207 protein-coding genes and 1 riboswitch (1 of these 208 only partly in view) are annotated in these 225,750 nt (G+C 63.9%); of the genes, 77 read left to right on the forward strand and 130 right to left on the reverse strand.

Features of this window, described 5'->3' with window-relative positions; all coding sequences use genetic code 11:
• Window positions 1–331 (reverse strand): malectin domain-containing carbohydrate-binding protein (locus EAH73_RS17440; RefSeq protein WP_205013020.1); only part of this gene is annotated, 331 nt, incomplete at its 3' end.
• 2,578 nt (window positions 332–2,909) lie between these two features.
• Between EAH73_RS17440 and EAH73_RS17445 the strand changes: the two genes are divergently transcribed.
• The 7 genes from EAH73_RS17445 to EAH73_RS17475 all read left to right on the forward strand — a co-directional run bounded on the left by EAH73_RS17445 (window position 2,910) and on the right by EAH73_RS17475 (window position 11,292).
• On the forward strand, window positions 2,910–3,584 hold the full coding sequence (locus EAH73_RS17445) for an exopolysaccharide biosynthesis polyprenyl glycosylphosphotransferase (RefSeq protein WP_170214094.1): 675 nt from the start codon (window positions 2,910–2,912) through the stop codon (window positions 3,582–3,584).
• 842 nt (window positions 3,585–4,426) lie between these two features.
• Window positions 4,427–5,590 (forward strand): glycosyltransferase, encoded by a 1,164-nt coding sequence (locus EAH73_RS17450; RefSeq protein WP_140468721.1) that lies wholly within the window; start codon window positions 4,427–4,429, stop codon window positions 5,588–5,590.
• Between the two features lie 27 nt (window positions 5,591–5,617).
• Window positions 5,618–6,106: a VanZ family protein gene (locus tag EAH73_RS17455; RefSeq protein ID WP_140468722.1), complete on the forward strand. Its 489-nt coding sequence runs from the start codon at window positions 5,618–5,620 to the stop codon at window positions 6,104–6,106.
• 30 nt (window positions 6,107–6,136) lie between these two features.
• The gene (locus tag EAH73_RS17460; protein ID WP_140468723.1) at window positions 6,137–6,688 is read left to right on the forward strand and encodes a WcaF family extracellular polysaccharide biosynthesis acetyltransferase; all 552 of its coding nucleotides are present in this window, start codon (window positions 6,137–6,139) and stop codon (window positions 6,686–6,688) included.
• Between the two features lie 39 nt (window positions 6,689–6,727).
• Window positions 6,728–7,975, forward strand: a complete 1,248-nt coding sequence (locus EAH73_RS17465; RefSeq protein ID WP_240047315.1) for a WcaI family glycosyltransferase — start codon at window positions 6,728–6,730, stop codon at window positions 7,973–7,975.
• 148 nt (window positions 7,976–8,123) lie between these two features.
• A complete protein-coding gene (locus EAH73_RS17470) occupies window positions 8,124–10,673 on the forward strand; it encodes a DUF5686 and carboxypeptidase-like regulatory domain-containing protein (RefSeq protein WP_161599590.1) in 2,550 nt (849 codons plus the stop codon).
• Between the two features lie 10 nt (window positions 10,674–10,683).
• A complete protein-coding gene (locus tag EAH73_RS17475) occupies window positions 10,684–11,292 on the forward strand; it encodes a thiamine phosphate synthase (protein WP_161599591.1) in 609 nt (202 codons plus the stop codon).
• On the opposite strand, the gene moeB is transcribed toward EAH73_RS17475, so the two are convergent.
• From moeB to EAH73_RS17530, 11 genes are all read right to left on the reverse strand, one after another.
• Entirely contained in the window at window positions 11,278–12,381 is a 1,104-nt protein-coding gene (moeB, locus tag EAH73_RS17480) for a molybdopterin-synthase adenylyltransferase MoeB (protein WP_140468726.1), read from the reverse strand. The genes EAH73_RS17475 and moeB overlap by 15 nt on opposite strands.
• Window positions 12,378–13,499, reverse strand: coding sequence for a 2-iminoacetate synthase ThiH (gene thiH / locus EAH73_RS17485; protein WP_140468727.1), 1,122 nt, complete (start codon window positions 13,497–13,499; stop codon window positions 12,378–12,380). Before thiH ends, moeB begins: the two co-directional genes overlap by 4 nt.
• Before the next feature lie 11 nt (window positions 13,500–13,510).
• Complete coding sequence (locus EAH73_RS17490) at window positions 13,511–14,284, reverse strand: thiazole synthase (protein WP_140468728.1); 774 nt, start codon at window positions 14,282–14,284, stop codon at window positions 13,511–13,513.
• On the reverse strand, window positions 14,281–14,928 hold the full coding sequence (locus EAH73_RS17495) for a thiamine phosphate synthase (RefSeq protein ID WP_317129395.1): 648 nt from the start codon (window positions 14,926–14,928) through the stop codon (window positions 14,281–14,283). Before EAH73_RS17495 ends, EAH73_RS17490 begins: the two co-directional genes overlap by 4 nt.
• Window positions 14,918–15,664, reverse strand: coding sequence for a hydroxymethylpyrimidine/phosphomethylpyrimidine kinase (locus tag EAH73_RS17500; protein WP_140468730.1), 747 nt, complete (start codon window positions 15,662–15,664; stop codon window positions 14,918–14,920). The genes EAH73_RS17495 and EAH73_RS17500 overlap by 11 nt, the downstream gene beginning before the upstream one ends.
• A gap of 91 nt (window positions 15,665–15,755) precedes the next feature.
• Window positions 15,756–17,633 (reverse strand): phosphomethylpyrimidine synthase ThiC, encoded by a 1,878-nt coding sequence (gene thiC / locus EAH73_RS17505; protein ID WP_140468731.1) that lies wholly within the window; start codon window positions 17,631–17,633, stop codon window positions 15,756–15,758.
• A gap of 28 nt (window positions 17,634–17,661) precedes the next feature.
• On the reverse strand, window positions 17,662–17,865 hold the full coding sequence (thiS, locus tag EAH73_RS17510; protein WP_140468732.1) for a sulfur carrier protein ThiS: 204 nt from the start codon (window positions 17,863–17,865) through the stop codon (window positions 17,662–17,664).
• Window positions 17,866–17,945: 80 nt separating this feature from the next.
• Window positions 17,946–18,042: riboswitch (TPP riboswitch) on the reverse strand.
• Between the two features lie 134 nt (window positions 18,043–18,176).
• Entirely contained in the window at window positions 18,177–19,205 is a 1,029-nt protein-coding gene (locus EAH73_RS17515; protein WP_140468733.1) for an acetamidase/formamidase family protein, read from the reverse strand.
• Between the two features lie 64 nt (window positions 19,206–19,269).
• The gene (locus EAH73_RS17520; protein ID WP_161599592.1) at window positions 19,270–22,464 is read right to left on the reverse strand and encodes a T9SS type A sorting domain-containing protein; all 3,195 of its coding nucleotides are present in this window, start codon (window positions 22,462–22,464) and stop codon (window positions 19,270–19,272) included.
• A gap of 984 nt (window positions 22,465–23,448) precedes the next feature.
• A complete protein-coding gene (locus EAH73_RS17525) occupies window positions 23,449–24,189 on the reverse strand; it encodes an outer membrane beta-barrel protein (protein ID WP_140468735.1) in 741 nt (246 codons plus the stop codon).
• Between the two features lie 253 nt (window positions 24,190–24,442).
• Window positions 24,443–25,186 carry a tetratricopeptide repeat protein gene (locus tag EAH73_RS17530; RefSeq protein ID WP_140468736.1) on the reverse strand — a complete coding sequence of 248 codons (744 nt, stop codon included), beginning with the start codon at window positions 25,184–25,186 and terminating at the stop codon, window positions 24,443–24,445.
• 139 nt (window positions 25,187–25,325) lie between these two features.
• Between EAH73_RS17530 and EAH73_RS17535 the strand changes: the two genes are divergently transcribed.
• Window positions 25,326–26,210: an alpha/beta hydrolase gene (locus tag EAH73_RS17535; protein WP_140468737.1), complete on the forward strand. Its 885-nt coding sequence runs from the start codon at window positions 25,326–25,328 to the stop codon at window positions 26,208–26,210.
• A gap of 82 nt (window positions 26,211–26,292) precedes the next feature.
• Here EAH73_RS17535 and EAH73_RS23170 read toward each other — a convergent pair whose 3' ends face one another.
• The 7 genes from EAH73_RS23170 to EAH73_RS17570 all read right to left on the reverse strand — a co-directional run bounded on the left by EAH73_RS23170 (window position 26,293) and on the right by EAH73_RS17570 (window position 32,305).
• The gene (locus tag EAH73_RS23170; RefSeq protein WP_140468738.1) at window positions 26,293–26,433 is read right to left on the reverse strand and encodes a rhodanese-like domain-containing protein; all 141 of its coding nucleotides are present in this window, start codon (window positions 26,431–26,433) and stop codon (window positions 26,293–26,295) included.
• Window positions 26,434–26,709 (reverse strand): rhodanese-like domain-containing protein, encoded by a 276-nt coding sequence (locus tag EAH73_RS17545; RefSeq protein ID WP_140468739.1) that lies wholly within the window; start codon window positions 26,707–26,709, stop codon window positions 26,434–26,436.
• Window positions 26,710–26,900: 191 nt separating this feature from the next.
• Entirely contained in the window at window positions 26,901–27,122 is a 222-nt protein-coding gene (locus EAH73_RS17550) for a DUF4926 domain-containing protein (RefSeq protein ID WP_140468740.1), read from the reverse strand.
• Window positions 27,122–27,457 carry a DUF6883 domain-containing protein gene (locus tag EAH73_RS17555; RefSeq protein WP_140468741.1) on the reverse strand — a complete coding sequence of 112 codons (336 nt, stop codon included), beginning with the start codon at window positions 27,455–27,457 and terminating at the stop codon, window positions 27,122–27,124. Before EAH73_RS17555 ends, EAH73_RS17550 begins: the two co-directional genes overlap by 1 nt.
• A 156-nt stretch (window positions 27,458–27,613) precedes the next feature.
• Window positions 27,614–28,327, reverse strand: a complete 714-nt coding sequence (locus EAH73_RS17560; RefSeq protein WP_140468742.1) for an RloB family protein — start codon at window positions 28,325–28,327, stop codon at window positions 27,614–27,616.
• 18 nt (window positions 28,328–28,345) lie between these two features.
• Complete coding sequence (locus EAH73_RS17565; RefSeq protein ID WP_140468743.1) at window positions 28,346–29,734, reverse strand: AAA family ATPase; 1,389 nt, start codon at window positions 29,732–29,734, stop codon at window positions 28,346–28,348.
• Between the two features lie 189 nt (window positions 29,735–29,923).
• Complete coding sequence (locus EAH73_RS17570; protein ID WP_140468744.1) at window positions 29,924–32,305, reverse strand: ribonucleoside-diphosphate reductase subunit alpha; 2,382 nt, start codon at window positions 32,303–32,305, stop codon at window positions 29,924–29,926.
• Between the two features lie 567 nt (window positions 32,306–32,872).
• Between EAH73_RS17570 and EAH73_RS17575 the strand changes: the two genes are divergently transcribed.
• Entirely contained in the window at window positions 32,873–33,343 is a 471-nt protein-coding gene (locus tag EAH73_RS17575; protein WP_140468745.1) for a DUF1348 family protein, read from the forward strand.
• A 317-nt stretch (window positions 33,344–33,660) separates the two neighbouring features.
• On the opposite strand, the gene EAH73_RS17580 is transcribed toward EAH73_RS17575, so the two are convergent.
• Both EAH73_RS17580 and EAH73_RS17585 read right to left on the reverse strand, forming a co-directional pair.
• Entirely contained in the window at window positions 33,661–34,581 is a 921-nt protein-coding gene (locus EAH73_RS17580; RefSeq protein ID WP_240047316.1) for a DUF6624 domain-containing protein, read from the reverse strand.
• 142 nt (window positions 34,582–34,723) lie between these two features.
• Window positions 34,724–35,683: a ribonucleoside-diphosphate reductase small subunit gene (locus tag EAH73_RS17585; protein ID WP_140468746.1), complete on the reverse strand. Its 960-nt coding sequence runs from the start codon at window positions 35,681–35,683 to the stop codon at window positions 34,724–34,726.
• Between the two features lie 530 nt (window positions 35,684–36,213).
• Here EAH73_RS17585 and rplU point away from each other — a divergent pair.
• Complete coding sequence (gene rplU / locus EAH73_RS17590) at window positions 36,214–36,519, forward strand: 50S ribosomal protein L21 (protein WP_068238359.1); 306 nt, start codon at window positions 36,214–36,216, stop codon at window positions 36,517–36,519.
• A 109-nt stretch (window positions 36,520–36,628) separates the two neighbouring features.
• Complete coding sequence (gene rpmA / locus EAH73_RS17595) at window positions 36,629–36,904, forward strand: 50S ribosomal protein L27 (RefSeq protein WP_140468747.1); 276 nt, start codon at window positions 36,629–36,631, stop codon at window positions 36,902–36,904.
• 106 nt (window positions 36,905–37,010) lie between these two features.
• Here the strand turns inward: rpmA and EAH73_RS17600 are convergent, their stop codons facing one another.
• The 4 genes from EAH73_RS17600 to hemW form a co-directional block, all read right to left on the reverse strand.
• Window positions 37,011–37,655, reverse strand: coding sequence for a hypothetical protein (locus EAH73_RS17600; RefSeq protein ID WP_140468748.1), 645 nt, complete (start codon window positions 37,653–37,655; stop codon window positions 37,011–37,013).
• Window positions 37,656–37,714: 59 nt separating this feature from the next.
• Window positions 37,715–38,338 (reverse strand): alpha/beta fold hydrolase, encoded by a 624-nt coding sequence (locus tag EAH73_RS17605; protein WP_140468749.1) that lies wholly within the window; start codon window positions 38,336–38,338, stop codon window positions 37,715–37,717.
• A gap of 41 nt (window positions 38,339–38,379) precedes the next feature.
• A complete protein-coding gene (locus EAH73_RS17610) occupies window positions 38,380–38,793 on the reverse strand; it encodes a hypothetical protein (RefSeq protein ID WP_068238350.1) in 414 nt (137 codons plus the stop codon).
• Window positions 38,794–38,963: 170 nt separating this feature from the next.
• The gene (gene hemW / locus EAH73_RS17615) at window positions 38,964–40,100 is read right to left on the reverse strand and encodes a radical SAM family heme chaperone HemW (RefSeq protein ID WP_140468750.1); all 1,137 of its coding nucleotides are present in this window, start codon (window positions 40,098–40,100) and stop codon (window positions 38,964–38,966) included.
• Window positions 40,101–40,174: 74 nt separating this feature from the next.
• Between hemW and EAH73_RS17620 the strand changes: the two genes are divergently transcribed.
• Together EAH73_RS17620 and EAH73_RS17625 are read left to right on the forward strand one after the other, a co-directional pair.
• Window positions 40,175–42,055 carry an outer membrane protein assembly factor gene (locus EAH73_RS17620; protein WP_140468751.1) on the forward strand — a complete coding sequence of 627 codons (1,881 nt, stop codon included), beginning with the start codon at window positions 40,175–40,177 and terminating at the stop codon, window positions 42,053–42,055.
• A 185-nt stretch (window positions 42,056–42,240) separates the two neighbouring features.
• A complete protein-coding gene (locus EAH73_RS17625; protein ID WP_140468752.1) occupies window positions 42,241–42,627 on the forward strand; it encodes an Hsp20/alpha crystallin family protein in 387 nt (128 codons plus the stop codon).
• 210 nt (window positions 42,628–42,837) lie between these two features.
• On the opposite strand, the gene EAH73_RS17630 is transcribed toward EAH73_RS17625, so the two are convergent.
• The 3 genes from EAH73_RS17630 to EAH73_RS17640 form a co-directional block, all read right to left on the reverse strand.
• Window positions 42,838–43,359: a hypothetical protein gene (locus EAH73_RS17630; RefSeq protein WP_140468753.1), complete on the reverse strand. Its 522-nt coding sequence runs from the start codon at window positions 43,357–43,359 to the stop codon at window positions 42,838–42,840.
• Between the two features lie 86 nt (window positions 43,360–43,445).
• The gene (locus EAH73_RS17635) at window positions 43,446–43,766 is read right to left on the reverse strand and encodes a hypothetical protein (RefSeq protein ID WP_140468754.1); all 321 of its coding nucleotides are present in this window, start codon (window positions 43,764–43,766) and stop codon (window positions 43,446–43,448) included.
• Window positions 43,767–43,798: 32 nt separating this feature from the next.
• Complete coding sequence (locus EAH73_RS17640; RefSeq protein ID WP_240047317.1) at window positions 43,799–44,068, reverse strand: VF530 family DNA-binding protein; 270 nt, start codon at window positions 44,066–44,068, stop codon at window positions 43,799–43,801.
• 95 nt (window positions 44,069–44,163) lie between these two features.
• Here EAH73_RS17640 and EAH73_RS17645 point away from each other — a divergent pair, with 95 nt between their 5' ends.
• Entirely contained in the window at window positions 44,164–45,021 is an 858-nt protein-coding gene (locus EAH73_RS17645) for a glycoside hydrolase family 25 protein (RefSeq protein WP_140468755.1), read from the forward strand.
• Window positions 45,022–45,124: 103 nt separating this feature from the next.
• On the opposite strand, the gene EAH73_RS17650 is transcribed toward EAH73_RS17645, so the two are convergent.
• Entirely contained in the window at window positions 45,125–45,337 is a 213-nt protein-coding gene (locus EAH73_RS17650; protein ID WP_140468756.1) for a hypothetical protein, read from the reverse strand.
• Between the two features lie 75 nt (window positions 45,338–45,412).
• Between EAH73_RS17650 and EAH73_RS17655 the strand changes: the two genes are divergently transcribed.
• A complete protein-coding gene (locus tag EAH73_RS17655; protein WP_240047318.1) occupies window positions 45,413–45,847 on the forward strand; it encodes a septal ring lytic transglycosylase RlpA family protein in 435 nt (144 codons plus the stop codon).
• 14 nt (window positions 45,848–45,861) lie between these two features.
• A complete protein-coding gene (locus tag EAH73_RS17660; protein ID WP_140468757.1) occupies window positions 45,862–46,065 on the forward strand; it encodes a hypothetical protein in 204 nt (67 codons plus the stop codon).
• Window positions 46,066–46,147: 82 nt separating this feature from the next.
• On the opposite strand, the gene EAH73_RS17665 is transcribed toward EAH73_RS17660, so the two are convergent.
• Entirely contained in the window at window positions 46,148–46,654 is a 507-nt protein-coding gene (locus EAH73_RS17665) for a DUF6799 domain-containing protein (RefSeq protein ID WP_140468758.1), read from the reverse strand.
• Between the two features lie 218 nt (window positions 46,655–46,872).
• Between EAH73_RS17665 and EAH73_RS17670 the strand changes: the two genes are divergently transcribed.
• The 3 genes from EAH73_RS17670 to EAH73_RS17680 all read left to right on the forward strand — a co-directional run bounded on the left by EAH73_RS17670 (window position 46,873) and on the right by EAH73_RS17680 (window position 48,605).
• Entirely contained in the window at window positions 46,873–47,211 is a 339-nt protein-coding gene (locus EAH73_RS17670; protein WP_140468759.1) for a DUF3140 domain-containing protein, read from the forward strand.
• 95 nt (window positions 47,212–47,306) lie between these two features.
• Window positions 47,307–48,245, forward strand: a complete 939-nt coding sequence (locus EAH73_RS17675) for a DnaJ C-terminal domain-containing protein (protein WP_140468760.1) — start codon at window positions 47,307–47,309, stop codon at window positions 48,243–48,245.
• A 39-nt stretch (window positions 48,246–48,284) separates the two neighbouring features.
• Window positions 48,285–48,605, forward strand: a complete 321-nt coding sequence (locus tag EAH73_RS17680; RefSeq protein ID WP_140468761.1) for a hypothetical protein — start codon at window positions 48,285–48,287, stop codon at window positions 48,603–48,605.
• A gap of 129 nt (window positions 48,606–48,734) precedes the next feature.
• Here EAH73_RS17680 and EAH73_RS17685 read toward each other — a convergent pair whose 3' ends face one another.
• From EAH73_RS17685 to EAH73_RS17705, 5 genes are all read right to left on the reverse strand, one after another.
• Window positions 48,735–49,475: a ZIP family metal transporter gene (locus EAH73_RS17685; protein WP_140468762.1), complete on the reverse strand. Its 741-nt coding sequence runs from the start codon at window positions 49,473–49,475 to the stop codon at window positions 48,735–48,737.
• A 112-nt stretch (window positions 49,476–49,587) separates the two neighbouring features.
• A complete protein-coding gene (locus EAH73_RS17690) occupies window positions 49,588–49,947 on the reverse strand; it encodes a hypothetical protein (RefSeq protein WP_140468763.1) in 360 nt (119 codons plus the stop codon).
• A gap of 103 nt (window positions 49,948–50,050) precedes the next feature.
• On the reverse strand, window positions 50,051–50,650 hold the full coding sequence (locus EAH73_RS17695) for a hypothetical protein (RefSeq protein ID WP_140468764.1): 600 nt from the start codon (window positions 50,648–50,650) through the stop codon (window positions 50,051–50,053).
• Between the two features lie 99 nt (window positions 50,651–50,749).
• Window positions 50,750–51,613 (reverse strand): carboxylating nicotinate-nucleotide diphosphorylase, encoded by an 864-nt coding sequence (nadC, locus tag EAH73_RS17700; RefSeq protein ID WP_140468765.1) that lies wholly within the window; start codon window positions 51,611–51,613, stop codon window positions 50,750–50,752.
• Window positions 51,614–51,724: 111 nt separating this feature from the next.
• A complete protein-coding gene (locus tag EAH73_RS17705; protein ID WP_161599593.1) occupies window positions 51,725–52,123 on the reverse strand; it encodes a DUF4783 domain-containing protein in 399 nt (132 codons plus the stop codon).
• Window positions 52,124–52,321: 198 nt separating this feature from the next.
• Here EAH73_RS17705 and gpmI point away from each other — a divergent pair, with 198 nt between their 5' ends.
• The 3 genes from gpmI (at window position 52,322) to EAH73_RS17720 (ending at window position 55,120) form a co-directional block, all read left to right on the forward strand.
• Window positions 52,322–53,866, forward strand: coding sequence for a 2,3-bisphosphoglycerate-independent phosphoglycerate mutase (gene gpmI / locus EAH73_RS17710; RefSeq protein WP_140468767.1), 1,545 nt, complete (start codon window positions 52,322–52,324; stop codon window positions 53,864–53,866).
• Window positions 53,859–54,440, forward strand: a complete 582-nt coding sequence (locus EAH73_RS17715) for a hypothetical protein (RefSeq protein WP_140468768.1) — start codon at window positions 53,859–53,861, stop codon at window positions 54,438–54,440. The genes gpmI and EAH73_RS17715 overlap by 8 nt, the downstream gene beginning before the upstream one ends.
• Window positions 54,441–54,607: 167 nt before the next feature.
• Window positions 54,608–55,120, forward strand: a complete 513-nt coding sequence (locus tag EAH73_RS17720) for a hypothetical protein (protein ID WP_140468769.1) — start codon at window positions 54,608–54,610, stop codon at window positions 55,118–55,120.
• Between the two features lie 352 nt (window positions 55,121–55,472).
• On the opposite strand, the gene EAH73_RS17725 is transcribed toward EAH73_RS17720, so the two are convergent.
• The gene (locus tag EAH73_RS17725) at window positions 55,473–57,047 is read right to left on the reverse strand and encodes a hypothetical protein (protein ID WP_140468770.1); all 1,575 of its coding nucleotides are present in this window, start codon (window positions 57,045–57,047) and stop codon (window positions 55,473–55,475) included.
• A 174-nt stretch (window positions 57,048–57,221) separates the two neighbouring features.
• Complete coding sequence (prfA, locus tag EAH73_RS17730) at window positions 57,222–58,292, reverse strand: peptide chain release factor 1 (protein ID WP_140468771.1); 1,071 nt, start codon at window positions 58,290–58,292, stop codon at window positions 57,222–57,224.
• Between the two features lie 195 nt (window positions 58,293–58,487).
• On the opposite strand from prfA, the gene thrA reads away from it, so the two are divergent.
• The 3 genes from thrA (at window position 58,488) to thrC (ending at window position 63,391) form a co-directional block, all read left to right on the forward strand.
• Window positions 58,488–60,929, forward strand: a complete 2,442-nt coding sequence (gene thrA / locus EAH73_RS17735) for a bifunctional aspartate kinase/homoserine dehydrogenase I (protein WP_140468772.1) — start codon at window positions 58,488–58,490, stop codon at window positions 60,927–60,929.
• Window positions 60,930–61,025: 96 nt separating this feature from the next.
• Window positions 61,026–61,961 (forward strand): homoserine kinase, encoded by a 936-nt coding sequence (locus tag EAH73_RS17740; protein ID WP_140468773.1) that lies wholly within the window; start codon window positions 61,026–61,028, stop codon window positions 61,959–61,961.
• A gap of 131 nt (window positions 61,962–62,092) precedes the next feature.
• Complete coding sequence (thrC, locus tag EAH73_RS17745; protein ID WP_140468774.1) at window positions 62,093–63,391, forward strand: threonine synthase; 1,299 nt, start codon at window positions 62,093–62,095, stop codon at window positions 63,389–63,391.
• A gap of 63 nt (window positions 63,392–63,454) precedes the next feature.
• Here thrC and EAH73_RS17750 read toward each other — a convergent pair whose 3' ends face one another.
• Together EAH73_RS17750 and prmC are read right to left on the reverse strand one after the other, a co-directional pair.
• The gene (locus EAH73_RS17750) at window positions 63,455–63,748 is read right to left on the reverse strand and encodes a putative quinol monooxygenase (RefSeq protein ID WP_140468775.1); all 294 of its coding nucleotides are present in this window, start codon (window positions 63,746–63,748) and stop codon (window positions 63,455–63,457) included.
• 117 nt (window positions 63,749–63,865) lie between these two features.
• Window positions 63,866–64,717 carry a peptide chain release factor N(5)-glutamine methyltransferase gene (prmC, locus tag EAH73_RS17755; protein ID WP_140468776.1) on the reverse strand — a complete coding sequence of 284 codons (852 nt, stop codon included), beginning with the start codon at window positions 64,715–64,717 and terminating at the stop codon, window positions 63,866–63,868.
• Window positions 64,718–64,972: 255 nt separating this feature from the next.
• Between prmC and EAH73_RS17760 the strand changes: the two genes are divergently transcribed.
• From EAH73_RS17760 to EAH73_RS17780, 5 genes are all read left to right on the forward strand, one after another.
• A complete protein-coding gene (locus tag EAH73_RS17760) occupies window positions 64,973–65,863 on the forward strand; it encodes an AraC family transcriptional regulator (protein ID WP_140468777.1) in 891 nt (296 codons plus the stop codon).
• Between the two features lie 84 nt (window positions 65,864–65,947).
• Window positions 65,948–66,685, forward strand: a complete 738-nt coding sequence (locus EAH73_RS17765; RefSeq protein ID WP_140468778.1) for an SDR family oxidoreductase — start codon at window positions 65,948–65,950, stop codon at window positions 66,683–66,685.
• 207 nt (window positions 66,686–66,892) lie between these two features.
• Complete coding sequence (gene ribD / locus EAH73_RS17770; protein WP_140468779.1) at window positions 66,893–67,948, forward strand: bifunctional diaminohydroxyphosphoribosylaminopyrimidine deaminase/5-amino-6-(5-phosphoribosylamino)uracil reductase RibD; 1,056 nt, start codon at window positions 66,893–66,895, stop codon at window positions 67,946–67,948.
• Between the two features lie 103 nt (window positions 67,949–68,051).
• Window positions 68,052–68,531, forward strand: a complete 480-nt coding sequence (locus EAH73_RS17775) for a GAF domain-containing protein (RefSeq protein WP_140468780.1) — start codon at window positions 68,052–68,054, stop codon at window positions 68,529–68,531.
• Between the two features lie 130 nt (window positions 68,532–68,661).
• Window positions 68,662–69,168 (forward strand): fasciclin domain-containing protein, encoded by a 507-nt coding sequence (locus EAH73_RS17780; RefSeq protein ID WP_140468781.1) that lies wholly within the window; start codon window positions 68,662–68,664, stop codon window positions 69,166–69,168.
• A 118-nt stretch (window positions 69,169–69,286) separates the two neighbouring features.
• Here EAH73_RS17780 and EAH73_RS17785 read toward each other — a convergent pair whose 3' ends face one another.
• Both EAH73_RS17785 and EAH73_RS17790 read right to left on the reverse strand, forming a co-directional pair.
• Entirely contained in the window at window positions 69,287–70,468 is a 1,182-nt protein-coding gene (locus tag EAH73_RS17785; protein ID WP_140468782.1) for a S1C family serine protease, read from the reverse strand.
• A 109-nt stretch (window positions 70,469–70,577) separates the two neighbouring features.
• Window positions 70,578–71,159, reverse strand: a complete 582-nt coding sequence (locus tag EAH73_RS17790) for an RNA polymerase sigma factor (RefSeq protein ID WP_240047319.1) — start codon at window positions 71,157–71,159, stop codon at window positions 70,578–70,580.
• A 179-nt stretch (window positions 71,160–71,338) separates the two neighbouring features.
• Here EAH73_RS17790 and EAH73_RS17795 point away from each other — a divergent pair, with 179 nt between their 5' ends.
• Window positions 71,339–71,599, forward strand: coding sequence for a hypothetical protein (locus EAH73_RS17795; protein ID WP_140468784.1), 261 nt, complete (start codon window positions 71,339–71,341; stop codon window positions 71,597–71,599).
• 100 nt (window positions 71,600–71,699) lie between these two features.
• On the opposite strand, the gene EAH73_RS17800 is transcribed toward EAH73_RS17795, so the two are convergent.
• Window positions 71,700–72,758, reverse strand: a complete 1,059-nt coding sequence (locus tag EAH73_RS17800; protein WP_140468785.1) for a 5-methylcytosine restriction system specificity protein McrC — start codon at window positions 72,756–72,758, stop codon at window positions 71,700–71,702.
• Window positions 72,759–73,421: 663 nt separating this feature from the next.
• Here EAH73_RS17800 and EAH73_RS17805 point away from each other — a divergent pair.
• Window positions 73,422–73,991: a lipocalin family protein gene (locus EAH73_RS17805; RefSeq protein WP_140468786.1), complete on the forward strand. Its 570-nt coding sequence runs from the start codon at window positions 73,422–73,424 to the stop codon at window positions 73,989–73,991.
• A 124-nt stretch (window positions 73,992–74,115) separates the two neighbouring features.
• Here the strand turns inward: EAH73_RS17805 and EAH73_RS17810 are convergent, their stop codons facing one another.
• Window positions 74,116–75,426, reverse strand: a complete 1,311-nt coding sequence (locus EAH73_RS17810) for an McrB family protein (RefSeq protein WP_140468787.1) — start codon at window positions 75,424–75,426, stop codon at window positions 74,116–74,118.
• An 81-nt stretch (window positions 75,427–75,507) separates the two neighbouring features.
• Entirely contained in the window at window positions 75,508–76,380 is an 873-nt protein-coding gene (locus tag EAH73_RS17815) for a hypothetical protein (protein WP_240047320.1), read from the reverse strand.
• A gap of 225 nt (window positions 76,381–76,605) precedes the next feature.
• Here EAH73_RS17815 and EAH73_RS17820 point away from each other — a divergent pair, with 225 nt between their 5' ends.
• A complete protein-coding gene (locus tag EAH73_RS17820; RefSeq protein ID WP_140468788.1) occupies window positions 76,606–77,583 on the forward strand; it encodes an isopenicillin N synthase family dioxygenase in 978 nt (325 codons plus the stop codon).
• Between the two features lie 122 nt (window positions 77,584–77,705).
• A complete protein-coding gene (gene chrA, locus EAH73_RS17825) occupies window positions 77,706–78,998 on the forward strand; it encodes a chromate efflux transporter (RefSeq protein WP_410503787.1) in 1,293 nt (430 codons plus the stop codon).
• A 65-nt stretch (window positions 78,999–79,063) separates the two neighbouring features.
• Here the strand turns inward: chrA and EAH73_RS17830 are convergent, their stop codons facing one another.
• Complete coding sequence (locus EAH73_RS17830) at window positions 79,064–80,041, reverse strand: hypothetical protein (protein ID WP_140468789.1); 978 nt, start codon at window positions 80,039–80,041, stop codon at window positions 79,064–79,066.
• A 60-nt stretch (window positions 80,042–80,101) separates the two neighbouring features.
• A complete protein-coding gene (locus tag EAH73_RS17835) occupies window positions 80,102–81,487 on the reverse strand; it encodes a 1-acyl-sn-glycerol-3-phosphate acyltransferase (RefSeq protein ID WP_140468790.1) in 1,386 nt (461 codons plus the stop codon).
• 229 nt (window positions 81,488–81,716) lie between these two features.
• Here EAH73_RS17835 and EAH73_RS17840 point away from each other — a divergent pair, with 229 nt between their 5' ends.
• A complete protein-coding gene (locus tag EAH73_RS17840; RefSeq protein ID WP_140468791.1) occupies window positions 81,717–82,238 on the forward strand; it encodes a hypothetical protein in 522 nt (173 codons plus the stop codon).
• 12 nt (window positions 82,239–82,250) lie between these two features.
• Here the strand turns inward: EAH73_RS17840 and EAH73_RS17845 are convergent, their stop codons facing one another.
• The 3 genes from EAH73_RS17845 to EAH73_RS17855 all read right to left on the reverse strand — a co-directional run bounded on the left by EAH73_RS17845 (window position 82,251) and on the right by EAH73_RS17855 (window position 85,786).
• On the reverse strand, window positions 82,251–82,913 hold the full coding sequence (locus tag EAH73_RS17845) for an SOS response-associated peptidase (RefSeq protein ID WP_140468792.1): 663 nt from the start codon (window positions 82,911–82,913) through the stop codon (window positions 82,251–82,253).
• A gap of 199 nt (window positions 82,914–83,112) precedes the next feature.
• Complete coding sequence (gene glgP / locus EAH73_RS17850) at window positions 83,113–84,762, reverse strand: alpha-glucan family phosphorylase (RefSeq protein ID WP_140468793.1); 1,650 nt, start codon at window positions 84,760–84,762, stop codon at window positions 83,113–83,115.
• 181 nt (window positions 84,763–84,943) lie between these two features.
• Window positions 84,944–85,786: a septal ring lytic transglycosylase RlpA family protein gene (locus EAH73_RS17855; RefSeq protein WP_161599594.1), complete on the reverse strand. Its 843-nt coding sequence runs from the start codon at window positions 85,784–85,786 to the stop codon at window positions 84,944–84,946.
• Between the two features lie 441 nt (window positions 85,787–86,227).
• On the opposite strand from EAH73_RS17855, the gene EAH73_RS17860 reads away from it, so the two are divergent.
• The 3 genes from EAH73_RS17860 to EAH73_RS17870 all read left to right on the forward strand — a co-directional run bounded on the left by EAH73_RS17860 (window position 86,228) and on the right by EAH73_RS17870 (window position 89,530).
• Window positions 86,228–87,142, forward strand: coding sequence for a DUF72 domain-containing protein (locus EAH73_RS17860; protein ID WP_140468795.1), 915 nt, complete (start codon window positions 86,228–86,230; stop codon window positions 87,140–87,142).
• Window positions 87,143–87,258: 116 nt separating this feature from the next.
• A complete protein-coding gene (locus tag EAH73_RS17865; protein WP_140468796.1) occupies window positions 87,259–88,629 on the forward strand; it encodes a hypothetical protein in 1,371 nt (456 codons plus the stop codon).
• Between the two features lie 199 nt (window positions 88,630–88,828).
• Window positions 88,829–89,530, forward strand: coding sequence for a hypothetical protein (locus EAH73_RS17870; RefSeq protein WP_140468797.1), 702 nt, complete (start codon window positions 88,829–88,831; stop codon window positions 89,528–89,530).
• Between the two features lie 72 nt (window positions 89,531–89,602).
• On the opposite strand, the gene EAH73_RS17875 is transcribed toward EAH73_RS17870, so the two are convergent.
• The 3 genes from EAH73_RS17875 to EAH73_RS17885 all read right to left on the reverse strand — a co-directional run bounded on the left by EAH73_RS17875 (window position 89,603) and on the right by EAH73_RS17885 (window position 92,291).
• On the reverse strand, window positions 89,603–90,736 hold the full coding sequence (locus EAH73_RS17875; protein ID WP_140468798.1) for an acyltransferase family protein: 1,134 nt from the start codon (window positions 90,734–90,736) through the stop codon (window positions 89,603–89,605).
• Between the two features lie 78 nt (window positions 90,737–90,814).
• A complete protein-coding gene (locus EAH73_RS17880) occupies window positions 90,815–91,414 on the reverse strand; it encodes an arylesterase (protein ID WP_140468799.1) in 600 nt (199 codons plus the stop codon).
• 208 nt (window positions 91,415–91,622) lie between these two features.
• Window positions 91,623–92,291: a carotenoid biosynthesis protein gene (locus EAH73_RS17885; protein WP_140468800.1), complete on the reverse strand. Its 669-nt coding sequence runs from the start codon at window positions 92,289–92,291 to the stop codon at window positions 91,623–91,625.
• A gap of 98 nt (window positions 92,292–92,389) precedes the next feature.
• On the opposite strand from EAH73_RS17885, the gene lptB reads away from it, so the two are divergent.
• The 3 genes from lptB to EAH73_RS17900 all read left to right on the forward strand — a co-directional run bounded on the left by lptB (window position 92,390) and on the right by EAH73_RS17900 (window position 95,316).
• The gene (gene lptB / locus EAH73_RS17890; protein ID WP_140468801.1) at window positions 92,390–93,121 is read left to right on the forward strand and encodes an LPS export ABC transporter ATP-binding protein; all 732 of its coding nucleotides are present in this window, start codon (window positions 92,390–92,392) and stop codon (window positions 93,119–93,121) included.
• Window positions 93,122–93,374: 253 nt separating this feature from the next.
• Window positions 93,375–94,925, forward strand: coding sequence for a GH3 auxin-responsive promoter family protein (locus EAH73_RS17895; protein ID WP_240047321.1), 1,551 nt, complete (start codon window positions 93,375–93,377; stop codon window positions 94,923–94,925).
• A gap of 169 nt (window positions 94,926–95,094) precedes the next feature.
• The gene (locus EAH73_RS17900) at window positions 95,095–95,316 is read left to right on the forward strand and encodes a hypothetical protein (protein WP_140468802.1); all 222 of its coding nucleotides are present in this window, start codon (window positions 95,095–95,097) and stop codon (window positions 95,314–95,316) included.
• 25 nt (window positions 95,317–95,341) lie between these two features.
• Here the strand turns inward: EAH73_RS17900 and EAH73_RS17905 are convergent, their stop codons facing one another.
• Window positions 95,342–96,124 carry a TIGR00266 family protein gene (locus EAH73_RS17905; protein ID WP_140468803.1) on the reverse strand — a complete coding sequence of 261 codons (783 nt, stop codon included), beginning with the start codon at window positions 96,122–96,124 and terminating at the stop codon, window positions 95,342–95,344.
• 159 nt (window positions 96,125–96,283) lie between these two features.
• Between EAH73_RS17905 and EAH73_RS17910 the strand changes: the two genes are divergently transcribed.
• On the forward strand, window positions 96,284–96,790 hold the full coding sequence (locus EAH73_RS17910; RefSeq protein WP_140468804.1) for a toxin-antitoxin system YwqK family antitoxin: 507 nt from the start codon (window positions 96,284–96,286) through the stop codon (window positions 96,788–96,790).
• 196 nt (window positions 96,791–96,986) lie between these two features.
• On the opposite strand, the gene EAH73_RS17915 is transcribed toward EAH73_RS17910, so the two are convergent.
• The 6 genes from EAH73_RS17915 to EAH73_RS17940 all read right to left on the reverse strand — a co-directional run bounded on the left by EAH73_RS17915 (window position 96,987) and on the right by EAH73_RS17940 (window position 103,077).
• A complete protein-coding gene (locus tag EAH73_RS17915; RefSeq protein WP_140468805.1) occupies window positions 96,987–97,340 on the reverse strand; it encodes a hypothetical protein in 354 nt (117 codons plus the stop codon).
• Window positions 97,341–97,499: 159 nt separating this feature from the next.
• Window positions 97,500–99,053 carry a glutamate--tRNA ligase gene (gene gltX / locus EAH73_RS17920; RefSeq protein WP_140468806.1) on the reverse strand — a complete coding sequence of 518 codons (1,554 nt, stop codon included), beginning with the start codon at window positions 99,051–99,053 and terminating at the stop codon, window positions 97,500–97,502.
• A gap of 173 nt (window positions 99,054–99,226) precedes the next feature.
• Complete coding sequence (locus EAH73_RS17925) at window positions 99,227–99,418, reverse strand: hypothetical protein (RefSeq protein ID WP_140468807.1); 192 nt, start codon at window positions 99,416–99,418, stop codon at window positions 99,227–99,229.
• 178 nt (window positions 99,419–99,596) lie between these two features.
• Entirely contained in the window at window positions 99,597–99,980 is a 384-nt protein-coding gene (locus tag EAH73_RS17930; RefSeq protein ID WP_140468808.1) for a RidA family protein, read from the reverse strand.
• Window positions 99,981–100,073: 93 nt separating this feature from the next.
• On the reverse strand, window positions 100,074–101,912 hold the full coding sequence (gene glmS, locus EAH73_RS17935; protein WP_140468809.1) for a glutamine--fructose-6-phosphate transaminase (isomerizing): 1,839 nt from the start codon (window positions 101,910–101,912) through the stop codon (window positions 100,074–100,076).
• 352 nt (window positions 101,913–102,264) lie between these two features.
• Window positions 102,265–103,077: a glycogen/starch synthase gene (locus EAH73_RS17940; RefSeq protein ID WP_140468810.1), complete on the reverse strand. Its 813-nt coding sequence runs from the start codon at window positions 103,075–103,077 to the stop codon at window positions 102,265–102,267.
• A 117-nt stretch (window positions 103,078–103,194) separates the two neighbouring features.
• On the opposite strand from EAH73_RS17940, the gene panC reads away from it, so the two are divergent.
• The 5 genes from panC (at window position 103,195) to EAH73_RS17965 (ending at window position 107,966) form a co-directional block, all read left to right on the forward strand.
• Window positions 103,195–104,046, forward strand: a complete 852-nt coding sequence (gene panC / locus EAH73_RS17945) for a pantoate--beta-alanine ligase (RefSeq protein WP_140468811.1) — start codon at window positions 103,195–103,197, stop codon at window positions 104,044–104,046.
• Between the two features lie 88 nt (window positions 104,047–104,134).
• On the forward strand, window positions 104,135–104,482 hold the full coding sequence (panD, locus tag EAH73_RS17950) for an aspartate 1-decarboxylase (RefSeq protein WP_070741936.1): 348 nt from the start codon (window positions 104,135–104,137) through the stop codon (window positions 104,480–104,482).
• A 104-nt stretch (window positions 104,483–104,586) separates the two neighbouring features.
• A complete protein-coding gene (locus tag EAH73_RS17955) occupies window positions 104,587–105,612 on the forward strand; it encodes a lysylphosphatidylglycerol synthase transmembrane domain-containing protein (protein WP_161599595.1) in 1,026 nt (341 codons plus the stop codon).
• A 255-nt stretch (window positions 105,613–105,867) separates the two neighbouring features.
• Window positions 105,868–106,611, forward strand: coding sequence for a TIGR00730 family Rossman fold protein (locus tag EAH73_RS17960; RefSeq protein ID WP_240047334.1), 744 nt, complete (start codon window positions 105,868–105,870; stop codon window positions 106,609–106,611).
• A gap of 140 nt (window positions 106,612–106,751) precedes the next feature.
• Window positions 106,752–107,966 (forward strand): lycopene cyclase family protein, encoded by a 1,215-nt coding sequence (locus EAH73_RS17965; protein ID WP_140468814.1) that lies wholly within the window; start codon window positions 106,752–106,754, stop codon window positions 107,964–107,966.
• Between the two features lie 124 nt (window positions 107,967–108,090).
• Here EAH73_RS17965 and EAH73_RS17970 read toward each other — a convergent pair whose 3' ends face one another.
• Window positions 108,091–108,312 (reverse strand): DUF2795 domain-containing protein, encoded by a 222-nt coding sequence (locus EAH73_RS17970; RefSeq protein ID WP_068238128.1) that lies wholly within the window; start codon window positions 108,310–108,312, stop codon window positions 108,091–108,093.
• 98 nt (window positions 108,313–108,410) lie between these two features.
• Entirely contained in the window at window positions 108,411–109,727 is a 1,317-nt protein-coding gene (locus EAH73_RS17975) for a DUF349 domain-containing protein (protein ID WP_140468815.1), read from the reverse strand.
• Window positions 109,728–109,928: 201 nt separating this feature from the next.
• Here EAH73_RS17975 and ettA point away from each other — a divergent pair, with 201 nt between their 5' ends.
• Window positions 109,929–111,593: an energy-dependent translational throttle protein EttA gene (ettA, locus tag EAH73_RS17980; protein WP_140468816.1), complete on the forward strand. Its 1,665-nt coding sequence runs from the start codon at window positions 109,929–109,931 to the stop codon at window positions 111,591–111,593.
• A 53-nt stretch (window positions 111,594–111,646) separates the two neighbouring features.
• On the opposite strand, the gene EAH73_RS17985 is transcribed toward ettA, so the two are convergent.
• The 8 genes from EAH73_RS17985 to EAH73_RS18020 form a co-directional block, all read right to left on the reverse strand.
• A complete protein-coding gene (locus tag EAH73_RS17985; protein WP_140468817.1) occupies window positions 111,647–112,150 on the reverse strand; it encodes a DUF421 domain-containing protein in 504 nt (167 codons plus the stop codon).
• A 17-nt stretch (window positions 112,151–112,167) separates the two neighbouring features.
• Window positions 112,168–112,695, reverse strand: coding sequence for an inorganic diphosphatase (locus EAH73_RS17990; RefSeq protein ID WP_140468818.1), 528 nt, complete (start codon window positions 112,693–112,695; stop codon window positions 112,168–112,170).
• 100 nt (window positions 112,696–112,795) lie between these two features.
• Window positions 112,796–113,770 carry a GDSL-type esterase/lipase family protein gene (locus tag EAH73_RS17995; RefSeq protein ID WP_140468819.1) on the reverse strand — a complete coding sequence of 325 codons (975 nt, stop codon included), beginning with the start codon at window positions 113,768–113,770 and terminating at the stop codon, window positions 112,796–112,798.
• A gap of 136 nt (window positions 113,771–113,906) precedes the next feature.
• Window positions 113,907–114,530, reverse strand: a complete 624-nt coding sequence (locus EAH73_RS18000; protein WP_140468820.1) for a LuxR C-terminal-related transcriptional regulator — start codon at window positions 114,528–114,530, stop codon at window positions 113,907–113,909.
• Between the two features lie 155 nt (window positions 114,531–114,685).
• Entirely contained in the window at window positions 114,686–114,979 is a 294-nt protein-coding gene (locus EAH73_RS18005) for a hypothetical protein (protein WP_140468821.1), read from the reverse strand.
• Between the two features lie 105 nt (window positions 114,980–115,084).
• Window positions 115,085–115,753 (reverse strand): zinc metallopeptidase, encoded by a 669-nt coding sequence (locus tag EAH73_RS18010; RefSeq protein ID WP_193560211.1) that lies wholly within the window; start codon window positions 115,751–115,753, stop codon window positions 115,085–115,087.
• 81 nt (window positions 115,754–115,834) lie between these two features.
• The gene (rfaE2, locus tag EAH73_RS18015; RefSeq protein WP_170214095.1) at window positions 115,835–116,314 is read right to left on the reverse strand and encodes a D-glycero-beta-D-manno-heptose 1-phosphate adenylyltransferase; all 480 of its coding nucleotides are present in this window, start codon (window positions 116,312–116,314) and stop codon (window positions 115,835–115,837) included.
• 74 nt (window positions 116,315–116,388) lie between these two features.
• Window positions 116,389–117,648, reverse strand: a complete 1,260-nt coding sequence (locus EAH73_RS18020) for an ABC transporter permease (protein WP_140468823.1) — start codon at window positions 117,646–117,648, stop codon at window positions 116,389–116,391.
• A gap of 198 nt (window positions 117,649–117,846) precedes the next feature.
• Between EAH73_RS18020 and queA the strand changes: the two genes are divergently transcribed.
• From queA to EAH73_RS18045, 5 genes are all read left to right on the forward strand, one after another.
• Window positions 117,847–118,896, forward strand: a complete 1,050-nt coding sequence (gene queA / locus EAH73_RS18025) for a tRNA preQ1(34) S-adenosylmethionine ribosyltransferase-isomerase QueA (protein ID WP_140468824.1) — start codon at window positions 117,847–117,849, stop codon at window positions 118,894–118,896.
• A 161-nt stretch (window positions 118,897–119,057) separates the two neighbouring features.
• The gene (locus EAH73_RS18030; protein WP_140468825.1) at window positions 119,058–119,765 is read left to right on the forward strand and encodes a 2-C-methyl-D-erythritol 4-phosphate cytidylyltransferase; all 708 of its coding nucleotides are present in this window, start codon (window positions 119,058–119,060) and stop codon (window positions 119,763–119,765) included.
• Between the two features lie 88 nt (window positions 119,766–119,853).
• Window positions 119,854–120,654 carry an enoyl-CoA hydratase-related protein gene (locus EAH73_RS18035; protein WP_140468826.1) on the forward strand — a complete coding sequence of 267 codons (801 nt, stop codon included), beginning with the start codon at window positions 119,854–119,856 and terminating at the stop codon, window positions 120,652–120,654.
• A gap of 150 nt (window positions 120,655–120,804) precedes the next feature.
• Window positions 120,805–121,425, forward strand: coding sequence for a DUF4142 domain-containing protein (locus EAH73_RS18040; protein WP_140468827.1), 621 nt, complete (start codon window positions 120,805–120,807; stop codon window positions 121,423–121,425).
• Window positions 121,426–121,534: 109 nt separating this feature from the next.
• A complete protein-coding gene (locus EAH73_RS18045; RefSeq protein ID WP_140468828.1) occupies window positions 121,535–122,233 on the forward strand; it encodes a TMEM175 family protein in 699 nt (232 codons plus the stop codon).
• Here EAH73_RS18045 and EAH73_RS18050 read toward each other — a convergent pair.
• The 6 genes from EAH73_RS18050 to uvrA all read right to left on the reverse strand — a co-directional run bounded on the left by EAH73_RS18050 (window position 122,230) and on the right by uvrA (window position 129,495).
• Window positions 122,230–122,505: a YidH family protein gene (locus tag EAH73_RS18050; RefSeq protein WP_140468829.1), complete on the reverse strand. Its 276-nt coding sequence runs from the start codon at window positions 122,503–122,505 to the stop codon at window positions 122,230–122,232. The genes EAH73_RS18045 and EAH73_RS18050 overlap by 4 nt on opposite strands.
• Window positions 122,506–122,565: 60 nt before the next feature.
• A complete protein-coding gene (locus EAH73_RS18055) occupies window positions 122,566–124,038 on the reverse strand; it encodes a hypothetical protein (RefSeq protein ID WP_140468830.1) in 1,473 nt (490 codons plus the stop codon).
• Between the two features lie 21 nt (window positions 124,039–124,059).
• Window positions 124,060–124,995, reverse strand: a complete 936-nt coding sequence (locus tag EAH73_RS18060; protein ID WP_140468831.1) for a hypothetical protein — start codon at window positions 124,993–124,995, stop codon at window positions 124,060–124,062.
• The gene (locus EAH73_RS18065; RefSeq protein ID WP_140468832.1) at window positions 124,992–125,696 is read right to left on the reverse strand and encodes a hypothetical protein; all 705 of its coding nucleotides are present in this window, start codon (window positions 125,694–125,696) and stop codon (window positions 124,992–124,994) included. Before EAH73_RS18065 ends, EAH73_RS18060 begins: the two co-directional genes overlap by 4 nt.
• A gap of 1 nt (window position 125,697) precedes the next feature.
• Entirely contained in the window at window positions 125,698–126,219 is a 522-nt protein-coding gene (locus EAH73_RS18070; RefSeq protein WP_240047322.1) for an RNA polymerase sigma factor, read from the reverse strand.
• Window positions 126,220–126,411: 192 nt separating this feature from the next.
• Complete coding sequence (gene uvrA / locus EAH73_RS18075; protein ID WP_240047323.1) at window positions 126,412–129,495, reverse strand: excinuclease ABC subunit UvrA; 3,084 nt, start codon at window positions 129,493–129,495, stop codon at window positions 126,412–126,414.
• Between the two features lie 215 nt (window positions 129,496–129,710).
• Between uvrA and EAH73_RS18080 the strand changes: the two genes are divergently transcribed.
• The 4 genes from EAH73_RS18080 to EAH73_RS18090 all read left to right on the forward strand — a co-directional run bounded on the left by EAH73_RS18080 (window position 129,711) and on the right by EAH73_RS18090 (window position 132,410).
• A complete protein-coding gene (locus tag EAH73_RS18080) occupies window positions 129,711–130,094 on the forward strand; it encodes a hypothetical protein (RefSeq protein ID WP_140468834.1) in 384 nt (127 codons plus the stop codon).
• A 221-nt stretch (window positions 130,095–130,315) separates the two neighbouring features.
• Entirely contained in the window at window positions 130,316–131,194 is an 879-nt protein-coding gene (locus tag EAH73_RS23175) for a hypothetical protein (protein ID WP_161599596.1), read from the forward strand.
• A gap of 103 nt (window positions 131,195–131,297) precedes the next feature.
• Window positions 131,298–131,837 carry a hypothetical protein gene (locus EAH73_RS23430; RefSeq protein ID WP_193560212.1) on the forward strand — a complete coding sequence of 180 codons (540 nt, stop codon included), beginning with the start codon at window positions 131,298–131,300 and terminating at the stop codon, window positions 131,835–131,837.
• A 45-nt stretch (window positions 131,838–131,882) separates the two neighbouring features.
• Complete coding sequence (locus EAH73_RS18090) at window positions 131,883–132,410, forward strand: hypothetical protein (RefSeq protein WP_140468835.1); 528 nt, start codon at window positions 131,883–131,885, stop codon at window positions 132,408–132,410.
• Window positions 132,411–132,488: 78 nt separating this feature from the next.
• Here the strand turns inward: EAH73_RS18090 and EAH73_RS18095 are convergent, their stop codons facing one another.
• Window positions 132,489–134,114, reverse strand: a complete 1,626-nt coding sequence (locus EAH73_RS18095) for an FAD-dependent oxidoreductase (protein ID WP_161599597.1) — start codon at window positions 134,112–134,114, stop codon at window positions 132,489–132,491.
• 176 nt (window positions 134,115–134,290) lie between these two features.
• Window positions 134,291–135,685: an asparagine--tRNA ligase gene (gene asnS / locus EAH73_RS18100; protein WP_140468837.1), complete on the reverse strand. Its 1,395-nt coding sequence runs from the start codon at window positions 135,683–135,685 to the stop codon at window positions 134,291–134,293.
• 119 nt (window positions 135,686–135,804) lie between these two features.
• Here asnS and rpoN point away from each other — a divergent pair, with 119 nt between their 5' ends.
• The 4 genes from rpoN (at window position 135,805) to EAH73_RS18120 (ending at window position 141,500) form a co-directional block, all read left to right on the forward strand.
• Window positions 135,805–137,391 (forward strand): RNA polymerase factor sigma-54, encoded by a 1,587-nt coding sequence (gene rpoN, locus EAH73_RS18105; RefSeq protein WP_140468838.1) that lies wholly within the window; start codon window positions 135,805–135,807, stop codon window positions 137,389–137,391.
• Between the two features lie 69 nt (window positions 137,392–137,460).
• Entirely contained in the window at window positions 137,461–140,244 is a 2,784-nt protein-coding gene (locus EAH73_RS18110) for an ATP-binding protein (RefSeq protein WP_140468839.1), read from the forward strand.
• 26 nt (window positions 140,245–140,270) lie between these two features.
• Entirely contained in the window at window positions 140,271–140,624 is a 354-nt protein-coding gene (locus tag EAH73_RS18115) for a DoxX family membrane protein (RefSeq protein WP_140468840.1), read from the forward strand.
• Window positions 140,625–141,056: 432 nt separating this feature from the next.
• Window positions 141,057–141,500 carry a BLUF domain-containing protein gene (locus EAH73_RS18120; protein WP_140468841.1) on the forward strand — a complete coding sequence of 148 codons (444 nt, stop codon included), beginning with the start codon at window positions 141,057–141,059 and terminating at the stop codon, window positions 141,498–141,500.
• A gap of 13 nt (window positions 141,501–141,513) precedes the next feature.
• On the opposite strand, the gene recJ is transcribed toward EAH73_RS18120, so the two are convergent.
• The 13 genes from recJ to pdhA all read right to left on the reverse strand — a co-directional run bounded on the left by recJ (window position 141,514) and on the right by pdhA (window position 156,509).
• Window positions 141,514–143,253, reverse strand: coding sequence for a single-stranded-DNA-specific exonuclease RecJ (recJ, locus tag EAH73_RS18125; RefSeq protein ID WP_140468842.1), 1,740 nt, complete (start codon window positions 143,251–143,253; stop codon window positions 141,514–141,516).
• A gap of 283 nt (window positions 143,254–143,536) precedes the next feature.
• On the reverse strand, window positions 143,537–145,363 hold the full coding sequence (locus EAH73_RS18130; RefSeq protein ID WP_140468843.1) for a tetratricopeptide repeat protein: 1,827 nt from the start codon (window positions 145,361–145,363) through the stop codon (window positions 143,537–143,539).
• A gap of 54 nt (window positions 145,364–145,417) precedes the next feature.
• Window positions 145,418–145,702: a hypothetical protein gene (locus tag EAH73_RS18135; RefSeq protein WP_140468844.1), complete on the reverse strand. Its 285-nt coding sequence runs from the start codon at window positions 145,700–145,702 to the stop codon at window positions 145,418–145,420.
• A 117-nt stretch (window positions 145,703–145,819) separates the two neighbouring features.
• Complete coding sequence (locus tag EAH73_RS18140; protein ID WP_140468845.1) at window positions 145,820–147,934, reverse strand: peptidylprolyl isomerase; 2,115 nt, start codon at window positions 147,932–147,934, stop codon at window positions 145,820–145,822.
• 87 nt (window positions 147,935–148,021) lie between these two features.
• Entirely contained in the window at window positions 148,022–148,315 is a 294-nt protein-coding gene (locus EAH73_RS18145; RefSeq protein ID WP_140468846.1) for a hypothetical protein, read from the reverse strand.
• 15 nt (window positions 148,316–148,330) lie between these two features.
• Window positions 148,331–148,957 carry an LPS export ABC transporter periplasmic protein LptC gene (gene lptC, locus EAH73_RS18150; RefSeq protein WP_240047324.1) on the reverse strand — a complete coding sequence of 209 codons (627 nt, stop codon included), beginning with the start codon at window positions 148,955–148,957 and terminating at the stop codon, window positions 148,331–148,333.
• Window positions 148,930–150,255, reverse strand: a complete 1,326-nt coding sequence (locus EAH73_RS18155) for an outer membrane protein transport protein (protein WP_140468847.1) — start codon at window positions 150,253–150,255, stop codon at window positions 148,930–148,932. The genes lptC and EAH73_RS18155 overlap by 28 nt, the downstream gene beginning before the upstream one ends.
• Window positions 150,242–150,982, reverse strand: coding sequence for a type III pantothenate kinase (locus tag EAH73_RS18160; RefSeq protein ID WP_140468848.1), 741 nt, complete (start codon window positions 150,980–150,982; stop codon window positions 150,242–150,244). The genes EAH73_RS18155 and EAH73_RS18160 overlap by 14 nt, the downstream gene beginning before the upstream one ends.
• 80 nt (window positions 150,983–151,062) lie before the next feature.
• Window positions 151,063–153,147 carry a pseudouridine synthase gene (locus EAH73_RS23510; protein WP_205013021.1) on the reverse strand — a complete coding sequence of 695 codons (2,085 nt, stop codon included), beginning with the start codon at window positions 153,145–153,147 and terminating at the stop codon, window positions 151,063–151,065.
• Between the two features lie 181 nt (window positions 153,148–153,328).
• Window positions 153,329–153,712, reverse strand: coding sequence for a TraR/DksA family transcriptional regulator (locus EAH73_RS18170; protein ID WP_140468849.1), 384 nt, complete (start codon window positions 153,710–153,712; stop codon window positions 153,329–153,331).
• 179 nt (window positions 153,713–153,891) lie between these two features.
• On the reverse strand, window positions 153,892–154,368 hold the full coding sequence (ribH, locus tag EAH73_RS18175; protein ID WP_140468850.1) for a 6,7-dimethyl-8-ribityllumazine synthase: 477 nt from the start codon (window positions 154,366–154,368) through the stop codon (window positions 153,892–153,894).
• A gap of 148 nt (window positions 154,369–154,516) precedes the next feature.
• On the reverse strand, window positions 154,517–155,284 hold the full coding sequence (locus tag EAH73_RS18180; protein ID WP_240047325.1) for a tetratricopeptide repeat protein: 768 nt from the start codon (window positions 155,282–155,284) through the stop codon (window positions 154,517–154,519).
• Between the two features lie 58 nt (window positions 155,285–155,342).
• On the reverse strand, window positions 155,343–156,509 hold the full coding sequence (gene pdhA / locus EAH73_RS18185; RefSeq protein ID WP_140468851.1) for a pyruvate dehydrogenase (acetyl-transferring) E1 component subunit alpha: 1,167 nt from the start codon (window positions 156,507–156,509) through the stop codon (window positions 155,343–155,345).
• Window positions 156,510–156,577: 68 nt separating this feature from the next.
• On the opposite strand from pdhA, the gene recF reads away from it, so the two are divergent.
• Entirely contained in the window at window positions 156,578–157,711 is a 1,134-nt protein-coding gene (gene recF / locus EAH73_RS18190; protein ID WP_140468852.1) for a DNA replication/repair protein RecF, read from the forward strand.
• 116 nt (window positions 157,712–157,827) lie between these two features.
• Window positions 157,828–158,145: a DUF721 domain-containing protein gene (locus tag EAH73_RS18195; RefSeq protein WP_140468853.1), complete on the forward strand. Its 318-nt coding sequence runs from the start codon at window positions 157,828–157,830 to the stop codon at window positions 158,143–158,145.
• A 61-nt stretch (window positions 158,146–158,206) separates the two neighbouring features.
• On the opposite strand, the gene EAH73_RS18200 is transcribed toward EAH73_RS18195, so the two are convergent.
• Together EAH73_RS18200 and EAH73_RS18205 are read right to left on the reverse strand one after the other, a co-directional pair.
• Window positions 158,207–158,593: a helix-turn-helix domain-containing protein gene (locus tag EAH73_RS18200; RefSeq protein WP_140468854.1), complete on the reverse strand. Its 387-nt coding sequence runs from the start codon at window positions 158,591–158,593 to the stop codon at window positions 158,207–158,209.
• 188 nt (window positions 158,594–158,781) lie between these two features.
• Complete coding sequence (locus EAH73_RS18205; RefSeq protein WP_140468855.1) at window positions 158,782–159,660, reverse strand: glycerophosphodiester phosphodiesterase family protein; 879 nt, start codon at window positions 159,658–159,660, stop codon at window positions 158,782–158,784.
• Window positions 159,661–159,808: 148 nt separating this feature from the next.
• Between EAH73_RS18205 and EAH73_RS18210 the strand changes: the two genes are divergently transcribed.
• Window positions 159,809–160,429, forward strand: a complete 621-nt coding sequence (locus EAH73_RS18210) for a hypothetical protein (RefSeq protein WP_140468856.1) — start codon at window positions 159,809–159,811, stop codon at window positions 160,427–160,429.
• Between the two features lie 83 nt (window positions 160,430–160,512).
• On the opposite strand, the gene EAH73_RS18215 is transcribed toward EAH73_RS18210, so the two are convergent.
• The 9 genes from EAH73_RS18215 to EAH73_RS18255 all read right to left on the reverse strand — a co-directional run bounded on the left by EAH73_RS18215 (window position 160,513) and on the right by EAH73_RS18255 (window position 175,705).
• A complete protein-coding gene (locus tag EAH73_RS18215) occupies window positions 160,513–160,788 on the reverse strand; it encodes a PLD nuclease N-terminal domain-containing protein (protein WP_140468857.1) in 276 nt (91 codons plus the stop codon).
• Window positions 160,789–160,884: 96 nt separating this feature from the next.
• The gene (locus EAH73_RS18220; protein WP_240047326.1) at window positions 160,885–161,532 is read right to left on the reverse strand and encodes a rhomboid family intramembrane serine protease; all 648 of its coding nucleotides are present in this window, start codon (window positions 161,530–161,532) and stop codon (window positions 160,885–160,887) included.
• A gap of 6 nt (window positions 161,533–161,538) precedes the next feature.
• Window positions 161,539–162,501: a polyprenyl synthetase family protein gene (locus EAH73_RS18225; RefSeq protein ID WP_140468858.1), complete on the reverse strand. Its 963-nt coding sequence runs from the start codon at window positions 162,499–162,501 to the stop codon at window positions 161,539–161,541.
• 121 nt (window positions 162,502–162,622) lie between these two features.
• A complete protein-coding gene (rnr, locus tag EAH73_RS18230; protein ID WP_140468859.1) occupies window positions 162,623–165,103 on the reverse strand; it encodes a ribonuclease R in 2,481 nt (826 codons plus the stop codon).
• A 204-nt stretch (window positions 165,104–165,307) separates the two neighbouring features.
• Entirely contained in the window at window positions 165,308–167,230 is a 1,923-nt protein-coding gene (locus EAH73_RS18235) for an ABC transporter ATP-binding protein (RefSeq protein ID WP_140468860.1), read from the reverse strand.
• A gap of 86 nt (window positions 167,231–167,316) precedes the next feature.
• The gene (locus EAH73_RS18240; protein WP_140468861.1) at window positions 167,317–167,973 is read right to left on the reverse strand and encodes a lipoprotein signal peptidase; all 657 of its coding nucleotides are present in this window, start codon (window positions 167,971–167,973) and stop codon (window positions 167,317–167,319) included.
• Window positions 167,974–168,140: 167 nt separating this feature from the next.
• Entirely contained in the window at window positions 168,141–171,509 is a 3,369-nt protein-coding gene (gene ileS, locus EAH73_RS18245; RefSeq protein ID WP_140468862.1) for an isoleucine--tRNA ligase, read from the reverse strand.
• A 193-nt stretch (window positions 171,510–171,702) separates the two neighbouring features.
• Window positions 171,703–174,141 carry an efflux RND transporter permease subunit gene (locus tag EAH73_RS18250; protein ID WP_140468863.1) on the reverse strand — a complete coding sequence of 813 codons (2,439 nt, stop codon included), beginning with the start codon at window positions 174,139–174,141 and terminating at the stop codon, window positions 171,703–171,705.
• 52 nt (window positions 174,142–174,193) lie between these two features.
• A complete protein-coding gene (locus EAH73_RS18255; RefSeq protein ID WP_140468864.1) occupies window positions 174,194–175,705 on the reverse strand; it encodes a glycine--tRNA ligase in 1,512 nt (503 codons plus the stop codon).
• Between the two features lie 244 nt (window positions 175,706–175,949).
• On the opposite strand from EAH73_RS18255, the gene EAH73_RS18260 reads away from it, so the two are divergent.
• From EAH73_RS18260 to EAH73_RS18280, 5 genes are all read left to right on the forward strand, one after another.
• Window positions 175,950–176,567, forward strand: coding sequence for a porin family protein (locus EAH73_RS18260; RefSeq protein ID WP_140468865.1), 618 nt, complete (start codon window positions 175,950–175,952; stop codon window positions 176,565–176,567).
• 45 nt (window positions 176,568–176,612) lie between these two features.
• Window positions 176,613–177,233 (forward strand): porin family protein, encoded by a 621-nt coding sequence (locus EAH73_RS18265; protein WP_161599598.1) that lies wholly within the window; start codon window positions 176,613–176,615, stop codon window positions 177,231–177,233.
• 287 nt (window positions 177,234–177,520) lie between these two features.
• Complete coding sequence (locus EAH73_RS18270; RefSeq protein ID WP_140468867.1) at window positions 177,521–179,926, forward strand: TonB-dependent receptor domain-containing protein; 2,406 nt, start codon at window positions 177,521–177,523, stop codon at window positions 179,924–179,926.
• Between the two features lie 5 nt (window positions 179,927–179,931).
• Entirely contained in the window at window positions 179,932–180,930 is a 999-nt protein-coding gene (locus EAH73_RS18275; RefSeq protein ID WP_161599599.1) for a DUF4249 family protein, read from the forward strand.
• 209 nt (window positions 180,931–181,139) lie between these two features.
• Window positions 181,140–182,543, forward strand: coding sequence for an inorganic phosphate transporter (locus tag EAH73_RS18280; protein ID WP_140468869.1), 1,404 nt, complete (start codon window positions 181,140–181,142; stop codon window positions 182,541–182,543).
• A gap of 104 nt (window positions 182,544–182,647) precedes the next feature.
• On the opposite strand, the gene EAH73_RS18285 is transcribed toward EAH73_RS18280, so the two are convergent.
• The 14 genes from EAH73_RS18285 to EAH73_RS18350 form a co-directional block, all read right to left on the reverse strand.
• Window positions 182,648–183,049 carry a hypothetical protein gene (locus tag EAH73_RS18285; protein WP_140468870.1) on the reverse strand — a complete coding sequence of 134 codons (402 nt, stop codon included), beginning with the start codon at window positions 183,047–183,049 and terminating at the stop codon, window positions 182,648–182,650.
• Window positions 183,050–183,289: 240 nt separating this feature from the next.
• The gene (locus EAH73_RS18290; protein ID WP_140468871.1) at window positions 183,290–183,775 is read right to left on the reverse strand and encodes a hypothetical protein; all 486 of its coding nucleotides are present in this window, start codon (window positions 183,773–183,775) and stop codon (window positions 183,290–183,292) included.
• Between the two features lie 73 nt (window positions 183,776–183,848).
• On the reverse strand, window positions 183,849–184,343 hold the full coding sequence (locus tag EAH73_RS18295; RefSeq protein WP_140468872.1) for a DUF4385 domain-containing protein: 495 nt from the start codon (window positions 184,341–184,343) through the stop codon (window positions 183,849–183,851).
• Between the two features lie 762 nt (window positions 184,344–185,105).
• Complete coding sequence (locus EAH73_RS18300; protein WP_140468873.1) at window positions 185,106–186,746, reverse strand: Ig-like domain-containing protein; 1,641 nt, start codon at window positions 186,744–186,746, stop codon at window positions 185,106–185,108.
• A gap of 50 nt (window positions 186,747–186,796) precedes the next feature.
• Window positions 186,797–187,690 (reverse strand): methyltransferase domain-containing protein, encoded by an 894-nt coding sequence (locus EAH73_RS18305; protein WP_140468874.1) that lies wholly within the window; start codon window positions 187,688–187,690, stop codon window positions 186,797–186,799.
• Between the two features lie 169 nt (window positions 187,691–187,859).
• Window positions 187,860–189,728, reverse strand: coding sequence for a tRNA uridine-5-carboxymethylaminomethyl(34) synthesis enzyme MnmG (gene mnmG / locus EAH73_RS18310; protein ID WP_140468875.1), 1,869 nt, complete (start codon window positions 189,726–189,728; stop codon window positions 187,860–187,862).
• Between the two features lie 104 nt (window positions 189,729–189,832).
• Window positions 189,833–190,291, reverse strand: a complete 459-nt coding sequence (locus tag EAH73_RS18315; protein WP_140468876.1) for a GNAT family N-acetyltransferase — start codon at window positions 190,289–190,291, stop codon at window positions 189,833–189,835.
• A 65-nt stretch (window positions 190,292–190,356) separates the two neighbouring features.
• On the reverse strand, window positions 190,357–191,067 hold the full coding sequence (locus EAH73_RS18320) for a GNAT family N-acetyltransferase (protein WP_140468877.1): 711 nt from the start codon (window positions 191,065–191,067) through the stop codon (window positions 190,357–190,359).
• Window positions 191,068–191,095: 28 nt separating this feature from the next.
• A complete protein-coding gene (ybeY, locus tag EAH73_RS18325; protein WP_240047328.1) occupies window positions 191,096–191,593 on the reverse strand; it encodes an rRNA maturation RNase YbeY in 498 nt (165 codons plus the stop codon).
• The gene (locus tag EAH73_RS18330; RefSeq protein ID WP_140468878.1) at window positions 191,590–192,030 is read right to left on the reverse strand and encodes an ATP-binding protein; all 441 of its coding nucleotides are present in this window, start codon (window positions 192,028–192,030) and stop codon (window positions 191,590–191,592) included. Before EAH73_RS18330 ends, ybeY begins: the two co-directional genes overlap by 4 nt.
• A gap of 96 nt (window positions 192,031–192,126) precedes the next feature.
• Window positions 192,127–195,633 (reverse strand): DUF4175 family protein, encoded by a 3,507-nt coding sequence (locus EAH73_RS18335; protein ID WP_140468879.1) that lies wholly within the window; start codon window positions 195,631–195,633, stop codon window positions 192,127–192,129.
• Window positions 195,634–195,704: 71 nt separating this feature from the next.
• The gene (locus tag EAH73_RS18340) at window positions 195,705–196,472 is read right to left on the reverse strand and encodes an exodeoxyribonuclease III (RefSeq protein WP_140468880.1); all 768 of its coding nucleotides are present in this window, start codon (window positions 196,470–196,472) and stop codon (window positions 195,705–195,707) included.
• Window positions 196,473–196,612: 140 nt separating this feature from the next.
• Entirely contained in the window at window positions 196,613–196,987 is a 375-nt protein-coding gene (locus EAH73_RS18345; protein ID WP_140468881.1) for a hypothetical protein, read from the reverse strand.
• Window positions 196,984–197,382, reverse strand: a complete 399-nt coding sequence (locus EAH73_RS18350) for a carboxymuconolactone decarboxylase family protein (protein ID WP_140468882.1) — start codon at window positions 197,380–197,382, stop codon at window positions 196,984–196,986. The genes EAH73_RS18345 and EAH73_RS18350 overlap by 4 nt, the downstream gene beginning before the upstream one ends.
• Before the next feature lie 166 nt (window positions 197,383–197,548).
• Here EAH73_RS18350 and EAH73_RS18355 point away from each other — a divergent pair, with 166 nt between their 5' ends.
• Window positions 197,549–198,241: a ComF family protein gene (locus EAH73_RS18355; RefSeq protein WP_140468883.1), complete on the forward strand. Its 693-nt coding sequence runs from the start codon at window positions 197,549–197,551 to the stop codon at window positions 198,239–198,241.
• A 75-nt stretch (window positions 198,242–198,316) separates the two neighbouring features.
• Here the strand turns inward: EAH73_RS18355 and EAH73_RS18360 are convergent, their stop codons facing one another.
• Together EAH73_RS18360 and EAH73_RS18365 are read right to left on the reverse strand one after the other, a co-directional pair.
• Window positions 198,317–199,570 (reverse strand): SUMF1/EgtB/PvdO family nonheme iron enzyme, encoded by a 1,254-nt coding sequence (locus EAH73_RS18360; RefSeq protein ID WP_140468884.1) that lies wholly within the window; start codon window positions 199,568–199,570, stop codon window positions 198,317–198,319.
• Between the two features lie 81 nt (window positions 199,571–199,651).
• Window positions 199,652–200,710 (reverse strand): PorP/SprF family type IX secretion system membrane protein, encoded by a 1,059-nt coding sequence (locus tag EAH73_RS18365; protein WP_140468885.1) that lies wholly within the window; start codon window positions 200,708–200,710, stop codon window positions 199,652–199,654.
• Window positions 200,711–200,872: 162 nt separating this feature from the next.
• Between EAH73_RS18365 and EAH73_RS18370 the strand changes: the two genes are divergently transcribed.
• Window positions 200,873–203,896 carry an AsmA-like C-terminal region-containing protein gene (locus tag EAH73_RS18370; RefSeq protein ID WP_140468886.1) on the forward strand — a complete coding sequence of 1,008 codons (3,024 nt, stop codon included), beginning with the start codon at window positions 200,873–200,875 and terminating at the stop codon, window positions 203,894–203,896.
• 113 nt (window positions 203,897–204,009) lie between these two features.
• Window positions 204,010–204,858 carry a DUF4382 domain-containing protein gene (locus EAH73_RS18375; RefSeq protein ID WP_140468887.1) on the forward strand — a complete coding sequence of 283 codons (849 nt, stop codon included), beginning with the start codon at window positions 204,010–204,012 and terminating at the stop codon, window positions 204,856–204,858.
• 85 nt (window positions 204,859–204,943) lie between these two features.
• Here EAH73_RS18375 and EAH73_RS18380 read toward each other — a convergent pair whose 3' ends face one another.
• From EAH73_RS18380 to fumC, 13 genes are all read right to left on the reverse strand, one after another.
• Window positions 204,944–205,546, reverse strand: a complete 603-nt coding sequence (locus EAH73_RS18380; RefSeq protein WP_140468888.1) for a thioredoxin family protein — start codon at window positions 205,544–205,546, stop codon at window positions 204,944–204,946.
• A 75-nt stretch (window positions 205,547–205,621) separates the two neighbouring features.
• Complete coding sequence (locus tag EAH73_RS18385) at window positions 205,622–207,034, reverse strand: efflux transporter outer membrane subunit (RefSeq protein ID WP_240047329.1); 1,413 nt, start codon at window positions 207,032–207,034, stop codon at window positions 205,622–205,624.
• 238 nt (window positions 207,035–207,272) lie between these two features.
• Window positions 207,273–210,437, reverse strand: a complete 3,165-nt coding sequence (locus tag EAH73_RS18390; RefSeq protein ID WP_140468890.1) for an efflux RND transporter permease subunit — start codon at window positions 210,435–210,437, stop codon at window positions 207,273–207,275.
• A 111-nt stretch (window positions 210,438–210,548) separates the two neighbouring features.
• Complete coding sequence (locus EAH73_RS18395) at window positions 210,549–211,721, reverse strand: efflux RND transporter periplasmic adaptor subunit (RefSeq protein WP_140468891.1); 1,173 nt, start codon at window positions 211,719–211,721, stop codon at window positions 210,549–210,551.
• A gap of 39 nt (window positions 211,722–211,760) precedes the next feature.
• Window positions 211,761–212,024, reverse strand: a complete 264-nt coding sequence (locus EAH73_RS18400) for a hypothetical protein (RefSeq protein ID WP_140468892.1) — start codon at window positions 212,022–212,024, stop codon at window positions 211,761–211,763.
• Window positions 212,025–212,264: 240 nt separating this feature from the next.
• A complete protein-coding gene (locus tag EAH73_RS18405; RefSeq protein WP_140468893.1) occupies window positions 212,265–213,641 on the reverse strand; it encodes a sensor histidine kinase in 1,377 nt (458 codons plus the stop codon).
• A gap of 162 nt (window positions 213,642–213,803) precedes the next feature.
• The gene (locus EAH73_RS18410) at window positions 213,804–214,481 is read right to left on the reverse strand and encodes a response regulator transcription factor (protein ID WP_140468894.1); all 678 of its coding nucleotides are present in this window, start codon (window positions 214,479–214,481) and stop codon (window positions 213,804–213,806) included.
• A gap of 186 nt (window positions 214,482–214,667) precedes the next feature.
• Window positions 214,668–215,159 (reverse strand): DinB family protein, encoded by a 492-nt coding sequence (locus EAH73_RS18415; protein WP_140468895.1) that lies wholly within the window; start codon window positions 215,157–215,159, stop codon window positions 214,668–214,670.
• Between the two features lie 139 nt (window positions 215,160–215,298).
• Complete coding sequence (locus EAH73_RS18420) at window positions 215,299–215,763, reverse strand: DUF6970 domain-containing protein (RefSeq protein ID WP_140468896.1); 465 nt, start codon at window positions 215,761–215,763, stop codon at window positions 215,299–215,301.
• A gap of 120 nt (window positions 215,764–215,883) precedes the next feature.
• Window positions 215,884–216,282 carry a diacylglycerol kinase family protein gene (locus EAH73_RS18425; RefSeq protein ID WP_140468897.1) on the reverse strand — a complete coding sequence of 133 codons (399 nt, stop codon included), beginning with the start codon at window positions 216,280–216,282 and terminating at the stop codon, window positions 215,884–215,886.
• Window positions 216,275–216,862: a GNAT family N-acetyltransferase gene (locus EAH73_RS18430; protein WP_140468898.1), complete on the reverse strand. Its 588-nt coding sequence runs from the start codon at window positions 216,860–216,862 to the stop codon at window positions 216,275–216,277. The genes EAH73_RS18425 and EAH73_RS18430 overlap by 8 nt, the downstream gene beginning before the upstream one ends.
• 43 nt (window positions 216,863–216,905) lie before the next feature.
• Entirely contained in the window at window positions 216,906–217,520 is a 615-nt protein-coding gene (locus tag EAH73_RS18435; protein ID WP_140468899.1) for a hypothetical protein, read from the reverse strand.
• A gap of 110 nt (window positions 217,521–217,630) precedes the next feature.
• A complete protein-coding gene (gene fumC, locus EAH73_RS18440) occupies window positions 217,631–219,037 on the reverse strand; it encodes a class II fumarate hydratase (protein WP_140468900.1) in 1,407 nt (468 codons plus the stop codon).
• Between the two features lie 143 nt (window positions 219,038–219,180).
• Between fumC and EAH73_RS23180 the strand changes: the two genes are divergently transcribed.
• The 5 genes from EAH73_RS23180 to EAH73_RS18460 all read left to right on the forward strand — a co-directional run.
• On the forward strand, window positions 219,181–219,357 hold the full coding sequence (locus EAH73_RS23180; RefSeq protein ID WP_161599600.1) for a hypothetical protein: 177 nt from the start codon (window positions 219,181–219,183) through the stop codon (window positions 219,355–219,357).
• 327 nt (window positions 219,358–219,684) lie between these two features.
• Window positions 219,685–221,961, forward strand: a complete 2,277-nt coding sequence (locus EAH73_RS18445) for a M28 family metallopeptidase (RefSeq protein WP_140468901.1) — start codon at window positions 219,685–219,687, stop codon at window positions 221,959–221,961.
• A 70-nt stretch (window positions 221,962–222,031) separates the two neighbouring features.
• A complete protein-coding gene (locus tag EAH73_RS18450; RefSeq protein ID WP_240047330.1) occupies window positions 222,032–223,243 on the forward strand; it encodes a dipeptidase in 1,212 nt (403 codons plus the stop codon).
• 113 nt (window positions 223,244–223,356) lie between these two features.
• Window positions 223,357–225,528 carry a S9 family peptidase gene (locus EAH73_RS18455; RefSeq protein ID WP_140468903.1) on the forward strand — a complete coding sequence of 724 codons (2,172 nt, stop codon included), beginning with the start codon at window positions 223,357–223,359 and terminating at the stop codon, window positions 225,526–225,528.
• Window positions 225,529–225,584: 56 nt separating this feature from the next.
• Window positions 225,585–225,750 carry the 5' portion of a proline iminopeptidase-family hydrolase gene (locus EAH73_RS18460; protein WP_140468904.1) on the forward strand. Its footprint extends 911 nt past the window's final position, so only the first 166 of its 1,077 coding nucleotides appear in the window; it begins with the start codon at window positions 225,585–225,587; its stop codon lies beyond the right edge, outside the window.

The following is a 225,750-nucleotide window of genomic DNA, read 5'->3' on the forward strand; positions in this document are numbered from 1 at the left end:
TCACAATGTCGTAGCGCGTGAGCACCTTCGCCCCCTCGGCCGCCACGTCGAACACGCGCTGCCCCGCCGCCGTCCAGTACGTCTCGGCGAAGTGCAGCACCACCGTGTACTTGCCGTTGCTCACGGGCAGGGCGTAGCCGAACGAGCCGCCCGCCCGCTCGCTCTGGTACATCGCCCCGTTCGCCGTGCCCGCGATGGTCGCGTTGCCCGCGTTGGGCGTGCCCCCGCTGTAGTACGCGTCGGCCGCAAACGCCCCGATGCCGTTCGTCACCTGAGGGCCCCCGGCGTTGATGCGGTATACCGGCGTACCCTGAGCAAACAAATTATTCATTGAAGCAATCCAGAGAAGAAGACCCATAAATAGTCCCTTCCGAAGCCCCCCATTAGTACAGTAAAACTTGTGTTCCATAGCGTTTGCTTTCACTTTCTTCGTGCGTTGTGTATTTATCCTTCAAAAAATTGGTTATCCCTTGTGCATAGCACAAAATAGGACGGCTGTCCCCCTTAATAGATTCGCCAAAAACTGCAATAGCGCATAATGAGAAAATTTGTATTGCAATGCTCACATACTTAATGCGAATACATCTTATCCCGGGTCTTATCAAAAAACCCAATCAGCCAATTAGCCGCTACTGAACCAGGGGCCATATACCCAGTCAAATAACTAATTTACAATTAGTTATACTCTCTTAAACTACTGCAATAATTGCTATACCTAAAAATTACTCTGTGGTTAGTTTATTATTAATTAAAAATGATTTTTAAGCACACACGGGATTAAACCAATAATCAACTTTGGTACTGTCCTGCTTAGCAACCCGCTTCAATAGCTTTTTATAACCATTTCGCTTAAAACCGTCGTACCTCTAAAATCCAGAAAATTGATCACCCGCTCGCCAACTCAGTGACTAAGAGGTTCAAAAGCCAAGATTTCATAGGACGAATATAAGGTTCTGCATATTCTCAAACAATTTTTTATAGGAAAAAGCATACTTACGGGTTGATAATCTTGGGATCTTTAAAAATCCATCCGTGTCCTCCCTCCCGTTTACCCGACCACTGATCTTCTCTTGAAACATCAACCCATTCCTAGGGAGAAAAACAGGCAGTAGCCATAGGCTACACTTGGGGCCCCCAGATCTAAAAAAAACTATATCTGAGGGCTTTTAGCCTGAGCTCATCGCACGTGCATTAATACAGCAATCAAGGCAGCCTCAGGATGCACTGCGTAATGGCGTTGAGTAATTTCTACCGTTTTAATAGGCAACTAATAAATGCCTATTATTTTACACAATATTCAGTTTATCAATTGGTTATAGAATAATAGTTCTGTTCGATTCACAGCAAGCTATCCTACCCCGAACTGAGTGGAACAAAGGCGCTATTGCCAGCAGGCGAGCACTGCTCAGCAAGCTCACGAGCCAATAATTATGTCTTGAACCATGGGTAAGCTGCGCAATAAGCCAAATAAATAACACTGGATTATAGCCTGTTATAATGTGCGTTTGGAACGCTCAACTCAGCCACTGGTATATAGTGTGGCGAGCATGGCAATCCGGAGCATGGCGCCATACGCATCACACACCCGAATAGGCACCGCATGACCTGCGGGAGCACGCTCCGAAACTGTGCGTGCGCTACCGTTCATTCCCCCACTTCTTGCAGAGTACCGGCCGATGTCAGGGGCAGAAGCTCCGCAGTTGGCAACCCCGTTGTATATGGCTACAGCTTAGCAATGGCCAGCGCGCTGATACCGCTGGCAGCAACGAGCAGGCCTGCACACTCCTCCGCAAGTTGCGCCCGGTAGAGTTGCATTGGGTCGGTAGTACCACCAAGCCTTGGTTTTGGAATTGCCCTAATATGGAAAGGATGGGTTTTACAAATTTTCCAGGCACCACGAGATAGTATTATCTTGTTGAAAAACAATGATATACTATAAAACTCATCTCGTATTTCTTGGCAGAACCTATTGGCACAATGCCACGCACATAGGATCCAAGGCGTGAAGCAATCAGCCCAAGCAGGGGTTTTAAGATTAAAAGGCATTCCTGCTAGTTATTTTCTTGCCCCATAATCATGCCCTTGTACGCTGCTGGCTCCCCCTGTTGCCAGCAGCGTAATCGCCTAACAATAATCTTACCGCGGCGGATAATAGTTTAATAAAACCAAGATTAATTCATAATAATTAGTAGAGCGGCGGTGACCAGCGGAAATCACAATTGTGCCTGACCCTTGCTAAAATACCGCAAAAAATCGTTTTAGTTCTGTATAAGCACTGTATTCTGATGTAGCATTTTATCAAGTAAAAGTTAAATATTTTGATTCTTAAAATCTCGGATTTGGACAACATGAAGCGGAATATGGCAGTCCGTTACGCAAAGGTTTAGAGTGACTAAAAAACAACGCCAACGATTGACGCAATCGTTATGCATAAATAGGCGACCAACAATGAGGCATGCACATACTTCTGTTTTACAGCATTTTACGTTTTTAAATGACAAAAAAATATTATTTGCTCGTGTTTGACTGTGCAATTGCTTCGTCCCCAAATCATTCGTGACGGCCCACCGAAATCCTATTCTGGGTATGGGAATTCCAATATTGATTTTAGCAACAAACTGGGATAATGCATTATTTACTTGACATCAGACAATCAGACACTATATTTGCTATGGTCGCAGGAAACAAAGATTTGCTTCGATCCAAGTACCCAGTTGCACTAATCGCAGTTGTGAAAACCGAAGAGATTACGTGAAAAAGCATCGAGCTTATCCCGGTTCTGTATTGCAGGAAATCAACAAAATATAATCGCCAACACCCCCGCCATCTATTTGAGTAACTACTTCCCAGCAACGAATTATAGAAAACTGAGCTGGAAACCATAAATCTTACACAAATTAATTACCGTCATGGAGTACAATTTCCCTTTAACCGCAGATAGCTACGTTTCCAACGAGCCTAATATGCAGGGCAGCTTTTCTAGCCGAACGAATTCATTCTCAGCTAAAAGAGCCTTTGATATCGTATTCGCCCTGCTGGTGGTAGTATTGCTATTTAGCTGGTTGATTCCGCTGGTTGCTCTGGTCATCCGGTTAGAATCAAAAGGACCAGTATTCTTCAAACAACTGCGTACTGGCAAGGACAACAAGCCGTTCTATTGCTTCAAGTTCAGAAGCATGCACGTGAATGCCGAGGCCAACCACCTGCAAGCCAGCAGAGGGGACGCCCGTATTACCCGCGTGGGTGCCATCATTCGTAAGACGAACATCGATGAGCTGCCGCAGTTTCTGAACGTCCTGCGGGGCGAAATGTCGATTGTGGGGCCCCGGCCGCACATGCTTAAGCACACGGAGGAATACTCGCAAGTGGTGAACGACTTCATGCAACGCCACACCGTTACGCCCGGCATCACGGGCTTGGCTCAAGTGCGTGGTTTCCGCGGCGAAACGAAAGAGGTAATTGCAATGGCTAAGCGCGTAAAAGTTGACATCTGGTACATCAAAAACTGGTCGCTTTTACTTGATGTTAAAATTGTCATAATGACTGTTTTACAGGCTGTTAAAGGGCATGATAACGCCTTTTAATCTTGCTCACTATTGTATTTATAATTAATAATTAATTAAGAGAATACGCTACGCCAACGACAGCTAATAAAAGCGTATTAAAATCCGGTATAAAAGGTCTTCATCAGAACAGATTGGCACTCCGTTTAGCGTTCGCGCGGTAACTGGGTGCTAATCTCTTTTATAGCCGTTCAGCAATTAGCGGCCTAATGCTTCAGGTTTGGCTTGGAGGCCCCGGTTGCTGCTGATTATGCTGGGTACACCCAGCGTCTATTGCGCACGCGTGGGGAATGCATTGCCGAAAGCTGCCGGATTAAGCGCCGCGGGCTTCCGTGGGTTTGGGCACTCTGGTAACTACTGCTCACGGTAAACCTTTCAGCAACGGCCCCAACTGCTGAGCGCGTACCCCAAACTTGGAACGATGGGCGGCGCGGGCCGCTGGCGCACTCCTTGCACGGCTATCGCACGTGGAGAACAAGGAACAAGGCCCTAGGCTGCTCGCAGGCATAGCCCTTGCGCATTAGGGGCCCCAGCCAAAAGCACTGGCGCTACAGCAACCTTATTTCCATGAATACCGGGCCCATCGGGTGGCCACGTGGCTGGAGCAGCCCGGCTCCGCGCTCACCTATTGGCTAGGGCTGCGCGGCACTGATTAACTAATGTTCTGGGCTGTACCTGTTGGCCCTCGGGAATGCGCTAAATCGTTAATTACGTCTTTCGAGCAGCCATAAATAAGCTCCTATAACTTACGCTCAGCACCGAGTGGTGGGCGGCCGCGCGGGGTCACTCTAATTAATTATTATAGGCACTGGGGATGATAGTCCCGTAATTTGGACTGGAAATAGACTAATTTTTACCAACGCATGATTATTTTACATATTACTGCCGACATGGACCCGCGGGCGGGCGGGGTGTGCCAGGCAGTACGCACCATGATTGCGGGCCTCAGTACGCGTGGTGTGCACAGCGAAGTAGCGAGCCTCGATGACCCCGCGGCTGCTTACGTGGCCGAAGCTCCGTTTCCGCTGCATGCACTGGGGCCGGGCAAGGGGCCCTGGGCTTACAGCGCCCGCTTCGGCCCTTGGCTAGACGCTAATCTGGACAGGTTTGATGCCGTGATCGTGCACGGCTTGTGGCTGTACGCCAGCTACGCGGCCCGCAAGGCCTGGCAGCGCAGAGGCCCCGGGGGCCCTCTTTTGTTTGTGATGCCCCACGGCATGCTCGACCCCTATTTCCAACGGGCCCCGGGGCGGCGGCTCAAGGCCGTGCGCAACTGGCTGTACTGGAAACTGGTGGAGGGCGCCGTAGTCAACGAGGCCACGGGGGTGCTTTTCACATGCGAAGAGGAGCGCCGGTTGGCCCGCGAGCCGTTCCGCCCTTACCGGCCCAAGCGCGAGCTGGTGGTAGGCCTGGGCGTGGAGGAGCCCCCGGCCTTAGTACCGGCCATGCGCACCGCGCTAGCAGCTGCCTGGCCCGCAGCCAGCGACAATCCTTATCTGCTGTTTATCAGTCGTATACACGAGAAAAAAGGAGTAGATTTGCTCGTCGATGCGTACGCGGCCGGGGCAATGGGCCCCGGCGCGCCGGCCTTGGTGGTGGCGGGCCCCGGGCTCGACAGCGCCTACGGCCAGGCCGTGCAGGGCGCGGCGGCGCAGGCCCCGGCGGGCACCGTCACGTTTCCGGGTATGCTGGCCGGCGATGCCAAGTGGGGCGCTTTTTACGGGGCGGCGGCCTTTGTGCTGCCCAGCCACCAGGAGAATTTCGGCATCGCCGTGGTCGAAGCGTTGGCCTGCGGCACGCCCGTGCTCATTTCCAACCAAATCAATATCTGGCGCGAAATTGAGGCGGCCGGGGCGGGGCTGGTGGCCGACGACACCCCCACGGGCACCCACGACTTGCTGGCCCGCTGGGCGCAGTTGCCCGCGGCCGAACAGCAGGCCATGGGCCAGCGCGCCCGCGCCAGCTTCGAGCGTTACTTTGCCATTGGCCCCGCCACCGACCGGCTCCTGGCGGCGCTGCGGCCGTAAGCGGTGCGGCATAGCTGCTTACCTATAATGGAAACACCCGCTTTTATGCGCCCCGCTTTGCGCACCGTCAGGCCCCTAATTAAGCCGCTTACGTGGCTGGCGCTGGCGCTCTACATTGGCCTTGTGGTGTACGTCGTGTTCTTTGCCCGCCGCCGCCAAAACATCGTGTGGTCGCCCCATCTGGTGAACCTGGTGCCGCTGGCAAACACCATCCGCGCCTACCGCGATGTTGCGTACATCGGCCAGTGGAATTACTGGAGCAATATTTTCGGCAACATTGCCCTGTTTGTGCCTTTGGGGCCCCTGGTAGCCGCTGCCACGGGGTTTCGGCGGTGGCGCTGGCTGCTGGCCATTGGCGTGGGGGCGAGCGTGCTCATCGAGTGCGCGCAGTACGTGCTGGAAATCGGGGTTCCCGACATCGACGACGTTATTCTGAACAGCACGGGGGCCCTGGTGGGCATCATTCTGTGGGAATTATTATTTCGCAAAATTTACCGCCTGCTGTTATATAAATAGCGGCCGGATTTGCCTTGGCACTTTATTGATATGAAAACCGACCTCTCCAAATTTGACCCGGGCGACTACCGCGCGGGGCCCCGGCTCAAGGTGCTGCTGTGGTACTTCGTGAACTATTACGTGTTTGCCAGCGCTTTTCCGTGGCCGTACGGGCTCAAGACCTGGCTCTTGCGCTTATTCGGGGCCCGGGTGGGCGTGGGGCTGGTCATCAAGCCCAAGGTGCGCATTAAAAACCCCTGGCGGCTCACCATCGGCGACCACTGCTGGCTGGGCGAATCGGTGTGGATCGATAACCTGGCCGACGTGGCCATCGGCAGCCACGTGAGCGTGTCGCAGGGGGCCCTGCTGCTCACCGGCAACCACGACTACACGGTGCCCAGCTTCCCGTACCGGCTGGGCGAAATCCGGCTCGAAGACGGCGTGTGGGTGGGGGCCCAGTCGGTGGTGTGCCCGGGCGTGGTGTGCGGCGCGCACGCCATCCTCACGGTGGGCTCGGTGGCCACCAAGTCGCTGGATGCCTGGGGCATCTACGCCGGCAACCCTGCCGCTTTCGTGCGCGAGCGCCGGATGCAAGCGGCCTGAAGTAATTTTACATTCTTATTATAAAAGCTATTTAATACCGTGGTGAAGAAACGCGTGCTGCTCATCGGCTACAACTACGCCCCCGAGCCCACGGGCATCGGCAAATATAGCGGCGAGATGATGGCCTGGCTGGCCCAGAACGGCTACGACTGCACCGTCGTGACCACCTACCCCTACTACCCCTACTGGGCCGTGCAGGCCCCCTACCGCCCGCGCCGCTTCTGGTACCAGAAGGAAACCGAGCAGCTGGGCCCCGGGGCCGCCGTCACGGTGTACCGCTGCCCGATGTACGTGCCGGCCAAGCCCACCGGCCTCAAGCGGATGCTGCTCGACTTCTCGTTCTCGCTCTCCGCGTTCTTCCAGGTGCTGCGGCTGGCGGTGGGGCCCCGGTTCGACTACGTGGTGGCCGTGGCGCCGTCGTTTCAGTTCGGGCTGCTGGGCGTGCTCTACAAAACCATTCGCGGCGGGCGGCTGGCCTACCACATCCAGGACCTGCAGATTGAGGCCGCCCGCGACCTGGGCATGATCAAGTCGAAGAAGGCCATTGGCCTGCTGTTTGGCCTGGAGCGGTTCATCTTCAACCGCAGCGACCTGGTGACGAGCGTGGGCGAGGGCATGGTGGCCAAAATCCAGGAGAAGACGGCCCGGCCCGTGGCCATGTTCCCGAACTGGACCGACACGGCCAAGTTTTACCCCGTGGCCGACCGCGGCCGGCTGAAGACGGAATTTGGCTTTGCGCCCACCGACCGCATTGCCCTGTACTCGGGGGCCATTGGCGAAAAGCAGGGCCTGGAGGCCATTTTGCACGCCGCCGTGGCCTTCCGCGACCGGCCCGAGGTGAAGTTCGTCATCTGCGGCTCGGGGCCCTACAAAGAAAAGCTGATGGCCCTGGCCCGCGAGCTGGACGTGCCCAACGTGGTGTTCCTGCCCTTGCAGCCGTTCGAGAAGTTCAACGACTTCCTCAACCTTGCCGACGTGCACCTGGTCATCCAGAAAGCCAACGCTGGCGACCTGGTAATGCCCTCCAAGCTCACCACCGTGCTGGCCGTGGGCGGCGTGGCGCTCATCACTTCCAACCCCGGCTCGGGCATGCACGCGCTGGTGCAAAAACATAACATGGGCATTTTGGTGGAGGCCGAAAACCAGGCCGCCCTGAACGCTGGCCTGGCCGACGCCTTTGCCCACGACCACACCGCCACCGCCCAAAATGCCCGCCGCTACGCCGAAGCGCACCTGTCCATCGACGGCGTAATGGCCACTTTTGCGGGCCAACTGCAGGCCAGTTAGGCCGGCCTCCGCGGGGGCCCTAGCCGGGCCCCCCGCGGGGCCAAGAAAAAATAGTCGGATGGGCGCGGAACCACTTGGGGCCGCAGGTACTTTGCGTAACTTGCGTACCCGTCGGCATACCTCGCTGGGGGGCCCAACCGTCCTTTCTATGAAGTTTTTAGCTTCGCTGCTACTGGGATGCCTGCTGGCATTACCGGCCGCGGCCCAGCGAATGGTATTGCGTGGGCAAGTGGTGGAAGCCGCCACAGGCGAGCCGGTGCCGTTTGCGTCGGTGTTTGTGCCGCGCACGAGCATCGGGGCCACGGCCGACGTGGACGGCAAGTTTAAATTGATCTTCGACAGCCCCGCCGACTCGGTGGCGGCCTCATCGCTGGGCTTCCTCACGGCCCGGCGCAAGCTCACGGCCGAGGCCGAGCAAACCGTGCTGCTGCGCCTGAAGAAGGGCGGCGGGGTGGCCCTCACCGAGGTGCTGGTGCGGCCCGGCGAAAACCCGGCCTTCCGCATTTTGCGCGAAGTGCAGAAGCACAAGTCCCAGAACGAGCGCGGGGCCCTGAGCGCCGCCGAGTACGACGCCTACAACCGCATCGAGGTGAGCCTGACCGACTTGCCGCCCGCGCTGGCCAAGCGCAAGGTGGTGCGCGACATCCGGGCGCTGGCCGTGCGCCAGGGCGCCGCCGCCGCCTCCGACCCCGACGCGCCCCTGCCGCTGTTTGCCTCCGAGGTGGGCTCGCGCGTGTACCAGCGCTACGGGCCCCTGCGCCGCCGCGAAGACATCCAGCACAAGCAGATGCGCGGCGCGGGGCCCCGCGAGGGCTCCATCCTCTCGCAGATGCTGGGCTCAAATTTCCAGAACTTCGACTTCTACCCGAACTGGCAAAATATTCTGGGCAAGGACTTTATCTCGCCCATTGCCGAGGGCGGCCGCGTGACCTACAACTACGAGCTGGTGGACTCGGTGCAGGTGGGCCAGGACGAGTGCTACAAGCTGACGGTAACCCCCAAGCGCAGCCACGACCTGGCCTTCCAGGGTACCGTTTGGATTACCAAAACCGGCTACGCCCTGCGGCGCGTGGACCTCACGGCTAACAAGGACGCCAACATCAACTTCGTCAGCGATCTGCGCATCTTCCAGGAGCTGACGCCGCCCGCCGATGGGCCCGGGCTGGCCGCCCGCACCAAGCTGGTGGTGGGCCTGCGGCCTTACGATAAGCAGGCTGCCATGCGCGTGCGCTTTACCACGGTGACCACCAACGTGGTGCGCAACCAGCCGCACGAAGGCAGCTTTTATGACCAGCCCATTGTATCCACTATCATGGAGCCGGCCGAAAATGGGCGCGGCAACCTGGGCCTCATCAGCGGGCAGGCCAAGGCCGGCGACGGCTACTTTGACCAGCACCGGCCCGACACGCTGAACCTGAGCGAGCGCCAAACGTTTGCCGTGCTCGACTCGGCCCGCGAGCTGCCATCGGTACGCAGCACGCTGGACCTTATTGACTTGGTGGTGAACGGCTACAAGCACGTGGGCAACTTCGAGCTGGGGCCCATCATCAACTCCTACTCGCACAACGACTACGAGGGCAACCGCTTCCGGCTGGGCTTCCGCACCACGCCCGCCATCAGCCGCAACTCCGTGACGCAGGCCTACGTGGCCTATGGCACCCGCGACGGCCGGGTGAAGTACGGCCTGAAGAGCGCCTACATTGCCGAGCGCCGCCACTGGACGGTGTTCAGCGGCGAGTTTCGGCACGACGTGGAGCAAGCCGCCTTGCTCGATAACGACTTTCTGCCCGACAACAACCTGTTTGTGGCGGCCTCGCGCTGGGGGCGCTTCAGCGAGGGCAAGCCTATTTTGCGCGACCTGATGTCCGCTTCGGTGCAGCGCGACTTGTTCCACGGCTTCACCCAAACGGTGACGGTGCGCGAGCAGAACATGCGGTTTCTCAACGACTTCGTGTACCGGCGCGAAAACCGCATCGTTCCCGACATCACGCTCTCGGAAATCGTGTTTGAGTCGCGCTACGCGGCCGACGAAAACCTGGTGCAGTCGGAAAACCGCCGCCGCGCCATCGGCCTGAAGCGGTGGCCGGTGTTCACGTTCCGCTACACGCTGGGGGCCCGTGACCTGTTTGCCGGCACCGGCGGTAGCGCGTACCAGAAGTTTAACCTACTCGTGAACCACAGCGTGTCGGTGGGCCACCTGGGCCGCCTCACCTACCGGGCCGAGGGAAGCTACACCCCCGACCGCCTGCCGGCATTGTTCCTCAAAATCCCGCTCGGCAACCAGACGCCGTTCTACAACGCCAACGCGTTCAACCTGATGAACTACTTCGAGTTCGTCACCGACCGCTCGCTGTCGCTGCGGCTCGACCACCACTTCGAGGGCATTATCCTGAACGCCATCCCCGGCATCCGGGCCCTGAACTGGCGCTTGGTGGCCACCGGCAACGCCCTCTACGGGGGCCTCAGCGCCCTGAACCAGCGCCAGCCGCTCGACGCCCAGGGCCGCCCCCAAACCCCGCTGGCCACGCTGGATAAAATCCCCTACGTGGAGGTGGGCTACGGCATTGAGAACATTTTCAAGTTCGTGCGGGTCGATTTTATCCACCGCCTCACCTATCGCAACTCCGTAAGCACGGGCCCCGGCGAGCCTACGCCCCGCAACTTCGGCATCCGCGTGGGGGCCCAGTTCCGCCTTTAAGCGGCTGGCCGTGCAGCTACTCGTCATCACGCCGCCCACCACCGCGCCGGAGGAGGCCCGCGTGGCAGGGGCCCTACTGGCGGCCGGCCTGGCCACGTTGCACCTGCGCAAGCCGGGGGCCCCAGCCGAGGCCTTAGCGGCTTACATTGAGGCCATTCCGGCAGAGTTTCATTGCCGGCTCGTGCTGCACAGCCACCACGCGCTGGTGCCGCGCTACGGCCTGCGCGGGGCCCACCTCACGGCGGCGCGGCGGGCGGCAGGGCCCCCACCCTGGCGGCCGGGCAGCGGCTTCACCCTGTCTACGTCGTTCCACAGCTTGGCCGAGGTGGCCCGGCACCGCCGCCGCTACGACTACGTATTCCTGAGCCCCGTCTTCGACAGCCTCAGCAAGCCCGGCTACGGGGCGGCGTTCGACCTCGGCGCCGTGCCGGGGGCCCTGGCCCGCTGGGCGGCCCGCCCCGGCTACCGGCCGCAGGTACTGGCGCTGAGTGGCATCGGGGCCGCCAACCTCGACGCCGTGCGCAGCATGGGCTTCGCGGGCGCGGCCGTGCTGGGCGCGGTGTGGCAAAGCCCCGACCCGGTGGCCGCCTTCCGGGCGCTGCAATTAGTAGTCGGCTAGGCCGTTGCGTAGCGAATACACTTCGCGGAAGCCGTGCTCCAGCAGCAGCCGGGCGGCGCGCTGGCTGCGCACGCCGCTGGCGCAGTGCACCACGGTGGGCACGTCGGTGGGCAGCTCGGCCAGGGCCCCAGCGAGCTGGCCCAGCGGCAGCAGCCGGCCCCCAATGTGGCGCTGGGCGTGCTCGTGGGGCTCGCGCACGTCGAGCAGCTGCAAGGGGCGGCCACTGGCCTGCCAGGCGCGCAGTTCGGCGGCGCTGATTTCGGGCGCGGGCGGCGCGGTGGGCAGGGCCTCGCCGCAGAAGGCGGCGTAGTCGGCCTCCAGCGTGGTGCGCTGCTGCTGGGCCGGCACGGCGCGGAAGCGCAGGGTTTGGAAACGCATCCCGAGGGCGTCAATCACCAGCAGCCGGCCGCTGAGCACTTCGCCCACGCCGGTCAGCAATTTCAGCACTTCGGTGGCCTGCAAAGTGCCCACCAGGCCGGGCAGCACGCCCAACACCCCTATTTCGGCGCAGCTGGGGGCCTCGCCGGGGGCTGGCGGCTCGGGGTAGAGGCAGCGGTAGGTGGGCCCGTTTTGGTAATTAAAGACCGACACCTGGCCGTCGAACTTGAAAATGGCGCCGTACACCAGCGGCTTGCCCAGCACCACGCAGGCGTCGTTGACGAGGTAGCGGGTGGCAAAATTATCCGAGCAATCCACCACCAGGTCGTAGCCAGCGAGCAGGTCCAGCGCGTTGGCGGTGGTGAGGGCAAACTGGTGCGGCACCAAGCTGATGAATGGATTTTGGGCCCCCAGGCGGGCGGCGGCGGCCAGGGCCTTGGGCTGGCCCACGTCGGCGGTGGTGTACAGCACTTGGCGCTGGAGGTTGCTTTCGTCCACGGTGTCGAAGTCGAGCAGGCCCAGGGTGCCCACGCCGGCGGCGGCCAGGTACTGCAGCACCGGGCAGCCCAGGCCGCCGCAGCCCACTACCAACACCTTGGCAGCCTTAAGCTTGAGTTGGCCGGGGGCCCCAATTTCGGGCAGCAGCAGGTGGCGGCTGTAGCGGTGGGTTTCGGCGGCGGAGAGCGTTTCGGTGGGGGCGGAAGGGGTCATCGGGCGAGGGCGGTGAGGGTGGCATCCCAGTCTTTCCAGACGGGTTCGAGGCCCTGGCGGCGCAGCATGGCCGCAATGGCGGCTGGGCTGCGCTCGTCGGAAATCTCGAACTGCTCCAGCGACTCCGGGGCCACGGCGTAGCCGCCGGGGTTAGTTTTGGAGCCGGCGCTGAGGCTGGTGATGCCCAGCTGCACAACATGGTCGCGGAAGGTTGGGTTTTCGCGCGTCGAAAGCGACAGCTCCACTTCATCGCTCAGCAGCCGGTAGGCGCAGATAAGCTGCACCAGCTCCCGGTCGCTCATTTCCACCTTGGGCGGCAGCATGCCTGCGGCCGGCCGCAGCCGCGGAAACGACAGGCTGTACTTGGTTTGCCAATACGTACGCTCCAGGTAATCAAGGTGCAGCGCGGTGTAGAAACAGTCGGTGCGCCAGTCTTCCAACCCAATCAGCACGCCCAACCCCATCTTGTGAATGCCGGCCCGGCCCAGCCGGTCGGGCGTGTCGAGGCGGTAGTGGAAGTTCGATTTTTTGCCCTTCGGGTGGTGCTTTTTGTAGTCGTCCTGGTGGTAGGTTTCCTGGTACACCAGCACCGTATTCAGCCCTTCGGGGATGAGCCGCTCGTAATCAACTTGGTCGAGCGGCTGCACTTCCATTGATAAATGGGCGAAGTGGGGGCGCAAGGTGCGCAGCGCTTTTTCGAGGTAATCGACGCCCACCGTTTGGTTGGCCTCGCCGGTCACCAGCAACACGTGCTCGTAGCCCCAGCCCTTGAGCACGGCGGCCTCGGCCAGCATTTCCACGCTGCTGAGGGTGCGCCGGGGTATTTTATTGTCGAGGCTAAAGCCGCAGTACGTGCAGATGTTCTGGCACTCGTTGCTCAGGTACAGCGGCACGTAGAGCTGCACGGTGTGGCCAAACCGCTGGCGGGTGCGCTGCTGGCTAAGCTGCGCCATCTGCTCCAGATAAGGCGCCGCCGCGGGCGAGATTAGGGCCCTGAAATCGTCCAGCGTGCGGCGCGGCGCGGCCAGGGCCCGCTCCACGTCGGCCCCGGTTTTGGCGTAGATACTGGCCTTCACGTCGTCCCACGAGTGGGCTTCAAAAACGGGGCGGAAGCTCATGGTTGGGGGCTTTAATCCAGAAATGCAGTGAGCGGCGAGCTGGCCACGGCCTGGGCCGCGGGCGCGGCGAGCCGCGCTTCGTAGGCCAGGCGCCCCGCTTCCACGGCCAGCCGGAAGGCCCGGGCCATGGCCACGGGCTGCCCGGCCACGGCAATGGCGGTGTTCACCAGCACGGCATCGGCGCCCATTTCCAGGGCGGCGGCGGCGTGCGAGGGGGCCCCCAGGCCGGCGTCTACCACCACCGGCACCCGGCTTTGGGCGATGATGATTTCCAGGAATTCTCGGGTCAGCAGGCCTTTGTTGGAGCCAATGGGGGCCCCGAGCGGCATCACCGCGGCCGCGCCCACTTCTTCCAGGCGTTTGCACAGCACCGGGTCGGCGTGCACGTAGGGCAGCACCACGAAGCCCAGCTTTACCAGTTCCTCGGCGGCGCGCAGGGTTTCGACGGGGTCGGGCAGCAGGTACTTGGGGTCGGGGTGAATTTCGAGCTTCAGCCAGTTGGTTTCCAGGGCCTCGCGTGCCAGCTGGGCGGCAAAAACGGCTTCCTTGGCCGTGCGCACGCCCGAGGTGTTGGGCAGCAGGCTGAACTGCGAATGGCCCAAGTGGCGCAGAATGTCGTCCTCGGCATCGGCCACGTTCACCCGCTTCAAGGCCACCGTCACCAGCTCCGAGCCGGAAGCCAGCAGGGCCTCCTCCATCAGCGCCGACGAGCTGAACTTACCGGTGCCCGTGAAAAGCCGCGACGTAAACGTGCGCCCGGCAATAACTAAGGATTGAGTCGTCATAACGCAGGTGCTTTAACTGATTGCTGCAAGGCGGCGAGAAACTGCGCGGCCGCCGCCGCGGGGCTGGGGGCCCCACCAATGGCCCCGGCCACCGCCACACCGTGCAGCCCAGTGGCCCGCAGCGCGGGCACGTCGGCCAGCGCCACGCCCCCAATGCCGATGATGGGCAGCGCCAGCCCCGCCGCTCGGCACTGCGCCATTATCTCGGCGTAGCCCGCCAGCCCCAGCAGCGGGCTCAGCTTTTCCTTGGTGGTGGTGAAGCGGTAGGGCCCCAGGCCCACGTAGTTCACGCCCGCGCTGGCCAGCCGCTCGACGTGGGCAAAGGTGTTGGCCGTGCCGCCAATGAGGAAGTGGGGCCCCAGCAGGGCGCGGGCCTCCCCGGGGTCCATGTCCTGCTGGCCCAGGTGCACGCCATCGGCCCCAATTTCCAGCGCCAACGCCGGGCTGTCGTTGATGATGAGCACGGCGCCGTGGCGGCGGCACACGGCCTGGGTTTCCAGCGCGCGCTGCCGCCACTCAGCGTAGGGCAAATTTTTTGCCCGGAACTGCACCCAGCGCACCCCGCCTTGGCAAGCCAACTCAGCTGCTTCCGCATGGGCAACCAAATAATGCAACCTGTTAATTTTCATTATTTTATACTCCATAATGGTACCCCAGCAACGTATCGTTGCTGGCCAAAAACGCCGTAGTGTACTCCTTGCCCGCCCGGCAGGCCGCGGGCAGGTCGTTGCCCAACGCCAGCCGGGCCAGCACGGCCGCCGACAGCACGCAGCCGCTGCCGTGCTTGGCCCCGTGCGGCAGGCGCGGGGCCCCAAAGGCGTGCCGCTGGCCGGCGGCCAGCAGCACGTCGGTGGCCAGGCCCCCCGCGGCGTGCCCGCCCTTGAGCAGCACCGGGCACCAGGCGGCCAGCGTTTCAGCGGCCGCGTCGGCCGTATCGGCGGGGCAAAGGCGCAGGGCTTCGGGCCAGTTGGGGGTGATGAGCACCAGCTCTTGGCAGATGGCTTGCAGCAGCTGCGGCGCGGGTGGTGGGTGAAACTCATAGCCCGCCGTGGCTTGCAGCACCGGGTCCCAAACGACTTGAATTTTTGGGCTTTGGATCCTCAGCCACCGCAACAATTCCAGCAGCAATGGCAAGCTCTCGACGAGGCCAATCTTCACGAAGCCGACCGCAAACCGTGCCAGCAGCGGCCTGATTTGGTCCTGGATATCGGCCAGCGGCACCCAGCTCACCCGCTCAAACGCCACATCGGTTTGCACCGTGAGGGCAGTGCAGGCAGCCAGCCCGTACACGCCGCTTGCTTCCAGCGTTTTCACATCGGCCAGCGCGCCGGCCCCGGCGCTGGGGTCGAAGCCGGCAATGGTGAGGGCGTAAGGGCGCATAAGAGAGAGCGATGTAGCGTGGACTCTGCGAGTCCGCGCGTGGATCCTTTGTTAATCGTGCAACGCGCGGACTCGCAGAGTCCGCGCTACATCACAGGTACAGCTCGCTGCCTTTGGCTACGAACTCCCGCGACTTTTCCAGCAGGCCTTTTGCCAGCACTTCCGAGGCGGTCAAGTCTTGCTGGGCGGCGTAGTCGCGCACTTCCTGCGTGATTTTCATCGAGCAGAAATGCGGGCCGCACATCGAGCAGAAGTGCGCGACTTTGGCCCCCTCGGCGGGCAGGGTTTCGTCGTGGTATTCGCGGGCCGTGTCGGGGTCGAGGCTTAGGTTGAACTGGTCTTCCCAGCGGAACTCGAAGCGGGCCTTGCTCAGGGCGTTGTCGCGGTACTGGGCCCCCGGGTGGCCCTTGGCTAGGTCGGCGGCGTGGGCGGCAATTTTGTAAGCAATCACGCCGTCCTTCACGTCCTGCTTGTTGGGCAGGCCCAGGTGCTCCTTGGGCGTCACGTAGCAGAGCATGGCCGTGCCAAACCAGCCAATCATGGCCGCGCCGATGGCCGACGTGATATGGTCGTAGCCCGGGGCAATGTCCGTCGTCAGGGGCCCCAGCGTGTAGAAGGGTGCCTCGTGGCACTCGCGCAACTGCTTGTCCATGTTCTCCTTGATGAGGTGCATGGGCACGTGGCCGGGGCCCTCAATCATCACCTGCACGTCGTGGGCCCAGGCAATTTTGGTCAGTTCGCCCAGCGTTTCCAGCTCGGCAAACTGCGCCTCGTCGTTGGCGTCGGCAATAGAGCCGGGGCGGAGGCCGTCGCCCAGCGAGAACGCCACGTCGTAGGCCTTCATGATTTCGCAAATCTCCTCGAAGTGCGTGTAGAGGAAGCTCTCCTGGTGGTGGGCCAGGCACCACTTGGCCATGATGGAGCCGCCGCGCGACACGATGCCGGTCACGCGTTTGGCCGTCATCGGCACGTAGCGCAGCCGCACACCCGCGTGGATGGTAAAGTAGTCCACGCCCTGCTCGGCCTGCTCAATCAGCGTGTCGCGGAACAGCTCCCAGGTCAGGTCCTCGGCCTTGCCGTTCACTTTTTCCAGGGCCTGGTAGATGGGGACGGTACCCACCGGCACCGGGCAATTGCGGATGATCCACTCCCGGGTTTCGTGGATGTTTTTGCCCGTGCTCAGGTCCATGAGTGTATCGCCGCCCCAGCGGCAGCTCCACACGGCCTTATCTACTTCTTCCTCAATGGATGACGTGACGGCTGAATTGCCGATGTTGGTGTTGATTTTCACCAGGAAGTTGCGCCCGATGATCATCGGCTCGCTCTCGGTGTGGTTGATGTTGCTGGGAATAACGGCCCGCCCGGCGGCCACTTCCTGGCGCACAAACTCGGCCGTGATGGGGCCCTGCGGCGTGTTGGCCCCGAAGCTGTGGCCGCGGTGCTGCACCCGCAGCGGATCGTCGGCCGGCAGCTCATCAAACCGCTGGTTTTCGCGGATGGCGATGTACTCCATCTCGGGCGTGATGCGGCCCTGCTTGGCGTAGTGCAGCTGGCTCACGTTGGCTCCGGCCTTGGCGCGCAGCGGGGCCGCAATGTGCTCGAAGCGCAAGTGGTCCAAGCTGTTATCGGCGGCGCGCTGCTGGCCGTAGGCCGACGACGTGCCGGGCAGCGCCTCCACGTCGCCGCGCCCAAGAATCCAGCTTTCGCGCAGGCGGGGCAGGCCTTTTTTGAGGTCGATGGCCACGGCCGGGTCGGTGTAGGGCCCGCTGGTGTCGTACACCGTCACGGGCGGGTTCTGCTCCGACGGGAAGCCGAAATCGAACTTGCGCTCGGTATCGGCCAGCGCGATTTCGCGCATGGCCACCCGGATGCTGGGGTGAATTTTCCCCGGCACGTAAATCTTGCGCGAGCCCGTGAGGGGCTGGCGCGCCACCAGCGTGTGCTGGGGAGCCTGGTCTTTTTTCTTCATCGGAAAATGGGAAGGAGCCGGCACCCGCCTAGCCCCCTTGGGTGGCGCGGATGATGGTGAGGCGGTCGTGGGGCTGCACGGCGCGGGTGGCCCACTCGGCGCGCGGCACCACGGCGTCGTTCACGGCCACGGCGAGGCCGCGCGGCTGGGCTAGCCCGAGGGGCCCCAGCAGCTCCTGCAGCGGTTGCTGCTCGGCGGCCTCGTGGGGCAAATTGTTTACGTAGCAGACCATGCAACTAGTTGATTAGTTGGGACAATGCAAACCGCAAACAATAGTGGGTGCCGGCCACGGCGCGCCCATGAGGCGGCCGCGTGCGGACCAGTACTTTTCCCTTCGGCGGCATTATCCGCATCAGGTTCCAAGGGTATCGTCTCAGCCCCGCGTGGCGGGGCACCCCTAAAGTTTACGCCTCAAACATACGCCCCCGGCGGTGAATGGCCGCTGAAGCGGCTGCACTTTTCCCTTATCCAACTACACCGGGCCGGCAACAATGCCCTCCCAGCGCGGGCGAAGCAGCGCGGCACCACCCCGGCCCGGGGGCCCTACTTCTTCCCAAAAATGCTTTTGGGCAGCACCACGTGGGCCCCGCGGGTGCCATCCACCACCTGCGTCACATCAAGGTCGCCAGCCACGCTCACCAGCATGTAGGCGTCGTCGCGGCTCAGGCCACGGGTGGTCACTAAGAAGTCAATCATCTCGCGCACGGCGTCTTTGGCGGCCAGCGTCAAGTCCTCGTTCAGGCCCATGCTGATATAGGCGGTGGGCGTTTCGGCGCGGGGCAGCTTCTGGTGTAAGTCCTTGCGCACGATGAACTGGAGGTCACCAGTGAGCGAGGTTTCCAGGGCCGTGATGTCCACCTCGCCGTTGCCCTGCCCGGCGTGGCCGTCGCCCACAAAAAACAGGGCCCCGGGCACGTGCACCGGCAAGTACAGCGTGGTGCCCGCCACCAGCTCCTTATTATCAAGGTTGCCGCCGTGGATGCCGGGCGGCGCGCTGTTGATCCGGCCCGCGGCCACGGGCGGAGCCACGCCCATGCTCCCAAAAAACGGCCGCAGCGGCACGTCGATGCCCGGCGCGAAGTGGGCCACGCCCTGCTTCGCATCAAGCGGAATAATCTTCATTTTCGCGTACGGGAAATCCTCCGGGATGAAGCCACTCTTGGGCCCAAAGGCGTTGTAGGCGTACGGAATGGCCAGGTTAATGCGCTGAATGCGCACCTCCAGCACGTCGCCCGGCTCGGCGTCTTCCACAAAAATGGGCCCCGTGAGGATGTGCCCCCCGGGGCCCTTGTTGGTCACCTGCGTGGTGATGTCGCGCAGCGACTGCTCAACCTGCGCCGGGGCCACGCCCGCCCCCTCCAGCCGCGCCGGGGTGGAGGTGATGAGCGTGTGCACCCGCACGGCATCGCCCGACTTGATGCGCAGCACCGGCGGCGCGGCCGCGTCGTAGTAGCCCCAGGCGGCGGTGGCCGGCGTAATCTGCAGTTCGTGCTGCGGCCGGCGCTGGGCCCGCGCCGCCGGGGCTCCCAGCCCGGTGGCAATTAGCAACAATCCGAGGAAAAGTGTTTTCATGGCCGGAAAGTACGCGGTGGGGGCCTGGGATAGCGCACCGGTGGGGCCGGTTTGGCGACGGTTTTTACCGCTGCTTGACAAAAAACTTATTAACCTGGGGGCCCTGGATGGGCTCTATTTTGATGGAATAGGTGCCCGCTGGCAGCCGGCTGACGTCAACATGTCCCTCGCCGGTTTTGGTATCTGCCTCCAGTGCCATTTGGCCGGTTGCGGTATAGACCGTCAGGTGGGCCCCTGCGGAGAGTAGCTGCACGTGCAATTCGTTGACGGTGGGATTCGGATAGATCTGTATTTCCGGGGTGCTGGCCCCAAAAGACACCGTCTGCACCGGCGAGTACGTAGAGGTGCCGTTCGAATCCAGTTCGCGCAGGCGGTAGTACGCCGTGCCGGAAAAGCCGCGGCCCACTCCTTTGTCAACGAATTGGTAGGTAGCGGCCGCGCCTTGGCTGCGCACCGTGCCCACCTCGGAGAAGCGGGTGGCGTCGGTGCTGCGCTCGATGGCGAAATACTCGCTGTTCTTCTCCATGGCCGTCCGCCAGGTGAGCACGGCGTTCAGGTTTTGGGCCTTCACGTCGAACTGCACCAGCTCCACGGCCAGGGGGTTGGCCACCGGCACCGTGAAGGGCGCCGCGGTGCTGACGAGGCTACGGTCGTTCGTGGCGGTGTAGGTAAACACCGCGTTCCCGACGTAGGTAGTGGTTGGCTGGAAGCTGAGCTTGTTGGCCTGGGTAACTGGTATCCAGGCATTTGGCGTGGCGGGGCTGCCATTTACGTAAACGGTGCCTTGGGTGGCGGGGGGCAGGGTGCGGAGGTTGAAGCCCACCACGATGCCGCGCGGGTCGGGGTCCGAGCCGGTTAAGGCCAGCAGCTGGGTTTCGCTCACGCTGCGGGGCACCACCGGGTTCATTTTCGGGTCGGCCACGGGCAGCTGGGCCCCGGTGCTGGGGGCCACCTCCGGGCAGGTAGAGGTGCTGACCGACGCGTGGCTCACGCCGTCAAAGCGCACGTCGTTGAGGAGAACGGGCGAGTTGACTAGGCGCATGTTGCAAACCAGCGTGTTGTACGACCCCGAGTTCAGGTGCACGGCTTTATCGCAGTTCACCGCCGTGTTGTCCTGGAAGATGCTGCCCAGCACAGCGGGCGTTTGCTCGTCGATGTAGTTGCTGGCGCCCGGCTGGAAATGAATGCCGTTGATGTAGCCTTCGGGGAAGTTGCTATCGACCACGGCCGGTACGTTGGGCTGGTGGGCAGTGAGGGTGTTGCGCCGCACTTCCACCCCAATCACGGAAGTACCGAAGCTGCGGGGCTGGATGTACTGCACGGTGTGCACCCCGATGAATACGCCGTTGGAGCCGTCGATATCGGCCACGTTGTTGCTGATGATTTGCGTGTCGTACACGGGCAGAAACTCCTGCGGCACCTTGCCCCCGATGTTTTCCATCTGCCAGGGCGTCAGGTCAATCGAGCCGCTGTTGGTGAGGGTATTGCTCACGATGGCCAGGTCGGTGGTAGCGTTTTGGTAGAGGGTGATGCCGCGGCGGTTGCCCTCCAGGGTATTGCCCTGCACGATCCAGCTGCGGGCCCCCCAGTTGAAAATAGCGTACCGGCTGCCGGCCTGCGGCGTCACGTCCCAGGGGCGGTCCACGACGAGGCTGTTGGCGGTGCGGCTGGTAATGTAGCGCCACTGCCCCATGCCGGTTCCCCGCACAATGGCCACCACGGGGTGCATCGTCATGGCCGGCCAGTTCTTGCTGTTGTCCTGCATCGTGGTGGCACTGGCGCCACTCACGGTACCGGCGTCTTCGTCGATGCGTGTGCCGCCGCCGCCGCCGCCTTCGGCAATAATTGTTTCCCCGTCGTTAATATTTTGTGCCGGCCCGTTAATTACCTTGAATTGATTGTGCAGCACAACAATGTCCTGGGCAAAATTCAAAATCAAAACGTGGTTCACTAAATTCAGCGAAGTGGGCCAGCGGGCAGCCCCGTCGCGGTACACTTGGTTGTCTTCGAAGATGCCCCGGCTGGTATTATTCAGGTTCAGGCCATCGACGGCGTACGTAAAGCTATTTTGCGAAACAATAAAATCCTGGCACCCTTCGAGCTGCAAAATTCCGTGGTAGCCGGCTTTTGCGTCCACACCCTGCGTGAAAACCGAATTGCTAATAAGTAGCTTCGACGCATTGTGCCAAAATAGCCAAGAGCCCAGGTTCAGATCGAACCGGATGCGCTGCATGAACAGCTCGGTGCCCCCGCCGGTCATGTTGTTGTAGAAGTTTCCCGTGTTGTCGGTATTGATCAAGGCCAAGTCGGCGAGCCCACCTTGCTTGGTGTTGTCCCAAACCAGGCCCCACCGCCCATCGGGGCTCCAGCCGGGCGCTTGCGAATTGTAGCCGAAGCGCAGGATGGTGGCCTCCTTGCCGGCCCCCTGCACCACCACCCGGTTGCGCATGTAAATGCCGCCACCGCCAGTCAGGGCCAGCTTGTAGGTACCGGCGGGCAAAAACACGATGCCGCCGCCATCAGCGCTGGCACGGTCGATGGCGGCCTGTAGCGCGGGGAGGTCATTGTTCACGCCATCTCCCACGGCCTTCTGGGTCAGGCGCGGGTCGGTGCGCAGGTTGTAAGTGTTACGGTAAAAGTTGAATTTGGCGGCCCACGCCACGCCCAGCTGGAAATAATCGAGCCCGGGCGCAATGGCCGTGAGCGGCTGGTCTACCTTAGTTTCACCGGCGGTGCCGCCCGCGCCGTTGCTCACAAATACATCGTAGACCTGGCCCGGCACCAGCGAAACAGGAGCCGTAAAGCTCAACGAATACGCGTCGTTGGCCTGCACTTGCGCCGCGCCGCCGCCAGGGCCGCCGCCCTGCGCCACCAGCCGCACCTGCGGAGATTTGCCCTTCAAAAACAGGTTGCGGCCGAATAAGCGCGCGCTGCCGCCGGGCGTGACGTTGGGCGAGTCGAAATGCAGCCCGTGCGCCTGGTTGATGTACACGCTGGGGCTGCGCTTGCCCTGGTCCGTTACCCAAACCTGGTACAAGTCCGGCGATAAGTTGGTGGGCACCTGCGCCGTGACGTGGCCAGCGCTTTGCACCAGCACGGGCAAGATTTGGCCGGCACTGGCCGCGCCAACCGCCAGCGACACCTGGACGTTGGCCCCGAACTGGCCCTGGAGGCTAATTGCCTCGCCCGGCTGAATGGTACGGCTGGCGTGAAATATGAAGGGCTGCCCCTGAGCCCTGGCATCTACATAACCCGTCAAAAACAATAATGCCACGCAAATACAAACGCGTTTTATGAGTTGAGCAATAGCAGTATCAATCATAAAATATTCTATTAAAATGCAATTATCAGGCTGTTTAGCGAAGTAACTAACCAATTCTACTAAATACCATTGCCCAAAACTAACGACTTATTCCGTTTTAACATTACCAATATTGTTATTTTTTGCAAAAAATAATCTTAATATAATTTTTACAATAAAAAGCCATTACATAAAGATTAAAAATAGCCATCTGCTTGATTATTAATTAAATTTCAAAAAAGAGTTTATAACTATTTTTCAGGTAAAAAATAAAATACCGAATTCAAAATTGAATTAAAACAATAACGCATTCATTTCGCGCGCCCATTTCGCAAGTACCGGCTTCGTTCGTTCGCGATTGGTGCTGCTCGGCTGAGCACGCGAGTACGGGCAAAGAGCTGCGCCGCAACCCTGGCGGCACGACCCGCACTCGTGCTGGCGGGTGGCTTGGGTAGTGGCCGTATATCGAGATGTGGTACGGTGCGCAAGCTGCCCCGCGCCAGTTGCGCCCGCGGCCAAGTGCCGCACCGCCACGGGCGTAGCCGCCGGGCCAAATACCAGGAAACCTGCGGCGGCCAAGGCGGCCGCCCGCTGGGGCTAGCCAGGCCTCTATTTCCGTCCTTGCAACCGCCGCAAAAGGCCCGGGCGCAGCAGCGTGCAGCGCCATGCTTGTGCTCTTTTGCACACCCCAATTTAAAACATTCGCCCGCCATTGAGCAGGCAAAGCTTGCGGCACGGCTAGGCGCGAGGCAGTTGCGAGGCAGATGCACGGAGGACACCGTGCTCCCGGGGCAAGCGGGCCCGGGGCCCCGGCGGGCACTGGTGGGGCCCCGGGCCGGCGCAGTGGCGGGCCTACACGGTAGCCAACGGCCCAAGCGGCTGCAGTGCGACTAGCAAATACTTATATGAACCGCCTTGCTCCGCCGCTTAGGCGCCACGTGCTCAGCGGCCAATGGCGTAGTCCAGCTTCAGCATCAGGGTGCCGAAGCCATCCTTCACGTTGGGGTTGCCGCGCTGGCTGATGTCGTCGAGGTTGTCGGTGGTGGTGAGGTAGTAATTGCCTTCCAGCGTCAGGTTGAACTGGTCGGTGAGGGGCACCACTACGCCCGCGCCGATGGGCAGCACACCGGCCAGGGCGGGGTAGTCGTTGCGCTCGGTGGGCAGGTAGGCGGTGTTGGCGGAGGGGGCGGTGGTGCCCAGGTAGGCGCGCGGGTTGTAGAGCAGCAGCCCTAGCCCGGCTTGCACGAAGGGCTGCACCGGCCGCGCCGCGCCCGGGGTGGCGTACGCGGTGCGGTCACCCAGCAGGTCGTAGCGCACGAAGGCCGTGCCCATCCCGTTGTGGCTGTAAAACGCCAGGCCGCGGCTCGCCAGGTAGTCGCGGGCCCCCATGCCGAAGTAGCCCAGCTCACCGCCCACGCGCCAGTGGGGCCCCAGGCCGTAGAGCAGCCCCAGGTTGAGGACGGGGCCCAGGAAATCGTTGCCCAAGCTACTGCCCAGGTCGCCGTTGTAGAAGGCCGTGCCCACGCCGACGCTCGCCCGCAGGGGCCCCAGGTAGTAGGCGCGGCCGTTGTGGTCGTGGAGGCGGCGGCGGGCTACGCTTTGGGCGCGGGCCGCCGGGGCCCCAGCCAGCAAAACCAAGCCAAACAGGCCACCGGCCAGGCAATTGCGCAACGAAAAAACCATGATCGAAACGGGTAATAGGAAGTGATGCAGGGCCGATACCTACGGAAACAACGGCCGGACGGTGGGGCCCCGGCGCAGTTTTTTCAGCAAGGGTTTGGCACAGAGTAGTCCGGCGACTTTTTCGGTCGTCGGGCCACCCCGGGCTTTTGAGCAGGGGCCCCAAGCTGTCGTTAGAGTGGCCCGACGAAACCCTGCGGACGATTCACCGGACCACCCCGGGCGGAGGGGCCCCGGCGCAGTTTTTTTGGCGCGGCTACTTGAACGTACCGAGCGGGTCGGGCAGCTTGGCGAGCAGGTCGCTCACGAGGCCGAAGTCGAGGCTGGCGGTGCTCAGGGCCTGGCCCTTGTGCACGGCTTCCCAGGCCTGGGGGTATTTCTCCTGGTAGTAGTAGCCGCGGGCCAACTGCTGCCAGGCGTTGGCGTTGGTGGCGTCGGCGGCCACGGCGCGCTGGAGCAGGTCCATGCCGGTAGTAAGGTCTTTTTTTTTCTTGCCGGTGCCGTAGCGGATGAGGTGGCTCGTGCCCAGGTCGCTTAGCACCAATGTGTTGGTGGGCGCAATGGCCAGTGCCTGCTGGAGCAGGGCAATGGAGGCATCGGGGGTGGGCTGGCTGCTGGCCACCACGCCCAGGCCCCGGTAGGGGTCGGCGTTGCGGGGGTTCAGCAGCCAGGCGAGGTTGAAGCGCGACGTGGCCGTATCGGGCTGGTTTTCCGACAAGTACTCAAAGCCCTTGGTAGCAAAAAAGGCGCTGGCTTCCTCCTTCGAGGCGAAGCTTTTGGCCACGGCCTCCAGCTTGGGGGCCCCGTAGGCAGCCGTGGCCTGGGCCGGCGTGAGGCCCCCGAACAGGGGCTGCAAGCGGGCCGGGCGCGGGGCCGCGGCGGCGCCGGGCTGGCCGCCGTCGGTGGGCTGGCGCACCTTTTGGGCGCGGGCCAGGCGGGGGCTGCCCGCCAGCAGGGCCAGCGCGAGGCCGGCCGTCGTAAGCACACGAATTGTCGTCATAACCAATCCAATAAAAAATGCGGCCGGGGCCCGAAAGCGCAAAGGTAGCCGCGGCCCGGGGCAAACTGCGCACCCCCGCGCGGCGTAGGTGGGCGGGGCCAGCGGGTGTGCCCCGCGGCCCCGTACCTTCCCCATCAACATGAGAATCTCCCGTTTATTGCTGGTGCCCGTGGGGGCCCTGCTGGTGTTGGCCGCCGTGCTGGGCGCCACCGAATACGCCATGGCCCGCCCCAGCCGCCGCACCGCCGACGTGCCCTACGTGCCGGCCACCACGCCCGGCTTCGACGCCAAGTACAACCTGCTCGACGTGTACGCGCCCAAGGCCGCGGGCCCCGCCGCCGGCTACCCGGTGGTGCTGTTCATCCACGGCGGCAGCTGGAACAGCGGCGACAAGAACTTCTACTCCTTCGTCGGGCGGCGGCTGGCCAAGCAGGGCGTGGTGGGCGTCATCGTCAGCTACCGGCTCTCGCCAAAAGTGCACGTGCCCGAGCAGGCCGACGACTGCGCCCGCGCCCTGGCCTGGACGGTGGCCAACATCAAAACCTACGGCGGCGACCCCGCCCGGGTGTTCGTGATGGGCCACTCGGCCGGCGGGGGCCTGGCCGCCCTGCTCGCCACCGACGACGCCCTCCTGGCCCGCAACGGCCTGCCCACCAACCCCGTGCGCGGCGCCATCCTCGACGACCCCGCCGGGCTGGACATGTACGACTACCTGAAGAAGCTGGAATACCCCGGCGACCGGCAGTACCTGGTGCCCTTCACCACCAACCCCGCCGTGTGGCGCGAAACGTCGGCCATCTACAAAATTCGGCCGGGCCTGCCGCCGTTCCTCTTCTTCATCGGCGGCGAAACCTACCCCAGCATCAGCAGCAGCGCGGCCCGCTTCCGCGACCGGCTGGCGGCCGTGGGGGCCCCGCCGCGCTACACCGTGCTGCCCGGCAAGCACCACATCCCCATGGTGTTGCAGCTCTACTGGCAGCACAACATCATCTACCAGGAGCTGCTGAAACTGGTGGGCGCGTAGGGCCCCCAGCGCCGCCGCCAAGGGCGCCAGTCCCCTCTCCCGCCGGGCCGCCCGAGGCCCCCAGCGGGCCAACCGGCGGCGGCTACTTCGCTAGGTCGGAGTAGCCGCCGCCGTTCACCACGTGGCGGAAGCCCTGCTGGTACATAACATCAGCGGCTTTGCTGCTACGCTTGCCCGAGCGGCAGTACAGCACGTAGGTCTGGGCTGTATCGAGCTGGGCCACCTACCGGGCAAAATCGTCGCTGCTCACGTTGAGGTTGCGCGCCTGGCTTAGGTGCCCGGTGAGGAACTCGGCGGGCGTGCGCACGTCCAGCACCACCGTGGCGGGCTGGGCCAGCAGCTGCTTGGCTTTGGGCGTGTTGATGGCAGCCGTGGGGCCCCTAGGGGCCAGCCCGGTGGCCGTTGGTGCAGCAGCCGGGGCCGTTGCGGCGGCCTGCGGAAAGGATTGGCTGCAGCCCGCGGCAATAGCCGCCAGGAGCAGGAAGGCAAGTTTTTTCATGTGCCCAAGGAGTAAGGAACAAGCGCCGGAGCGCCACCGAAAACGGGTACGGTGAAGGTACAGCGCCTTACCCCGGGAAAATGGCGCGGGCCGTTGGCAAAAGCCGCGTGCTGCGCTACCGTTGGGCCCCTGCTCCCAAGCGCAAACCAGCCGCACTCGGGGCGGCTGGGGAAGCTAGGGTTACAAAGCAGTTACGCTGCTTGCCGTACCGCGTGAGCAACTGGGGCAGCCACTTCGGCAGCCGGCAAGGTCAATACCGCTTGAGTAATGCCGTCAGGGCACACAAATTCTACTTCGTAGGCTTCGCCCTGCCGGTGCACCAGCACGACGGTACCGGGGGCCCCCGCTGGCAAGCCACATTCGGGGTGCGCCTGCTGCAATTGCACGATGTCTAATTCAGCAAAGGGTTTCATCAGCGGTCGAATAAGTGTGCAGTGATTAACAAAACGAACGTGCCAGGCGATTGTTCCATCCACACGGTGCGCAGCGGGTACTCCCGGCCGTTGGGGGCCAGCAGCGGGCCATCTACTACGAATTTAACGCCGTAGGGCGAATCTTTCTCCTCCGTCACGGTGCGGGTATGGCCGTGCTCAATCAAATCGGCAATTAGCTGCTCGTAGTGCTCACGCGAATAACCGATGCCGAGGAAGAACCGGGCTTTGGCCCCGCCAATGGGGTGGTCCGGATTGAGTAGGTAGTCCTGCACCTTGTTGGGCGCTACAAACAGCGGCTTGTCGTAAAGCGTCATCCGGCAAAACTACTGTGCGGGTGGGCCGCCGAAACAGGAGTTTCCATGTGGTGAAGATACAAACCCCGCCCGGGGCCCCTACCCCAAAACCAAACCAGCCGCTACCGGGGGCGGCAGCGGCTAGGGCATCACGAATTTTAGCTTTCACCAGAACTATTAAGCTTCAGGTACATCTCGTAAGCTGTTTACTAAAGCAATAGGGATAATCTGGAAAATATTCTCTATTAATATATAAACTCTTGTCCCAAGATCCAAAGTCCAGCGCGTTTTTTCATTTTTATCTAATGCCTTTGCTCTAGCAATAGCATCTGGTATGTATTTGATAAATTCCGCACCATTAAGGTTAGAAGGATTATAGCCCGCACCTTTTATAGCAAGACCAACTTGATGTTTAAGATATGTTTTTTTAGAAGTGACTTTTTTATTCTCAAGCATAAGCTTTTTTTCTTCTATACTAGCATTTGATAAATCTTTGAAGTGCAAAAGCAACCATAATTCAAAACAAGGATTGCTTAAAGCGAAGCCATATTTCTTTTGTTTACACGACCTAGCAACTTGACTTATTTCGCTTGAAGACCATGTTTGCTTATCCCTATCTATAAGCAGCCACAGCTCATCATCTGCATTCAAATCGTTTTTTAGCTTATAATCATCAAGTTGGGCAATTACTTCCTTGGGAGAGCCGTTGCCCTTTTTATCCGGCTCTCGCTCTAGTATTTTTATATGAATTCTTGAAGGATTTACATTTAAAGATTCTTTAAAGTATTTAAAGTAATCGACCTCTGTTCTTTCACCTTCAGCTGCAAGCACAAAAAGCTTGGCGTCTCGCACTTCAGAAATCCTGTCGAAAGGTCGTTGCTCGCGGCCCATAAAAAAATTATCAAATGATTACTCGTTAAGGAAATCAGCGACGTGCTGTGCCCCCCTGATGAAAGGGATAGCGCCATAACGACCATTCAAATATCCTTTCTGAATATCAGTATCAAATCGCACTGGTTTAAATTCTTCCAGTGAATAAGCAGTAGATACGCCATCCTTATTTTTTTCGACAAACCATATTTCATCCTTTCTTATGATATCTTGATCCAGTAAAGAAGCTTCGTGCGTTGTGACTATAAGTTGACTTTTACTAGCTGGATTTTTATTAAAAAAGTCATCAATTATTGTCCTAGATATGACTGGATGCAAACTCCTATCTAATTCATCAATAAAAAAGACCTTTTCACCCTCGATAGCATCAATAAATCCAGGAATTAAATCCATTAGACGTTGTGTTCCATCGGATTCTTCATTTAGATCAAAGTATGAGATCTGATCCGAATCAATATGCCTATGCTGAGTAACTAACTTAAACAATTTTAAGTCGTCATCATCATCACTTTTGCATATCATATAACGGGAGCTATCTGGTGCATTTATAAAAAGATTTTCTCCCTCTTTCAAAGCCTTTATTTTCTCTATCGAATCCTGCTTTAACCTATCTCCCTGCCCTGAGAACTGTTCAAAATCAGATTCAACTAAGTCTATTCCATTAATTCCAGTGTCAAAATGATTTAAATAATTAGCATAATGAATCGATTTATCTTGATTTTTTTGAATCTTGGCTTCTATTCCATGATACCGTGATTTTGGTGTAATAACAGTTAAAATCTTATCAAACCAGTAGATAGCATTCATGATTGAATCTATGCCACTGACGTTCTCTTTAACTTCCCGCTCTATTACCTCAGCTAAAAATAATTGATTATGCCTTGTACCCTTGGCGACAAAATTCAAAAATTGTTTTTCTTCATTATTCTTAAATTTTATTTTTCCAAATGTTGTTTTATATTTATTACTATCAATATCAAAAACTCGTTCAAAAACCACTTCTTCTTTACCTTTCCCTATCAAAAAAAGCCATTCTTCAACAACATGCAAACTTGTTATTGAAAACCCATATGCCAATTGCATACCTTTAGACCTGAATTCAAATTCAATCCTTGTAGGACTATTGTTTGAAACAGTATTTAACTTAAAAGGAGTAACGCTTATCGATTGATTAGCTCTTGTTCCTTTTTTTACTAGATTCCTAGCAAGTAATACTGCTTTAACTAAGTTCGACTTACCAGAGGCATTAGCACCATATATTATAGCACCTTTCAATACATCAAGCCCATTTTTACCTGTACCCTTGAATACATGATTTTCTAAACGTTGAGTTTTGCCTGGAATCAGGCTTAGCTCAACTCTATCCTTTATAGATCGGAAATTTTCTACTGACAGACGAATTAGCATGGTTTCTAGTTAATTTTGGGCAAATTAAGTGAATTTTTCACATCTTCCAGCCCTTATGCAGGCATTTTTTCTTAATCACCTATATACCCCGTTTAAAAAACCAAGCCAAAAATTGCTTATATGATGTAGCATAAATATAAAAAAGGCCCATCCCTTACAGGATGGGCCTTTTTGTAAATGAAACCAACCTTACGACCCGCAGGCCTCGCAGGCGTCTGGGTTATCCAGTGAGCAGCTCATGTCGCTTTGGTTCTGGGCGGCGACGAGCATCGGCTCCAGGGTTTCGGCGGCTTGCTTTTCCACCGTGAACTTGATGGCGTCGGCGGCGGCTTTGGTGCGCAGGTAGTACATGCCGGTTTTCAGGCCGCGCTTCCAGCTGTGGAAGTGCATGCTGGTGAGCTTGCCGAAGTTCACGTTCAGCACGTGCAGGTTCAGGCTCTGGCTCTGGCAGATGTAGGCCCCGCGGTCGGCCGACATGTCGATGATGCGGCGCTGCGAAATCTCCCACACCGTCTTGTACAGGTCCTTGATGTGCTGCGGGATGCGGGCAATGCCCTGCACCGAGCCGTTGGCGGCGATGATTTCCTGCTTCATCGCGTCGTTCCACAGGCCCAGGGCCACCAGGTCCTTCAGCAAGTGCTTGTTCACCACCATGAACTCGCCGCTCAGCACGCGCCGCACGTAAATGTTGCTCGTGTAGGGCTCAAACGACTCGTTGTTGCCCAGGATTTGGGCGGTGCTGGCCGTGGGCATGGGCGCCACCAGCAGCGAGTTGCGCACGCCGTGCTCCACCACCTGGGCGCGCAGCGTGTCCCAGTCCCAGCGGCCCGACTTGGGCGTCACGCCCCACAGGTCGAACTGGAACTGGCCCTTGCTCAGGGGCGAGCCCTGGAAGGTTTCGTAGGCCCCGTCCTTCATCGCCAGGTCCTTCGAGGCCGTCATGGCGGCGAAGTAGATGGTTTCGAAGATGTCCTCGTTCAGGCCCGAGGCCTCGTCGCTCTCGAACGGCATGCGCAGCGCGATGAACGTATCGGCCAGGCCCTGCACGCCCAGCCCGATGGGGCGGTGGCGGAAGTTCGACTTCTGCGTTTCGGGCACCGGGTAGTAGTTCACGTCAATCACCTTGTTCAGGTTCAGCGTGGCCTGGTACGTCACCTCGTACAGCTTGGCGTGGTCGAAGGTGGTGTTGCCCTTGGCATCCGTCACCAGGTAGCGGGGCAGCGCCAACGAGGCCAAGTTGCACACCGCAATTTCGTCCTTGTCCGTGTACTCCAGAATCTCGGTGCACAGGTTGCTGCTCTTGATGGTGCCCAGGTTCTGCTGGTTGCTCTTGCGGTTGGCCGCGTCCTTAAACAGCATGTAGGGCGTGCCCGTCTCCGTCTGGCTTTCCAGAATGGCGAACCACAGCTCCTGCGCCTTGATGGTGCGGCGGCCGCGGCCCTCGCGCTCGTACTTCAGGTACAGCTTCTCAAACTCGGGGCCCCAGGAGTTCTCCATGCCCGGGCACTCGTGGGGGCACATCAGCGTCCAGTCGCCGTTGTCCTCCACGCGCTTCATGAACAAGTCGGGCGTCCACATGGCGTAAAACAGGTCGCGGGCGCGCATTTCCTCCTTGCCGTGGTTCTTCTTCAGGTCCAGGAACTCGAAAATGTCGGCGTGCCAGGGCTCCAGGTAAATGGCGAAGGCGCCCTTGCGCTTGCCGCCGCCCTGGTCCACGTAGCGGGCCGTGTCGTTGAACACTTTCAGCATCGGCACCAGGCCGTTGGAGTTGCCGTTGGTGCCCTTGATGTAGGAGCCCGTGGCACGCACGTTGCTCACCGACAGGCCGATGCCGCCGGCCGACTGCGAAATCAGGGCGCAGTTTTTCAGCGTGTCGTAAATGCCGTCAATCGAGTCGTCCTTCATCGTCAGCAGGAAGCACGACGACATCTGCGGCTTCGGCGTGCCGGCGTTGAAGAGCGTGGGCGTAGCGTGGGTAAACCACCGCTCGCTCAGCATGTTGTACGTCTTAATGGCCGAGTCAATGTCCTCCTTATGGATGCCCACCGACACGCGCATCAGCATGTGCTGGGGCCGCTCCACCACCTTGCCGTCGAGGCGCAGCAAGTAGCTCCGCTCCAGCGTCTTAAAGCCGAAGAAGTCGTAGTTGTAGTCCCGGTCGTAGATGATGGCCGAGTCCAGCGTGGCGGCGTGGTTGTGGATCACCTCCCACACGTCCTTGGCCAGCAGCGAGGCGTTGTCGCCGTTCTTGGGGTCCTCGTAGGTGTACAGCCGCTTCATGGTGCTGCTGAACGACTTCGACGTCACCTTGTGCAGGTTGCTCACCGCGATGCGGGCCGCCAGGATGGCGTAGTCGGGGTGGCGGGTGGTGAGGGAGGCGGCGGTTTCGGCGGCGAGGTTGTCTAGCTCCACGGTCGTCACGCCGTCGTAGATGCCGTCAATCACCTTCTTGGCCACCTCAATCGGCGACACGAAATCCATGTGCAAGCCGTAGCACAGCTTCTCAATCCGGGCCGTGACTTTATCAAATTTCACGGACTCGCGGCGGCCGTCGCGTTTAATTACCAGCATATTTTCTTAGGTCTTTGGGGTAAGCAAAGGGGAATATTTAAGTGGCCTGCTAAGCAGAACCAGGACTTTCAAGACCGGAAATTACTCCGAAGGTTAGGGGGCCCCAAGGGAAAAGTTTAGAAGTTTTCCACATAGCCTGAAAATGAGGCCGCCCGGCCGCTTTTTAAAAAACGAGCCGGGCGGTGTAGGTTACCATTAAATGAATAATGATTATAGGTCAGGTAATTGTTGGCATTGTACCACGCGCAATATGCACTATTTTCTGTTAATAAACCAGCATAGCCCGCTCACTATCAGCACTCCACCCACCACTAGGGCCCCAATCGTGACCGGGGGCCCAAAGGCTTTGCACGAGCAGGAGGCAAAAACCGGCCGGCCGCCAATGCGCAGCCGGCGGCGGCAGAAAGCACAGGGCGAAAGCGCCGGGTCTACTTGGCCGGGCAACGGCCACTGGTTGGGCGAGGGGTTCATAACCGGATGGGAATAAAGGGTGAAAGCCATAGCTTGCGCTCAGCCGTGGATACCGCATCTTTCAAAAGGTCACCCGCCCCCCCACCAACCGCCCCCATGCCCGACGCCCGCCCGCCCCTGCCCCCCTTCACCTTCGAAACGGCCACCCAAAAAGCCCGCCTCGCCGAAGACGCCTGGAACACCTGCGACCCCGCCCGCGTGGCCCTGGCCTACACCGAGGCCAGCCAGTGGCGCAACCGCAGCGAGTTCATCAGCGGCCGCGCCGCCATCCAGGCCTTCCTCACCCGCAAGTGGCAGCAGGAGCACGAGTACCGTCTCATCAAGGAGCTGTGGGGCTTCCACGAGCACCGCATTGCCGTGCGCTTCCAGTACGAGTACCGCAACGCCCAGGGCCAGTGGTTCCGCGCCTACGGCAACGAGCAGTGGGAATTTGACGCCCAGGGCCTCATGCAGCGCCGCGAAGCCAGCATCAACGACGTGGCCATCAGTGAGTCGGACCGCAAATTCCACTGGCCCCAGGGCCCCCGGCCAGCGGATTACCCGGGGCTGACGGAACTGGGGCTGTAGTCTCCAGGTAATCTCTTCACTTCCAAGAGCATGAGAATTGATTGCCAAGATGTTGCACGCTGCCAGGGGTGAGAAAAAGATATGTTGCCAGCACGGCCACTCTTAGCGCAGCAAGCGCATCCATCAGCGTAGCCATTTGCCAGTCTACCGGGCAGTTTAGGGCGAAAGCGTACACTTGCTTTGCCAACGCCAATACCGCGAAGCCATAGCGTTGCGCAACCAAGGCTTACCTACTTTCCCGCCAGCCATAGGCCGAAGTCAACTCGCCAAGTACCTGGCTAACTGCTGTATCGGTCATTGCGAATGAACTGCGGCACTTACTTCTTCGGCTGGTAGTCGAGGCCAAACCGCTTGGCATAGTCGGCCAGCGGTTCCAGGCCCATAGCCGCCCGGCGCTCGTCTACATGCGCTTCATCCTCAATGGCATAGAATTGATACTTTTTCGTGTCCATGTTCGCCGTCAGTTGGCTGCCATAAATCTGTGGCTTCCCCTGCCCCATCAGTACCCGATCTTCGAGTAGTGCCAACGCCGATTTTTCCAGCTCGCCCTTAGCGGCGGCTTCTCGTAGCAGCGGCAGGTACTTGCGTTGCGTATCCGCGTCAGAGTGCTGCACCACCAGGAAGGCCGTAGTAGCTCCCGCTTTGCCCACTAGGCTGCGGCCAGGCCAGCCATACTTGTCAATAATGGTCACTAACTGCGCCAGGTTGCGCGTATCAACCGCCTGCATCTCCTGCACCAAGGCCGGGGCCATCGCGGCATCCATCCCCGATTTTTTCTCTACCGAGTCAATCTTCAAGCGAATCCCCTGGTCGGCAAGACGTATTTCGGCCAGTTGCTTTTTAAGCGCTTGGTTTACGTGGGCCTCGGCCTGCGCCACCTTGGTATCCAGCCCGGCGATTAGCGGTTGCCAGCGGCGGTCAGTGTGCAGGCTGATTAGGTCGCTGTCGGCCCGCAGGTGCGCCACATCGTCGTAGTCCGCCTTGGTGGCTTGGCCAAGGTAGCCAAAGGCTTTATCGGCATTGCCGGCCATTGCCCACATGCAAGCCGCATTGTAATAGTCGTTTGCCCTGGGCTGCTTCTTGGCGCGCAACGCTTGGTCAGTCAGTTGCCCCGCCTTGCCATAATCTTTGGCGTTGTATGCGGTCATTGCCTGCTCATCAAGCGCAGTAGCAGTCGTTTGGGCGCACGCTCCTTGCGCAGCAAACAGCAGGGCAATAGCCAGTAAGCGAATTTTCATGAGACAGGAAATAGTGGCAGATACTGGGCACAAATAAAGTACGTAGCCGGGTTGCTACTCTCCTATTCCTCGATGATCAGGCACAAAAAAAGAGCCCGCAGCTTACGCCGCGGGCTCTTGCAATTAGCTACGAAGCAGCGGCTTAGAAATCCTCGTCCAGCGAGAACACGTTGTCGTTGCGCTCGCTCATCACGCCAGCCTTCTGGTACTCAGCCACGCGCTTTTCGAAGAAGTTGGTTTTGCCCTGCACCGAAATCATTTCCATGAAGTCGAACGGGTTGGCGGTGTTGTAAATTTTGCCGCAGCCCAAGGACACCAACAGGCGGTCGGCCACAAACTCGATGTACTGCGACATCGTCTTGGCGTTCATGCCGATGAGGCTCACGGGCAGGGCCTCCGTCACAAACTCTTGCTCGATGGCCACAGCGTCGCGGATGATGGCTTGCACGCGCTCGGTGGGCAGCTTGTTTTCGAGGTAGCTGTAGAGCAGGCAGGCGAAGTCGCAGTGCAGCCCTTCATCGCGCGAAATCAGCTCATTGGAGAACGTAAGGCCGGGCATGAGGCCGCGCTTTTTCAGCCAGAAAATCGAACAGAACGAGCCTGAGAAGAAGATGCCCTCCACGGCCGCGAAGGCCACGAGGCGCTCGGCAAAGTTCTCCGAGTTGATCCACTTCAGGGCCCACTCGCCTTTCTTCTGCACGGCGGGCACCGTTTCGAGGGCATTGAAGAGGTAGTCCTTCTCCTTGGGGTCTTTGATGTAAGTGTCAATCAGCAGTGAATAGGTCTCGCTGTGAATATTTTCCATCATAATCTGGAAGCCGTAGAAGCAGCGCGCCTCGGGCAGCTGCACCTCCTGCATGAAGTTGACGGCCAGGTTTTCGTTCACAATGCCGTCGGAGGCAGCGAAGAAGGCCAGCACGTGCTTGATGAAGTGGCGCTCGTTGTCGTTGAGGTTGTTCCAGTCTTTTTGGTCCTGGCTCAGGTCAATTTCCTCGGCGGTCCAGAACGAGGCTTCGGCCTGCTTGTAGAACTGCCACACCTCGGCGTTCTGGATCGGAAAAAGGACGAAGCGGTTGGGGTTTTCGGCGAGGAGCGGTTCCATGCGGTAGGGGCTAGGGATGGCGAAAAGGCGAAGGGGATGGGCAAGCAAACCGGCCCGCGCGGCCGTTGTTTGGCCGGGCGGCGGCGGCCACGCAGGGCCCCGACTTCAAAGATAGGCAAGTACCGGACTATTAGGGCGCGGAAAAATGCAGATTTTTTTCGAGGCCTTTTTTCTTCAAAAAGCTCATCACTAAGGCCGTTTTCCCGGTAGCATCCGGTTCACCGGCAGTTGGCAACATTCCAGTAATACTCCACGAAAACATCGAAAATTCACCCATTTACAGACACTTATCCACATCGCACCTGTGGATAAGTAGCACTTGTCCACAATTTCCGCCTTACCTCAATGCAATTTGGGGCCGGGGCCCTACCCGGGGCCCCGGTGGCCGGCGGGGTTCTAGGCCGCATTTGAGGGCCCCGGGCGGGCCCCAATAAAACGCCGGGCAAATGAGGATTAACGATTTAGGTTTGGTTTTCCAAAATCAACCGCGTACTTTTGCCTTCCGATTTTCAGAAACCCCGCGCAGACCGATGTACGCTATTGTCAATATCGCTGGCCGACAGACCAAAGTTGAAGCCAACAAATTCGTTTACGCCTACAAGCTGGCCGGCAACGTCGGTGACACCGTGCAATTGGGCAATGCCCTGTTGACCGATGACAACGGCACCCTCACTGTAGGCGCCCCCACCTTGGACGTGGCCGTGACCGGTACCATCCTCGCCCACGTAAAGGGCGATAAGGTACTCGTCTTCAAGAAGAAGCGCCGCAAGGGCTACCAGAAGATGAACGGCCACCGCCAGGACTACACCAAAGTAATGATTAACAGCATCGGCTAGTTGTGAGCTTTTAGCCCATAGCTACTAGCTATTGGCTTCTGGTTCTGCTAGTTGATCTGATTTTTTAAAAGTCAATAGCTGTTAGCTATTGGCTAAAAGCTCCCATAAAATGGCTCACAAGAAAGGTGTCGGCTCGTCGAACAACGGCCGCGAATCGCATTCCAAGCGCCTCGGCGTGAAAATTTTCGGCGGGCAGTCGCTCATCGCCGGTAACATCATCGTGCGCCAGCGCGGCACCAGCCACCACCCCGGCGCCAACGTGGGCATCGGCAAGGACCACACGCTGTTCGCCTTGGTTGACGGCACCGTGCAGTTCAACAAGGGCCGCAAAGACCGTTCGTTTGTGACGGTAGTTCCGGCCGTGGCCGAAGCCGCCCAAGCCTAACGCTAAGCACATTGCCTTCGGGCAAACCAGAAAAGGGCTGCTCCTAACGGGGCTGCCCTTTCTTGGTTTCGGGCAGTTCCAGTTAGTTGGTCGGTAGCCGGATTGATTAGTGGCCGAAGTACACCCGCAGGTTGACTTGAGCCGCTACGGCCCAGGCGTGCGTGGGCACTTGCTCGGGGCGGGCGTAGTACTGCGCGGGGGCCTGCACGCCCAAGCCCGCGCTGGCATCAAACAGCAGCGGGTGGCCGTCCCAGCCACGCTGTGTGCCCACCAGCGCGTACATGCCGGGCACGAGCCGGGACGGCGTGGCGCTACGGCGGCGCCCCCGGCTGCGGGCGGCGGTCAGTTCCTGCCACTCGCCGCTGCCCTCTAAGGCCAGGTAGTCGCCGAACCGGGCCGGGCGGCGGACCAGCGAATCGGTGGAGCGGGCGTGGTGGTAGTAGTAGCGCACACCCAGGGCCCCGGTGCCGCCCGGCAAGGGCAGCGCGGCCCGGGCCCGACGGTTGCCCGTAGCGCGGCCCGTGGGCAGATAGGCTTCGGCCTGGGCGTAGAGGCTGAGCCGGGGCCCCACGCGGTACTCGGCCCCCAGCGCCAGCGGCACCACCAAGCGGCCACGCACGTCGGGGCTGATGACGAAGTGGGCGAGGTTGAAGCCGGCTTTAAGCCGCAGCTGGGGCGGCAGGCTTTGCGCCCGCAGGGGCCCCACGCTCAGGGCCAGCGCCGCCGCCGCAAATGCATTGAACAACCGCATGGGGAATAGTATAATTACCGGAGCTAACTATTCCCCAAGGTAAAGCCAAAAGCCGCGAACTAGTCGCTATTCTTTGCCAACTGATTCAGAACCTGGCTAATCTGGGCAGCGTGGCTGACCACGAGGAAATGCCCAGCCTCGGCCACGAGGCAATCGATGCCGGTGGTGGGCGGCAGCAACCGGTCGCGGGCACTGTGCAGGCGGGCGGTGGGCCCCGGGCCCGGCACGCCCCGCCAGCGCAACAGCTGCCCAATGGCCCATTGGGCAAATGCGGGGTCGGTATCGGCAATGATTTGCCGGAGCAGCGCGTATTCGCCTTGGGTTTTGACTCCGAACGCCCACCGGGCAGCCCAAGGCAATTGCTGGAGCAGTGCGGGCGGCACCAAGCGGTCCAGGCCCAAGGCGCGGGCTACGCGTAGTGGCCAGGGCAGCTCGTGGGGCCCCGCCAAGCTGGAGATGAGTACCACCCGCGCCAGGGGCCGTAGCTGCGCCATCTCCAGCGCCAGCAGGCCCCCGAACGATACGCCCACCAGCCAGCACGCCTGCGCCACCGGCACGGCGGCGGCCAGCCGGGCGGCGTAGTGCGCCAGCGGCTCGGCGGCCGGCTGCGGCGGCAACCAGTTCAGGATGTGCGCTTCACCGGCTAGCTGCCAACGCTGGAATACCCGCTCGTCGGCTCCCAAACCGGGGATAAGGTAGAAGACAGGTGCGGCGGGGGCCCCAGTCACGAATCGAGCCGCACGTACACCCCTTCGAGGTAGAAGATGTTGTGGGGCTGGGGGTCGTCTTCGCCTTCCTCGTCGGCGGGGTAGGTCACGGAGAGCTTGAGGGCCACGCTGGGCAGGGGCACGGGCGGGGCTTCGTCGGAGTTAAATTCGAGCAGGGCGGGCCACTCGCTGGCGGCCAGGGCGTCGGCCACTTCTTCTTGGAGAGTTTCGGCGCGGTCGGCGGTGAGGCGCAGCAGCGTGTCAAGGGACTGAAACGGCAGGGCAAGGTGGAAAAAGTGGGGCTCGTGGTCGAAATCCGTAGTGGCCCACACCGTCACGTCGTCGGTGTTATCGAACACGATGGCCACGACGTACACGTGCTCCACGAAGAAGTCCACGTCGTCGGCGAGGCTGTCACTCAGGAGTTTCATAGATCGCAGATTATGCAGATTTAATGGATTTTCGCAGATTCAACGATTGATTAATCATAACCTTACTTATTGTCGAATTTGTGGTCGCCGCTGCTTTTTTAGATAGGGTTTTGGTTGATAAATCAGTCTCTGAATAAGCGAAATCAGCGTCAATCTGCATAATCTGCGATCTAGTTGCCGATGAACAGCTCCAGCGTAATCTGGTCGGCCAGCAGCTTGCCCGCGTCGGTCAAAGTAAGCACTTCCTGTTGGATGGTGGCCCAGCCCTGGGCCGTGAGAGTAGCCAGGTAAGCTGGGTGGGCCCTGGCTAGGTCGAGGCCCAGGGCGTCACGCAGGTGGGCCAGGTCGCAGCCCCGGGCCGTGCGCAACGTGGTGAGCAGGTACTCGTTGGCCCGGTCGCGGGCCGTTAGCTCCTCCACGGTGGCGGGCACTTCGCCCCGCTCCAGCACCGCGGCCACGTACTGCGGGTTGTTGGCCAGGGTGAACTGGCGGTTGTGGCCGTCGAAGGAATGGGCGCTGGGGCCCACGCCCAGGTAGGGCACGCCGCGCCAGTAGTTGCCGTTGTGGCGCGACTCGCGGCCGAGGCGGCAGAAATTGCTGATTTCGTACTGCCCATAGCCGTGGGCCCCCATTTGAGCCAACAGTAGTTCAAACTGCACGGCCACGAACTCGTCGGGCGGCGCGGCAAACGTGCCCTTGCCCTGGCGGCGGCCCAGCAGCGTGTCGGGCTCGATGGTGAGGGCGTAGGCCGACACGTGGGGCACCTCCAAGGCGAAGGCGTTGGCCAGGTCGGCCTCCCAAATGTGGTGGCCGGGCGCGGGCACGCCGTAAATCAGGTCGATGGACAGGTTTTCAAAGCCCGCGTCCTGGGCGCGGCGCACGGCCGCGGCCGATTCGGGGGCGGTGTGGGCCCGGTTCATCAGGCGCAAGTGCGGCTCGTAGAAGCTTTGCAGGCCGATGCTGAGGCGGTTGACGGCGGTGGCCGCCAGCTCGGCCAGCTTGGGGCCCGTGAGGTCGTCGGGATTGGCTTCGAGCGTAATTTCCGCCCCCGGCGCCACGGCGAAGTGTCGGTGGATGGCTTCGAATATCAACCCTAACTCACTGGCAGTAAGCAAAGATGGCGTGCCGCCGCCGAAGTAAATGGTGTCGAGCGTGGCCTGGGGCCCTAGGTAGTTTTGGCGCAGGGCAATTTCCTGCACCAGGGCGTCTACCAAACGGCTTTTCAGGGCCAGCGAAGTGCTGAAGTGGAAATCGCAGTACGAGCAGGCTTGCTTGCAGAACGGGATGTGGAGGTAGAGGCCGGGCATGGGCGGCAAAACGGGGAAGGCGGCCGTTTTACATTCGGGAAATTAAACGCCGGCTGGCGCGTTATCGTCCCCGAATGTACGTCCGGTTTTTTCTGCGTTTTGGCTGGCTGCTGGGCTGGGCGCTGCTGCTGGGGGCCCCAGCCGCCCACGCCCAGACGCCCACCCTCGACCCCGCCGTGCCCAACCAGCCGGGGCTGGCCTCGCCCCCACTGCCGCCACCCGCCGCCGCGCCCCGGGCCGCCGGGGCCCCCAAGCGGCCGGTGCACCCGCGGGTGCTGCGCCTCGATGCGGCACCCGCCGACCGGGCCCTATTGCGGCGCTACAAGCCCAGGGCCAGCGTACCCGATTCGCTCAGCGCCCTGCGCGAGCTGCGCGATTTGGTGCTAGCGCTGCAAGGCGAATCATACCTCACGGCCTCGGCCGACGAAATAAAGTGGGGCCCCGACACCGTGCGGGCGCGCATTTTTGTGGGCGAGCCATTTCGGTGGGCCTACCTGCGCAACGGCAACCTCGGCGACGGCCTGCTGACGCGCGCCGGCTACCGCGAGCGGTTTTTCCGGCAGGCCCCGTTCCGGCCCGCCGAATGGGCCCAGCTGCAAGAGCGCGTGCTGGCCGAAGCCGAAAACCAGGGCTACCCCTTCGCCACGGTGGGCCTCGACTCGGTGCGGCTGGAGGGCAACAGCATTGCCGGCCGCGTGGTGCTGAAGCGCGGCCGGGCCATTGTGTTCGATTCCATCCAAATTGTGGGAGCCACTAAAACGCGCAAGCGGTTTTTGACCAAGTACTTGCAAATCTTTCCGGGGCAGCCCTACAGCCAGCAGCGGGTGCAGGCCGCCGCCCAGCTCCTGCGCCAGCTCCCCTACCTCAAGCTGCGGGCCGAGCCGGAAGTACGCTTCGCCCGGGGCCGGGCGCGGGTGTATTTGCTGCTCGACGATAGGCCCTCGAACCAGTTCGACGCCATTGTGGGCGTGCTGCCCGGCGCGGGCACGGGCCAGGGCGTGCAGTTCACGGGCGACGTCACCATCAACCTGCGCAACCTGAAGGGCGGCGGCAAGCAGGTGGGCTTGCAGTTTCGCAAGGTCGATGCCTTATCACAGCTACTTGACATCCAATACGTTCACCCCAATTTTTTCGGCACGCCGCTGGAGCTGGCCGGCAGCTTCAACCTGTACAAGCAAACCGACGCCTTCCTGACGGTGCGGCCACGGCTGCAAGTCACCTACCCGTCGGCGCGGGCGGGGCGGGTCACGTTTTTTGTGGAGCAGCGCAACTCGCGGCTGTTTACCGACAGCGCCGCGTCCAGGGCCCTCACGGTGCTGCCCGAAAACATCGATTCGCAGTACACTTCCTACGGCTTGAGCTACGCGTGGAACACGCTGGATGACCTGTTTTTCCCGCACCGCGGCTACCTGCTGAACGGCCAGGCTGCCGTGGGCACCAAAATCATCACCCGCAATCCCGATTTGCGCTCCGACCTGTACGACAGCCTGGCCTTGCGCTCGACGCAAACCACCCTGGCGCTGCGGGCCGAGCGCTACGCCCCCGTGGGCCGGGCGGGGGTGCTGCTGCTGCGCGTGCGCGGCGAGAGCTTGGCCAACCAGCGCCTGTTTCTCAACGAGATGTACCGGCTGGGGGGCCTCAATTCGCTGCGGGGCTTCAACGAAAACCAGTTTTACGCCAGCAGCTACGCCGTGGCCACGGCCGAGTACCGGCAGTTCATCGGGGCCGAATCGTACGTGTTTTTGTTTGCCGACCAGGCGTATTTCCGGCGTGGGGCCGTGGCCAGCCAGGCCGCGGTTACCGACCAGCCCACGGGCTTGGGCGCGGGCCTGAGCTTCCGTACGCCAGCGGGCCTGTTTCAGTTTGTGTATTCGGTGGGGCGTTCGAGCAGCGCCAACCAGAGCTTCGCGCTGGGCAACTCCAAAATCCACTTCGGCATCACCAACCGGTTCTAGGGCCCTGGCCTGCCATGCCGGATATTTTGAGCAAATTACTAGCCATATTGGCCGAATGATGCTATTAGCAAAAGTAATAGCCAGCCATATTGGCCGAAAATAGGGGTGATCGGGGCCCTGGTGGGCTTGGTACGGGCTTTGATAATACCCATGTGCGGCCGACCCTTACATCCGGCCCCTCCGCCATGAAACTCATTAGCTCGAAAATCATCCGTGACTTTGCTCCCCAAATGGACCTGCTCAACACCATCGGTGGGGGCGTGGCCCAGCCTCAGGTGCGCCTCGACAAGCGCGAGCAGGGCGTGATTCTGAAAGTGGCGCTGCCCTCGGCCTCGCCCGATACGTTCCACGTGGCCCTGCACAACCAGCGCCTGACCGTGTATGGCGCTTACCGCCACCAGCCCGACGACGAGCTCTCGGCCCCGCTATTTATGCGCGTGATGGAGCTGCCCGCCAACCTCGACGTGGCCCGCATCGACGCCGTGCAGCACGGCCCCGAACTGCGTGTGCGCATCCCCTACAAACGTACCAACGACGAGCCCCGTGAGCTGGACATCCGCCACGAAGACTAGGCTCCTTTTTATACCGCCGGGACCGACCGGCACCGCCGTCCACCGATAAAGCCGGGACCGACCGGCCGCCTTTCTTATTTTAGAATGCTTTCCCACCGCCCACAGCGGTGGTTTTTTTTGCCCCGCGCCGGGGGCCCTAGGGGCCCCCGGCCCACTAGCCGCTCCAGTCAGCCATCAGCAGTTGCCAGCCAATATTCATTAGATCAGCATTTAAGGCACCAGCACCACCCGCAACTGAAACTCCTGCTCGGCGTTGCCCTCCGCCATCAGGTTGTGGCCGATGATTAGTTGGTACGTCCCGTTTTTTGGGGCCGGTACCGCTACGGTGTTGCCAAGCGGGCCATTTGCCTGGCCGTCAGGGTCGATTATTTGGTTGAACCGGATGTTGCCGCCCTTAACGATCAGTGTAGCCGTGAGCTTGCGCTTGTTTTGAACGGGCACGCGCACGGTTATCTTCTGCCCAAAGCCCTTCACTTTTCCCAGCAGCAGCGCCACGCTGTCGCCGGCCGCCACGGTGAGTGTGGCGCTGCTGTCCGCCCGCGCATCGACGGGTGGAGCCGCGGCGGGTAGGGCCCCCGGGTCAGCCGGGGCGGGGGCACCAGGGGCAGTGCTGCTGGCCGGGGCCGGCGGGGGCGGCGGCGGGCTTTTTTGCGTGGCGGCGGTATCGCACGCCGCGCAGAGCAGGGCCAGGCCGAGGGTGAGCGCCGAGGAGAGCAAGGGGCGTATGGTCATAATTTTTCTATTTATAAACCTGTTTAATAATCAGTAGCTGCCAGCCGAGAGGGCCCCGCATTGGCTACCAAGACAAGGCCAACAGCTCAAAACAGCGGGATCAGCAGCACAAAGCTCAGCAATAGCGCCACGTAGAACCAGCGCTGCACCTGCCCGCGGTATTGGCGCGGCACGCGGTTGCTGACGACCATCAGGGCCCCGATGGCCAGGGCCAAGTGCAGCACCACAAAGGCCATGGCCTTCACCCAGTTGCTGACGATGGTGTTGTTCTCCTGGTACTGGTTGCTCTCGCCCAGGCCCACCAGGGCCCAGCGCAGCCCAAAGTAGGCCACGGCCTCGAACGCCACGAACCCGAGCAGGCCAGCTAGCCACGCCGGAAAAACTGTTGTTGGGCGCGCGTCGGCCATGGGAATGGGGCAGGGTGAGGAACGGCGGGAAATTACGGCCGGGGCCGGCCCAGCACCTCGGCGGTGCGGGCGCGCACGTACAGGTCTTCCACTTTGGTGCGGGCCCAAGGTGTGCGCCGCAAAAATACCAGGCTTGACTTGATGCTGGGGTTGACGGCGAAGCAGTTGATGCGCAGGCGTTCATCGAGCCCAGGCCAGCCGTAGGCGGCCAGCAGGTACTCGAGGATGTCGGCGAGCTTCACGCCGTGTAACTCGCGGATGAGGTGGCCCGATTCGTCGCGGGCGTCGGCAGGAAAGGACACGGCGGAAAGCTAAAAAGAAAAGAAACTACGACAAAGTTGGCACAAACCGGGGGGCTTGGGCACGCAACCCGCCCGGGCCGGCGTTATTTTTGGCCATGCCCCGCCTTCGCCCCACGCCGCCCGCGCCCGCCGCGCCCCTGCCCCGCCCCCGGCGGCCGGCGGCGCGCTGGCTGGCGGTGGCCCTGCTGCTAGGCCTGCTGGGCGGGGGCGTGTACTACGCCCGCCACGCGGTGCAGCTCAACCGCTACGCCCGGCGGGCCTGGGCCACGCTCACGCGCAAGGGCCTCACGGGGCGCGAGAAAACGCCGCTGCTGGCCGGCTTTTCGGTGCATGGCATCGACGTATCGGCCTACCAGGGGCGCATCGACTGGACCGAGGTGGCGCGCCACGCAGTGCGCTTTGCCTTCATTAAGGCCAGCGAGGGCGTGCGCCTGCAAGACCCGCGCTTTGCCCGCAATTGGCGGGGGGCGCAGGCGGCGGGCATTTGCCGGGGGGCCTACCACTACTTTTCGCCCAACCGCGGCGGGGCCGAGCAGGCCCGCCTGTTCATCCGCACCGTGCCGTTGCGCCCCGGCGACCTGCCCCCGGTGCTCGACGTGGAAGCCTCCCAGTTCCACGACGTGGCCGTGATGCGGCGCGAGATGGCCACCTGGCTGCGCCTAGTGGAGGCGCACTACGGCGTGCGGCCCATCCTGTACTCCAACCACGGCTTCTACCGCCGCCACCTGGCCGGGCACTTCGACGACTACCCCCTGTGGCTGGCCCACTACGAGGTGGAGCGCCCCACCCTGCCCCCCGGCAAGTGGATCATCTGGCAGCATTCCGACGAGGCCTACGTGCCCGGCATCCGCGGCACCGTCGATTTCAACGTGTTCCAGGGCAGCTACGCGGCGCTGCTGGCCCTGCGCGTGCCGCTCGCTCCGGCCCCAGCGCCGGCCGGGGCCCGCCGCTGAACGGGGACTGGGGCCCCGGCCACGCAAAAAGCCGCCCAGCGGCGCTGCTTGTGCCAAGCAGCGGCTACCGGACGGCTCTCTGGGGCCCCTGGGGGCCAGGCGCTTACATTTTGGGCGCCATCTTGTCCTCTTTCTTCATCATCTTGGCGTCCTTCTTCATCATTTTGTCGTCGCCGGCGTTGTGCTTCATTTTCTTGTCTTCCTTCTTCATCATTTTAGCGTCTTTCCGAGCCATCTTGTCGTCGGTTTGGGCCGAGGCGCTGAAGAACGAGGCGGTGAGGGCGAGGGCTGCTACGAGCCGGAGGGTGGTTTTCATGGGATGCGAAAAAGGGGGTGGTGACGTTATTAAGGGGTAATTTTCCGAAAGGTGGGCCACGGGCCTGAACACAACATGAAGAACTATTTCAACCGCCAAATCATGCACGGGGGCCGGTGGGCCCGCCGCGCCGCGCTGGCCGGGGCCCTGGCCGCGGGGCTGCTGGCCGCGGGCTGCGGCAGCAGCCGGCCGGGTTTCACGCAAACAGGCCAGGGCTCGTACTACGCCAACAAGTTTCGGGGGCGGCCCACGGCCAGCGGGGCCCCCTACCGGCCCAGCAAAATGACGGCCGCCCACAACACGCTGCCCTTCGGCACCCGCATCCGCGTCACGAACGTGCGCAACGGCCGCTCGGTGAAGGTGACCGTGAACGACCGGGGCCCCCACGTGGCCGGCCGCATCGTGGACGTGTCGGGCAAGGCCGCCCGCCGCCTCGACTTGGTGCGGGCCGGCGTGGTGCCCGTGAAGCTCGAAGTCATCAAGGCGGCCCCGCGGGGAGGCGGCCGCTAGCTACTTTTGCCGCCATGAGCCACAACATCCGCAAGAAAGTAACCTGGACGTGCCCCCCCGGCCTGGGCCGTTTCGCCGCCCTCGACCACTGGGTACGCGCCGCCGAAGACGAGGGCTGGTCGGACGCCGAAGTCCAGCAAGTGCTTGACGAGGTGGTGGAAGCCGAAGACGACAAATCCGGCCACGAAGTGCTGGCCTACTACTCGGCCCGCCCGTAGCAGGGGCCCCAAACCCAAACGGGGCCGCCTGGCCACTGGCCAGGCGGCCCCGTGGCCGTATTACGAAGTGCGCGCGGGGGCCCTACTTCTTGTCCTTTTCGCGCTTGGCTTTGGCCTTTTCGAGGGCTTCGTCGCGCTTGGCTTTTTCTTTCTGCTTGCGCTCCAGCTCCTTGGCCATCTTTTCGCGCTTGCCGGGGTACTTGATGTCGTACTGCTGAATCTTCAGGATGCTGTCCTGCTCGGCCATCGTCCGGCGCGTTGTGACGCGGCCCGTGAGCGAGGCCATGTCGCCCTCAGCCATCTGCACGGTGGTGCCGGTAGGCGACGTGACGAGGCCGGTCGGGCTGACGGTGTAGCCGCTGAGCAGCTTTTTATCGGCCGTGAGCGGGTTGGCCAAGCCCTGTTCGGTGAGCACCACGCGGCCGTTCACCATCGCCAGGCCGTCCTTCACACCGGCGCCCGGTGTAGCAGCTAGGCGTGCCCGGGCGGGCACGGCGGCGCGGCGGGGGGGCAACTTGGTTTGGGCCTGGGCTCCGGCGGCGCCCAGCAGCAGGGCCCCAAAAATCACAAATCGGAAAGAGATACGCATAACGGGTAAATTTGAAATAAATTGAATTTAAACAGGGCGGCTTTCGGGGCCCAATAGCTTTGCTTGCGCAAATATATTGGGCCGCCCGGGGCCCCGCCAAACCCTTCTGCAAAACCAATACCAACGGCCCCGGCGCACGGGCAAAAACGCGGAGCGGCTTCCTTACGTTCAATCAGTGCCGGGCTGATTAACGCCGGATTAATTCCCCTCTCCCTCCCATGGCCACGAAAATTTCCGTAGACGAGCTCTACCGTACCTTCCACGAGGAAGTGAACATGACCGCTTCCGAGTTGGAAAAATGGTTGAAAACCGATGAATCGAAGCACGTGGGCCAGGCCGACAACGGCGGCGAAAGCATTGGCCACCAATCCGGGAAGCACATCGTTGATATTTTGCATAAAAAGAAGGCCGACCTTAGCCCCGACGACGAGGCCCACATGCACAAAGTGCATTCTTACATCGCCCGCCACTCGGCCCAGCGCCCCAGCGGCGACGTGGCCCACACCCCCTGGCGCTACTCGCTGATGAACTGGGGCCACGACCCGCTCAAAAAGTAAGCAAGCCAAGGGCGAACCAGTGCGCCGATAACCGCAACTTCACCGCCCGTCCCCGTCATTTGCGGCTTCCCGCACGTGCTTTTCTCATCTTATCAATGGAGTACAAGGATTATTACAAGACGCTGGGCGTGGAGAAAACCGCCACGGCTGAGCAGATAAAGAAGGCGTACCGCAAGCTGGCCCGCCAGCACCACCCCGACGTGAACCCCAACAACCCGGAGTCGGAGCGTAAATTCAAGGAGGCCAACGAGGCCAACGAGGTGCTGAGCGACGCCGACAAGCGCAAGAAATACGACCAGCTGGGGGCCGACTGGCAGCGCTACGAGCAGCAAGGCGCCAGCCGGGGCCCCGCGGGCGGCCGCGGGGCCCCCGGCGGCGGCTTCGACTGGGGCCAGTATGCCCAGGGCGGCGGGGGCGGCAGCCCATTTGGCGACGAGGGCGGTGATTTTTCAGATTTCTTCGGGTCCATTTTTGGCAACATGGGCGGCGGCGGTGGCCGCAGCGCCCGCCCTGGGGCTGGCCAAGACTACCAGGCCGAGCTGGAGCTGAGCCTGGAGGAAGCCTACCAAGGTGGGCCGCGCACCATCACGGTGAACGGCAAGAACCTGCGCCTGACCGTGAAGCCGGGCGTGGCCGACGGCCAAACCATCCGGCTGCGCGGCCAGGGGGGGCCCGGCCGCAACGGGGGCCCCGAAGGGGCCCTGCTCCTCACTTTCCGCCTTGCGCCCGACGCCCGCTACGCCCGCACCGGCAACGACCTGACCCAGGACGTGCCCGTGGACCTGTACACCGCCCTGCTCGGCGGCGAGCAAACCGTGGCCACGCTGGGCAGCCCGGTCAAAATCAAAATCAAGCCCGAAACCCCCAACGGCACCCGCCTGCGCCTGCGCGGCAAGGGCTTCCCGGTGTACGACCAGCCCGGCCAGTTCGGCGACCTCTACCTGCGCCTCACCATTGCCTTGCCCCAGCACCTCACCGACGAGGAAAAGGCGCTGATCGGGCAGCTGGCCGCCCTGCGCGCCCCCGCGGCGTAGCCGCTGCTTTTCTTGCTTTCCGCCTTTTCCCGCCCGCTTATGTTCGTTCTCACTTTCCAGGAATGCGCCGTTCGCTACGGCTTGAACGCCGAGGATTTGCACGGCTTTGTGGCCGTTGGGCTCCTGCGCCCCGCCCCCACCCCCAACGCCGTGGAAATCGACGACGAGCCCGACGAGCTGCTGCCGCGCCTCGCCCGCCTGCACCACGGCCTGGGCTTGCCCCCCGAAGCCCTCGACCTTGTGCTGGCCATGCGCCAGCGCCTGCTGGGCCTGCAAGCCGCCCTGGCCCGCGAAACCTCCCGCGCCCAGCAGCTGGAGCAGTTCCTCCACGGCCGGGGCCCCACGATTGATTTCAGTTAGCAGTTAAGTACTGAGCCATTAGCTGATGGCTAAAGCTACTTGCCAACTGCTTAGGAATTATGTCAGTAGGCCAATAATTAGCCCCAGAAGGGCTGTACAAGTGCGTAAGCCTTACCGCTAATTAAAAAATCAGGCGATGGCCAGGGCCAAGCCAGCACCCACCACGGTGGCGCCCAGCTTGGCCCAATCGAGGCGGTGCTCGGGGCTGGTTTCGAAGAGGATAGTAGTGGAAACGTGCAGGAAATTGCCGGCCACCAGGCCCAGCAGGGCCGCGTAGGCCCCCGGCCCCAGCCGCTCGTTCAGCACCAGGTAGTTGCTGCTCAAGATGCCCACCGGGCCGGCCAGCGCGAAAATCAGCAGCGCGGGCCACGTGCGGCGGGCCGGGCCGGGCCGCTGGTGCAGCAGCGTGGCCAGCGCAAACGCGGCCGGTACGTGGTGCAGCGCCACGCCCGCCACCACGGCGTAGTACGGGGGGCCCACCGCCCCGGCCGCGGCCGGCACCAGAATGCTGCCCTCCAAAAACGAGTGCACCGCCAGGGCCCCCAGCAGCAGCAGCGGCACCCGGCCGGCATGAGCCGAATGGGCATCGGCGGCGTGCACATGGCCGTGCTCGATGCCGTGCGAAAACAGCTCCAGCAGCACCTGCCCGAAGAAGCCGGCCAACACCCAGTAGCCCACCCGGGGGCCCTGGCCCGGCACCAGCTGCCAGGCCTCGGGCAGCAAGTGCGTGACGGTGAGCGTGAACAGGTATGCGCCGCTAAAGGCCAGCAGCGGCTTGAGGGCCGCCCGGCCCAAGGCCGCAGGCAGCCGGCCAGCGGCCCAGCCCGCCCCGAGCACCGTGCTCAGCAAAACAAAAATGGCAATCCACATCCGCAAAAACGCAAAAAAACGGCCGCACCGCAGCCGCACAAAAGCGGCCGCCTGCCCCGCGCCGGTGGGCGGAGCAGGCGGCCGCTGCAAAAATTACCGGGCCAGCGGGCGGCTACTTCTTCTCCGCTGCGGGCTTGTCGCGCGCGTCGCCGTCGGCGGGGGCGGCGTCATTCTTTTTCTCCTCGCCGCTCAGGTTGGTGGCATCGGCCGACATGGCTTCGGCGGCGTTGGGCATAGCGCGCTTATCGAGCTTCTCCGACGAGTTGATGGGCCGCGGGATGGCCCCGCCCTTGGCCGCGTTGGGCATGTCGGCCGAGTCGGAGGCACGCAGCTCGCTGATGCGGGTGCCGGGGGCCACCATGTCCACCGATACTTTTTCGTCGGGGCGCCAGTCGGAGGGCTCGCTGCTGCAAGCGTTCAGGGCAAGGGCGGCGGTGGCCAGGGCCAGGGCCCGGGGGGAGAGGAATTTCATGGGTGAAAAAACAACAATAGCGGTCAGATGGAATGCGTTACGTAGCGGCGGGCGGCGGGGTGGGCCGAGCCGCGCTTTTTTTGGCGGGGCCCCAGTGGGGGCCCTACGCCAGCAGGTTCTTGCGGCGCAGCAGGGCCTCGAACAGCTTGCGGTCGTTGTCGGAGTTGAAGATGCGCTGGGGCAAATGTAAAAACACCGGCACGTCGAACGTGCGGGCCAGCCACAGGCGCCAGCCGGCGGTGTCAGCGGGCGGGTCGCCGGCCTTGAGGTAGAGCAGGTAGGCATCGCCGTCGCGGCGCACCTTGCCGATCATGTCCCAGGTCAGCTGCATGGCTTTTTCCTTGCTCACGCGCAGCAGCAACTGCTTCTGGTCCATCTCAAAGCTCATGCGCTCAAACAGCGGCTTGCTCTGCTCCATCTGCGTCACGCCCGTGACCTGGGCCGAGCGCAGCAGTACAAACGCCAGCGTGAGCACGAAGCTCAGCGCCAGCCACCACCACGAATGCCAGATAATGGCCGGCAGCAGCCCGATGGCAAACGGCACGAGGGCGTACTTCCAGTCTTTGCGCCACACCTCGGCCATGGCCAGCTTGGTGTAGGCGTTGGTGTCGAACTGCGATTTTTTGGTGACGATGGCCAGCGGCGACGGCTGCTGCTGCTGGCGGAAGCCGCCGCCCCCGCCGCGTTGGTTGGGTTGGTTCATGGGTTGTAGTTATCAGTTAATTGTTATCGGGTGGCAGGCGTTGGGGTGAATTGGCAGTAATTAAAAACGTACTAAAAACTGATAACCAACAACTGGCAACTAAAATGCTTTTAGGCTAAGGTCGAGGATGGGGGCCGAGTGCGTGAGGGCCCCCACCGAGATGTAGTCGACGCCGGTGGCGGCTACCGCGGCCAGGGTTTGCTCGGTGATGCCGCCGCTGGCCTCGGTTTCGAAGCGTCCGGCCACCACGGCCACTGCCTCGTGCATCTGGGCGGGCGTCATGTTGTCGAGCATCAAGCGCTGGAAGCCGCCGGCGGCCAGGGCCTGCTGCACCTCTTCCAGGGTGCGGGTTTCGAGCACGATGGGCAGCTGCCGGCCGGTGCGGGCCAAGTAGGCATGCGTGGCGGCCAGGGCCGCGGCCACGCCGCCGGCGTAGTCCACGTGGTTGTCCTTCAGCATTATCATGTCGAAGAGGCCGTAGCGGTGGTTCACGCCGCCGCCGATCAGCACGGCCCACTTCTCGCAGAGGCGGAAGTTGGGGGTGGTTTTGCGGGTGTCGAGCAGGCGGGCCTTGGTGCCGGCCAGCAGCGCGGTGAGTTGCGCCGTGTAGGTGGCAATGCCGCTCATGCGCTGCATGCAGTTGAGCACCAGGCGCTCGGCGGTGAGGATGCTGCGGGCGGGGCCCTCCACCACAAAGGCTACGTCGCCGGGCTGCACGCGGGTACCGTCGGGCAGCGCCTCGCGCACCTGCAACGAGTGGTCCATCGCCGCGAAGATGCGCGGGGCCAGGGCCACGCCGGCCAATACGCCGGTACCTTTCACCAATAAGCGGGCGCGGTTGCGGGCATCGGCCGGAATAGCGGCCAGCGCCGAATGGTCGCCGTCGCCCACGTCTTCGGCCAGCGCCGTGCGGATGAAGGTGGCGAGGGCCTCGTCGGTCAGGTAAGCGGGGAGCGGTTGCACGCCGCAAAGGTACGGGCCCCGCCCTTGCCGCGGAAGCCCGGCCGGGGCCCCCACGCAAAGCCCCGCCGCCTGGCGAGCAGACGGCGGGGCTTCGGCGGAAATAATGAACAGCTATTCCTTGGTAAAATCCAGGTTGTCAATCACCGGGGCCCCACGCGAGGGCTTCAGCTTGACGTAGACGCGGTAGGTGCCGCCGCGGCTGGCGTAGCGCCCCACCGCGTACTGAATGCCCTCGCCGCTGGCCCCCTGGTGAATAAAGTCGAAGCCGGTGGGGCCGTTTTTGGCGAAGAAGTCCTTGAGGACCAGCTCGGCCTGGGTGGCGTTGAAGTTCTGCTTGTCGCCGTCGAAGCTAATCTCGACGGCTGGGGCCAGGTACTGGGCCAGCTCGTGGGCCGAGCCGTTGCGCAGGGCCCCGCGCACGGGCCCCAGGTCGGCCTGGGCCTGGGCGGTAAAGCCCAGTAGCAGCAGCAGCCACGCGGCGGCCAGCGTCCGCAAAAAGAAGGGTTTCATGGTAGAATGTAAAGGACTTATCATCGAAGCGGGGTGTAGCGAAAACAGTGCCAGTTGGGAAGGGGCCCCCAACCAGGGCCCGGTTACGGCCGGCGGCCCGCCCGGGTTGGCGGGCCGGCCGGCAAAAATCTGCCCAAATTTCTGCCCCGCGGCGGCACCACGGCCAACCCTTGCCCCGGCCCCTCGTATCTTTGCGGCATGAACAAACAGGTATTGTTGGTCATTCTGGACGGGTGGGGCCTGACCCAAAACACGACCAATTCGGCCGTTGACCAAGCGCAAACACCCTTTTACCACGAAGTGCTGGCGCGCTACCCGCACAGTACCCTACAAGCTTCGGGCGAAGCCGTGGGCCTGCCCGATGGCCAGATGGGCAACTCGGAAGTGGGCCACATGAACATCGGCGCCGGCCGCGTGGTGGACCAAGAGCTGGTGCGCATCGGCCGCTCCATCCGCGACCGGAAGCTGGGCCAGATGCCGGCCCTGGTGAAAGCCTTCGAGTACGCCCGCACCAACAATAAACCCCTGCACCTCATCGGGTTGCTATCCGACGGCGGTGTGCATTCGCACATCGACCACGTGAAGGCCCTGTGCACCATCGCCCACGAGGCGGGCGTGCCGCGCGTGTTCGTGCACGCCTTCACGGATGGGCGCGACACCGACCCTAAGAGCAGCGTGCGCTACATCAACGACCTGGAGCAGCACGTGGAGCGCACGGGCGCCCGCATTGCCTCGGTGGTGGGCCGCTACTACGCCATGGACCGCGACCAGCGCTGGGAGCGGGTGAAGGTGGCCTACGACCTGCTGGTGAACGGCGTGGGCACGCCCTCACAGAACCTGATTCAAACCATTCAGGAGCAATACAAGGAAGGCGTTACCGACGAGTTCCTGACGCCCATCGTGAAGGTGGGCAGCGACGGCCAGCCGCTGGCTACTATTCAAGAAGACGACGTGGTGCTGTGCTTCAACTTCCGCACCGACCGGGGCCGCGAAATCACGGAGGTGCTGACGCAGCAGGACATGCACGCCTACCAGATGCACCGCCTGAACTTGCACTATCTCACGCTGACGAACTACGACGACAGCTTTGGGGGCGTGACGCCGGTGTTTGAGAAGGACAATTTGAACCGCACGCTGGGTGAGGTGCTGGCCGAGAATGGTAAAACCCAGATTCGCATTGCCGAAACCGAGAAGTATCCGCACGTCACGTTCTTCTTCTCGGGCGGCCGCGAAGTAGAATTCCAGGGCGAAAAGCGCATCATGTGCCCCTCGCCCAAGGTGGCCACCTACGACCTCCAGCCCGAAATGAGCGCCGCCGACCTGCGCGACGCCCTCATCCCGGAGCTGCAAGCCAACACGGCTGATTTTGTGGTGCTGAACTTCGCCAACCCCGACATGGTGGGCCACACCGGCGTGTTTGCGGCCGTGGTGAAGGCCGTGGAGACGACCGACGCCTGCGCCCGCGCCGTGGTGGAGGCCGCCCGCGCCGCCGGCTACGCCAGCATCATCATCGCCGACCACGGCAACGCCGAGTTCATGCGCAACGCCGACGGCTCGCCCAACACGGCCCACACCACCAACTTGGTGCCCTGCATCTTGGTGGACGACAACTACCACGGCACCCTCGCCGATGGCAAGCTGGCCGACCTCGCCCCCACCATTCTGGCGCTGATGGGCGTGCCCCAGCCCGCCGAGATGACTGGCCTGAACCTACTGCGCCCCGCCGAAACGCCGCATGCGTAAGGCTTACGGGGCTTGGCTGGGGGCCCTGCCGCTGCTGCTGGCCGGCTGCGAGGGGCCCCAGGCCGGGGCCCCCGCGGTGGCCGCCCAGCCGCTGTACTTCGACGTGAAGGGTCTGCTCGACCGCCAAATCAAGCAGCTCGACCAGGCCCGCACGGCCACCCTCAAGCGCGTGAGCGTGCGCGGCGGGGCACCCGAAACAGTGCGCGTGCCCGCCGTGAAGTGGGCCGACGAGCTGCAACTGTTTTTTCAGGCCGACATTAACAAGGCGGCGTTGCGCGGGGCCTACGCCGTCGATTCGGCCCGGCTGCCCGACGGGCGGCTGCGCCGCACCTACACCCGCCTGCCCGGCCACGACATTGCTCCGGTGAGCCGGCTGGCCGTGCTCAGCGCCGGGGCCGCCGCCGAGGAAATAACGGCCGACGTGGACCAAAAAAACGCCCTGTACTCGGCCCGCAAGCACTTGCGGCTCGATCTGCGCCAGGGCCTACTCACCGGCTACGCCGTGCAGGGCACCCAAAAGCTGGTGCTGTTCGACACGCTGCGCTACGCGGCGGCCGGGCAGGTGCAGCGCTAATTTTTGGCTATTAGCCGATCATTAATAGCCTCCAAACTATCGAAAGCCATTAATTTATATAAAATTATTGGCGAGAATCAATAGCTGCTGACAACCGAATGGCGGCGTAGGTACCCCTGAATGGAAATGCCACATTTAAGTTTGCACCACCCATTCACCGACCGTTCATGCACCAACATTCTCCTTTCCTGGCTGTCGCCAGCTTTACGTTAGCCTGCGGGCTGCTGAGCTGCCGCCACGACCCCGATCCTTCCCCGGTGCCGGAGCTACCCCAGGCGCAATTCCACGCCGACTTGGCCAAGAGCGGCAGCAGCGCTGCGGGCTTCTTCGTGCTGAGCAGCAGGCCCGTGCGCCAAGCCAATGGTCCCGACGACCGCTTGAACACGTTGGTTCTTCGGCAGCCGGCGAATGGAGTGGCAGATTTTACGTTTGCGCGCGAGATTTTTCCCGACACGTTGTACGTGAGTCTATCATATCAGAACGTACAGGGCCTCGACAACAACGGCATTGCCTTCAAGCCGCCCGTGGCGAGCGATTCAGTGCGCGTCACCCTAACCCTGGACCAGCGCCCCCCAATAACGTTGCGCATCAATGCTGCTACCCTGCAAAACCCGGCCACGCGCTGGACGGATGATAAAGGCGTGGTAAACAGCAGTGTTGAGACGTATATTCTACGTTAGAAACCAGGACCGTGGATCATTAGATCGGGCGCAGCGCTACGCCAAGGACTGCATCCGACTTTTTTAGTAGCGTGTTTCAACTATTAAGCGGTACGCAGGGCTCACATTTTGCGCCAACGCTCCGCTACTCTAGCGAGGCGCCAACAGGCACCCGCGTGGGCGGCCGACGCATCGCAAGGCCCGCCGCAGTGCCTGGTGACGGTCATGGATAGCTGGCAATTGGCGCAGCCGATCACCGTCGGCCTCGCAGATGAGGTAACGCCCCACCAAGGGCACAGAGGCGTGCGGCGCGAACACCTTAGTGCGCCCACTGTCTACGCTGAGGGCCAGCGCCGCTACCCGCGCCGGGGCCCTATTTGTGCTCGTAGGCCCCCACGGTGCGGGCCGGGCGCGGCAGGTTGCGCAGGTCGCGGGCCGGAGCGGAGCCGAAAGCGGGCCCCAGCTTAAGGGCCGGAGAGGTGGCTTGCAGCGAGTAATCGGGCCGGCCGCCGCTGTAGGGCGAGCGCACAAACAGCGGGTCGGTGTTCAGCAGGTTGCCCAGGGCCCCATCGGCGAGGCCCGGCTTGCCGGCGGTGGCGAAAGCAGTGCCGGCGTAAGTAGCGGTGCGTAGCACTGAGTTGCGCACCACCAAGCTGCTGCGGTAATTATCCACGTCGTTGAAGTACAGCTCGTCGGCAATGGCGCCCCACACGATGCTGTTGCGCAGCGTGACTTGCGGCGACGACAGCGTGGTTACGCCGTCGAGCGGCGACTTGTCGGTAAAAGTTAGCGAGGCCGATTTGCGCACCGCCGTGGTGTTGGGGTAGTTGGCCACGGTGCAGAAATTTACGTCGTACACCCCGCCGAAGCCCAGCAGTGCGTACTCGGCGCAGTTGGCAAACAGGCAGTTGGTGGCCTGCACATCGCCGGCAATGCTGATGATGCCGCCGCCGGTATCCAGCGCAATGGGCGTTTGCGCCGCGCCGGCAAACGACACGTTGTTGCCGGAGATGTTCTTTATCGTTGTGTTATCAATGGCCACGTTGGGGTGGGGCCCCGTGGGAGCGGTGTTCAGCAGCAGCAGGCCGTACGTGGCGTTCTTGATTTCGGCGTAGCGGATGCGGTTGCCGCGGCTGGCGCTCGTGAACACGATGCCGCCCCACTGCCCCGGCGTATCGGCGTAGAAATCCTCAAGCCGGTCACCGCCGAAGCGCACGAGGTTGGCGTTGGTATCCTTCACCGTATCGGTGGGCACGAAGGCATTGGGCTCGCTCAAGTCGTTCACCAGCAGCCGCCCATCTACTTGCAGCGTGGCCCCGGCGTGCGAATAAATCCGGGCCCCCTTGGGGATGCGCAGCGTGGCGCCCGAGGCCACGGCCACGCCCACTACCCGGGCCTGCGCGCCGCTGCCGTAGGTGCGGTTGATGATGACGTGCGGCTTGTCGGTCTTCCAGGTAACGTCGCTGGCGATGATGTCGCCGTAGTGGAAGTAGGCGTTCTGTCCGTAGGCTACCAGCTTCACGCTCTGGGCGTTGCCATTGGTGAGGAAGTTGATTTGGTCGGCCACTACAAACTGCTTGGCCGCAGTGGCCGTGCCGTTGTCGCCCACGGTGGCGCGCACCAAGATGAGCAAGCTGTCGTTGCCCCGCACCGTGAGGCCGCTGGCCCCAGTCCCCGCATCGCCGCTGATGATGAGCGCGTACGGGCTGGCACCGGCCACGGCCCCAGCCAAACTAATGTCCGTTTTTAGGGCCCCGCGGTTGCGGTTATACACCCACAGCCGCTTCGTCACGGTGCGCACCGTCGTGAACACGGTATCAAACAGCACCGTGTCCTGCACAAAGCTCAGGCTGCCCGAGGTTTGCACCAGGTCTTCCTTGGGCTCGCAGCCCGGCAGCAGCGCCGACAGGCAGCCGAGCAGAATGAAGGCAAGGAAAAAGTGACGCATTGGGTTGCTTTCAACTATTAATCCGGTCATGCAGGGCGCAGCGAAGCATCTTTCCCGCAGCAGTAATACCAAATACTTGCGCGAGAAAGATGCTTCGCTGCGCCCTGCATGACCGCCTCGTTTTTCCTACTTACTCCTTCTATAACGAACCCGGGGGCCCTAATTACCAACTCCTTACGACACGCCCACTTTCAGGCGCTCGGCGCTTTCGGCGATGCGCAGGTTTTCCACGAAGTCGTCCACGTTGCCGTCCATCACGCTCGGCAGGTTGTGCACGGTGTAGCCGATGCGGTGGTCCGTCACGCGGCCCTGGGGGTAGTTGTAGGTGCGCACCTTATCGCTGCGGTCGCCGCTGCCAATCATGCTCTTGCGGATGGCGCCTTCGGCTTCGTTCTTCTTGGCCAGCTCAATCTCAAAAATGCGCGAGCGCAGCACTTGCAGCGCCTTGTCGAAGTTCTTGAGCTGCGATTTCTGGTCCTGGCACTGGGCCACGAGGCCGGTGGGCAAGTGGGTGAGGCGCACGGCCGAGTAGGTCGTGTTCACCGACTGGCCGCCGGGGCCGCTCGACATGAAGAGGTCCTTGCGGATGTCGTTCATGTCCAGCTCGATGTCGAACTCCTCAGCTTCCGGCATCACCACCACCGAGGCCACGCTGGTATGGATGCGGCCCTGGGTTTCGGTGGCCGGCACGCGCTGCACGCGGTGCACGCCGCTCTCAAACTTGAGCTTGCCGTACACGTCCTCGCCCTTCACGGCCAGAATAATTTCCTTGTAGCCACCGGCCGTGCCCTCCATGGCGTCCACGAGTTCCATTTTCCAGCCCTGCTTTTCGGCGAAGCGCAGGTACATGCGCTGCAAGTCGCCGGCGAAAAGCGCGGCCTCGTCGCCGCCGGCCCCGGCCCGGATTTCCATGATAACGTCCTTCGAATCGTTGGGGTCTTTGGGGATCAGCAAATCTTTAATGGCCGCTTCCAGGCGCTCCTGCTCGGGGCCCAGCTCGTCGAGCTCGGCCTTGGCCATCTCACGGAAATCTTCGTCTTTTTCGGTCGAAATGACTTGGCGGGCGTTTTCTATATTGCTGAGCACCTGCTGGTAGTTGCGGTACTCCACCACGATTTTGCCCAAGTCTTTATACTCTTTGTTCAACGACTTGTAGCGCTTCAGGTCCGACATCACGTCGGGCTGCATCAGCTCCTCGCTCACATCGTTGTACCGCAGGCGGATGGCTTCTAATTTGTCCAGCATTTTGGTGGTCGAAAAAAATAGTCAGTAGTTTGCAAAGATACTGGATTCAAACACTGCCGTTTGGGTCGGGCGTTCCTTTTTCCGCCGTGCGCGGCTGGGGGCCCCGGCCGGCCGGCGCTGCGGGGGCCCGGTGTCGGTTGCCCTGCCCTTTGCCGGCCCATCCACCCGGCCCCACCGCCCAACCGCCACCTTAAAATGCAAGTGCTCAAATTCGGAGGCACGTCCGTAGCCTCCGCGGAAAACATTGAAAAATCGTGCGCCATCGTGCGGGCCGCCCTGGCCCGGGGCCCCGTGGTGATGGTAGTATCGGCCCTGGGGGGCACCACCGACGCCCTCATCGGGGCGGGCCGCGCGGCGGCCAGCGGCGACTACCGCTACCGCGACGCACTGGCCCAGCTGCAACAGCGGCACGTGGCCGCCGCCCAGGCCCTGCTGCCCCCGGCCGCCCAGCCCGACATCACCGACGTGCTCACTCGCGGGTTTTCCGAGCTGCTCCAGCTTTGCGACGGCATTTTTTCGCTCGGCGAGCTGTCCGACCGCACCCTCGACCGACTGATGAGCTACGGCGAGCTGCTCTCGTCGCAGCTGGTGCGCGAGGCCCTGGGGGCCCGCACCGCCGCCGTGTGGGCCGACGCCCGCCAGCTCATCCGCACCAACGCCCGCTTCGGCGCGGCCGAGGTGAACGTGGCCGTCACCCGCGCGCAAGTGCAGGCGTTCAAAAGCGCGCACCCCGGCGAGGTGTGGGTGGTGCCGGGCTTTATTGCGGCCGACGACCAGGGCAACACCACCACGCTGGGCCGCGGCGGCTCCGACTACACGGCCGCCCTGCTGGCCGCCGCGCTGGACGCCGACGTGCTCGAAATCTGGACCGATGTGAGCGGCATGATGACCGCCGACCCGCGCTTAGTGTCGCGGGCGCGGCCCATTGCCGGCATCTCGTACCAGGAGGCAATGGAGCTCTCGCACTTCGGGGCCAAGGTACTGTATTCGCCCACCATTCAGCCGGTTATGGAGCGCGGCATTCCGCTCTGGATCAAAAACACCTTCGCCCCGGCCGACTACGGCACGCTGGTGGAGGTGGCCCCGCCGCCCAGCAGCGAGGTGGTGCGCGGCCTTTCCAGCATCGGCAATTTGTCGCTGCTGAACCTGGAGGGCAGCGGCATGGTGGGCATCCCCGGCTTCTCGAAGCGCCTGTTTGAGGCGCTGGCCCGCGAGCGCATCAACGTGGTGCTCATCACCCAGAGCTCGTCGGAGTACTCGATTTGCGTAGGCGTGGCCGCCGCCGACGTGCCCGGGGCCCAAGCCGCCGTGGACGAAGAGTTTGCCCCCGAAATTGCCAGCGGGCGCATTGCCCCGCTGCGGCCCGAAAACGGGCTGGCCATCGTGGCGCTGGTGGGCGAAAACATGAAGAACCACCCCGGCATCAGCGGGCGCCTGTTCGGGGCCCTGGGGCAGAACGGGGTGAACATCCGGGCCATTGCCCAGGGCTCGTCGGAGCGCAACATCTCCACCGTCATCCGGGCCGCCGACGTGCGCAAAGCCATCAACGTGCTGCACGAAGCCTTCTTCGAGCCAGCCTATAAGCAGGTGAACCTGTACGTATTGGGGCCCGGCAACGTGGGCGGGCGGCTGCTGGCCCAGCTGGCCAAGCAGCAGCAACACTTGCAGCAACAGCTGGGCTTGCAGGTGCGCGTAGTAGCCATTGCCAACCGCCGCCACTGCATCGTGGACGAGAACGGCCTGGACCTGGCCGCTTGGCCCGCCGCGCTGGCCGCCGCGGGGCCCTGCACGTTGGAAGAATTCACCGAGCTCATCGTGAGCCGCAACCTGCGCAATTCCATTCTGGTGGACGTGACGGCCAACCCCGCCGCCGCCGACTACTACGCCGACCTGCTCGCCAAGAGCGTGGCCGTGGTGGCGTGCAACAAGGTAGCTGCGTCGTCGGCCTATGCCAACTACGCCCGCCTCAAGGCGTTGGCGCAGGACTTCAACACCCGCTTCCTGTTCGAAACCAACGTGGGCGCGGGCCTGCCCATCATCGGCACGCTCAACGATTTGACCAGTAGCGGCGACGTGGTGCGGCGCATGGAGGCCGTGCTCTCGGGCACGCTCAACTTCGTGTTCAACAACTACGACGGCTCGCGGCCCTTCGCCGAGGTAGTGCGCCAAGCCCAGGCCGAGGGCTACACCGAGCCCGACCCGCGCCTCGACTTAAGCGGTACCGACGTGGCCCGCAAGATCCTGATCTTGGCCCGCGAGGCCGGCCACCCGCTGGAAATGAGCGACGTGCAAATCGAGTCGTTCCTGCCCGCCTCCTGCCTGGAGGGCGACGTGGAAGCGTTCTACGAGCAGCTGGCTGTGCACGAGGCTCACTTTAGGGCCCTGTATGACGCGGCCACGGCCGAGGGCAAGCGCCTCAAGTTCGTGGCCCGCTTCAACGACGGGGCCGCTGCCGTGGGCTTGCAAGCCGTGTTGCCCAGCCACGACGTGTACGAGTTGCGCGGCAAGGACAACATCGTGCTCTTCTACACCGACCGCTACGCCGAGCAGCCGTTGGTGGTGAAGGGCGCCGGGGCCGGCGCCGAAGTCACCGCCGCCGGAGTGTTCGCGGATATTATTCGCGCCGCCCGGCTGTAGCGCAGACTTTGTAGTCCGCGGCTCTCGCTTCGTCCTAGCGATAATCGTTTAGCGACCGTTCAAAAACGCGGGTCATAAAGTCCGCGCTACCACCTTATGCCCCTCCCCGATTCCGTTCTCGTCCACGCGCCCGCCACCATTGCCAACCTGGGCTGTGGGTTCGACGTGCTGGGCCTGGCCCTGGCCGCCCCCTACGACACGCTGCGCCTGCGCCGCACCGGGGCCCCGGGCCTGAAAATCACCCACCTCGACCACTACAACCTGCCCACCGACCCCGCCCGCAACGTGGCCGGGGCCGCCCTGCTGGCGCTGCTGGAACAGGTGGACGAACCCGTGGGCTTCGAGGTGGAAATCACCAAGGGCATCATGCCCGGCAGTGGCGTGGGCAGCAGCGCGGCCAGCGCCGCCGGGGCCGTGGTGGGGGCCAACGCGCTGCTGGGCAATCGGTTCAGCAAGCTGGAGTTGGTCGATTTTGCGATGGCGGGCGAGGCCGTGGCCAGCGGCGTGCGCCACGCCGACAACATTGCGCCGGCCATTTTTGGGGGCTTCACGCTGGTACGGGCCCTAGTGCCGGTGCTCGACGTGGTGGCCCTGCCGGCCCCGCCGCTGTGGGTGGCCGTGGTGCACCCCCAAATCGAGGTCAAGACCAAGGAGGCCCGCGCCCTGCTGCCCACCACCGTGCCGCTGGGGCTGGCCGTGCGCCAGTGGGCCAACGTGGGCGGCCTGGTGGCCGGCTTCCTCACCGCCGATTACGCCCTGATTGGCCGGGCCCTGGAAGACTACATCGTGGAGCCGGCGCGGGCCCCACTCATCCCCGGGCTGGCCGAGGCGCGGCGGCGGGCCCTGGCGGCCGGGGCCCTGGGCGGCGGCATTTCGGGCTCAGGCCCCTCCATTTTCATGCTGAACCGCGACGGCGAAACCGCCCACGCCGTGGCCGCGGCCCTGGGCAGCGTGTTTGCCGAGCTGGGCATTGCCCACGATTTGCACGTGGGCCGCATTGCCCCGGAAGGCGCCCGCGTGGTGGCCGCATAGCGGCTGTGCAACTACTGATTAACAATTTATTAAGCAAGATAACGACTAGCTTTTAGCTGTACATTCGCAGGCGGCTTGTGTGCCAATACCAGGATTTTTAAGGATTTTTTATTGCCCTAGCTCTCCCCCCGATGCAGTATTACAGCCTCCGCCGCCAGGCCCCCGCGGTCGATTTTCGCACGGCCGCCATCACCGGCCAGGCCCCCGACGGCGGCTTGTACTTCCCGGAAACCATCCCCCAATTCGGGGCCGATTTCCTGCGCGACCTGCCCACGCTGGACCGCGCCGACCTGGCCCTGGCCGTGATGCGCCCCTACGTGGGTGGCACCATTCCCGACGCGGACCTGCGCGAGATTTGCGCCGCGGCCGTCGATTTCCCGTTTCCGCTGGTGCCGGTCAGCCCCGGCATTGCGGCGCTGGAGTTGTTCCACGGGCCCACATTGGCGTTCAAGGACGTGGGGGCCCGGTTCATGAGCCGGTGCCTGGGCTACTTCGCGCAGCGCGGCGACACGCCCCCCGTGACGGTGCTGGTGGCCACCTCCGGCGACACCGGCGGGGCCGTGGCCAGTGGCTTTCTGGGCGTGCCGGGCGTGGAGGTCGTCATCCTCTACCCCAAGGGCAAGGTGAGCCCAGTGCAGGAGCAGCAACTCACCACGCTGGGTCAAAACATTACGGCCCTGGAAGTTAGCGGCACATTCGACGACTGCCAGGCCCTGGTGAAACAAGCCTTCCGCGACCCCGAGCTGGCTGCCCACCGCTTCCTCACCTCGGCCAACTCCATCAACGTGGCGCGCTGGCTGCCCCAGCAGCTGTACTACTGCTTCGCGGCCCAGCAGTGGCCCGCGGGGGCCCAGCCGCCCGTGGTGAGCGTGCCGAGCGGCAACTTCGGCAACATCTGCGCCGGGCTGCTGGCGCGGGCCTCGGGCCTGCCGCTGGGCCACTTCATCGCCGCCTGCAACGCCAACGACCCCGTGCCGCGCTACCTGCGCTCGGGCACCTACGCGGCCCAGGCTGCCGTGGCCACCCACTCCAACGCCATGGACGTGGGCGACCCCAGCAATTTCGTGCGCATTTTGGAGCTGTTCGGCCAAGACCTGGGGGCCCTACGCGGTGCCCTCAGCGCCGAAACCGTGAGCGACCCCGACACGGTGGCCACGGTGCTCCAAGTGTGGTTCGAAAACAGCTATTTGCTTGACCCCCACGCCGCTGTAGCCTACGCCGCCTTGCTCCGCTACCAGGCCGAGCACCCCGACGCCGCAGGCATCTTGCTGGCCACGGCCCACCCCGTGAAGTTCCCCGGCGTGCTGGAGCCCATCATCGGCCAGCCCATCGAACTGCCCGAGGCGGTACTTCATTTGCAAGGCCGCCCCAAGCAAGCCATCCCGATGGACGTGGATTTTGGGGCCCTGAAGGAGTTTTTGCTGCGGTAGCAGGCCACAAAAAACGGGAGACTCGGCCTAGTCAAGTCTCCCGTTTATGCTATTCCTGACTTTCTATTTGGAGGCCAGAATGTCAATCATTTCAATGGCCGGCGGGGTCGAAAAAAGCTCTTCGGCGTTGGCCATGAGGGCGGCGGCGACTTTTCCCCCGAGGTGGGCTTTCCGGCCGGCATCTTCGGCAAACGTGTCGAAAATACCGAATGTGGAGGGCCCCATCTGGATGCCGTACCAGGTCACGGTATCGGGCTCTTCCATCACGAGGGCCAGCCCGCCGCGCAGGAAATCGGCCACGGCCTGCTCTTTTCCGGGCTTGGCTTCAAGCCGTACCAGCAATCCTACTTTTATCATGGTGTGTGGGTTTAGGCGTGAGTCTTCACCTTTGAGCTACGCAAGCACGGCGGCAACCGGATTGTTTCGGGCCGCGCGCTGCCGCGCTGGGCAGCGCTGTTGGGGCCCCACCAAGCCCTACGGCGCCACGGCCCGCACCATGCGCGGCCGGCCAAACATGTCGGCCACGCCGCGCACTTCGGTGTAGCCCTGTGCCACGAGCAGCGCCTCGGTTTCGGCCGATAAGGCTTCGTTGATTTCCAGGTAGAGGCCGCCGCCGGGGCGCAGTAGCGTGCGGCCCAGGGCCCCCAGGCGGCGGTAGAACAACAGTGGGTCGGCGTCGGGCACAAATAGGGCCCCGGCGGGCTCCCATTCCAGCACGTTGGCGCGCATCTGGGCCCGCTCGCTCTCGCGCACGTAGGGCGGGTTGCTCACCAGCACCGCCAGGGCCCCGGGGGCCAGGCCATCGGGCGCTTCTTGCAGAATATCAACTTGTTGGAACTGCACTTGCGGGGCGTAGCGGGCGGCGTTGCGGCGGGCCACGGCCAGGGCTTCGGCCGAAATATCGACGGCCAGCACCTGCGCACGGGGCAGGGCGCGGGCCAGCGCCAGGGCCAGGCAGCCCGAGCCGGTGCCCACGTCGAGCACCGTGGGGCCCCCAGGCCGCTCGGCCGCCACCAGGCGCGCCAGCTCCTCGGTTTCGGGGCGCGGGATGAGGGTGGCGGGCGTCACTTCCAGCTCCATGCCGGCGAAGTGGGCAGTGCCCAGTACGTACTGCACCGGCTCGTGGGCCAGCAGGCGGGCTTCGAGGGCCGGCAGCAGCTGCTGCACGGCCGCCGGCACCGCCTCCTGGGCCCGCATGCGGCGCTGGAGCGGGTCGAGGCCCAGCAGGTGCTCGGCCACCAGCGCGGCGATGGCGGCGGCCTCCGGGGCGGGGTAGGCGGCGGCAAGGGCGAGGGCGAGGTGGTCGGTGAGGGCGCGGGTGGTCATCGGGCAAAGGTGGGGCCCCGGACCAAATCCCGCCTGATTTCCACCCAATTTCACCGCAGCTTTCACCCAAGCTGCGGGGATGAGCCGCTGGCAACTGGCCGCCCAAACCCTGGCGCAGGCGCGCCATGTAACACAGCGGCGCCAACCCTGCGCGGAAATTCGCGCCCCCTGCTGGGCTCGCGCCGCCTGTTTTCCGGCTGGGGCCCCAGCGCGGCCCCACGGCCGTACTTAGCAGGAAATATCGCCGCCCTGCTCATGCAAACGCTTACCCGCCACCAGCCGATTCCGGTGCACCCGTTCGAGCCGGACGAGGCCACCGGGAGCAACCTGTTCAACATCGCGCGCTCGGCGGGCGGCCTGCCCTACGAGGAAAATCTGCTGCTGCCGCACCGCAAGGCCTACTACATGCTGGTGTTTGTGAAGCACAGCCGCGGCCGGCACTGGGTAGATGCCACGCCCTACGAGCGCCAGGACAACGCGCTGTACTTCACCGCGCCCAGCCAAATTCTGGTGAAGGAGGCCGCCACGCCCTTTTGGGGCACCCGCCTCGAATTCACGGACGAATTCCTGGCCTTGCAGCAAAACGCGGCCCTGCGGGAGCTGCCCCTCATCCAAAACCCCCACCGCGGGCACGAGCTGCGGCTCACGGCGGCCGACGAGGCCCTGGTGGAGGAGCTGCTGGCCAAAATTGAGGCCGAGCACCGCCGCCCCGGCGAGTGGCAGCACCGCATGCTCACCGCCTACCTCACCGTGCTGCTCACCTACCTGAGCCGCCTCTACACCGAGCAGTTCACGGGCGCCGAGCCGTCGGCCGACCAGCGCCTGCTGAAAGCCTACCGGGCCAAGGTGGAGGAATGCTTCCGCGAGCTGCACGCCGTGGGGGCCTACGCGGCGCTGTTCCACATTTCGGCGGGCCACCTGAGCGAGGTGGTGAAGGCCCAGAGCGGCAAGCCGGCCATCAAGCACCTGCACGAGCGCCTGGTGCTCGAAGCCAAGCGCCTGCTCCTTTATACGCCGCTCTCGCTCAAGGAGCTGGCCTTCGACCTCGGGTTTGCGGAGGCGTCCTATTTCAACCGCTTCTTCAAGCGCGAAACCGGCGTGACGCCGGCCGAGTACCGCGCCACCATCCGCAAAATGTACCAGTAATGCCGCGGAATGGGTGCCAGCCGCGCCTGGGGGCCCCGGTAATTTTGTGCCGTCGACCAACGAAACAACTGACCACCATTCCTCATGAAGACAGCACTCATCACCGGCGCCAACAAAAGCATTGGCTTTGAAGCGGCCCGGCAGCTCCTCCAGCACGGCTACCACGTGTACCTGGGCAGCCGCGATTTGCAAAACGGCCAGCAGGCCGCCGACCTGCTCAAAGCGGAAGGCCTCGCCGAGGTCGAGCCCATCCAGCTCGATGTAACCGACAGCGCCTCCATCGCCGCCGCCCGGGAGGCCCTGGGCCACAAAACCAGCAGCCTGGACGTGCTCATCAACAACGCCGGCATCCTCGGGAGCACGTCGCAGCCGGCCCTCACCAGCAGCCTCGGCATGATCAAGGAGGTGTTCGAGACGAACGTGTTCGGCGTCATTGCCGTGACGCAGGCCTTCATCGACCTGCTGCGGCAGTCGCCCGCGCCCCGCATCGTGAACGTGACCTCGGGCCTGGGCTCGCTCACGCTCCACAACGACCCGTCGTGGAAATATTACCCGGTGAAGGGCGCCGCCTACCAGCCCTCCAAGGCGGCCCTGAACGCCTACACCATCATGCTGGCCTACGAGCTGCGCGACACGCCCTTTAAGGTGAACGCCGTGGACCCCGGCTACACCGCCACCGACTTCAACCACCACAGCGGCCCCGGCAGCGTGGCCGATGCCGCCGCCCGCCTAGTAAAAGCCGCCCTGCTGGGCCCCGAGGGCCCCACCAGCCAGTTCTTTAGCGACGACAACGCACCCGAAAAGGGCATTAGCCCCTGGTAAAACCCTCGGTCTTCGGCCCGCGGCAACAGCCCGGCCGTCCTGCTTTGCTCGCGCACATGCCCGGGCAAGGCAGGACGGCCGGGCTTGCCGCTTCATACCATTTTCTGACCGGATCGGAAGCGCACGCGCTCATCCGTTGCATGGGGCCTACCGGCCGGCGTAGCAGCCGGCCGCCCCGCGGGGCGGCGGGGCGGTTACTTTTGCAGCATGGCCGACGCACCCTTCCCCAACGCTCCCGACGATGCCTTGTTTATGCGCCGCGCCCTCGATTTGGCACTGCGCGGCACCGGCTACGCCCGGCCCAACCCGCTGGTGGGCTGCGTGATAACGCATCAGGGCCGCATCATTGGCGAGGGCTGGCACGAGCAGTACGGGGGGCCCCACGCCGAGGTAAACGCCGTGGCCAGCGTGGCCGATCAGTCCTTATTAAAGGAGAGCCGCGTGTTTGTGACGCTGGAGCCCTGCGCCCACCACGGCAAAACGCCCCCCTGCGCCGACCTGCTCATCGCCCACGGCGTACCCGAGGTGGTGGTATGCAACGACGACCCGTTTCCGCTGGTGGCGGGCCGCGGCAACGAGAAGCTGCGCGCCGCCGGGGCCCTGGTCAGCACCGGCCTGCTGGCCGCCGAGGGCCGCTGGCTGAACCGGCGCTTCTTCACCTTCCACGAAAAAAAGCGGCCCTACCTGGTGCTGAAGTGGGCCGAGACGGCCGACGGCTTTTTGGCCGGGCGCTACTTCCAGCCGGTGGCCATCAGCGGGCCCCAGGCGCGCATCCTCACCCACCAGTGGCGGGCCGAGGAGCAGGCCATCTTGGTGGGCACCCGCACGGCCCTGCACGACAACCCCCACCTGAACGTGCGCGACTGGCCGGGGCCCGACCCGCTGCGCGTCATCCTCGACAAAAACCTGTGCCTGCCGCCCACCCACCACGTGCTCGACGGCCAGCAGCCTACCCTGTTCTACACCTACCGCCAGCGCCCCGACGCCCCCAACCGCTCCTACGCCACCCTCTCCGAAGCCGACGACCTCATCCCCCAAATCCTGGCCGACCTCTGGCAGCGCCAGGTGCAGTCGGTGCTGGTCGAAGGGGGCCCCACGGTGCTCAACGCTTTGCTGAACGCCGGGCTGTGGGACGAAATCCGCGTCTTCCGCAGCCCCCGCAAGCTGGGGGCGGGCGTGGCCGCCCCACGCCTGGGCCTCAGCGGCTTGCAAAGCGTGGAGGACGTAGGCGACGACCAGCTGTTTCGGTACGTGAACAAGTAGCGCCCGTGGCGTGGACGCTGCGCGTCCGTGCACTAAATGACCAGTTAAACAACTAATAAAAGCATCTAATCACGCGGCCCCGCCGCGTTCACACTCCTTTAATATGGCCGAAACCCTCGCCCTCACCGCCACCACCAAGGCCGCCCGCTACGCCGAGCTGCTGCCCCAAATTACCGCCCTCACCGAAGGCGAGCCCGACCTCACCGCCAACCTGGCCAACACGGCCGCCGCGCTGCGGCAGGCGTTCGGCTTTTTCTGGGTGGGCTTTTACCTGGTGAAGGGCGACGAGCTGGTGCTCGGGCCATTCCAGGGCCCCATTGCCTGCACGCGCATTCGCAAAGGGCGGGGCGTGTGCGGCGGCAGCTGGGCGCAGGCCCGCACCCTGCTCGTACCCGACGTGGAGCAGTTCCCCGGCCACATCGCGTGCAGCTCCGATTCGAAGTCGGAAATCGTGGTGCCCGTCCTCAAAAACGGCGAAGTGGTGGCCGTGCTTGACGTGGACAGCGACCAGCTCAACGACTTCGACGCCGACGACCAAGCCGCCCTGGAGCAGCTGATGCAGCAGGCGGCGCAGTGGTTTTAAGCAGGGCCCCGGGCGGCCCCTTATTGGGGCTTACTACCTAGATTAAATAACTGTTAATCAATTTATAATCATAAACAAAAAGCCTGGGGCGGGGCTTTCGGTGGCGCCCTCCTTCCCAATCCCTTCCCCTATGCGCAAGCCCCTCCTGTTCATTGCCCTGCTGGGCCTGCTGCTAGGCGCCCGGCCAGCGGCCGTGGCCCAGGCCACCAACAAGGACCTGGCCGGCAGCGCCACCCTTTCACCCGAGCACACCACCCTGCTGCGGGCCCTGCAAGCCGCCGGCCTAGCCGATCAGGCCAAAGCCAAGGGGCCCTACACGGTATTCGCGCCCACCAACGAGGCGTTCGATAAGCTGCCCGCCGGCACGCTCGACGACCTGCTGCTGCCGGCCAACAAGCAGCTGCTCAGCAGCATCCTCACTTACCACGTGGTACCCGGCCACTACCCAGCCGCGGCCCTCAAGGACGGGCAGCAGCTCAAAACCGTGCAGGGCGAGCTGCTGACGGTGAAAAAACAGGGCGATAGCATAATGCTCGTGGACGCCAAAGGCGGCTCGGCCACCGTGCAGCAAGCCGACATCGTGGCCACCAACGGCGTCGTGCATTCTATCGACGCGGTGCTGATGCCCAGCAAGTAGCCGCGGGGGCCCCAAAACGCAACCGGCCCGGCTGCTCGATGAGCGGCCGGGCCGGTTGCGTATTATCAGCCAGAAAATTAGGCGCTGAATATTGAGCTATTAGCCAATAGCTTACTATTTAGTCTTTTTCGAACACCTTCACTACGAACACGAAATCTTGCAGCTTCTTGATTTGCTGGGGGCGCGGGGTGCCCGCCAGGCGGTTGGTGTGGGGCAGGTGGTAGGGGGCGGCGGGCTGCTTCTTGGCCAGCGAATCGACGAGGCGCAGCAGCAGCGACGACTTGGTGGCGAAGGCGGCGCTCTGGGCGTCGCTCTGGCGGCCGCTCACCACCCCGATCAGGTTGCCGTGCTCGTCGAGCAGGGGCCCCCCGGAGTTGCCCGGGTTCACCGGAATGCTCACCTGGTAGAAGGCCGTGTCGCCGCCGAAGCCCGAGCGGGCGCTCAGGGCCCCGTCGCCGTACACCATGTCCTCGCGCGGGTAGCCCAGCGTGTACACCCGCTCGCCAAGGTCGGCCTGCCCGGCCTTGAAGGTGTAGGGCAAGCGGCCGAAGCCGTTGAAGTCGCGGTCCTTGATGCGCAGGATGGCCAGGTCGTGGGCCCGGTCCGAGTACACGGTTTCGGCGTGGTAGCGCTGCTGGTCGCGGCCCTCAATCAGCAGCGAATCAGCCCCTTGAATCACGTGGTAGCTCGTCACCAGGTAGCCGTCGGCGGTGAGGGCGAAGCCCGTGCCGCTGAACTTACCGTTGTTGACGGGGGCCCCTGGGGCCCCGCCCGCGCCGCCCACCAGCTGCTGGCGCAGGGCGCGCTGGTTGCTTTGCAGCTTGCTCAGCTCGCGGCGCAGCACCGTGTAGCCGTACATCGAAGGCTTGGTATTGGCGGCGCGCCACCATTCCAGGCCCAGCAGCGAGCCGAACACGGCCAGCACCGCCACCGAAGCGGCCACGCCCACCGTGGCCCGGTGCCCGCTCCAAAACTCGCGCAGTACCCGCTCGGTGCGCGAAATGCGCAGCAGCGGGTTCACGGTGGCGCGCAGGGGCCCCGGGGCTGGTGCATCGGCAACCGGCTGTTTCTCGGTGGCGGCGGCCAGCATTTCGGCGTGCAGGCCGCGCAGCTGCTGGCGCAGGGCCCGGCGCTGGCCCACGGCCCGGAGCGTGCCCGTCAGCTCGCTGAAATCGGCGTAGCGCAGGGCCAGGTCGGGGTCAGCGGCCAGGCGCGCCTCCAAGCCGGTGCGGGCGGGCGGGGCCAGCTCGCCCCGCTCGTAGGCTTCAAACAGGGCGTAGTAGTCGGATTCGGTTTGCATGGCGGAGGCAGCTCTTCAGTTAACAGTGAGCAGGTATCGACGAACCCCGAAAAGGTCTGCTTCTCAACGATAACTGTTCACTATTTACTGGTAACTGTTCACTGAAATTTTAGAGAGGGGCTTCCTTGTAGTGGGCAAAAAAGAGTTTTTTGAGGCGTACGAGGCACTTATATTTTTGATTCTTGGCGTTGTCGGCGTTGGTGTAGCCAAACTCCGCCGTCAGGGCCTGCATGGATTTATCGAGCAGGTAAAAGCCTTCGAGCAGCGAGCGGCACGGCTCGCCGAGGTGGTCGAGGGCCTCGCTCATGGTGGTGAAGCGGCGGTCCTGTTCCTCGGCGGCGAGCAGGTCATCTTCGGCCCCGGTGTGGTGCAGGGGCCCCAGGTCGTCGTCGTCCTGCAAGCGCACGCCGAAGCGGCTTTTGCTGGTGAGGCGCTTGAGCCAGAGGCGGCGGCACACGGCGTAGAGGTAGGTTTTGATCTGGCAGTTGAGCTCGAGCGAGCCGTCGCGCACCTTTTCATAAAACACCATCACGCCTTCCTGGTACACGTCCTGGGCATCGTCGTCCGAGCCGCTGTTTTGCAGCACGAAGTGCGACACCATGGGCCAGTGCAGCCGGTAGAGCTGCGCCAGGGCCCGCTCATCGCCGCTGCGGATGGCGGCAATCAGCGCTTCGTCGGGGGCGGGAACCAAGGGGGTCGAAGAAGAAAAAGAAGAAGAAGAGTCGCCTCTGCTCATTCGCTTTGGGGATTAATACGCGAAAGGGTAGGAAGTAACCCGCCGAAAAAAAAGTTTTGGCGGGCGGGTTACCTTTTACGGAAAGCCGGATAAAGGGCGATTTCCAGTCAAAATCTTTTCAAAAATACCCCAACATGAACAAGCTCGTTAAATTTGCTGCCCTGGGCCTCGCCCTCACCGCTGGTCTGTCGTCGTGCGAGTCGAAGACCGCCGAAACCACCACCACCACCCCGGCTACCACCGAGACCACCACGATGTCTACCACCGACACCACCGCAATGGCTCCTGCTGCTGACGGCGCGATGGCTCCCGCTGCTGGCACCACCACGGCTCCCGCTGACGGCGCTATGGCTCCTGCCGCTACCACCACCACCACCACCGAGGCTCCTAAGTAGTTGCCCGCCGGCCTTCGGGCTGGCTCGTAACCCCCCGGTTGAACAGCCCGGATTTTCCTCACGGAAAGTCCGGGCTGTTTTTTTGTGCCCGGCGCTGCCGCTAAGCCACCAGGGCCAGCAAATCGGCGGCGATGCCGGGCCAGGGCTGGTGCAGGTTGAGGGTGGCCACGCGCACGGGGTGGGGCCCCAGGGTGTAGCGCGCGTCGAGCGGAGGCGCGGCCGCGGCCGGGGCGGCGGGGTACAGCAAAATGCCCTCCAGGGCCTGGCCGGGGGCGGGGGCCTGGTTTTGCAGGTAGGCAAACAGCTGGTAGAGGTGGGGCGCGATGAGGCGCGGGCGGTCGTAGCGCGGGCGCAAGGCGGCGGCGTAGTACTTGGTATCGAGAATAATTTTGCGGGCCGGGCTCTCCAGGGTGGTATCGGTGAGCATAGTGGGCAGCAGGTCGAGGTCGGCGGGCGCGGCGGCCTGCGCCTGCCAGGCAATGGTTTCGGCAAACACCCGGTACTGCCGCTGCTCGCGCCGGTAGAAGTTGCGCACAAACTGCTCGAACAGCCGCGCCATCAGGGGCTCGTCGCGCCGGAAATCGCGCACTCGGCCCCGGCCCGGGGCCCCGGGCGCGGGCAGCGCGTGCCGCCACAGCAGCTCGCACAGGTGCAGGGCAAAGGCGGCCTCGCCCCCCCACCGCAGCCGGTGCAGGGCCCCAAACAGCGCCGCCGACGGCGCATCGGCCGCGCCGACCGGGGCCCCGGGCAGCAGCCGCCGCAAGTGCTGCACCTCGCGCCGCAGCGCCACGGGCAGGGCCGGGCGGGCAGCCAGCGCGCTCAGCGTGGCGGCCAGCAGGCGGGCCAGCGGCGCATCGGGCCCCAGCTCGGCGAAGCGGCACACGGCGCGGCCCTGCGGCAGCAGCCCCCGCGCCAGCGAGGGCCCCAGCTCGACGCGCCCACGCAACGTGCCCAGCACCTCCTCGTGCTCCTCGAAGGCCAGGGGCAAGCCCGTGCGCAGCAGCCGGCGGGTGGCTTGCAGCAGCAGCTGCGTAAGCAGCTCCAGCGGCCGGTGGAAGGGCGCGGGGCCGCCCGGGGCCCCATCGGCCGGTTCGGGCAGGCGGTTCCAGGCGTAGCACAGCAGGTAGTAGAGCGTGGCGAGCGGAACGGTGGGGGCCATGGGGGCGGTGGGAATCGGCGGGGTTACGAGAGGCTATATAAATTCAGAACCGACGCAGGCCGTCTCTTTTCAGCAAAACAAGCCCGGTGACCACCGCTTGGCCTTGCGGCCAGTTAATGCAGAGCAACCAAGTTGGGGTACGCATGGTCACCGGGCAGCACATCTAGCTGGTTTACAGCGTAATAATGCGCACCATTTTGCTTTAAAATCCTGCGTCAGCCTCCGCAGCAGGATAGTCGGCATTTATCCATGAGGCTACGTATTCTTTGGCGATACAATAGGCAATAAACGCTCCACGCAGCGCGTCAGGCCGGTACCCCATCGATATCCGGGCAGCACCGAAGACCTGGGAAATGTTTGAAGCAATTTACTATTTTTCAAATTGACAATAGCTTATTAAACAAGCATATACGACGTAGATGAGCTTATTCTACTCTGTTCGCTGCGTAATTCTCAACTGCCACGTAACCAACGGGCTAGACGAACAAGATAGACTCTGAAAGTAAACGCAAGCGGCGATTTTTGAGTAATGCGGCATAGCCTTGACAGTAGTTATTTTACCAAGGCAGATGCGCAAGTACAGTTTTTCAAAGCGGTAACAAGGCAGCAACTAACCCGCCCAAAAACCAGCCATTTTCTTTAAATACCTTGTTTTCAGCACTTATGAATAGCAGCAACAAACGCCGGCAGCCAGCCTTGGTGCCCGCTCTAGTAGCCACGGCCGTGGTAGGGGCCGCAGCCTTCGCCTATGCCCGGCGCAAAGGCCAAGCTCCACTACCCACGGTGGCGCACGTTGAACTACCGCGCTACGCCGGCAAATGGTACGAGGTGGCCCGCTTACCGGTGTATTTTGAAAAAGATTGCCAGCACGTTACGGCCGAGTATGCGCTACGGCCCGATGGCCGGGTGGAGGTGGTGAACACCTGCCGCAAATGCAGCCTGAACGGCCGGATCAAAAAAGCTACGGCCATCGCCCGCGCGGTGGATGGCACCAACGCGAGGCTCAAAGTGCAGTTTTTCTGGCCTTTTGAGGGCAACTATTGGATTCTGGACCTCGACGAAGCAGACTACCAGTATGCCCTGGTGGGTGAGCCGAGCCGCAAGAATCTTTGGCTGCTGAGCCGCCAGCCGCAGCTAGCCCCCGACGTGCAAGCGCGCCTCATTGCGCGGGCGCGGGCCTTGGGCTTCCCCGTCGAAAAGCTGTATTTCACGCCCCAGCCATCGGCCAGCTAGGCCGTATACGGGCAGCCGAAATTGCGCAATAGCAAGCGCCTCACGTACCGGCGGTTACTTCTAGAAATGTTACTGCTGTACCTCCGGAATATGTGGGCGGCACGGCCCAGGGCCCCACCTCCTACTACTCCAGCATCCCCCGCAACTTGCGGAGCTGGGCGGCGGCCGTGGCGGGCTCGTCGCGCCAGTAGTCGGCCAGCAGGGGCCCTATTTCTTGGTCGACGACGAGGCGCAGCCAGGCTTCGGGCGCGGGCAGCGGGCCGGGCGGCGGCACGAAGTAGCTGTGGCCGATGGCAAACTCGGGGCCCAGGCCGGGGTCGTCGCTTATCGTTTGGTTGAGGGCCCCCAGGCGGGCCGTGAGGCGCTCGGCCAGGGCCCCGGGCACGCCGTGAGCAGCCAGCAGCGCCCGCAGCGGGGCCCCAAACTGCGGCCGCAGCTCCACTACGGCGAAGCGGCGGCGCAGGGCGTAGTCGAGCGGGCTCAGAGAGCGGTCGGCCAGGTTGAGGGTGGCGATAACGAACAAGTTTTCGGGCACGAAGAAGCGCGGGGCCTCGGGCGGTGCGTAGGGCAGGCGCAGAGCGTGGGCAGGGCCCCGCTTGTCGGCCTCCAGCAGGCCCAGCAGCTCGCCGAAAATGCGGGCCACCTGCCCGCGGTTCAGCTCGTCGATGAGCAGCACGTAGGGCCGGGCGGGGTCGGCGGCGGCGCGCTGGCACAGCAGCGGCAGCACCCCCGGCACCAGCCGGAACTGGCCCCGGTCGTCGGGCCGGAAGCCGAGCACGAAGTCCTCATAGCCGTAGCTGGGGTGGAATTGCACCAGTTCTAGGCGGCTTTCGTCGCGGGCTTCCAGCAGCAGCCAGGCCAGGCGGCGGGCCAGGTAGGTTTTGCCCGTGCCCGGGGGCCCTTGCAGCAGCAGGTTGCGGCGGCGGGCCAGGCCGGCGAGGGCGGCATCCAGCTCATCCTCAGCCATATGCAGCTCAGCCAGCGCCTCGGCTTTAGTATAGGGCGCGGCGGGGCCGGCAGGCAGGGCGGGGGGCGCGTAGGGAGCCCCGGGCTCGGCGGCCAGGGCGGAATTGGGCGGGGCGGGGGCCCCCAGGTAGAGGTCGTCGGCCGGCTCAGTAACGTCGGCAGCGGTGCCGGGGGCCAGCACGGGGCGCTTGGTGCTGATGGTGAAGTCGAGGGCTTCGAGCAGGGCGTTGGTGGGGGTGCCGGCGGGGTGGGGCCAGCGAGCGGCGGCGTCGCCGGTGGCCAGGCGGTGGGCCCACTCGGCCACGGCGCGGGGCGGGTAGCGGCGGCTGCGGTACACCAGCTCGTACACGGTGCTGGGCGGCAGCGGGGCCCCAGCCCGGTCGATTTGCCGCAGCGCGCGCAGCACCAGCTCGCGGGTGAGCGGCGGCACAGCGGCAGAAACGGGGGGCTCGGGAGCAGCGGCGGCCATGCGGCAAAGTACGGGCACAAAAAAATCCCGCCGAAAGGGCGGGATTTTTTTGTCAATTAACCGTGAATTGCCAACTGAAAACTACGGGGCTACCGTGAAGGTGCGCGTGACCGAATTGTAAGGCCCTGGGAGCAGGGTGCCGCTGTTGTCGACTAGTTCCAGCTTGACGGTGTTTTCGCCGGCGGGCAGGCCTTCCATCTGGAAGGGGGCCCACTGGTCGATCATGAACTCGGTGCCGTTGATGGTGGCGCGCACCTTGTTGCCGCCCGAGTCGAGGGTGGTGTTCACAAGGTAAAAGTCGAGCATGATTTTCTTGGCGTCGGCGCCCGAGTACGTGTCTTTGGGCCGGCTGTAGAACATATTCGGCTTGTTGACGTCGATAATCGGCTCGGCCGGGGCGGGGCCATTGCCCACGTTGACGATGCGCAGATCGTAGGCGCCGCGGTGCTTCAGGCTCTCGTGGTACGAGCGCGAGAGGAACGAGAGCACCACGTGCTGGCCATCGGCCATGGGCTTGCTAAAGGTGGTTTCGTAGTGGGCGGTGTAGGGCATGTTGTCCACGATGTTGTGGATGTGCTGGCCCTTGGCCGAGTTGGCCATCTGGGCCATCTCGGGGCCCCCGCTCATTTTGGTGAGGATGAAATTGCTAATCTGGTAGTTGAAGCGCACCTCGCCGCTGGGCACAGTGGAGCCCGCCACCGGCGAAATGAGCCGCATCTGGGCCTCTGGGAACTTGGGCGAGTCGCTGAATGGGGTGAGGCGAATGCCGTTTTTCTCCATCGCGTCGGCCTTCATGGCGCTGTTTTGGGCAACGCTGGGCGTGGTGGTGGGCACGTTGCTGTTCGACGCCGCGGCGTCGGTCGACGAGCGGCTGGTGTCGCAGGCCGTGGCGGCAAGCAGGCCCAGGGCCAGCGGCAGGCCGGTGGGCAACCAAGAGACGAAACGGTTTTTCATGAGAATGCGATACGGTGTTTATCAGAAAAGTGCAAAAGGCGAAAGAATGGGCGCGCAATAAGCAATGGCTGCGCGAATAACGCAATACTTTGGCATTCGCAGGCGCAACCGGCCCGAAACCAACGGCCGCCACTGGGGGTTTCCTACCTTGCGGGCCGGTTTTATTCGCCCTGGCGAAGCCGGACCGCTATTTTTCCCATTCGTTTCATTCTCTGATTTTTGGCCATGCAAGACCAGCTCCTGGACCAGATTCCGTCCCTCGACCTCGCCGATTTTCGCTCCGGCGACCCGCAGCGCAAAGCCCGCTTTGTGCAGCAGCTCGGCGAAGCCTACCAAAGCATCGGCTTCGTAGCCCTGAAAAACCACGGCCTCAACGACGCCCAAACCAAGGAGTTGTACGCCAACGTACAGGCGTTTTTCCAGCTGCCCGACGCGGCCAAGCAGGCCTACGAAAAGCCGGAGCTGGCCGGCCAGCGCGGCTACATCAGCAAGGGCAAGGAGCACGCCAAGGGCCGCAACACCGGTGACCTGAAGGAGTTTTACCACGTGGGCCAGGAGGTGGAAGACGCCACCGACCCCGTGGGCCGCGAGTACCCAGCCAACATCTGGCCCACGGAAGTGCCTGGTTTTCACGACAGCACCTTCAACGCCTACCGCACGCTGGAGGCCGCCGGCCAGGACGTGCTCCGCGCCATTGCCCTATATCTGGAGCTGCCCGAAGACTACTTCGACGACAAGGTGCGCCACGGCAACTCCATCCTGCGGCCTATCCACTACTTCCCGATTGAGGACCCCGACGCGGTACCGGCCGACGCCGTGCGCGCCGCCGAGCACGGCGACATCAACCTGATTACCTTGCTGATGGGCGCCAGCGCCGACGGCCTGCAGGTGCTGCGCCGCGACGGCCAGTGGATTGCCATTACGGCCCTACCCGACCAGATTGTGGTGAACGTGGGCGACATGCTCCAGCGCCTCACCAACGGCGTGCTGCGCAGCACCATCCACCGGGTAGTGAACCCGCCGCGCGAGAAAATGAACACCTCGCGCTACAGCATTCCGTTCTTTATGCACCCGCGCTCGGAGATGAGCCTGGCCGCGCTGCCGCACCTCGTGACGGCCGACAACCCCAAGAAAGAAGCCGACATTACGGCCGGTGAATTCTTGAATGAGCGCCTGATTGAACTGGGCCTAAAGAAGAAATAATTATCTTTTTTGTCGTTTTGCAAAAGACCGCCCGGGGCCCCGGGCGGTCTTTTTTTTGCGGGGGCCCATCCGGCCGGCGGCGGGGGGCGGTTATCTTCGGCGCCCGCAATTCCCGCCCGTTCGTGCCGCTGCCGCCCCCCGTTCCCCGTCCGTTTCCGGTCCCGCTGCGGCGGGGCGGCCGCCGCCTGCGCCGGGCCCGCAATTTCGTGTTTCTGAAGGACGTGGCCGCGCTGTCCTGCACCGCTTTTGGGGGCCCCTCGGCGCACCTGGCCATGATGTTCCGGCTGCTGGTAGAGAAGCGCCGCTACCTGAGCGCCGCCGAGCTGCTGGAGCTGCAGGCCCTGTGCGCGCTGCTGCCGGGCCCCACCTCCACCCAAACCGTGACGGTGATTGGCTACCGGCTGGGGGGCCCCAACCTGGCCTACCTCACGCTGCTGGTGTGGGTGCTGCCGGCCACGCTGCTCATGACGCTGGCCGCCCTCACCCTCAGCCGCTTAAACCCCGCCCTGGTGGCGGCGCTGGTGCAGTTTGTGCAGCCCGTGGCGGTGGGCTTCGTGGCGTTTTCGGCCTACCGCATCGGCGAGAAAGTGATTCAGACCAAAACCGCCGTGGGCCTCACCGTGGCCTCGGCCATGCTGGCCTACTTCTTCCAGCTGCCGTGGGTGCTGCCGGTGCTGCTGCTGGCCGGCGGCGCCGTGACGACGGTGCGCTACCGCAAGCACGTCATCGAACCCGAGAAAAAACCGCTGCAAGTGGAGTGGGCCAATTTCTTGCTCTGGCTGGGCATATTGGTGGGCGCGGCGCTGCTGGGGCACTACACGCGCTGGCTGCCGGTGCGCCTGTTCGAGAACTTTTACCGCAACGGCTCCCTGGTGTTTGGGGGCGGGCAGGTGCTGGCCCCGCTGCTGTTTGCCGAGTTCGTCGAGTTCAAGCACTACCTCACGCCGCCCGAGTTTTTGTCGGGCCTGGGCATGGTGCAGCTCGTGCCGGGGCCCAATTTTTCCATCGCCGCCTACATTGGGGCCCTGGCCATGCGGGCGCAAGGCAGCGGCACCGGGGGCCAGGTGCTGGGGGCCCTGGTGGGCACGGCGGGCATCTTCTTACCGGGTACATTCTTGATTTTCTTTGTGTTGCGCTTTTGGGCACGGCTGCGGCAGTACCGCGTGGTGAAGGCCTCGCTAGAAGGCATCAACGCCGTGAGCGCCGGGCTGGTCTGCGCCGCTACGCTACTGCTCTACCACCCCCTCCCCGACCGCCTGCTGGCCCTGCCCGGGCACTGGCACCTGGGCTCCATCACCGCCGTGCCCCTCAACCCGCTGCTGGTGGGCACCACCTTCCTGCTGCTGCTCTGGGAGCGGGTGCCGGCCGTGGTGCTGGTGATGGTGGCGCTGGCCGCCGGGGCCCTGGCGGGGTAGGTCTTTAGTTGTCGGTTGTTAGTTGTTAGGTTTTTACGGCGATTCTAGCAACTAACAACTGACAACTAAAACCCTGGCCGGTGCCAGTGCTGGGTGCCGTCTTCGTCGAGCAGGTTGCCGGCCATGCGCTCGCCCAGCTCGTGGGTGAGCACGGTGAGGCCGGGGCTCCAGCACACTTCCAGGTCGGGCTCGCCCAGGGCCTCAAACTTGGCCCACCACAGGGCTGGCGGGTGGCAGTCGGGGCGGTAGATATTGGCCGTTTCGGCCACCACTACTGCTTTATCGGGGAACATTTGGCGCGCGGCGGCTAGCAGGGCGGGGATGTCGTTATCGAAGTAAATGTTCAGCCCTATCACATCAAGCAAATCGGCGCGGCCCTGCTGCCAGGTGTGGCAGCCGTTGGCCTCGGCCACGGCGTCGGGCCGGCCCAGCACGGTGGCAAAAGGCCGGGCCTGGTCGGCGTAGGGCACGCCGGGATCCCAGCCCCAGGGCTCGCTCATGGCCATGCGGCAGGTGGGGTCGCCGGCTTTGAGGCCCTGGGCAATGGCAATGGTGATGGCGCTGGTCTGGCGGTACACCTCCCACCAGCTGCAGCCGCCGAAAGGCCACTGGCGGCTTTGGGGCGCCGCCACCCAATCGGTCCAGATGCCCAGCTCCACGCCCACGTTGTAGCTGCGAAACGCCCCGCGGTAGCGCAGGGCAATTTGCTGGGCCAAGTCGTGCATCGCGGCCGCGGCCCGGCCGTCCCAAAACATGGCTTCGTCGAGCCACTCCGGCAGGCCGTAGTGGTTGAGCACCAGCTCGACTTGCCCCTGGCCCACGGCCTGCAGCCGATCGAGCCAGCGGTAGTCGGGGGCCCTATTTTCTTCGTCCCACAGCACTGTGTCGCGGAAGCGCGTCAGGCCCATTTGGCGGGCGCGGGCGTAGTGCATCTCCAGGTGCTCGACGTGGCCCGTGGCCCGGGTGTTGGAGAAGTGCAGCGGCTGGCCATCGTCGCCCCGCCCGCGCACCACGCTCCCGTCGAAGCACATACCGTAAATCATGGCATTAGGAATTGGGAAGGATGTGTGCGAAACGGGCAGCTACCGGCAAGGCCGGGGGCCCTAAGCCGGGCCCGCCGGGGCCCCCAGGTAGCGCACCCGCGCCTCCTCCAGGGCCGCCACGATGGCGGCGCGCCGGGCCAGCAACCCCGCCCCCACCGCCGGCGCTTGCCGGAACAGCCGCAGCGCCCGCAGCCGCCGCAGCCGGGCCGCCAGCTCCACGCCGTAGCCCAGGGCGTAGAAGCCGCTGATGGGCAGGCTGATAACGTACAGCGCCGTGAGCCACCAGCGGTGGGTGAGCCAGTGCTGCACGGCGGCGGCTTGCAAGCCATAGAACAGCGGGAATGCCACCAGCCCCACCCCCATCATCACCGCCGCCCGAAACTCGGGCTCAGTGGGCGTCACGCGGCTGGCCACGAGCGACGGCAGCCGGTAGGGCAAGTAGTTGTTCAACACCCCGTAGAGCCACACGGGCAGGCCCAGGGCCAGGTTCACGAGGCCCGCCAGGCGGCCGCGGCGCTGCTCGTCGAGGGCCGCGTCGTCGAGGCCGTGTTGGCGCAAGGCCCCCAGGTAATCAGCGAGTTGGGTGCGCACGGCGGCCAGGCGGGCGGGGTCGTGCTGCTCGAAGTAGGCCACGGCTTGCAGCAGCGTGCGCCCGAGCTGGAAGTTGTCGTAGAGCGTGTCGGGGTCGTCGTCGGGGTTGAGGTGGTCGCCGAAGGTGCGCTCGATTTGTTGGCCCAGGGCATCGCCGGCCGCGTCGCGGCTGATGACGAGGCGCCGCTCCAGCGCCTTGGTGATAGCGGCGGTGAGGGCATCGGCGGCGGCGTCGGGGCTGGCCGCGTAGGCCGCGGCGTAGTCGGCCACCCGGATGGGCGGGGCCACGTTCAGCAGCACGTCGGAGCGGAAGCGCGTAGGGTCAAAGTAATTGATGCCCACCGGCAGCACGTGCAAGCCCAACTTAAAGTTGTGGCGGGCCTCGGCCCCCAGCGCAATGCGGGCGGCGCCGCTCTTGAGCGGGCGCAGTTTGCGCTCGTTGAGGCTGATGCCCTCAGGGAAAATCATGATGGCCCGGCCCTGGCCCAGGTAGTCGTAGCACTTGCCAAAAGCGGCCTCGTTTTGGGCGTGCAGCTCGGCCGCGTTCAGGGCCCGGCCACTGGCGGCGGCGGCGGCCTCGGCGTCTTGCCGGCGGTAGATGGGCAGGCAGTTCACCGACTCGAAGATGGCCTTCGACACCGGGTTTTTGAAGAATGTGCTTTTGGCCAAGAACGCCGCCGGCCGGGGCATATTGGCGGCCACCAGCAGCGGGTCCATCAGGGTATTGGGGTGGTTCACGGCCAGCAGCAAGGGTCCCGGCAGTGCCAGGCGCTTGCGGTGGCGCACCTCGGCGCGCCGAAAAAACACGCGCAGCGACGCCTGCACGATGGGTTTCATAATATGGTAGGCCAGCATAGGCGGCAAAATACGGTGCCGCTCATCAATACGCGGGGCCCGGCCCAGTGGGGGCCCCACGGCACCCGCTGGCCGGCTCCCCTAGAGGGTACCCCGCCCGGTTTTTCGCCAGCTTATGGCCACCAAAACGAGGGCGGGCCGTGGGCGGCCGGCCCGGGGCCCCGGGCCCGGTATGGCCCGGCGGTAGTTACTTGCCAGTCCAAATTCCCTGGCTAGTTTTCCTTTCGTTATGCGCGCTGCTCTGCTTGTTGCTGGTTTGCTATTGGCTGGGGCCCCGCTGCGGGCGCAAACGCCCGGGGGCCCACCGCCCGCTACTGCGCCCGCCGCGGCGGCTACCACGCCCGCTGCGCCCGCCGCCGCGGGGCCCTACGCCGCCCTCAAGAGCGAAGTGGCTACCGCGGTGGCGGCCCACGCGCCCCAGGCCCCGGCCCTCACCGAGCGGCTGTACCGGCTTGCCCCAAACGACGAGCGGGTGTACACCGACCTGATGAGCATTTACGAGGCCGAAAGCGCCGCGCCGGCCCTGCTGGCGTTCTTCAACGGCCGGCTGCCCACGGCTCCGCCCACGCCCAAGGCCCAGGGCTACCTGCACCTATATGCTGGCATCCTCTCCATGCAGCTCGGCCAGCTGGTAGATGCCCGGCCGCACTTCGTGCAAGCCAAAAATCAGCTCCGCAAAGTTCTGAAGCCCACCGACCCGGCCTTCCGCATCATTCAGCAGGGCCTGGGCGAAGGCACGCCGCGCCACTAGGGCCCCGGCAGGCTACGCGGCGGCCAGCACTTCGGGGTCGTTGTGGGCGGGCGAGTTCACGCGCTTCGTGATTTCGTACTCGCGCATGGCGGCTGCGTCGTAGGGCACCAGCAGTTGCTGGTGGGCGGCGGGCCCGAGGCCATCGTCGAGCCAGGCACGCTCGGCCGCGGGGCCCGGCAGGATGACCGGCATGCGGTTGTGCAGGGTGGCCATCAGGGCGTTGGGCTCCGTCGTGACGATGGTGAAGGTGGGGCGCAGCTCGCCGGTGGCGCGGTCAAGCCACTCGTCCCACAGCCCGGCGAAGGCAAACGGCGCCTCATCGCGCAGCAGAATGCGGTGCGGCACCTTGCCCGCGGGCAGCGCCTGCCACTCAAAAAAGCTATCGGCCAGCACCAGGCAGCGCCGCCGCGCCAGCAACTGCCGGAAGCTGGGCTTCTCGGCCAGCGTTTCGGCGCGGGCGTTGATGGGCTTGGGGCCTGCGGCGGGGTCGCGGCTCCAGCTGGGCACCAAGCCCCAGGCCACCAGTTGGATGCGGCCAGGCGCGGCGTTCGTGATGATGGGCAGGCGCTGCGAGGGCGCGGCGTTGTAGGTGGTCGGCGCGGGCGCGTCGAAAGCGGCATCGAAGCGCTTTTCAGCCGATGGCGCGGGGGTGATGAAGGTATAGCGGCCGCACATAATTATTCGAAGCTGGTGGTCCCCGTACAACGCATTTTAGGGCCCCAGGGTGCGGTTTGCGTGGGCATTTCGTCCAAATTGCTGGGTTTTCGGCCAAAGAAAAAAGCTGCCCCGGCGGAGCAGCTTTTTTCTCTGTAAGTCGGTAAAGCTGGTTTTTACGGTTCTTGTGGGGCCCTAAGAACCAGCACTGGCCGGCAGCTTAGGCTTTGTACAGTTTCTCGTAGTACTCCTTGGCCATGCGGGTGCTTTCAAACTCGGGCTCCACGTCGTTCATGGCGGTTTTCACCACTTTCAGGAAGTTTTTGGGCTGGTCGTAGTAGAGCGGCAGCACGTGGTTTTCGAGCACGTCGAGCAAAGCGGTGGCTTCGGCGTCGTCCTTCACGTCCTCGGCCTGGTCCACCGCTACGTGGGGCACAACGAAGCCGTTCTCGCCGTCGCGGATGAACTCCGGAATCCAGCCGTCGGCGATGCTCAGGTTCACCGAAGCATTCATGGCGGCGGTCATGCCGCTGGTGCCGCTGGCCTCGCGCGGGTAGCGGGGCGTGTTCAGCCACACGTCGGAGCCCTTCTTCAACTCAGCCGACAATTCCAGTTCGTAGCCTACGAGCACAGCGCAGTTGGGCAGGTTTTTGGTGCGCGCAATCAGGCTGTTAAACACGCCGATGGCGCCGTGGTCGAGCGGGTACGGCTTGCCGGCCCAAATCATCTGGATGGGATGCTTGGCGTTGGTAGCCAAGGCCACGAAGCGCTCGAAGTGGCGCAGGATCAAGTCGGCGCGCTTGTAGGCGGCGAAGCGGCGGGCCCACACGATGGTCAGCACCTCGGGGTCGAAGATGTTGCCCGTTTGGTCGGCCACCACCTTGAAGAGCGCCTTTTTCAGCTCGCGTTTGCGGGCCAGCAACGCCGCGTCGTCCTTGCTTTTTAGGGCCCCGGCCAGCTGCGGATCGCGCCAGTAGGTGCCGTTCTGGCTGTTGGTGATGGGGATGATGGGGCAGATGCCTTCGTAGTGGCCCCACATTTCGTTGGCCACCTCGCCGTGCACCTTGCTCACGCCGTTGGCGCGGCGCGCGAAGCGCAGGGCCGTGAGGGTGTAGTTGAGCGTGGTGCCGTCGAGGCGGGCCACCCGGCGGATTTCTTCTTCCGGCACGGGCCCGAAGAAGGTCATGTCGGTGAGCAGCTTCATGGGGCGCTCCTCGTTGCCGGCCAGCTCGGGCGTGTGCGTCGTGAAGACGAGGCGCTTCTGCACCTCCTCCAATTTGCGGCCGTGCTTTTCGTAGAGGTAAAACGCCAGCGGCAGACCGTGGCCCTCGTTGAGGTGGTACACGTCGGTTTGGCGGTTCAGCTCGTCGAGCAGCTTGCCGCCGCCCACGCCCAGCAGAATGGCCTGGGCCACGCGGGCCGCCGCATCCGGGTCGTAGAGGTGGTGCGAGATGGTACGCGAGATGTAATCGTTCTCCGGGATGTCGGTGGTCAGGAAGAACATCGGCGCCGTGCCGAACACTTCCGGAGCCAGGTACAGGGCCCGCACGTACACATCGGCGCCGTGAATGGTGATGGGAAACAGCAGCCCCGTGTCTTGCAGGTACGAGTAGCTCTTCTGCGTGTAGTCCACGCGCAGGGTTTGGTCGGGGTTGCGGCCCTGGTCGTAGTAGCCGTAGCTCCACAAAATGCCGATGCCCACCAGGTTCTGCTTCAACTCGTAGGCCGAGCGCATGTGCGAGCCAGCCAGGAAGCCCAGGCCGCCGGAATAAATTTTCAGCGCTTGGTCGAGCGCAAACTCCATCGAGAAGTACGCCGCCGCCTGCTTGTACTTGGCCGCGGGCGCGTAGGGTTTAAACGTGAAAGCCATGAAAGAAGGGCTAAGTGAAGAAGAGGAACGAAGGTAACCGCGGGCCGGGGCCCCACGCGGCCGCAAGGTGCGCACGGCCACGCAAAAAAGAAGCGGCAACCGAACAGAAAGCCGGTTGCCGCTCCATTTATCGCTGCGCGATGGATACTACTATATAAGGAGTGGTTTGCACTGACTGAGGTTAACGCAGCGCTACTTCGCGCACTTGCCCGCCAATGCCCCACACGAGGAGCCAGCGGCGCACGGCCTCGGCCTGGGGCCGCTCGCCGAAAGTGCCCACGAGCACGCGGCTGCGCTGGCGGCCGTCGAGCAGGTCGCTGGCTAACTCTACGTGCACGTTGGGGTCGAGGGCCTGGATTTTGGCCAGCACCATTTGCGCATCGGTCGGCGATTCAAACGCGCCCACCTGTACTTCAAACGTAGCCGCCTGCGGGGCGGCCATGGCGGCGGGCGCAGCGGCCAGCAGGCCGGCGGCGGGCGCCGCCGTGGTGGTGGGCGCTACCACCGGGGCGGGGGCAGCGGCGGGGTCCACGGTGTAGGTCGTGAACGGGGCGTGGGGGTGCGGGTCGCCCAGGCACAGGGCCAGCAGGTTGTCGGGGGCGGCGGTGGGGCCCAGGGGGGTTTCGGGGGCCACTACTTCGGCCACGATGGTGGTGGCGCCCAGCTCCTGGAGGTTCAGCTCGCGGCTCGCCTTCTCGCTCAGGTCGATGATGCGCTGCTTGCGGAAGGGGCCCCGGTCGTTTACGCGCACCACCACCGAGTGGCCGGTGAGCACGCTGGTCACCCGCAGGCGAGTGTTAAAGGGCAGGGTTTTGTGGGCGCAGGTGTACTCGAAACGGTCGTAGCGCTCGCCGTTGCCGGTTTCCATGCCCTGGAAATATTTGCCGTACCAGGAGGCCCGGCCGCGCAGCACCATATTGGCGCTGGTTTCGCGGGGCTCCTGCACGTGCTTGCACATGTGGGTGTGGGCGGCGCGCCGCACCCGGGCCGACCGCTTGGTGCGGGCCGAACTGGGCAGGCCCACCAGTAACGATAAGAGTAAAACGAAAGCGGAAGCAGAAGTAGAAATACGAGGTAATTGCATCGATTGCATAAGGTGGTGAATGAGTCAAAATTACCCGCACCACCCAGGGCCTGCTAAGAATTGCAACGCCGCTGCCAAACGGACTAGTCGTAAAATTGTTCTTTTCTTATAAAACTTGCACAAAATTCATCCGTTTACTAAAAAGTAAAACCCGCGTAAGGGCACGGGAAGCCGGCTTTTGAAAAATCCCGTCCACTGGGGGCCCTATATCACGAAATAAGATTATGCGGCGGGTGCAAAATTTTGGCGTCGGCGGCGGCGATTCGTCATTTGCCGGGTTGCGCAGGTCAGCTTTTTTTCGTAATGCCTGAAGTGCCACTTTAAGGCCGCTCCGCCCGGCGCGGGGCCCCGCACCGGGGCCCCCGCCCCTACCTTTGCCCCATGGATTTTGGCCGCCTGCCCGACCTGCGCTACGTCAACTTTGGCCTGCCCCCCGACCACCCCGCCACGGCCCCGCTGCTGGCCCGCGCCCGCCCGGCGCAACCCCAGCCGCCGGCCCTGTACGTGGGCTGCCCCATCTGGACGAACAAGGACTGGCTGGGCTCGTACTTCCCACTCGGCATCAAGGAGCCCGAGTACCTGCACTACTACGCCCGGCAGTTCAACAGCCTCGAGCTAAACACCACCCACTACCGCATTCCCGACGCGCCCACCGTGCGGCGCTGGCGGGCGGCGGTGGGCCCCGGCTTCAAGTTTTGCCCCAAGCTGCCGCGCAGCATCAGCCACGAGCGCGAGCTGTTCCAAACCGACGACCTGGTGGTGCCCTTTTCGCGGGCCATCGAGGAGCTGGGCGAGGCCCTGGGCTGGGCCTTTTTGCAGCTGCCGCCGCACCTGGGCCCCGAGCACCTGCCGCGGCTCGAGCGCTTTTTGCTCGACTGGCCCGCCGCCGTGCCGCTGGCCGTGGAGCTGCGCCACCCCCGCTGGTTTGCCGACCGCGGCCTGGCCGACGCTGTGTTCGCCACGCTGGAAGCCCTGAACAAGACGCTGGTTATCACGGACGTGGCCGGGCGGCGCGACGTGCTGCCCATGCGCCTGACCACGCCCACGGCCTTCGTGCGCTTCAACGGCCACGGCTTGCACAGCACCGACTACCAGCGCGCCGACGCCTGGGCCGAGCGCCTGGCCGCCTGGTACGCCCAGGGCCTGCACTCGGCCTATTTCTTCATCCACCAGCGCGACGTGCGCCACGCCCCCGTCTGGACGCAGCACTTCCTGGCCCGCATGAAGGAGCTGACCGGCATTGCGGTGGCCCCGCCGGCCATCATCCCGCAGGCGGTGCAGGGCAGCTTGTTTTAAAAAGAAAACAGCGGAAAGTCAGTGTCCAAAGGAACATTAATCGCCATTTAACTCTGTTAGTCAATTGATTATCAAAAAAAACGAGTGCGCTTCGTTCTACTTTTTGGACGCGGGCTATGTGGCCGCTGCTGGCCGGCTTGGTGCTGTTGCAAGCGGCGCTCTACAATGGCTTTCCGTTGGTAACCTCCGACACGGGCACATACCTCGTCAGCGCCCTGGACCTAACTGTTCCCATTGACCGGCCCGTAACCTACGGTTTATTTATCCGGGGCACTAGTTTGTTGGTCAGGTCGCTGTGGAGCACTGCCTTTATGCAGTGCTTGCTGCTGGGCGTGCTGCTGCTGCGCTACATCCGCGAGTTTGCGCCGCGGCTGGTGCACCCAGCAGGCCGCCTGGCCCTGCTGGTGCTGGCAGTTTGGGCCACGGGTGCGTCGTGGTTCAGTTCCCAATTGATGCCCGATATCTTCACGGCCATCGGGGTGCTGGCGCTGGGGCTGGTGCTGCTGGACCGCTGCCGCGGCGGTTGGGAGCAAGCGGCCTGGCTGGCAGTAGCCTTACTTGCAGAGTTGGCCCATTCCTCCAACCTACTTATTTTCAATTCAATAGTTGTTCTAACGGGCCTCATTGCGTGGTGGGCCCCAGTAACAGGTCCGGCGCGGTTGCGGCCGGGCCAGTGGGCCCTGGCCTTGGCCGTAATGCTGATGGGCTGGGTGGCGCTGCCCTCGCTACAAGCCGCGCTGGGCGGTGGCTTCACCATTGTGCGGGCCGCACCAGCCTTCCTGATGGCCCGCCTTAGCGAGTCGGGGGTATTGGAGCGCTTCCTTGACCGTGAATGCAGCGGCCCCAACAACTACAGCCTGTGCAAGTACCGCGACAAGCTACCCGACGACGCAATGGGCTTTATGTGGCAAACCGACACGCCTATGCAGTTGGCAGGCGGTATGGAAGCTACCCGCGACGAATATCTCCGCATCATCGGCATTGTGCTACGCTCGCCACGCTACTACCCAGCCCTAGCCTGGACGTCCGTACAGGCTACGCTACGCCAGCTCACGCACGTGAGCGTGGGCGACGGGATTGCTCCATACCGCGAAAACACGGCCCCTTGGTGGCCCATGCGCAGCTACCCTTACGAGTTGAAAGCATACATGTCGTCAATGCAAAGCCACGGACAGCTCAGTTTTGGTGAAATCAACGAGCGGGCTGGGTTGGCCTATTTGCTTGCGGTGGTAGCTGGCTTGAGTGGCCTGGCCAGTCGCGCAGTGCGGCGGCGGCTGGAGCCCGGCGCGGTAGCCTGGCTGGCATTGGTGGGTACAGCGTTGGTAACCAATGCTTTTGCAACAGGGGCGGTGGCCAACGTGTACGACCGCCTACAGGCCCGGGTGGCGTGGCTCCTACCGTTTGCCGTGCTGGTACTGGCCACCGAGCTGCTGCTGGGCCTGTGGGCCGATTGGCGGGCCCGGCCGAAAGCTACGGCCGTAGATTAAGTGGTTAAACTTCCAGCGGCGGCTTGCACAACGAAGGCCCAATCCAGGCCGCGCAAAGTAACGCCGAATCCGCTCCGGCACCCGCGGGAGAGGCCGATGCGCTTGAAGTACTGCTGCAGGTAACAACGGTCCAGCCAGCACGATACCGCAAACGCCTGTTACCTTCACCGCTGACCTTTCCACCCTGCCCTACCCGGCCATGAAAACCCTTTTACTGTGCAGCGCGCTGCTGCTGGCGCTCACCGCCTGCCACAAAGACGCCCCCGAACCGACGCAGCCGGATTATGCCGATTGGTACGCGCTGCGGGCCCCCGACAACCGGGCCGTGGAGGCAGTGGCCGGCGACCTCGACGGGAAGCTGGTCATCACCACGGGCTACGCCGTTTACCAAACCACCGACCGCGGCAAGACGTGGCAGAAAGGCGATTATCAGAATAACCTCAAGCTAGTTGGCTTTGCCTCGCGCCAAGACACGCTCATCAGCTTAGCAGGCGAAGAGCTGGGCTCGCCTAGTGACGTAGCCTATGCCACTAGCCCCAACTATTATAGCCTCGACCAAGGGCTGACTTGGCGGAAGTACCGCGACTGGAGAAGGTATAATACCGAGCTGCGCGTGGCCCGCAACCGCGTAGCCGCGGCGTCGGGCACTGTGTACAACATCGACCTTCTGCTAACGCCCATCACCTCCGTCAGCAGCTACATCGAAACGGTGGGCATCAAAACTACTACGAGCCGCCAGCTGACGCTACCCAACGACCACCAAATCACGAACTTGTATTTCGATGCCAAGTCGCGGTTGTACGTGGCGGCCTCGGCCGCGCTCTGCGGCCGCCGGGATAAATTCGCTTTCTGCGGCGAGCAAAACGGCGTACTCTACGTTTCCAAGCAGCCGCAGCTCTAGCGCTTCCGCCCCATCCGGAGGAGGCCCCGCCCGGGCTTACTGGCGTGCCCCCTCCGGATAGGGGGTGAAGCGTTAGCCGTGGCCCGCGGGTGGGCCAACGGCGGCGTCCGCGCCTTGGTCGAGGCGCGTGAGCCAGCGGTTTATATGGGCTCCTAGGGGCTTGCTAAGGCGCTTTTCGACCAGCGTGTGGATGGCGTAAGCCGCCAATAGGGCCCCAACCAGGGCCCCGCCCAGCAGCGCGTACTTGTTGAGGAACGGGCCGAGGCGGTGAAACGCCACGAAGCCGATGTTGCCGTGGATAAGGTAGAGCGGGTACGTGAGGGCCCCCAGCCGGGCCAGCCAGGGGAAGCGGCCGAAGCTGATTTTGCGGAACGCCACCAGGTAAAACAGCAGGAAAAACGCCGTTACGGCCCCCACGCCCACCTGCCAAGCCGTCGGGTCGTGGAAGTAGGCGGCCACGTCGCCGGCCCGCGCCACGCTGCTGCGCAGCGCCAGCAGGAAGGCCACCGCCAGCAGCACGTAGCGCAGCCAGGTGCGGCCCTGCGGCTGCTGAAGCAAGTAGAACAGCATGCCCGCGATGAAGTACGGGGCGTACTGCGGAAAGAACAAGTAGGCAAATGGGCTGGCCACGGGCGCGGCCCCAGCCAGGTCCACGTACAGCAGCCACAGCAGCAGCACTAGGTCGAGGTGGCGCAGGAGGTGGTAGCCAATCAGCAGGGAGACAAGAAAGTAGAAGGCAATTTCAATCGTCAGCGTCCAGTAAGCCGTGTCGAGGTCGGGCACCCCAAAGAAGCCGTGCAGCATCGTCAGGTTGGCCAGGTACTGGCCCGTGGTGGGGTGCAGGCCGGCGCCCACCGGCCCCCCGGCCGCGCCGGGGCCCCATAGGCGCTCGACCAAAAACGTGAGCGTGCAGGCCGCCCAAAACGCCGGGTACAGGCGCGTGACGCGGGAGAGGAAAAACTGCCGCACGGTTTTGCCCTGGGCGCTGAGCAGCACCACGTAGCCGCTGATGATGAAGAACAACTCGACGCCCAAGTAGCCATACTTAGTGACGCGGCCGATGCCCGCGAACGGCACCGGGCTGTAGTGGTCGGCCATGTAGCCCCGGTACGTGTAGTGGTACAGCACCACGCTCAGCGCCGCCAAAAAGCGCAGCAGGTCAATTTCGTAAAAGCGAAGGGGTAGTTTGCGCGGCTCGGGCTCCATACGTCACGTTGAGGCCCTGTAACGGGCCGTGCCGGACTTTGTTGGCCACGGCGCGGCGGCCCGGGCGCGGTTGGCGGCTCAGGCTGCGGGGCCCGGCGCGGCGGCTTGCAGCAGGGGCCCCAGCACGCCCCACACGTTGGCGGCCAGGCGCTGCTGGCCCTCGGCGTTGGGGTGCACGCCGTCGGCCAGGTTCAAGTCGCGGTGGCCTAGCACGCCCTCGAGCAAAAAGGGCACAAACGCCGCCCCAAACTGCTGGGCCAGCGGCCGGAACACGGCCTTGAACTCGGCCGCGTAGCGCACCAGGCGGTGGTTGCCCAACGGGCTGACATTGAAGGGAAACTCCAGGCCTGCCACCACCAGCTGCGCCGCCGGGTACTGCTGCTGCACGTCCCGCAGAATGGCCTCCAGGTTGGTACTGGTGTCGGGCACGGGCACCCCGCGGATGCCGTCGTTGGCCCCCAGGGCCAGCACAAACACCTCGACGGGCTGGCGGGCCAGCGCCCCGGCCAGGCGGGCGCGCCCACCGGCGCTGGTGTCGCCGCTCACGCCGTAGTTAAGGGCCCGGTAAGGCAGTTCGGCGGCGTCAATTTTTTGCTGAATGAGGGCAGGAAAGCTGGCGGCGGCGGGCAGGCCGTAGCCAGCCGTGAGGCTGTCGCCAAAAAAAAGGATGTTCTTCATAGGTACCCTGCTAACGTACGGGGTCAGTTAGCAGTTATCAGTGAACAAGTATCAGTTATCAATGAGCAGGCAGTGAACAGTTATCAGTTGGCATTTAGCAATGAGCAGTGAACAACAGGGGCCCCAGGGCGTCATGCTACCCGCCGCCTTAGGGGCCCTAGGCCTCACTGCTCACCGCGCTAACTGCTCATTGCTAACTGTACAACCGCTACTTACTGGGCCCCAGCCACTCGAGGGCGAAGAAAAACAGCAACTGCACGGCGTAAAGCAGCGGGGCCAAGGCATTGGCCTTCACGAAGCGGGCGCGGTTGAACAGCATCTGGGCCAGGCAGGCGAGGATGAACCAGTCGCGGAAATTGCGGAACGGGATGACACCCGCCGTCCAGTGCCAGAAGTCGTAGCGGCCAGCGGGCAGTTCCAGGCACAGGTCGAAGCCCACCATCAGCAGGGCCGCCACCAGGGTACGGCCCAGCTCGCCCAGGGGCAGGCGGTGAGCCAGCACGCCGCCCAGGTAGGTCATTATCACCCAGTTGAGGCCGATGAGCGGGGGCACGTCGAGCCACTTGGGGCCCAGCGTGTCGCCGTAGGCGTAGTTGCCGAAGAGCTTGCCCGTGTGCACGCCAATCACCTCGGCCGCGTAGCCGAGCAGGCCCACGGTGAGGCAAAATTGCCAGAATGAGGCGTTGCGCTCCGGCTGAAACGCCAGCAGCAGGCCCGCGCTCAGCAGCAGCGTGAGGGGCGTGAAGCGCAGGTAAAACCCGGGGTCGTGTGAGAAGAGTAGCCCCACCAGCCCCGTGGCGTGGAAGAGCAGCACCAGCCCCTGCGCCACCCGCAGCCGGGTGGTACTGGCCGCCAGCGGCGGAAAAGAATCGGACATCAGCAAAGGGTAGAGATTATGGCGGGCCAGGGCCCCCAGCAAAATTAGCGCAAATGCCGGCCGGTTCGGTTCGGCGGTTGTGGCCGACCTTTGCGGGCATGATCCTCCGCGCCGACCACCTCGTGAAGAAATACAAGGCCCGCACCGTCGTCAACGACATGAGCGTGACCGTGGAACAGGGCGAAATCGTGGGGCTGCTGGGGCCCAACGGCGCCGGCAAAACCACCTGCTTCTACATGATGGTGGGCATGGTGAAGCCCAACGGCGGCCGGATTTATTTGGACGACACGGAGATAACCACCATGCCCATCTACCAGCGGGCGCGCCTCGGGGTGGGCTATCTGGCCCAGGAAGCCAGCGTGTTCCGCGACCTGAGCGTAGAGGAAAACATCCTGGCGGTGCTGGAAATGACCAGCATGCCCAAAAAAGCGCGCCTCGACAAGATGGAGGAGCTGCTCAACGAGTTTAGCCTCACGCACGTGCGCAAAAACCTGGGCAAGGTGCTGAGCGGCGGCGAGCGGCGGCGCACCGAAATTGCCCGCGCCCTAGCCGTCGACCCCAAGTTTGTACTCCTCGACGAGCCGTTTGCCGGCGTCGACCCCATTGCCACGGAGGAAATCCAGGGCATCGTTTCCAAGCTCAAGCACCGCAACATCGGCGTGCTCATCACCGACCACGACGTGAACTCGACCCTCAGCATCGTGGACCGCGCCTACCTACTCTTCGAAGGCAAGCTGCTGAAAGCCGGCACCGCCGAAGACTTGGCCGGCGACGAAACCGTGCGCCGCGTGTACCTGGGCAAAAATTTCGAGCTGAAGCGCAACGTGTAATTTATTGAATGGAGAGGATTAGCAGACGTGAAGATGCAGGAAAACGTGGGGCAACCATGTGGCGCGCAGCGAAGTATTTCTCTGCGTAACTGACTCCAAGTGCTGGCGCAAAAAGACGTCGCGCCGCGCGCAGCATCTCCACTTGGAGGCCCAGAACTTTGCATTTCGCGACGGTCTTATAGCACTTTTGAGTCCCGCAGTTCTCAATTTTCCACATCTTCGCGCTTTCTAACGCCTCACTTTACCCAACACCGTGCTCGACCAGCTCCTGTCCGCCGCCGTGCAGCTTGAGAGCCGCCCCCGGCTGGCGCGGGTGCGGGCCGCGCCACACGCCGTGCAGGCGCGGGTGCTGGCCGAGCTGCTGCGCCGCGCCCGGGGCACCGAGTGGGGCCGCCGCTACGGCTTCGGCGAGGGCCCCGGAGCGGCCGAGTTTGCCCGGCGCGTGCCGGTGAGCACCTACGAGCAGCTCTACCCCGCGCTGGAGCGCGTGCTGCGCGGGGCCCCCGATGTGCTCTGGCCCGGCCGCCCGCAGTGGTTTGCCCAGAGCAGCGGCACTACCAACGCCCGCAGCAAGTTCGTGCCCGTGACGCCCGAGAGCCTGCGCCAGGGCCACTACCGGGCCGGGCGCGACATGCTGGCCCTCAGCACTTTTCTTTATCCAAAGCACCGGCTGCTGGCCGGGCGCACGCTCTCGCTGGGCGGCACGCACGCCCCCAACCCCTTCCGGCCCCAGGAACCGGCCTCGCGGGTGGGCGACGTATCGGCGCTGATTATGCAGCAGCTGCCGGCCTGGGCCGAAAGCCTGCGCACCCCGCCCCTGCCCCTGGCCCTGCTCGGCGAGTGGCAAGACAAAGTGGAGCGCATTGCGCAACACGCGCTGCGCCAGGACGTGCGCGTACTGGCCGGCGTGCCCACCTGGATGCTGCTGCTACTGCGCCGCGTGGTGGAGCTGGCCGGAGCCGCCGACATCACCCAAGTGTGGCCGCACCTGGGGCTGTTCCTGCACGGGGCGGTGGCGTTTGGGCCCTACCGCGAGCTGTTTCGGCAGCTCATCCCGGGGCCCCAAATGCAGTACCTGGAAATCTACAACGCCACCGAGGGCTACTTCGCTTTGCAAGACCAGCCCGACAGCGAGGACCTGCTGCTGCTGCTCGACCACGGCATCTACTACGAATTTTTGCCCGCCGCCCAGTGGGATGCGCCCGACCCCCAGCCCGTGCCGCTGCACGAAGTGGTGCTGGGCCAGCCCTACGCCCTGGTTATCAGCACCAACGCCGGGCTGTGGCGCTACGTGGTGGGCGACACCGTGCGCTTCACCAGCCTGGGGCCCTACCGGCTGCGCATCACCGGGCGCACCAAGCACTTCCTCAATGCCTTTGGCGAGGAAGTGGTGATTGAGAACGCCGAGGCCGCCGTGGCCGCCGCCAGCCTAGCTACCGGCTGCCGCGTGCACGACTTCACGGCCGCGCCGGTGTACTTCAGTGCGGCCCCCGGCGGGCAGGTGCAGCGCGGCGGCCACGAATGGGCCGTAGAGCTGGACCCCGGGGCCCCTGCGCCCGATGCCGCCCGCTTCGTGGCCGTGCTCGACGCCACGCTGCGCCGCGTCAACTCCGACTACGACGCCAAGCGGCACCGCGACCTGGCCCTGGCCCCGCCCCTGCTGCGGGTGCTGCCCCCGGGCACGTTTGCGCGCTGGCTGGCGGGCCAGGGCAAGCTCGGCGGCCAGCACAAAGTACCCCGCTTGCTGAATTCGCGGGCCGTGCTAGAGCAGGTGCTGGCCGTGGCCGCCGGGGCCCCGGCATAGGACAATGCGGTGTTTGCAACCACGCAATCCGAGCTATATATTTGTCCGTAAGTAATTGCCCGACAGGCATTACACTAATGGATATTTTAGGGATTTATTTTTATAATCCAGTTGTCTATTGGACAGCCGGTGCCTAGTTCGGTTATTTTACTTCTTATCCTATCTTCCCTTGCCCACCCTCTCCGCTCCCCGCCCCCCCCGCGATTCGCGCCGCTGGCGCCAGGCCGCCCAGCGCAACCGCCCCGCCGATGGCCTCGAAAACCGTCCTTTTTTATGGGTTCTGGCGGTTACGGTAGCCGTGGTACTGGGCGCCGTCGGCGTGTTGCTCACGCAATCGATGCGCTCCAACGACCTGGCTGACCAGCCCTCGCTCATCGAGCAGCCGCTGTAAATCGGCCCCAGGGCCCCGGCCCGCGCTACTCGTCCAGCAAGCCGCCCACCAGGCCGCCTAGCACGCTGCCGCTCTCCTTGCGGGCATTGCCGCCGCCGGGGGCCAGCGCCTGAATGAGCTTTTTGACGGGCATGGATTGCAGCCACACGCGGCCGGTGCCGCGCAGCGTGGCCAGCAGCAGCCCCTCGCCCCCAAAAATCATCGACTTGAGGCCCCCGGCGCGGGCCACGCTGAAATCGAGCCCCGGCTCGAAGGCCACCACGCAGCCCGTGTCCACGCGCAGCAACTCGTTGTTCAACTGCTTTTCGATGATGGTGCCGCCCGCGTGCACAAAGGCCTTGCCGTCGCCGGTGAGCTTTTGGAGGATGAAGCCCTCGCCGCCGAACAGGCCCGAGCCAAATTTCTGGTTGAAATGCAGGCTCATTTTGGTGCCTTTGGCGGCGGCCAGGAAGCCGTCCTTCTGCACGATGAGGCCCTGGGGCAGGGTGCCCAGGTCGAGGGCGATGATGGTGCCCGGGTACGGGGCTGAAAACGCCACTTTGCTCTTGCCGTAGCTACCGCGGTGCGTGAAGTGCGTGAGAAACAGCGACTCGCCGGTGAGCAGCCGCGTGCCGGCTGAGAACAGCTTGCCCATCAGTCCCTGGTCGGGGGCCGAGCCGTCGCCCATCTTGGTTTCGAAGGCAATGGCTTCCTCCATGTACACCATGGCGCCGGCCTCGGCCACCACGGTTTCGTTGGGGTCCAACTCAATTTCCAGCACCTGGATGTCGGTGCCCAAAATGCGGTAGTCTACGTCGTGCGAAAACATGGCGGCGGGGGCCGGCTGGTGCGCGGCCGGGGCAAATATAGCCGCCGGCCCCGCCCGATGCGGGGGGCCCCGGCGGCGCAATAATCTCCGCCGCCGGCACGTTTCAACTAAAATATTAGTTGTACTTTGCTGCTCCTCTCCACTCCTATTTCCCTGCTCATGCGTTGCCGTAGCCTGCTCTTGCTGAGTTTATTATTGTGCGGCGCGTGCGCCAGCAACCGCCCCGCCGCCAACCGCACCGACCGCCACGGCCGCAGCCAGGGCCGCTGGCGCACCTACTACGACGAGGCCGCCCGCACCCAGCCCTTCACGGCCGGGCGCTACCGCCACGGCCGGCCCGTGGGCACGTTCCGCTACTATGGGCCCACGGGGGCCCTGGCCCAAACCGAACGGTACGGCCGCCAGGGCTTTTGCGAGGTCACGTACTGGTACCCGGGCGGGCAGGTGGAGCGCCGCGGCAAGGCCCAGTGGCTCACCGGCGCCAAGGGCGCCCGCTTTTACTGGTTTGGGCCCTGGACGCGCTACACCGAAACCGGCCAGGTGCGGGCCGTCGAAACCTACACCAACGGCAGCCACACCGCCACCGACCTATACCAGGAAGGCCGCCTCACCACCACCGAAATCTACAAGGACGGCCAACTCGTCGAAACCCGCCCCGTGCAGTAACGCTTTGCTTTACTGGCGCTTATCAAGAGCAGGATGGGTCATGCAATTAGCAGCAAAGAACGGTCGTGCAGAGCGCAGCAAAGCACCTTTTCCGCGCCAGTAATCATTGATTAGTGACGCGGAAAAGGTGCTTCGCTGCGCTCTGCACGACCGTTCTGTTTGAACTGAGCCTAGGCAACCGCTGCGCCCCGGGGCCCTATTCGTCGGCGGCGGGCAGCTCGCTGCGGGTTTCGTCGGCTTCGTCGTCCGCAGTTTTCTTGCGCTTGGCCTCGCGGCTGGTGCGCTTCATAAAGTCCTCGTCGGTTTCTTCGGGCTCGGGGGCCCCGTCTTCGTCTTCGCTTTTCTCACCGAACTGGCCGGCGCGGTCCACCAACTTTTTGTCGCGCACGTGGCGGCCCAAGAACTGGTTGATTTGCTCGATGCTGTAGTTGGAAGTGATTTCGCCCAGCGGGTTCACCCCAATTTCAAAGCCCTCTAGCTCCTTGTGCACGCGGGCTTTCTTGTCGGGGTCGGGGGCCGCTTTCTTGGGCTTGACGGGTTTCTTGGCCATGGTGATTAATCAGTTAGCAGTTAACAGTGAGTAGTTAACAAAGGAAACAGCGGGGCCCCAGCGCCGCCAACTGCTAACGGTTCATTGTTAACTGTTAACCGCAAAAAAGGCCGCGCCGTAGTGCATACGGCGCGGCCTTGGGCAAAGGTTTGGCGGAAGCTACGCGGCGGGGGCCCCCAGGCGCTCCACGGCGGTGCGCAGGCGGCCGGCCACCTCGTCGGTACCGAGGATGATAAGGGTTTCGAAGAGGTCGGGGCCGGCGGCGGCGCCGGTCACGGCCACGCGCAGGGCTTGCAGCACTTGGCCAGGCTTGAGGCCCTGGGCTTCTACGGTTTGGTTGAAGAGATTCTTGAGGCCCTCCGCCGAGGCCGTGGGGGCCCCAGGCAACGCATCGGCGTAAGCGGCGAGGGCGTCGGCCACCTGGGGGTTCCACTTCTTGGCCACCACGGTGGCGTCGTACTCCATCGGGGCATCAAAGAAGTACTTGGCTTCCTGCCAGAAATCCTGCGGGAAGCTCACGCGCTCCTTCATCACGCCCACAATCTGTTCGGCTTTTTCGGGGGTGCAGCTCAGGCCGTGGGCGGCGAGGGCCTCCAGCAGGTAGGGGGCCAGCTCGGCGTTGGGTAGGGCGCGCAGGTAGTGCTCGTTGTACCACTTGGCCTTGTTCTGGTCGAATTTGGCCGGCGACTTGCTCACGCGGTCAATGGCGAAGGCTTCGATCAGCTCGTCCATCGAGAAAATTTCCTGCGCCGTGCCCGGGTTCCAGCCCAAGAAGGCCAGGAAATTCACCAGGGCCTCGGGCAGGTAGCCGTCTTCGCGGTAGCCGCGGCTCACGGTGGGCTCACCGGTTTCGGCGTCCACGCCGTGCCATTCCAGCGGAAACACCGGGAAGCCCAGGCGGTCGCCGTCGCGCTTGCTGAGCTTGCCCGTGCCGTCGGGCTTGAGCAGCAGCGGCAGGTGGGCAAACTGCGGCATGGTGCTTTCCCAGCCCAGGTAGCGGTACAGCAGCACGTGCAGCGGCGCGGAAGGCAGCCACTCCTCGCCCCGGATGACGTGCGAAATGTCCATCAAGTGGTCGTCCACGATGTTGGCCAGGTGGTAGGTCGGCATGCCGTCCGACTTCATCAGCACCTTGTCGTCCACGGCGCTGGAGTGCACCACCACCCACCCGCGGATCATGTCCTGGAAGCGGATTTCCTCCTTGCGGGGCACCTTCAGGCGAATCACGTAGGCCGTGCCCGCGTCGAGCAGGGCCTGCACCTCGTCCTCGGGCAAGGTGAGGGAGTTGCGCATCTGGGTTCGCGTTATGCTGTTGTACTGCGGGTTGGGCACCTTGGCGGCCTGCAGGCGGGCGCGCATGGCGTCCAGTTCCTCGGGCGTGTCGAAGGCGTAGTAGGCGAAGCCGTCGGCGATGAGCTGGTCGGCGTACTGGCGGTACATGGGCTTGCGCTCGCTCTGCTTGTAGGGCGCGTGGGGCCCGCCCACGCCCACGCCCTCGTCAATCACGATGCCGCACCAGGCCAGCGCCTCCAGGATATACTGCTCGGCGCCGGGCACGAAGCGGTTCTGGTCGGTGTCCTCGATGCGCAGAATCATGGTGCCGCCCAGCTTGCGGGCCAGCAGGTAGTTGTACAAAGCGGTGCGCACGCCGCCGATGTGCAGGGGCCCCGTGGGCGAAGGCGCGAAGCGCACCCGAACGTTTCTCTCGGTCATAAGAATGAGCTATTAGCTACCAGCTGTTGGCTGCCAGCTTTTCTCTTGGTAAGCAATAAGTTACGCAGCGGGTAAGGTTGGTTTAAGCTCACCTGCCCACACACGCACTAAATAAAAAGCGCGTTCCGCCACAAAGCCGGAACGCGCCGCAAAGGTAAGGCCGGGGGCCCCGGCTAGCCGCGCCGGCCGCCCACGCGCCACAGCACGAAGCCCAGCAGCGTAATGCCGCCCCGAATGGCCCAGGCCGCGTTGGGGCCCCAGTTATTCATCCAGTCTAAAAAAACGTAGTTCCCGGTGGGGTTAATCATCGGCAGCGCCGTCGCAATAATGCCGACGAATATCAAGAAGAGGCCAAGTTCTTTCATGGAAATCAGGCAAAAAAGGATTTGTAAATGAGCTGGCTATCTAACGCGCTCGGGGCTCTGTTTCGTATCTGCCAGGGCCCCTAAAAGCCGCAGGCCAGGGGCCCCAGGAGCACCGTCAGCGGTTACCGGGCGGCCGGCAAAAGCCGGCTGCCCGGCCCGGCCTGAGCAACCTGGCACCCTACGCGCCGACGGCAATGCAGGAAATTTCCACCTGCACGTCGCGCGGCAGGCGGGCTACTTCCACGGTTTCACGGGCCGGGGCGGTGGCGTCGGCGAAGTACGTGCCGTACACCTGGTTGATGGTGGCGAAGTGCCCCAGGTCTTTCACAAAAATGCTGCACTTTACCACGTCAGTGAGTTGCAAACCCGCCGCGGCCAGCACGGCCGTCAGGTTCTTGAGCACTTGGTGGGTCTGGGCGGCCACGTCGCCGGGCACGAGTTGGCCGGCCGCGTCGAGCGGGATTTGGCCCGACACGTACACGGTATTGCCAGCACGCACGGCCTGGCTGTAGGGCCCAATCGGCGCGGGCGCCTGGTCGGTGAGAATAATCTGGTGGGGCATTTTTTTGGCTGATGGATTAGAATGAAGGCCCGCAAAAGAACGTCATGCTGAGCGCAGCATGACGTTCAAAAAATTACTGTTGCCCCTCAAACCCTACTCTACCGTCACCGACTTGGCCAAATTCCGGGGTTGGTCCACGTTGCAGCCACGCATCACGGCGATGTGGTAGCTCAGCAATTGCAACGGAATAACCGACACCAGCGGCACCAAAGCCTCCGAGGTGTAGGGCACTTCGATGACGAACTCGGCCATGTTGCGGATCACATCGTCGCCCTCCGTCACCACGGCGATGATGCGGCCCTTGCGGGCCTTCACCTCCTGAATGTTGCTCACCACCTTCTCGTAAGAACTGTCGCGGGTGGCGATGACCACCACCGGCATGTTCTCGTCGATAAGGGCGATGGGGCCGTGCTTCATCTCGGCGGCCGGGTAGCCCTCGGCGTGGATATAGCTGATTTCCTTGAGCTTGAGGGCTCCCTCCAGGGCCACCGGAAAGTTGTAGCCGCGGCCCAGGTACAGGAAGTTGGGCACGTCGCAGAACACGGCGGCGATGTTGCGGATCTCGTCGTCCAGCTTCAGGGCCTGCTCCACCTTGGCCGGAATCGTATCCAGCTCCACCATCAGCTCGCGCAACTTGGTGTCGGTGAGGGTGCCGCGCTTCTGGCCCATGAGCATGGCCAGCAGGGTCAGCACCGTTACCTGGGCCGTGAAGGCCTTGGTGCTGGCCACCCCAATTTCGGGGCCCGCGTGGGTGTAGGCGCCGGCGTCGGTAGCGCGGGCAATGCTGCTGCCCACTACGTTGCAGATGCCGAAGATGGTGGCGCCCTTGCTCTTGGCCAGCTCGATGGCGGCCAGGGTATCCGCAGTCTCGCCGCTCTGCGAAATGGCAATCACGATGTCGCGCTCCGTGATGACGGGGTTGCGGTAGCGGAACTCCGAGGCGTACTCCACCTCCACCGGGATGCGGGCCAGGTCCTCCAGCAGGTACTCGGCCACTAGGCCGGCGTGCCAACTCGTGCCGCAGGCCACGACGATGATGCGCTGGGCGTTCACGAACTTCTGCTCGTAGGCCCGGAAGCCGCCCATATTTAGGTGGCCGGCGTTCATTTCCAAGCGCCCGCGCATCGAGTCCATGATGGAGCGCGGCTGCTCGAAAATCTCTTTCAGCATGAAGTGCTCGTAGCCACCCTTCTCGATGCTGTCAAGCTCCATTTCGAGCTTCTGGATGTAGGGCGTCTGCTCCACGTCCTCCTTGCTCCGCAGCTCCAGCCGCCCGTCGCGGATGATGGCAATCTCATAATCATTCACGTACACTACTTCGTTGGTGTACTCGATGATGGGCGTAGCATCGGAGGCGATGAAAAACTCGCCGTCGCCAATGCCAATCACCATCGGCGAGCCCTTGCGGGCGGCAATGAGCTGGTTGGGGGCGTCGCGGCTCATCACCACGATGGCGTAGGCCCCCACCACTTCGTGCAGGGCCAGGCGCACGGCCTCCTCCAGGTTGCAGTGGTTTTGGGTCTGAATCTCCTCAATCAGGTTCACGAATACCTCCGTGTCGGTGTCGGAATGGAACTCGTGGCCCTGCTGCTGCAAGTGCGTTTTCAGGGCCGCGTAGTTCTCAATGATGCCGTTGTGGATGATGGCAATCCGCTCCGAGGTCGAGTAGTGCGGGTGGGCGTTGGTGTCGTTGGGCTCGCCGTGGGTGGCCCAGCGGGTGTGGCCCATGCCCACGCGGGCGTGGGTATCCTTTTCGGCGATGTAGTTTTCCAACTCGGCCACCTTGCCCTTTTTCTTGTACACATTCAGCTCCCCGTCGTTCATCAGGGCCACGCCGGCCGAGTCGTAGCCGCGGTATTCGAGCCGGTGGAGGCCCTTAAGGATAATGGGGCAGGCCTGACGGTGGCCTAAGTATGCAACGATGCCGCACATAGTAGTAAAGCGTTAAATAATTGGAGAAATATTAGAAAAAAAGCCGGCGGCCCATCCAAGGAGAGGACGGGCCGCCGGCACAAAATTTACGTTACGCGCCCCGCACCAGGCGAAGCGTGGGCTGCAGGAAACAGCTTACGTTAAGTACAAATACAGCGCGGTTCACAAGCAATGCAAAGCAATGAAAGGCGAAGCTACTGTTTTTTGGGTATTGGCGGGGCCCCAGGGCCCCGCCCTACGCTACCATTGCCAGGCAAATACCTGACAATCAGCAAATAAAAATATAATATCCTTCTCCGTACGCTACCTTATTATTGCAGCTTACCGGGAGCCGGCTGGGGCCCCGGCCGGCTTAGTTGGCCAGCTCGTTGTAGAGGGCGAGGTAAGAAGAGTGCAAGTTCTCGTCGGTGGCCACTTGGCTTAGCGTTTTGCGCGAGGCATACTCTTGGAACATGCCGTTGAGGTTGTCGGAAAAGTCCTCGTCGGAGCGCACCACAGTGTCGGCGTAGTCCATGCCAATTTTCACGAAGCCGCTGAAGTCGGCCGTTTTCAGGGAGTTCAGCATCTGGTCGTCGATGTCAAGCATCTTCGCTTTCTCCAGAATGTTGCCCTCAAATTTCTCGGGAAACTCGTTGTTGTAGATGGAGAACACTGACTTGGCATCCTTGAACACCGGGTCTTTTTTGTAGGTCGTTTTCAGGTAGAGCGGGATCAGGCCCGTCATCCAATCCGAGCAGTGCACGATGTTGGGCGACCAGCCCAGCTTCTTCACCGTTTCGAGCACGCCCTTGCAGAAGAAGATAGCGCGCTCGTCGTTGTCGGCGTGGAAGTGGTCGTCTTTGTCCACCAGGGCCGATTTGCGGTGGAAATAGTCCTCGTTGTCGATGAAGTACACCTGCAGCTTGGCCGTCGGGATGGAGGCCACTTTGATGACCAGCGGCTTCTCGTCGTCGCCCACGGCAATGTTGATGCCCGAGAGGCGCACTACCTCGTGCAGCCGGTTTTTGCGCTCATTGATGATGCCAAAACGGGGCACGAAAATCCGAATCTCACAACCCATTTCCTGCATGCCCGCGGGCAGACGGCGCAGCAGCTCCGCCACCTTCGTCGTGTTCAGAAAGGGGTCAATTTCGGTGGCCGCGTAAAGGATGCGCAACTTCGACATACAGGTGGATTTAAAGAAAAAATGAAAAGGCCATACGATGGCCGCACAAAATTACACAATTTTGGGCAGAAATTCAACCCCCTCCTTCCCGGGGCTCGGCCAACGGGTCCTTTTCCCATGCAGATATTTTCAACCGTGGCCGAGCTGCGCGCTTTTACCGAGGAGGCCCGCCGCGCCGGCCACCGCCTGGGCCTGGTGCCCACCATGGGGGCCCTGCACGCCGGCCACCTCCAGCTGGTGGCCGCCGCCCGCGCCGAGTGCGACGCCGTGGTGGCCTCCGTGTTCGTCAACCCCACGCAGTTCAACAACCCCGACGACTACCGCCTCTACCCGCGCCTGCCCCAGGCCGACACCGACCTGCTGGCCGCCGCCGGCTGCACCGCCGCCTTCCTGCCCAGCGTGGAGGAAATGTACCCCCAGCCCGCCGCCCTACGCTTCGATTTTGGGGCCCTAGAGCGGGTGATGGAGGGGGCCCAGCGGCCGGGCCACTTCAACGGGGTGGCCACGGTGGTGAGCAAGCTCTTCCACATGGCGCGGCCCCACCGGGCGTATTTTGGGCAGAAGGACTGGCAGCAGGTGGCCATTGTGCGGCAGTTGGTGGCCGATTTGTCGTTTGACCTCGAAATCGTGGCCTTCCCCACGGTGCGCGAGGCCGACGGGCTGGCCATGTCGTCGCGCAACCGCCGCCTGGGCCCCGAAGCCCGCGCCGCCGCGCCGCAGCTGCACCAGGCGCTGGCCGCCGCTGCCGCGCAGGTGCGCCAGGGCGTGCCGCCGGCCAAGGTGCAGGCCCAAGCCGAAGCTGCCCTGGCTGGGGCCCCCGAAATCGGGCTGGAATATTTCGCCGTAGCCGACGCGGCCACCTTGCAGCCACTGGCCGCCTACGCCCCGGGCCGGGCCGTGGTGCTGTGCCTGGCCGCCGAGCTGGGCGGCGTGCGCCTCATCGACAACGTGGTGGTAGACGGCGCGTAAGTGGGCGGGGCCCCACCGGCCGGCGCCGTACCTTTGCGGCCCCAAATCCTACCCTACCGTTCCATTCCAATTTTTCCCGTTTATGGCGATGTACATCGAGGTGATGAAATCCAAAATTCACCGCGTCACAGTCACGCAGGCCGAACTGCACTACGTGGGCAGCGTCACCATCGACGAGGACCTGCTGGACGCGGCTAATATGGTAGAAAACGAGAAAGTGACGGTGGTGAACGTCAACAACGGGGCCCGGTTCGAAACCTACACCATCCGCGGCGAGCGGGGCACGGGCACCCTGTGCCTCAACGGGCCCGCCGCCCGCCAAGTGGCCCTGGGCGACGTGGTCATCATCTTCTCCTACGCCCAAATCGACTTTGCCGAGGCCCGGGCCCACCGCCCCACCGTCATCTTCCCCAACGAGCACAACCGCTTGGTTTAGTGGGTGAATGATTGAATGAGTGAATGAGCAGATGACGGCCGTTTGGGCCCCTGGTTACTCTTTCACCCATTCACTCGTTCGCTCCTGCACCCATTCACTCCTTGATGAAGTCCTTCTTCACCATCCTCAAGTACGCGCTGCTGCTGGCCGTGTCGGGGGCCCTAATGGCCTACGCCGTGCGGGGCCAGAACCTCGAGCGCATCGGCCACTACATCCGCACGGCCAACTACTTCTGGCTGGGCCTTACGCTCGTGCTCTCGGCGCTGGGCTACTTCAGCCGGGCCTACCGCTGGCAGATGCAGCTCACCGCCTCGCAGCACAAAACGCCCTACTGGGATGTGTACCACGCCATGATGGTGGGCTACCTGGCCAACCTGGTGCTGCCGCGCATGGGCGAGGTCATCCGCTGCTCGGTGCTGCGGCGCACCAGCCGCGTGCCGGTGGAGGTGGCCCTGGGCACGGTGGTGGCCGAGCGGGTGATTGACGTGCTGGTGCTGGCCGCGCTGCTGGCCACTACCCTGCTGCTCGATTTCCACACGTTCTGGAACTTCTTGACGGACAAGGTACTGGGCGGGCGCTTCGATGCCCTGGCCCGCAACCGCACGCCCCTGCTGTGGGCCGCCGGCATCGGGGCGCTGCTGCTGGCGCTGGCCGCCGGGGCCCTGGTGCGCAACCTAGAGCGCCTGCGCCAGCACCGCCTCTTTGCCCGGGCCGTGGCCTTTGCCAAGGGCCTGCTGGCGGGCACGTTCAGCATCTGGCGGATGGAGCACAAGGGCGTGTTTCTGGCGCACACGGCCTTCACCTGGGGCGTGTACTTTCTGATGGATTACCTGGCGTTTTTCTGCTTTCCCGCCACCGACCAGCTGGGCCTGCGGGCGGGCCTGGCGGTGCTCACCTTCGGGGCGGTGGGCATGGCCGCACCGGTGGCGGGCGGCATCGGCCCCTTTCACCTCATGGTGCAGAGCACGCTGGTGGCTTACGGCGTGGGCCTCGAAGCCGGCATTGCCTACGCCCTGGTGGTGCACGGGGCCCAAACGCTGCTGGTGGTGCTGCTCGGCGGCATCAGCTTCGCCCTCAGCATGGTGCAGGCCGGGCGCACGGGCCGGGCGGTGGCCGCCAGCGCGGCGTAGGGCCCCCGGCGCAGCGGCGCGGCGCAACCGCCATTTTCCGTTCGCAATTTGGTAACTTTGACGCCCTACTTTTGGCCGCCCCGCCCGCGGGGCGGCTTTCTTTTGCCCCCTTCCCACCCTTTTTATATGGCTGACCTCAATAAAACGCCCAAGACCAGCAAAACCAAGCTGGCCGACGACATCCAGAACGCCGGCAGCGGCAAAACCATCAAGCAGCCCAACGTCAACGACGACAAGCTGACCTCCATCACGGAGATGCGCGAGCAGACCCACGGCCAAACCGGCGTGGCCGTCGACGACGAGCAGCGCCTGCGCAAGGCCTTCGTGGACAAGGACTGGAACGAGATTAAAATCGCCGACAGCTGGCAGATTTTCAAGGTGATGGCCGAGTTTGTGGAGGGCTTCGAGAAAATGTCCAAAATCGGGCCCTGCGTGAGCATCTTCGGCTCGGCCCGCACCCAGCCCGACAACCAGTACTACCAATTGGCCGAGGAAATTGCCTCCAAGCTGGTGCGCCACGGCTACGGCGTCATCACGGGCGGGGGCCCCGGCATCATGGAAGCCGGCAACAAAGGCGCCCGCGCCGAGGGCGGTAAGTCGGTGGGCCTCAACATTGAGCTGCCCTTTGAGCAGAGCCACAACATCTACATCGACCAGGACAAGTGCATCAACTTCGACTACTTCTTTGTGCGCAAGGTGATGTTCGTGAAGTACGCCCAGGCCTTTGTGGGCATGCCCGGCGGCTTCGGCACGCTCGACGAGCTGTTTGAGGCCATCACGCTGATCCAGACCAAGAAAATTGGCCGCTTCCCCATCGTACTGGTAGGCTCGGCCTACTGGAACGGCCTGTTTGAGTGGGTGAAAGACGTGATGCTCAGCCAGGAGCACAACATCTCGCCCGAAGACCTGAACCTGATCCAGATCGTGGACGACGCCAGCGAGGCCGTGAAAATTATCGACGACTTCTACCACAAATACTCGCTCTCGCCGAACTTCTAAATCACTGGTTAGTCGTGATTCACCTTGATTTCGCTGATTTTTTGATTGGCGGCTGTCATCGGTCACTTACTTAGCATTGCCGAAAGCCGGGCCTTGGGGCCCGGCTTTCTTGTTTGTAGCAAGCCCACCTTTGCAACCCCATGCCGCCGTCCCCAAAATCCGACCCATCCGACTTACCCGCTAAATCCGTGCAGGCGGATTACCTCATTGTGGGCGGCGGTGCGGCGGGCCTCAGCCTGGCCTATCACCTCAGCCAGGAGCCGCGGCTGGCCGATAAAACCGTGCTCCTCATCGAGCCCGAAGCCAAGGACCAGAACGACCGCACCTGGTCGTTCTGGACGGCCGAGCCGCACCCGTTCGAGGCCATTGTGGCGCACGAGTGGCACCAGATTGCGTTCCGCAGCCCGGGCTTTGAGCGAGTCATCGACCTGGGGCCCTACCGCTACCAGATGATCCGGGGCTTAGATTTCTACACGTTCGTGCGCCAGGCCCTGGCCGCCAACCCGCGCTTCACGCTGCTGCGCGGCACCGTGGACGAGCTGACGAATACGCCCACCGGGGTGCAAGCCCGCGGCAGCGCCGGCACCGCCACGGCCCGCTATGGCTTCGACAGCCGCCCACCCGACGTGGTGCCGAACCCCGCCAAGCACCGCTACCTGTTGCAGCACTTCGTGGGCTGGGAGGTGGAAACCGACACCGACGCGTTCGACCCGGCCGTGCAGGAATTCATGGATTTCCGGGGGCCCCAGCACCACGAGGCGCGGTTCATCTACGTGCTGCCGTTCGGCCCACGCCGGGCCTTGGTCGAGTACACACTGTTTTCGGAAACGCCGCTGCCCAAGGCGGAGTACGAAGTCCAAATCGTTGATTACCTGGAGAACACGCTCGGTTTGGAGCCCACGCAGTACCGCGTAGTGGCCGAAGAAGCCGGCGCCATCCCGATGACCGACCACCCGCTGCCGGCCCGCGCCGGGGCCCACATCGTGAACCTGGGCACGCGCGGCGGGCGGGCCAAGCCCAGCACGGGCTACGCGTTCCGGCGCATCCAGGCGCAGTCGGCGCGGCTGGTGGCCGCGCTGGCCGCAACGGGCCAATTGCCCGCCGACGTCACCGGCGACCGGTGGCAGTTCCACCTTTTCGACACGCTGCTGCTCGACATCATGCGGCGCCGGGGCGAAACCACGCGCGACATTTTCCAGCAGCTGTTTGCGCGCAACCCCGTGGAGCGCATCTTCCGGTTCTTGGACGAAACCACCAGCTGGGCCGACAACCTGCGGGTGATGAACTCCGTGTCTCCGGGGCCCTTCCTGCGCTCCATTGGGCACGTGCTGCGTGGCCGGCCGGGGCAGCGCTAACGCCAACCGGCCCCCGGCGGCGCACTCGGGTGAGTGCACCGCCGGGGGCCGGTTGGTACTGAGCAACGCGCTATCAATTAGGCTTCGGTTTCGGCAAAAGCTTAGTTGCTAGCGCGCAAATGCGTTAGTATTCGTCCTCGTTGAACATGAAATCCTCCTTGGTGGGGTAGTCGGGCCACACTTCCTCGATGCTCTCGTAGGGCTGGCCGTCGTCTTCCAGGCCCTGGAGGTTTTCCACCACCTCCATGGGCGCGCCCGAGCGGATGGAGAAGTCAATCAATTCGTCTTTGGTGGCGGGCCAAGGGGCATCTTCCAAGTAGGAGGCCAGTTCGAGGGTCCAGTACATAGTAAAAAGGAAATAAAGAGTTGAGCGAAGGTAGTCGCAAAGGCCGAATAAACACACGGGCGCGTTGCGCTTCCGCCAACGTAAACCGCTTTCAAAAGTTAAGCCAATTTGCGGGCTTGCTGGTCAAAAAGTACAATCAAATCGTTTTTAGTGCGCACTTTCCGCTCCAGCGAGCGGATTTTGGTTTGCAGCAGCTGCCGGAATGCCTCGTTGGCAGGCGTGGCGGCCAGGTTGCCAAAGTTGCCGCGCAGCGTTTCCAACTCCTCGGCGTCGGTTTTGAGCAGCTCGCGCAGGGCGGCGGCCCGCAGCTGAGCGCGGCCGCCGGGGGCCCCGCCCTCGGGCGCCACGCGCTTGCGCAGGTGGTACTCCAAGGCGCTTAGCTCGAATACCTTGTCGCAGGCTAGCATGAAGCGCTGCCAGATGCGGTCGGACTCTTCGCCGCGCACGGTGCCCACCTGCTTCCACTCGGTTTGCAGGTTTTTGGCTTGCTGGATGGCTTCCTGCGGGGGCACGGCCAGCAGGGCCTCGGCGCGCTCGGCCAGGGCGCGCTTGCGGCCCAGCAGCTCCTCGGGCGAGCCGGGGGCCCCGGCGTGGGGCCCCGCGGCACGCTGGGCCTCCACGTGCTGCTTAAGGCGCTCGAAAAAGTAGTTGTTGGCCCCGCGGAAGCGCGCCCACAGCTCGGCGGCTTGCTTTTTGGGCAGGTTGCCACCCACCTCGCGCCAGGTTTGCTGGAGCTGCTTGAGCTGGCGCGAGGCCACTTCAAACTGCGTCGATTCCTTGAGCTGTTCGGCTTGCAGCACCAAGTCGCGGTAGCGGTTCACGGCGCGGTTGGCCATGGCCTTTTTATCGGTCTGGAAAGCCCGGCGGCGGTCGAAGAACGCCTGGATAGCGGCCTGGAAGCGCCCCTCCAGCTCGTCGGACAGGGCTTTGTCCACGGGACCGGTTTTGAGCCAGCCCTGGCGCAGGTCCTTCACCTTTTCGCTGGCCGACACCCACTCCACACTCTCGCGCAGGGCCTCAGCTTCTTCCACGAAGCCGATTTTGGTGGCCAGGTTTTTCTCGCGGTTGCGGGCCACGCCCACGGCCACGGCAGCTTCGGCGGCCTCCAGGCGCTGGCGTAGGGCGGCAAAGTCGCCCAGCGCTTCGTAAACCAGGGTTTGCTCCTTCAGGTGCAGCACCTTCATCAGGAAGGAACCCTGGTTGTCGCTGGCCGCCATGCGGTCCAGCAGCTCGTCAACTTTGGCCCGGAAGGCCGCGAAGCGACGGGCGAAGTAAGTGAGGGCGTCGGCGTCCGACTCCTTCACCAGGCCCACGCGGCGGGCGGGCTGGCCCAGCGCGGGGCGCAGCCACACTTCGCCGTCGGCCACGTAGCCGAAGCGCTGCGCGGCAGCCAGCAAGTGGTCGGTTGGTTCCATAAGAAAAGTACAGGCAGGAATTTGAGGCAACAAGAAGGACAGTGGCCGCACGAAAGGGCCAGAAATTACAAGTTTACGCGAAAACGCTCGCCTGGGAAACAGAACTCGCCCCGGCGCAGGGCCCCGGGCGGGCCGGTTTCCCGGGCGGGCTGCCGTTCTTTGTTTTTTCCCGTCCAATTTTTCAGCCCTTCGCCTTTCCCCATGAGCGACCAGACCATCATCTTCAGCATGGCCGGCGTGAGTAAAATTTACCCGCCCCAGAAGCAAGTTCTCAAAAATATTTACCTCTCGTTTTTCTACGGGGCCAAAATCGGCGTGCTCGGCCTTAACGGCTCGGGCAAGTCGAGCCTCTTGAAAATCATCGCCGGCGTCGACAAGCAGTTTCAAGGCGAAGTCGTGTTTTCGCCCGGCTACTCGGTGGGCTACCTGGAGCAGGAGCCCCAGCTCGACCCCGCCAAAACGGTGCGCGAAATTGTGGAGGAGGGCGTGGGCGAAACCGTGGCCCTGCTGAAGGAATACGACGAAATCAACGAAGCCTTCGGGGCCGAAGACGCCGATTTTGACAAGCTGCTCGACCGCCAGGGCCAAGTGCAGGAGCGCCTCGACCAGCTCGACGCCTGGAACCTCGACGCCCGCCTGGAGCGCGCCATGGACGCGCTGCGCACCCCCCCGCAGGACGCCATTGTGGGCACCCTTTCGGGGGGCGAGAAGCGCCGCGTGGCCCTGTGCCGCCTGCTGCTGCGCGAGCCCGACGTGCTGCTACTCGACGAACCCACCAACCACCTCGACGCCGAGAGCGTGCTGTGGCTGGAGCAGCACTTGCAGCAGTACAAAGGCACCGTGATTGCCGTGACCCACGACCGCTACTTCCTCGACAACGTGGCGGGCTGGATCTTGGAGCTGGACCGCGGCTCGGGCATTCCATGGAAGGGCAACTACAGCAGCTGGCTGGAGCAGAAAACCGACCGCATGGCCAAGGAAGAAAACTCGGAAAGCAAGCGCGCCAAAACCCTGCAGCGCGAGCTGGACTGGGTGCGCATGTCGCCCAAGGCCCGCCAGAGCAAGGGCAAGGCCCGCTTGGCCAACTACGAAAAGCTGGCCAGCGAAGAATCCAAGGACAAGGAGCAAAAGCTCGAACTGTTCATCCCCGACGGGCCGCGCCTGGGGGCCCAAGTGATTGAGGCCGAGGGCTTGCGCAAGGCTTTTGGCGACAAGCTGCTGTTTGAAAACCTGAGCTTTTCGCTGCCCCAGGGCGGCATCGTGGGCATCATCGGGCCCAACGGCGCGGGCAAAACCACGCTCTTCCGCATGATTACCGACCAGCTGCAGCCCGACGCGGGCACGTTTGAGGTGGGCCCCACGGTGCAAACGGCCTACATCGACCAGCAGCACGACTCGCTCGACGGCAGCAAGTCGGTGTTCGACACCATCACGGGCGGCACCGAAACCATGCTGCTGGCCGGCCGGCCAGTGAACTCGCGGGCCTACGTGAGCAAGTTCAACTTCGGCGGCGGCGACCAGGAGAAGAAGGTCGGCACGCTGAGCGGCGGCGAGAAAAACCGCGTGCACCTGGCCATGACCCTTAAGCAAGGCGCCAACCTGCTGCTGCTCGACGAGCCCACCAACGACCTGGACGTGAACGCCATCAGGGCCCTGGAGGACGCGCTGGAAAACTTTGCCGGCTGCGCCGTCATCATCAGCCACGACCGCTGGTTCCTCGACCGGCTGGCCACCCACATCCTGGCTTTCGAAGGCGACTCAGAGGTGGTGTGGTTCGAGGGCAACTTCACTGACTACGAGGAAGCTAAGCGCAAGCGCCTCGGCGACGTGGAGCCCAAGCGCGTGCGCTACAAGAAGCTGGGCTAGGGCCTCCGGGGCCCCAGCGCGCCAAGGCAATAGCGCGAACCGCCCGGTTCGCGCTATTCTTTTTTCTTCACCACGCTGATGCTGCCGTCACGCTCCAGGTACACGGCGGCGGTTTGGTCGAGCGCGGCCACGTTGGCGCTTTCGTGCAGGGCTTCGAGCAGGTCTTTTTCGGTGAGGTTGAGCCGGTGCAGCTGGTCGGCGTTGGGGCGGCCCTGCTCGGCCAGCACGTAGGTTTCGCCCTTCACGAGCCGGCCCACCCACCGGCTGCGGTACGCCGCCCACGCCAGCAGCCGGTGCAGCCCCACAAACACCAAGCCGGCGAGCAGCGTGCCGCCGAAGGGCGAGGCCGCCACCACGGCGCGGCTCAGCACGGCCCCGAGCATGATTTTGACCACCATGTCGAAGGCCGTGCTGCTGCCGAACGTGCGGGGCCCCGACAAGCGTAGCAGGGCCAACGCCGCAAAAAAGACGACGACGGCCCGCGTCGTCATTTGCACGGCCGTGATGGTGTGCGAGTCGGCTTGCAAGCCAAATAAGAAATCAACGACGTCGTTCATGGCTGAGGGAAAGGCAATTAGGTCCGCGCCTGGTCCAGCAGGGCGTGGGCGCGCTCGGGGCCAACGCGCCGCAGCACCCGGGTTTCGCCGCCCTTGGCCTCGTTGTAGGAATGAAAGAAGTGCTCGATTTCGTGCAGCAGCTCGGCCGATAGGTCGCTGATGGCGTGCAAGTGCTTGTGCTCGCGCGCGCCGGCGGCCACGGCCAGCAGGCGGTCGTTGCGCTGGGTGGGGCCGTTTTTGTCGTGCTGCTCAATTTCGAAGGCCCCGAGCAGGCGGGCCTCCACCACCACGCCCGGGTAGGCGGGCGCGGCCAGCAACAGGAGCACGTCGAGCGGGTCGCCGTCGGCGGCTTTGGTGGAGGGAATGAACCCGAAATCGTAGGGAAAGCTGTGGCCTTCGGGCAGCACGCCCGCGAGCTTGAACGCGCCCAGCCCGGGGTCGAAATCAAATTTGTTGCGGCTGCCCTTGGGCGTTTCCACCACCACGTGCACGCGGGTGCGGGAGTGGCCCACGCGGGCCGGCAGGTCAATGAGGGAGGGCGGCATGGCAGAAAGTTTCTGCCTTCTACGCCCCCCACCCGCCGCAATGTTATGGTTGTGTTATTAGCGTTGGGCTGGGCCGCGGGCGCCCACGGGGCCCCAAATGCTACGCCGGCACCAGCAGCGCCGCGAACCGGTCGGCCACGCGCCCGAAGCCTTTGGGGCTGGGGTGCAGCTCGTTGGCCCACCAGGTGCGGTAGGGCCCGCCGGTGGGCAGGGTGCCGCGCAGGTCCACGTACTGCACGTGGGCAAATTCGGGCCGGGCCACCACCTCGGCCAGCATCACGTTGAAGGCGTCGATGAGCTGCCGGGCCAAGGCTTTGCGCTGCGCCAGGTCGTGGTAGCCTTTCTGCTCGAAGCCGGGGGCCAGCCACGGGCCGGGCAAGGGGCCCCAGCCGCCCCAGAAGCCGCGGCCATCGGGCACGGGGTAGTCGTAGCCGTGCAGCAGGATGGGCAGCGGCTGGCCCGTGCGCGCCACGCAGATGTGCGTCACGGTGGCCAGGATGTTGACGTAGGCCGCTTGCAGCCGCTCTTCGATGAGGCCCCGGACGATGGTTTCGTTCAGGCCGGGCGCCGCCGATTCGGCGTGGTTCAGCAGCACGTGGAAGTCGGCGCCGGCCACGTCGTTGCCCCCGCCGGACAGCAGGATGGCCCGCGGCAGCACCCCGCGCCGCAGCAGCACGTTCTCGAGGGTGCGGGCAAAGGCCTGGAGCTGGCCGCTTTCGTAGGACATGGCCTCCACAGGGTCGCCCCGGTGCGCCACCGATTCGACCTCGAACCCGTGCTGGTCTTCGAGCTGCTTGAGAATGTCGGTGCCCAGGTAATCGAACCACGAGTCGCCCTCGGCCACCAAGATGCCGGCGCTGGGCTGGCCCCCGAAGGCGGCGACGAACGCCTGCGCCACGGGCGGCAGCGCGGGGCCCGTCGCCCGCATTTCGAGGGGCGCGTTGGCTTGTTTTTTGGCGCGTTTTTTCAGCACCGTCAGCCGGGTTTGCAGGGCTTGGTCGCGCAGTTCCAGCGCTTGCTGGGCCTGGGCAGCGGCGCGCTGCAGGGCGGCGGCCATCACTTTTTTTGTTGCCATGGGGCGTCGAGAACGAATCAATTGCTTTTGGGGTGGGGCCCCGGCGCACCTCCTGGGGCCCCACCCCAAAGGGCTCGGCGGAGTGTTCCGCAAAACACGGCTTTTACCAAATCTTCGGTTCCGCGGTTGCTGAACGTCAGGCCACCACACCGGCGCGCAGGGCCCACGCCACCAGCCCCACCAGCGTGCGGGCCCCCGACTTTTGGAGCAGGGCGCGGCGGTGGCTCTCCACGGTGCGCACGCTCAGGTAGAGGTGGCCGGCAATTTCGCGGTTGCAGTAGTCGTCCACCACGAGGCGCAGCACTTCCAGCTCGCGCGGGCTGAAGGCGGTGGCCACCGCAGGGGCCCGGGACGGGCGCGCGGCGACCGGTGTCGCGGCAAGGCCTGGGGCCCCATCCAGCCACGGGGCCAGGGCGGCGGCCAAGGCCTGGGGCAGCACGTGGCGAGGCAGCACCAGCGCCGGGTGGGGCCCCGCGGGCGGGCGGGGGTGGCGGGCATCGGCCAGCAGCAGCAGGCGCTGGGCGGGGCGCACCTGGCGCACCTGGGCCAGCAAGCGGGGCAGCGCCGGCCCGGGCAGGCCCCCGCCGTCGAGCACCACGGCGCCGAAGGGGCGGCGGGCCACCAGCGCGGCCACCTGGGTGGCATCGGCGGTGAGGGTGAGCAGCAGCTGGGGCCACCGCTGGCGCAACAGCCCCAGCAGGCCTTGCCGGAACAAACTGGGCGCGGCCACGAGCAGCACGGTTGGGGAAGGAGCCGTCATCTCAAGGGCAAGCGGGTGGCGGGGCGGCCGCCGGGCGTTGCCAGCTGGCAGTGCCCAGGGCCCCCGCGGGGTGAAAAGATGACCCAAAATACTAAATATTTATTAACTAATATATATTTAGTATAACTTTATTTTTAGGCCGATTACCACGCTGCTTACTCGCCGGGGCCCGGTACGTGCCAGATTTCGGTGCCCGGCGGCACCGTGGCCAGGGCCCCCAAGTCAATAAGCAGGCCGTAGGAAGTGGCGCCTTCGCGCTCAATCTCCTCCACGGTGGCCGTGCCGGCCGCGCGAGGGCCCCCGGGCAGGCGGGCTTCAATGGGCAAGGAGGTGTGCAGGGCGTGGGCGCGCAGGGCCGCGTCGGGGCCGGCGGGCAGGGCCAGCAGGCCCAGGCCGGGCACGGTCCAAGCGGCGGCTACGCGTAGCAGGAAGGTGGGCGAATCGCTCATACCCGGCCTTAACGGGCGCCAGGGCCCCACCGTTGGCCCATGCAAAAGCCCAGGCCCTGCAGGTGCAGAACCGGGGCTTACCGGAGGCAAAGCCGGCCGCAAAAATTAGCGGCGGCGCATGAAAATCATCACGTAGTAGAGCAGCGTGGCCAGCGAGCTGATGGCCGCCACCACGTAGGTCATGGCCGCCCACCAGAGGGCATCTTTGGCCATGGCGTGCTCCTGCACGGTTACTACGCCGCGCTTGTCCATCCAAGCCAGGGCCCGGCGCGAGGCGTCGAACTCGACGGGCAGCGTAACGAACGAGAACAGGGTGGTGAGCGCAAACAGGGCAATGCCCAGGCCCAGCGGGATGACGCTGGTGCGCAGCATGAAGATGCCGGCCAGCAAAATCCAGGGCATGAAGCGCGACACGGCGCTGAGGGCCGGCACCATGGCCGAGCGGAACTGAAGCATGGAGTAGGCCGTGGCGTGCTGCACGGCGTGGCCGCACTCGTGGGCGGCTACGGCGGCGGCGGCGGCACTGCGCTCGGCGTACACGCCTTCGCTCAGGTTCACGGTTTTAGTGGCGGGGTTGTAGTGGTCGGTGAGGCTGCCCTCGGTGCTCTCGATGCGCACGTCGGTGATGCCGTGGTCGGCCAGCATCAACTCGGCAATCTGGGCCCCGGTGAGGCCCGATTGCAGGCCCACCTGGGCGTACTGCTTGAACTTGCTGCGCAGGCGCCACTGAATGCCCCAGCTCACGAGCATTAGCAGAATGATGAGGAAGTACATGGCAAAAATTGGGTTAGGAAAACAAGGTTTTTAGGGCCCCTGGGGGCCCCAGCGCACGGAGCAAAAGAAGGGCCAATCGGGCTAAGCGCCGCGCCGGATTTTCTCCACGATGCGCGAAGTGCTGTAGCCCGGCACCAGGGGTACGGTCAGGACCTGCCCGCCGTTATTCAACACGAATTCGTGGCCCACAATTCCGTCAATGGCGTAATCGTCGCCCTTCACCAGCACGTCGGGCCGCACCGCCTCGATGAGGGCCCGCGGCGTGGGCTCGCCGAAGAGCACCACGGCATCGACAAAGGCCAGGCTGGCCAGGATGCGGGCCCGGGCCTGCTCGTCTTGCAGCGGCCGGCCGGGCTTGAGGCAGCTCACCGAGGCGTCGGTGTTCAGGCCCACCACCAGGGCCCCGCCCAGGTGGTGGGCCTGCTCCAGGTAATCGACGTGCCCGAGGTGCAGCAAATCGAAGCAGCCGTTGGTGAACACCACGGCCCGGCCGGCGGCGCGCCACTCGGCCAGCTTGGCCGGCAACTGGTCCAGGGTCAGGATTTTATCTTTCGTCCACATGGGTTGAAACATTATTTTTTGAATGGCCTGCCCTCGCTGCTAAGGACGGTCATGCAGAGCGCCGCGAAGCATCTTTACTTGGCCCGTATGGCCTCCACGGGGTCCAAATTGGCGGCGATGATGGCGGGGATGATGCCGGCCAGGATGCCGATGCCCACCGACACGAGCAGGCCCAGCGCCACGTTGCCGCGCGAGAGAAACACCGGCATATAGTCTTGCGGCACCAGCGTGGCCAGCCACACCAGCAGGATGCCCAGCCCGCCGCCGAGCAGGCACAGAAACACGGCCTCGAACAGGAACTGGAAGAGGATGAAGAAGTTCTGGGCCCCCAGCGACTTCTGGATGCCGATGATGCTGGTGCGCTCGCGCACCGACACGAACATGATGTTGGCGATGCCGAAGCCGCCCACCAGGATGGCAAACGAGCCGATGACGGCCCCCGCCACGCCGATGATGTCGAAGAGCTTGCCGATGGCCGAGGCAATCATTTCGGGGCGGTTCAGGGCGAAGTTGTCTTCTTGCCGGGGCTTGAGGCCGCGGATGTTGCGCATCACGCCCTGCATCTCGTACTCCAGGTTGAGCAGGCCAGGGTCATCGTCGCGGCCCTTCACGCCCAGCGAAGGGCTGGGGGCCCCCATGCCGGTGGCGCTCAGGGCAAACAGCTTGGCGAAGGCCCCGTACGGCACCAGGCAGTTGGCGTCGTTGCTGGGCGTGTCGAGCATGTTCTTGCCCTCCTTTTTCATCACCCCGATGACGATGAACTTGGCCCCGCGCACCTTGAACTCCTGGCCCAGGGCGTGGCCCTGGGGGTAGAGGTTTTCGGCGATGGTGGCCCCGATGATGGCCACCGGCCGGCCGTCGTTCATTTCCTGGGGCGTGAAGTAGCGGCCGTCCTCCACGGGCACGTTGCTGATGGCGCGGTACTCGTAGCTCACGCCCTGCAAGGCGCAGTCGGCCACGGAGTTGGGCCCCGCCTTGAGGGTGTTGCCGCCGCTGGCCACGAAGATGGCCACGCCCTTGTTGTTGGGCCCCAGGCGCTTTTGCAGCTCCCGAAACTCGCGCTCGGTGGGCACGGGCCGGTTGAAGTACTTCCACCAGGGCCGGTTGGCGTCGAACTTCCAGGGCCACTTGCCCACGTAAATCACCTTGTCGCCGATGAAGTCCATGCTGTGGCGCACGTTGGCCTCCAGCGAATCGACGACGGCAAACACGGCGATGATGGCGAAAATGCCCACCGTGACGCCCAGCAGCGAGAGCACCGTGCGCAGCACGTTGCTCCGCAGGGCATCCCAGGCAAAACGGAGGCTTTCGAAGGTGAGGCGCAGGGCGAGCATGGGGTAAAGGTAGCGCGGGCGCGAACTGCCGAGGTGGAATTGGACTTATTGGGATGTACTGCCAAGCGGTGCTGGCCCCGCAGGGGCCCTAACGCAACCCGGGCCAGGCAAAAGGACCCGCCCGCCGCATCCAAAAAAAAGCAGTACTTTTGCGTTCCCAAATTTCGTTAACTTCCCCCTAATACTGCCCGGATGGCCATGAAATTGCATGAGTTCAAGTTTGAACTCCCCCAAGAGCTAGTTGCTACGCACCCGGCCCGCAACCGCGACGACAGCCGCCTGATGGTGCTGAACCGCGCCACCGGCACCATCGAGCACCGCAACTTCAAAGATATTCTCGACTATTTCACCGAAGGCGACACCTTCGTGCTCAACGACACCAAGGTTTTTCCGGCCCGCATGTACGGCAACAAGGAAAAGACCGGCGCCACGATTGAGGTGTTTTTGCTGCGCGAGCTGAACAAGGAGCTGCGCCTGTGGGACGTGCTGGTGGACCCGGCCCGGAAAATCCGCGTCGGCAACAAGCTGTACTTCGGCGAGAGCGACATGGTGGCCGAGGTCATCGACAACACCACCTCGCGCGGCCGCACCATCAAGTTTTTGTTCGACGGTTCGGACGAGGATTTCCGCAAGGCCCTCTACGAGCTGGGCGAGACGCCCATCCCGAAGGAGACGCTGAACCGCGAAACCGAGCCCGCCGACAAGGAGCGCTACCAGACCATTTACGCCGAGAACATTGGCGCGGTGGCCGTGCCCGCGGCCGGCCTGCACTTCACCCGCGAGGTGATGAAGCGCATGGAAATCAAGGGCATCGAGACGGCGGCCGTGACGCTGCACGTGGGCCTGGGCACCTTCCGCACGGTGGACGTGGAGGATTTGACCAAGCACAAAACGGACTCCGAGAACTTCATCGTGGGCCCCGAGGCCTGCGCCGTGGTGAACAAGGCGCTGGACGCCAAGAAGCGCGTGTGCGCCATTGGCACCACCACGCTGCGCGCCATGGAATCGTCGGTGTCGGCCAACGCCCGCATGAAGCCCACCCAGGGCTGGAACGACCGGTTCATCTTCCCGCCCTACGAGTTCAAAATCGCCAACTGCCTGCTCACCAACCTCCACCTGCCGGAGAGCACGCTCATCATGATTACGGCTGCCTTCGCCGGCTACCCGCTGCTGATGGAAGCCTACAAGGAAGCCATCAAGGAGAAGTACCGCTTCTTCAGCTACGGCGACGCCATGCTGATTCTGTAAGGGTGAATTTTGATTGAGTGAATGAGTGAAGGCTCGGCTGTGTTTGCGGCCGGGCCTTTTCTTTTGTACTGCGGGCGCTGCGGGTTAGCGCGTGGGGCCCTACCGTTCAGCTCTCAGGCTCGCAACGTTCACGCTACCTACTTCTTACCCTAAATACCCTTATGCCTGCCCCGTTCTCTTCTCAAACCGCCGCGCCGCGCTACGCCATTTTGGTGGCCGGGGGCACGGGCACGCGCATGGGCGCGGGCATGCCCAAGCAGTTTTTGCTGCTGCGCGGGGCCCCGGTGCTGCTGCACACGCTGCGCCGCTTCGCCGAGCCAGGGCTGGCCGTGGCCGAAATTATTGTGGTGCTGCCCGCCGACCAGCTGGCCACCTGGCAGGCCCTGTGCGCCGAGCACGGCGTGGATATTTCGCACCGGCTGGTGGCCGGGGGGCCCACCCGCTGGGCCTCGGTGAAGGCCGGCCTGGGGGCCCTGGCCGGCCACGCCCAGGGCTTGGTGGCCGTGCACGACGGCGTGCGCCCGCTGGTGAGCGCCGCCGTGGTGGCGCGCACCTACGCCGCTGCTGCCCAGCACGCCGCCGCCGCCGCCGCCGTGGCCCCCAAAGACTCGGTGCGCACGCTCTCGCAGCACGGCTCCTCGGCCCTCAACCGCAGCCGCCTGCGCCTGATGCAGACCCCCCAGACCTTCGAAATTGACCTGCTGCGCCGCGCCTACGCCATGCCCGAGTTGCCCACCTTCACCGACGATGCCAGCGTGGTGGACGACCTCTGCCGGGTGGAACTGGTGGAGGGCGACTACCGCAATTTAAAAATCACAACGCCGGAAGATTTGCTGGTGGCCGAGGCGTTGCTGGGGCCCCTAGAATAAAAGGAAATCGCCGTTTTAAACGATTTGTTATCCTGCTTACCCTACCCTCCCATCCCCATACCTTTCTACCCTCCCACCTTCCTACTCCATGACCTACACCCGCCTGCTCTACGACGTGCGCCCCGATGGCGTGGCTACCATTACCCTCAACCGGCCCGAGGTGTTCAATGCCTTCGACGACGCGCTGAGCTACGAGCTGCAAGACGCCTGGAAGCAGGTGGCGCGCGACGCCGCCGTGCGGGCCGTGGTGCTGACCGGGGCCGGCCGGGCCTTTTGCTCGGGGCAGGACTTGAAGGCGGCCAAAGAGGCGGAGGCCGCCGGGGGGGCCCCGCGCTCGTTCCACGACTCGCTGCACCAACGCTACAACCCCATCATCCGGGCCATGCGGGGGCTGCCCAAGCCCATTATCGGGCGGCTGAACGGCGTGGCGGCGGGCGCTGGCTGCTCGCTGGCCCTGGCCTGCGACGCGCTGGTGGCCAGCTCCGAAGCTTCGCTGATCGAGGCGTTTATCAACATCGGGCTGGTGCCCGACTCGGGCTCGTCGTGGTTTTTGCCGCGGCTGGTGGGCACGCTCAAGGCGTTTGAGCTGTGCGCGCTGGGCTCGAAAGTGCCGGCCGAGGAGGCCCTGCGCCTGGGGCTGGTGAACCAAGTGGTGGCCCCCGACCAGCTCGACGACGCCACCTACGCCCTGGCCGCCCGCTACGCCGGGGCCCCCACCCGCAGCATCGGCCTGCTCAAGCAAATGCTGAACAAGGCCGCCACCGCCACCCTCGACGAGGTGCTGGACTACGAGGCTCATTGCCAGGAGTTGGCCGGCGCTACGGCCGACTACCGCGAGGGCGTGGCCGCTTTCGCCGAAAAGCGGAAACCCGTTTTCACCGGGCACTAGCCACTGCGCCGGGGCCCCGGCGGGGGGCCCAAGGGCCCTAGTGGGCGGCCACGGAGTAAGCTCAACCGTTTGACAGGGAGATATTTGCTTCAACTTACGCGCACCGCTGGCGTATAATGGCACTTCCTTGTCCTTTTTTTTCCCTTTCCCATGAACCGCTCCCTCCTGCCCGCCCTCGCCGCCGGCTTGCTCGCCTTTAGTGCTTGCAACAGCGCCGACAAGCCCACCACCGCCAGCCAGCCCGAAACCACGCCGCCCGCCGAAAACGCCGCTCCCCCGATGGCCAACACCACCGATACGGCCGCGACCGCCGGGGCCCCCGGGGCCGCCGCCATGGCCCCCATGAGCGACAACGACTTTATCACTAAAGTGGACGAAGGCGGCCACAATGAGATGGGCCTGAGCAAGGTTGTGCTGACGAAAAACCCGTCGGCTACCGTGAAAGCTTACGCTAACAAAATGATTGCCGACCACACCAAGGCCGGTGCTGAGCTGACGCCCATTGCCAAAGCGCACGGCGTGAAGCTGAAGGGCATGATGGACGCCGAGCACCAAACCATCCGCGAAGCCATGCTGAAAATGTCGGGCCCCGCCCTGGAGAAAAAGTACATGGACCAGATGGTGACCGACCACGACAAGACGGTGGCCCTGTTCCAAAGCGAAATTGCCAACGGCAAGCAGGCCGATACCAAGGCCTTTGCCTCTAAGACGTTGCCCACCATCCAGGCGCACGACACCATGGCTAAGTCTGATGACAAGATGAAGATGTAAGCACCGCGCTTTGCTGTTGCCCCCAGCCGCTGCCCTTTGGGCAGCGGCTTTTTTATGGGGCCAATGTTGCGCGGGGGCCCTACTTTAGCCTATCTGCTTGCCCTTGCTTATGGCCCACCCCGATACCGCCCTGCACCACCACGACCGCACCGAGTTCCAGCTGGAGCGGTTGATTTTGTTCACCGATGCAGTTTTTGCCATTGCCATCACGCTGCTGGCCATTGAGATAAAGGTGCCCGAGCTGCACGAGGTGCACTCGGAAACGGAGGTGGTAAACGCCGTGCTGCACCTGATTCCGCGGTTCGTGGGCTTTTTCGTGGCCTTCTTCGTCATCGCCATCTACTGGGTGGCCCACCACCGCGTGTTCCGCTACGTGTACCAGTACACCAACGGGCTGATTTGGCTGAACGTGCTTTTCCTGCTCAGCATCGTGCTGATGCCGTTCACGGCCGCCTTCCAGGGCGAATACCCCATGCTGAAAACGCCCTGGGTGCTGTACTGCGCCAGTGTGGTGTTCACCGCCCTGATGCAGGTGTGGCTGCAAGCCTACATCCGCAACCCGGCCCACGGCGTCACCCGCCCCGAGCACCAGCACCACCCCGACCTGGACCTGCTACGGCCCCTGGTATCGGTGGCCGCGTTTGTGGCCAGCGCGGTGCTAATGCTGCTGGGCTTCGTCGTGTTGTCGCGGCTGGTTCTCATCGGCATCTTCCCGCTGATGGTGCTCTACGGCCGCCGCCACCGCCGGCTGCTGGCCCAGCACGAGGCGCGCCACGCCCCGGCCGGGGCCCCAGCGCCCGCCGCTTAGCCCGCCACTCGGCAGTCCTCAATCTCGCGGCGGCGCGCCCGGAAGCGCAGCCAGCCCACCAACATGGTGGCGCCCGCCGCGGCCAACGCGCTGTAGCCCAGCCGCCCGCCCCGCTCGGGGTGCAGCTGCAACAGCGCCAGCCCAAACGCCACCAGCGCCAGGCTGGTGCGCACGTACGTGAGCAAGGTGCGCTCGTTGGCCATGCGGGTGCGGAAGGCGGCCAGCTGCTGCTGGTCGTAGTTGGGGCGCGGCTTGGGCGGGGTTGGCAGCATACGGGGCCCTACGCAAGGGCGCACCGGCCGGTTGGCGGGCGTGCCCTCGCGCCCTGGAGCTTACCGGTAGCCGAAGCGGTAGCGCAGCCCGATGCTGGCCCCGCCCTGTAAATCTTCCCGGCCGTCGCGAAAAATGGTGCGCACGTCTTTGTTGAGCACGGCTTCGGCCGTGGCCTGCACCCGGCGGCGGCGGCCAAACCCGTAGCTGGCCGCGTACCCCACGGTGGCGTGAAGGCCAAAGGTGCGGCGTTGAAACCCAAACGTTTCTTTATTGGTAACAATTTGGTTATCAACTAAATATTCCCGGAAATCAACTGCTGACCACACGGGCACCAGGCCCCCTATGGCATCGAACTGCCACCGGTTCAGGAAGGCCGGCGTGAGGGCGTAGCGCACCAGTACGGGCACGGCCACCCCCCGCTCCCGCAGCGTTTGGTTGGCAATGCGGTAGATGCCCCGGGCGTTGTCGAACAAGGTGCCGGGGGGCTCTTCGTTGAGCGTGCCGCCTCCTTGCACCCCCACCTGCACCGCCAGGCGCGGGGCCACGTAGTAGCCCACGTACACGTAGGGCACCGGCCCCGCAGCCACGTATTGGCTGTAAGTGCCGTACCCATCGCGGTAGCTCGTCGGGTAATGAATAATCTGTATTTCGCTGGGCGAAGTTTTAACAATAGGGCCCGAGCTGGGGTAGGGCGTTTGCTCGGAATACTGCGCGCGGTAAAAATACCCCCCTACTTCCACCCCGGCGTAGAACCGGGGCCGCAGCGTAACCGCCTCGTCGGCGGGTGCGAGGCGCTCCGAATAAACCACCGGCGGGGCCCCCAGCACAATTCCCAGGCGCAAGCTGCCGCCCAGGTCTACCCGGCCGAACCCCGACGAGGTTGACGCCAGGCCCGTTATCCCCACGTTGGCATCTACGAAGCCGTAGCGGCCCAGGCGGCGCTGCAACCCGTAGAGCAGCGCCGCATCGAACGCGGCCACGCCCCCGCGGGGGGTGGCAAAGAGGTAGAACGGCGTTTCGTGCGCGTTGCGGCCCAGGCCCGTGCCCACGGCCAGCGATAGGTAGTTGGCCGAGAAGTTGCCGGTGCCGTGGCCCTGGCGCAGGCGGCGCTCCAGGTTGTAGTAGTAGCGGGCCCCCACTTGGGCGCGCACGCTCAGGGCCGGGCGCAGGTCGCCGGCGTTGCCCAGCCGGAAGTGGGTGATGGCCGGGCTTACTTCGCCCAGCACCGACCAGGCCGGGCGGCGCAGCTTGCGCTCGTAGGCTATGTGCAGGCCGTAGCGGGTGTAGTAGTTGTTATCTCCCAAGGAGCGGGCCCCGGGCAGGAAGTTGTTCAGCCCCAGTTTCCACAGGTCGCGTTCTTCGCGCTGCACGCGCAGCGGCGCGTCGGTGGCCGGCGGAATGGCCAGCTCCTCGCTGTACTGCAGGCGGGTGGTGTCGGCGGGCACGGTTTGGGCCCCGGCGCGCAGGGCCGGGCCGGCCAGCAAGCCCGCCCCCAACAGGAGGCGGCCGCAAAAGGAGTAGTGGCAAGGCATGGGCAGCAGGGAGAAGGGTGGCTAAAGGGTGGCCGGCAGCGGCAGGGTTTGCAAAGTCAGGGGGGCGTAGGAGGTGCTGGCGCGCACCAGCGGGCGGGCGTTGGCGTCCGTCGCCAGCGCGGCCCGGCTGGCCGTCCCTTTGCGGGCAGCGGCGTAGGCCGGCGGCACGGTTAGGGCCCCTTCATGGGCGCTGAGCTGATAGGCGAACAGCTCGGGCTGCGGGGCGCTGATGACGACCTCCGTGCGGTCGGCCTCCACCGTGAGGCGGCGCAGGGCGGCCGTGGGCTGGATGCGCACGCTGCCGTAGTAGTTGCGCACAAAGCACTTGCCGCCCAGCCCCAGCAGCTGCACCGCCGATTTGTTGGCCTCGCAGGTGAAGTCGGCTTGCACGTTGGTGGCCGTCAGGTCGGCGTAGCGCACGGTGGCGGCGAGGGTGCCGCGCAGGTTGCGCAGGTTGATTTGTCCGAAGCTCTGCTCCAGCGCCTGCCGGCCGCTCAGGTCGGCCAGCGTGGTTTGGCCGTAGGCGTTGGCCACTTGCAGGGGGTTGCCGGCGGGCATCCACACGGTGTACTCGGCCCGCAGGTCGGCGCGCACGGCGGGGGCCCCGGCGGGCAAGGCGAAGAAGTTCACCAGGTCCAGGGCGTTGCCGTTTTGCTGGAGGCGGTAGCCGGCCACCGGCAGGTCCTGCTCGGCCACGGCCCGCTCGGGGTGCCGGGCGCTGAGGCGCAACGTCACCTGCACGGTGGGCTGGTCCCAGCCGCGCACCAGCACGGTGGCCTTTTCGGCCCGGATGCGCACGGCCATGCCCGGCGGGCAGGGCCAGCTTTGGGCCAGCGTGCGGGCCACCACTTGTACTTTCTGCTGGGCCCGGGCAGCGGGCAGCAGCCCCAATAGGGCCCCCAGCAAAATCACCAGCCACCGCCAGTGCCGCCATAATTCATTCGTAGTGAGCCTCATGATATGAGCAATTGAACCAGTTCGCGGGTGATGCTGGCTTGCAGGCTGACGAGCCGGGCCTGTTCGCGCAGCAGCTCGGGCGAGGCGCCGAAGCGGCGGGTGTCGCGGCGCAGCTGCGCCTGCTGGGTTTCCAGCTCGGTGAGCTGCGTGCGCAGCGAGCGGAACTCGCCCGACTGGCACACCGCCGGCAGCGCCGAGCAGTGCGCGTCGATGAAGGCCCGGCCTTGCCGGTCCAGTGGGTCGGGGCCGGGGGCCGGGGCCGGTGCCGGGGGCCCCATTTCCTCGCTGAACGAAAGCGTTTCGTGCAGCGCCCCCGCCGGGGCCCCCGGGGCCGGCCGCTGCTGCCACCATACTCCCAGCACCAGCAGCACGCTGGCCGCCACGGCCAGCACGCGGCGCACGGTGCGGGCTGGCCACAGGGCCCGCACCACAGCCAGGGGCCCTAACGCAACCGGCACTATATTATTCTGACTTTCAATAGATTCAACAACATGGAGTCGGGCCGCGATGGCGTCCCAGAGCGCCGCGTCGGGCTCGTGCGTGGGCAGCGCGGGCACGGCGCGCGCCAGGGCCTCGTCGGCCGCCAGCTGCGCTGCGATGCGCGGCCAGGTGGCCGGGTCCGGCGCGCGGACCGGCAGGTCGTCGAGGGCCCGCCGGAGGTGCGGGCGGCCGTCTTCGGGCGTGTCGGGGGGCTGGGTCATGTCAGAGGTGCTTTAGTTTTTGTTGCAGCAGGCGCTTGGCGTGGTGGAGCTGCGACTTGCTGGTGCCCTCGCTGATGGCAAGCAGCGCGGCCACCTCGCGGTGGGCGTAGCCTTCCACCTCCACCAGGCAGAACACGGCCCGGTAGCCGGCCGGCAGCTCGCCAATGGCCCGGTCCAGGGCCTCGCCGGTGAGGTTGTCGCGCCAGGCCACCAGCGGCTCGGGGTGGCGGTCGTGGTCGTACGCTTCGGTGCGCTGCGCGTGCCGCAGCGTGCGCAGGGCCCGCCGCACCACAATGGTTTTCACCCAGGCCCCCAGCGTGGACTGCTGCCGGAAGTCGGCCAGGTGCTGGAATACTTCCACGAAGGCGTCTTGCAAGGCATCCTGGGCCAGGTCGTGGTCGCCGCCCAGCAGGCGCAGGGCGGCCGAAAACATGGCCGTTTTGTAGCGCTGGTACAGCTGGTATTGCGCCTGGCGGTCGTGCGCCAAGCAGCCGGCCAGCAGGCGCTGTTCTTCGGGAAGCAAGAAGGGCGGCGAGTCGGGCACGGACCGGTTTTTTATTCGTTGGCCCAAAGTGCCGGGCGGCGCCCGAAAGGTTGGCCGGCCGAGCAATTATTTTTTCCGCCCGGGCCCTAATTAGTACGGCCAAACGCCAAAAAGCCCACTGTGCGTGGCACAATGGGCTTTTTGGCGCTTTACTTAAAAAATGAATACTCCCTATGCCGTGGCGTATTTACTGGTGCGCAGCTCCTCGGCCAGGAAGCGGCTGGTGTGGCCCTTGCCGCTCTTGGCCACCTGCTCGGGCGTGCCCTGGGCCACGATGGTGCCGCCGCCCCCGCCACCCTCAGGACCAATGTCGATGACGTGGTCGGCCACCTTGATCAGGTCCAGGTTGTGCTCGATGATGAGGACGGTGTTGCCCTTGTCGGCCAGCTTTTGGAGCACGGCGGCCAGGTGGTTGATGTCCTCGAAGTGCAGGCCCGTGGTGGGCTCGTCGAGGATGTAAAACGTCTTGCCGGTGTCCTTTTTGCTGAGTTCGGTGGCCAGCTTCACGCGCTGGGCCTCGCCGCCGCTGAGGGTGGTGGCCTGCTGGCCCAAGGTGAGGTAGCCCAGACCCACGTCGTTGAGGGTCTTGATCTTGCGCAAAATCCGGGGCTGGAACTCGAAGAAGTCCACCGCCTTTTCCACCGTCATGTCGAGGATGTCGGTGATGGACTTGCCCTTGAAGCGCACCTCCAGCGTTTCGCGGTTGTAGCGGCGGCCCTTGCAGGTTTCGCAGGGCACGTGCACGTCGGGCAGGAAGTTCATTTCGATGGTGCGGATGCCGGCACCCTCGCAGGTTTCGCAGCGCCCGCCCTTCACGTTGAACGAGAAACGCCCGGGCCCGTAACCGCGGATTTTCGCTTCCGGCATTTCGGAGAACAGGGCCCTGATTTCGGTCATCACCCCGGTATAAGTAGCTGGGTTCGAGCGCGGCGTGCGGCCGATGGGCGACTGGTCGACCTCAATCACCTTGTCCAGCAAGTCCAGCCCCTCGATGCCGCCGTGGGCCAGCGGCTCGCGCTTTGCGTTGAAGAAGTGCTGGTTGAGAATCGGGTACAGCGTGTCGTGGATGAGCGTGCTCTTGCCTGAGCCCGACACGCCGGTCACGGCCACCAGCTTGCCCAGCGGCACCTTCAAAGTCACGTTCTTGAGGTTGTTGCCTTTGGCGCCCTTTAGCACCAGCTCGGTGCCTTCGCCCTTGCGCTTTTTCTTCTGCAGCTCGATGTGCTTTTGGCCGCTGAGATACTGCGAGGTGAGCGAGCCGGAGTTGAAAATCTCTTGCGGGGTGCCGCTGGCCACGATGTGCCCGCCGTGGATGCCCGCGCCGGGCCCAATGTCCAGCACATGGTCGGCGTGCATGATCATGTCCTTGTCGTGCTCCACCACAATCACCGAGTTACCGATGTCGCGCAGGTGCTGCAAGGCCTTAATTAGGCGCTCGTTGTCGCGCTGGTGCAGGCCAATGCTCGGCTCGTCCATGATGTAAAGCACGCCCACGAGCTGGGTGCCGATCTGGGTGGCGAGGCGGATGCGCTGGCTCTCGCCGCCGCTGAGCGTGCGCACCGGGCGGTGCAGGCTGAGGTAGTCCAGGCCCACCTCCAGCAGGAAGCCGATGCGCTTGCGGATTTCCTTCAGCAGCTCGCGGGCAATCACGTTTTGGCGCTCACTCAAGCGGTCTTCCAGGCCCTCAAACCAAGCGGCCAGCTCGGTCAAATCCAGGGTCGAAAGCTCGCCGATGTGCTTGTCGGCCAGCTTGAAGTGCAGGCTTTCCTTCTTGAGGCGGTAGCCGTGGCACTCGGGGCAAGGTTGGGCCTGGGCGTACTGGGCAATCCACTCGCGGATGTTGTCCGACTCCGAATCCATCTGTCGGCGCAGGAACGGGATGAGGCCCTCGAACGGCTCCGAGTACACGGTTTTGCTGTCGTCGGCCTCGTCCTCCGAAATGCCGTGCAGCAGGCGCTGGAGCAACTCCTCGGGCAGCTTTTCGAGCGGCGTGTTCAGGGTGGCCTTGTGCTTTTTGAGGATGAGCTGGAGCTGCTGGAAAATCCAGATATCGCGGTACTCCCCCAGCGGCGCGATGCCGCCGCGGCTGATGCTGAGCTTGCGGTCGGGCAGCACGGCTTCCTCCGTGATTTCCTGCACCTCGCCCAGGCCGTTGCAGGTGGGGCAGGCGCCGTAGGGCGAGTTGAAACTGAACGTGTTAGGCGCCGGGTCGTCGTAGGCGATGCCGGTGGCGGGGTCCATCAGGAAGCGCGAGAAAAATTGCGGCTTGCCCTTCTCGCCCTTGGTTTCGCCCTTCGCGTCGGGGTCGAGCACGAGCATGGTCCCCTTGCCGTGCGTCAGCGCGTTCTGCACCGAGCCGCTAAGGCGGAACCGGTCCTCCTCCTTCACCACGAGCCGGTCGATGACGATTTCGATGTCGTGGATTTTGTAGCGGTCCACCTGCATCTTGGCCGTGATGTCGAGCAGCTCGCCGTCCACGCGCACTTTGGTGAAGCCCAGCTTGGCAATCTTCTGGAAATCCTCGCGGTAGTGGCCCTTACGGCCCTTCACCACGGGCGCCAGCACCACCAGCTTTTTGCCGTCGTAGTGCCGCAGGATGTAGTTGATGATCTGGTCGTCGGACTGCCGGATCATCTTCGCGCCGGTGGCGTAGCTGAAGGCCTCGGCGGTGCGGGCGTAGAGCAGGCGCAGGAAATCGTAGATTTCGGTGATGGTGCCCACCGTGGAGCGCGGGTTGCGCGAGGTGGTCTTCTGCTCGATGCTGATGACCGGCGAGAGGCCCTCAATCTTGTCCACGTCGGGCCGCTCCAGGCCCCCCATGAAGGAGCGGGCGTAGGCCGAGAACGTCTCCATGTAGCGCCGCTGCCCCTCGGCGTAAATCGTGTCGAAGGCCAAGCTGCTCTTGCCCGAGCCCGAAATGCCGGTGAACACCACCAGCCGGTTGCGCGGAATCTGCACGCTCACGTTTTTCAGGTTGTGTTCGCGCGCGCCGTACACCTCGATGAACGGGGCGTCGAAGGGGCGCGGGGCGGGCAGCCCACTGGGGGCCCCAACTGAGGCCTCGCTGGGGCCCCCAGCGGGCGGCAGGGTTTCGGGCGTTTGGTGCTGCAAGGCCACCGCCAAGCCGGCCTCGGTGGGCTGGCTGCCAGGGGCCCCGGCAGTGTTGGTGGCAGCACCTGCTATTTTCTTTTTCAACGAGGCAGCCGCCACTTTGGGAGCTGGGGCAACGGAAGTAGCCGGGTTTTTCTTGGCCATGCGGGCAAATCGGAGGAACAAGCGAAGGTACGCGAACGGCCGGCCAGCGGTGGCAAAAACCTTGATTTTTCTGCACTATTGCGCGGCCGGGCGTAGCGAGCTACAACAGGGCCCCGGCGTGATTAGTGCGCAGCATTTCGATTTCTCTTTATTTGCCCGGCCGGCGCGCCGCTGCTACTTCAGCCGCGCCTTTTTCCACCCAACTTGCGCTGCCCATGTCCCTGCTTCCCCCTGCGCAACAGCGCACCGCCGCATTGAGTGTTTTGCTAGCAGTGGGGCCCCTCCTCGCGCCAGCTCAAAGCACGCCCGCGAAAGGATATGATTTTCTGACCGTTACCGCCATAGAATCGAGCACAAAGTCTTTGGCAAGGCTAATAATTACCCCAGCCTTCCAAGGCAAGACCGAAGTGCAATTGGAAGCTCCCGGGGGCCTTTCCTTCGACAAAAACTTAGCTAAGATTGCGCGCAATACCGAATTAGTTAACCGGCAGCTAACCGATCTGACCGCCGCCGGCTGGGAGTTGGTGCAGGCTTATCCGTTTACTTATTCGCCTGACTTTCCTACCACGCGCTACCTATTTCGCAAAGCCAGAAGCTAAGCGGCCGCGCGCAGCCAATTGGTGCGATTGGCCCGCTTCTCCTTGCCAGAAAAATTACTATTCCGGCTCCCGCTGGGGTCCTGATACGCCGAAGTTTTGGGCCCGTTGGTCGATGGTTTGGGCCCCGGCCGAACGCGGCTGCATAACCTGGCATTTGCCTTGCATCTATTGGGATAGCGCCACCGTTAGCGCTCTGGCTCCTTGCCTTTTTCCTTCTCGTTATGAAACTCCCCAAGTTCATCGGTGCCGCCCTGGTCAGTGCATTTGCCTTGCTGGCCGCCCCGACCGCCCACGCCCAGGTGGGGGTTAGCATCAACATCGGCAACCCGGGTTGGGGGCCCCAGGTGCCCTACGGCACGCAGTACTACTACATCCCCGAAATTGACGGGTACTACGATCTCTACACGCAGCAATACATTGTGTTTCAGGACGGCTACTGGGTGCCACTGCCCGAGCTTTATGGGTACGACCCCTACCAGTTTCACCCCGTCGTGATTGGCTACCGCGGCAACCAGCCCTGGCTGCAAGGCGAGTACTACCACGCCCACTACGCCTACCGGCCCTACGCCCCCTACGGCGGTGGCAGCGGTGGCTACTACGCCGGCCGGCCCGGCTATGGCCGCCCCGGCCTCGTGGTGCGCCCCGGCTACGGCGGTGGCTACGGCAACCGCGGCGGCTACGATAACCACCGCGGGGGCTTTGATAACCGCGGCGGTTTCGACAACCGCGGGGGCTACAGCGGCAACCGCGGCGGCTTCGACAACCGCGGCGGCCAGTACCCCGGCGGCGGCCGCCCCGGCTACAGCAACGGCCCCGGCCCGCAGGGCGGGGCCCCCGGCCGTGGCAACGGCGGCTTTGACCCGGGCCGTGGCAACGGTGGCTTCGACCCAGGCCGCGGCGGCGTGGGCCCGGGGCCCCAGGGCGGGCGCGGCCCTCAGGGCCAGGGCCCGCAGATTGGTGGCGGAAATCCCGGCCGCGGCGACGGTGGCGGCCGGGGGCCCCAGGGCCAGGGCCCACAGGGCGGCGACCGGGGCCCGCGCGGCGGCGGGCCCGGCCTGGATGGTGGCGGAGGCCGGGGCCCCGGCCGCGGGGGCCGCTAAGCTGCGGGGGTTCCACAAACTTTTGGGTTAGGGGCCCCAGGCGACTGGCACCGGATTGTATAAAGGAATATGCTTATTTTGCAATTCCTCTAAATCCCCGGCCATGAATCCTCTGTCACGTTTTCTTCTGACCCTGGCCTTGGGCGGCTGCTTGCTGTTGGGCGCGCGCCCCGCCCGGGGGCAGGTCAACATCACCATCAACCGGCCCACTTGGGGCCCCCAGGTGCCCGCCGGCACGCAGTACTACTACATTCCCGAAATTGACGGCTTCTATGATCTGTATTCCCAGCGGTACATCGTGCGCCGCAACGGGCGCTGGCTGACGCTCGTGGCCTTGTCGGGGTACGACCCGTACTATTTTCACCCGGTGCCGGTAACTTACCGGGGCCGCCGGCCCTGGCGCTACGTGAGCACCTACCGGGCCCGCTACCCCCGACCCGTGCAACCGCCCCGGCCGCCGCGCCCGGTCTACCCCGTTCGGCCGCCGCGGCCCGTAATTCAGCCCCCACGGCCCACACCCCCACGGCCAGCCATTCAACCTCCTCGACCCACCTACTCTCCTCGACCCACCTACCCTACACGGCCCACGCAGCCGCCCCGACCCGTTCAACCTTCACGGCCTACCCAGCCGCCGCGGCCTTAGCATTAGGGGGCGGCAATGGGCTCACTTCTTTCCCTACCCACCGCCATGAGTTCCCGCACCTATTTGCTCGCTTCCGCCTTGTTGGGTGGCTTGTTGCTGGCCGCCGCGCCGGCCGCCCAGGCCCAAGTCAATGTCAACGTCAATGTTGGGCGGCCCGCCTGGGGCCCCGCCGTGCCGCAGGGCGCCCAGTATTATTACATTCCCGAAATCGACGGCTACTACGACCTGTACGCCCAGCAGTACATCGTGCTGCGCAATGGGCAGTGGCTGCCGGTGGCCGCGCTCAGCGGCTACGACCCCTACCAGTTCCACCCGGTGGTGCTCGATTACCGGGGCCGCCAGCCGTGGGCGTACGTGGGGGCCCACCGCGACCGGTACCGCCCGGTGGTGTACCGCCCGGGCCCGCCGCGGGGCCTGCCCCCCGGGCAAGCCAAAAAGCTTTACCGCCAGGGATATTACGACGGCCGCGGCCTGCCGCCCGGGCAAGCCAAAAAGCTTTACCGCGCCGGCTACAACGACGGCCGCAACGATGACCACGGGCACGGGCACGGCCGGGGCCGGGGCCGCGACTAACGCTAACCGTTTGAGTGAAACAAAAAAACCGCCAGAATAGGCGGTTTTTTTGTTTCACTCAATGCCGTGGGACTCTGGCTAGTTGCTGGTTAGGGCCCAGTCCATGCCCTCGTGCACATCGGCCGGGGCGGGCAGCTGGCCTTGCTCCAAGCGCTCGGCGAAGTGGATCATGGCGGCGTCGCGGTTCATGCTGGCGCCGGCGACGATGCGGCCGTCTAGCACGTACAGGGCCAAGAAATCCTGCTTGGCCACGTCGCCGTGGTAGATGATTTCGTCCCACTTTTCGGCGTGGCCGGCATAGCGCAGGCTCTTGCCGTACTGCTGCGTCCAGAAGTACGGGGCGGCGGTGAAGGCCTCCTGCCGGCCCAGCATGTTGCGAGCGGCCGTGCGGCCGTGCTGCTGGGCCACGCGCCAATGCTCAATGCGCGTGGGCACGGCGGGGGCCCCCAACGGAAACCGGGCAATGTCACCGGCGGCGTACACGTTGTCAGCGGCTTGCAGGTAAGTATCCACGGCCAAGCCGCCGTCTTTTTCTAGCGAGAAAGCCTCTTTCAGAAACTCGGTGGCCGGGCGCACGCCCACGCCCAGCACCACGGCGTCGGCGGGCAGCACGCGGCCGGTTTTCAGCTGCACCCCGGTCACGCGGCCGGCTTCGCCCAGCAGGGCCGTTACCTCGGCTTCGGCCTCGAAGTGCACGCCTTTCTCCTCGTGCAGGGCCCGGAACATGGCCCCGATCTCGGGCCCCAGCACCCGGGCGAAAGGCACCTTGTCCTGGGCCACCACCGTTACGACCCGGCCTTCGCCCACGAGGCTGCTGGCCGCTTCCATCCCGATGAAGCTGGAACCGATAACAACCACCTGCTGCGCATCTTTGGTGGCAGCCAGGATGGCGTCGGCATCGGCCTGGGTGCGCAGGGGCAGCACGCCGGCCAGGTCGTGGCCAGGCAACTTGGGCAAGCGGTTGGGGGCCCCACCGGGGGCCAGCAGCAACTGGTCGTAGCGCAGCGGCGGGCGGCCTTCTAGTTGCACTTCCTGCCGCGCCAGGTCGAAGCCGGTGGCGCGGGTATTCAGCTGAAAATCAATACGGTGCTTCTCGTAAAAGTTCGGCTCGCGCAAGGGCAGCGCCGCTGCCTTGGCCTTGCCCGCCAGGTAGGGCTTGCTGAGTTTGGTACGGTCGTAGGGCGCTTTCTCGTCGGCCGACACCAGCACGATTTTCCCCGCAAAGCCCTCGTGGCGCAGCGTTTGGGCCGCGTACTGGCCGGCCGCGCCGCCACCCACCAGCACGAACGTGCGGGCGTCGGCCGGGGCCCCGGGGGCGTCGGCGGGCGGCGTGCCGCCCACTTCGGCCGTGGGCGTGGCGTTGGGGTCGTCGGTGCTGGCGGCGGGCTTTTCGGGCACCAGCACCAGCACCCGCCCGTCAGCCTCGCGCACGGCAAAGGCGGGCAGGTCGTCCAGGGCCGGCGGCTCGCACAAGCTGCCGTCCTTCACCCGGAAGCAGGCGTGGTGCCAGGGGCACACGATTTTGCCGTTTACCAGCTGGCCCTTGGCCAACGGGGCCCCGTAGTGCGGGCAGTGCGCAGCAAAGGCGTGGATTTCACCCTCGTGGCGCACCAGCAGCACTTCGGGGCCCTCGTCGGGCGTGGGGAAGGCCTTCAGCGCGCCTTCGGGCAGGCTGGCGGCATCGGTCAGGTCAATTTCGGGCATGGCGCGGGCGGGGATTGGTTTATCCGTCAACGGGCCAGCCGCGGGCGTGGTTGGCATATAATTTCAGGCTCAATGGCACCCAAGCACCCCGGAGTCCCGCGAGGCCACGGGGCGGGCACAAAAAAAGCGGCCCATCAGGAGCCGCTTTTTCAGGATAAGGCTTGTTTGCCGGGGCCCTAAAACGCCGCGTTTTTGGGGTAGCGGGGGAAGGGAATCACGTCGCGGATGTTGCCCATGCCGGTCACGAACAGCACGAGGCGCTCGAAGCCCAGGCCGAAGCCAGCGTGCGGCACCGTGCCAAAGCGGCGCGTGTCGAGGTACCAGTCCAGCTCGTCGGCGGGCACGTGCATCTCGGCCATGCGGGCCGTCAACTTATCGTAGTCCTCCTCGCGCTGCGAGCCGCCGATGATTTCGCCGATGCCGGGAAATAGCACGTCCATGGCCCGCACCGTGCGCCCGTCGTCGTCCAGCTTCATGTAGAAAGCCTTGATTTCCTTGGGGTAGTTGGTGAGGATGACGGGCTTCTCGAAGTGCTTCTCCACCAGGTAGCGCTCGTGCTCGCTCTGCAAATCGGTGCCCCAATCGACGGGAAACTCGAACTTCTTCTTCGCCGATTTCAGGATTTCCACCGCCTCGGTGTAGGTCAGGCGCTGGAAGGCGTTGTCGGTCACAAAGCGCAGGCGTCCCAGCAACTCTTTGTCGTACTGGTCGTTGAGGAACTGCAGGTCGTCGGCGCACCGCTCCAGGGCGTAGCGCACCAAGTACTGCAAGAAGTCCTCGGCCAGGTCCATGTTTTCCTCCAGCTCGTTGAAGGCAACCTCGGGCTCAATCATCCAAAACTCGGCCAGGTGGCGGGCGGTGTTGGAGTTTTCGGCCCGGAACGTGGGGCCGAACGTGTAGACGCTGCCCAGGGCCGTGGCCGCCAGCTCGCCCTCAAGCTGCCCGCTTACGGTGAGGTTGGTTTGCTTGCCGAAGAAGTCCTGGCTGAAGTCCACCGAGCCGTCGGCGGTGCGGGGCGGGTGCTCGGGCGGCAGCGTGGTCACCCGGAACATCTGGCCCGCGCCCTCGGCGTCGGAGCCGGTGATGATGGGCGTGTGGACGTAGTAAAAGCCGTGGTCGTTGAAGTACTGGTGGATGCCAAACGCCAGCGCGTGCCGGATGCGCAGCACCGCCCCGAACGTGTTGGTACGGGGCCGCAGGTGGGCAATTTCACGCAGGTGCTCCAGCGACGTGGCCTTCTTCTGCAGCGGGTAGGTTTCGGGGTCGGCCTTGCCGAGCACAGTGATTTCCAGGGCCTGAATCTCAACCGCCTGGCCCTTGCCTTGCGAGGCCACCAGCGTGCCCCGGATGGCCACGCTGGCGCCGTTGGCCACGTCCTTCAGGCTCTCCTCGGGGAACAGCTCGGCGTTGGCCACCGCCTGGATGGTGTGGATGGTGGAGCCGTCGTTGACGATGATGAACTGCACGTACTTGTTGCCGCGGCGCGAGCGCACCCAGCCTTTGACGAGCACTTCGCGGTCGAGCTCCTGGCTGGCCAGCAGGCTCTGAACAGTGGACCGTTTGAGGGACATAGTGGTAAAAGAAAGCGGAATACCGGGCAAAGGTAGGGCCCCCGCGGCGGGGCCCTGCTTCATCCGTTGCCGGGGCCCGTGCGTACTTTACCCAGCACCTTCCGCTTATCTCTACCGCTATGCAACGCCTCGATCTAAAACAACTCCTCTCGCAAAAGCTCAGCCCGCAGCAAATCCAGTTCATCAAGCTGCTGCAAATTCCTACCGCTGAGCTGGAAACGCGCATCAAAGAAGAGATGGAGGTGAACCCCGCCCTGGAAGAAGGCGACGCCGACGAGCCCGAGGACCAGGACAGCGGCGACGACGACGACGACCGCGACGACGCGGACGCCGACGACCCGGACGCCGAGTTCGATAGCGACAACAGCACGCTTGACGAAGATTTTGAGGAGCCCGCCGACGTGGACGACTACGACGGGCCCACGGAGGCCCCGCCCGAGCCCGAGCCCACCAAGGAAGAGGGCCCCGACAACGCCGACCTCGACCTGAGCGACTACCTCAACGACGACGAGATTGCGGGCTACAAGATGCAGGGCGACGGCCCCGGCGAGGAGGAGGAGCGCGAAATGCCCCTGGCCGACACCAGTGGCTCGCTTCTGGACGCGCTGCTCGACCAGCTGCACTTCACCCAGCTCGGGGAGCGGGAGGAGGCCATTGGCCAGCAGCTCATTGGCTCGATTGACGGCGACGGCTACATCCGGCGCGACCTGGCGGCCATTGCCAACGACCTGGCGTTTTCGCAGAACCTGGAGGTGGCCGTGCCCGAAATTGAGGCCGTGCTGCGCGTGGTGCAGGGCTTCGACCCCGCCGGCATTGCCGCCCGCGACCTGCCCGAGTGCTTGCTGTTGCAGCTGGAGCGCCGCCCCCAGGACGCGACGACGGAGCACGCCGAGCAAATTATCGGCACGCTGTTCGACGAATTCAGCAAGAAGCACTACGCCCGCATCCAGCAGAAGCTGGACCTGGAGGACGACGAGCTGAAGGAGGCCGTGGGCCTGATTCTCAAGCTAAACCCCAAGCCCGGCGGCGCGGGCCCCACGGGCCCCGGCAAAACGCAGTACCTGATGCCGGACTTCATCCTCACCAACGACAACGGCGAGCTGAGCCTGACCCTGAACGCCCGCAACGCCCCCGAGCTGCGCGTGAGCCCGGCCTACACCGAGATGTTCCGGACCTACGACAAGGCCGCGAAGAAGGACCAGAAGATGAAAGAAGCGGTGTCTTTTGTTAAGCAAAAATTGGATTCTGCCAAGTGGTTCATCGATGCCATCCGGCAGCGGCAGAACACCTTGTTGCGCACCATGAACGCCATTGTGGGCCTGCAGCGCGACTTCTTCATCGAGGGCGACGAAACCAAGCTGCACCCGATGATTTTGAAAGACATTGCCCTGCAAATTGGCATGGACATTAGTACCGTCAGCCGGGTAGCCAACTCTAAGTCAGTGCAAACCGAGTTTGGTATCTATCCGTTAAAATATTTCTTTTCGGAAGGAATCGCCACCGACTCGGGCGAAGACGTGTCGAGCCGCGAGGTGAAAAGCATTCTCAAAGATTTGATCGACAAGGAGAACAAATCGCGCCCGCTGGCCGACGACAAACTAGAGAAGATGCTGAACGCCAGGGGCTACAATATTGCCCGGCGCACGGTGGCCAAGTACCGCGAGCAGCTGAACATCCCGGTGGCACGGCTGCGCAAGGAATTGTAGCCCAGCGAGTGGCCCGGGGGCCCTACATTTACGGTAGCTATTAGTACTTTCCCGCTATGCCCTATCGTTATGGTTGCTGCCTCTTCTCCCCCACCCGCCACGGCTGACACCCTGGCCGAGCTGCGCGCCCAGCTGGCCGCCGAGCGCGCCCACCGCTGCCGGGCCGAGGCCGAGGCCATTCACCTGCGCCTGACGGCCCACTTGGCCGAGCGCAGCTCCAACGCCCTGGTGCGCCTGGGCCCCGAGGGCCAGCTGCAATACGCCAACGACGCCTCGTTTCGGGTGCCCGAACTGGTGGGGGGCCCCGGCACGCCCGTGCGGGAGTGGATGAACGCCACGGCCGCCGAAGTGTGGGGCACCGGCGAATCGAGCGAGCACGAGCTAGCCGTGGCCGGGCACAGCTTCCTGGTCTGCGTGGTGCCGGTGCAGGAGGACGGCGAGACGTACACGCTGTTTTACCTGACGGACGTGACGAAGCTGCGGGCGGCCGAAACCGAGTTGCGCGAGCAGCACACGTTCTACGAAGCCTTGCTCCAGCACATGCCGGCTGCCGTGTCGGTGCTCGACGCCGACCAGCGCCTGACCTACCGCAACCCGGCCGGCAATTCGCTGATTCGCAAGGCCGATCTGGGCGAAACCTTCGCCGAATACTGCCGGGCCAACGGCCTGCCCGGGGCCCTGGCCGAGCGCCGCAAGCGCATGTTTCAGCGGGCCGTGGCCCAGCGCGTGGGCGTGGACTGGGAGGAGGAGTGGCCGGGCGATGGCACTCGCCCCCCCATGCACTGGCTGCGCTCGTACCAGCCGGTTTTTCACGCCGACGGGGCCCTGCGCGTGGTCATCAGCTACGGGCTGGACGTGAGCGGCCGGCGCCAGGCCGAGGCCCAGGCCCGGGCCAGCGAAGCGGCCGTGGAGGCGCAGCAAGCCTTCGTGGCCCAGGTGCTCGACCTCAACCCCAACCTAATTTACGTGCGCAAGCCCCAGGCCGGGGTGGTGTTTCAAAACCGGGCCATGCTGGAACTGCGCCAACTGGTGAAGCAGCTGGCGGGCACGGCCACGGCCACGGCGGCCATCCAGCCCGACGAGCGCACCTCGTTCGACGGGTCGGATAACGAAGTGGTGGCCCTGGGCCGCCCGCTGATGGTGTCGGACCGCCTGACGCTGCCCAACGGCGAGGTGCGCTGGTACCAGTCGATGAAGTGCCCGCTGGTGCAGCCCGACGGCACGGCCCACGTGCTGTGCGTGAGCACCGACATCACGACCCTGAAAGCGGCCCAGCTGGCGGCCGAAGCCGCGGCCACGGCCCGCGAAAACTTCTTGGCCAACATGAGCCACGAGATTCGCACGCCCCTGCACGGGGTGCTGGGCATGGCCGCGCTGCTGGCCAAAACCCCGCTCGCCCCCGATCAGCAGCGCTTCGTGGGCACCATCCAGCACACGGGCCAGCACCTGCTCTCGGTGGTGAACGACGTGCTCGACATGGCCAAGATCACCTCGGGGCAGCTGGAACTCGAGCAAACCGCCTTCAACCTGTGCGAGAGCATGGGCGACGCCGTGCAGCCCTTGGGCATCCTGGCCCAGCAGAAGGGCATCACGGTGGTGGGCACGCGCCTGAGCGCGTCGTGCGAGCACCCCTGGGTGGTGGGCGACCCCTACCGGCTCAACCAGATTTTGCTCAACCTGATGAGCAACGCCATCAAGTTCACCCCCCCCGGGGGCACCATCACGGTGGGCGGCTACTTCCTCTCCGAAACCGACACCACCACCACCACCGAGTTCCGCGTCACCGACACGGGCATCGGCATTGCGCCCGACAAGCTAGAGGCCATCTTCGAGGAATTTACCCAGGCCTACGCCGACACGGCCCGGCACTTTGGGGGCACCGGCCTGGGCCTGAGCATCTGCCGGGCCCTGGTGAAGCAGATGGGCGGGGCCCTGCGCGTGCAGAGCGAAGTGGGCCAGGGCAGCGCCTTTGCCTTCACCATCACGCTGCCCAAGGCCGCCGCCGCCGAGCAGGCCGCCGCCCTGGCCCCGCCGCCCGCCCCCGCCCACGGGGCCATGCGCGGCCGCCGCGTGCTGCTGGCCGAAGACAACCCCGTGAGCGCCGAAGTGGCCCAACTGCTGCTGGCCAGCCACGGCGTGGCCGTGGACGTGGCCGCCAGCGGGGCCGCCGCCCTGGCCCTGTTTGCCGCCCACGCCTACGACGCCGTGCTGATGGACATCCAAATGCCCGGCATGAACGGCCTCGAAGCCACCGCCCGCCTGCGCGCCCACCCCGACCCGGCGCGGGCCGCCACGCCCATCCTAGCCCTCACGGCCAACGCCTTCCGCGCCGATGCCGACAAGTACCGCGCCGCCGGCCTCAACGACACGCTGGCCAAGCCCTATGTAGAAGCCGAGCTGCTGGCCAAGCTGGCCGCCCTGCTCGGCGAGGCCCTGCCCGGCCTGGCCGAAATCGAAACCGGAGCCGAGGCCGAACCCCCGCTGCCCGCCCCCAACGCCGGCCCCGATGGGGAGGGCCCCGGGCCCCTCTTCGACCTGGCCCAGCTGCGCGAAACGGCCCATGGCAGCCTAGTGTTCATCAACCGCATCCTGGCCGCTTTCCACGCCAACATGCCCGGGGCCCTGGCCGAGCTGCGCGCCGCCCAGGCCGCCACCGACCTCACCGTGCTGGCGGCGCTGGCCCACCGCCTGCGGCCCTCGCTCCAGCTGCTGGGGGCCCGGCTGCTGGCCCCGCACCTAGCTGTGCTCGAAGCCCCCGGCGTGGCCTCCGTGGAAGCGCACCGGGCGGCCCGGGCCCTTGCACAGGGCCTGGCCGCCCTGATCCGCCACGTGCCCCAGAGCGTGCCCGCGTAGGGCCCCGGGGCCCGTTCTTTGCCGCTGTGCTACACCTTGTTTCGCGCTACGCGCTGGCGGCCGTTTTCGTGGGGGCGGGCCTGCTGCATTTTTTCAAGCCCGCGCCCTACCTGCGCATCATGCCGCCGGCGCTGCCCGCGCCGCTGGCCCTGGTGTACATCAGCGGCTTTTTTGAAGTAGCGGGCGGGCTGGGGCTGCTGCTGGGGGCCACGCGCTGGGTGGCTGCGCTGGGCCTGGTGCTGCTGCTGGTGGCCGTGTTTCCGGCCAACGTGTACATGGCCCAGCAAGCCGGCCCGATGGGCCTGCCGGCCTGGGCCGCCTGGGGCCGCCTGCCCCTGCAAGCCCTGCTGGTGTGGTGGGCATGGTCGGCCCGGCGCTGAGTTCTACCCCTGCGCAGTGAAATGCAAAATTAAAATCGTTATATTTTTTGATCAATCTTTTCAACTGCAACTCGCCATTTAAAATGGCGTTCAGCTAGGCGGGGCCCTTTGCGCAGGCTTTGGGGCCCCGGAGTTGTCATGCTCTTAAATGCTCTTTCGCAGCACTTGTGGACAATTTTAGTTTTTCCTAGGATTGTTCCTTGGCTGAAATTACAGCACCGGGCGGGGTATCGGGAGGGCTTGGGGCCCTATCTCCCATATTTCGCCGAATAGCAGAATATTCACAAAACATAGTGGGGTGCAGAGGGCTTTAGAAAAAGTCCCGGCCGGGCTGCACGGGGCTTACCTTTCAGAGCGGCCACGTTTTTGAGGGCCCCGGCCGGTTACGTTTTGCCCCCGGCCTGGTCCTTGTTCTCCTTGCTTCCTTCGCCTATGCCTACTTCCCCGCCCTTGCACCGCCTGGTTTACCAAAGTTCGGCCACCGTTTTTCTTAACGAGCACGAGTTGGAAGCGGTGCTCACCAAATCGCGCGCCTGGAACACGGCGCACGGCCTCACGGGCCTGCTGCTGCACTGCGACGGCGGGCTGCTGCAAGTGCTGGAGGGCCCCGCCGACGAGGTGCACGGCATCTTTGCCCGCATCCGCCGCGACGCCCGCCACACGCACGTAACCAAGCTGGCCGACGGCCCCGTGGACCAGCGCTGCTTCGCCCAGTGGTCCATGGGCTTCCAAACCGTCAACTCGGCCTACCTGGCCTCCGTAGCCGGTTATTTCGACCTGACCCAGGCCGCCGCCCTGGCCGACGAAGGCAGCTGCTGCTGCGACCTGCGCCCGCTGGTATTTGATTTTCTGAGCGCGGACTACATCCGGGCGTAAGGCCCCGGGGGCCCTACGCCCAGCGCAAATCCAGCAGGCGCAGCTGCACGTGGCGGCTGCCGCGGTACTCGTTCATTTCCAGGGTGTAGCACACATCAAAGGGGTGGCCTTCGTTGATCTGGGGCAGGTAGCCGGCCAGGCCGAAGCCGATGACCTCCACGGCGGGGCCGGGGGAATCGGCGGCCACGAGGCGGATTTTGAGGTGGCCGTTGCCCACTTCGCGGGCGCTGCCGGGCACGGCCAGCACGCGGGCCGTGGCAAATACCGGGTTGGGGTTGCCGGGCCCGAAGGGCTCCAGGGGCCGCAAATCCTGCAAGAAGCCTTCGGTGATGCGGTCCACGGGCAGCAGGGCGTCAATCTCGACGGGCCGCACCAGGTGGGCCGTGGCCTGGGTGCGGGCCACCACCTCCTCAAACTGCGCCTGGAACGCGGGCACGTTTTCGACCTTCAGGGTGAGGCCGGCGGCGGCGCGGTGGCCGCCGTACTGCTCCAGCAGCGGGGCGCAGGCCTCCAGGGCCGCGTGGATGTCGAAGCCCGCCACCGAGCGCGCCGAGCCCGTGGCCTTGCCGTCGCGCTGCGTGAGGATGACCGTGGGGCGGTAGTACTGGTCGAGGCAGCGCGAGGCCACGATGCCGAGCACGCCCTGGTGCCAATCGGCCTTGTAGAGCACCGTGGCGTGGGCGGCTTGCAGGGCAGGGCTGGCAGCAATCAGGGCCAGGGCCTCCTGGGTGGTGGCCTGGTCGGAGCCGCGGCGCTCCTGGTTCATGCGGTCCACCACTTCGGCGGTGTGGCGGGCCTCCTGCTGGTCGGCGGCCAGCAGCATGGCCACGGCGCGGCGGGCGTCGCCCATGCGGCCGGCGGCGTTGATGCGCGGCGCGAAGCCAAATACCAAGCTACTGAGCGTCAGGGGCCCCTCGCGCAGGGTGGCCAGCTCGCGCAGGGCGGCCAGGCCCGGGCGCAGCAACTGGGCTTCCTCGTTGAAGCGGCGCAGGCCGTGGGCGGCCAGCACGCGGTTCTCGCCCGTCACGGGCACCACGTCGGCGGCAATGCTCACGGTCACCAAATCCAGCAGGTCGTAGAGAAAGGCCGTGTCGCGGCCCAGGCGCTGGCCCAGGCCCTGCATCAGCTTGAAGCCCACGCCGCAGCCCGACAAATCCTTGTAGGGGTAGCAGCAGTCTTCGCGCTTGGGGTCGAGCACGGCCACGGCTTCGGGCAGCTCGTCGCCGGGCAGGTGGTGGTCGCAAATGATGAAATCGACGCCTTTGGCCGCGGCGTAGGCCACCGGCTCCAGGGCCTTGATGCCGCAGTCGAGGGCCACGATCAGGCCGAAGCCTTCGGCGGCGGCCAGGTCCACGGCGGTGTGGCTGATGCCGTAGCCCTCGGTGTAGCGGTCGGGGATGTAGTCGCGCAGGCGCTCGGCCCCGAACAAGGGCGTGAGGTAGCTGATGACCAGCGCCACCGACGTAATGCCGTCCACGTCGTAGTCGCCGAGTACGAGCACCTTTTCGCCGGTTTCCAGGGCCCGCACGAGGCGATCCACGGCCCGGTCCATGTCACGCAGCAAAAACGGATCGGGCAGCTGGCGCAGGTCAGAGTAAATGAATGCGGCGGCAGCTTCGGGGGTGTCGAGGCCGCGCTGCACGAGCAGGGCCCCTACTTCGGGCCCCACGGGCAGGGCCTCGGTGATGGCTGACACCAGCGCCGGGGCGGGGGCCGGCGCAAAGTTCCAGCTTTTGGCGGCGGGGGGCGGCATCAAAGGAAAGGATAGATTAGCGGAAGGAGTATCGGGCGAAAGTACGCCCAAACCCTTGCCCGGGCGGCGGCCGTACCTTTGCCCGGGGCCCCGCCGGCCCCCACCCCCGCCATGTCCAAGCTCCGCGACTTCTACCGCCGTTACCGCCAGTACATCCTCACCGATGGGCTGATGTACGTGGTTTTCATTGTGTTCCTGGGGCTGCTGTTCGTGTTTTTCGGCTGATGGCCGCGCCCCGAGGCCACAGCCAGGGGCTGGCTTTTGGCCGGGCCCGCCCGGGGCCCTACTGCACGCCGTCGCCGCGCAGCTTGCGGAAGCGCTTGCGGGCTTCGGCCACGTAGATGCTGCCGGGGTACTTGGTAAGCACCTGCTCGTAGAGGGCCTGGGCCTTGGGCCGGTCGTGGAGGTCTTCTTCCTGGATGCGGGCCAGCAAAAACAGGGCGTCGTCGCTGAGCACGCCGTTGGCCGGGCCGGCCAGCAGGCGGTCGAGGGTGGCGGTGGCGGCCGGGAAGTCGCCCATGCGCCGCTGCAGCTGGGCCTTGAGGTAGTAGGCGTTGTCGCTCAGCGAGTGGCCGGGGTACTTGGCCAGCAGCGCGTCGAGGCCCGCCACGGCGGCGGGCAGCTTGTTCTGGAACACGAGCTGCTCGGCGGCGGCGTAGTCCTTCAGGGCCAGGCCCAGGGTGTCCTCCACGGTGTTGGTGGCGATGAGCAGCGAGAGCTGCATGGCGTCGTTGGCAATTTCGCGGGTCGTGGCTTCCTTGAGGATGTCCAGGTGGCTCTGGGCCAGCTTAAAGTCGCCGGCGAAGTAGCTCAGGCGGGCGTTGCGCAGCTTGGCCTCGTAGCCCAACGGGGCTTCCTTCTCGGTTTTTTCGACCTGCGAATACAGCAGCGTGGCCTCCCAGGGCTCGGCGCGCAGCAGGTACAGGTCGCCGAGGGTCAGCTTGGCCTCGTCCACCAAGTTGGCAGGGGCCTGGGGCTGGTCCACCACGGCCTGAAGCAGCGTCATGGCCTTGGCCTGGTCACCGAGCTGGAAGGCGTAGAGGTCGGCCAGGCGGCGGCGCACCTGGGCCGCCTCGGGGGCCCTGCCCAGCTCGGCCAGCAGCTGCTCGTACTCGGTGGCCAGGGCCCGCACCTGGGCCTGGTCCACGGGGTAGGTGCTGCGCACCTGGTCTTCGCGGGCGGCCAGCCGGCCCTGCCGGGCCACGTTGTAGAGGGGCCCCGTGCGGTACTCCTTCAGCACGTAGTCGTAGCCGGCCAGGGCGCTTTCGAAGTCCTTGTTTTGCTGGGCGATGGACGCTACTTCCAGCACGCGGCTGCCCTGGGTGCGCCCGCGCCGGTCGAGGGCCCGGGCCTGCATTAGGGCCCCCACGAAGTCGTGGCGCTGCACTTGCAGCCACAGCAGCAGCTCGGCGTAGGCGGCCTGCTCGGGGTGCTGCTGCACGGCGCTGAGCAGCTGCTTTTCGAGGGCGTCAAAGTCCTTTTCCTCCTTCAGCGCGTTCTGGAGCATGTTGCGCACGTAGGGCAGCTGCTGCTCGTCCTGCTGCACCAGGCGCAGGGTTTCGGCCAGCAGCTTGTCCTGCTGCTGGCTTTGGGTGTAGAGCTGGATGAGCTGGGGCCCGTACTCGGTTTCGCTGCGGGCCAGGGCGCGGCCGCGCAGGTAGGTTTTTTCGGCCCAGGCCGGCAGCTCACGCCGGCTAAACTCGGCCGCCACGGGGCCCACCTGGTCGGGCGTCAGCTGGTTCACCACGCGCTGCCACTGCTTGTCGGCCCCGGCAGTTTCGCCGCCGGCTTGCAGGGCCCCCCCCAGGGCCACGCCGTAGGTGGCGTCGGCGGGGTGCAGCTTCACGGCTTTCTTGGCCAGCTTTTCGGCGTCTTTGTAGCGCTTGAGGTCGGTGAGGGCTTGCAGGTAGAGCGGAAACAGCTCGGTGCTGGTTTGCTGCTCCGCGGGCAACCGGTCCAGCAGGAACACGGCTTTCTCCGGCTCGCCGCGGCGGGCGTAGTCCTTTGCTAGGGCGGTGCCGTCGGCGGGGCCCCAGGTTTTGGGGCCCTGGGCGCGGGCCGGGGCGGCGAGCAGCAGGGCCGCGCTCAGCAGCAGGTGGGACGGACGCATGGCAGACGGCAAGAGTGGGTGCAGGGCCCTAACGCCCGGGTTTGGCGGGTTCGTTCAACGGACTAAAGCCAAGCGGCCCAGCACCAGCACGAGTACGATCAGGGCGGCCCCCAGCAGCTCGGTTTTCATGGCGCGCAAGGGCTGCTGCCGCACGTAGCTGCTCAGCAGCACGGCCCCGCCCATGCCCAGCACCAGGGCCAGCGGGTACGTCAGCTGCTTTGCCTCGGCGGGCCACGGGCTGCGCTGCTTGAAAACCAAGGCCAGGGCCAGCCCGGTGGCCACTAGCAGCAAGCCGATGAGGCCGCGCTTGGCAAAAGAAATGGTGGCCTTGGGCTGCATGGCGGCGGAGGGGGTTGATAAGGTTGGCCAGCCAAGGTACAAACTGCCGGCCAGGGCCCCACAAAAAAAGGGCCGCCCCCGGAGGAACGGCCCTTTCGCAACCTTAGCCGAAGCGGCTTAGAAGAACTTCGAGCGATTGTCTTTCACGTTGGCGTGGGCCTTGATGGCCTCGTAGATCAGGCCGTCCTGGCGGCTGCCGCGCTGCTGGGCCAGCTGCTGGCGCACGGCTTTCAGGTCGGCGGCCGCGGCGGCGGGGGCCACGCTCACGGGCTCCACCACCAGCACGCCCTGCTCGCCTTGCAGCGGGGCCGAGTGCTGGCCGGGCTTCAGGCCGAAGGCGGCGCCCACGGCCAGGGGCTCGAAGCCCACGTTGGGCAGTGTGCCCGTGCCCAGGGCCACGCCCTCGGCAGTGCCCACCTGGGCGGTGGGGCCGTAGGCGGCGGCGAGCTGCTCCACGGTGCCAGTTTTGCCGAGCTTGCCCATGATTTGCTGGGCCTTAAGGTCGTTGCGGACCAGGGCCGAGAGCTGGGGCTTGAGGCCGGCCACGGTGGCTTCGCCCTTGGCCTGGGTGCCGGTGAGGGCCGCGATGACGTACTGGTCGCCAATCTCGTACACCTCGCTAACGTCACCGATTTTGGTGTCGCCGCTGGGGCCCGCGCCGTAGGCCCAGCGCACCAGGTCGCGGGCGTTTTGCAGGTTGTTCACGCTGCGGGCGTTGCGGTCGAGGTTGGGGGCCTCCTGCTTTTGCAGGGTCTTGTCCTTGGTGGTCAGCTGGCGGAAGCTGGCCAGGTCGGTGGCCTGGCCCTTGAGCTGCTGGGCGTGGGCGTAGGCGGCCTCGCGGGTGGCGTCGCTGGGCACGATGGCCTTCTTCACCTCGGCCACCTGGTAGGTCTTCGTAGTGGTGGGGGCGGTCACCTTCACCACGTGGTAGCCGAACGAGGTTTCGACCGGTGCGGCCAGCAGGCCCACGGGGGCCCCCAGCACGGCTTTCTCAAACTCGGGCACCATGCGGCCCTTCGTGAACCAGCCCAGGTCACCGCCCTGGTCCTTGGTGCCGTCGGTGCCAAACTGCCGGGCCAGCGCCGCGAAATCGGCCCCGCCCTTGATTTTGTTGATCAGGTCCTGGGCCTTGGCTTTGGCCGCGGCCTTGGCCTGGGGCGTTTGGGCTTCGGGCTTGATGAGGATGTGGCTGGCGCGGGCCGACTGGGGGCCCTCTTTCTCGCCGGTCACTTTGTAGAGCGAGTACGTGCCGTTCTCGGCGTAGGGGCCGTACACCTTGCCTACCGCCAAGGGCATCTGCTTGCGCAGCTCCTCGGGCAGGTCGGCGGGGCTGCGGAAGGCCTTGTTGTAGGGCTGCTCCGAGTTCATTTTCACAAACAGCGAGTCGGCCGGGGCCGAGGCAAACTGCGTGGCCAGGGTGCCGATGGTGCTGCGCACGGCGGCGCTGTCCTCCTTCGAGGCCACCACGGGCACGCTCACGTACTCCACCGAGCGGCCGTCTTCCACCTTGTACTGGCCCTTGTGCTTGTCGAGGTAAGCTTGCAGCTGCTCGTTGGTCACCTTCACGGCCGAGTCGGAAATGCTGGCGTAGGGCACGAACAGGTACTTCACCGTGGCCTTGGCGTTCTGATCGTCGTTGAAGCGCTTGGCTTCGGCGGTGGTCACGTACACCGAATTCTTCAGCAGGCTGTTGTACTTGTTGGCCATGCGGTCGGCGGGCAGATTGGCCTCGAAGTTGCGCCAGGCGGCCTGGCTTTCGGGGGGCAGCTTGTCGAGGTTTTTGAGGTACTCAATGAGCCGCGCCTTGTCGAACTGCCCGGTTTTGGGATCCGTAAAGGCTTGCTTGATGCCGGGGTTAATGTTGTCGCCCTGCACCATGTCCACTAGCTCGTCGTCGCTCACGGCCAGGCCCAGCTTGTCCCACTCAGGCTGGAAAGCCAGGCGGTAGATGGTCTGGTTCCAGGCCTGGTCGCGCAGGTAGGCCAGGGCCTGGTCGTCGGGCGGGCGCTGCTGCTGGGCGGTAAACTGCTGCTTAGCCTGCTCCAGGGCGTTGTTGTAGTCGGCCAGCTCTACTTTCTGGCCGGCCACTTCGCCCACCACCGTGTCGCTGCCGCCGAAGAGCTTGTTCTTGCCGCCCACCAGGTCGCCGCCCACAATGAAGAGCAGCATCCCGATGGCCACCGTGCCCACGGCCCAGCCCGATTTTTCCCGTATCGTGTTGATTAACGCCATGTACTTGTCAAAAGAAAACTAATCGGTTAGAGTCAAAAAGAGGCGCAAAATAACCAGAAATCCCCGGTTTATCCTAGCCGGGGCCCCCTAGCGGCGGCGCGGGGCGGGCTTGCCGCCCTTGGGGGCCCCGCCAGGCTTGCTGCCTTTGGGCGCTTTGGGCGCGGTTTTGGCCGCTTTGGCGGCCTGCTCGGCCAGCTTGGCAGCCACCGTGTCCTTCTGCCGCCAATAAATCAGGGGCATCCAGCAGGCCGAGGCAATCATAAAAATCCAATAGTTGCGGCCCAGGTCGTCGTAGAGCAGCGTTTGGTAGATGCCGATGACCATGGCCACCACGCCCACGGCGAAGAGCACGGTGCGGAGCAGGTCTTTGTCGAATTTCATGGGCAGTGGGGCCCCCTACGGGGCCACGGACTGGTCGATGGCGAACACGCCCTCGGGCTTGGTGATGCGGTAGGAAGAGAAGTTCTGGTTAGCCTTCAGGCCGTAGCCGGTGAGGCGCTCGGTGAGCGTTTCGACCCGCACGAACATGGCCGAATCGGTGTAAATCTGCCCCTTGTTGCGGTCGTAAAACAGCTCTTCGGTGAAGAGCTTTTGTTGCTGGGGCACGTTGGCCACCCGCACGTCGCCGCGCATGGTGAACAGGTTTTTGGCCTGCTCCAGCTTGCCGTAGCGCGCCGTCAGGGTGTTCTCCACCGACTTATCCTTGGCGTAAAAAGTAACGGATACGCCCTTGGTATAGATCACGTCGCCGTTTTCGTAGCGCTGCTCGAGCGGGGCCGTGAGGCGAACTTGGAGCCGGGCCGAGTCGCTGAATAGCTCCAGCACGTTGGTGCTTTCCATGTTGGGGCCCTTGTAAACGAGCGTGGGGCCCACGGCCTTTTGCTCGTCGCAGCCCACCAGCGCCAGCGCCAGCGCCAGCAGGCCACCGGCCAGCCAGCCGGCTGTGGGGCCCCGGCGGCACCCGGGCCGTGCGCGCAGTGCCAGGGCCCCCACGGCTATTGCAGGCGGCGCTTGATGAACCACCGGTTGTTCAGCGTCACGCCAAACGTCATCTTCACGTAGTTTTCCTGCACGTTGCTGGCGCCGGTGCCGGCCGCCAGCAGGTCGGTGTTGCCGCGCATGCCGTAGGTGAAGGCCAGGCTGAACGTGGTGGCTTCGAGGGGCGAGGAGGTGGGCAGCGGGAAGCCGAAGCCCCAGCTTATCGAGCGGTCGTAGAGCGTTTTGCCGGCGGGCTGGTAGGGCAGCTGGGCCACGTTCAGGCCCACGCGGTAGTTCACGCGCTGGAAGTAGTGCTCCACCGAGCCTGGGTCGGGCGTAAACTCGCCGCCCACGCCGATGCGCACGGTGTTGCGCAGCGGCGTAGTAACGACGCCAAAGTTCGAGAACTTCGACCACTGCTGCTGGGCCGCGTCCACGCTGACGCTCCAGTTCTTGTCGTTGTCGAGGCTGATGCCCAGCTGGGCCAGGGCGGGCACCTTCACGGTGCCGTTCACGTCCTCGGTCTGCACGGAGGTGCCGGCGATGGTGGCCCCGTTCACGTCCTGCCGCTCCTGGGTGGTGGTGCGCCGGGCCCCCAGGTTGGCGGGGAAGCTGTACACGCCGGCCAGGTTCATGCGCAGGTCCTTGCCCAGGTTGTGGCGGTAGTGCACCCCGGCCCGGAAGTCGAAGTCGGAGTAGTGCACGTGGCGGCGGTCTTCCGTGGTTTGGCTGGCCGAGCCGTCGGCCAGAACAATGCGGGTGCCAGTGGTTTCGTCTACGGTGCCAAACACGTAGGCCGCTGTGAAGCCCACGTTCAGGTCGCGGGTGACGTGCACGCCCTGGGCCAGGTAGGCCCGCGAGATGCCGCCCGAGCCCGAGTAGCGCGTCAGGGCCGAGTCGCGGGGGGCCCCCACGATGGTGCTGCGCACGTTGGTTTCGTAGTCCACGGTGCTCAGCGGCCGCAGGCCCACGGAGGCAGCCCAGCGGCGCTTCAGGGGCACGGCCAGCGAGAGGTAGCCCAGGGTGGCATTGCCCGCCTTAGTGGAAGCGGCCGCGTTTTTCACCGTTTTGTACTGCCCGCTATACGCCGCTTCGAAGGTGGTGCGGGCCGTGTAGTAAAGCAGGGCCGGGTTCAAGTCGTTCACGTTGATGGCGTTGGGCGCGGCCAGGCCCACGCCGCCCATGCCCTCCTGACGCACGCCGCCGGTGTTGGGGTAGTACTCGCCAATGCCGAGGCGCGAATAGGGCGAGTTGCCCAGGCCCTGCGCCTGCGCCCCGCCGGCCAGCGCCGCCATCCCCCCTGCCAACAGCAACCGCCGGCCCACGTTCTTATTGTTCAACATTATAGGCTAAAATCCGGTAAAGCCCGAGCAGCACCAGTTCGGGCACAACAAAGATAGGGCCTGCCAGCCGGCTGGCTAGCAGGGGGGCATCGCCGCCGGTGAGCAGCACGCCCAGGGAGGGATACTGCTGGCGATAGGCGGCAATCAGGCCGTTGGCTTCGGCAGCGGCCCCGTTTACCACGCCACTCAGCAGGGCCCCCGGGGTAGAGTCGCCCACCAGCGGAACCGTTGCATCGGGGGCGGGCAGCGCCAGCAGCGGCAGGCGGCCGGTGAACTCGTGCAGGGCCCGCAGCCGCATGGCCAGCCCCGGCCCGATGCTGCCGCCGCGGTAGGTGCCGTCGGCCGTCACAAGGTCGCACTTCAGGGCCGTGCCGGCGTCGAGCACCAGTGTATCGCGCCCCGGGCGCAGGGCGGCGGCCCCCACGGCCCCGGCCAGGCGGTCGGCCCCCAGGGTGAGGGGCGTGGCGTAGGCGTTGCGCAGCGGCACGGGCGTGGCGCCCGGCGCAAACAGCAAAATGCGGCCCGGTACCAGGCCCTGCAAGCGCAGGGCCCATCGGGCCGCTTCCTCTGCTACTGACGCAATGAGCAGGTGCTGGGGGCCCCAGCGCCGCACCAGCGCCTCCACCTCGTCAGCCGTGAGGCCGGCGACCATTTCCCGCAGCGCCGCGCCCGCAAAGCAGCCCGCCTTGATGGCGGTGTTGCCGATGTCGAGGACCAGGGTGTGCATGAGTTAAATGAATAAATGGCTGGGGGTTAAATCATTGGCAGTGCAATTGACAATGATTTAACCCCCAGCCATTCAACAATTTACATGAAGTACTTCAGGCGGATAACCTCCTGCTCGCTCAGGAAGCGCCACTTGCCGCGGGGCAGCTCCTTTTTGGTGAGGCCGGCGTACTGCACGCGGTCCAGGGCCACCACGTCGTAGCCCAGGTGTTCGAAAATGCGGCGCACGATGCGGTTGCGCCCGATGTGGATTTCGATGCCCACGAAGTGTGCGTTGCCCGCCACCACGGCCACGTCGTCTACTTCGGCCTTGCCATCTTCCAGTTCGATGCCTTCGCCGATCTTGCGCAGGTCGTCTTCGGTGAGCGGGGTGCTCAGCTCGACCTGGTAGATTTTTTTGTTCTTGTGCGAGGGGTGCGAGAGGCGCTGGGCCACTTCGCCGTCATTCGTGAAGAGCAGCAGGCCGGTGGTGTTGCGGTCGAGGCGGCCCACCGGGAAGATGCGCTCCTTCGAGGCGTTGGCCACCAGCTCCATCACCGTGCGGCGGCCCTCCGGGTCGTCGGTGGTGGTGAGGAAATCCTTGGGCTTGTTCAGCAGCACGTACACCGATTTCTCGCGGTTGAGGTTGGTCTTGCCGTACTGCACCGTGTCGGTGGGCTGCACTTTGTAGCCCATTTCCGTCACCACCTCGCCGTTTACCCGAATTTCGCCGGAAGCAATCAGCGCGTCGGCCTCGCGGCGCGAGCAAATGCCGGCGTTGGCGATGTAGCGGTTCAGGCGCAGCTCGTCGGTGGCAAAGTCCTGGTTTTCCTGGTCGCGGCGGCGCTTGTTGCCGCGGTTCGGGTCGGCCTCGTAGTGCTTGAGGTTTTTGTAGTCGGGGGCCTCGCCGGGCCGCTCGCCGAAGCGGGGCTTATCGGCGCGGTTGGTTTGGATGGTCGTGCCGTAGCCAGTGCCTGAGCGGCGTACACTGCGCTCCTGGGCCTTCAGCTCCTCGCGGCGCTGCGCAAACTTGCCCAGGGCCGGGCGCTCGTCGCCGTCGGGGCGGGCATTGCCCACGCGCACCGCGTCGCGCTCGCCGCCGAAGGCCCGCTTTTCAGCGAAGCCACCCGGCCGCTCGCCGTTGCTGCGCGGGGCAGCTGGGGCCCCGTCGCGCCGGCCAAAAGCACCCGGGGTAAACTTGCGCTCGAAGCCGCCTTCGCCGCCGCGTCCGCCACCGAAGCCCCGGTCGCGGCTGCCGTCCCGGTCGCCGCCCGCGTTGCGGTCATTGCGGTCGGGGCGGCTGCTGCGGTCGTCGCCGCGCTCCTCGCGGGGCTGCGGCGGGTTGGCCTCGAAGGGCCGGGCGGCCCGGATGGGCCGGTTGGGGCCCCGCTCGTCGGCCGAGCGCGGGGCGCTTTCCTCGCGGGGGGTGCTGCGGCCGAAGCCCGTGCCCGTGGTGCTGCGGCTCGCGCCGGCCTCGCCCTCGGGGGCCCCGTAGGGGTTTTGCTTTTGGAATTTTCGGTTGCGCTCGCCTGGCGTGCCACGGGGCACGGCCGGCCGGCCTTCCTGGCGGTAGGGCTGGCCGCTCCAGTTCTCGCGGGGCTGGTAGGGGCGGGCGGGGCGCTCATTGGCCTCGCCGCCGTTGCGGCCGAAGCCTTCGCGGGCGGGCCGCTCGGGGCTGCGCTCGGTGCGGCCGTAGCTGGTGCCGGTGCGCTGCTCTTTGCTGCTGGCGGGGCGCTCGTCGCGCCGGGGGCCCCCGAAGCTGCTGCCACCGCCCTGTCCGTAGGGCCGCCGCTCGGCATCGCCGCCAAACCGCTTGCCACCGCCCCCAAACGAAGGCCGGCTGCCCGCCCCACCCGATTGCTCGCGGCCACCTCCGCCAAACGAGGGCCGCCCGCCGCCGTAGCTGGAGCCACCCGACTGCTCGCGGCTGCCACCGAACGAAGGCCGGCCGCCGCCGTAGCTGCTCCCGCCCGATTGCTCGCGGCCGCTGCCACCGCGCTCACCGCCGCGGCTGCCGCCACCAAAGCCCCCGGGGCCCGTGTTGGGGCGGCGGTCACCGCTGGGCCGGTCGCCCGAAAAAGAGCGCCGCTCGCCGCTGGGCCGGTCGCTGGAAGAAGGGCGGCCGGAGCCGTTGGAACCACCGCCGCGACGGTCGTTCTTGTCTTTCGAAAAATGTTGCTTGCCCATGGGGAACAGTGGCTAAGTGCCGTATCGCTACGGTACGGTTGGTAAGGAATAAATTAATAAAAAAAACAGTCGGTACCGAATAACTGGTGGGTCAGATGCGGGGCCCGGCCGGGCCGGCCGCTCTGATCACCGAATGTATTCAGTACCGACTGCGGGTGCGCTAAGCGCCAGGCGTGGGGGCCTAGTCGCGGCGCGCCATTTTAGCTTCGATGGAGTGCTGGGTGTGGGGCACGGCGCGGAGGCGGTCTTTGGGGATGAGCTTACCCGTGCCGATGCACACGCCGTACGTACCGTTTTTAATGCGGACCTGGGCGTTTTCCAGCTGCTGGATAAACTTCATCTGGCGCGAGGCCAGCTGGTTCATGCTTTCTTTTTCGGCGGTATCGGCACCATCTTCCAGCACCTTGGCCGACGAGGCGGTGTTATCGGTACCCGAGTCGTTGCGGCGGGTCAGCGTTTCTTTAATGAAGGAAAGCTCGCGGCGGGCGGCCACCAGTTTTTCCTGAATGATCTGGTCGAATTCGCTTAAGTCTTCCCGCGAATAGCGGACGTTTGCTTCGGTCATGGTAAAGGAAAGGAATATTCAGAACAAGCGGGCGTACAAACTGTGAGTGGGCAAAGCAACGGCAACGGCTGCTAAATAGTTTACCAGGGGCCCCATCCACTTTGCCGCCGGCAGGTTTCACAGGTCCTTCACCCCGCCCCACAAAGGTAATAAGCGCGTTCCCGTTTCGCCTAACCTTCTCAGAAGCTCAACATTTGGATGGCGGCCACGGCGGCCTCCACGCCCTTGTTACCGAGCTTGCCGCCGGCGCGGTCCTGGGCCTGCTCCAGGGTGTTGGTGGTCACAAGCCCAAAAATTACCGGCTTGTTGTACTTCAGCCCCACCGTGGTGAGGCCCTGGGCCACGGCGTGGTTGATGTAGTCGTCATGCTTGGTTTCTCCCTGGATCACCACGCCCAGGCAGATCACGGCGTCAATTTCTTCGTGCTGGGCCAAAAACTGGGCCCCCAGCGTCAGCTCAAAGCTGCCGGGCACGCTGTTTCGGAAGATGTTCTCGGCCAGGGCCCCGTGCTTCACCAGCGTGTCGTAGGCGCCGGCGCTCAGCGCGTCGGTGATTTCGCGGTTCCAGTCGGCCACCACCAAGCCAAAACGCTTGTCGGTGATATCGATAAAATTAGAAGCGTCGTAGGTACTCAGGTGTTGCAGGGAGGTGGCCATAAAAGCGCTGGTTGAATTTTATATCCGTGGCAGCACGGATTTTTAAGAAGGGTAAAGGTGGGGCCCGGGGGCCCCAGCTGCGGGGCTAAAGACAAAAAATGCGCTTCCCGGTTGGGGAAGCGCATTTGGATTGCAACGTCAGCAGCGGCTATTTCTGCAGCCGGGCCTTGAACTGCCGGGCCTCGGCAACTTCCTGGGCCGCGGGGTAATCGTTGAGAATACGGTCATATGCTTTCATGGCCCCGTCGTTGTCCTTGGCGATTTCCCGGGCCGTGGCTTCCTTCATCAGGTAGCTGGGCGAGAAGTACTCGTTGGCGTTGTGGTCGGCAGCCTTGGCGTAGAGGTCGGCGGCCTCTTTGGGCTTGTTCAACTCCAGCTGCGCGTCGCCCATCAGGGCATACGCGCGGCTCTGCACCAAGTAGTCGTCCGAGCTAAAATCCTCTAGGTAGTCGAGGGCATCCTTGTACTTGCCTTCTTTCAGCGCCGCCACACCTGCGTAGAAGTTGGCCAAGTTGCCAGCCTTCGTGCTACCGTACTCGTTGGCCACCGTGACCAGGCCGGGGGACCGGCCGTCGCCCTTCATAGCTTTCTTCAGCGAGTCTGCCTCCCAGGCATCCACGGCCCGGAACATGGCCGTCTGTGCTTTCTGGGTTTGCTGGCCACGCCAGGTGTAGTAGCCAAACCCGCCGACCACAGCCAGCACCACGGCCGCCAGGATGCCTAGCAGCAAGGTGCGGTTGTTGCGCACGAAATCCTCCGACTCCACAATGCGAGCGGCCAGGGCATCGGGGTCTTCGAGCAACGGGTTCTCCGTGGCGTAGGTTTCGGCCGGGGCCAGCGGGTCGGCGGGCACGGCCGGTTGCACTTGCCCCTGGCGGGCCTGCTGGCTTTTGCCAGTGAACGGGATTTTAGACATGGTAGCCTGAAAGGGACGAATCGGACCCTGCCGGATGAGCAGTTCCTCGGCAGCGCAATTAGTCGTGGATGTAAGGGTAGTCTTCTTGCACGTACACGTCCTTGAACAACTCGTCGGGCGTGGGGTACGGCGAAGCTTCGGCGAAATCGACCGCGGCCTGCACCTCGCCCTTGATGCGCTCATCGATGGCGTTCAGGTCGTCTTCCGTTGCCATCTGGTTTTCCAGGATGGTGTGGCGCACGGCCTCAATGCTGTCTTGGCTGCGCTTTTCCTCCAACTCTTCCTTGGTGCGGTACTTGGCCGGGTCGCTCATCGAGTGGCCCTTGTAGCGGTAGGTGCGAAACTCCAGGAACGTGGGGCCCTCGCCGGCGCGGGCGCGCTCGGCGGCCTGCGCCACGGCGTGGTGCACGTCTTCCACTTGCATGGCGTTCACCGACTGCGAGGGCATGTCGTAGCTCAGGCCCAGCTTGTACAGCTCCGTCACGTTGGACGAGCGCTGCACCGACGTGCCCATGGCGTAGCCGTTGTTCTCTACTACAAAGATGACGGGTAGCTTCCACAGCATGGCCATGTTGAAGGCCTCGTGCAGGGCCCCCTGGCGTACCGCGCCGTCGCCCATGTAGCAGATGCAGAGCTTACCGGTTTTGTTGTACTGCTCGGCAAAGGCAATGCCCGCGGCCATCGGGATCTGGCCGCCCACGATGCCGTGGCCACCCATGAAGCCCGCTTCCTTATCAAACATGTGCATCGAGCCGCCTTTGCCTTTCGAGCAGCCGGTGGCTTTGGCGTACAGCTCGGCCATCACGGCGTTGGGCGAGGTGCCCAAGGCCAGCGGGTGGGCGTGGTCGCGGTAAGCAGTAATGTACTTATCGCCCTTCTCCAGCGCCGACACGGCCCCGGCGACGCACGCCTCCTGGCCAATGTAGAGGTGGCAGAAACCTTTGATTTTTTGCTGGCCATAAAGCTGGCCAGCCTTGTCCTCAAACTTACGCATGAGCTGCATTTGCTCGTACCAGCGCAGGTAGGTTTCCTTGGGGAAGGTGGGGTTGGCCACGGCTTGCGCCTGGGGCTCGGTCCCGCCTTCGGCTTCCACCGGGCGGTCGGGCCCCGGCTTGGCAGCGTCGGGCTGCGGCGCGGTGGCTACTTGCTGGGCTTTGCCATTGCCGTTGGCAGTGGGCGCGCCGGGCGCATTTTTAGGGGCCTCTTTTACTTTCGTATCCGCCATAGCACGTATAGGTTATTCGCGTTGGGAGGGCGAAATTACGTAAAACTGCCCGTACTACCGACAACCCGATGACCTTAGACTCGTTGCAACTGCTTTTTTTCAAGAATTACGAGGCGGCAACGCTGCAATTCTCCCCTGGCCTGAACTGCTTTATCGGCGATAACGGCAGCGGCAAAACCAATTTACTCGACGCCATTCACTATTTATCGCTGACAAAGAGTGCCCTTACGGCTGTCGATGCCAACAGCATTAAGCAAGGCGCTGACTTTTTTGTAGTTAAGGGAAAATTCAGCACTAATGAAGGCTCCGAAGGCGAAACTATCCAGGTCAGCCTGCGCCAAGGGCAGAAAAAGACCCTGACCCACGACAAGCAGCCCTACGAACGCATGGCCGACCACATTGGCCGGTACCCCGCCGTGTTGGTCTCTCCTTACGATACTGACCTCATCCGCGAGGGCAGCGAGGAGCGCCGCAAGTACTTCGACAGCTTGCTCTCGCAATTCGACCATCGGTTCTTAGATGTGCTCATTGCCTATAACGGTTTACTACGCCAGCGCAACGCCCTGTTGAAGCAAGCCGCCGAGCGCCCATCAGCCGGGTTCGACCGCGACTACTTGCTGGCCATCGATGACCAACTCGTCCCGCTGGGCACTGACCTCAGCCAACAGCGGGCCGCGTTCTTGGAGCGCTTCACCCCCATCTTCCAGCAGCACTACCAGCAACTGGCCGACGCACGGGAAGAGATTTCCCTTACGTATAAAAGTCAACTGCTGGAAACCGGGTTTGGTGAACTGCTGCGCCAAAACGAGCGCCGCGACCTGGTGATGCAGCGCACTACCACCGGGGCCCACCGCGACGACTTTGTTTTTTTGATGGACGGCCTGCCGGTCAAAAGCTATGCCTCGCAGGGCCAGCAGAAATCCTACGCTATTGCCCTTAAGCTGGCCCAATTTGAAATACTGACTACCCGGCTGGCCGCGGCGGGCACAGCGGCTGCCAAGCCCCTGCTGCTGCTCGATGACATCTTCGACCGGCTCGACGACAAGCGCATTGCCCGGCTTCTCGAGCTGGTAGCCGATGACACCTTCGGCCAAGTATTTCTGACAGACACCAACCTGGCGCGGACCGATCAGGCGTTATCCAACGTGCGCGGCGACATCCGCCGGTTTCAGGTGCAAGGCGGCACTGCCGCGCAGCTTTAAGCGCAAGCCGCCCCGGGGCCCGTAGTACCTTTGCAGTCTACCCCAGCCACAGGCCGAGCGGAGGCGCCCGTTGTTTTTACGGGGGCCCTCTCCCCTACCGGCTCTGCCGCCCCTCCGTGAAAAAACCAGGCCCCTCCGCATCCTCCCGCCGCAACGACGTCATCGATTTAAAAGATGGCTTGGCAGCCCTCGTAAAAACTTACCGCCTACAAGGCAAGCTGAACGAGGTGACAGTGGTAGCCAGCTGGGAGCGCGTGATGGGGAAACCGGTAGCCCTTAAAACCAAGGAGGTGTACGTGCACCAAGGCAAGCTTTTCGTCCGGCTCACATCGGCACCCTTGAAGCACGAGCTAATGATGGCCAAGACAAAAGTTCTAGAGCTCATCAACACAGAGGTAGGCGAAGCGGTAGTTAAGGAAGTAGTTTTCCTGTAACTGCCGGCTTAATTTATTTTATTGAATTAGCAACAAAATTGTTTCACGTGGAACATTTTTGTTAACGAGGACCGTACACTTTTAGGAGCAGCTCATTGTATGCTTCCAACAAGGCGATGTACTTAGTCTGGAGGGCTAATAACTGCCCAGGAAGGCTATTATCGGCATTAACGGGTGGTGTTACACGTGGTGTAACACTGGTACGATTTGTAACGCTAACCGGCGGTGTTACAAAAGGCAAGGATGATTGTTGCGGAACTGTAAAATCGTTCGCAAAATTGTGTCCGATAACATCGCCGACTCGCTTTACAAAATTGTAGTCTATTGTATCTTCTTTGAATTTACGGTAAATGGTAGGGCGTGTAATGCCCATTTCCTCCACAATGCGTGTGATGGAAATACCGCTGCTTTTGATGGCTTCTTGAAGGATTTCGCCTTGATGTGGCATCTAGATAATGAGTCAGAACGAGTAATACAAAGATGTATCAAATACCGTAACAAAGCAAAAATGTAAGTAGAAATAACTTATGTTACAATTCGTAATAAACAGATTGTGTAATGAACACGGATTGTAATTTAATTACAAAGATGTGTTTTGTATCATAAATTGTAACAAACGGTTTTATTTGTTACAATTCACTTACTGGGCCCCAGAACGGCAAGCAGGCGGTCTGGATAGTCAGTGGTCAAGCCTTCGACGCCCATCGCCAGTAGGCGCTGCATGTCCGCGGGGTCGTTTACAGTCCACGGCACAAGGCCCGTGCCCGGGTACAAACGACGCAGCTCTGCTACCGCGGCCGCAGTGACCGACTCGTAATTTGGGCCGAATACGTCCGGCTGAAAGCCTAGCTCCGCGATGGTGGTGGGCCAGGGTTGGCCGTTCTCGCTGAGCAGGCACAAGGCTAGTCCGGAGCCGAATTGGGCACGGGCTAAGCGCAACACCCGCGGGTCGAAGCACAGCAGGGTGGTGCGGGCCAGCACGCCGGCGGCTACCAGCTCGGCTGCTACCAAGGCCAGAAATTGCGCCGGCTCGGGGTGGTAATGGTTGTCGCCGGCGGGGGTGCACTTTATCTCCACGGAGTAGCGCAGGGGCGGGCAATTGGGCGGGCGGGGCAAGGCTTTGGTAGCGGCCAGCACCTCGCGCAGCAGCGGCTTTGGTGCGGCCGAGGGCTGCTGCGCCGGGAAGCCCTGGTGGGGCTCACTCCCGCAGTCGCACTGCCGGATGGCGGCGTATGGCATCTGGTAGAGGTTGTACTGTCGCTCCTGGGCGGGGGTGATGCAGTGGCCCGCCGCGTCGCGGCACAGGTGAGCGGCCAGCCACGGATCGTGCGACACCACCACTTGGTGGTCGGCCGAAATGACTACATCCATCTCCAACACATCCACGCCCAGGGCGGCAGCGTGGAGGAAACCGGGCAGAGTATTTTCGGGCAGTAGGCCCCGGCAACCCCGGTGCCCGTGCACCTCAGGGGCCCTGGGGGCGGCAGTATTAATGGGGCGGTGGGTTGGTGGCATTGGCAAGGGCTAGCGCGGGATGCGCACTGATAATTGCCGAGCAAAATATTTCGCGCCGGCGGTGGGCACAGGTACTTTTGGGTATCTACTACTAGCGTTGTGGCTCTCCACCATTTCTCATCGATTCCGCGCTTTTATTCGCTTACCCATGAAAAAGCTGTTGTTCTTTATCGTGTTGCTGGCGCTGGCAGCCGGGGCCTATTACTACGTGAAAAGCAAAAAGGATGGCCCAACTGGGGCCCTGGTGCAGGCAGCGGCGGCCGTGCAGGCACACGACGTGGCCAGCTTCGAGAAGTTCGTGGATGTGGGCAGCGTCACTTCCCACTTGGTCGACAACGTGGCCAACCAGGGCTCGCTGCTGACGGCCCTGGTGCCGGGCGGCGGCCTGATGATGGGCGGGGCCCTGCGCCTGCTCAAACCTACCCTGGCCGGCGCGGCCCGCAAGGAAGTGCTACGCTACGTTGAGACGGGCTCGCTGGAAGCGGCGGCAGCAGCCGCACCGAAGCGCGGCGTGAACGTATCCATTCTAGGACTAGCAGGCAAAGTGGTGGGCCCCGACAGCAAGTTTAAGGGCATTAAGTACGCCAACGAGCAGGGCGAGCAGGCGCTGGTAGGCCTTGAGTTTTCGCAGCCGCGCTACGACACCACGATGGTGGTGGAAGTGAAAATGCTGCACCGCGGCGACCACTGGCAGCTGACTGAAATTACGAATACGGGGGAGCTGCTGCGCCGTGCGGCTAGCCTCGAAAAGCGCAAGCAGTTGCAGTAGCCGCGCCACCCCGCGCCAAACGCAAAGGGCCGGCCCGTCGTGATGACGGGCCGGCCCTTTGCGTTTATCCTAACCGGAACGGGCTATTTGCCGCGGCCAGCGAAGAGGTAGTAGATGATCAGGCCGCCCAGGGGGAAAAAGAAGATGATGGCGGCCCAGAGGATTTTCTTGCCAATGTCCCAGGGCTGGCGGAAGACGTCAAGCAGAGCCAATACGTCGAGGGCCAGCAGCACGTAGCCCCAGATGGCCAGGCTACCGCTGTCGTTGTAGCGGCTGCACGAAGTGGCCAGAAGCAGGAAGGGCAACAGCAGCGTGGCGAGGGGCACGCGCGAGGCGACGGAAGAGTTGAAAGTGCGCATCAGAATCAGGTGAAAGTGGTGAATGTGCCCCCTTCTACGCGCTTTAATGAAAATGGGTGTGCAACAATAAGATTCTAATACCTAAACAATTGATTATTAGAATTTTGAATAGATAAATTGCTTCACTTGGATATAAAACTGCGGGGCGGCCGCCGGCAGCAGCGCTGCCATGAGCAATACGCCAAACAGGGCCCCGTAGAAGTGGGCATCGTGGTTGATGTTGTCGCCCTGACGGCGGCCCTGGTACCAGGAGTAGAGCAGGTAGAGCCCCCCGAACAGGAAGGGCTGGATGGGGAACGGGATGGGGAAGATGATGATGCCCCCGCCGCCCGGCGCCACCGGAAACAGCAGGATGCTGGCAAACACCACCGCCGACACGCCGCCCGAGGCCCCCAGGCTGCGGTAGTTGGCGTCGCGGCGGTGGCGGTAGTAGGTGGGCACGTCGGAGAGAATGATGCCGCCCAGGTAGAGCAGCAGGAACCAGCCCAGGCCGGGCAGCTGCCCGAAGTTGCCCGCCAGGGCCCCCAGCACCACCGGGCTGAAGGAGTAAAAGGCGAACATGTTGAAGAGCAAATGGCCCCAGTCGGCGTGCAGAAAGCCAGAGGTGAGGAAGCGGTACCACTGCCCGCGCCGGGCCATGAGCGCCGGCTCCAGAATCCAGGCGTTCATGAATTCGGGCTTCGAAAAAGCGTAGGCCGACACGAGGACCGTGAGGGCAATGAGGACGATGATGGGGTTGAACACGGCGGGTTATTTTTCGCGTTCCATGAGCTGGAGGGCGAGGTGGTGCAGGGGTTGTTTGCGGGCATCGGGGGCCCCCACGCGGGCCAGGTGGTGCAGGGCTTGCTGGAAGTACTCATTGATGAGGGCCTCGGTCTGGGGCCGGATATCCAGCTCGTCGTACACGGCGCGGACAGCGGCTACCTTGGCGTCGGCGTCGGCCACGGGCTGGCCGATGTGCCGGGCCAGCACGGCGCGCTGGGCCGCGCTGGCCTGGGCCTGGGCCGTGAGGAGGAGGTAGGTTTTCTTATCCGACACGATGTCGCCCCCTACGCGCTTCCCAAACGTGGCGGCGTCGCCGTACACGTCGAGCAGGTCGTCGCGCAGCTGGAAAGCCAGGCCAATGTCGGTACCGAACTGGCGTAGGTGCTCGGCATCCTCGGCGGGGGCCCCACCGAGTAGGGCCCCCAGCTCGAGGCAGAAGCCCAGGAGCACGGCCGTCTTCAGGCGAATCATGTCCAGGTACTGTGGGATGCTGACCGTGGCTTCGGTCTCAAAGTTCATGTCCCACTGCTGGCCCTCGCACACCTCGGCGGCCGTCTGGCTAAAGCGGCGCAGCACCACCGGCAGCAGCGCTGGGGCCACGTCGAAGAACAGCTCGTAGGCCCGCACCAGCATCACGTCGCCGCTGAGGATGGCCACGTTGGGGTTCCACTTTTCGTGCACCGTGGGCTGTCCGCGGCGCAGCGGGGCCTGGTCCATCAGGTCGTCGTGCAGCAGGGTGAAGTTGTGGAAGACTTCGGTGGCCAAGGCGGGCTTGGTGACGGGCCCCAGGTCGTCGGTGAAGAGGTGGGCCCCCAGCAGCGTGAGCAACGGCCGGATGCGTTTCCCGCCCAGGCCCATGATGTAGCGGATGGGGTCGTAGAGCGTGTCGGGGGCTTCGCCGTAATGAAGCTCGGCGAGGGCGGCGGTGATGTGAGCGGGGAGGTCCAAGGGTTCTTGCGCGCGAGGTTTCGCAGGGGTTAAAGTGTAGGTTCGCAAAGTTCGTTCTAAAAGAAAGGCCCCGCCGCCAGGAGTGGGCAGCGGGGCTTTTCACGGGCAGTTAGGGCCCCGGCTAGCGGCGGCGGTTGCCGCCCTTAGGGCCCCCTTTCGAACCACCCTTATAGCCGCCGCCCGACTGCTCGCGGTAGCCGCGGGGGGCGTTGCGCTGGGCCTTGCGCTCCTCGGCCTCGCGGCGCTTCACGTCGTCGGGCCGGTTGTCCACAAGGTCGAAGTCGATGGTGCGGTCGAGCAGGTTGGCCGACTTTACCACCACTTCCAGCTCGTCGCCGAACTGGATGATGCGCTTACTGCCGCGGCCCACGATGCGGTAATTGTCCTTGTCCAGCTCGAAGGTGTCGCCTGGAATGTCGCTCAGGCGCACCATGCCTTCGCACTTGTTCGACTCAATCTCAATGTACATGCCGCGCTCCGTGAGGCCCGATACCACGCCCTTGAAGACGTTACCAATCTCGTCGGCCATGAACTCAACTTGCTTGAACTTGATGCTGGCGCGCTCGGCGTTAGCCGCCAGTTTCTCGCGGGCCGACGAATGCTTGCACTCGTCTTCCACGGGCTCCACGGGCACGTTCTTGCCGCCCAGCAGGTAGTGCTCCAGCAGGCGGTGGGCCATCATGTCGGGGTAGCGGCGGATGGGCGAGGTGAAGTGCGAGTAGTGCGCGAACGCCAGGCCGAAGTGGCCCAGCGGCTCGGTCGAGTAAATGGCCTTCGACATGGTGCGGATGGCCAGGCCCTGGAGCACGTTCTGCTCGGGCTTGCCCATCACTTCCTCGCTCAGGGTGTTCAGCTCGGTGCTCACCTTTTTGGGGTTATCCAGCTTGAGGGTGTAGCCAAACTTCTGGGCGAAGAGGGCGAAGTTCTGGAGTCGCTCGGGCTCGGGGGCGTCGTGGGTGCGGTACACCATGGTGTAGCGCGGCTTGGTCTTTTTGAGGTTGAACACGAACTCGGCCACCTTGCGGTTGGCCAGCAGCATGAACTCCTCGATCATCTTGTGCGCGTCCTTGCGCTCCTTCACGTACACGCCGAGCGGCTTGCCATCGGGGGAAAGGCGGAACTTCACCTCCTGGGTTTCGAAGCTGATGGCTCCCTGCTTGAAGCGCTGGGCGTGCAGCTTTTTGGCGATGCCGTTGAGCGTGTTCACCTCTTCGGTGTAGTCGCCTTCGCCGGTTTCGATACGCTCTTGAGCGTCTTCGTACGAGAAGCGACGGTCGGAGTGGATGATGGTTTTGCCGAACCACGACTCATAGAGCTTGCCGTTCTCGTCGAGTTCAAACACGGCCGAAAAGGTCAGCTTATCCTCGTTGGGCCGTAGCGAGCAGAGGCCGTTGGAGAGCCGCTCGGGCAGCATTGGAATCACGCGGTCCACGAGGTACACCGACGTCGCGCGGTGCTTGCCCTCGCGCTCCAGCTCGGTGTTGGGGCGCACATAGTGGGTCACGTCGGCGATGTGGACACCGATTTCCCAGTTGCCGTTTTCCAGCTTTTCGATGGATAACGCATCGTCAAAATCTTTGGCGTCGGCCGGGTCGATGGTGAAGGTGGTGACGTGGCGGAAGTCGCGACGCAAGGCTACTTCCGATTCAGGGATAACGTCGGAAATGGCTTCCGACTCTTCTTCCACCTCCGATGGGAACTCGAACGGCAGCCCGAACTCGGCCATGATGGCGTTAATCTCGGCCTCGTTGCCGCCAGCCTGCCCAAAGTTGCGCACCACCTCGCCCACCGGCTGGCGGTGGCTATCCTCCGGAAACTCGACGATGCGCACGAGCACCTTGTCGCCGTTGCGGGCGTCACCCAAGGAGTGCGGCGGCACGAACACATCAAAGTACATCTTGCGATTGTCGGGCTTCACGAAGCCCAGCGTACCCTGCACTTGCAGGCGGCCCACTACCTCGGGGCGCTGCCGCTTGAGCACCTCCACCACGTCGCCCACCGGCCGGCCGTCACGCGAGCCGCGCATCCGCACCCGCACCACGTCGCCCTGCAAAGCAAACTTGAGCTGATCAGTGAACACCCGAATGTCGTCGGCGTCCTCCGCCTCAGGTATCACAAAAGCGAAGTTGGCCGTGGCCAGATCCACAGTGCCGATGACGGTGTTGGCGTCGCGGCTGGGCCGCGAGTCGCCGCCTACGTAGTCGAAGCCAGCCTCGCGGCGGCGGTGCACGATGGGGTCCTGGCCAAACTCAGCTACTGGCTCGCGGCTCGCAGCACGGCTCGTGGGGGCCCCGGCCTTGGCGGGTTTCTTGCCCTTAGCGGGCTGCTCTGGCACGGGGGCCACCGTGACGTCAGCTAGGCGGTACTCGTCGTTCTGGAGCAGCGTAATGGCCCCGAGCTGGCGCAGCTTCTTGAGGTAGCCGAATATCTCTTCGCGTTGCTGCTTGGTGGTCACGCCCAAGCGGCGCGAGAGCTGGCGGTAGGCCAGCACCTTGTCGGGGTTGTCGATAAAAGCGCGCAGCACCAGCTCTTGGGTGATGGGCGCGGGGGCGGGCTGTTCGCGCTTGGCGCGGGCCGGCCGGGGGGGATTCGTTGGTTCCATTTAAAACGTAGGCCGCCAATAAGTGAATTGAGCCGAGGCGGCGGGCGGAGAAGCCGGACGGGGCCCAGCAGTAGGTGTGTAAAACGCGGCCGTGGCCGCGAGGTTATAAGCGTAGATTTTTAGTTGCTGGTTACCGATTGTCAGTTGCCAGTCGTTGGGGCTGTTCGCTCAAATAAAAGCTAACAACCGACAACTGATAACTACCTAAGCCGCCCGCCCCGCCACAGCCGCCCGGATGTCGGCCAAGCTGTCTTTGGGGATGGCGGCCAGCAGGCCCTGGGTGTAGGCGTGCTGCGGGTGGGCGTAGATGGCGGCGGCCGGGCCGCTCTCCACAATGCGGCCCTGGTGCATCACCAGCAGCCGGTCGCTCATGAAGCGGGCCACCGACAGGTCGTGGGTAATGAAAAGGTAAGTGATGCCGAACTCGCGCTTGAGGTCGTTGAGCAGGTTCAGCACCTGGGCCTGCACCGATACGTCGAGCGCCGACACCGACTCGTCGCACACAATCAGCTTAGGCTGCAGAGCCAGGGCCCTAGCAATGCAGATGCGCTGCCGCTGCCCGCCGCTGAACTCGTGCGGATAGCGCTGGAAGTGCTCCTCGCGCAGTCCCACAATTTGCAGCAGCTCCAGCACCCGCGCCTTTTGCGCGGCCCGGGTGCCTCCCACATCGTGCACCCGCATGGGCTCCCAGATGGCCTCTCCCACCGTCAGCATCGGGTTGAGGGCCGCGTAGGGGTCCTGGAATACCAGCTGGAACTCGCGCCGACGGCGGCGCAATTCCTCAGCCGGTAGCCGGGCCAGGTCGGTGCCTTCAAACAAGATGCGGCCCGCGGTAGGTTCCGTAAGGCGGAGCAGGGCCCGGCCGAGGGTGGTTTTGCCGCAGCCCGACTCCCCCACGAGGCCCACCGTTTCGCCCGGGTGCAGGGTAAAGCTCACGTCGTCTACGGCCCGCACCACAGCTTTTGGCTGAAACCAGCCGCTGCGCACCGGGAAGTGCACCTGCAAGTTCTCGACCTGGAGCAGTGGCTGGGGACCCAAAATGCCCGGCTGAGCGGCCCCGGCGGAGGCCCTAGACAGCGGCGCGGGGCCGGTGGGGGCCCCAGCCGGCGCGGGTTGTTCCACGGTCGTTCGCAGATGTTCCACGGGGAACGTTTTGGTGGTACCGGAATTATCCCGTAACTGCTGGGCCTCGATTTCGGGCGATGAATCCGTAAGTACCTCATCCTCCAAGGACACCACAGGCGCGGGTTGGGCTGTGAGGAGCCCGCTAGCGTCTTCTGCCATGAAATCGGCCACCACGGGGAGCCGTTTTAGGCCCACGGAAAGGCGCGGACGGCACGCTAAAAGGCCTTTTGTGTACGGATGTTGGGGATTTTCAAAAATTTCCAGCACGGGGCCCTGTTCCACGACTTTTCCACGGTACATGACCAATATCCGGTCGGCGATTTCGGCCACCACGCCCAGATCGTGGGTGATGAACAGTACCGCCGTGTCGTGCTGCCGCCGCAGGTCGTCGATCAGGCGCAGCATCTGGGCCTGCACCGTCACGTCGAGGGCCGTGGTGGGCTCGTCGGCAATGAGCAGCGCGGGGCGGCAGGCCATGGCCATGGCAATCATCACGCGCTGCTTTTGGCCACCCGATACCTCGTGCGGGTAGCTGGCGAAGATGCCGGCCGGGCGCGGCAATTGTGCCTCGGTGAACAGCTCGATGGTGCGCGCCTTGGCCTCGGCTTTGTTGAGGGCGGTGTGCAGCAGCAGGGCCTCGGCCACCTGGGCCCCGCAGGTGAGCACCGGATTCAGGGAGGTCATCGGCTCCTGGAAGATCATGCCGATGTCGTTGCCCCGCACTTTTTGCAGCTGCTTTTCGGGCAGGGCCAACAGGTCTACTTCGCCCAGGGCCCCCGACTGAAACACGGCCGAACCCGCTACCAGCCGGCCGGGCGGCATCGGGATCAGCCCCAGCAAGGCCAGCGACGTCACCGATTTGCCCGAGCCCGACTCCCCCACTATCGCCACCGTCTCGCCCCGGCTCAGCTCAAACGACACGCCATCTACGGCCCGGGTGTGGCCGCGGTGGCTGAGGAAATCGAGCGTGAGGTTGGAAACGGTGAGTAGCGGTTGGGGCATGGGCATTGAAAGTGGAGGGCAGCGCAACGAAGGACAGCCGCAAGCAAGAAAAATCCCCGAAGCCTAGGGGCCCCGGGGACGTGAAGTTAGTGGGTGGCCGGTGCTTCGGCCGCACCGGGCGCGGGTTGCGGGCTAGCTTCCTCCTGCTGGAAAAACCGGCTTTGATTGAGCAAAATCAAGGCAACGCCAATGAAGATGGACGAGTCGGCGATGTTGAAAATGGGCCACAGCGACACGTATTTTCCGCCCAGCAGCGGCCACGACTGCGGCAAAAAGCCTTCGTAGATGTCGACGTAGATCATGTCAATCACCTGGCCGTGGAACCAGGGCGTGGGGGCCCCAAAGGGCGCGTTCTTGTAGAGCAAGCCATAGAAAATGGAATCGACCAGGTTGCCCACGGCCCCGCCCAGGATGAGCGCCATGCAGGCAATGAAGCCCGCCGCGGCCCGCTCGCGGCACAGCTTCACAATGTACCAGCTCAGGGCCCCCACGGCCAGCAGACGGAAGCCGCTGAGCAGCACCTTGCCGTAGGGCGGCGGCAGCTCCACCCCGAAGGCCATGCCGGGGTTGAGGGTGTAGTGCAGCTTAAGCCAGTGGCCGATGAGCGGGATTTCGCCCGGCATACCGGGCAGCATGTAGGTGTGCACGGCCCACTTCGAGAACTGGTCGAGGCCGATGACCAGCAGGGCCAGCAGGAAGAATTTGAGCGCCGTTTGGGGGCGGGTGGTGCGGGTTGGTTGCATGGCGGCGGGCCGGGAAGTTGCCGGAGCAACGGGGAACCGGCTGATCGGCTTTTTGTACCTTTTATAACTGATTTACTGGCCTTTTGTACAATTAAAGACGAGCTTATTTGGCATTTGTGCGGCGGAAAACCCGCCGGGGTTTTGGGGCCCCGGCGAGTCGTTCAGCCTCAGTTGGTTGCGATTTCGAGGCGCACGGGCACCGCGAAGTCGTCGAATTCGAGCACCGAGCCGCCGCTTACTTCCGGCGCAAAATCGAGGGCCAGGGCCTGCGTTTCGGTGCGGATATAATCGCCGAACGCGGCCACGGCGGCCGCCAGGGCGGGCTCCTGGTCGGCCAGCGTCACGCGGATGCGGTCCTGCACTTCCAGGCCCGAGTCTTTGCGCAGGTTTTGGAGGCGGTTCACCAGCTCGCGGGCGAGGCCTTCCTGGCGCAGCGCGTCGGTCAGGGTCACGTCGAGGGCCACGGTCAGGGGCCCATCGGTGGCCACGAGCCAGCCCGGCAGGTCGTCGGTACGGATTTCCACATCGTCGGGGGCCAGGGTGATGGGCTCACCGTTGACTTCCACGGCGAGGCTTCCCTCCTTCTCCAGCTTGCTGATTTCCGCCGCCGTCATGGCCTGAATCCGGGCCCCCACGGCCTTTAGCCGCGGGCCGTACTGCTGGCCCAGGCGCTTGAAGTTCGGCTTCACCGACTTCACCAGCACGCCGCTCTCATCGTCGAGAAACTCAATGTGCTTGACGTTGATTTCGGCGCAAATCAGGTCTTCCACCAGGCCTACTTGGGCCTTGGTCGTGTCATTCAGCACTGGCACCAGGATGCGCTGCAAGGGCTGGCGCACCTTCAGCACCGACTTCTTGCGCAGCGAGTGCGCCAGCGAACTGATGCGCTGGGCCAGCTCCATGCGCTCCTCCAGGGCCCCGTCGAGGCGGGTGGCGTCGGCCTCGGCCAGCAGCGTGAGGTGCACCGATTCGGGGCCCTGGCCGCCGCTCAGGTTGCGGTAAAGCCACTCGGCGAAGAAGGGCGCGATGGGCGCCATAAGCTGCGAAACGGTGCTCAGGCACTCGTGCAGGGTCTCGTAGGCGCCGCGCTTGTCGGTCGTCAGCTCGCCCTTCCAGAAGCGACGGCGCGAGAGACGCACGTACCAGTTGGAGAGGTGGTCGGTCACGAAGTCCTGGATGGCGCGGGCGGCCTTCGTCGGGTCGTAACTATCGAGCTGCAAGCGCACTTCGGCGATGAGCGACTGGAGCTTGCTGAGAATCCAGCGGTCCAGCTCGCTCAGGTCGGCGTGCGCCACGCGGTTGTTTTCGTCGATTTCAAACCCGTCGAGGTTCGCGTACAGAGCGTAAAACGAGTACGTGTTGAAGAGCGTGCCGAAGAAGCGGCGCTGCACCTCCACCACGCCGGCGGGGTCAAACTTGAGGTTGTCCCACGGTGGCGCGTTGGCGATGAGGTACCAGCGGGTGGCGTCGGGCCCAAACTGCTTGATGGTGGCAAACGGGTCCACGGCGTTGCCGAGGCGCTTGCTCATCTTCTGGCCGTCTTTGGCCAGCACCAAGCCATTGGCAATCACATTTTTAAACGCTACCGAGTCTTCCAGCATCACGGCCAGCGCGTGCAACGTGAAGAACCAGCCGCGGGTTTGGTCCACGCCCTCAGCGATGAAATCGGCGGGGAAATTCTTCGCAAAAACGTCGGCGTTTTCAATCGGGTAGTGCCACTGGGCGTAGGGCACGGCCCCCGAGTCGAACCACACGTCGATGAGGTCCGGCTCGCGGTACATGGGCTGGCCGCTGGGCGAAACGAGGAAAATATCGTCCACGTAGGGCCGGTGCAGGTCAATTTTCTCGCCGTTGGCGTAGGGGTTGTGGGTCATGACTTCGGCCACCACGGCCTTGTCAATCTCCGCCTTCAGCTCGGCGATGCTGCCGATGCAGATTTCCTCGGTGCGGTCCTGGGTGCGCCAGATGGGCAGCGGCGTGCCCCAATAGCGCGAGCGGCTCAGGTTCCAGTCCACCAGGTTTTCCAGCCAGTTGCCGAAGCGGCCGGTGCCGGTGCTTTCGGGCTTCCAGTTGATGGTTTTGTTGAGCTCGATGAGCCGGTCTTTCACCGCCGTGGTTTTGATGAACCACGAATCGAGCGGGTAATAGAGCACCGGCTTGTCGGTGCGCCAGCAGTGCGGGTAGGTGTGCTCGTACTTCTCCACCTTGAAGGCGCGGCTCATTTCCTTGAGGCGGATGCTGAGGTCCACGTCGAGCGAGCGGTAGCCGGCGGCGGTTTCGTCCTGGCCGTCGTAGTTCTTCACGAAGCGGCCGGCAAACTCGCCCATTTGGGGCACGTAGCGGCCCGTGCGGTCCACGATGGGCCCCAGCGTGCCCTCGGCATCCGGCACCATCAGCGCCGGAATGTCCGCCAGCTGCGCCGCCCGGAAGTCGTCGGCGCCAAACGTGGGCGAGATGTGCACGATGCCCGTGCCGTCCTCCGTGGTCACAAAATCGGCGGGAATGACGCGGAAGGCCCGCTCCTCGCCTTCAAACGGCGTGAGGTCGAACAGGCGCTCGTAGGTGATGCCAACAAGGTCAGCGCCAGTAAATTCGCCCTCCAGGCGCCACGGCAGCAGCTTGTGGTCGCCTTCGGCGTAGCCTTCCATCGGCGCCGCGGCACCTTTCTCGCTGAAATACCGGCCCACTAGGGCCCGGGCCAGCACCACGTGGATGGGCTCGAAGGTGTAGGGGTTGAACGTGCTAATGAGCTGGTACGGGATGTTCTTGCCCACCGCCAGGCCCGTGTTGGCGGGCAGCGTCCAGGGCGTGGTCGTCCAGGCCAGGATGAAAACGTCGGCATTAGGGCCCCCAGCGGCGGCGAACAGCTTCTCCGCCACCTCGCCCGGCTTCACCTTAAACTGCGCCACCACCGTCGTATCCTTCACGTCGCGGTAGGTGCCGGGCTGGTTCAGCTCGTGAGAGCTGAGGCCGGTGCCGGCGGCCGGCGAATAGGGCTGGATGGTGTAGCCTTTGTATAGAAAACCCTTGTCGTAGAGCTTCTTGAGCAGAGCCCAGCAGCTCTCGATGTATTCGGGCTCGAAGGTGACGTAGGGATTGTCGAGGTCTACCCAGTAGCCCATTTTCTGGGTCAGGTCGTCCCACTGGGCCTTGAAGCGCATCACGGTTTCGCGGCAGCGCTGGTTGTAGTCCTCAATGCTGATTTTGTGGCCGATGTCCTCCTTCGTGATGCCCAGCTCCTTCTCCACCTGCAGCTCGATGGGCAGGCCGTGGGTGTCCCAGCCGCCCTTGCGGGGCACCTGCTTGCCGAGCATGGTTTGGTAGCGGCAGAAGATGTCCTTCACCGCCCGCGCCATCACGTGGTGGATGCCGGGGGCCCCATTGGCCGACGGGGGCCCCTCGTAGAACACGAACGTGGGCTGGCCTTCGCGGCTGCTCACGCTCTTCTCAAAAATGTGGTTTTCCTGCCACCAGGCCAGCACGTCCTCCCCTACTTTGGCGTAGTCGAGCGGCTGTTTGTATTCGGGGTATTTCATGTTTTGAGCGGTTAGCTAATGGCTGGTAGCTGTTAGCTTTTTTGTTCTTTTTACTTAGTCGTAGGCCGTCGTGCAGCACGCAGCGGAGCACCTTTGCCGCGGCAGCAAACCGTGGTTAGGGCCCCCAGCAAAGCGACTTCGCTGTACCCTGCGTGACGGCCTCTGAGCACAACGTTCTTTTTGAATATTCTATTCAAACCGTTTTCGCCGGCTTGGCGCGCTCCACGCTCAGGCGTTGCAGGTTCTGGTCTATGTCGTCGTCTTCCTCGTGGTAGCTGTCGTCGTAGTGGCGAATGGGGGCCCCGCTGGGGATCGTTTCGTTTTTGGCGTGCTCGAAGGTGACGAGCAGCGCCGGCAGCAGCACCAGGTTTGAGAAGTTGGTGATGAGCAGCGAGGCCCCCATCAGCACGCCCAGGGCCTTGGTGCCCCCAAACTCGCTGAAGGCGAAGATGCTGAAGCCGATAAACAGCACGATGCTGGTGTAGATCATGCTCGTGCCGGCCTCGCTCAGCGTGTTGGTGATGGCCTCGCGCACGGTGCGCCCCGCGATGGCCATCTCCTGCCGGAACTTGGCCAGCAGGTGGATGGAGTTGTCGCCGTCGATGCCCAGCGCAATCACGTAGATCAGGGCTGTGCTGGGCTTGAGGGCAATGCCGATGTAGCCCATGATGCCGGCCGTGAGCGAGAGCGTGACGATGTTGGGCACCAAAGCGTAGAAGATGGTGCGGAACGAGCGGAACAGCAGCAGCACCACCAGCGCCACCAGCCCAAAGGCCCACAGCAGGCTTTCCTGCAGCGTACCGATGACGTACTCGTTGCCCTTGGTGAAAATTACCGTCGTGCCCGTGCGCGTCACCTTCATGCCCGTGCCCTTGAAAATGCGGTCGATAGCGGGCTGGATGCGGCGGTTCACCAGCGTATCGAGCTTGTGCGACCCCACATCGGCTATTTTCAGGCTAATGCGGGCAGTCTGCGATTTACCATCAATGAACGAGCGGATGAGTTTGCTATCGGTGCCCGCGCCAGTGCCCTTGGAGTTGCCCAAGTAGCTCAGGATAAAATTCTTGTCCGAATTGTCGGGCAAGTGGTAGAAGTCCGGGCTACCGTTGTAGAACGCCTGGGTGGCGGCCTTGATGAACGTAACGATGCTGATGGGCGGCGACAGCTCGGGCTGGGCCCGCAGGAAGTTCTCGAACTGGTCGATTTTCTGCAGGTTGGGCAGCTTGAGCAGGCCGTTGGGCTTGCCCGTGTCCACCGCAAACTCCAACGGCATCACCCCGCTGAAGTGGGCCTGGAAGAAGTCCAGGTCGGTATTCACCGAGCTAGACTTGGGCAGGTCGTCCACCATGAACGACACGGCCTCGATCTTGCGGATACCAAAGCCAGCGATGACGATCAGGCCCAGCGCCGCCAGGTACACGGTGCCGCGGCGGTTGAGCACGATGTAATCGAGGAAGTGAATGATGCCCATCAGCGGCTTCGAGTCGAGGTGTTCGAGCTGCTTTTCGGTGGGCGGCGGCAGTAAGGTGAACACCGCCGGAATCATGATAAAGCTGATAACGAAGGCCACGAAAATGTTGATCGTGGCCACCATCCCAAACTGGTAGAGAATGGCGATGTCGGTGAAGGTGAACACCACGAAGCCGATGGCCGTGGTGGTGTTGTTCATGAGGGTGATGAGGCCGATTTTGCGGATTACCCGCGTCATGGCCAGAACCTGGTTGCCCGATTTGCGGTAGTCGTAGTGGTAGCGCGAGAGCAGGTAGGTGCAGTTGGGCACCCCAATCACCACCAAAATGCTCGGAATCAGGCCCGTGAGCAGGTTGATTTTAAAGCCCAGCAGCACGATGCTGGCAATGCACCACACCATAACGATGGCCACCACCAGCAGCGGAAACACCACCGCTGACCACGTGCGGAAGAACAGAAACAGCGTGACGCCCATCACCACTAGCACCAGCAGGGCGAAGAATTTCATCTCGCCGGCCACCTTCGTGGTCATCGTCGAGCGCACGTAGGGCAGGCCCGCGTAGTGCAGCTTAATGCCAGTGGTTTTCTCAAACCGCCCGGCGTGGCCCAGGATGTTGTTCATCACCGCCTGCCGGCGGCTGGAGTTTAGGTAGGCCGGGTCGAGCGTGACGGCCAGCAGCGTAGCTCCGGAGCGAGGCGCAACAATCTGGCCCTTGTAGAACTCGATGCTGTTCACTACCCGCAGCAGCGAATCCAACTCGCGTTGCGAGCGCGGCGGGGCCCTAAACACGGGGGCCGTCACGAACCGCCCCTGGGCCGTATCCTTCTCAATCTGAATGAGGCGCGTGATGCCCAGCACCCCCGACACGCCCTGCACCTTGGCCAGCGTATCGGTGAGGCTTTGGAACTGCGTGAAGTTCTTGAGCTTATATACCGAGCTGTCCTGCATGCCCAGCACGAGGATGTTGCCGTCCTCGCCGAAGGTTTTCTTGAACTGCTGGAAGTACACCATGTCGGGGTCCTTCGGGCTCACCACCTGGGCAAAGTCGTAGGTCATCTCCACGTCCTTGGCCACCCAGGCCATGTACACGGTCGAAACCCCAATCAGGCTCAGCAGCCAGATGCGGTACTTGATGATAAAGAGGGCGATATGTCCCCACATAAGCTTCAGGTTTTAAGACAGGGCCCTCACCGGTTTCTTCCAACGCGGGAAATTACAGCTTCTCAAACACGCGGCGAAAGCTTACAGCCTCCCCAATGTACCCCCGCAACGCGCTGATGGGCATGCGGGTTTGCTCGCGGGTGTCGCGGTGGCGCACGGTCACGGTATCGTCCGCCAGCGTTTGGCCGTCCACCACAATGCAGAAGGGCGTGCCGATCAGGTCCTGGCGGGTGTAGCGCTTGCCGATGGCGTCCTTCTCCTCCACCGTCACGCGGAAGTCAAAGCGCAGGTCGTCAAAGATTTGCTGCGCCTTTTCGGGCATGCCGTCCTTGCGCACCAGCGGGAAAATGGCCGCCTTGATCGGGGCCACCGCCGGGTGCAGCTTCAGGAAGGTGCGGGTCTTGGTTTGCTGGGCTTCCCCCTCGCCTTCGGTGATGGTTTCCTCGGCAAAGGCTTCGCAAAGCGTGGCCAGGAACAGGCGGTCGGCGCCCACCGAGGTTTCCACCACGAAGGGCACGTAGTTGCCGTAGGCCTTGCCGGTGGCGGGGTCGATGTCGGCGTCGAAGTACTGCTGCTTCTTGCGGCTCAGGTTTTGGTGCTGGGTCAGGTCGAAGTCGCCCCGCGAGTGAATGCCCTCCATCTCCTTGAAGCCGAAGGGGAACTCGTACTCAATATCCACGGCCGCCTTGGCGTAGTGGGCCAGCTTGTCGTGGTCGTGGAAGCGCAGCTTGGCGGCGGGCAGGCCCAGGGCCTCGTGGAAGCGGCGGCGGGCGGCCTTCCAGGTGGTGTACCAGTGCTCCTCGGTGCCGGGGCGCACGAAGAACTGCATCTCCATCTGCTCAAACTCGCGCATCCGGAAGATGAACTGCCGGGCCACAATCTCGTTGCGGAACGCCTTGCCAATCTGGGCAATGCCGAACGGCACCTTCTGGCGGGCCGACTTCTGCACGTTCAGAAAATTGACGAAAATGCCCTGGGCCGTTTCGGGCCGCAGGTACACGGGCGGCGCGTCCGAGTCCACGGCCGAGCCCTGGGTCGAAAACATCAGGTTGAACTGGCGCACTTCCGTCCAGTTACCGGTGCCCGACACGGGGCAGGTAATTTGCTCGTCGATAATGAGCTGGCGCACGCCGGCCAAGTCGTTGGCCGTCAGCCGGCGGCCCATCTCGGCGGTGAGGGCGGCGCCGCGGGCGGGGTCGCCGGCTTTTTCGTATTCGGCGGCTTTTTCCTCCAGCAGCACGTCGGCGCGGTAGCGCTTCTTGCTGTCGAGGTTGTCGATGAGCGGGTCGTTGAAGCCCGCCACGTGGCCGCTGGCCTCCCAGGTGCGGGGGTCCATGAAAATGGCGGCGTCGAGGCCCACCACGTTGTCGTGCAGCTGCGTCATGGCCTCCCACCACAGGCGCTTGAGGTTGTTTTTCAGCTCCACGCCGTTGGGGCCGTAGTCGTACACGGCGGCCAGGCCGTCGTAAATCTCGGAGGACTGGAACACGAAGCCGTATTCCTTGGCGTGGGCCACGATGTCTTTCAGCTGGGCCGCGTCGGCGGGGGCAGTGGGGTTGCTCATAAGGGGCAAAGTTAGCGCCTGCTTGTACCTGAATAGGTACAAGCAGGTAGCTGGCCGGCACGCCGAATATTTTCTGGGCCGAAAGCAACCGAACGGCCCCGCGTCGGCTCACTAAAAACTCAGGGCCCCCAGCGCCCTGCCTCTAGGGCCCCTGCCGCCGGCCCAGGTCCCCAAAGCCGCGCAACCCAGCCAGTACTTTTACCAATTATCCATCCCTTCCACGCCTACCTTCTACCATTTTCACATGAAAAAAACCCTGCTCGCCACCGCGCTGCTGGCCATTGCGGCCACCGCGGCCCAGGCCCAAAGTCCCTCGTTCGGCATCAAGGCCGGCGCTTCGCTGACCAATGCGGTTGGGGATGGCGCCGAGGGCTTCGACTTTAAGAACAAGGTTGGTTTCCACGGCGGATTCGTGGCCAACCTGCCGCTCAGCGACGTTTTCTCCATCCAGCCCGAGCTTTTATATTCCATGAAGGGCTATAAAGCCAGTGGAATCGACCCATCTGGTAACCCCTTCAATAACCGGAGGACGCTGCACTACATTGATGTACCCGTGCTGGCGCGCATTAACGCCGGCGGTTTATTCTTCGAAGCAGGGCCCCAGTTTGGTTATTTAGTAGCGGCCAAGTTTGCGCGGGACGGCAACGCTAGTGGCCCAGCCGTTTCTTACAACACCCGCGACGGCTACCGCAAGGTGGACTTTGGCTACGCCGCGGGCCTGGGCTACCAACTGCCCACCGGACCGGGCATCGGCTTGCGCTACAACGGTGGGTTTAAGAATGTCCAAGAATACTACAACGGCCGGGGTATCCGCAACAGCGCCTTCCAGCTGTACCTGACCTACATGTTTGGTGGGAAGTAAACTATACCCAGCATTTTCTCCACGCCTATCCTCTACCCGTTTCGCGTGAAAAAAACCCTGCTCGCCACCGCGCTGCTGGCCGTTACGGCCGCCGCGGCCCAGGCCCAAAGCCCCTCATTTGGCATTAAAGCCGGCGCTTCGCTTACCAATGTGGTTGGCAGTGAAGCACCGGCTTTCGACTTTAAGAATAAGGTTGGTTTCCACGGCGGATTCGTGGCCAACCTGCCACTCAGCGACGGCTTCTCGATTCAGCCCGAGCTACTGTACTCCATGAAGGGATACAAAGTCAGTGGAATCGATCCATTTTCTGGTAACCCCGTTAATAGCCGGGCGACGCTACATTACATTGATGTACCTGTGCTGGCGCGCATTAACGCCGGTGGCTTATTCTTCGAAGCAGGGCCCCAGTTTGGTTACCTGGTAGCGGCCAAGTTTGAACGGGATGGCAACGCCACCACACCCAGCAACTCCCGTAGCAACCGTAAAGACTACAAAACGGTGGACTTTGGCTATGCCGCGGGCCTGGGCTACCAGCTGCCTGCCGGACCGGGCATTGGCTTGCGCTACAACGGCAGCTTCAAAAACGCCACTGATTTCTACATCGGCGAAGGCGTCCGCAACAGCGTCTTTCAGCTGTACCTGACATACATGTTCGGCGGGAAGTAAGCCGCAGCCCTGAACAATAGCAAAAAGCCCGTTTTTTCAGAAAAGACGGGCTTTTTGCTGCCGTTTGGTTTTGGTTCTGCCCGTTGGTCGGGGCTTTTCGACCACAGCAAGGGCGCTGGGGGCCCTATAGCTTCCTCTTCGGGCTCGGCGGGGGCCACAGTCTTTTCCGGTCGAAAGCAACTGAATGGGTAACTATCGGCTCATCGAATACTCATACTTGGGGCCCCGACCTGCTACTTTAGGGCCCCTACTCCCCCTGGACGCTACCCTGTCCTCCTTTCCTTTCTATGAAGCTACCTTACTGCTGGTTGTTACCGGGCTTATGGTTCGGCGCGGGGCCCGTATGTGCCCAAGGGCCGGCCCACGTCACCATCAGCGGCTACGTGCGCGACCGGGCCACGGGCGAAAACCTCATTGGGGTGGCCGTGGTGCAGGCCGGCACCGGCCTGGGCACTGCTACCAACACCTACGGCTTCTACTCCCTCACGCTGCCCACCGCGGGCCTCGACTCGGTGCGGCTGACAACGAGCTACGTGGGCTACGCCCGCGGCCGCTGGGCCGCCCCGGCCACCGGCAGCGCGGGCCACGACTTCCTACTGGCGCCCGCGCCCAACGAGCTGGCCGGCGTGGAAGTGGTGGCCGACCGCCAGGGCGAGGACCGGGGGCCCCATAGTACGCGCATGGGCACCATCAACGTACCCATCGCCCAGATTAAGAGCCTCCCCAAGTTCATGGGCGAAACCGACGTGCTGAAGGTGCTCCAGCTGCTGCCCGGCGTGCAGAGCGGCGGCGAGGGCACCAGCGGCCTGTACGTGCGCGGCGGCTCGCCCGACCAGAACCTGATTTTGCTCGACGGCACGCCGGTGTACAACGCCTCCCACCTGTTCGGCTTCTTCTCGGTCTTCAACGCCGACGCCCTCAACAACGTGGAGCTGATCAAGGGCGGGTTTCCGGCGCGCTACGGCGGGCGGCTCTCGTCGGTGCTCGATATTTCGATGAAGGAGGGCAACGACCAGGCCTTTCACGGCGAGGGGGCCATCGGGCTGGTGGCCTCGCGCATCACGCTGGAGGGCCCCATTAAGAAGGACGTGGCCTCGTTCATCGTCTCGGCCCGGCGCACCTACATCGACGTGGTGGCCCGGCCGTTTGTGAAGCGGCAGCTGGCCAGTGAAAAGCTGGCCGGCACGCTGGGCTACTACTTCTACGACCTCAACGGCAAGCTCAACTGGAAGCTCAGCCGCCGCGACCGCCTGTACCTGAGCGCCTACCGGGGCTCCGACAACTTCTACGCCCACACCCGCGACGCCGACGCTACCCAGGCCACCTACACCCGCTCCGACGTTGACCTCGGCTGGGGCAACCTCACGGGGGCCCTGCGCTGGAACCACGTCGTGAACGACCGGCTGTTTCTGAACACCCACCTCACCTACAGCCAGTACCAGTTCGACGTGGGCCAGGACCGGGAGGACCGTATTGGGGCCCCAGGCCAGGCCGACACCCGAACCACCACCGGTAGCCTGCGCTACTTCTCGAACATCCGCGACTTTAGCTTGAAAACGGACTTCGACTACGCGCCCTCACCCGACCACTACGTGCGGTTTGGGGCCCAGCTCACGCGGCACGCCTTCCGCCCCGGGGCCTTTGCCCAAACCGAGCGCGTGGACACGGCCCGGAGCGGCGCCACCTTGGGCAGCCGCGTGCTGGCCACCGAAAGCGCCCTGTACGTTGAGGACGACTACCGCCTCAGCAACCGGCTGAAGGTGAACGCCGGCTTGCGCCTGAACGGCTACTTCGTGGACGGCAAGGCCTACCCGTCGCTGGAGCCGCGCCTGGCCGCCCGCTTTATGCTCACCGACGAGTGGGCCCTGAAGGCGGCCTACGCCCGCACCACGCAGTTCATCCACCTGCTTACCAACAGCGGCATCGGCCTGCCCACCGACCTATGGGTGCCGGCCACGGCGGCGGTGCGGCCCCAGCTGGCGCACCAAATCAGCCTAGGTGCGGCCCGCACGCTGCGCTACAAAGGCGAGGCGTTTGAGTTCAGCTTTGAGACCTACTACAAGCCCATGCGCAACCTGGTGGAGTACCGCGAGGGGGCCAGCTTCCTGAACACCACCGACAGCGACTGGCAGAGCAAGGTGACCAGCGGCCAGGGCTGGGCCTACGGCGGCGAGCTGTTTTTGCAGAAGAAAACCGGCCGCACCACCGGCTGGCTGGGCTACACCCTGGCCTGGAGCACCCGCCGCTTCCCCGAGCTGAACGGGGGCCGCGCGTTTCCCTACAAGTACGACCGGCGGCACGACATTTCCTTGGTCGTCATCCACCACTTCAGCCCCACCCTCACGCTCTCGGGCACGTGGGTGTACGGCACGGGCAACGCCACCACGCTCGCCTCGGGCCGCTTCCAGACCGACCCCCAGCAGGTTTATAATGACTACGGCGACCGCAACTCGTACCGCATGGCCGCCTACCACCGCTTCGACCTGGACCTGAGCAAAACCAAGAAAAAGCGCTGGGGCGAAATCGTCAACAGCCTCTCCATCTACAACGTGTACAGCCGCAACAACCCCTACTACCTGTACTTCCAGGGGGCTTACTTTAACAACGACGGCACGGTGGCCCGGCCGGCCAGCTACCGCCAGGTGTCGCTGTTTCCCATCATCCCCTCGGTCAGCAAGGCCTTTAAATTTTGAGCGCTGTGAAAAAATCCTTTCTCTGGCTGCCGCTGGCCGCCGCGGGGGCCCTGGCCGGCTGCGAATCGGTGGTGAACGTGGAGCCGCCGGCCCACACGCCCCGGCTGGCCCTCACCTATACCCTGACCAACGGCGTGACCCAGGCCGGCAATTGGAATTTTTACGATGCCCGCGACCTGTACGTGAGCACCAGCCAGGGCGTGCTGGTCACCAAGAATCTGGCGGGCCGCGCCGACGCCACGGTGGAGCTGCGCGACGACGCCGGGCAGGTAGTGGAGCAGTTCCGGGCCAAAAACCGGGCCCCCTACGGCTCCGATAGCCTGCGCGGCTACTACGCGCCCACCCGCGGCTACGTGGGCCAGCCCGGCCAGCGCTACACCCTGCGGGCCAGCGCCCCGGGCGTGGAAACCGTGGAAGCCGCGCTGGCCCTACCGGCCGTGCCCGTACTGGGGGCCGGCAGCTTCGTACCTAACCCGCCCGCGTCGTTTTCACCGTCCGGCAACCGCTTCGGCCGGCTCTCCTTCGCAATAGCCGACGATGCGGCCACCGCCAACTATTACCTGGCCTACGCCCGGGTGCTGGACGCCAACGGCCAGCCCTGGGGCCGCGTATTCCAAGACAACAGCGACCGCGACGACCAAGTGGGCCCCGACGTCAACCTAAACCGCTTCGACCTCTCCGACCCCGGCACCTTTTACCAAACGCTGCCTGTGAGCGACGCCGGCCGCAACGGCCAGCGCCTAGTGTACAGCGGCAAGGTGCGGTACTATTACAGCCCGCCGAGCGGCTTTGGCAATTATCCCAACCCGCCGGCGCCGGCCTTCGTCGAGGTACTGGTGAGCGCCATCCCCGTTGATACGTACAATTACTACCTGTCCGTGCTGCGCTACTACGACACCGAGCAAAGCATCTTTGCCGAGCCCGCGCCGCTGCGTTCCAACGTGCCGGGCGGCTACGGGCTGTTTGCCGGGGCCAGCGACACAGTGCTGCGCATTCCGCTTTAAGTACCATTTGCATTGCGCCTCATGCGCCCCCACAAGCCCGGCTCAGCCGGGCTTTTTGCGTTTGGCCACGGGGCCCCTACCGACACGCATTGCCCCATTCGCTAGGCAATGGGGCATTTGTGGTCACAATTCGGTAACATAGCCGCTGCTTAATACCCCGCTACCTTTGCCCCGAACTGCACTCCGCTTACCCACCAATTTCTTTTTATATGTTTGGATTAGAACCACATGTGTTGCTGCTGCTGGGCGTGTGCCTGCTGGCCGCCTGCGCGTTCGAGTTCGTCAATGGCTTCCACGACACGGCCAATGCCGTGGCGACGGTCATTTATACCAACACGCTGCGGCCCTGGGTGGCCGTGGTCTGGTCGGCATTCTGGAACTTCATCGGCGTGTTTGCCGGCGGCATTGGCGTGGCCATGGGCATCGTGTACCTGCTGCCCGTCGAGAGCCTCGTGGACCAGAACGTGTACCACGGCATTGCCATGGTGGGGGCCCTGATTGTGGCCGCCATCATCTGGAACGTGGGCACCTGGTACTACGGCCTGCCCTCCAGCTCGTCGCACGCCCTCATCGGCTCCATCCTCGGGGTGGGCATCGCCTTTTCGCTGCTGCCGGGCTCCAAGGGCGCGGCCGTGAACTGGAGCAAGGCCGGCGAAACGGGCCTGGCGCTCATTACCAGCCCGGTGCTGGGCTTCACCTTCACCATCGGCATGATGTTCTTGCTCAAGCGCTTCGTAAAGAGCAAGGCCATCTTCAAGGAGCCGCACAAGCGCAAGCCCCCGCCCCTCTGGATCCGGCTGCTGCTGGTGGTTACGTGCACGCTGGTGAGCTTTTTCCACGGCTCCAACGACGGCCAGAAGGGCGTGGGCCTGATCATGCTCATCCTCATCGGCATCGTGCCCACCTTCTACGCCCTCGACCAGAGCAAGAACCCGCTCGATTTGCGCGAGTCGCTGACCAAGATTGAGTTCGTAATGGGCCGCGTGAACCAGGCCGAGCTGAGCCCCGCCGACCAGAAGCTGCTGGCCGAAGTGAACGCCCAGACCGCGAGCCTCGACCGCGTATTTGCCGGCAAAACCGACGTGGCCCAGCTGCCCCAAAACGCCCGCTTCGAAATCCGCCGCGCCATCCTGCTGGCCGCCAACCGCGCCAAATCGCTGCTCGGCTCCGATAAGGTGAGCCTCAGCACCCAGGACCGCGCCACCTACGACGGGGCCATTAAGGAGATGAAAACCTTCACCGACTACGCCCCCTGGTGGGTGCTGCTGGTGGTCTCGCTCTCGCTGGCCTGCGGCACCATGATCGGCTGGCAGCGCATCGTGACCACCATCGGCGAGCGCATCGGCAAGGAGCACCTCAACTACGCCCAGGGCGCCAGCTCCGAGCTGGTGGCCGCCGCCATGATCGGGGCCAGCACGGCCTTCGGCCTGGCTTCGTCCACCACGCACGTGCTCTCCTCGGCCATTGCCGGCAGCATGGTGGCCAACCGCGGCATCAAAAACCTGAACCCCCAGATGGTGCGCAACATCGCCCTGGCCTGGGTGCTCACCGTGCCCGTCACGATGGTGCTCTCCGGGGCCCTGTTCCTGCTCTTCCGCGCCGTGCTGGGGTAAACGTATTCCCACTTGCTGCCCCTTGGGGCCCCTACAACAACGCCCGGCCACTACCAAGTGCGCCGGGCGTTGCTGCGTTCGGGGGGTAGCGGGGGCCCCAGGGGCTACGGGGTGGGCCAGGTTGTTTTCTTGAAGGGCGTGCCCAGCGTGGCCTGCGTGCGCCCCGGGCACGGGTCGTTTACGGGGGTGAACATGACCTCGTCCTTCTTGATTTTGTAGGACCAGGTGCCGGGCGTTTGGGTGTCGCAGGGGCTGCCGCCGCTTATTTTCTGCCACACAAATTGATTGTTGCCCTTCTGCGTGTAGTGCATGGTCTCGGCCACCTGCTTGCTGTCCTTGATGAACATGACCACCGTGTCCTGCTTGAACTGCAACACGATTTCCGTAGGCTCGGGGACGAGGGCGGTGCCGGCCCAGGCGGTGCCGGCCAGCGGCTGCTGGGCCCGGGCGGGCAGGGCCCCGGCGCACGCAAACAGAACGGGCAAACAACAAAGAACTTTTTTCATGGCGAAAGCTGGTTGAATGGTGGCGGTTTGACGAATATATAAAAAAATATATTTGTTTGCACTATCTCCCACCCGCAGCCCCAAGCAAAAGCGGCTGCCCCCGGTCGGGGAGCAGCCGCTTTTGCTTGGGGGGCAAGTACCGGGCCCGACCCGTAATTGCCGCGATAAACGGGCCGTTTTCACCTAGTTATCCACTTATCCACAGCGAAAAAGGGGTATTTTGTGGATAACCCAGGGAACCTATTTGGGCCACTGCACTTCCAGGTCGTCGTTGATGAAGACGCCGAAGTTGACGAATTGAAGCGTTCCCTCGTCGAAGTACAAATCAATCATTGATTGCTCATAGCTCAGACGTACCTCGCCGCCGTCCATGTTCTCCACTTCGGCGTCGGCCACGCCGTTGCGCTGCATCAGGGCCTGGATGGCTTCGAGCGACTTGCCCTGGATGGGCTCGCCGAACAGGCGCATGTTAGGGTTGTCGGTTTCGATGCAGCTCAGGCGGAAGTCGTCCTCGCGGTCGAAGTACAGCGACACGAGGTATTCCTCCTCGTGGTACACCCACTCTTGGTGCTCAAACTCGTCTTCGTCTTCCGATTCCTCGATTTCCTCGGGCTCGCCCACCAGGGTCCGCACCTCATCCATGGTGGCGCCGAAGCGCAGCAGGCCCATGCCGGTGCCCAGGGTAATTTCGTTTTCCTCGATGCTGGAGGGCTGAATGGTTGCCATTGGGCTGATAAGTAAAAGTGATACGCAAAGGTAAGAACGCAGCCGGGGGCCCCGGCGTTGGCCGGGGGCCCGGCTATTTGCCGTAGCGGGCAATGAAGGCCTCTTTCTGGCGCACGTATTCGGGGTGGACTTTGGCCGCGTCCCACTGCCGGCCGAAGATTTCGGCGGCCGCTACCTTGTCGGGGTCGGGGGCGGCGGTGCGGGGCAGCTCGGCGCGGCCGTGGGCCCCGGACTGGCCTTTTTTGTCGGCCGGCACGGGGCCGTCGTACTTCTTGCCGCCGCGGTGGTTGGCGTAGCGCCGGGCCCGGGTGAAGCCCATTTGCAGGAACTTGCGGGCCATGTCGGCCCCCACAAAATCTTCGGCCTTCAAATACGCCTCAAACAGGCCCCAAATAGCTTCTGAGGAAGCCGTGGCCGCCGCCGCGTCTTTGAAGCGCCAGTGGGGCAGAATCTCGCCCTTGTAGGGCTGCACCAGCAGCACGCCCTGCTCGCCGCGCCCCACGCGGTAGAGCTCGGGGTGCTGGCGAAAATCGACGGTGTGGAAATCGAGGGTGTAATCGAACGGCATAACGGGGCCCGGGTGGGGATAAAGTGGATAAGTACGTGGATAACCGCCCGGCGTGGTGCCCCAAGGGGGATAAGGTGAATAACTGTGGGGCCAACCGCCCGGCGGGGGCCCTCGGTGGGGATAAGGTGGATAACCGTGGGGATAACGGGTCGGCTGGGGCCCCGGTGGGAATGCGCGGGGCCCCCGGCTGGCCAGCCCCGGGGCCCCAGCCGGCAAGAGTGGCCCGGGGGCAAGGGCCGGGAGTTTTCCACCTGGATAAACTTTGATTAAATTTTTTTTCAAAAAAACCCTTTCTATTTCCAGTTATTAGGGACGTTAATAAGTGGACAACTCGGTGGGGTTATCCACCGTGCGGATAACTTGTGGGTAAAGCAGGGGTTGTCCACCGGATATCCACCGGCAATGTGGATATCATTCGGCTGTGCATCAGCACGTTGATTGCCTTTTCCACCTATCCCCACGTTCTCCACATACGCACAATCCACCGGGCGGGGCCGCTGGGGATTGGGCATATCTGGTGGGGGAGTTATCCCCGGTTGTCCACCGGCCGCGCGCCCTGTGTGAGGTCCCTCTCCCACCAAATAAAGTTGTGCGCATGTTATCCCCACGCGGCCGGTGGGTTTCCCCCAGGTTATCCACCAAAACAGGGCCCCGGGCAAAGGCATGTGGAAAACCCGGTGGAAAACCGGTGGATTACCGCCCAAAAAGGCCCTCAGTAACTGGAAATAGCCTAAAGTTATCCCCCAATGTGGATTACTCGGGCTAAAATGCGACGGGTTCTTCGATTTCGAAGTTTGAGCGCAGCTGCACCACTTTGGGCAGCAAAACCACCGGCTCGGGGGCCGTAATCAGGTCGGGGTTGCCGCCCTGCCAGCGGCCGTCGCCGTTGGCGTCCACGAGCACGCGCAGGCGGTACTTGCCGGGGGGCACGTGCTCGAAGCGGTACTTGCCCACGGGCGAGGCCAGGGCCTGCACCACCTCGTACTTGTCGTTCAGGAGCTGCAAAACGAAGCTTTTGCGCTCGGTTTTGATGGTGCCGAACAGGGTGCCGTCGGGGTCTACTTCGCCCAGCTCGAAGCGCAGCGGGCGGCGGGGCCAGCGCAGGGCCTGCCCGGTCACGGGCAGCAGGGCGGTGCTGTCAATAACCAGCTCGACGCGGTTTTTGGCTTGGGTGTTCAGCATCACCGTTAGCTCGGTGCGGGCGGCGTTGAAGGTGGCGTCGGCGGGTAGGCGCAGGGGGCGGCGGCGCACCGAGTCCTCCACCAGCGTGCCCACCGGACGGCCGGCCACGGCCAGCATGGGCACCGGGAATTGGAGCCGCACGCGGCCCTGGCGGTACACGCTGCGCGGGTTGCCCTCCACGGTGTAGGCCACGGCCTCGGGGGCCTTGCGGGCGTTGGCCCCGGGCACCGGGAAGCGCACGGCCAGCGTGTCGCGGGCTACGTTGCCGCTGCTGTCGGTGGCCGTGAGCAGGTAGCGGCCATCGGCCAGGCCCGCTGACTTGAAGAGTAGCAAGTTGCGCCCCCCGTCGGTGAGCTGCACGGCCTCGGGGGCGGGGGTGCGGGCGGGGTCCGGGGCGGGCAGCGGGGCCAGGGCGGCGGTGGCCAGCCCCTCGTTGAAGGCGATGCGCAGCGCGGTGGGCCCCGGCGTTTGGGTGGTGAGCAGCGGCGGCCGGCGGTCGGGCCGGGTGAGCTGCAAATCGGCCACGAGGGGCGTGGGGCCCACCGCCACGGGCGCGGGCAGGTAGCCGATGTGCTCGCCCTCGTCGAAGCGGTTGTTGGTGTTCTTGTCCACGAAGGCGTAGAGGCGGTAGGTGCCGGACCGCAGAAAGCCCAGGTTGTAGGCGCCCTTCTTATCGGTGCGGGTGAGGTAGTAGGGCCGGCCGCGGCGCACGCCGGCCGTGTCGGCCAGCCGGAACAGGGCCACGCTGGCCTCGCCGATGGGCTGGGCCGTGAGCAGGTCCGTGACGGTGCCGCGCACCACCCCAGAGTCGAGCACGGCGCCGGTGCTAAAGCTAAGCTGGGCGTTTTTGGCCGGCAGGCTCTCCGTGATGTCCACCACCGCGTTGCGGAAGTTGAAGCTGTAGGTGGTGCTGTCGGCCAGCGGCTTGTCGAACAGCAGCGTGACCGAGTTGCGGTCCTCGCGCAGCTTGTAGTTGTTGTCGGGCGCGAGCTGGGGCGTGATGAGCAGGTTCTTGCTCAGGTCCTTCACCTGTACGTACTCCGAAAATACGAGCCGCACCGACTGCAATTTCACGTTGCGGGCCGCGCTGTCGGGCACGCTGCTGATGAGGCGCGGCGGCGTCACGTCGCGGGGGCCCCCCTGGGGCGGTGCCACGGCCGCGCAGCTCGCCAGGGCCCCCAGGGCCGCCACGGCCAGCCATCGTTCGGCACAAAAAGCCATGTTCTTCGGGTAGTTCAAAGGTGTAAGTTCGGGGCCCTGGCCGGTGCGGCTCAGGCCCGCCCCGCTACGTAGAGCAGGCTCGAATATTGCCCTTCGTGCCGGGCCGCGGCGCGGTTGGAGGCGTAGCCCAGGCGCAGGGCCCGCAGCAGGCGGCCGGCCCCGCCCTCGGCGGGCTCGCTCAGCAGGCTCACGTAGTAGGCGTCGAGGGGCATGGGCAGGGTGGCGCGCAGGGCCAGCTGGTGCTTTTTGAGCAGCCGGGCCATGGTGGCGGGCACGAAGTGGTAGAGGTGGCGGGGCACGTCGTAGGCCGCCCACCGGGCCCCGTAGTGCTGGGCGTCGAAGCTGGCCGCGTTGGGCACGGCGATGAGCAGCACGCCGCCCGGGCGCAGCAGCCGCACGAGCTGGGCCAGGGTCTCGTTCAGGGCGTGCACGTGCTCGAGCACGTGCCAGAGGGTGATGGCGTCGAACGAACCTGCTTCCAAATCGGCCAGGCTACCGGGGCCCCCAATGGGCTGGCCCACGCGCTGGGCGGCGTCGGCGCGGGCAGCATCGTTGGGCTCGAGGCCAGCCACTTGCCAGCCGGCGCCGCGGGCCGCGGCCAGGAAGTGGCCCGTGCCGCAGCCGTAGTCCAGCACGCGGCCGCGCTGCGGGGCGTAGCGGTTCAGCAGGCGCACTTTGCTGCGCATGGTGAACACCCGGGCCAGGCGGTACACCTGGTTCACGAGGCCGGCGGCCCCGCTGTTGTGCGACACGTAGGCCGCCGATTCGTAGTAGCGCCCGATGTCGTCGGGCCCCGGGCGCGGGTTCGTGAACTGAAACCCGCAGGCTGCGCACGCCACCACCGCGAAGCTCTCGTGGCTCACCGTGCGGTCTTCCACCACCAGTTTGTTGCGAAATTCGGTTTTGCCACAAACCGGGCACTTGGCTATTTTCTCGTAATTCACAGGCTGTGCGGATTGGGGCCCTGGTTGCGCAGCACCGGCCGGATTGCTCCGGACCAATGCCGCCGCAACGCAGCGCCTAACGCGGCAAAGGTAAATGGCCGGGCCGGGCGGCCGGGGCCCCACCGTTCGCGGGGGCCCCGGCCGCCCGGCCCGGAAAAGTAAACGCGGCTTAGCGGTTCAGGTACACCATCAGCACCGACACGTCGGCTGGCGAGATGCCGCTGATGCGGCTGGCCTGGCCCAGCGTTTCGGGCTGAATCTTGAGCAGCTTTTCGCGGGCCTCGTGGCTGAGGGCGGGCATGGCGCGGTAGTCGAGCCGGCCCTGAATCACGAAGTTTTCCAGCTCCAGCATGCGGGCGGCCTGCTGCTGCTCCTTCACCAAGTAGCTCTCGTACTTGATGCCGATTACCGCCTGCTCCAGCGCCTCGGCGTCGAAGCCGGCCAGTGCGTCGGCCAGCGCGGGCAGGGCCCCCGTCAGGTCGGCCAGCTCCAGGTTGGGGCGGCGCAGCAGGTTCACGGCGCGGGTGCGCTCGCTGATTTCGGCCGAATTCAGGGCCCCCAGCAGCGGGTTGATGGTAGGGGCCTCGATGGCGAAGTCCTTTAGCAGCTCGGTGGCTTCGGCGGCCTGCGCCTGCTTGCGCTGCACCCGGGCCAGGCGCTCGTCGGAGGCCAGCCCGAGGGCGTGGCCCAAGGGCGTGAGGCGCAGGTCGGCGTTGTCTTGGCGCAACAGCAGGCGGTGCTCGGCGCGGCTCGTGAACATGCGGTAGGGCTCGTCGGTGCCCTTGTTCACGAGGTCGTCAATCAGCACGCCGATGTAGGCCTCGCTGCGCGAAAGCACGAACGGCTCGCGGCCCTGCACCTTGTTGTGGGCGTTGATGCCGGCCATCAGGCCCTGGCAGGCGGCTTCCTCGTAGCCCGTGGTGCCGTTGATCTGGCCCGCGAAGTAGAGGCCCGCCACCTGCTTGGTTTCCAGGGTGGCGCGCAGCTGCGTGGGCGGGAAGTAGTCGTACTCGATGGCGTAGCCGGGCCGGAACATCTTGGCATTTTCAAACCCCGCAATTTCGCGCAGGGCCCTATACTGCACGTCCTCGGGCAGGCTGCTCGAAAAGCCGTTCACGTAGCACTCCACGGTTGACCAACCCTCCGGTTCTACAAAAATCTGGTGGCGGTCCTTGTCGGCGAAGCGGTTGATTTTGTCTTCCACGCTCGGGCAGTACCGGGGCCCCAGGCCCTTGATGCGGCCCTGGAACATGGGCGACTTCTCAAACCCTTCGCGCAAAATGTTGTGCACCCGCTCGTTGGTGTACGTGATGTAGCACGGGCGCTGCTGGGCCAGCGGCTCAGTGTCGAGGTACGAGAACTTGCCGGGCACGGCGTCGCCGGCCTGCACTTCCATTTTGGAATAGTCCAGGCTGCGGCCGTCCACGCGGGGCGGGGTGCCGGTTTTCATGCGCCCGGCCTCGAAGCCCAGCGTCACCAGCTGCTCGGTCAGGCCGCGGCTGCCCTTCTCGGCTGCGCGCCCGCCGCCGAAGTTTTTCTCGCCGATGTGGATGAGCCCGTTCAGGAACGTGCCGTTGGTGAGCACCACTGCGGGGGCCCTAAACTCGATGCCGAGCTGGGTGACGATGCCCGCCACGGCGCCGTTTTCCACCAGCAAGCCCGTGACCGATTCCTGCCAGAAGTCCACGTTCGGGATGCCTTCCAGGGCCAGGCGCCAGGCTTCGGCGAAGCGCATCCGGTCACTCTGCGCGCGCGGGCTCCACATGGCGGGGCCCTTCGAACGGTTCAGCATCCGGAACTGAATCATGGTTTGGTCGGTGACGATGCCGGACTGGCCGCCCAGGGCGTCAATTTCGCGCACAATTTGGCCCTTGGCCACGCCGCCCATGGCCGGGTTGCACGACATCTGGGCGATGGTGTTCAGGTTCATGGTGGCCAGTAGCACCCGCGAGCCCAGGCGGGCGGCGGCGGCGGCGGCTTCGCAGCCGGCATGGCCGGCGCCCACCACAATCACGTCGTATTCGGAAGAAGGAAACATAGCGTTAGCGCGTAAGGTTGTCGCGGTGGGTAAACCCGTGAGTAGCAGGACAACGAAAACCGCCTACAAAGTTCGCCACAAAATGATTAGCGCCGGGGCCCCTGTCAAGGCTGGCCCATTGCCTTGCGCAGGCACACGCTATTTTCTATCCCGGCGTATTGCCCGAAATTTTCGGTGCGGGCGTAGCCGCTTTTCTCGTAGAGCCGAATGGCCGCTGGCTGCCGCTTGCCCGTTTCGAGCACGGCGGCCGGGTAGCCAGCTTCCCGGGCCCGCGCCTCCAACTCAGCCAGTACGGCACCAGCCACGCCCTGCCCGCGGTGCGCCGGCTGCACAAACATGCGCTTGATTTCTACTGCCTCGGCCGTGTACGCTCGGAAGGCCCCGCAGCCCACGGGCCTGCCGCCGAGGTAGGCCACCACCACGGTATCGAGGTAGTCGATGCGGTTGAGCTGCGCGTAGAACACGTGCTCATCGCCGTCGATTTCGGCCAGGTAGCGGTCGAGCAACGCCACCAGCGCCTGGAAATCGGGGTTGTCGGAATTGGTACGGACGAGGCGGAGCATGGCGGGCGCGAACGGTTTGGACGAGTAATTTACCTAGCTAGTGCCGTTGGGCCCCTGGCCAAGCCCTACTCCTCAGTGCCGGCCCCTTCCCGCGCCAGCCAATCGGCCACGATGGCCGCTGATTGCTGCGCCACCACGTCCCAAGAGAACGGCGGCCATTGGCGGCGGTAGCAGTCGAAGACCTCGGTGGCCGCCGGGCAGGCCCACAGCTTGTAGTCGAACTTGGGGTAGCCGTGCACCACGTAGCCGGGGTAGTAATACGTCTTCTGCTGCGCCTGGGCGTGCGCTATTTTCAACAGCATCAAGTACTTGCCCAAGCTATGTTGGCGGTAAGCCGGGTGGTAAAAGTTGACGATGCCGGCGATGCTGTCGGCGCCCTGGTCAAAAATGCCGGCCGCCACCAGCCGGCCGCCGTCGCGCACTTCCACCACGGCCGTGTCAAACACCGAGTGCGCCGTGTCGTCGGCCAGCAACAGCTCAGCCAGGGTAGGCGAAGCTTCAAAATCAAGCGATTGAAAGTACAGGTGGTACAGTTCCTCGTACTCCGCCGTGAGCCGAAACGGCCGCACCGCCACCTCAAATGCCGCATTGCGTCGCAGCAGGTGGCGCTGCTTGGGGCCCCATTGCGCATCGCGCAGCACCACGCGCAGCCAATGCACGGTGTGGAGCTGGCCGTCGTGGGGCAAAAACTGGCAGGTGAACAGGTCCTGCCGCATCCGGTAGTAGCCCAGGCCCAGGTAGTAATCCAGGGCGGGGCCGGGAATTACGAGCGGCATAGTGGGCAAACAAGTGGGCCCGGGGCCCCTAAAAGGTGCGCAGCGCCAAGCAGTGGTCTTCCTTGGCGCGCATGGCCGTTTGGCTCAGCAGGTCCTTGTCATGGTAGCCCAGCAGGTGCAGCACGCCGTGAATCATCACGCGGTGCAGCTCATCGCGGAAGCTGACGCCCAGGTCCTTCGCGTTGTCGGCCACCCGTTCGGTACTGATGAAAATATCGCCTTCCAAAATGTCCGAATCGTCGGCATTATCGAAGGTGATGACGTCGGTGAGCGTATCGTGGTTCAGGTACTCCACGTTCATGCGGTGCAGGTACTCGTCCGAGCAGAAAACGTAGGTGAGCTGCACGATGCGGTGCTCGTGCACAGCGGCTACGCGCTCGATCCAGCCCACCAATTCCTCGGCGTCGGCCAGTTCAAAGTTGGGCGCGTCTTCCACCATAAACTCGATGCCGGGGGCCTCGTGGTGCAGGGGCCCAGGCGGAAACGAAGCAAAGTCGGGCGGCTCTACGGGCGGGGCAGTGTTCACGCGGCGGCGGTGGGGGTGGGCGGTGAGGTTTCGGCGGGGGCCAACTGGAACGTCAGCTCCACGCGGCGGCCTTCGTTGCTGAACTCCACCGCATCAGCCAGGTGGCGGATGAGAAAAATGCCACGACCACCGGGGTTTTCAATGTTTTCGGGGGCCGTCGGGTCGTCCAGGTTCTCGTGGTTGAAGCCCATGCCCTCGTCCTCAATCTCAAACTTGAGCTGGTTGGGCAGCACGTACAGCGAGAGGTATACGTTCTTATCCTTATCGAACTTGTTGCCGTGGCGAATGGCGTTGTTCACCGCCTCGGTCACGGCCACCATGATGTTGCCGTAGATATCGTCCTCTATCTGAAAGGTATCCTTCGAGTTGTCGATGAAGCTCTCCACCACGCGAATGTTCTCGACCAGGGACGGAATCTGGATTTTTACTTGTTTCATAGCATCAAAGTGCAAAGGAGAGCGACAAGCGCTAGGCGGCAAAATTAAAAACTTTAACGATAAGTACAGGGTAGCCAACAGGGGCCCTGCGGTAAATTATTTCATTTTCTGGAAGTACTCCCCCACCTCGCGTTGGTAGTAAGGCGTGAGCGTCGGCGGGTTAGTACGCAAAAGGTCGGTTTGGCGTTGGCCGGAAACTTTGTACTTATCAAAGGCGGGCGGGAACACGGGCGGTTGTGGCTTAGCTGTTTGCGCCTCGCGTTTGGTGTCCTGGTCGCGCTCCCGGGCCGATTTCTCTACCTCCAGCAAGCGGGTCAGAATCTGTTGCTGGCGCAGCAGGGTTTGCTCCGTCAGGCGCTTGTTTACGAGGTCGGTTTCGGTTTGTTCCATTAGTTTCTTCACTTCGCCGCTACCACCCCCTCCCTGCTCTCCTTTGGCATCTTTCTCGCTGGGATTGTTGCCTTTGCCGTCCTTGCCGCCGGGCTTACCACCACCGTCCTTGCCGCTGCCGCCGGGGCCCCCCGGGTTCTGCATCCGGTCGAGCTGCTGCATGGCCTGGCGCAGCATCTGCTGCTGGCCGGCCAGCTTGGCCAGCTCCTGCGACATGGCGCGCCCGGTTTTGCCGCTTTGCGAGAGTTGCTGAATCTGCTGGTTGAGCTGCTGCTGCATTTGGCCCAGGTTGCCGGGGCCTTTGCCCTGGCCCTGCCCTTTGCCCTTGCCCTTGCCTTTTTTGCGGCCGGGCTTGCCCTGGCCGTCCTTGGGGGCCCCTTGCGCCTGCGCCTGGGCCTGCTGCATGTCGTTGAGGGAGCTGCTCAGCATCAGGGCCAAGTTGTTCATGCTGGTCATGGCCTGCTGCTGGGTGGCGGTGGCGCGGTTCACGTCGCGCTGCTGGATGTGGCCCAGGGCCTCGTCCATGCGGCCGTTCATCTCGCCCACTTCGCGGGTCACAAAGCTCTGAATCTTAGGCTCGCGCTTGGCCAGCGCGTACAGCGAGTCCTGGATGATGCGCGAGTCATCACGCAGCTTGCGCTGGGTCTGGCCCAGCTGCACGAAGCGTGGGTCGCTCTGGTCCACGCGGCGGAAATCCTTCATCAGGCTTTCCTGGTCGAAGCTGAGCGTCAGCAGGTTCTTAAGGATGTAGCGCAGGTCGTCGATGTTCTGCTGGGCCTGGTCGCTTTCCTCCTGGTCCATCTGGTCGCGCATCTTCTTGGCCATTTTCTGCATCCGCTGGGCAGCGCTTTTCTGCTTGGCAGCGGCCTTCTGGTTCTGGTTTTTGCCCAGCTGCTGCTGGCCTTCCTCCATGTCCTGGTCGGTTTGCTCTTGCTCGGGCTTTTGTTCGTCGGCCCCGTTCTGGTCACCCATTTCCTTGTCCAGCTGCTTGAGGTCCTGCAAGTCCTTTTTCAGGTCCTCAAACTGCTGCTGGTTCTCGGCCTGGGTTTGCTTGAGCTGCTCCTGCGCTGCTTTTTGCTGCTCCTTCGAGGCCTTATTGTCGGGGTTGTCCTTGTCATTCTGGGCGGTTTTTTCGGCCAGCTTCTGCTCGTCCTCGGCCAGCTTCTCCAGCTTGTCGGCCGTGGCTTCGGCCTTCTGGTCAAACTGCATCTGCTTGAACATCTCCAGGGCCCGGTCCAACTCTTTCTGCAAGGTGTTCTCCTTGTTTTCGAGCTGCTGCATCAGCTTCTGCATTTCGGCGTCGGGCTGCTTTTGCTGCTCCAGCAGCTTTTGCAGCTTGTCGTACAGCTTCTTGGTTTCGGGGTCGAGCAGGTCGGCCATCAGCTTTTTCAGCTCGTCGGCCTTCTTGGCCAGTTCCTCGCTCTTGGGGTCGAGCTGGTCCTGCTTCTGCTGCAACTGCTCGAAGGCCTTCTGCATCTGCTCCACCTGCTGGTTGAGCTGCTGCTTTTGGTCGAGCATGTTTTCGAGCTGCTTGCGGTCCTGGAAGCTCAACTCGCGCTTGGTCTTCAGCTTGTCGGAGGTCTTGGCCAGCTCGCGCTCCAGCTTCTCGCTCTGCTTGGCGGCCTGGCTCATCTGGCTGGCCACGGCCTGCGAGGCGGCGGCCAGCTGCTGCTCCTGCGCGCGGCGGCCGGGCAGCCGAAACTCGGCTGGGCGGGTGCGGGTGGCCTTGGAGCCGTGCAAGCCGTCGTTGTCCCAAGCTTCCACAAAGTATTCGAGGCGGTCGCCGGGCTTCAGGCCCAGGGCCCCAATGTTCCAGGTGTAGCCGTAGGTGCCGGCGCTTTCGCGGGGCAGTGCCAGCGCCACCACCCGCGCCGCGCCGCCGGGGCCCCCGCGGCGCACCGTGTAGTGCAGCAGCAGGCGCGTGAGGCCGTAGTCGTCGCGCACGGTGCCGCCCAGGGCCAGGAAGTTCAGCGAGGCCGTGTCGGAAAACACCTCCAGCGTGAGCGTGGGCGGCGCGTCGGGCACAGCGGTGAGCTGGTAGGCGATGGGGTCGGGGTTGCGGCTGGCCGCGTTTTGCAGCCGCAGCTGGTAGGGCTGCGAGCGCAGCACCTGCCGCGTAGCCACAAAGGCGTCGCCGGCGCGCTGGGCGGCCAGGGTTTCGGCGGGGTTTTCAAACACCAAGGCCAGGGCTTGGGTGGCGGCCGTGGCAAATTCCCAGCGCACGGTGCTGCCCTCGGGTACGGTCAGGTTGCCGCCGTTTTCCACGGTTTCGGGGCCCCGGCCGGTGTAGGCGGGGTAGGTAATGCGCACCTTAAAGTCGCGCAGGCTGGGCCGCTCCCGCACCACCAGCCGGTGCTCGGGCGAGGCAAAGCCGGCGCCGGTGAGCTGGAAGTCCACGTCGGCCTGGGGCTGCTCGAACACGTAGCGGAACTGGTCGGCGTGGCCCGGCACGCGCTGCATTTTGCGCTCGGTTCCGCCGAAGCGCACGCTGGCCTCGGCCGGCAGGGCGCTGCCGGTCACGGTCACCTCCAAGGTGAAATTCTCGCCCCGGAAGGCCATCAGCTGCTTGTTTTTCAGCACGAACTCGAACGGCGCGGGCGGTGAATACGCCCGCTGGTAGTGCCAAATCCGCTCGGTGCCCTGCTTCAAAAAGCTCGGAAACACGGCCAGCGCCAGCCCCAGCAGCGCCAGGGGCCCCAGCGCGTACTTCCACAGCGGGCGGCTTTGCTGCTGAATGTCAATGCCTTCGGCGAAGGAGATTTCGCCGAGCTGGGCGGCACGCTGCTCTAGGCTGGCGGCCACCAGGGCGTTGCCGCGGGCCTGGCCTTGCAGCTGCAGGGCGTTCAGGAGGCGGTCTTGTACCTGCGGGAACAGTTCGCCCACGCGGCGGGCGGCCTGCTCGTCGCTCAGCAGGCGGCGCAAATTGGTGAGGGCCGCCAGCGGCCGCCAAATCCAGCGCGCAAAGGCGTAGGCCGTCAGCCCCAAAAAGCCGAACAGCAGGACCGCCCGCACCGCCGTGGGCAGGTACAGGAAGTACTCAAGCAGGTTGAAGGCCACAAACAGCGTGAGCAGTAACCCGCCCGCCACCAGGGCCCCCCGCACCAACAAATTCAGGTAAAACTTGCGCTTGAAGGCTTCCAGCTCGGCCCGCACCCGCGCCAGCGCCGGGTACTGGTCCGTGCCGGGCGCGTCGCGCTCCACCACTACAGCCATAAGTCAGGTCTTGTCTCCGGGAAAGATACGCACAGCGGGGCGGCGTTAGTTCAATCCGCGGGGCCCCGGCCCTACCCCAGCTCCACCCAGGCCGGGCAGTGGTCGGAGTGCACGGCGTCGGGCAGCAGGCCGGCCGCTGCCAGGCGCGGCGTTAGCGCGTCGTCGGCCAGCCAGTGGTCGAGGCGCCAGCCCACGTTGCGCCCGCGCGAGCCGGCCCGGTAGCTCCACCACGAGTAGTGGCCCGGGGCCCCCGGGTGGTGGTGGCGGAAGGTGTCCACGAAGCCGTCGGCCAGCAGGTCGCGGAACCACTGGCGCTCCTCGGGCGTGTAGCCGGGGCTCTGCTGGTTGGCCTTGGGGTTGTGCAGGTCGATTTCGGTTTGGCAACAGTTGAAGTCGCCGCCGATGAGCAGCGGGGCCCCGCCCGCGGCCCGCAGCCCGGCCACGTAGCGCCGGAAAAAATGCAGCCACTCCACCTTGAAGGCCTGCCGCGCCGGCCCGCTCGTGCCCGACGGCATGTAGGTGTTCAGCACCGAAACGTCGTCAAAATCAAGTCGTAGCACGCGGCCCTCGTCGTCGTAGGCGGGCGTGCCGCAGCCGTGCACCACGGCCACGGGCTTGGTTTTCGAGAATGTGGCCACGCCGCTGTAGCCGGGCTTTTGGGCCGGGTGCAAGTAGGCGTAGTAGCCCAGCGCCTCGAAGCCCGACACGTCCAGGGGCCCCACGCCGGCCTTTATTTCCTGAAGGCACAGCACGTCGGGGTCGGCCTGCTGCACCCAGTCGAGCAGCCCCTTGCTCAGGGCCGAGCGCAGGCCGTTGACGTTGTAAGAAATGATTTTCAAAAGCGAATGAATTGTTAATTATTACTGAGCCAACCGGTTGCCAACCGTTGTCATTCCGAGCGCAGCGAGGAATCTGAGTAATGCTCATTGAATAGCAATTTCAGATTCCTCGCTGCGCTCGGAATGACAACGGTTGGCAACTAATCGTCCAAACTAAAATATTCCAGCATGTGCCACTTCATCATGCGCTCCTGCTCTTTGAGGAAGGCAAAAGGCACTGGGCGCAGCAACTTGTAGTGCGGCCAGCCGTCCTCGTCCACGCGCTCCAGCTCGTAGTGGCCGCTGAGGCTGAAGAGCTTGCAGGTGGCGATGTGCATCAGGTCCTGCTTCTGCTCCTTGGTGAATTCGGCCACGCCCTGCCCCAGCTCCTGCACGCCGATGAGCAGCAGCAGCGCGTTCAGGTCGGGGCGCTTGCCGAAGCGGGTTTCCATCTCGTTGAGCAGCACGTTCCAGCGGTGCTCGAAGTCGGCCTCGGTTTCGAGGTGTTCCGGGCCCGGGTTCAGGTCGTCGCTCATGCGGCGGGGGCCCCGTGGGCGTGCGCGTGGTCGGGCGCGGGCAGGCCCTGGCCAGCTTCCTCCTTTAGGATCTCCCAGTACTCCACCGCCCGGCGGAAGTGCGGGATGACGATGCTGCCCCCGATGAGGTTGGCGATGGCAAACACCTCGTAAATCTCTTCGTCCGAGAGCTTTTCCTCGAAGCACTTGCCCAGGTGGTACTTGATGCAATCGTCGCAGCGCAGCACCATGGAGCAGGCCAGGCCCAGCATTTCCTTGGTCTTCACGTCGAGGGCCCCCGCGGCGTAGGTGTTGGTATCAAGGTTGAAAAAGCGCTTGATTACCTTGTTGTCGGCGGCGAGAATCTTCTCGTTCATCCGCTGGCGGTAGTCGTTGAATTCGGTTACTTGGGACATGGCAGAATTGTCGGTTATTTGTTGTTCGTCCAATCTTTTAGGTAGTCGTCATGCTGACGGAGGAGGCATCTTTTCCCGGTAGGGCTACGCTGCAAGCGTAATGGGATGCTTCCTCCGTCAGCATGACAGCGCCTAGTAACTGAAGCTAAAACACAAATTTACGCCCATGCTCCGCTCCTGGCTGGCCGACTTCGTGGGCCTGGTTTTCCCGCGCCTGTGCCCGGCCTGCCGCGAGCCACTGGCCCGGGGCGAAGCGCACCTCTGCACCAGTTGCCGCGCCGAGCTGCCCTACACCGACTTCCACCGCCTGCCGCCCGAGGCCAACCCGCTGGGCCGCCGCTTCTGGGGCAAGCTGCCCGTGCGCCACGCCCTCAGCTACTTGCAGTTTGTGCGCCAGGGCCGGGTGCAACGGCTGCTGCACGGCCTCAAGTACGGCGGCCAGCGCGACGTGGGCACGGCCCTGGGCCGCCTCTACGGCGCCGAACTGGCCGCCGCGGGCCTCGCGGCCGACTTCGACCTCATCGTGCCCGTGCCGCTGCACCCGCGCAAGCTGGCCAAGCGCGGCTTCAACCAAGCCGAGGTGTTTGCCGAAGGCTTATCGGCCGGCCTGGCTTTGCCCTGGGCCCCGGCCCTGCGCCGCACCGCCCACACGGATACCCAAACCAAAAAGAACCGCGCCGAGCGCTGGGACAACGTGGCCACCGTGTTCGAAGCCGCCGATGCCAGCGCCGTAGCCGGCCGCCGCGTGCTGCTCGTGGACGATGTGCTGACCACCGGCGCCACCCTCGAAGCCTGCGGGGCGGCCTTGCTAGCCGCCGGGGCCCTGGAAATCAGCATTGCCACCATCGCCTGCGCCTAAGTCGCCAGGGGCCCTAAAAAGCAAGAGGCCACTCCCCGCGGGGAGTGGCCTCTTGTGTATTTCAACCGAAACGAATTACTTGTTCGAGCCGGCGTTGATCATGGCGCAGCGGAAGCCGATGGTAGCCGTGGCCGAATCCTGGGCCATGAAGCGGCGGGTGCCGGGCGAGAGCCAGTAGGCCACGTCGCGCCACGAGCCGCCTTTGTACACGCGCACTTTGTCGTCGATCAGCGACTGGTAACCTTTCTTGTCGTACTTGTCGGCGGGGTCAAGCACGCCGTTGCGGCGGAAGGGGTTCAGGTCTTCCACGTCCTGGTACGAGAGGGGGCGGTACACGTCCTGCACCCACTCGTTTACGTTGCCGGCCATGTTGTAGAGGCCGTAGTCGTTGGGCGGGTAGGCATAAATCTGCTCCGTAATCATGGCGCCGTCGTTCAGGCTACCGGCAATGCCGGCGTAGTCGCCGCGGCCACGCTTAAAGTTGGCCAGAAACTGGCCCTGCTTGCGGCCGTAGGCGTTGCGGGTGGTGCGGCCGTCCCAGGGGTAAATGCGTTTTTCTTCCTGGTTCTCGTTGCCCACTTCCTGGGTGCCGATGAGGGCCAGGGCGGCGTACTCCCACTCAGCCTCGGTGGGCAGGCGGTAGTTGGGCAGCGTGTTGCCGTTTTCGATGGAAATGCGGTTCTTGCTATCGGCAGCAGCAGTGCCTTCGGCGGCGGTGTCGCCCTTCTTTTTGCGCGAGAACAAGCCCCCGCCTTTTTTCTTGCTGCTCGATTCGTTTATCTCCCCGGCCAGGCCTTCGTTCACCTTGGCGGTGCGCCAGGTGCAGTAGTCGTTGGCTTGCAGCCAGCTCACGCCCACCACGGGGAAGTAGCGGAAGCCGGGGTAGCGCAGGTAATAAGTCACGTAGGGGTCGTTGAACGACAGGTCGCGGGCCCACACGGTGGTGTCGGGCAGGGCCGACTTATAGAATTCTTCGGCCGAGTCGGTGCGGATATAGTGCAAATATTCCAGCCAGTGAATGTTAGCCACCTCGGCTTCGTCCATATAGAACGAGGCAATGGTGACGGTGCGCTCCATGTTGTCGTGCGAGAGGGTCACGTCCTCCTCCTGGGTGCCCAGTACGGTGCGGCCACCCTCGATGAATACGAGGCCCGGGCCGGCCGGAATGCCCTTGTAGCTGGACACCTGCATGCCCTTTTCCGTGTTGTATTCAACCCCCGTGGTCGACGATTCCTTGCCGGGGTTAGTAGCACTGCGCTGGCCGTCCTTGCAGCTCGCCAGGGCCCCGAGAGCAAGTGCGCCCAGGCATAGATAGTTGGATAATTTCATGACTGGACTAGTTCAACTAGGGGTGAAGAATCGTTATCAGTAGTAATTCGGTTGCAATTTAAATGCAATATTACAAAGAATCTAGAATGCCGGGCAAGGCGCAATAGGATAATTTCTCCGGCGCAGGCGTTGGTAGGCATTTTCGAGCTTGTCAAACGCCCGGATGGCCAAAGTTATTTCGTGGGCCCCACCCAAATTTGCGCTTAAGCTGCTCAGGCCCACGTCGTAGCTATAGCCCAGGCGCAGGCCCCCGGTCTGCACGCCCGCTACCACCGCCAGTACGTGCTGCGGCCCAACGCCGGTGTTGCCGAAAAGGTTGCGGTACACGGCCCCCAGCGTGACGGGCGACGCGGTGAAATACAATCCGGCCTCGACGCGCTGCGAGCCGCCCTGCCGGCTGTAGGCCGCTACGGGCGTATAACTCAGCTCGCGGTCGGCGCGGCCGGGGCCCGGTTTCACGGCAAAAAATTTGTAGCCGCCGCTCACATTCAACAGCAGCGGCAGCTGGCTTTGGCCCCGAAACCCGAGGCTGGGCTGGTTGAGGTGCTGCCCGGCAATGCTCAGCCAGGCCTGGTCGGAATACAGCACCACGCCGGTGCCCACGCTGAGGTAGTTGGTGGGAGCGAAGTCGATGGCCTCGGCCGAGGGGCCCGTGATCTGCCCGTCGGCCGAAATCTGGTCGCCGAACGTGAAGTTGCCGTAGCTCACGCGCTGGCGGCCGTAGCTAGCGCGCAGGCCCCCGCTCAGGGCCACCTGCCGGGTTAGGCGGGTGTGGTAGGCGTACAGGGCCCCCGCCTGGAAGCGGGTATAGCCCACGGCGCCCGCCCGGTCCTGGTCCACGAGCAGGCCGAAGGCGTGGTGCTGGCCGGGCTTGTCGGGCCGCCAGTCGGCCGCGGCTTGGGTCGTCACAAACGAGCCCGCCAGCGTAGGCAGCTGGTTGCGGTAGGCCAGCGTCACGCTGTAGTCGTCGAGCAGGCCGGTGAAGGCCGGGTTGGCGTGCAAGCGCGTGGCGAAGGGCTGCGAAAAGTACACGTCCTGGGCCTGGGCGGCGGGCGCGGCCAGGCCCACGGCCAGCAGCAGCGCCGCGCCGCGCCCCAGCCAGCGGGCCGGGGCCCCGCGCAGTGGTAGAGAGCAGAGCATAAGGGCAGGCAAAACGCAGTTGGGCCCGGTTTTGGTACGGCCGGCCAACGAAAGTACGCCCGGGGGCCCTGCAAATGAACACCCGGGCCCGGCGCTGCCGTTTAAGGCGTGGGCAGCGGTGGCCGTTCTATTTTTGCCCAATTCACTTTAGTACAACTGGCTATGCGGAAGATTCTGATTGGTTTGGGAATAGTGGTGGTGCTGCTGCTGGCGGCCGTGGTGGCCGCGCCGCTCTTGTTTAAAGACAAACTTAGGGCCCTGGCCGACAAGCAGATTGCCCAGCGCGTGCGCGCTACGGTGCAGTACGACCCCGCCAACATCGACGTGAGCGTGCTCCACTCCTTTCCCGACCTGACGCTGGACATCAAGGACTTGCGCGTGATTGGACTCGACTCGTTCCGGCGCGACACGCTGGCCTACCTGCCCGGCCTGCGCGTGGGGCTCGACGTGATGACGGTGCTTAAGGGCCAGGAAATCAAGATCAACAACGTGGAGCTAGACCGGCCCGACATCAGCCTGCGGGTGCTGAAAAGCGGGCTAACCAACTGGGACGTGATGATTTCGGACTCGGCGGCCGCCGCCAAGGGTCAGGACACCAGCCAGGTGCGGCTGGCCATCAAGGGCTGGAAAATGACCGACGGCCACCTGCGCTACGAAGACCTGACGCTGCCCTTCCGCATGGAGGCCCGCCAGGTGAACCACACCGGCAGCGGCGACTTCGCCAGCAACGTGTTCGAGATGACGTCGAAAACGACAGCCGGCCGCCTCGACATGACCTACGGCGGCGTGGCCTACGTGACGGACAAGAAGCTCGACGCCGACGTGACGATGAACATGGACCTGAACAAAAACCTGTACACGTTCAAAGACAATAAGATCAAGCTCAACGACTTTCCGTTCAGCTTTGCTGGGGCCATCGGGCTGCCCAACGCCACGGACATCACCTACGACGTGACGTTTAAGGCCCTGGAGACAGACTTCAAAACGCTACTCAGCCTGGTGCCGGGTGTCTACACCGACAAGTTCAAGAACGTGGAAACCAGCGGCAAGGTGGCCTTCGACGGCTACTACAAGGGCACGCAAAATGCGCTTCGGATGCCCGGCTACGGCGTGAACCTGGCCGTGACCAACGGCCGCTTCAAGTACCCCGACTTGCCGCAGGAAGCCAAGAACATCAACGTGAAGATGGTGGTGGACAACCCCTCGGGCTTCACCAACAACGTGAAAGTGAACGTGTCGCAATTCCACCTCGACCTGGGGCCCAACCCGGTGGACGGCAACGTGACCATCGACGGCCTGGAGCCGATGAAGGTGGACGGCCGCGTGAAGGCCAACGTGAACCTGGCCGAGGCCCTGAAGGTGTACCCCGTGGCCGGCCTAAACATGCGCGGCCAACTGGCGGTGGACGCCACGGGCAAGGGCACGTACTCGAAAACGCAGATGCCGGTGGTGAACGCCGCCATTAAAATGACCAACGGCTACGTGAAGTCGAACAAGTTTCCGGCCCCGATTGAGGACATCAACCTGAGCGGGACGGTGGTGAACACGACGGGTCAGGTGAACGACACCCAGATCAATCTGCCCCAATTCCACATGGTGCTGGAGGGCGAGCCGCTCGATGGGCGCCTCACGGCTCACAACATCAACCAGCCGGTGTTCGATGCCAACGTGAAGGGTACGGTGGACCTGACCAAAATCACCAAGATTTTCCCGCTGGAGGGCATGACCGTGACCGGGCGCGTGAGTGGCAACATCGCCGCCGCCGGCAACATGGCCGACGTGGAAGCCGGCCGCTACCAGAACGTGAAAGCTAGCGGCACGGTGCAGGCCAAGAACGTGACGTACAAGAGCAAAGACCTGCCGCAGGGCGTGAACATCAGCAGCGCAGCGGGCACGTTCAACAACAACCAGATTGTGCTGCAAAACGTGAACGGCACGGCCGGCAGCTCCGACTTTGCGGCCAACGGCACGGTAAGCAACTACTTGGGCTACCTCTTCACGCCGGGCCAGGCGCTGAAAGGCACGATGAACGTGACTTCGCACAACTTCAACGTGAACGAATTTATGGTGGACCCGGTGAGCGAGAAATCAACCGCCACCGGCAAGGGGGCCCCGGCCAAGGCCAACGGCGTGGTGCCGATTCCCAAGTTCTTCGACCTAGTGCTGAACAGCAAGGTGGACAACGTGACCTACGACAACCTGAAGCTGACCAACGCCAGCGGCACAGTAGCGGTGAAGAACGAAGTGGCCACGCTCAAAAATCTGACCTTCAACACGCTGGGGGCCACCTTTGGTACCAACGGCAGCTACAACACCCAGAACCTGGCCCACCCCAAGTTTGACATAGGGCTGAACATCAAGAACTTGGATTTCCAGAACGCCTTCAAGGCCTTCAACACGGTGAAGGCGCTGGTGCCGCTGGCCTCGGCGGTGCAGGGCGTGTTCGGCACCAACTTCAGCGTGAGCGGCGAAATGGGCGAAGACATGCTGCCCAAGCTGAGCTCGCTGAGCGGCAAGGGCTTGTTCGACATTGTGAAAGCCAGCGTGTTGCAGTCGCCGGTGCTTTCGCAGATTTCGAGCTTGACGTCGCTGCCCGAGCTGAAAAACCTGCAAGTGTTGAACCGCATCGTGAACGCCGAAATCGTGAACGGCAACTTCGTGGTGAAGCCGTTTGACCTGGCGGTGGGCGACGTGAAGATGACCATCGGTGGCTCGAACAGCCTGGCGGGCCTGCTCTCCTACGTCACGGCCATCAACGTGCCCACCGGCAAACTGGGCAACGCACTGAGCGGCAAGCTCACGCAGCTCACCGGCGTGCAAAACATTCAGGGCACCGACCGCGTGACGTTGGGCCTGAACATCGGCGGCAACGTGACGAGCCCGGTGGTGAAGCTGACCAGCGGCAGCCTCAAGGACCAGGGCAAAACCATTGTGACCAACGTGGTGAAAACCAAGCTCACCGACGCCCTGCTGGGCCTGGCCACCAAGAACCGGGCAAAAACCGACAGCACTCAGAAAGCCACCGCTACCACCCAGCAAAACTCGCAAGAGCAGCTGAACCTGGAGGTGCAGAAGAAGAAGCTGGAGGCCCAGGAAAAGGCTAAGCAAGCCATCGGCGCGGGCCTCAACAGCTTGTTTGGGGGCCGTAAAAAAACCGCTGCTCCGGCCGACACAGCGAAGAAATAGCCTTCTGAATGCTGTTTTTGGCAGCGTTTTTGTAAAACCCAAACTGAGTGGCCCGGCAATCAATGGATTGTCGGGCCGCATTATTTATTGCCCTCACCTACTTGTAATTGAACATGATAAAATATACTCTTTTCGGATTAGCTGGCACGGCGCTGCTAAGCTTGGGTAGCTGCTCGAAGTCTTCTTCGGACGACGCTGGGACCGATTCGGCCAAACTGGAAGTGCGCCTGACGGATGCGCCCGGCAACTTCAGCGCCGTGGCGCTGGACGTGCGGCAGATTGAAGTGCACTTGAAAGAAGAAAACGACCCCAACGGCTGGCAAACGCTGGCGTTCTCGCCCCAGGTGGTGAACGTGCTCGATTACGTGAACGGCAAGTCGGCCTTGCTGGTGAACACCGACTTCGCGCCCGGTGACTTGAAGGAAATCCGGCTCCTTTTGGGCCCCAACAGCTACGTGGTGGGCACCGACGGCCAGCAGTACGACCTGAAAACGCCCAGTGGCCAAACCTCGGGCGTAAAGCTGAAGCTGGACAAGGTCACGCTCAGGCAGCGCGAGACGTTTCAGTTGCTGCTCGACTTCGACGTGGCCAAGTCCATCGTGGAGCGGGGCAACTGGCGGGCCGGCAACGACAAAAAAGAGCGGTATCTGCTCAAGCCCGTCATCCGGCTAGTGGCCCAAGACCTCAAAGGCGGCCTGCGCGGCACCGTGAACCCGGCCGTGGCCCGGCCGCAGGTGCTGGCCATTCGTTCTTCGGTTGTGGGGCCCGATACCGTGAGCACGTTTGCCGACGCTTCGGGCGCTTTCCAGCTGGGGGCCCTGCCCGCCGGCACGTACCAGGTGCAGTTCTTCCCCACCGTGGCGGCGCCGGCCGGCCAGCCGGCCTACAACAAGGTGGTGCGTGCTGGCGTGACGGTCACCAACGACCAGGTTACCGATTTGGGCGTCACCAAGTTAAATTAAACCGCTGTTTGTCTGTTGTATAAATGTAAAACGGCCACTTCTCGCTAGAGAAGTGGCCGTTTGCGTTGCGAGCCGTGCGGGGGCCCTACGCCAGCTTTTGCACCAGGGCCAGCAGCTCGTGCTGGGTGGTGCGGGTGGCGTCCTGGGCGTACCAGCCGTGGAGCTGGGCGGCCAACTCGGCGAAGGGCGTTTGGCTGGCTTTTAAGTCCTGGAACAACGTTTGGGCCGGGGCCGGGCGGGGGCCCCACACAGCGGCTTCGGTCAGCGCGTCGGCGTGGAGCACGACGGTCATCGGGATGGCACGGCCGCCGTTGGTGAGGTAGCGGTCGATGAGGTCGGGGTGGGCGTCGCGCAGGAAATAGCGGGTAGTAAGGCGGCCGCCGCTGGCCTGCGCCACGGCTTCGATGACGGGCACAATTTGGGCCGCGTCGCCGCACCAGCCTTCGGTGATGACCACCCACACGTATGGCTGGGCAAGGCGTTGCAGCGCTGCTTGCAGCTCGGGCAGCACGGCCACCGTGGGGGCCAGCGCGTTCATGCGGGCTTCGCCTTCCTGGTAATAAGGCCGCATTTTGGCCAGCTGCGGGTCGGGGGCCTGGGCCAGTACGTCGGTGATGTGCTGGCGGTAGGCGGCATATGTGAGGCCGGTGGCCAGTTGGTCGGCGGTGAGAACGGGAGCGGTAGGCATTGGGTTGGGTAAGTCGTGGGGCCCTATAACAACCAACCCGCCGACTGTTCTAGCGTTTCACCGCGGGGCCCCTGCTTACCGCACGCCGCCGCCCAGGGCGCGGTACAGGGCCACGGCTTGCAGCAACTGGGTGCGGCGCAGCTCGGCCAGGCTCAGTTCGGCGTCGAGCACGCTGCGCTGGGCCGTAATTATCTCCAGGTACGTGGCGTAGCCGGTGTATTGCAGCAGGGAAGCGGTTTCAACGGCGCGGCGCAGCACGACTACTTCCTGGCGGCGCAGCACCACGGCACTGTCGTAGTTGGCCACGCCGCGCAGGCTGTTGGTGACCTCGCGCACGCTGGTTTGCAGGATTTTCTGATAGGCAAAGTAGGCTTCGAGGCTGGCCGCCGTGGCGCGGTTGCGCTGGGCGCGCAGGGCGCGGCGGTTGAGGATGGGCGCGCTGAGGCCGCCCAAAATACCCGCCACTATCGAGCTGGGCTCAAACAGAAGCGACGACCGAAAGGCATTGACCCCGGCGTAGGGCGTGAGGGTGAGGGCCGGCAAAAACGCGGCCCGGGCTGCGTCGAGGTCGGCCCCGTTGGCGGCCAGGGTCAGCTCGGCCTGGCGCACGTCGGGGCGGCGCAGCACCAGGCGGGCGGGCATGCCGGCCAATAGGCGGGCGGGCACCTGCACCTCGGCCAATTCGGCGGGCCGCGCAATGCGGCCCGGGTAGCGGCCCAGCAGCTGGTTGAGCTGGTTTTCGGTTTCGACGACGCGCTGCCGGTTTTCGAAGACCAGGCTGCGGGTGCGCAGCAACTGCGCCTGAAACTGTTGCACAGCCAGCTCGGTGGCGCGGCCGGCCAGCTTCTGCACCTTGGTAATCTCGAAGGCCCGCTCTTGTAGCACGAGGTTGCGCTGCAAGGTAGCTAGCTGGTTATCAAGCGTCAGCAGCTCGTAGTAATTGTTGGCTACCTCCGCCACAATACCCGTAACTACGAGCTGCCGGCCCTGCTCCGAGGCCAGCAGGCGGCCCTGGGCGGCGTTGCGCAAGCTGCGCAAGCGGCCCCACAGGTCCACTTCCCAGGTGCTGCGCAGGCCCAGGAAATAGTCGGGCGTGACAGAGGTGGGCACCCGTTGGTTGCCGTCGATATTCTGCGACAAGTTGGTATCGTAGTTGCCCACCCCGGTCATGGTGTAGCGCCCGTAGCGGTCGTAGCCCGCCGAGCCCGTGGCGTTGACGCTGGGCAGCAAGGCGGCGCGGCGCTCCAGCACGTTGGCGCGGGCCTGCTCTACGCGCTGGCTGGCCTGGCGCAGGTCTAGGTTTTGCTGCAAGGCCGTGTCGATGAGGCCGATGAGCGTGCGGTCGGCAAAGAATTTTTGCCACGGCAGGTCGCCGATGCTGGTGCTGTCGCCCGCGGCGGGGTAGCCGTAGGTGCCGGGCAGTGGGGTGGCGGCGGGGTAGTTGCGGGGGGCGGTGGTTTGGCAGGCGCCCAGGGCCAATAGCAGCACGCTGGTCGCGGCGGCAAAAGCTCGCCGGGCGTGGGGCCCTACCCCCGGCTTTTCTCCGCTTAGCGCGCGCAACCCTGCGGGGGAGGGGAGCCGGGCGGCTTTTTGGTTGCTGGAAAAAGAAGAGAAAAGCCTTGCTAAAAACATCAGTATGTAAGTCAAATTCAATAATTGTCAGGCCTCTTCCCCCGCAAAGGAGGGAGTAGGGGCCCAAAGGGTGGGGCCCCCGGGGCCGCCACGCCTAGGCGTGCGCCGCCTCCGCTTCTTCCTCCACGGCTTCGGTCACCGGCTCTTCCTTCTTCTCCACCTTTATCATGCCCGCGAAAATGACGTAGAGCCCCGGCACCAGCAGCAGGCCGAAGGTGGTGCCCAGCAGCATGCCGCCCGCCGCCGCCGTGCCGATGCTGCGGTTGCCCAGGGCCCCCGCGCCGTCGGCCACTACCAGCGGCATCAAACCCAGGATGAAGGCGAACGAGGTCATTAGAATGGGCCGCAGGCGCGAGAGCGTACCCTCGATAACAGCATCGAAAACGGAGGCCCCGGCTCGCCGCCGCTGCTCGGCCACCTCAATGACCAAGATGGCGTTTTTGCCCAGCAACCCGATGAGCATCACCAGCGCCACTTGGGCGTAGATGTTGTTTTCGAGGCCCAGTATTTTTAGGAATAAAAACGCCCCGAAAATGCCCGTGGGCAAGCTCAGCAGCACCGGCAGCGGCAGCAAAAAGCTCTCGTACTGGGCCGCCAAAATGAGGTAGACGAACACGATAACCAGCGCAAAAATGTATATCGCCTGGTCGCCCGACAGCACTTGCTCGCGGGTCATGCCGCTCCACTCAAACGTAAAGCCCTTGGGCAGTACCTTCTTAGCAGTTTCCTCAACGGACTTAATGACGTCGCCGGTGCTGTGGCCGGGCGCGTTTTCGCTGCTCACCATGGCCGAGGTATACATGTTGTAGCGCGTGAGCTGGTCGGGGCCGTACACGCGCTCGAGGCGCACGAAGGTGGAGTAGGGCACGAGCTCGCCGCGGTTGTTCTTGACGTACAGCTTAAGTAGGTCGTCGGGGTTGGTGCGGTACTCGGGGCTGGCCTGCACCATCACCTTATAGAGCTGCCCGAAGCGGATGAAGTTGGAGGCGTAGTAGCTGCCAATCAGCGTTTGCAGGGTGCTCATGGCCTGGTCCACGGTCACGCCTTTTTTGGCGGCCTGCTCCTGGTCCACATGGATGAGGTACTGCGGAAAGCTGGCGTCGTAGTTGGTGAAAGCCGAGCCCACGGCGGGCGTTTTCTCAAGGGCCGTGATAAAGTCTTTGGTGACGTCGGCGGTGCGCTGCAAGTTGCCGGTGCCCGACTTGTCGAGCACGCGCAGCTCGACGCCGCTGGCGTTGCCAAAGCCCGGCACGGCGGGCGGCGGGAAGAATTCGATGGTGGCATCAGAAATGCCTTTCGTCTTTTCGCGCAGCTCCGTAATCAGCTCATCCACCGATTGCTCGCGGCCTTCCCAAGCGGCCAGGTTTATCATGCCCATGCCGTAGGTCGAGCCCGCCACGTCGTTGAGCAGGCTGTAGCCGGCCAGCGTCGAAACTGATTCCACGGGCTTGAGCTTGGCCGCCACCTTCTGAATTTCATCGAGTACTTCCTCGGTGCGCTCCACGGTGGCGCCGGCGGGCGTGGTCACGTTCACGTAAATCATGCCCTGGTCTTCGGTCGGAATGAAGCCGGCGGGCAGAATCTGGCTCGTGCCATACGCCAGCCCAATGAACACCAGCAGGGCCCCTAGGGTAATGACGCGGCGGTTCGCCACCACGCTCAGCACCTTCTTGTAGCCGTTGGCCAGGTTGTCGTAGCGGGCATTAAACCAGTTGAAAAACCGGGCCATCAGCCCTGGGTTCTCGTTGTGCTCCACCGGCTTGAGCAGCAGTGAGCACAAGGCCGGCGTCAAGGTCAGGGCATTGATAGCCGAAATCAAAATAGCCGACGCCAGCGTGAGCGAAAACTGCCGGTAGAACACGCCCACCGGCCCACTCAGGAACGACGTGGGCACGAATACCGCCGTCATTACCAAGGTAATAGCCACGATAGCGCCGCTAATTTCGTGCATGGCCGCGAACGTGGCCTCCCGAGGCGCCAAGTGCTCGTTGTGCATTTTGGCATGCACCGCCTCGACCACCACAATGGCATCATCGACCACGATACCGATGGCGAGCACCAAGGCAAAGAGCGTCAGCAAGTTGATACTGAAGCCCAAAAGGCTCATAATGAACAGCGTGCCGATGAGCGCCACCGGTACCGCCAGCGCCGGGATGAGCGTGGAGCGGAAGTCCTGCAAAAACAGGAACACCACGATGAACACCAGAATAAAGGCCTCCACCAGCGTTTTGAGTACCTCGTGGATACTGGCGTCGAGGAAGCGCGACACGTCGTAGGCGATGCTGTAAGTCATGCCAGGCGGGAAGCTGGTGGCTTTTAGCTCGGCCATGCGCGCCTTTACGCCCGCGATAACCTCGCTGGCGTTGGAGCCGGGGCGCTGCTTGAGCATGATGGCCGCCGAGGGCCGCCCGTCTTCCTTCGACACCATGCCGTAGGTGAGCGAGCCAAATTCAATGTCGGCTACCTGCTTGAGCTTCAGCACCGAGCCATCGGGGTTGGCCCGCAGCACGATGTTGCGGTACTGCTCGGGCTCGAACATTTTACCAGTGTAGCGCAGCACGTATTGCAGGTCGTTGGCCTTGCGGCCCGAGCTTTCGCCCGATTTGCCGGGGGCGGCCTCCACGTTTTCGGCCCGGATGGCGGCCACCACGTCCTCGGTGCCCACGTTGTAGGCAGCCATGCGGTCGGGTTTCAGCCACACGCGCATCGAGTATTCGCGGGCGCCCATAATCTCAGCTAGGCCCACGCCGTTGATGCGCTTGAGCTCCTGCAAGATGTTGATATCAGCGAAGTTATAAATAAACTTCTCGCCCGCCGCCTTGTCAGTGCTCGTGATGTTGAGGTAGAGCAGCATGGAGTTTACCTCCTTTTCGGCCGTCACGCCGGCCTTAATTACCTCCTCAGGCAGCTCGTCAATTACGGTTTGCACGCGGCCCTGCACGGCCACGGCCGCCAGGTCGGGGTCGGTGCCCACCTGAAAAAACACCTCGATGAGCGTGGTGCCGTCGTTGCTGTTTACCGACGTCATCGACGTCATGCCCGGCACACCGTTGATGGCGCGCTCCAGCGGTGTGGCTACGGCCTTGGCGCACACCTCGGCGTTGGCACCCGTGTAGTGCGCCGTCACGGTCACGGAGGGCGGCACGATGTCGGGAAACTGCGTGATGGGCAGCTGAAACAGCGCCAGCCCGCCCAGCAAGGTTATCAGCAAGGAGATAACCAGCGAGAGGACCGGGCGGCGAATGAATATATCGAACATAGGGTAGGTTGCGCGGACTTTGCAGTCCGCGTTTTATAGCATTTGAGAGCAGCTAACAGACTCGTAGACTTGACGTTGGATTTGTGGACTACAAAGCCCGCGCAACAGGGACTAGTGCACTTTTGCCACGGCTGGGGCCTCGGTTTGTTGGGGCACTTCAGCTTTGCGGGGCACCACTTTCATCCCGTCTTTCATCTGCTGCGTGCCTTCGTACACCACGCGCTCGCCGCGCTTCAGGCCGCTTTTTACCACGTAGTCGTCGCCAGTACGGGTACCGGGTATAAAGCTGCGGGTGTGAGCAACATTATTGCTGTCAAGCACATAGACGTAGCTCTTGTCCTGAATCTCAAACACGGCCTTTTGGGGCACCAGCAGCGCGTCATTTACCACGTTGGTGAGGCGCACGCGGCCGGTAGCGCCGTGCTTGAGCAGGTGCTGCGGGTTGTCGAAGCGGGCGCGGAAGGCGATGGAGCCGGTGTTTTCGTCAATCTCGCCCTCCGAGGTCTCGATGTAGCCGGGGTAGGGGTAGCGGCTGCCATCGGCCAGCACCAGCGCGATGGTGTCGGAGCGGCTCTGGTCGGGGTGCTCCTGGCGCAACCGGGTAAGCTCTAGGTACTCGTTTTCAGGCACTTCAAAGTAGACGAGCACCTGGCTCAGGTCCGATACGGTGGTGAGCAGCGTGGTGTCTTCAATAAGGCTACCCACTTTGAGCGGAATGCGGTTGATAATGCCGTCAAAAGGGGCGCGCACCAGGGTGTAGTTGAGGTTGAGGCGGGCGGTGGCTTGGCGGGCGCGGGCCTCGGCCACGTGCGATTGCGCGGTGCGTAGGTTGGCCAGCGCTAAATCGGTTTCAGTTTTGGCGATGATGTTTTTGCCCACCAGTAGCTGCACGCGCCCTAGCTGCACCCGTGCCGAGGCTACCTCGGCTTCGGCGCTGGTTTCAGCGGCTCTGGCGCTGGCCAGTTGGTTTTGGTATTCGCTGGGGTTGATTTGAAACAGGGCCTGGCCCTTCTTCACAAACTTGCCCTCATCCACAAAAATATGGTCGAGGAAGCCGCGCACTTTGGCCCGTACCTCCACGTTGCGCTCGGCTTGAATGTCGGCCACGTGCTCGTGGTAGAGGCGCTGATCGGTGGTGCGCAGGGCCACCACCGGTACCTGGGGGGCCGCGTCGGCCTTGGCGGTTTCGGCCTGGCCCTTGCCGCAGCCGCTTAGCAGCAGCCCGCCAGCCGCGGCTGCCAGGGCAAAAGGACGAAGGAGCACGCGGCGAAATAAGGAATTCATATGAAAAGAAAAATGAGCAAGCAAAAAGTCCCAGGCGGGCTACTGAGCCGAGGCGGTAGTTAGGGCCCTGGGTAGTACGGGCCGCAGGGCCAGCAGGCTGTCTTGGCGCTGGTGTTCGGACTGGCAGCGGGCCAGCATGCGCTGGGTGAGGCGCAAGTCGGCTTCGGTTTCCTGGAGGTCCTCGTAGTCGGCCGTGGCCGGGGCACGGCTGTACAGCAGGAAGCCATTGAGGACCAGCGATAACACCAGGGCCCCCGCCAGCAGCAACGCCAGGAAATTTAACGACCGAAATGGATTGGACATGGGCAAGCGGGGCAGTGTCAACTGCCACAAAGGACCCCCCGCGACATTAAAACGGTATGAGAACCGTATTAGAAAAGATGAAAATGGAGTGAATGCCGGCTCGGCGCTCGGGTAGCCAAATGTCATGCAGACCGCGGGGAAGCAGCCCGCTCGCAGCAATAATCAATGCCGTTGCAACGACGCAAGCGAGCTGCTTCCCCGCGGTCTGCATGACGGGCTCTTTGCCGCTATTTCTTTCCCCTACACCGGCGAGGCCGGCAGCCACACCGTGGCCGCCGTGCCCTGGCCCACGGCCGAGGTCAGTTCCAGCCGGCCCTCGTGGCGGCGCACAATGCGCTGGGTGAGGGGTAGGCCCAGGCCGTAGCCGGGTCGGCCCATGGCCCCAGCGGCGCGGTACAGCGGCTCGTAAATGTGGCTGAGCTCTTCGGGGCTGAGGCCGGGGCCGGCATCGGCCACGCGCACGCGCAGGGTGGCGGGGCCCTCGTAGGCCAGCTCGGCCAGCACGGGGCCGGCCGAGTACTTTGCGGCGTTGTCGAGCAGGTTGAGCAGGGCCGTGGTGAGCAGCTCGGCGTTGCCGGGCAGCATAAACACGTCGGCCTCGGCCTCAGTGGGCAGGGCCCCGAAAGCCAGCCGAAACTCGCGGCCGGGGTACTTGGCGCGGGCAAAATCGAGGGCCTGGCCCAGGCACTCATCGAGGCGCACGGGGCTGAAGGGCGGCAGCGTGCCGTCGGCCTTGGCCAGGGCCAATAGGCTGGCGGTGAGGCCCTGCAAGTGGCGGGCCGCGTCGAGCGAATGGGCCAGGCTTTCGCGGGCGTCGGGCAGGGTGGCGTCGTAGGCCAGGGCCGTTTCGAGGGTGCCGGTGAGGGTGGTGAGGGGCGTGCGCAGCTCGTGCGAGGCGTGGGCCAGGAAGCTTCGCTGCGCCTCAAATGCCTGCTCCAGCCCGGCCAGCATGGTGTTGAAGGTGCGCGCCAGCTGGGCCAGCTCGTCGCGCCCGTTGCCCTCCGACAGCCGCCGGCCCAGGTTGGTGGCTGAGATGCGCCCCGCCTGCCGTCCAATGCGGGCCACCGGAGCCAGCGCCGCCCCCGCAAAGTACCAGCCTGCCAAAATGGTGAGCGCCAGGGCCCCCACATTACCCAGCAGCAATAGCAAGCCCAGTTGGTGCTGCCGCGCCCAGCCCACTTGGTCGTCGGCCGAGACAAAAATGGCGTACCGTGCGCCGTCGTGGTCGTAGGCGCGGCCCACTGCCTCGCGCCGCCCCTCGGCCCGGAAGCTCACCAGCCGGCCCGGTTGCAGGGCCCCCAGCCGCGCTCGGTTGGGGCCCTGGTCAATGTTGTCGGCGCTGCTGTAGCGCAGCGCGCCGCCGGGCCCGTAAATGCTGATTTGCTCTTCGGGCAGCGTCAGCAAATCGCGGCGGCGCAGGCTGCCGAGCTGCCCGGTTTCGAGCTTGCCGGGCCGGATGAGCAGCCGCCCCGCCAGCGTGGCACTGGTGCCCAGCCGGTGCTCAAAGCGCTGCGCCCGCGTGCTGGCATTGAAGTAATAAATGAACGCCGAAAAGCTGACCTGAATCGCCAGTACTACCAGCGTAAAGCGCAGCATCAGCTTATTGCGAATCAGCATGTTATCGTTGCTGGTTTAGAAGCAGTCTTATCATTGTGAGCGCAACGCAGTGGAGCGCGGCAATCTTTCCTTCACGCCCAGGTTAGTCGTAATAACGAAGCGAAGGACTAGGAAGATTGCCGCGCTCCACTGCGCTGCGCTCGCAATGACAAGCCACGCTACCTACTCCTCCCGCATTACGTACCCCATGCCCACCACAGTATGGATGAGCTTGGGCGAAAAATCGCGGTCCAGCTTCTTGCGCAAGTAGCTCACGTACACGTCGATGACGTTGGTAGTGGTGTCAAAGTCCAGGTCCCAGACGCGCTCGGCAATGTCCACGCGCGACACCACGCGGCCGCGGTTGCGCAGCAGGTGCTCCAGCAGCGAGTACTCGCGGGTGGTGAGGGCGATGCGCTGGCCGGCGCGGGCCACCGTTTTGGCGTCGAGGTCGAGCACGAGGTCGGCCATGCGCAGCTCGTGGCGCTCGCCGCCGGCGGCAGCGTAACGCTGCGTAAGGGCCCGGGCGCGCATCAATAATTCCCTGAATTCAAAGGGCTTAACCAAGTAATCATCGGCCCCAGCCGCGAAGCCCGCCTCCTTGTCGTCGAGGCTGTCGAGGGCCGTGAGCAGCAGTACCGGCACCCGCCGGCTGTGCGCCCGAATGCGCCGGCACAACTCCACGCCGCTCACGTAGGGCAGGTTCACGTCGAGTATCACCAAGTCGTAGGGCTGCTGCTCGTAGAGCGACCAGCCCGTGCGCCCGTCGTAGGCCACGGTGAGGTCGTAGCCTTCGTGGGCAAAGCCTTTTTTAACGAACGAGGCCAGCGGCGGCTCGTCTTCGACCAGCAGAATTTTCATGAGAATGGACGTACTGCCCAGCTATACGCAGGGGCCCTAAACGCGAACAGACCACCCCGCAACTAAATGCCAGGTGGCCTGCCAAACTTGTAAAACGGAGTAGCACTCCGTTTTCGCACGAACGACTTGGGGCCCCCGTTTCCGCGCGAACGACTCGTTCGACGGGAAACGGAGTGCCACTCCGTTTTACAGCTGCGGGGTTACCTGGCCGGCCTGCTCGCGGCAGTAGGTGATGAAGTCGGAGTTGACGGGCTCCAGGCCGCCTTCGCGCATCTTCACAGCCACCTGGCCGCGGTGGTAGCTGGCGTGCACTACGCAGTGGGTGAGGATATCGCTCACCTGCGAGTCAAACGCATCGCCTTGGGAATTAGAGTATTGAATGTGGCGGAGCAGCTCGGTTTCGTCGGCGTTGGCGCAGAGGTCGGCAAAGGCCTGCGAGGTTTGCTCGTGCCAGTGGTGCAGGCCGGCCAGGTCGTGCTCCTGCCACACCTTGAGTGGGCTAGCCGTGCCCGAGAGGCGCGCAATCCAGATGGCCTGGGCGTTGATGACGTGGCTGAAGATGCGCAGCGCCGGCTGCGGCGCCTCTTTGCCGGCCGCCACCGACGAGTCGAGGCGACGCAGCAGCGTTTCGTTGGCCCACACGTTGAAAACGCCGAGCTTGGCAATGGTGTTAATCATGCGGTGAATGAATGAGTGGGTAGGTGAATGAGTTAAAGAATGAGCAAAGGAAAGGGACAATCAAACGGCTGATGCAGCGGAACGACGCATTTGCCGGCGGCAAAGAACTTACCATTTACTCATTCGCCCGTTCAATTACTCACCGGGGGTCCTGCCACACCAGCTTCTCGTTGGCCTTGCGCTTCTCGAAGTTGGCGCACTGGCCGTCGCCCTTGCCCGTGATGCCGCCGTCGGGGTGGCACAGCACATTGCCCCGGGTATCGTACACCGTCGATTGCTGGTCGCAGCAGGGGGCCGTCTCCCAGTACACGGTCTGGTCGTTGTACACATAGCGGTAGATGCGGACGACGGGGTACTGCTTGCGGTGGCCGAGCGTTTCGGCAATGCGGGCCTTGAGCCACTGGGGCCGGGCGGTGGTGTCCTCGATGGCCACGCGGGCGGGCACGGCGTCCACGGTGTTGGCCGAGGTGGGGGCGGGTGTGCTGTTTTCGGCGATGCTGTTGCCGTTGGGCTGGGTGGTGGGCGTGCCCACCGTAACGCGGTCGGCCCCGCAGGCGGTGGCCAGCAGCAGCGTGGCGGCAATAAGGGTAGGCAACGGGCGCATAAGAAGGGGTTGGGTGGGGTGGGAAAACGGGCGCGGGGCCCCAAAGGAACGGGCCCCCGGGGCCCCACCCGCCTGCTTACGCCCGAGGTTGGCAATGGTTGGCCCGCGCCGCCGTTCGCCCTACGCCGGGGCCCCAAACACCCGGGGCCCGAACACCAGGGCCCCCACTACCAGGGCCCCCAGGGCGGCCAGCAGCACAGCGCCGGCGGCCACGTCTTTGGCGCGGCCGGCCAGGGCGTGGTAATGGGGCGAGGCCAGGTCGGTGAGGGCCTCGATGGCGGTGTTCACCAGCTCGGCGGCCCACACGCCGGCCACGGCCAGTGCCACCAGGGCCCACTCCAGCCGGGCAATACCGTAGTAGAACCCTAGCCCCACCACCGCCACCGTGGCCGCGGCGTGGAAGCGCAGGTGCAGCTCGGAGCGCAGGGCCGCGCCCACCCCGCGAAACGCGTGGCCGAAGCTGGCCAGGCGCCGCCGCAACACCTTGGCCGAGAGGCCCCGGGGCCGCGGGCTACGCATCGAAGGCGGCAAATACGGAGTGCCGCAGCCCGTCCCACTCGGGCCGGATAATGCTGAAAACCACCGTGTCGCGCCGGTAGCCGTCCGGCAGAACGCGGTGGTGGCGCAGGGTGCCCTCCTCGGTGGCCCCCATGCGGCGCATGGCCTCCTGCGACTGCTGGTTGCGGCTGTCGGTTTCCAGCTCCACGCGCTCCATTTGCAGCGTGCCGAAGGCGTAGCACAGCAGCAGGTGCTTGGCCGCCCGGTTGAGGCCCGTGCGCTGGTACTGGGCCCCCAGCCACGTGTAGCCGATGCTCAGGCGCTGGTTGTCAGGGTCAACGGCGTAGTAGCTGGTGCTGCCCACCAGCCGCCCCGAGGCCCGGTCGATGATCACGAAGGGGTAGCGCTGCCCGGCCTGGCGCGCCTGCTCGGCCGCCGCCATGTAGGCGGCCAGGCTCAGAACATCGCCGGCCCGGGTGATGGTGAACTGCCAGATGCTGTCGTCGAAGGCAACGGTTTTCAGTTCTTCAAAATCGGCGGCTTCGAGGGGGCGCAGGCGCACGCGGCTGTTTTCCAGCACGATGTTCTTGGTATAATCCATAGCCCTGCAAATATGCTGAAATAAAAAGCCGCGCTGGCCGCCGCTAGTTGCCGGCAGCGCAGTGTGCGGCCACGTAGGCCTTGTATTCGGCGTAAGCCGGCTCCTGCACCAGGCTTTTTAGGGCCCGCACGTGCGGGTCGGCCAGGTCGTCGGACTGGCTGCGCAACAGCATAAACCGCAGCCCGGTTTGCAGCGGCGCACAGTCGCCGGCCTCAGCCAGGCCCTTGGTTTTCAGCAAAGAATAATCGAACGCCGCGCGTTCGCTCGCCTGGGAGGTGCGCTGGCCGGGCGGCACCGCTACGAAATAGTGCAAGTGCCCCACTTCGTGGTAGAGCACCACCACCAGCCGGTTGTCGTCGTAGCCCGGCTGCGGCTGCTCCAGAAAGCGCCGGTCGAGCCGCACCGCGCCGTTGCCAAAGGCCGCGGCCGGGCTGCCGAGCGGGCCCGGGTTAGTTACCACCACAAAGCGCCGCAGCAGCGGGTCGTGCTGGCGCACGTCGGCCAGCGCCCGGGTAAACTTGGGGTACTGCCGCGCCGCCTGGGCCAGTACCGCCCGCGCCGTGGCCGAATCGACGGGCACCGCCTGCGCCATCTGCGCCCGGCCGAGCAGGGGCGCGGTAGCCAGCAACAGGACGAGCCACAGAGAAGTGTTCCGCATGAGGAATTCTAAAAAAAACGGCCGGAGCCCAACGCCCAACCGTTCAGGTTAGACGTGGCTCCGGCCGTTAGGTTCAACGGGTTCTGCGCGTGGCGCGGAACGGTGCGTACTTATTTTTTGATTTCGCCCACCATGTCCTCGGGCTTCAGCCACTCGTCGAACTGCTCGGCGGTGAGGTAGCCGAGCTGCAGGGCGGTTTCCTTCAGGGTCGAGCCGTTTTTGTGGGCCGTCTGGGCAATTTCGGCCGCTTTGTAGTAGCCGATGTGCGGGTTGAGGGCCGTGACGAGCATCAGCGATGAATCGACGTGCTTCTTGATGTTGGGCAGGATGGGCGCGATGCCCACGGCGCACTTGTCGGTGAACGACGTGCAGGCGTCGCCAATCAGCCGGGCCGAGTGCAGGAAGTTGTAGATCATCAGCGGCTTGAACACGTTCAGCTCGAAGTGGCCCAGGCTGCCGCCGATGGTAATGGCCACGTCGTTGCCCATCACCTGGGCGGCCACCATCGTCAGGGCCTCGCACTGGGTGGGGTTCACCTTGCCGGGCATGATGCTGGAGCCGGGCTCGTTGTCGGGGATGTGGATTTCGCCGATGCCGGCCCGGGGCCCCGAGCTGAGCATGCGGATGTCGTTGGCGATTTTCATCAGGCTCACGGCCACCGTTTTCAGGGCCCCGTGGGCTTCCACGATGGCGTCGTGCGCGGCCAGGGCTTCAAACTTGTTCTCGGCCGTGACGAACGGCAAGCCGGTGAGGTCGGCAATGTGCTTGGCCACGTTCTCCGAGTAGTTCGGGGGCGTGTTGATGCCCGTGCCCACGGCGGTGCCGCCCAGGGCCAGCTCGCTGAGGTGGGCCAGCGTGTTGTTAATGGCCTTGAGGCCGTGGGTGAGCTGCGACACGTAGCCCGAAAACTCCTGGCCCAGCGTGAGCGGCGTGGCGTCCATGAAGTGGGTGCGGCCGATTTTCACCACGTCCATGAACTCCGTGGACTTGGCCTGCAGCGCGTCGCGCAGCTTGGTGATGCCCGGAATGGTGGTTTCGACCAGGATTTTGTAGGCCGCGATGTGCATCGCCGTCGGGAACGTGTCGTTGCTGCTCTGGCTCTTGTTCACGTCGTCGTTCGGGGCCAGGAACTTCTTCTCGTCGGCGAGCTGGCCGCCGTGCAGCACGTGGCCGCGGTAGGCCACCACCTCGTTCACGTTCATGTTGCTCTGCGTGCCCGAGCCCGTTTGCCACACCACCAGCGGAAACGAATCGGCCAGCTGGCCGTCCAGAATCTCGTCGCACACCCGGCCAATCAGCTCGGCCTTCTCGGCGTCGAGCACGCCCGCGTCGCGGTTGGTAAGGGCGGCGGCCTTCTTGAGGTAGGCAAACGCGCGGATTATTTCCTTGGGCATCTTGTTGATGTCCTGCGCGATGGGGAAGTTCTCGATGCTGCGCTGGGTTTGGGCTCCCCAGTAAGCGTCGGCGGGCACTTGCACGGTGCCCATGGTGTCTTTTTCGGTGCGGAACTGCGTCATGGCCTCGGGGGCGGGGAGTGGAAAGCGTGAGAAAAAATAACCGGCAACGGCCGCAAAAGTAAGCGGGCCGGCCCCCGCGGGCAGCCTTTGGGGCCCCCGGGCCGTACACCCCGCAGTTATCCTTTCTTAATCATTCCCGCGCCATGAGCCAGACCGATCCAACCCCCGACCCGCACACCGAGCCACCCGTACCCGTGCAAGGCGACGGCGTGCCCGATTACAGCGATGTTGAAGTGAAAACCGAAACCGATCTGCCCACGCCCACCAAGCCCGGCGGCAGCGCCACCGAGCCCGAAAGCGGCGGCGGCTACAGCGGCTAGGGCCCCCAGGCTTGCAACTTAGAAACGGCCATTTTGCTGAAATCCACTCAGCAAAATGGCCGTTTCTGATTTGAGTTCTTCGCTAAGTAGAATGTACTTTGGACAACTTCGTCTAATGCTATGAATCCATTTCTCTTTCCTATAAAAATAAATCCGGGTGGTTATCAGAACTGGCGTGTCAGATGGATGCCGCTTTTATTCTGGGTCATAACTATCAACGCCCTCATTACGGCAGCTCTTTACATGAAATAAAGAAATTTTTTATTGGTTTTATTACTTGCGTAGTAGCTTGGTGGGATTGTTATGGGTACCATAAACTACTTGCCGATGCACCTTTCTACTACGCTTTGTTGCGCTGTTTGCATTCTAATAAGCAGCGTTGGGGCCCACGCCCAAACCATCCCGCCGCCCGCCGACGCCAAGCCGCTGCTGGGTTTTGTGCCCGCCGCGGCCGCCGCTGAGTACCAGCGCGAAGCCCAGTTCGACGCCCAGCTCAAGGCCGACAACCTGCGCCAATGGATGAAGCGCATGGCCGCGCACCCGCACCACGTGGGCTCGCCCTACGACAAAGAGAACGCCGACTTCATGGCCGGCCTGTTCAAAAGCTGGGGCTACGACACGCGGATTGACATCTCCTACGTGCTGTTTCCCACGCCCAAGCTGCGCCTGCTGGAGCTGGTGGGTCCCACCAAGTACACCGCCGTGTTGGCCGAAAAGCCGGTGCCGGAGGACGCTACTTCGGGCCAAACCGCCGAGCAGCTGCCCACCTACAACTGCTTCTCGAAGGACGGCGACGTGACCGCCGAGCTGGTGTTCGTGAACTACGGCATCCCCAAAGACTACGAGGAGCTGGCCCGCCGCGGCATCGACGTGAAGGGCAAAATCGTGATTGCCAAGTACGGCGGCTCCTGGCGCGGCATCAAGCCCAAGGTGGCCGCCGAAATGGGCGCCATCGGCTGCCTCATCTACTCCGACCCCAAAGACGACGGCTACGCCCAGGGCGATGTGTACCCCAAGGGCCCCTTCAAGCCCGAGACCGGGGCCCAGCGCGGCTCCGTGCTCGACATGCCCACCTACCCCGGCGACCCGCTCACGCCCGGCTACGGCTCGACCAAAAATGCCAAGCGCCTCGATTACCGCAAGGCGCCCACGCTGACCCAGATTCCGGTGCTGCCCATTTCCTACGGCGACGCCCAGCCGCTGCTCGCCGCCCTGGCCGGGCCCATGGCGCCGGCCGACTGGCGCGGGGCCCTGCCCATTCCGTACCACCTGGGCCCCGGGCCCGCGCGGGTGCACTTGCAGCTGGCCTTCAACTGGAAAACCGAGCCCGTGTACAACGTCATCGCCACCCTCAAGGGCAGCCAGTACCCCGACGAGTGGATTATGCGCGGCAACCACCACGACGCCTGGGTGAACGGCGCCAGCGACCCGCTCAGCGGCATGGTGGCCGAATTGGAAGAGGCCAGGGCCCTGGGCGAGCTGGTGAAAGCCGGCTGGAAGCCCAAGCGCACCATCATGTTTTGCGCCTGGGACGGCGAGGAGCCCGGCCTGCTGGGCTCGACGGAGTGGGCCGAAACCAACGCCGCCGCCATCCAAAAGCACGTGGTGGCCTACCTCAACACCGACAACAGCGACCGCGGCTTCCTGGGCGTGGCCGGCTCGCACACGCTCGAAAAGTTCTTCAACCAAGTGGGGCGCGACGTGCAAGACCCTGAGAAGCATGTGTCCATCATCGAGCGCCGCAAAAGCCTCGACTTGGTGAGCGGCTCGCCCGACGCCCAGAAGGACGCCCGCGACCGGGCCGACCTGCGCATTGGGGCCCTGGGCGCGGGCTCCGACTACTCGCCCTACATTCAGCACCTCGGCATTCCGTCCATCAACGTGGGCTTTGGGGGAGAAGGCGCGGGCGGCGAGTACCACTCCATCTTCGATTCATTCGACGACTTCACCCGCTTCAAAGACCCCACGTTTGCCTACGGCGTGGCCCTGGCCCAAACCATGGGCCGCTGCGTGCTGCGCCTGGCCGACGCCGACGTGCTGCCCTTCGAGTTCCAGAACCTGTCGAACACCGTGGCCAAGTACGGCACCGAGGTGAAGGCCCTGGCCGAAACCATGCGCACCGACACCGAAAAGCAAGCCAAGCTGCTGGCCGACAAGCGCTACGACCTAGTGGCCAACCCCGACCAGCCCCTGCTGCCGCCCAAGGCCCAGGCCGCCGTGCCCTACCTCAACTTCGCGCCCCTCGACAATGCCTTGGCCAAGCTTGAGCAAAGCGCCCAGGCCTACGCCCAAGCCCGCCGGGGCCCTAACAACCTATCGGAAGACCGCAAAAAAGAGCTCGACCAGTTGCTCTACCAAGCTGAGCAGCAGTTGCTCAGCGCCGAAGGCCTGCCCCGCCGCCCCTGGTACCGGCACCAGCTCTACGCGCCTGGCTATTACACCGGCTATGGCGTGAAAACCTTGCCCGGCATCCGCGAGGCCGTGGAAGAGCGCAAGTGGGCCGAGGCCGACGAGCAAATTCGGCGCACCGGCGCCGCCATCGAGCGCCTCGCCACCCAAGTAGACCGCGCCACAGCGGTGGCCGGGCCGGCGCCCGCGCAGTAGCCGGGGCCCCACGCGCCCCAGAACCCCGGATGCTATGTCCACCTTTCGCCTCGCCCTTTTGCCCTTGCTCTTGAATTTTTCCGCGCAGTCTGCCGGGGCCCAAACGGCCGAGGCGAAGCTGCAAGCCCGGGCCCGTGCCCTGCACGAGCGCGCCTTTGTGGTTGATTCGCACCAGGATACGCCGGGCAACCTCATCAAACCCGGCTTCGACCTGGCCCGCGACCACGGGCCGCCGGAAGAAGCCAAGGTGGACTTCCCCAAGCTGCGGCGCGGCGGGGTGGACGCCGCCTTTTGGGCCGTGTACGTGGGGCAGGGGCCCCGCACGCCGGCCGGCTACGCCGCCATCCGGCAGGAAGTGCAGGCCCAGTTCGACGCCATCCACGCGGCCATTCGGCAGCACCCGGCCGAGCTGGCGCTGGCCACCACGCCGGCCGAGGCGCGGCGCATCCGGCGCAGCGGCCAGCGGGCCATCTTCATCGGCATGGAAAACGGCTACCCCGTGGGCCAGGACCTGGCCCTGCTCCAAACCTACTACGGCCAGGGCGCGCGCTACCTCACGCTCTGCCACTCCTCCAACAACGACCTCTGCGACTCGTCCACCGACCCCAAGGGGCCCGAGTGGCAGGGCCTCAGCCCGTTGGGCGAGCAAGCGGTGCGGGAAATGAACCGCTTGGGCATGCTGGTAGACGTGTCGCACACCTCCGACTCGACGTTTTACGACGTGCTGCGGCTGTCCCGCGTGCCCGTCATCGCCTCGCACTCGGGCAGCCGGGTGCTGGCCGACATGGCCCGCAACCTCACCGACGACATGCTACGCGACCTGGCCCGCCACGGCGGCGTGGTGCAGCTCAACCTGTTCAGCCCCTACGTGAAAACGGAGGTGAAAACCCCCGCCCGACAGGCCGTTGAGCAGGCGTTTTGCACCAAGTGGGGCCTCAAAACTTTTCTCAACGTGTACGCCCTGCCCGCCGCCGACCGCACCCAGGCGCTGGCCGAGTACGTGGCCATTGAACGCCAGTACCCCGTGCCGCTGGCCACCGTGGCCGACGCGGCCAACCAAATTGACCACCTGGTGCAAGTGGCGGGCATCGACCACGTGGGCATTGGCTCCGACTTCGATGGCGGCACCGTGCTCGACGGCCTGGCCGACGTGGGCGACTTCCCCAACCTGACCTTGGAGCTGGTGCGCCGCGGCTACACGGCCCGGGCCCTGCGCAAAATCTGGAGTGGCAACCTGTTCCGGGTGATGGACGCCGCGGCCCGCGGCAAAGGCAACCCGTAGCGCAGACTTTGTAGTCCGCATCGCTGAACGGTCGCCGAATGATTATTGGCAGGACGAAGCGAGCAGCGCGGACTCGCAGCGTCCGCGCTACATTCAAATTGAATCTTCAAACCATGAAAAAAACTACCCTTATCCTCTTAGCCGGGTGCCTAGCGCAAGTGGCCCGCGCCCAGCAGGGCCCCGAGCCGATGAAGGTGACCGACTTGCTGAAAATTCAACAGGTGGGCAACGTGACGCTGGCGCGCGACGGCCGCCGGGCAGCCTTCACGGTGCTCAGCGTTGAGCCCGATGAGAAGAACAAGGCCGACTACAAGAACGTGACCCAGCTCTACCAGCTGGGCACCGCGGCGGGGGCCCAACCGCGGCAGCTCACCTTCGCCAAAGAAGGCGCCAGCCAGCCGGCCTGGAGCCCTGATGGCCGCCAGCTGGCCTTCGTGCGGACGGTGGACGACAAGCCGCAGGTATTCGTGATGCCCGCTGATGGTGGCGAAGCCCGCCAGCTCACGCGCTACAAATTCGGCGCTGGGGCCCCCAAGTGGTCGCCCGACGGCCGGCAAATCCTGTTTTCGGCGCCCGTGCCGCTGCGCGAACTGCTGAAGGATTCGGTGCTGAACGCGGCGAAGGCCGTGCCCGGCTGGTCGTTCGAAAAGCCCGGCTTTGCCAAGAACAGCCTGCTGGGTCCCGCCAAGCCCAACGCCGACGGCAACTTGGCCGAAATCCGCGCTTACCTCGACAAAGACGAGGTGGACAAAAAAGCCAAGGTGCTGGACAACTTGAACTTCCAGGACGAGAAGGACGTGTCGGCGGAGCAGAACTTCGCGCAGTTTTTCCTCATCAGCACCACCGACGCCGGGGCCCAACCCGTGGCCGTCACCCACGGCTTCTACCGATTTTCGCAGGCCGAGTTCACGCCCGACGGCCAGCACTTGGTGCTGCTGGCTGCCCTCGACTCGCTGCGCCACCCCGACCGCGCCCAGGAAAACGGCCTGTACCTGACCGACCGCGCCGGCCGCCACCCGCGCCTGCTGCTGGGCCGCGACAGCACCGCGTACTCCGACCCCAAGGTATCGCCCTCGGGCAAGTGGCTGGCGTTTCAGCAGGGCCCCACGGGGCGCGTGGCCGTGCCCACGCTGGCCCTGCTGCCGCTGAACGGCACGGCCAAGGATTTGATTACCATTCCCTTCGATCGCAGCAAGGGTAACCTGGCGTGGAGCAGCGACGAGAAATACGTCTACTTCACGGCCCAGGCCAACGGCGGGGCCCCGCTGTACCGGGCCAACGTGAAAACCCGAAAAATTGAAAAACTCTCGGCCGACGACACCGGCATCCTGAGCTTCGACGTGGCCCAGGGCCGGGTGGTGTACGCCCAAACCGGCGTGCGCAACCCCTCCGATTTGTTCGTGGCCGACGCCGGGCTGCGCCAGGTGCAGCGCGCCGGCACCTTCAACGACTGGGTGAAAAACCGGCAATTGTCCATGCCCGAAAAGCACAGCTTCGTGAACGACAAGGGCTTGACGGTGGAGTACTGGGTGATGAAGCCTACTGCTTACCAGGCCGGCCGTAAATACCCGCTGCTGCTCGACATCCACGGGGGGCCCGCGGCCATGTGGGGCACCGGCGAGGCCAGCATGTGGCACGAGTTCCAGTACTTCGCCGCCCAGGGCTACGGCGTGGTTTACGGCAACCCGCGCGGCTCCGGCGGCTACGGCCAGCAGTTCCTGCGCGCCAACATCAACGACTGGGGCACGGGCCCCAGCGCCGACGTGCTGGGCTACCTCGACAAAACCGTGGCCGAAGGCTGGGCCGACCCGCAGAAGCTGGTCGTGACCGGCGGCTCGTACGCAGGCTACCTCGTGGCGTGGATTGTCGGCCACGACCACCGCTTTCAGGCCGCATGCTCGCAGCGCGGCGTGTACGATTTGGCTACCTTCTTCGGCGAGGGCAACGCGTGGCGCCTGGTGCCCAACTACTTCGGCGGCTACCCCTGGGAGCCGGCGGTGCGCGCCGTGCTCACCCGCGAGTCGCCCATCACCTACGTTCAGGACATCACCACGCCCTACATCATCTTCCACGGCGAGAGCGACCGGCGCACGGGTTTCGTGCAGGGCGAGATGCTGTACCGCAGCCTCAAGGTGCTGGGCCGCCCGGTGGAGTACGTGCGCCACCCCGGCGGCACCCACGAGCTGACCCGCGCCGGCGACAACCGCCAGCGCATCGACCAGATGCTGCGCACCTACGAGTTCTTCGAGCGCTACCTCCACACCAAAGTGGCCGCCGCGCAGTAGCGCCGGGGCCCCACGGCCACCTGCTTTTCCGCTTTTCACCCCTTGCCATGCTTCCCATGAAGTTCCTTTCCACGCTGCGCCGGGCCGCCGGGGCCCTGGGCGCCGCGGCCCTGCTCGCCGCCTGCAACGCACCCGCCGCTACCACCGAAACCAGCGCCGCGGCCGGGGCCCCCAGCGCCTACTTTGCGTCCACCGAAACGGGCGTGAAAACGGGCGGCGTGC

Origin of the sequence: Hymenobacter nivis (assembly GCF_006439025.1) — a bacterium.
Classification (GTDB): Bacteria; Bacteroidota; Bacteroidia; order Cytophagales; family Hymenobacteraceae; genus Hymenobacter; species Hymenobacter nivis_A.

Bases quoted from the DNA above. Each gene is read 5' to 3' on its own strand.
- EAH73_RS18280 (WP_140468869.1), top strand. From the start codon at position 181,140: ATGTTTGGATTAGAACCACATGTGTTGCTGCTGCTGGGCGTGTGCCTG.
- EAH73_RS18315 (WP_140468876.1), bottom strand. From the start codon at position 190,291: ATGCTCCGCCTCGTCCGTACCAATTCCGACAACCCCGATTTCCAGGCG.
- EAH73_RS17625 (WP_140468752.1), top strand. From the start codon at position 42,241: ATGAAACTCATTAGCTCGAAAATCATCCGTGACTTTGCTCCCCAAATG.
- EAH73_RS18135 (WP_140468844.1), bottom strand. From the start codon at position 145,702: ATGCAGCCCAAGGCCACCATTTCTTTTGCCAAGCGCGGCCTCATCGGC.
- EAH73_RS17460 (WP_140468723.1), top strand. From the start codon at position 6,137: ATGAAAACCGACCTCTCCAAATTTGACCCGGGCGACTACCGCGCGGGG.
- EAH73_RS17470 (WP_161599590.1), top strand. From the start codon at position 8,124: ATGAAGTTTTTAGCTTCGCTGCTACTGGGATGCCTGCTGGCATTACCG.
- EAH73_RS18210 (WP_140468856.1), top strand. From the start codon at position 159,809: ATGAAAAAGCTGTTGTTCTTTATCGTGTTGCTGGCGCTGGCAGCCGGG.
- EAH73_RS17490 (WP_140468728.1), bottom strand. From the start codon at position 14,284: ATGACGACTCAATCCTTAGTTATTGCCGGGCGCACGTTTACGTCGCGG.
- EAH73_RS18335 (WP_140468879.1), bottom strand. From the start codon at position 195,633: ATGGCTGTAGTGGTGGAGCGCGACGCGCCCGGCACGGACCAGTACCCG.
- EAH73_RS18375 (WP_140468887.1), top strand. From the start codon at position 204,010: ATGATAAAATATACTCTTTTCGGATTAGCTGGCACGGCGCTGCTAAGC.
- lptB (WP_140468801.1), top strand. From the start codon at position 92,390: ATGATCCTCCGCGCCGACCACCTCGTGAAGAAATACAAGGCCCGCACC.
- EAH73_RS18415 (WP_140468895.1), bottom strand. From the start codon at position 215,159: ATGATTAACACCATTGCCAAGCTCGGCGTTTTCAACGTGTGGGCCAAC.
- EAH73_RS18050 (WP_140468829.1), bottom strand. From the start codon at position 122,505: ATGCTGCCAACCCCGCCCAAGCCGCGCCCCAACTACGACCAGCAGCAG.
- EAH73_RS17545 (WP_140468739.1), bottom strand. From the start codon at position 26,709: ATGAAAAAACTTGCCTTCCTGCTCCTGGCGGCTATTGCCGCGGGCTGC.
- EAH73_RS17775 (WP_140468780.1), top strand. From the start codon at position 68,052: ATGGCCGAAACCCTCGCCCTCACCGCCACCACCAAGGCCGCCCGCTAC.
- EAH73_RS17925 (WP_140468807.1), bottom strand. From the start codon at position 99,418: ATGAAAGAACTTGGCCTCTTCTTGATATTCGTCGGCATTATTGCGACG.
- EAH73_RS17800 (WP_140468785.1), bottom strand. From the start codon at position 72,758: ATGGCCCCCACCGTTCCGCTCGCCACGCTCTACTACCTGCTGTGCTAC.
- EAH73_RS17680 (WP_140468761.1), top strand. From the start codon at position 48,285: ATGTTCGTTCTCACTTTCCAGGAATGCGCCGTTCGCTACGGCTTGAAC.
- EAH73_RS18235 (WP_140468860.1), bottom strand. From the start codon at position 167,230: ATGCCCCAACCGCTACTCACCGTTTCCAACCTCACGCTCGATTTCCTC.
- EAH73_RS17560 (WP_140468742.1), bottom strand. From the start codon at position 28,327: ATGGGCCGCGAGCAACGACCTTTCGACAGGATTTCTGAAGTGCGAGAC.
- EAH73_RS17870 (WP_140468797.1), top strand. From the start codon at position 88,829: ATGAAAACCCTTTTACTGTGCAGCGCGCTGCTGCTGGCGCTCACCGCC.
- EAH73_RS17645 (WP_140468755.1), top strand. From the start codon at position 44,164: ATGCCCCGCCTTCGCCCCACGCCGCCCGCGCCCGCCGCGCCCCTGCCC.
- EAH73_RS18040 (WP_140468827.1), top strand. From the start codon at position 120,805: ATGAACCGCTCCCTCCTGCCCGCCCTCGCCGCCGGCTTGCTCGCCTTT.
- EAH73_RS18330 (WP_140468878.1), bottom strand. From the start codon at position 192,030: ATGAAACAAGTAAAAATCCAGATTCCGTCCCTGGTCGAGAACATTCGC.
- EAH73_RS18435 (WP_140468899.1), bottom strand. From the start codon at position 217,520: ATGCGGAACACTTCTCTGTGGCTCGTCCTGTTGCTGGCTACCGCGCCC.
- EAH73_RS18350 (WP_140468882.1), bottom strand. From the start codon at position 197,382: ATGTCCCAAGTAACCGAATTCAACGACTACCGCCAGCGGATGAACGAG.
- EAH73_RS18020 (WP_140468823.1), bottom strand. From the start codon at position 117,648: ATGCTCGCCCTGCGCCTCACCTTCGAAAGCCTCCGTTTTGCCTGGGAT.
- EAH73_RS17610 (WP_068238350.1), bottom strand. From the start codon at position 38,793: ATGAAACTCCTGAGTGACAGCCTCGCCGACGACGTGGACTTCTTCGTG.
- EAH73_RS17455 (WP_140468722.1), top strand. From the start codon at position 5,618: ATGGAAACACCCGCTTTTATGCGCCCCGCTTTGCGCACCGTCAGGCCC.
- EAH73_RS18060 (WP_140468831.1), bottom strand. From the start codon at position 124,995: ATGAGGCTCACTACGAATGAATTATGGCGGCACTGGCGGTGGCTGGTG.
- EAH73_RS18425 (WP_140468897.1), bottom strand. From the start codon at position 216,282: ATGCGTAGCCCGCGGCCCCGGGGCCTCTCGGCCAAGGTGTTGCGGCGG.
- thrA (WP_140468772.1), top strand. From the start codon at position 58,488: ATGCAAGTGCTCAAATTCGGAGGCACGTCCGTAGCCTCCGCGGAAAAC.
- EAH73_RS18215 (WP_140468857.1), bottom strand. From the start codon at position 160,788: ATGCGCACTTTCAACTCTTCCGTCGCCTCGCGCGTGCCCCTCGCCACG.
- EAH73_RS18445 (WP_140468901.1), top strand. From the start codon at position 219,685: ATGCACCTTTCTACTACGCTTTGTTGCGCTGTTTGCATTCTAATAAGC.
- rnr (WP_140468859.1), bottom strand. From the start codon at position 165,103: ATGGAACCAACGAATCCCCCCCGGCCGGCCCGCGCCAAGCGCGAACAG.
- EAH73_RS18170 (WP_140468849.1), bottom strand. From the start codon at position 153,712: ATGACCGAAGCAAACGTCCGCTATTCGCGGGAAGACTTAAGCGAATTC.
- EAH73_RS17630 (WP_140468753.1), bottom strand. From the start codon at position 43,359: ATGACCATACGCCCCTTGCTCTCCTCGGCGCTCACCCTCGGCCTGGCC.
- EAH73_RS17970 (WP_068238128.1), bottom strand. From the start codon at position 108,312: ATGTACTGGACCCTCGAACTGGCCTCCTACTTGGAAGATGCCCCTTGG.
- EAH73_RS18010 (WP_193560211.1), bottom strand. From the start codon at position 115,753: ATGTACTTCCTCATCATTCTGCTAATGCTCGTGAGCTGGGGCATTCAG.
- EAH73_RS18110 (WP_140468839.1), top strand. From the start codon at position 137,461: ATGGTTGCTGCCTCTTCTCCCCCACCCGCCACGGCTGACACCCTGGCC.
- EAH73_RS17685 (WP_140468762.1), bottom strand. From the start codon at position 49,475: ATGTGGATTGCCATTTTTGTTTTGCTGAGCACGGTGCTCGGGGCGGGC.
- EAH73_RS17575 (WP_140468745.1), top strand. From the start codon at position 32,873: ATGCCCGACGCCCGCCCGCCCCTGCCCCCCTTCACCTTCGAAACGGCC.
- recJ (WP_140468842.1), bottom strand. From the start codon at position 143,253: ATGCCGCCCCCCGCCGCCAAAAGCTGGAACTTTGCGCCGGCCCCCGCC.
- EAH73_RS17780 (WP_140468781.1), top strand. From the start codon at position 68,662: ATGCGCAAGCCCCTCCTGTTCATTGCCCTGCTGGGCCTGCTGCTAGGC.
- EAH73_RS17620 (WP_140468751.1), top strand. From the start codon at position 40,175: ATGTACGTCCGGTTTTTTCTGCGTTTTGGCTGGCTGCTGGGCTGGGCG.
- EAH73_RS18140 (WP_140468845.1), bottom strand. From the start codon at position 147,934: ATGGCGTTAATCAACACGATACGGGAAAAATCGGGCTGGGCCGTGGGC.
- EAH73_RS17765 (WP_140468778.1), top strand. From the start codon at position 65,948: ATGAAGACAGCACTCATCACCGGCGCCAACAAAAGCATTGGCTTTGAA.
- ribH (WP_140468850.1), bottom strand. From the start codon at position 154,368: ATGGCCACCTCCCTGCAACACCTGAGTACCTACGACGCTTCTAATTTT.
- ribD (WP_140468779.1), top strand. From the start codon at position 66,893: ATGGCCGACGCACCCTTCCCCAACGCTCCCGACGATGCCTTGTTTATG.
- gltX (WP_140468806.1), bottom strand. From the start codon at position 99,053: ATGACCGAGAGAAACGTTCGGGTGCGCTTCGCGCCTTCGCCCACGGGG.
- EAH73_RS17675 (WP_140468760.1), top strand. From the start codon at position 47,307: ATGGAGTACAAGGATTATTACAAGACGCTGGGCGTGGAGAAAACCGCC.
- EAH73_RS17585 (WP_140468746.1), bottom strand. From the start codon at position 35,683: ATGGAACCGCTCCTCGCCGAAAACCCCAACCGCTTCGTCCTTTTTCCG.
- EAH73_RS23180 (WP_161599600.1), top strand. From the start codon at position 219,181: ATGAGCCAGACCGATCCAACCCCCGACCCGCACACCGAGCCACCCGTA.
- gpmI (WP_140468767.1), top strand. From the start codon at position 52,322: ATGAACAAACAGGTATTGTTGGTCATTCTGGACGGGTGGGGCCTGACC.
- EAH73_RS18130 (WP_140468843.1), bottom strand. From the start codon at position 145,363: ATGCGTCCGTCCCACCTGCTGCTGAGCGCGGCCCTGCTGCTCGCCGCC.
- EAH73_RS18355 (WP_140468883.1), top strand. From the start codon at position 197,549: ATGCTCCGCTCCTGGCTGGCCGACTTCGTGGGCCTGGTTTTCCCGCGC.
- EAH73_RS17695 (WP_140468764.1), bottom strand. From the start codon at position 50,650: ATGAACCAACCCAACCAACGCGGCGGGGGCGGCGGCTTCCGCCAGCAG.
- EAH73_RS17660 (WP_140468757.1), top strand. From the start codon at position 45,862: ATGAGCCACAACATCCGCAAGAAAGTAACCTGGACGTGCCCCCCCGGC.
- EAH73_RS17820 (WP_140468788.1), top strand. From the start codon at position 76,606: ATGCAAGACCAGCTCCTGGACCAGATTCCGTCCCTCGACCTCGCCGAT.
- prfA (WP_140468771.1), bottom strand. From the start codon at position 58,292: ATGCTGGACAAATTAGAAGCCATCCGCCTGCGGTACAACGATGTGAGC.
- EAH73_RS17805 (WP_140468786.1), top strand. From the start codon at position 73,422: ATGAATAGCAGCAACAAACGCCGGCAGCCAGCCTTGGTGCCCGCTCTA.
- EAH73_RS18430 (WP_140468898.1), bottom strand. From the start codon at position 216,862: ATGGATTATACCAAGAACATCGTGCTGGAAAACAGCCGCGTGCGCCTG.
- ileS (WP_140468862.1), bottom strand. From the start codon at position 171,509: ATGAAATACCCCGAATACAAACAGCCGCTCGACTACGCCAAAGTAGGG.
- EAH73_RS17995 (WP_140468819.1), bottom strand. From the start codon at position 113,770: ATGGCAACAAAAAAAGTGATGGCCGCCGCCCTGCAGCGCGCCGCTGCC.
- EAH73_RS18300 (WP_140468873.1), bottom strand. From the start codon at position 186,746: ATGGCTTTTTGTGCCGAACGATGGCTGGCCGTGGCGGCCCTGGGGGCC.
- EAH73_RS18390 (WP_140468890.1), bottom strand. From the start codon at position 210,437: ATGTTCGATATATTCATTCGCCGCCCGGTCCTCTCGCTGGTTATCTCC.
- EAH73_RS17815 (WP_240047320.1), bottom strand. From the start codon at position 76,380: ATGAAAAACCGTTTCGTCTCTTGGTTGCCCACCGGCCTGCCGCTGGCC.
- hemW (WP_140468750.1), bottom strand. From the start codon at position 40,100: ATGCCCGGCCTCTACCTCCACATCCCGTTCTGCAAGCAAGCCTGCTCG.
- EAH73_RS17725 (WP_140468770.1), bottom strand. From the start codon at position 57,047: ATGCGTCACTTTTTCCTTGCCTTCATTCTGCTCGGCTGCCTGTCGGCG.
- rplU (WP_068238359.1), top strand. From the start codon at position 36,214: ATGTACGCTATTGTCAATATCGCTGGCCGACAGACCAAAGTTGAAGCC.
- EAH73_RS17830 (WP_140468789.1), bottom strand. From the start codon at position 80,041: ATGATTTACGGTATGTGCTTCGACGGGAGCGTGGTGCGCGGGCGGGGC.
- thiC (WP_140468731.1), bottom strand. From the start codon at position 17,633: ATGAAGAAAAAAGACCAGGCTCCCCAGCACACGCTGGTGGCGCGCCAG.
- thiS (WP_140468732.1), bottom strand. From the start codon at position 17,865: ATGGTCTGCTACGTAAACAATTTGCCCCACGAGGCCGCCGAGCAGCAA.
- EAH73_RS18035 (WP_140468826.1), top strand. From the start codon at position 119,854: ATGACCTACACCCGCCTGCTCTACGACGTGCGCCCCGATGGCGTGGCT.
- EAH73_RS18400 (WP_140468892.1), bottom strand. From the start codon at position 212,024: ATGTCCAATCCATTTCGGTCGTTAAATTTCCTGGCGTTGCTGCTGGCG.
- EAH73_RS17670 (WP_140468759.1), top strand. From the start codon at position 46,873: ATGGCCACGAAAATTTCCGTAGACGAGCTCTACCGTACCTTCCACGAG.
- fumC (WP_140468900.1), bottom strand. From the start codon at position 219,037: ATGACGCAGTTCCGCACCGAAAAAGACACCATGGGCACCGTGCAAGTG.
- EAH73_RS17975 (WP_140468815.1), bottom strand. From the start codon at position 109,727: ATGGAACCAACCGACCACTTGCTGGCTGCCGCGCAGCGCTTCGGCTAC.
- panD (WP_070741936.1), top strand. From the start codon at position 104,135: ATGTACATCGAGGTGATGAAATCCAAAATTCACCGCGTCACAGTCACG.
- EAH73_RS17495 (WP_317129395.1), bottom strand. From the start codon at position 14,928: ATGGAGTATAAAATAATGAAAATTAACAGGTTGCATTATTTGGTTGCC.
- EAH73_RS18405 (WP_140468893.1), bottom strand. From the start codon at position 213,641: ATGCTGATTCGCAATAAGCTGATGCTGCGCTTTACGCTGGTAGTACTG.
- EAH73_RS17905 (WP_140468803.1), bottom strand. From the start codon at position 96,124: ATGTTTTCGCACGACGTAGACTACCGCATTTTGGGCACCGACATCCAG.
- EAH73_RS18270 (WP_140468867.1), top strand. From the start codon at position 177,521: ATGAAGCTACCTTACTGCTGGTTGTTACCGGGCTTATGGTTCGGCGCG.
- EAH73_RS17990 (WP_140468818.1), bottom strand. From the start codon at position 112,695: ATGCCGCCCTCCCTCATTGACCTGCCGGCCCGCGTGGGCCACTCCCGC.
- EAH73_RS17550 (WP_140468740.1), bottom strand. From the start codon at position 27,122: ATGAAACCCTTTGCTGAATTAGACATCGTGCAATTGCAGCAGGCGCAC.
- EAH73_RS18090 (WP_140468835.1), top strand. From the start codon at position 131,883: ATGAGTTCCCGCACCTATTTGCTCGCTTCCGCCTTGTTGGGTGGCTTG.
- EAH73_RS17445 (WP_170214094.1), top strand. From the start codon at position 2,910: ATGGAGTACAATTTCCCTTTAACCGCAGATAGCTACGTTTCCAACGAG.
- EAH73_RS17525 (WP_140468735.1), bottom strand. From the start codon at position 24,189: ATGGTTTTTTCGTTGCGCAATTGCCTGGCCGGTGGCCTGTTTGGCTTG.
- EAH73_RS17750 (WP_140468775.1), bottom strand. From the start codon at position 63,748: ATGATAAAAGTAGGATTGCTGGTACGGCTTGAAGCCAAGCCCGGAAAA.
- EAH73_RS18370 (WP_140468886.1), top strand. From the start codon at position 200,873: ATGCGGAAGATTCTGATTGGTTTGGGAATAGTGGTGGTGCTGCTGCTG.
- EAH73_RS23510 (WP_205013021.1), bottom strand. From the start codon at position 153,147: ATGGGCAAGCAACATTTTTCGAAAGACAAGAACGACCGTCGCGGCGGT.
- EAH73_RS17940 (WP_140468810.1), bottom strand. From the start codon at position 103,077: ATGTCGAAGTTGCGCATCCTTTACGCGGCCACCGAAATTGACCCCTTT.
- EAH73_RS17880 (WP_140468799.1), bottom strand. From the start codon at position 91,414: ATGAAGAACATCCTTTTTTTTGGCGACAGCCTCACGGCTGGCTACGGC.
- EAH73_RS18290 (WP_140468871.1), bottom strand. From the start codon at position 183,775: ATGGCAACCATTCAGCCCTCCAGCATCGAGGAAAACGAAATTACCCTG.
- EAH73_RS17450 (WP_140468721.1), top strand. From the start codon at position 4,427: ATGATTATTTTACATATTACTGCCGACATGGACCCGCGGGCGGGCGGG.
- EAH73_RS18255 (WP_140468864.1), bottom strand. From the start codon at position 175,705: ATGAGCAACCCCACTGCCCCCGCCGACGCGGCCCAGCTGAAAGACATC.
- EAH73_RS18240 (WP_140468861.1), bottom strand. From the start codon at position 167,973: ATGCAACCAACCCGCACCACCCGCCCCCAAACGGCGCTCAAATTCTTC.
- EAH73_RS18200 (WP_140468854.1), bottom strand. From the start codon at position 158,593: ATGCCACATCAAGGCGAAATCCTTCAAGAAGCCATCAAAAGCAGCGGT.
- EAH73_RS23175 (WP_161599596.1), top strand. From the start codon at position 130,316: ATGAAACTCCCCAAGTTCATCGGTGCCGCCCTGGTCAGTGCATTTGCC.
- glmS (WP_140468809.1), bottom strand. From the start codon at position 101,912: ATGTGCGGCATCGTTGCATACTTAGGCCACCGTCAGGCCTGCCCCATT.
- EAH73_RS17515 (WP_140468733.1), bottom strand. From the start codon at position 19,205: ATGAAAACACTTTTCCTCGGATTGTTGCTAATTGCCACCGGGCTGGGA.
- EAH73_RS17565 (WP_140468743.1), bottom strand. From the start codon at position 29,734: ATGCTAATTCGTCTGTCAGTAGAAAATTTCCGATCTATAAAGGATAGA.
- EAH73_RS18055 (WP_140468830.1), bottom strand. From the start codon at position 124,038: ATGCCTTGCCACTACTCCTTTTGCGGCCGCCTCCTGTTGGGGGCGGGC.
- prmC (WP_140468776.1), bottom strand. From the start codon at position 64,717: ATGACCACCCGCGCCCTCACCGACCACCTCGCCCTCGCCCTTGCCGCC.
- pdhA (WP_140468851.1), bottom strand. From the start codon at position 156,509: ATGGCGGATACGAAAGTAAAAGAGGCCCCTAAAAATGCGCCCGGCGCG.
- EAH73_RS18065 (WP_140468832.1), bottom strand. From the start codon at position 125,696: ATGACCCAGCCCCCCGACACGCCCGAAGACGGCCGCCCGCACCTCCGG.
- EAH73_RS18410 (WP_140468894.1), bottom strand. From the start codon at position 214,481: ATGAAAATTCTGCTGGTCGAAGACGAGCCGCCGCTGGCCTCGTTCGTT.
- EAH73_RS23430 (WP_193560212.1), top strand. From the start codon at position 131,298: ATGAATCCTCTGTCACGTTTTCTTCTGACCCTGGCCTTGGGCGGCTGC.
- EAH73_RS17500 (WP_140468730.1), bottom strand. From the start codon at position 15,664: ATGCGCCCTTACGCCCTCACCATTGCCGGCTTCGACCCCAGCGCCGGG.
- EAH73_RS17720 (WP_140468769.1), top strand. From the start codon at position 54,608: ATGCACCAACATTCTCCTTTCCTGGCTGTCGCCAGCTTTACGTTAGCC.
- EAH73_RS17740 (WP_140468773.1), top strand. From the start codon at position 61,026: ATGCCCCTCCCCGATTCCGTTCTCGTCCACGCGCCCGCCACCATTGCC.
- EAH73_RS18320 (WP_140468877.1), bottom strand. From the start codon at position 191,067: ATGCCGCTCGTAATTCCCGGCCCCGCCCTGGATTACTACCTGGGCCTG.
- EAH73_RS17535 (WP_140468737.1), top strand. From the start codon at position 25,326: ATGAGAATCTCCCGTTTATTGCTGGTGCCCGTGGGGGCCCTGCTGGTG.
- EAH73_RS18360 (WP_140468884.1), bottom strand. From the start codon at position 199,570: ATGAAATTATCCAACTATCTATGCCTGGGCGCACTTGCTCTCGGGGCC.
- moeB (WP_140468726.1), bottom strand. From the start codon at position 12,381: ATGACCCCTTCCGCCCCCACCGAAACGCTCTCCGCCGCCGAAACCCAC.
- ettA (WP_140468816.1), top strand. From the start codon at position 109,929: ATGAGCGACCAGACCATCATCTTCAGCATGGCCGGCGTGAGTAAAATT.
- uvrA (WP_240047323.1), bottom strand. From the start codon at position 129,495: ATGGCCAAGAAAAACCCGGCTACTTCCGTTGCCCCAGCTCCCAAAGTG.
- EAH73_RS17810 (WP_140468787.1), bottom strand. From the start codon at position 75,426: ATGGCCGCCGCTGCTCCCGAGCCCCCCGTTTCTGCCGCTGTGCCGCCG.
- rfaE2 (WP_170214095.1), bottom strand. From the start codon at position 116,314: ATGTGGACGAAAGATAAAATCCTGACCCTGGACCAGTTGCCGGCCAAG.
- EAH73_RS17530 (WP_140468736.1), bottom strand. From the start codon at position 25,186: ATGACGACAATTCGTGTGCTTACGACGGCCGGCCTCGCGCTGGCCCTG.
- EAH73_RS17865 (WP_140468796.1), top strand. From the start codon at position 87,259: ATGTGGCCGCTGCTGGCCGGCTTGGTGCTGTTGCAAGCGGCGCTCTAC.
- EAH73_RS18285 (WP_140468870.1), bottom strand. From the start codon at position 183,049: ATGAAAAAAGTTCTTTGTTGTTTGCCCGTTCTGTTTGCGTGCGCCGGG.
- EAH73_RS18180 (WP_240047325.1), bottom strand. From the start codon at position 155,284: ATGTCTAAAATCCCGTTCACTGGCAAAAGCCAGCAGGCCCGCCAGGGG.
- thrC (WP_140468774.1), top strand. From the start codon at position 62,093: ATGCAGTATTACAGCCTCCGCCGCCAGGCCCCCGCGGTCGATTTTCGC.
- EAH73_RS17985 (WP_140468817.1), bottom strand. From the start codon at position 112,150: ATGAACGACGTCGTTGATTTCTTATTTGGCTTGCAAGCCGACTCGCAC.
- EAH73_RS17960 (WP_240047334.1), top strand. From the start codon at position 105,868: ATGCGCGAGCAGACCCACGGCCAAACCGGCGTGGCCGTCGACGACGAG.
- EAH73_RS18205 (WP_140468855.1), bottom strand. From the start codon at position 159,660: ATGCCACCAACCCACCGCCCCATTAATACTGCCGCCCCCAGGGCCCCT.
- EAH73_RS17845 (WP_140468792.1), bottom strand. From the start codon at position 82,913: ATGTGCGGCCGCTATACCTTCATCACCCCCGCGCCATCGGCTGAAAAG.
- queA (WP_140468824.1), top strand. From the start codon at position 117,847: ATGAAATTGCATGAGTTCAAGTTTGAACTCCCCCAAGAGCTAGTTGCT.
- EAH73_RS17570 (WP_140468744.1), bottom strand. From the start codon at position 32,305: ATGCTGGTAATTAAACGCGACGGCCGCCGCGAGTCCGTGAAATTTGAT.
- EAH73_RS18260 (WP_140468865.1), top strand. From the start codon at position 175,950: ATGAAAAAAACCCTGCTCGCCACCGCGCTGCTGGCCATTGCGGCCACC.
- mnmG (WP_140468875.1), bottom strand. From the start codon at position 189,728: ATGTTTCCTTCTTCCGAATACGACGTGATTGTGGTGGGCGCCGGCCAT.
- EAH73_RS17760 (WP_140468777.1), top strand. From the start codon at position 64,973: ATGCAAACGCTTACCCGCCACCAGCCGATTCCGGTGCACCCGTTCGAG.
- EAH73_RS17795 (WP_140468784.1), top strand. From the start codon at position 71,339: ATGAACAAGCTCGTTAAATTTGCTGCCCTGGGCCTCGCCCTCACCGCT.
- EAH73_RS18120 (WP_140468841.1), top strand. From the start codon at position 141,057: ATGCCTACTTCCCCGCCCTTGCACCGCCTGGTTTACCAAAGTTCGGCC.
- EAH73_RS17690 (WP_140468763.1), bottom strand. From the start codon at position 49,947: ATGAAATTCCTCTCCCCCCGGGCCCTGGCCCTGGCCACCGCCGCCCTT.
- EAH73_RS18145 (WP_140468846.1), bottom strand. From the start codon at position 148,315: ATGAAATTCGACAAAGACCTGCTCCGCACCGTGCTCTTCGCCGTGGGC.
- panC (WP_140468811.1), top strand. From the start codon at position 103,195: ATGCAGATATTTTCAACCGTGGCCGAGCTGCGCGCTTTTACCGAGGAG.
- EAH73_RS17835 (WP_140468790.1), bottom strand. From the start codon at position 81,487: ATGCTGGCCTACCATATTATGAAACCCATCGTGCAGGCGTCGCTGCGC.
- EAH73_RS17915 (WP_140468805.1), bottom strand. From the start codon at position 97,340: ATGGCCAAGAAACCCGTCAAGCCCAAGAAAGCGGCCCCCGACCCCGAC.
- EAH73_RS17875 (WP_140468798.1), bottom strand. From the start codon at position 90,736: ATGGAGCCCGAGCCGCGCAAACTACCCCTTCGCTTTTACGAAATTGAC.
- EAH73_RS18295 (WP_140468872.1), bottom strand. From the start codon at position 184,343: ATGCCGTTCGATTACACCCTCGATTTCCACACCGTCGATTTTCGCCAG.
- EAH73_RS18380 (WP_140468888.1), bottom strand. From the start codon at position 205,546: ATGCCTACCGCTCCCGTTCTCACCGCCGACCAACTGGCCACCGGCCTC.
- EAH73_RS18395 (WP_140468891.1), bottom strand. From the start codon at position 211,721: ATGAATTCCTTATTTCGCCGCGTGCTCCTTCGTCCTTTTGCCCTGGCA.
- asnS (WP_140468837.1), bottom strand. From the start codon at position 135,685: ATGTCCCTCAAACGGTCCACTGTTCAGAGCCTGCTGGCCAGCCAGGAG.
- EAH73_RS18080 (WP_140468834.1), top strand. From the start codon at position 129,711: ATGTCCCTGCTTCCCCCTGCGCAACAGCGCACCGCCGCATTGAGTGTT.
- rpmA (WP_140468747.1), top strand. From the start codon at position 36,629: ATGGCTCACAAGAAAGGTGTCGGCTCGTCGAACAACGGCCGCGAATCG.
- EAH73_RS17955 (WP_161599595.1), top strand. From the start codon at position 104,587: ATGAAGTCCTTCTTCACCATCCTCAAGTACGCGCTGCTGCTGGCCGTG.
- EAH73_RS17600 (WP_140468748.1), bottom strand. From the start codon at position 37,655: ATGCGGTTGTTCAATGCATTTGCGGCGGCGGCGCTGGCCCTGAGCGTG.
- EAH73_RS18000 (WP_140468820.1), bottom strand. From the start codon at position 114,530: ATGACGGCTCCTTCCCCAACCGTGCTGCTCGTGGCCGCGCCCAGTTTG.
- EAH73_RS18095 (WP_161599597.1), bottom strand. From the start codon at position 134,114: ATGCCCGAAATTGACCTGACCGATGCCGCCAGCCTGCCCGAAGGCGCG.
- EAH73_RS17840 (WP_140468791.1), top strand. From the start codon at position 81,717: ATGCGCGCTGCTCTGCTTGTTGCTGGTTTGCTATTGGCTGGGGCCCCG.
- EAH73_RS17665 (WP_140468758.1), bottom strand. From the start codon at position 46,654: ATGCGTATCTCTTTCCGATTTGTGATTTTTGGGGCCCTGCTGCTGGGC.
- EAH73_RS18155 (WP_140468847.1), bottom strand. From the start codon at position 150,255: ATGTTGAACAATAAGAACGTGGGCCGGCGGTTGCTGTTGGCAGGGGGG.
- thiH (WP_140468727.1), bottom strand. From the start codon at position 13,499: ATGAGCTTCCGCCCCGTTTTTGAAGCCCACTCGTGGGACGACGTGAAG.
- EAH73_RS17650 (WP_140468756.1), bottom strand. From the start codon at position 45,337: ATGAAAACCACCCTCCGGCTCGTAGCAGCCCTCGCCCTCACCGCCTCG.
- EAH73_RS17930 (WP_140468808.1), bottom strand. From the start codon at position 99,980: ATGCCCCACCAGATTATTCTCACCGACCAGGCGCCCGCGCCGATTGGG.
- EAH73_RS17555 (WP_140468741.1), bottom strand. From the start codon at position 27,457: ATGACGCTTTACGACAAGCCGCTGTTTGTAGCGCCCAACAAGGTGCAG.
- EAH73_RS18455 (WP_140468903.1), top strand. From the start codon at position 223,357: ATGAAAAAAACTACCCTTATCCTCTTAGCCGGGTGCCTAGCGCAAGTG.
- EAH73_RS18005 (WP_140468821.1), bottom strand. From the start codon at position 114,979: ATGAGCGATTCGCCCACCTTCCTGCTACGCGTAGCCGCCGCTTGGACC.
- EAH73_RS17885 (WP_140468800.1), bottom strand. From the start codon at position 92,291: ATGTCCGATTCTTTTCCGCCGCTGGCGGCCAGTACCACCCGGCTGCGG.
- EAH73_RS17860 (WP_140468795.1), top strand. From the start codon at position 86,228: ATGGATTTTGGCCGCCTGCCCGACCTGCGCTACGTCAACTTTGGCCTG.
- EAH73_RS17965 (WP_140468814.1), top strand. From the start codon at position 106,752: ATGCCGCCGTCCCCAAAATCCGACCCATCCGACTTACCCGCTAAATCC.
- EAH73_RS18420 (WP_140468896.1), bottom strand. From the start codon at position 215,763: ATGCGCCCGTTGCCTACCCTTATTGCCGCCACGCTGCTGCTGGCCACC.
- glgP (WP_140468793.1), bottom strand. From the start codon at position 84,762: ATGGCTTTCACGTTTAAACCCTACGCGCCCGCGGCCAAGTACAAGCAG.
- EAH73_RS17580 (WP_240047316.1), bottom strand. From the start codon at position 34,581: ATGAAAATTCGCTTACTGGCTATTGCCCTGCTGTTTGCTGCGCAAGGA.
- rpoN (WP_140468838.1), top strand. From the start codon at position 135,805: ATGCAACGCCTCGATCTAAAACAACTCCTCTCGCAAAAGCTCAGCCCG.
- EAH73_RS18250 (WP_140468863.1), bottom strand. From the start codon at position 174,141: ATGTGGGGACATATCGCCCTCTTTATCATCAAGTACCGCATCTGGCTG.
- EAH73_RS18160 (WP_140468848.1), bottom strand. From the start codon at position 150,982: ATGCACACCCTGGTCCTCGACATCGGCAACACCGCCATCAAGGCGGGC.
- EAH73_RS18365 (WP_140468885.1), bottom strand. From the start codon at position 200,710: ATGCTCTGCTCTCTACCACTGCGCGGGGCCCCGGCCCGCTGGCTGGGG.
- EAH73_RS18030 (WP_140468825.1), top strand. From the start codon at position 119,058: ATGCCTGCCCCGTTCTCTTCTCAAACCGCCGCGCCGCGCTACGCCATT.
- EAH73_RS17715 (WP_140468768.1), top strand. From the start codon at position 53,859: ATGCGTAAGGCTTACGGGGCTTGGCTGGGGGCCCTGCCGCTGCTGCTG.
- EAH73_RS17785 (WP_140468782.1), bottom strand. From the start codon at position 70,468: ATGCAAACCGAATCCGACTACTACGCCCTGTTTGAAGCCTACGAGCGG.
- EAH73_RS17635 (WP_140468754.1), bottom strand. From the start codon at position 43,766: ATGGCCGACGCGCGCCCAACAACAGTTTTTCCGGCGTGGCTAGCTGGC.
- EAH73_RS18345 (WP_140468881.1), bottom strand. From the start codon at position 196,987: ATGAGCGACGACCTGAACCCGGGCCCGGAACACCTCGAAACCGAGGCC.
- recF (WP_140468852.1), top strand. From the start codon at position 156,578: ATGACCTTAGACTCGTTGCAACTGCTTTTTTTCAAGAATTACGAGGCG.
- EAH73_RS18045 (WP_140468828.1), top strand. From the start codon at position 121,535: ATGGCCCACCCCGATACCGCCCTGCACCACCACGACCGCACCGAGTTC.
- EAH73_RS17705 (WP_161599593.1), bottom strand. From the start codon at position 52,123: ATGAAACCCTTCTTTTTGCGGACGCTGGCCGCCGCGTGGCTGCTGCTG.
- EAH73_RS17655 (WP_240047318.1), top strand. From the start codon at position 45,413: ATGAAGAACTATTTCAACCGCCAAATCATGCACGGGGGCCGGTGGGCC.
- EAH73_RS17910 (WP_140468804.1), top strand. From the start codon at position 96,284: ATGCGTTGCCGTAGCCTGCTCTTGCTGAGTTTATTATTGTGCGGCGCG.